Origin of the sequence: Lentzea jiangxiensis (genome assembly GCF_900104175.1) — a bacterium.
Taxonomy (GTDB): domain Bacteria; phylum Actinomycetota; class Actinomycetes; order Mycobacteriales; family Pseudonocardiaceae; genus Lentzea; species Lentzea jiangxiensis.
This window is the reverse complement of the sequence record NZ_FNIX01000006.1, coordinates 110,016-279,756: the sequence shown is the minus strand read 5'-3', so window position 1 is coordinate 279,756 and position 169,741 is coordinate 110,016. Positions and strand designations below refer to the sequence as shown.

The window sequence follows — 169,741 nt, the reverse complement described above, 5'->3', positions numbered from 1 at the left end:
CCCTTTGTGGGTTAAGGCCCCCAGCTAGACCACTGGGTTGATAGGCCAGAGGTGGAAGACCGGTAACGGTTGGAGCTGACTGGTACTAATAGGCCGAGGACTTGTTACGAAGACGCTACGCATCCACTGTGCGGTTCTGGAAGAACAACCAGAACCGATCGAACCCGCTGGCAGACGAGAGTGTGCTGGTTCGGGGTTCAGGTTGAACATTTCCATAGTGTTTCGGTGGTTATAGCGTTGGGGAAACACCCGGTCCCATTCCGAACCCGGTAGTTAAGCCCTTCTGCGCCGATGGTACTGCACTGGTTACGGTGTGGGAGAGTAGGTCGCCGCCGAACATTCTTTCCAGAAGACCCCTGAGGGTCGAGCACTTCGGTGCTCCCCTCAGGGGTCTTCTGCGTGTCCGGGTGCTGATTTCGCTTGCCCGCCCTGATCTGATGGACCCATGGACGCGGTCGTGCACGCCACTCTGGACTCGTTCGACGCCGTCACCCACGATCGGCTCGCAGCCGATCCGGTGCGCAACACCGTGGCTTTGACGTCACTGCACCGGATCCGCAGCCTGCCGGGCGAGGACTTCCCGACTCTCATCACCTTCCACGAGGGCGACGAGGTCGTCGGCTCCCTGGTCCGCACCCCGCCCTGGCCGTTCCAGACGGCCGACCTCCCGCTGACCGCGGTGGAGCTGGCCGTCCAGGTGGCCGCGAAGATCGACCCGGACGCTCCGGGGGTGACCGGTCCGCGGGACAGGTCCGAGGCGTTCGCCACAGCGACCGGCAGGCCGTACACCGAGTCACTGGCCACGAGGCTCTACCGCCTGGGCACCCTCGCCCCGCCCACCGTCGAGGGCGCCGGCCGCCTGGCCACCGAGGACGACGTCGAACTCCTGGGCGCCTGGCGCGAGTCGTTCCTCGCCGAGGCCGTGCCGCGGAACCCGAGCGGTCCGGCCACCGAAGCCATGCGCAGCTCGCTGCGCCTCGGCAACGGCCACGCCCTCTGGGAGGTGGGCGGAACCCCGGTCGCCTGGGCCGCGGCCAGCCTCCCGCAGATCGGCATGAGCAGGATCGGTCCGGTCTACACGCCGCCCGAACACCGCAGGCACGGCTTCGGCGCCGCGGTCAGCGCCCTGGCCAGCCGCTGGGCCCTCGACCGGGGTGCGACCGACGTGCTGCTGTTCGCGGACCTGACCAACCCGATCTCGAACTCGATCTACCAGCGCATCGGGTACCAGCCACTCGACGACTGGGCGGAGTTCTGGTGGAGGCACGACAGCGGGACGACGACCTGATCACCGGGTGGCGGGTTCGATAGCCGACAGACGCGCGACGGACAGCCGTCGGTCGGAGAACGCCCGGCTCAGCCGAACAGCTCGGGCGAGAGCGGCCGGTTGCGGACGTGCGAGGAGAACACGAGCGAGGTGGTGGTGTCGCCGTACCGCTGCATCACCTCGACGAGTTCCTCCAGCTCCACCATCGACCGGCAGACGACCCGCAGCAGCCAGCAGTCGTCGCCGGTCACGTGGTCGGCGTCGAGGACCTGAGGCAGCACCAGCACCTGCGAGCGGAACCGCGGCGTGTCCAGCGACCGGACCCGCACCCGCACGATCGACTCGATCGGCAGGCCCAGGCGGGACGGCGACACGACCGCGGTGAAGCCGGTGATGACGCCGAGCGACTCCAGGCGGCGCACCCGTTCGGTCACCGCCGGCGCGGACAACGACACCTCACGTCCCAGCGCGGTGAACGACATCCGTCCGTCCTGCTGCAACAACGACAGGATCTTCCAGTCCACACCGTCCAGTTCCACCTGGAAATCATAGGGAGATCGGTTCGAACGGCTGGACTTCCGCATGTCCGAAGAGGACCGGCGGCAGCAGGATCACAGGCATGACGAACGCACTGCGCTTCCCCGCCGCCGACCCGCGGACCGCCGCCACCCACTTCGCCGCCGAACTCGCGTTCGAGGCCGACCCCGACGACGTCCACCGCGACCTCCGCAACGGCACCACCGCCGGCTACGTCCTGGTGGAGACGCGCGCTCCCGAGGCGTTCGCGCAGGCGCGCATCCCCGGCGCGATCAACCTGCCCTACCGGGACCTGCCCGACGAGCTCGACCTCGACCCGGACCTCGTCTACATCTGCTACTGCGAGAGCTTCCAGTGCAACGCCGCCACCAAGGGCGCCCTCGCGCTCTCGGAGAGGGGGTACCGCGTGAAGCGGCTCTCCGGCGGCATCACGGCGTGGCGGGAGGCGGGTTACCCGATCGAGTCGGACGAGGTCACCGGTTCGGGTGTTTCCAAGGTCGCGTGTCACTGTTGACCTACGCCCACCTAGGCTCGGTGCGTGAACGCACCACGTCTGCTCGTCCTGCAGCCCTCGGAGTCCGACCCGCTGGCCAAGCTCGGCGGGTGGCTCGAGGCCGAGGGGGTCGAGCTCGACCTCGTGCCGCTGAAGGAGCAGCCCGCGCCGGCGGACCTCGACGGCTACCAGGGCGTCATCTGCCTCGGCGGTGAGATGGGCGCGCTCGACGACCTCGAGCACCCGTGGCTCGCGGACGCCCGCAGGCTGCTGTCCGGCGCGGTGTCGAAGAGGTTGCCCACGCTTGCGATCTGCCTCGGTGCGCAGCTGCTCGCGGCCGCCACGGGTGGTCAGGTGCGCAAGGGGCCGCAGGGGCCGGAGGTCGGGGTGCTGCTCGTGGCCAAGCGGGACGCCGCCGCCGGCGACCCGCTGTTCGCCGACCTGCCCTTCACGCCCGACGTGCTGCAGTTCCACAACGACGAGGTGCACCTGCTGCCGCCCGGCGCGGAACAGCTCGCGGCGTCCCCGAAATACCCGAACCAGGCGTTCCGGGTCGGTGAAAGCGCTTACGGCCTGCAGTTCCACATCGAGACGACGCCGGAAATCGTCCTGAACTGGGCAGCGAAGGACCCGGATTCGGCGGCGTGTGCTCGGGCGCACCACTTCGACCAGGAGTTCCTGGAGGAAGCGCACCGCGACCTCGAAGAGGTGTGGCAGCCGTTCGTCGCGAGATTTGCGAAGCTGGTGCGAGGAGATCTGTCGCCCGCGGGACGTTTGGGCACACAACTTCCGTTGGTGTGACGTTACTTTCGTAGGTTTTAAGACATCCTCCGTTGGCGGTACCGTAATCTCCTGGACAGCTTGTTCGATCCAGCCGGAGGATCACTGTGGATCCCGCTCTTGTAGTGATCATCGTCGTCATCACTGCTCTCATCTTCGACTTCACGAACGGGTTCCACGACACGGCCAACGCCATGGCCACCTCCATCGCCACGGGTGCGCTCAAGCCCCGCACGGCGGTCGCGTTGTCGGCGGTGCTCAACCTCGTGGGCGCGTTCCTGTCCGTCGAGGTGGCCAAGACCATCTCCGGCGGGATCGTCGACGACGCCCAGATCACACCCGCCATCATCTTCGGCGGGCTCGTCGGTGCGATCATGTGGAACCTCGTCACGTGGTACGTCGGCCTGCCGTCCAGCTCCTCGCACGCGTTGTTCGGCGGCCTGATCGGCGCCGCCTGGGTCGCGTCCGGTGTGGACGCCATCCACTTCGCGAAGGTCGTCGACAAGGTCCTGGTGCCCGCGATCGTCGCGCCGCTCGTCGCCGGTCTGGTCGCGGCCATCGCCACGATCGTCGTCTACCGGCTCAAGAAGGCCGCCGACCCGCGCGTCTCGCACACCGGCTTCAAGGTCGGCCAGGTCGCGTCCGCCTCGCTCGTCTCCCTCGCGCACGGCACGAACGACGCGCAGAAGACGATGGGCATCATCACGCTCGCGCTGATCACGTCCGGTTCGCTCGCGCCCGGCTCCGGCCCGCCCACCTGGGTGATCGTCAGCGCCGGTCTCGCGATCGCGCTCGGCACCTACCTCGGCGGCTGGCGCATCACGCACACGATGGGCCGTGGTCTCACGACCATCGAGCCCGCCCAGGGCTTCGCGGCGCAGACCTCGACCGCCACGGCGATCCTCGCGTCCTCGCACCTCGGCTTCGCACTGTCCACCACGCACGTCGCGTCCGGCGGCATCATGGGCTCCGGCCTCGGCCGCGACCGGCACGGCGTCAGGTGGGGCACGATGGGCAAGATGGCCGCCGGGTGGCTGCTCACGCTCCCCGCCGCCGGCACCGTCGGCGCGCTGGCCGGCAAGTGGGCCTCCAGCGGCACCACCGGCGTCATCGGTGTCGCCGTCATCGGTTCGGCCGTGTCGATCGGCATCTGGCTGCTGTCGCGGCGCGAGCCGGTCAAGCCCGAGCACATCGTCGACGAGGTCGCCGCCCAGGCCGAGCTGCACAAGGTGGCGGCATGACCGTCAACTGGGTCGCGCTGCTGCAGGTCTTCGGCGCCACGCTGCTCGCCACGGTCGTCGTCGTGACGTTGTTCGTCCTCGGCATCCGCGCGTTGTCCGGTGACAAGAAGGTTCCCGCGTACGCGAGCTTCGCGGGTTGCGTCGCCGTCGTGCTCTACGGACTTTCACTGATCGTCTTCTGACACCGTGAGGGCATTAGGGTTGGCTCCTGATGAGCGAACCAGTCCGCCACGCGTCTCCAGCACGTTTCGGCCTCACCGAGCCGCGCAGCGAAGAGGTGCTGCGCGGTCTCGGCCTGTGGGCTGACCGCCGGCCCGCCGACGGCGCCGAGCCGGTGCTGTCCGCGCTGTCCCGCTGCCCCGATCCGGACCTCGCGCTGCGGGGCCTGGAACGCCTGCACCCCGTCGCCGACTGGGACGCCCTGTCGACGGCGCTGCACGAGGACGTCGTCGTGCGCGGGCGGCTGCTCGCCGTGCTCGGCTCCTCGACCGCCCTGTCGGACTTCCTCGTGGCGAACCCCGGCCGGTGGCGGTCGCTGACCGACGGCGTCGACGTCGCGCTGGAGCTCGCGGACGGCGACGTCCTGCGCACCGAGTACCGGGCGAAGCTGCTGGTCGTGGCCGCCAACGACCTGGCGCACGTCGTCGAACCCGACCTGCCGTTCGTCCCGTACGACACGGTCGCCGCGCAGCTGTCCGACCTGGCCGTGTCGGCCTTGAGAGCGTCGCTGAAGCTCGCGGAGGAACGCGTCAGCGGCGCCGACCGCTGCCGGCTCGCGGTGATCGCGATGGGCAAGTGCGGCGCGAACGAGCTCAACTACGTGAGCGACGTCGACGTGGTGTTCGTCGCGGAGGGCGACCTGGGCGTGGCCACCCGGCTGGCCAGCACGATGATGCAGATCGCCGGCCAGTCGTGCTTCGAGGTCGACGCGGCGCTGCGGCCGGAGGGCAAGGCCGGCGCGCTGGTCCGCACCCTGGACGGGCACGCGTCGTACTACAAGAAGTGGGCGCGGACCTGGGAGTTCCAGGCGCTGCTCAAGGCGCGGCCGGTCGCCGGTGACGCCGAGCTGGGGCAGGCGTACCTCGACGTCGTGCGGCCGTACGTGTGGACGGCGGCCGAGCGCGAGAACTTCGTCGAGGACGTGCAGGCCATGCGGCGCCGCGTCGAGGACCACGTGCCGACGCCGCTCGCCAACCGCGAGCTCAAGCTCGGCCGCGGTGGCCTGCGCGACGTCGAGTTCGCGGTGCAGCTGCTGCAGCTCGTGCACGGCCGTTCCGACGAGGACCTGCGGATCCAGGCGACGACGGCCGCCCTGGCCGCGCTCGGCCGGGGCGGCTACGTCGGGCGTGAGGACGCGGCCGACTTCGGGCGTTCCTACCGGTTCCTGCGCACGCTGGAGCACCGGTTGCAGCTGCAGCGGTTGCTGCGCACGCACCTCTTCCCGGCGGACGACGACGTCACGGCGTTGCGCTGGCTGGCGCGGTCCGTGGGGCTCGCGGCCGACGGGCGGAGGTCGGAGGGGCAGGTGCTGCTCGCGGAGTTCCGCAAGCACGCCAACCAGGTCCGCCGCCTGCACGAGAAGCTGTTCTACCGGCCGCTGCTGCAGTCCGTGGCGGGCGTGCCGACGGAGGCGCTGCGGCTCACCACCAAGGAGGCCGTGGCCCGGCTGGCCGCGTTGGGCTACACGTCGCCGGACGGCGCGTTGCGGCACATCCAGGCGTTGACGCACGGCATGTCGCGGCGGGCGCGCATCCAGGGTGCCCTGCTGCCGGTGCTGCTCGACCTCTTCGCCGGTACGCCCGACGCGGACGGCGGCCTGCTCGCGTACCGGAAGGTGTCCGAGGCGCTCGCGGAGACGCCCTGGTACCTGCGGCTGCTGCGGGACGAGGGCGCGGTCGTCGAACGGCTCGCGGTGCTGCTCGGCACCTCCCGTCTGGTGCCGGACCTGCTGGTGCGGGCGCCGGAGGTGCTGCGGCTGCTCGCCGACACCGAGGCGCTCGTCGGCGGTGACCCGCACCTGATCGGCAACCCGTTGCGCAGCGCGGTGTCCCGGTACGGCGACGCGGCACGGGCGATCGCGGCGGCGAGGTCGTTGCGGCGCCACGAGTTGCTGCGCATCGCGGCCGCGGACCTGCTGGGGTTCATGCCGCTGGAGACGGTGTGCGTGTCGCTGTCCGAGGTGTGGAGCGCGGTGCTGCAGAGCGCGCTCGACGCGGCGGTGCGGGCGTCCGGCGAACCCACCGCGGTGCTGTCCGTGATCGGCATGGGCCGGCTCGGCGGCCACGAGCTCGGGTACGGCTCGGACGCGGACGTGATGTTCGTGTGCCGTCCGCTCGAGGGCTTCTCCGACGACGAGGCCGTGAAGTGGTCGAGCGGGGTCGTCGAGAAGATCCGGCGGTTGCTCGGGGCGCCGTCGCTGGACCCGCCGTTGCAGGTGGACGCGGACCTGAGGCCGGAGGGCCGGCAGGGGCCGCTGGTGCGGACGCTCGACTCGTACCGCGCGTACTACCGGCAGTGGGCGGAGATCTGGGAGAAGCAGGCGCTGCTGCGGGCGCGGTTCATCGCGGGCGACGCCGCACTCGGCGCCGAGTTCGAGGAGCTGATCGCTCCGCTGCGGTACCCGCCCGAGGGGCTCGACGCGGCGTCGGTGCGGGAGATCCGGCGGATCAAGGCGCGGGTCGACGCGGAACGCCTGCCGCGCGGAGCCGACCCGAGCACGCACACCAAGCTCGGCCGCGGTGGGCTGGCGGACGTCGAGTGGACCGTGCAATTGTTGCAGCTGCAACACTCCGGTGCCGTTCCGGGCCTGCGCACACCGTCCACAATGGCGGCGATGGCGGCCGCGGTCGAGGCGGGGTTGCTGGCCGAGGAGGACGCCGCGGCGCTGACCACCGCGTGGAACCTCGCGACCCAGGCGCGCAACGCCGTGACGCTCGTGCGGGGCAAGGCTTCCGACCAGCTGCCGACGTCCGGGCGCGACCTCGTCGCGGTGGCGTCGGTGATGGGGCACCCGCCCGGCGGCGATCCGGGGGAGTTCCTCGACGAGTACCGGCGGACCACCCGTCGTGCACGTGCGGTGGCGGAGCGTGTCTTCTACGGTGAGGAACCGTGAAAGCCATCGCGCTGACCGAGTTCGGCGACGCCGAGGTCATGTCGTTGCAGGAGCTGCCCGACCCGCTGCTCGGGCCCGACCAAGTGCTGGTGGAGGTGCGTGCGGCCGGGGTGAACCCGGTGGACTACAAGATCAGAGCGGGCCACCTGCGGGGCCTGATGCCGCACCACACGCCGTTGATCCCGGGATGGGACGTCTCGGGTGTCGTGCGGGCGGTCGGCATCGGCGTGGTGGACTGGAAGCCCGGCGACGAGGTGCTCGCCTACGCGCGCAAGGACCACGTGCAGTTCGGCACCTACGCCGAGCTGGTCTCGCTGCCGGACCGCATGGTCGCGCGCAAACCGTCCACCGTGGACTTCGTGACCGCCGCCGCGCTGCCGCTGGCCGGCCTCACGGCGCTGCAGGCGTTGAAGGTCACCGGCACCGGTCCCGGTGACGTCGTGCTGGTGCACGCCGCGGCCGGCGGTGTCGGTCATCTGCAGGTGCAGATCGCGCGGGAGCTCGGCGCCTCACGCGTGCTCGGCACGGCGTCACCGCGCAACCACGAGTTCGTCCGGTCTCTGGGCGCCGAACCGGTCGCCTACGGCGATGCGCTGGTCGACGCGGTGGCGGAGGCCGTCGGCGGCGACGGCCTGGTCGACGTGGTCGTCGACAACGTGGGCGGGCTCGCGTTCGACCAGTCGTTGCGGCTGGTGCGCGAGCGGCAGCGGATGACGTCCATTGTGGACGGGCCGCGGGCGCTGGAGAACGGTGTCGTCAACACGTGGGCGAGGCCGAACGCGGAGCAGACGCAGTGGCTCGTCGACCTCGTCGCCGCCGGGAAGCTGCACGTCGAGGTGCAGCAGACTTTTCCCCTGGCGGAAGCGGTCAAGGCGCACAAGCTGCTCGAAGGTGGCCACGTGCGCGGAAAGATCGTGCTGACCGTCTGAGAACTTCAGGTGTTCCTTCAGGTTCGGGGCACTTCTCGTCGAAGTGCCCCACTCCCTGATTGATCAGTCCTCGTCGGAATCGGGGTCCACCGCCGGAGCGCTGGTGTAGACCTCGACCACCCACTCCTCGACCAGCGTGTCGGCGTCTTCGGAGTCGGGAACGAGCCGGTTGTGGACGCGAACACCGAGATCGAGCACGTCAGCGGCCTGAACCGCTTCGAGGGCCTCGGCCGCCGAGTCGACGATGTGGGTGGTGAGCAGCTGCGGAGCCGTGAATTCGGCGACATCTAGGGACACGCGCGGACACTAGCGCATTGACGTTTCACCCGATCGAGATGAGACTAGGCGCGCTCAACGGGGGAGCTGTGGGTTCGTCACGGGGGTCGAGCAGAGGAAGTCATGCAGCATCGCAAGGTCACGCGCCGAGGTAAGACCGTGATCGCCATAGCGGGCGTGGCTGTCGGAGTGCTCGCACTACTCGGCGTGATCGAGTATGCGCTGAGCGGCAACAACTCCGCCGCCCAGCCCAACGCCACCGCCACGACGACTACATCGGTCGTCGTCGAAACCCCTGACGGCGCACTGGAAACGACCGAGCCGTCCGCGGACGTGAAGGTCCAAACAGGCTCCTTCAAGCAACAGCGCGGAATGCTGACCATAGAGGTCAACCGCGTAGAAGAGGCGAACGGCCGCGTGAAGCTCTTCGTGACGGCCACGAACGCCTCGCAGGCCAGGATGACCCTCCCCGTGGTGGGGATCGCCGTCCTCGACGACCTGAACCGCACCTACGCGGCGTCGAGCAGCAAGTGGGACGGTCTCGTCACGCAGGGCACCACCGAGTCCGGCATCGTCGTCCTCGACGAGAAGCTCGGCGCGGGTGTGAAGTCGCTCACCCTGACGTTCTCGTCGATCTCCGGCCAGTTCGCCCCGACCGGCGCCGCGATCACGATCAGCGGTATTCCGCTGCCGAAGTGATTCCACGCGGTTTCGCGCGGGTACGTCTGGTGCATGACTCAACGCGGAAGTGACACCCACGGCTTCGCGAAGGACGACTACCTGAAGAAGGAGATCGAGAACGAGCTCCGTGCCAACGGCCCGACGCGCGCCGAGGCGTGGCGCGAGCCGGAGATGCCCGAGCCGGACGAACGGCCGGAGGAATCTCTCGGCTAGCTCGCTAGCCTGACTCTGTGAAGTACCTGTTCTTCTGGGGCCACCAGCCCGAACGAGACGGCAGCGTCGGCAAGGGCTGCCTGTCGCAGTGGTGGCCGTGCACGTTCGTCGCCGACGGCCGGGAGTTCGCGTCCGCCGAGCACTACATGATGTGGCGCAAGGCGTTGCTCTTCGGCGACACCACCGCGGCCTCCGAGGTCCTCGCCGCACGCACCCCCGCTGAGGCGAAGACCTTGGGCCGCGTGGTGGCCGGCTTCGACGACGACACCTGGGTCTCCGCGCGCTTGGAGATCGTGGTCGAGGGCAACCTCGCCAAGTTCGGCCAGGACCCCGCCCTGCGCTCCTACCTGCTCGCCACCGGCTCCCGCGTGCTGGTCGAGGCGAGCCCGCTGGACCGCGTCTGGGGCATCGGCCTCGCGGCGGACGACCCGCGAGCCCAGGACCCCGCCACGTGGCAGGGCCTCAACCTCCTCGGCGAAGCCCTGATGGAGGTCCGCTCCCGCCTGGCGGGATGACGAACACCGTCCACTGCGGCACCTGAACCTCCCGCGCCCGCCACGCGTGTCTGAAGGCGTTGGCGAAGCAGGGGAGGAACGATGTTCAGCTACTCGGGACCGGCACGGCTCGTCTACGCCGACGGCAACGCGGCCGAGCTGGACCGCGTCGACCTGATCGAGACCGAGACCAACGGCCTCTGGCGGCTCTCCGGCGCCGGCACGGCCGCGGAGGAGCTCACCGCGGGCGAGGCCCGGATCAAGCTGGTGACCGGCGGCGAGGCCGACGTGCTGGTCTCGAACGTGCGGGTCAGCGAGAGTGTTCGAGGCGTGTCGTGCACCGTGACGCTGGCCGGTGCGTGAGGCCGTGAAAGCCGGAAGGCCCGGCGGGAGATCCCACCGGGCCTTCGCGAAGAGCCGCCGATCACACGTCGTAGTAGAGGGCGAACTCGTAGGGGTTCGGGCGCAGGCGCAGCGGGTCGATCTCCTGCTCGCGCTTGTACGAGATCCAGGTGTCGATCACGTCCGGCGTGAACACGCCGCCCTCGAGCAGGAACTCGTGATCGGCCTCGAGGTTGTCGAGCACGGCGTCCAGGGTCGCGGGGACCTGCTTGACGTCGCGGGCCTCCTCGGGCGGGAGCTCGTAGAGGTCCTTGTCGATCGGGGCCGGCGGCTCGATCTTGTTCTTCACGCCGTCGAGGCCCGCCATGACCATCGCCGAGAAGGCGAGGTACGGGTTGCCCGAGGAGTCGGGGCAGCGGAACTCGATGCGCTTGGCCTTCGGGTTGTTGCCCGTGATCGGGATGCGGACGCACGCCGAGCGGTTGCGCTGGGAGTAGACCAGCGAGACCGGGGCCTCGTAGCCCGGGACCAGGCGGTGGTAGGAGTTCACCGTCGGGTTGGTGAACGCCAGCAGCGACGGCGCGTGGTGCAGGATGCCGCCGATGTAGTGGCGGGCGGTGTCGGACAGGCCCGCGTAGCCGCTCTCGTCGTGGAACAGCGGCGCGCCGTCCTTCCACAGCGACTGGTGCGTGTGCATGCCCGAGCCGTTGTCGCCGAACAGGGGCTTCGGCATGAAGGTGACGGTCTTGCCGGCCTGCCAGGCGGTGTTCTTGATGATGTACTTGAACAGCATCAGGTCGTCCGCGGCGTGCAGCAGCGTGTTGAACTTGTAGTTGATCTCGGCCTGGCCGCCGGTGCCCACCTCGTGGTGCGCGCGCTCGACCGTGAAGCCCTGGGCCTCCATGTTGAGGACCATCTGGTCGCGCAGGTCGGCGTAGTGGTCGTTCGGGGTGACCGGGAAGTAGCCGCCCTTGTACTTGACCTTGTAGCCGAGGTTGCCGCCCTCTTCCTCACGGCCGGTGTTCCACCAGCCGGAGACCGCGTCGATCTTGTGGAACGAGGAGTTCCCGGTGGTGTCGAACTGGATCGAGTCGAAGATGTAGAACTCCGCCTCGGCACCGAAGTACGCGGTGTCGGCGATGCCCGAGTCGGTGATGTACTGCTCGGCCTTGCGCGCGATGTTGCGCGGGTCGCGGCTGTACGCCTCACGCGTGAACGGGTCGTGCACGAAGAAGTTCACGATGAGCGTCTTCTCGATCCGGAACGGGTCGAGGCGCGCGGTGTAGAGGTCGGGCAGCAGCAGCATGTCCGACTCGTGGATGGACTGGAAGCCGCGCACGGAGGAGCCGTCGAAGGCGAGACCCTCTTCGATGGCGTCTGCGTCGAACGCCTTCGCCGGCAGCGTGAAGTGCTGCATCACGCCCGGCAGGTCGCTGAACCGCACGTCGACGAACTTGACGCCCTCGTCGGTGATGAACTTCAGCACCTCGTCGGAATTCTTGAACACCCTCGTCGACTCCTTGACTATGGACAACGGCTTGTCATCACGAGCGACCGTATGTCGGCGGTGTTGCCCGTCCGTCACTCGGATGTTTCGCCAGTGTTAACGGGGACGTCCCAGGGGGCAAGGCGACCTGCCGGTCCTCACCCCGCGTTCACGGGCTTACTCTGGAGGAGTGAGCAGGTGGACCGGTTCGTGGCTGTCAGGACCCAACTCGGTGCTGTCCCCGGGTGACGACTCGAACGACGGCACGCAGCAGCGCTGGCGTGGCGAGCGTCATGGCTTCCCGGAGAAGGGGCCGGGCTCGATCGCCTCGATCGGGCGGCGCACGTTCGCCATCCTGGTCGACTTCCTCCTCTCCGCGGGTGTCGCGGCCGTGTTCACGCAGCCCGACCTGCCGAAGAACTGGAGCCTGCTGGCCTGGTTCGTCATCACCGTGGTCGCGGTCGCGTTCTTCGGCTTCACGCCGGGGCACGCGCTGCTCGGCCTGCGGGTGGCGCGCATCGACGGCAAGACGTTCGTGCACCTGCCCCGCGCGCTGCTGCGGACCGTGCTCATCTTCCCGCTGATCCCGGCGCTGGTCTGGGACTCGGACGGGCGGTGCCTGCACGACAAGGCCGCCGGCACCGTCGTCATCAAGGTGCGCTGACCCGCGCCGGAACCGGCCGGGCACCACGCCGACCTCCCGTCTGAACGCCGCCGCGAGACGAACTCGGACCGGTAGCCGACCTGGCGCGCGACCGAGGCGAGCCTCGCCGTCGCGCAGCATCCGCGCCTGGCCGCGGTCGAGCCGGTAGGCGCCGCACACCAGGTGCATCGGCGTCGGTCATCGGGGCCTGACGCGGAACGGCGCCCGTCCCCGCAGGTGGGAGACGAGCGCCGTTCCAGTGAGAACTTCGAGGTCAGCGGCGACGCAGGGTGCGCTGGACGTTGCGCATCTTGGCGCCCGCCGGCATCGGGCCCTTCGGCAGGGCGGCGCCGCGGCTGGCCAGCGCGGCGAGACGGGTCTCGAGCGTGTCGACCTGGGCAGCCGTGATGTTGCGCGGCAGCTTCATCAGCGTCGACTGCAGCTTCTTCAGCGGGACCTGGCCCTCCTCGGAGCCGATGATGAAGTCGTAGATCGGGGTCTCGCCGACGACGCGCGCGATGCGCTTCTTCTCCTGCGCGAGGAGCGGCTTCACGCGCTGCGGGGCGCCCTCGGCGACCAGGACGACGCCCGGCCGGCCCAGCACGCGGTGCACGGCGTCGAGTTGGGTGGTGCCCGCGACGGCGGGCGTCACGCGCCAGCGGCCACGCAGGTTCTCCAGCGCCCACGCGCCCGCGCCCGGCTGGCCGTCCGCCTTGCGGAAGACGTTGCTCTGGACGCGGCGGCCGAAGATGATCACGGCCAGCAGCGCGCCGATGGCGACGCCCAGCGGCACGAACATCCAGACCGCGTTGAAGACCAAGCCGAGGACCACGGCGATCGCGGTGACGCCGAGCAGGGTGCCCAGCATCAGCGGAACGAGCGCCTTGTCCTCGCGGCGCTGCATCTTGAACGCCTCGAAGATCTGCTTGCGCCGCTCGCGTGATGCCGCGCGACGAACCTTCGCCGCTTCCTTGGCAGCCGCCTTGTCCTGCTTACCAGCCATACCCACAGGATACTGGCCGGGTTGGACGAACACAGCGGGCTCCCGCAAGAACTCAGCCCGGCCATCTGCGAGACTGCCGGCATGGACGCGTTGCTCGAGGGTCTCGATCCGGAACAGCGCGCAGCGGTCGAGGCGCCCCGCGGCCCGGTCTGCGTGCTCGCGGGCGCCGGCACCGGCAAGACGCGCACCATCACGCACCGCATCGCCTACCTGTGCCAACGCGGTCACGTCGCCCCCTCGCAGGTCCTCGCCGTCACGTTCACCAAGCGCGCGGCGGGGGAGATGCGCACCCGTCTGCGTTCCCTCGACGTGCACGGCGCACAGGCCGTGACGTTCCACGCCGCCGCGTCGCGCCAGCTGCGCTACTTCTGGCCGCGGGTCATCGGCGGCCCGCGCTGGGAGCTCGTCGACCAGAAGATCCGCGTCGTCGCCCGTGCCGCGACCCGGCTGGGCCTGCCGACCGAGGCGGACGCGCTGCGCGACCTGACCAGCGAGATCGAGTGGGCGAAGGCGTCGCTGCTGACGCCCGAGGACTACCCGGTCGCCGCCGAGCGTGCCGCCAGGGACATCCCGGCGCCCGCCGAGCAGATCGTGAAGCTCTACGCGACCTACGAGCAGCTCAAGAACGAGGCGCAGCTGCTCGACTTCGACGACCTGCTTCTCTACACGGCGGGCGCGCTGGAGGACAACGCCGAGGTCGCGCAGGAGTTCCGCGACCGCTACCGCTGCTTCGTCGTCGACGAGTACCAGGACGTGACGCCGCTGCAGCAGCGCGTGCTCGACTCGTGGCTCGGCAACCGCGACGACCTGACCGTCGTCGGCGACGCGAACCAGACCATCTACTCGTTCGCGGGCGCCTCGCCGCAGCCGCTGCTCAACTTCGGGCGGCGGTTCCCCGAGGCGGTCGTCGTGCGGCTGGAGCGCGACTACCGGTCGACGCCCCAGGTCGTCGAACTGGCCAACGACGTCATCAAGTGGGCGCGCGGACGTCCCGCGGGCTCGCGGCTGCAGCTGATCGGGCAGCGTCCGGACGGCCCCAAGCCGCGCTTCCACGAGTTCGACGACGAGCCGGCCGAGGCCGACGCCGTCGCGGGCCGCGTCAAGACGTTGCTCGACGAGGGCGTCGCGGCCTCCGAGATCGCGATCCTCTACCGCGTCAACGCGCAGTCCGAGGTGTACGAGCAGGCGCTCGCCTCGCTCGGCATCCCGTACCTGGTGCGCGGTGGCGAGCGCTTCTTCGAGCGCGCCGAGGTGCGCCAGGCGATGATCACGCTCCGCTCGGCGGGCGAGGTCTCCGGCAGCCTGCCCGAGGTCGTCCGGTCGGTGCTGAGCCGCGTCGGCCTGACCGACGAACCGCCGACGGGTGGTTCCGCGCGCGAACGCTGGGAGTCGCTGCTCGCACTCGTCGAGCTCGCCGAGGAGTTCGCCGTGTCCTCTCCCGAGGCCGACCTGCCGCGGTTCTGCGTCGAGCTGGACCTGCGTGCCGAGGCGCAGCACCCGCCGACGGTCGAAGGCGTGACGCTCGCGTCGCTGCACGCCTCGAAGGGCCTGGAGTGGGACGCCGTGTTCCTCGTCGGACTGGTCGAGGGCACGATGCCGATCCAGTACGCCGATGGCGACGAGGCGAAGATCGAAGAAGAACGCCGCCTTTTGTATGTGGGCGTCACACGCGCGCGTGAGCACATCTGGCTGTCGTGGGCGCTTGCTCGCGCGGCCGGTGGACGCAAGTACCGCCGCCGCTCGCGCTTCCTCTACAGCCTCGTCCCCGAAAACCACCCGGCCGCGCGGGTATCCGGCGGCGCCCAGCGCCCTCCTCTGATGAAGAAGGAGAAACCGACCTGCCGGGTGTGCGCGTCGACCCTGGCCGAGGCGCAGGCCGTCAAGCTCGGCCGGTGCAGGTCCTGTCCGTCCGATGTGGACGAGGAACTGCTCGAGTCGTTGCGCCGCTGGCGTGCGGGACGGGCGCGGGAGCTCAAGGTGCCCGCGTACGTCGTCTTCACGGACGCCACGCTGATGGCGATCGCGGAGCAGCGACCCACGGACACGGCCGGGCTGGTGGCGATCTCCGGCATCGGCGCGTCGAAGCTCGACAAGTTCGGCGACGACGTGTTGGGGCTGGTCCGAGCCGGTGTCGGGTACTCCGCCACCTGATCGGGACAAGTTTTCTTAAATAGGTTGCGAGCCTCAGGTACGGGGTCATAACCTGCTCATGCCGGGTCCGGAGGACCCGTCTGGGGAAGAAGAACTACTACTACACGCTCTAGCTCTCTGCAGCAGAGCTCTCTATGGAGGAGGTGGCCGTCGTGAAGCTCTTCATGACTTCGCGCGCGCTCGGCCTCCCCGTGTCCGAGGGCTTCTGCGCGTCTGCCGACGCCCAGGCCATGTGGCAGCAGTCTGCCCTGGAGCCAGTGGCATTGCCGACCCGCGAGCGGGCCACCGGACTGCGCGCCACCGCCCTCGGCGGCGGCGAACTGCGCAGCGAGCAGCCGATTGTCGCGCTGCCGGTGATCGATGCCGTCCACAACTACACGAATGCGCCGTCCGCGCATCAAGTGAGAAGGTTCCTGCCGACCCCATAAGAGGGTCGAAGGACCACCAGGCTCACGAAGGCCGCGGACTCGCACAGAGTCCGCGGCCTTCGTGTTTTTGCGGTACCCCACACAAGGAGAAAACCCTGATGTTGACCGCGACTGTCCCGCTCACGGGCGAGACACTTCCGGACCTCGCGGAGGGGCTCGACATCCCCTGCCGCACGCACAACCCCGACCTCTGGTTCGCTGACGCGCCGGCCGACCTCGAGAAGGCGAAGGCCTTCTGCGGGACCTGCCCGGTGCTGGCCGAGTGCCTCGCCGGCGCGGTCGCCCGTCACGAGCCGTGGGGCGTCTGGGGTGGAGAGATCTTCGAGCGCGGTGTCGTCATCGCGCGGAAGCGGCCGCGTGGCCGTCCGCGCAAGGACGCGTCCGTCGTCACTGCCAGCAAGACGGAGGCGGCAGCGTGAACACCGTGCAGCTCAACCACAGCGCAATGCCCGCCTACCTGAACGAGGGCCTCACACCCATGTCTCTGAATGAAGAACTCGTACGAATACGAATACAAGAAGCCCAGAGGTTCGCGGAAGAGCAACGCCTGGCGAACCGCCTCGCGTCAGCGCAACGTTGGCGCAGGTTGTCGCGATGGGCGGGACGCAGAGCGGCTCGCTTCGACCTCTGACAGTCTCGAGCTGAGGCCGTCATCCACGAGAAGGTGGATGGCGGCCTTGGCCGTTCCTCCGTACCGTTCCCCTTGTGCCGCACCACACCCACGACGGAATCGACTGGGCCGCCCGCCTCCACGCGATGAGGCGCTACGGCTCGCTGCAGTCGGAGGCGCTGTCCTCGGTCGCGCGCAGACTGGTCGCACCGCTGCCCGACTCCCCGGTCGTGATGGACGTCGGCTGCGGAGCCGGCTCCATGAGCGTGCCGCTGGCAGCGGCGCTGCGCGAGCACGGCGGCGGCGTCCTGGTCCTGGTCGACGCCACCCCCGAACTCCTCGACGCGGCCTGCACCGCGGCCCGCGCCGAAGCCGACGGAGCCGTGTCGGTGAAGCCGGTGCTCGCCGACCTCGCCGCCGAGGACCCGCTGTCGTTCACCGGCCCGGTCGAGCTCATCTGGGGTTCCCGGGTCGTGCACCACCTCCCTGATCAGCTGCGCGGCTTGAAACGCCTGGTCTCGGCCCTGGCCCCCGGCGGCTGGCTGGCCCTGGCGGAAGGCGGCCTCGAGACCCGCTTCCTCCCGTGGGACCTGGGCGTCGGCGAACCCGGTCTGCAGGACCGCATGGCCGCGGCCCGCGCGTCGTGGTTCGTGTCGATGCGCGAGAACATGACGGGCACCGTCCGCCTGCCGGTCGGCTGGAACGTGGCCTTGGCCGACGCGGGCCTCGGCGAGATCAGCGCCTTCAGCTTCGTCGTCGACCACCCGGCCCCGGCGAAACAACTGGTCCGCGACTGGGCCGTCGACCGCCTGACCTGGCTCGCCGACATCACCGGTCCGTCCCTGCACCCGGCCGACCGCGACGCGCTGCGCCGCCTGCTCAACCCCGCCGACTCGGAGTACTTGGGCGCCCGCGAGGACGTGTTCCTGCTGGAGACCGACACCGTCCACGTGGGACGTCGCCGGTGACGGCCCCGGCCGCGGTGTGCCACAGATGTGGGCGGATGCGTTCCTCCGTTTCCGACCTGGAGTTCCTGGCCTGGTCGTCGGAGCGGACTGGCGGGGCTGTCCGCTGGTTGTGCCACGTCTGCTCGAAGACCCACGTGCGGGACATCGAGGGGAAGTTGCCGGACGAGTACTGGCGCTGACGGCTTGTGCTGATGGACCGGTACTGACGGCTTGGTGCTGACAGCTGGCTTGGCGTTGTGCGCAGTCGCGGGTTGCGTCGACATGGGGTTGTGGGGCGCCGAGTGGCACGTGAGAGCTGGTGGTGTCGAGTGAGCGCGACGGGCACGGTTGAGTGAGGTCGGCCGACGCAGCATTGCGAGAATCCCCGCGCTCCACGCATCGCCCGAGGCGGATCACGTGGACAGGTGGCGTTGACCCGACGCGCCGACGGCGCCACCTCGGGCGGGCGGCCGGAAGCCGAGCCGGAAGTCCGTCCGTGGCACCCCATCAACCGAGCGATCCGGGGCAGCGCTCAGCAAGCCCTCGCGGTGCTGCGGACGTCGTCCAAGGCCATTTCAGCCGTCGGTGCCCCCGCCACAAGGCCTGATCAAGCCGGGTAGAGGTGACATAAGGCCTGTCTGACCAGCGCTGTTCCTCGTCGGCTGCTCACCCGCAACTCCTCCCGGAGCTCACCCGGCGAGCACAACCGAGCCCCCACCACCGCATCGAGGATCTGCACGACGGCCCGCGGGTTCGTCTCCCGCCGAGCCATGTCCACAGCGGCCCGGGCGGCCTCGACCAACCGGAGTCCATCGCGCTCCACCACACCCGGCGGCCGGGTCGTGCGTTCGAGCAGGATCCCCGGATGAGCTCTTCGCGAGTTCTCTCCCGCGAGCACGTGAATGTGCCGGGGAATGGGGAGCACCGCACCTCGGCGAGTCAATGCGTCCGCTCCCGTGATCGCCGATGAAGGCCCGGCGAAAGAAAGCACGGCTCGAAGCCGGTCGAGGCGGGTGGCTGGCGAAGGCTTGGTCAGAACCACACCGGGCAGCAACTGTTGCCACGGCCCGGCGGGTGCGCAGTGACGCCGGATCTCCCGCGGGGAGAGTCCGGATCCGAGCAGGTCAGCGGTGGTGGTGATGGATGACATGCGCCCATCGTGGCCCACCGGGACGCCCCTGGAGGGGGGCTGGCAGCCAACCTGTGGACAACTCCGCGGAGGTTCACCCGGACGAGTTAGTCGTCGAATCCAGGCTGCCAGCGGGCGACGATTTCCCGTGCGGTCACATGGGCGTCGAGCTGGCAGAGAATGCCCGTCGCTCCCATTGTCACCCGGTGGATCAGCAGGTATTGGGGCGGCAGGTTCAACGAGCGGCCGGTCTGCGAATCCGGGCTGCGCAGATCTCCCACCCGTTCGGCCTGCGACTGCAGCCAGCGGCGCGTGAAGTGGAACGACTCGGTGCGCAGCGGCTCCACGAACGGGGTCAGGTAGCCGAGCACGTCCTCGCCGTGCAGTTCCATGCCCTCGCGGATGAAGTTCTCGTTCCGCAGCAGCTCGACCAGGTCGTCGGGGCGGCCGTCCAGGGCCAGGCGGGTCATCAGGCCCAGCGTCTTCGGCAGGCCGTCGGGGAGACGGGCCACGGCCCCGAAGTCGATCACGCGCAGGCGGCCGTCCTCGCCCAGCATGAAGTTGCCGGGGTGCGGGTCGGCGTGCAGCAGGCCCGAGCGCGACGGGGCCGAGAAGTGGAACTCGGCCAGGAGCTGTCCTGCCAGGTCGCGGTCTTCCACCGAACCTTCGCGGATGATCTTCGACAGGCCGACGCCCGAGGTCCACTCGGTCACCATGACCTTGGGGGCCGAGGCGACGACGCGGGGGACCACGACGTGCGGGTCGTCTTCGAAGGCCTTGGCGAACGTCCGCTGGTTCGCGGCCTCGTCGCGGTAGTCGAGCTCCTCCAGGTACCTGTCGCGCAGCTCCTCCAGCAGGGGGCGCACGTCGGTGCCGGGCATGATCGCCTGCAGCAGCCGCGAGAACCGCAGCAGCTGCTTCAGGTCGGCGCGCAGGGCCTCGTCGGCGCCGGGGTACTGGACCTTCACCGCCACGTCGCGGCCGTCGTGCCACACGGCGCGGTGCACCTGGCCGATGGACGCCGACGCGGCGGGCTCGTCGTCGAACGACTGGAAGCGCTTCTGCCACGACGTGCCCAGCTGCTCGGCGAGCACGCGGTGGGTGGTGCGGGCCGGCATCGGCGGTGCCGCGGTCTGCAGCTTCGTCAGCGCCTCGCGGTACGGGGCCGCGAGCTCGTCGGGGACCGCCGCCTCGAACACGCTGAGCGCCTGGCCGAACTTCATGGCGCCGCCCTTGAGCTGGCCGAGCACCGCGAAGACCTGCTCCGCCGTCTTGGCCGTCACCTCGGCGTTGACCTCGTCGGCCGCGCGTCCGGTCAGTCGCTTGCCCCAGCCGCCCACCACCCGGCCCGCCACCCCGAGCGGGAGGCTCGCCAGCTTGGCGGTGCGTTGCACGGCCTTGCGCGGAATCTCGGTCACTCAGCCATGTTATGTGCGGAGCACTGACAGTCAGGGTGCGGATACCAGCTTCGCCTCTCAGCAAGTCCCGCCAGCAGGTCGAGTTCGAGAGTGGCGTTGAGCACTGCGGGCGGGGGCAGGTCGCGAACGCGGACGTAGGTCAGCGACTCCAGGACCTGCGCCACGGCCAGCGTCGCCGTCCCCGTCGCGAACAGCACGTCGGACGACGCCGGTTTGCCCACGAGCTGCGCCGCGATCACCGGCCAGGCGGGGTCTTGGTCGGTGCGGTGCAGGTCCGCGCAGTTCAGGCACGAGGTGCGACCGGGCAGGACCAGCGGCCCGACGATGCCGACGCCCTCACGGACGCGCACCGCCAAGTGCGGGGTGCGGGACGCCATGAGCGCGCTCACGACCGCCGGATCCGGCACGAGCGTGGCCGCCAGGACCGTCAGATCGGCGTGGTGGGCCAGGCGGACGCCCGATTCCGCCAGGAGCGAAGTAATTGAAAGTGCAAGGTGTCCGGCACCGATGACGGCGGCCGTCGCGCCCCTGGCGGGGGAGCCGGTGTCGAGCAGGCCGGCCTCGTCGAGCGAGTCGAGAACTTCACTCAACTGGGCGGGGTCCTCGCCCCGCGCTCGCAACCTTTCACCCAGTTCAGCGACGGTGTGGCGGCCGTCGAGCGTGATCAGCTCGTCGACCAGCGCCTCGGACAGCGAGTCGATCACCACGGCGTGCTTCGGGTCGGTGCCGACCTGGACCACGCCGGGCGCCCTGCGCACCACGGCCAGTCCTGCACGTACTCGGGGTCTGGGGTCCACAAGGGAGAGACTGGCAGGGGGCGACGCCCCCTGCCAGCGGAAACGTCAGACCTTGGCCTTGCCGAGGATGCGCGTCATCTTCGTTCCGCACACAGGGCAGGTGCCCTTGGCCATGCGGCGACCGTTGGTCTCCTCGACCTTGCCGTCGAAGTCGCGCTTCTCGCGGCACTTGACGCAGTAGCCGTTGTAGGTCTCGGCCACAGCCCCTCCCTTGCAGTTGTGAGTGCGGACACACTCGGGGACCTTGGCGCGACGGTACCTCCGCAGGCGTGCGATTGCGCGCATGTCGATCCCGCGCGTGTCCAGCCGCCGTTCGGTGGAACTTCACCCGCCGGGTGCCCGCCTGCCGCCGGTTGGGGGCGGAAAATTGTCGGTGACGCCGTTTACGGTGACTCCATGGCCGAACCGCGGGTGGAGGTGCGGCGGAGCTCCCGGCGCCGCCGCATGGTCAGCGCGTACCGGGAGGGCGACACCGTCGTCGTCCTTCTGCCGGCACGGATGACCAAGGGGGAAGAGAAGCACTGGGTGGCGGAGATGTTGAGCCGCCTCCAGCGCAGCGAGACGCGCAGGAAGTCCCCTGCGCGGACGTCGGACGAGGCGCTCATGGCCCGGTGCGCCGAGCTGTCCGAGCGCTACCTGGACTCGCTCGCCGACCCGGTGAGCGTGCGCTGGGTGCCGCCCATGCGCACGCGCTGGGCGTCGTGCACGCCGACCGAGGGCACGATCCGCGTGTCCGAGAGGCTGCGCGACGTGCCGCCGTGGGTGCTGGATTACGTGCTCGTGCACGAGCTGGCGCACCTGCTGGTTCCAGGGCACGGCAAGGACTTCTGGGAGTGGGTGCACCGCTACCCGAAGACCGAGCGCGCGATGGGTTTCCTCGAGGGGCTTTCAGCCGCCGCAGGCTGGGGCATCTCCGAGGACTGACGAGCTGCTACGCGAAGCGCCCGGCGAGGGTGTGCTCGCCGGGCGCTTCGCATGTTCGCTGAAAGGAGGTGTCAGCCCGCGTCGGGCTTACCGCCGTCTTCGGGCTCGCTCTCGGGCTTGCCACCCTCGGCGGGCTTCTCGCCGCTCTCGCGCATCGTGCGCTCGAGCTCGGCGATCGGGTCCTCGAGGGCGTTGCGGGTGTTCGTGAGGCGCTCGGCGAACTCCAGCGGGTCGTCGAGGTCCTCGGCGGTCGGGACGAGCTCGGCGTGCTCCCACACGCTGTCGCGCACCTCGACGCCGTGCTGGTCGCCGATGAGCTTCCACAGGGCCGAGGCCGCCCGCAGCTTGCGCGGCCGCAGCTCCAGGCCGACGAGCGTGGCGAACGTCTGCTCGGCGGGACCACCGGAGGCGCGGCGGCGACGCAGCGTCTCGCGCAGGGCCGGCGCTCCGGGCAGGCGGTCGGCGACGGCCGCGTCGACCACGACGTCCACCCAGCCCTCGACCAGCGCGAGGAGCGTCTCGAGGCGGTTCAGCGCCGCCTTCTGCTCCGGGGTGGTCTGCGGTTCGAGCAGGCCCGAACCCATGGCCTCCTCGATGGAGGCGGGGTTCGACGGGTCGATCTGGCCCGCGAGCTGCTCCAGGGCGGAGGTGTCGACCTTGATGCCCTTGGCGAACTCCTCGACGGTGTCGAGCAGGCGCTGCCGCAGCCACGGCACGTGCGTGAACAGGCGCTGGTGCGCGGCCTCGCGGGCGGCGAGGAACACCATGACCTCGGACGCGGGCCGCTCCAGGCCCTCGGTGAACTTCTCGATGTTCGCGGGCAGCAGCGCCGCCGTGCCCTCGGGGCCGAGCGGCAGGCCGACGTCGGTCGAGGTGAGGACCTCGGAGCCGAGCTGCGCCAGCGCGTTGCCCAGCTGCGAGCCGAACGCCATGCCGCCCATCTGCCCGAGCATCGACAGCAGGGGACCGGCCGCCTGCTTCGCCTCGGCGGGCATGGCCTCGACCCAGGCGCCGGACATGCGCTGCGCGACCGGGTCGCACAGGCGCTGCCAGGTCGGGATCGTGCGCTCGATCCAGTCGCGCGCGGTCCACGCCTGCGTCGTGCGCGTGCCGGCGGGCAGCGACGTCACGGGGTCGAGCCACATCTCGGCGAGGTGCACGGCGTCGGTGACCGCGCTCGACTGGTCGGCGGCGAAGCCGATCGTCGTCGCGGTGGACGACAGCTGCTGGAACGCGATCTGCTTGGCTAGGTCGTAGTTGACCGGCCCGCTCGACGTCCCGGCGCTGCTCAGCATGGCGCCCAGCTGGCTCAGCATGTTGCCCAGCTGACTGAAGTCGAACGGGTTGTCTCCCGGCTTCCCGCCCTTGTCGTCGGGGTTGTGCGGGCTGAACCCGAACGGCACGTCACTCATGCCTCTACCGTACGCGGATCGACATGGTCGTACGCTGTTCAGCCGTGAGTGAAACCGTCACGACCGCACCCCCGCCCGAGCCCCCGCCGAGGGAGCGCGGGCTGACCCGCCGGACGTGGACGCTGGTCGTCAGCTTCCTCGTGGTGGCGGCACTCGGACTGCTCGGCGGTTTCGCCAGGGTCCCGTACGTCGCGCTGGGCCCCGGCCCGACCTACGACGTGCTCGGCAAGGTCAAGGACACCGACGTGGTCGCGGTCGACGGCCAGAACACGTTCCCCACCAACGGAACGTTGCGCATGACGACGGTCTCGCTCACCGACGACGTGTCGCTGTTCGGCGCTCTGGGCCTGTGGCTGTCCGGCCGCTACGCCCTCGCGCCGCGCGAAGAGTTCTTCAAGCCCGGCGAGTCCGAGCAGCAGGTCCAGGAGAACAACGAGCGCGCGTTCAGCGAGTCGCAGACCTCCGCCGAGGTCGCCGCGCTCGACTACCTCGGCTATCCGGGCAAGGTGATCGCGAACCAGGTCACCAAGGGCAGCCCCGCCGACAACGTCATCCCGCTCGGCGCCCGCATCATCTCGGTGAACGGCAAGCAGGTGCAGAGCTCCGCCGACGTGAGCGCCTCGCTGGAGAACACCAAGCCGGGCGACCGCATCGAGGTGGCGTTCGAGAAGGACGGCAACTCCCAGTCGACCCAGCTCACCCTCGGCACCCGCGACGACGGCCGCCCCGCCGGTTTCATCGGCATTTCGCCGGTCGACCGCGCCGACGTGCCGTTCAAGATCAAGATCAGCTTGTCCGACGTCGGCGGCCCCTCGGCCGGCCTGATCTTCGCCCTGGCGATCGTCGACAAGCTGACGCCGGGCGAGCTCAACGCCGGCAAGTCCATCGCGGGCACCGGTGAGATCGCGGCCGACGGCACGGTCAAGCCCATCGGCGGCATCGCGTTCAAGATGGTGGCCGCCAAGGAAGCGGGCGCGACGGCGTTCCTCGTGCCCTCGGCGAACTGCCAGGACGCGAAGCAGCAGGCGCCCGCGGACCTCAAGCTGATCAAGGTCGAGAACCTGAAGGACGCCGTGTCGTCGCTGGAGGCGCTCAGCTCCGGCAAGGACACGCCGAGCTGCTGACCCGCTCGGCTCCGGCCCGGACGGCGATTACCCGTCCGGGCCGGCGAACCGGCGCGGACGGGTAATCGCACCGCGGCTCGGGGCGTGCCGAGGTCGGGTGTCTCGTCAGCCCGCCCGGTGCGGGCTGACGCGGGTTCGACGAGGCTGGAACGCGGGCACGCCGTCATCGGTCGGGGTGACGCAGTGGACCAGCGGCGGGTCGGCGGGGCGAACCGGCCCGCGGGTGCGATGGCGCTCGACCGGCGGTGTGCGGCGAACGGCCCACGGTGCGATGACGCGAGACCGGCGGTGTGCGGCGAACGGCCCGCGGTGAGACGACGCTCAACCGGGCGTGCGCGTAGTGCCGTTGCGCGACGCGGCGCGCTTTCGCAGGGGTACCCCCGAGCTGGGAACCCCTGCATCTCAACGTACTCAGGGGGTCCGACAAGATCGGGATGGCGCCTCGGAACGTTCGCGCAGGTGCGCGGCCTGTCCGCTCGCCGCGAACAGCGCACAACGAGTTGACAACCCCGGCGCGGTCATGCGCCGGGGTTGTGCCAGCCTGGGGGTGTGACGACTAGGGCCGCAGCGTGGCGAGCAGCGCGTCGGTGAGGTTGGGCGCCAGCTCGGGGTGCTCGACGACCTCCTCCGGCACCTCGACCGTGCCGCGCAGCCTCAGCACGCAAAAGACCGAACCGTCGCGCAGCACGGCCGCCACCAGGCGTGCCTCGCGGCGTGACGGGTGCTCGGCGGCGAACCTGCGGGCCGCCTCGTCGTCCAGGTCGCCGTGGCTCAGCTCCGTCTCCGCCTCCGGGGGCAGCACCACGATCTCCTGGGCCAGGGCGCAGCCGGTGACGGCCGGGGGCCACTCGATGCCCGCGAGCGCGTCGCCCAGGTCGCCTTCCAGGGAGTCCTGGGCGATCGGGGTCAGCGGGCTCGACTGCGGGTCGAGCTGGTCGCGCAGCTCGGGCTGCTGCTCGATCAGGTCTGAGGTGGCCACGAGGGCGAAGAGTTGCGGTGGCTGCTCCCAGCCGCCTGCCGCTACGAACTCCTCGACCTCGCGGGCGACCGTCGGGAGGATGACCGCTGGCGTTTCACTCGCTGACACGCGTGTCATCGTAAGACTGCGGACTTCACGGGAACCCAGGGCGTCGTCCGTAGAGTTGGACTAAACGTACGTATCGATTTACCGCGATCCAGGAGCGTGCCTCGTGGCCACACGGCCTCCGGTCGGACTGCCGAAACTGTCCCGACGCAGCCGAATACTGCTCATCGTGGGTGTTGTGCTCCTGTTCGGTCTCATCACGGGATCGCGGCTGCTGGACACCTACGTGAACTGGCTGTGGTTCGGTGAGGTGAAATTCCGCGACGTCTACAGCACCGTGCTGCTCACCCGCCTGGGGCTGTTCGTGGCCGTCGGCGTCGTGGTCGGCGGCATCGTCGCGCTGAACCTCTACCTCGCGTACCGGTCGCGCCCGGTGTTCGTGCCGGTGTCCGGGCCGGACGACCCGGTGGCGCGCTACCGCACCGTCGTGATGCGGCGGATGCGGCTGTTCTCGATCGGCATCCCCGTGTTCGTGGGGCTGATCGCGGGTGCGTCGGCGCAGGCCGACTGGCAGCAGATCCAGCTGTTCCTGAACTCCCAGCCGTTCGGGGTGACGGACCCGCAGTTCAAGCTCGACATCGGCTTCTACGCGTTCCAGCTGCCGTTCTACGAGTGGCTGCTGTCGTGGCTGTTCATCACGACGGCCGTGTCGTTCATCGGCGCGGTGATCGCCCACTACCTGTTCGGCGGCATCCGGCTGGCCGGTCGCGGCGGTCAGCTCTCCGGGCCGGCGCGCCTGCACCTGGCGCTCATCGCCGGCGCGTTCGTGCTGCTGAAGGCCGTCGCGTACTTCTTCGACCGGTACTCGCTGCTGCTGCACGAGAACGAGAAGTTCGTCGGCGCGAGCTACACCGACCTCAACGCGGTGCTGCCCGCCAAGCTGATCCTGCTGTGCATCGCGGTGTTCTGCGCCGTGGCGTTCTTCGCGGGCGCGTTCATGCGCAACGTGCAGCTGCCCGCCATCGCGACCGTGCTGCTGGTGCTGTCGAGCGTGCTCGTCGGTGCCGCGTGGCCCGCGGTGCTGGAGCAGTTCTCGGTCAAGCCGAACGCCATCCAGAAGGAAGCCGAGTCGATCACCCGCAACATCGCGGCGACGCGGCAGTCGTTCGGGCTGACCGACGACAAGGTCGAGACGAAGCCGTACGACGGCAAGCAGAACGTCACGAACGACCAGGTCAAGACCAACGACGCGGGGACGCTCGGCAACATCCGCCTGCTCGACCCGGCGGTGCTCTCGCGGACCTTCACGCAGTTCCAGCAGCTGAGGCCGTTCTACGGGTTCCCGAACAAGCTCGACGTCGACCGGTACACAGTGGACGGAAAGCTCCGCGACTACATCGTCGCGGTGCGCGAGCTCAAGCTCGACAGCCTGCCGCAGGGCCAGCGCGACTGGATCAACCAGCACCTCATCTACACGCACGGCAACGGCTTCGTCTACGCCGAGGCGAACAAGGTGAACGCGGTCGCCGACGAGTCCAACGGCGGCTACCCGGACTTCAAGACCGGTGAGGTCAAGTCCAACGGTGACATCGGCAACGACCCGAAGGGCATCAAGGTCGACCAGCCCCGCACGTACTACGGCGAGCTGTTCGGCGTGAACGACTACTCCATCGTCGGCGGCCGCCCGGCCGGCTCGGCGGCGGAGTACGACACCGACGCGAAGTCCTACACCTACACCGGCACCGGCGGCGTCCCGATCGGCAGCCTGTTCAACAAGCTGGCGTTCGCGGCGTACTACGGCGAACGGAACATCCTCTTCAACCAGTCGATCGCCGACGAGTCGAAGATCCTGTTCAAGCGCACCCCGCGCGACCGCGTGCAGGCCGTCGCCCCGTGGCTCACGGTGGACAGCGACCCGTACCCGGCCGTCGTGAACGGCCGCATCACGTGGATCGTCGACGGGTACACCACGCTCGAGAACTACCCGTACGCGCAGCGCACGCAGCTCGGTGACGCGACGAACGACTCGCTCACCGCGGACGGCGTCGTCATCTCGCAGGTCAACAAGCCCGTCAACTACATCCGCAACTCGGTCAAGGCCACTGTGGACGCCTACGACGGCACCGTGAGCCTGTACCAGATCGACGACAAGGACCCGGTCCTCAAGGCGTGGATGGGCGTCTTCCCGGGCACGGTGAAGCCGGGCAGCGAGATCTCGAACGAGCTGCGCCAGCACTTCCGCTACCCCGAGGACCTGTTCAAGGTGCAGCGGCAGATCCTGTCGAAGTACCACGTCTCGTCGCCGTCGGACTTCTACTCCGGTGTCGCCTACTGGGCGCCGCCGCAGGACCCGACGATCGACAACGTGACGACGGCCGACGCCCAGCGCGACGCGGCGAGCAAGCGCCGTGACGCCCAGCCGCCGTTCTACGTCCTCGCCGGCGACCCGAACGACCCGAGCAAGGTCCGCTTCCAGCTGACCAGCCCCCTGGTGCGCGAGAACCGCGAGTTCATGGCGGCGCACGTCTCGGTCGGATCCGATCCGGACAACTACGGGAAGATCAGCGTCCTGCAGCTCAGCCAGGACGCGAAGGGCCCGCAGCAGATCCAGACGCAGTTCCTCACCTCGGACAACGTCAGCCGCGAGCTCAACCTGCTGACGCAGCAGAAGACGACCGTCGTCTACGGCAACCTGCTCACGCTGCCCGTGGGCGGAGCGCTGCTCTACGTCGAACCCGTCTACATCGAGCGCGCGTCGAACAACACGTCGTACCCGCAGCTGTCCAAGGTGCTCGTCTGGTACGGCGACCGGGTCGGCTACGCGTCCACGTTGAACGAGGCGTTGGACCAGGTGCTCAGCGGCGCCGGTGCCGTCGTGCCGCCGCCGAGCGACAACAACGGCAACGGCCAGACCTCCACGCCGCCGTCGACGACGCCGCCGGTCAACGGATCGCTCAGCCCCGAGCTGCAGAGGGCGGTCAACGACATCGACGCGGCGCTGGCCGACATCAAGAGGGCCCAGCAGAGCAGCAACTTCACCGAGCTCGGCCAGGCCTACGCCAAGCTGGACGACGCGACGAAGAGGTTCAAGCAGTACAACACCGGTGCTCCCGCGGCGCCGGCGACGAGCCAGTCCTCGGTTGTGCCGAGCCCCACACCGTCGGGCTGACCTGACGATTTGCTTTATCCGCTCCACCCCGCGTAGAGTTCCAATTACCGACGCGGGGTGGAGCAGCTCGGTAGCTCGCTGGGCTCATAACCCAGAGGTCGCAGGTTCAAATCCTGTCCCCGCTACAAGGCAGAAGCCCGGAGCCATCAGGTTCCGGGCTTCTTGCTTTTCGACAACTGGATCCATCGTCTCGACGGTGCGTGGCTTACGCTGTCGCGGTAGTCGCCCGAAGTGCTGCTCGTACGGCGCTGACCAGCGAAAACACGCTTAGCGGGGGGTGGTGGAAAAGCGGTTTTCGGAGGGTGTAGAGTTCTACTCACAACAGCAAGACAAGCAAGAAGCGGCGCGGGGTGGAGCAGCTCGGTAGCTCGCTGGGCTCATAACCCAGAGGTCGCAGGTTCAAATCCTGTCCCCGCTACTGATCAGAAGGCCGGAGTCATCAGACTCCGGCCTTCTGCTTTGTCGTGTTGAGGATCGAGCTCGATTCCACTCCGGGGCGAGGCCCCGGCCGCAGGTGGCCCGGCGGGGTCTTTCAGGTCATGTTCTCCGCCCAGTACTGCGCGCACAGCATGCTGGAGCAGATGCGGCCCTCGCCGTTGACCGTGCGGTGCTTGCGGATCTGCTTGCCGCACACCATGCACTCGTCCTTGCCGGCCTGCTCCGGGATGCCGCCCGTCATCCACGCCCTGGTGTGCGCCGCCACCTTCTTGTGGTCCAGCCACTTCAAGTTCAGGTTCTTCACCGGTCCCGACCTCCGTCGTCCGCTCCGCCTGTCTGGCAGTGATCATTTTCCCGGCTCCGCAGGCGTGGGAAAGAGGAGCGCGCGGACATCACCAGGTCGTGCGACGAGATGCCACGACCGTCCATTCGGGTGGCTCCGGCCGGTGAGAGTCGTACCGCCGATCGAGTGAGCCCGGATGCGTTTCGTTTCTGCGAAAGGCTTTTTCCAGCCGGGATGGACACGGACGGTCAAGCGGCCAAACGCGTGAGGCTGCAAAACTGCCGCTTACTCAGCGAGACTTTTCGTTGCTCCGCATGGCCCATCGGACTAGCCCGGTGATCAGCCACAGTGGACAGAACGGCTGACCATTGTGGACAGCTTCCCCCGGACGTGGGAACGTTGTTGACGTGTCAGACCTCAATGCGACCGCAGCCGCCCTGCTCGGGCTGCTGCACGACGGACCCAAGACCGGTGGCCAGTTGGTGGCGGAGGCAGGAGACCGCTTCGGCGCGTTCTTCAGCGTGACCCGCAGCCAGGTGTACCGCGAGTTGCCCGCGTTGGCTGACCAGGGCCTGCTGCGCCTCGGCAAGCAGGGACCGCGGTCGAGCCAGCAGTACGTGCTGACGGCGGCGGGCAAGAAGGCCTTCAAGAACTGGCTGCTGTCCGAGCCCGGCCCGGACCACCTGCGCAGCCCGCTCATCCTGCGCCTCGTGCACGCCGGCTCGCTGACCGCGAAGCAGCGCGAGTCCCTGATCACGACCGCGCGCACGACGTACGGCCAGGAGCAGGAGAGCGCGAAGAGCGCGGCCAAGACGGCGGAGGACCCCTACGCCAAGGCGGTGGCCGAGTTCGGTCTCGCCCACGCGAAGGCCGTCCTCAAACTGCTCGACGCCATCCCCACCGCGTAAAGGGGGCGCCATCGAAGCACCGGTCGCGTACGACGGCCGGTGCTGGCGTAATCTTTTTGCGTGAACCCGGACGTCGAAGCAGACATCAAGGACCTCTCCGCCACCCTTTCGAGCATCGAGGCGGTGCTGGACCTCGATGCGCTGCGTGCCGCTGTCGCGGACCTGGAGGCGCAGGCGACCCGCCCGGACCTCTGGGACGACCAGGAGAAGGCGCAGAAGGTCACCAGCCAGCTCTCCCACAAGCAGGGCGAGCTGCGCCGCGTCACCGGCCTGCGCCAGCGCCTCGACGACCTCCCCCTGCTCTACGAGCTCGCGGAGGAGGCCGAGGACGCGGACGCCCTGGCCGACGCGGACAACGACCGCGTCAAGCTGCGCGACGAGATCGCGAGCCTCGAGGTGCGCACGCTCCTGTCCGGCGAGTACGACGAGCGCAACGCGCTGATCACCATCCGCGCCGAGGCCGGTGGCGTCGACGCCGCGGACTTCGCCGAGATGCTGCTGCGCATGTACTCGCGCTGGGCCGAGCGCCACAACTACGGCGTCGACGTGTTCGACACGTCCTACGCCGAAGAGGCCGGCATCAAGTCCGCCACCTTCCGCGTCAGCGCCCCGTACGCCTACGGCACGCTGAGCGTCGAGCAGGGCACGCACCGCCTCGTGCGCATCTCGCCGTTCGACAACCAGGGCCGCCGCCAGACGTCGTTCGCCGGCGTCGAGGTCGTGCCCGTCGTCGAGCAGACCGACCACGTCGAGATCGACGAGAAGGACCTGCGCGTCGACGTGTACCGCTCGTCGGGCCCCGGTGGCCAGGGCGTCAACACGACGGACTCGGCGGTGCGCCTCACGCACATCCCGACCGGCATCGTGGTCTCCTGCCAGAACGAGCGCTCGCAGCTGCAGAACAAGGCCACGGCCATGAACGTCCTGCAGGCGAAGCTCCTCGAGCGGCGCAGGCAGGAGGAGCAGGCGAAGATGGACGCGCTGAAGGACTCCGGTTCGAGCTGGGGCAACCAGATGCGCTCCTACGTGCTGCACCCGTACCAGATGGTCAAGGACCTGCGGACCGAGCACGAGGTCGGCAACCCGTCCGCGGTGCTCGACGGCGAGATCGACGACTTCCTCGAGGCCGGCATCCGGTGGCGCAAGCAGTCCCAGCAGGCGTAGCGCGCGCCTGATCTGAGTCGAAGAGCACGTTCCGCCCGGACGAGGGTGGGACGTGCTCTTTTCGTGGACGGGTCGTGCCAGGTCGGACACGCCGCGTCGACCTTCGAACCGCCCTTTCGGTGCGCGAAGTTAACCGGAACGGGGGCTTTACCCCGGCCATGAGTAGACTCGCGCCTCGTGATTCGTCTCGAACACGTTTCCAAGGTCTACAAGACCTCCACGCGTCCCGCGCTCGACGACGTGTCCGTCGAGATGGAAAAGGGCGAGTTCGTCTTCCTCATCGGCCCCTCGGGGTCGGGCAAGTCGACGTTCCTGCGCCTGCTGCTGCGCGAAGAGGTGCCGACCAGGGGACGCGTCTACGTCTCCAACTTCGACGTCGCCAAGATGTCGCGGCGCAGGGTCCCCCGCCTGCGCCAGTCCATCGGCTGCGTGTTCCAGGACTTCCGCCTGCTGCCGACGAAGACGGTCGCCGAGAACGTCGCCTTCGCGCTGGAGGTCATCGGCAAGCCCCGCAACACCATCGTCAAGGTGGTGCCGGAGGTGCTGCAGCTGGTGGGCCTCGACGGCAAGGAGGACCGGTTCCCGACCGAGCTGTCCGGTGGTGAGCAGCAGCGCGTCGCGATCGCCCGTGCGTTCGTGAACCGGCCGCTGGTGCTGATCGCCGACGAGCCGACCGGAAACCTGGACCCCGACACGAGCCAGGACATCATGTTGCTGCTGGAGCGGATCAACCGCACCGGCACGACCGTCATCATGGCCACCCACGACCACGGCATCGTCGACTCGATGCGCCGCCGCGTCGTGGAGCTGTCGTACGGCAAGGTCGTCCGTGATGACGCGCGCGGCGTTTACGGCGTCGGCCGCTAAGCGCTCCTAGATCCCCGACCCCCAAGGAACCCCGCCCCCGATGCGTACCAGCTTCGTGTTCAGCGAGGTCGTCACCGGACTTCGCCGGAACGTCACGATGACGATCGCGATGATCCTCACGACCGCCATCTCGCTCGGGCTGCTCGGCGGTGGCCTGCTCGTCGTCCGCATGGTCGACAAGATGCAGGCCAACTACGCGGGCAAGCTCGAGGTCTCCGTGCTGCTGACCAACGACGTCAGCGCGAACGACAAGGACTGCACGCAGCAGCCGTGCGCGGGTCTGCGCTCGCAGCTGGAGCAGACCTCCGGCGTCGAGACCGTGGTGTTCCAGAACCGCGACGAGGGCTTCGAGCGCTTCAAGCGCATCTTCGAGGCCCAGCCCGAACTGCTCAAGCTCGCTCGGCCGGAGGCCATCCCGGCGACGTTCCGCGTCAAGCTCGAGGACCCGGAGCGCACCGACGTCATCAAGCAGGCCTTCGAGGGCAAGCCCGGTGTGAAGGGCGTCGACGACCAGGGCAAGTTCCTCGAGCGGTTCTTCGACGGTCTCAACGGCCTGCGCGACGTCGCCCTGATCCTCGCGCTCGTCCAGGCGTTCGCCGCGCTGCTGCTGATCTCGAACACCATCCAGGTGTCGGCGTTCACCCGCCGCGTCGAGGTCGGCATCATGCGACTGGTCGGCGCGACCCGGTGGTACACGCAGCTGCCGTTCCTCATCGAGGCGGTCGTCGCGGGCATCATCGGCTCGGTCACCGCGGTCGCCGGCCTGGTGCTGTTCAAGGCGTTCTTCCTCGACCGGATCACCAGGAACCTCACCGAGTCGGGGATCATCCCGCCGATCGGGTACCTGGACATCCTGATCGTGTCGCCGTGGCTGTTCCTCGTCGCGATAGTCATCTCGGCGACCACCGGTTACGTGACACTCCGCCTCTACGTGCGGCTTTAAGCGCTTTGCCGACCACGTAAAGTTGTCGCCATGGTCAAGGAACGCGGGCAGAAGGTCATCGCGTCGAACCGCAAGGCTCGGCACGACTGGTCCATTCTGGACACCTACGAGGCGGGCATTCAGCTCGTCGGCACCGAGGTGAAGAGCCTGCGCATGGGCCGGGCCTCCCTGGTGGACGCCTTCGCCCAGGTCGACGACGGCGAGATCTGGCTGCACGCGCTGCACATCCCGGAGTACGTCGCGGGCACCTGGACGAACCACGAGGTCCGGCGCAAGCGCAAGCTCCTGCTGCACAAGGCGGAGATCGAGCGGCTGATCGGCAAGACCAAGGAGTCCGGTCTGTCGCTCGTGCCGCTGCAGATGTACTTCAAGGACGGCTACGTCAAGGTCGAGATCGCCCTCGCGAAGGGCAAGAAGTCCTACGACAAGCGCCAGGACCTGGCGAAGCGCGACGCGAACCGCGAGATCGCCAGGGCGCACGGACGAGCCCTGAAGGGTCGCTACTGATGGCATTGGTGGACGTCCACGTCCACTTCATGCCGCAGAACGTCCTGGACAAGGTCTGGGCGTACTTCGACCGCGTGCGCGAAGCCGGTGTCGACTGGACCATCCGGTACCGCACTGACGAGAACGCCCGGCTCACCGCACTGCGGGAGCTGGGCGTTTCCGCGTTCGCACCCCTGGCCTACCCGCACAGGCCGGGCATGGCGCGGTGGCTGAACGACTGGGCCGCCGACTTCGCGGCACGGGTCCCCGAGGCCGTGCCGACGGGCACGTTCTACGCGGAGCCGGGCGCCGAGGCGTACGTGCGCGAGGCGCTGGAGGCCGGTGCGCGGTGCTTCAAGTCGCACGTCCAGGTCGGTGGCTACGACCCGCGTGACGCGCTGCTCGACGGGGTCTGGGGCCTGCTCGCCGAGGCGGGCGTCCCGGTGGTCGTGCACTGCGGTGACGGGCCGGTACCGGGGGAGTTCACCGGGCTCGGCGTCTTCGAAGAAGTGCTGAAGAAGCACCCGCGGCTGACGGCCGTCCTCGCGCACGCCGGGATGCCGGACTACTCGGGTGCGTTGGACCTCGTGGAGCGCTACCGGAACGTGCACGTCGACACGACGATGGTCGGCGTTCCGTTCACGGAGCAGATGACGCCGTTGCCGGCCGACTGGCGTTCGCGGATCGCGGGCCTGGCCGACAGGGTGGTGCTGGGCAGCGACTTCCCGAACATCCCGTACCCCTACGAGGTGCAGATCGACGCCATCAGGTCGTGGGGCCTGGACGCCGCCACCGAGCAGTCGGTCCTGCACGACAACGGCGCCCGTCTGCTTCAGCTGTCGAGGTAGGTCAGAACGGCGCGCACGCGGCGGTGCTCGGAGTTCGACGGCTCCAGGCCGAGCTTGGCGAAGATGTTGCCGACGTGCTTCTCGACGGCGCCGTCGGACACGACGAGCGCCCCGGCGATCGCCGTGTTGGACAAGCCCTGCGCCATCAGCCCGAGCACCTCGCGTTCGCGGGGCGTCAGCGAGTCGACGGGGCTCTTCTTGCTGCGCACCATGAGCTGCGTGATCACCTCGTGGTCGATGCTCGTGCCGCCGTCCGCGACCCGGCGCACCGCGTCGACGAACTCCTTCACGTCCGCGACCCGTTCCTTGAGCAGGTAGCCGACGCCGCTGGCACCGCCCGCGAGGAGCTCCACGGCGTAGCGCTCCTCGACGTACTGCGACAGCACGAGCACCGGCAGCCCGGGGAAGCGGCGGCGAGCCTCGATGGACGCCCGCAGGCCCTCGTCGGTGAACGACGGAGGCATCCGCACGTCCACCACGCACAGGTCGGGCCGGTGCTCCGTGACGGCGTCGAGCAGGTCGTCGCCGTTCTCCACCGCCGCGACCGTCTCGATGCCCTCGTCGGCGAGCAGCCTCTGCACGCCCTCCCTCAGCAGCACCGAGTCCTCGGCGATCACCACGCGCACGGCAACTCCGCTCGAATCACGGTCGGCCCACCCACGGGGCTGACGACGACAACCACACCGTCGATCGTGGCAGCCCGGTCCGCGAGCCCGGCGAGCCCGCCGCCCGGCCTCAGCTCCGCGCCGCCCTGACCGTTGTCGGTGACCTCGACCAGCACCCCGGTGTCCACCCTGCTGACCCGAACGGTCGCCTTGGTGCCGTTGGAGTGCTTGGTGATGTTCGTGAGCGCCTCACCGACGGTGAAGTACGCGGCGCTCTCCACCGCTGTCGGCGGCCGCGGGTCGACGTCGACCTGCAGGTCGACCTCGATCGGCACGCGGGCGGCGAGCGCGGACAGCGCGGCGTCGAGCCCCCGGTCACCGAGCACGGACGGGTAGATGCCCCGCGCGAGGTCGCGCAGCTCCCGGATGGCCTCCTTGGCGTCCGAGTGCGCCTCCGCGATCAGCACGGCCGCGCCCTCGGGATCGGAGTCCAACTTGGACTTCGCCCGGCCCAGGCCCATCGCCACGGCCACCAGCCGCTGCTGCGCGCCGTCGTGCAGGTCGCGCTCGATGCGCCGGCGCTCCGCCTCGGCCGCCTCGACCCCGCGCGCCCGGCTGGACTGCAGCCGTTCCGCCTCGACCGCGAGCTCGTCCGCCCGCGTCGGCCCGAGCATGGCACGGGCGAACCTGCTGTGCAGCACCCCCAGCGACCGGGTGCCGATGACCGCGAACGGGATCAGCGCCAGCCCGATCAGCGTGACGGGCAGCGCCGACACGAACGAGTCGATGGTCCAGAACTCACCGACGACCACCGCGAACGGCGCGTGGCCGATCCAGAACGGCACGGCGATGAACGCCGCCGCCACGGTCCACATCGCGAGGACCGCCGCGAACTCGAGAACGCCCACCGGCAGGAGCAACAGCAGGTAACCGTAGTCGCGCCACGTCGCCGGATCGGTGAACTGGGCCTTCCACCGCACCCACAGCGAGCCCTCCGGCCTCGCGCGGTACGGCGCGGGGATGTCCGTGCGCAACGCCGCCCCGACCCACGCCCGCTCCACCGTCGCACCGACCCGCACGGCGTTCATCGCGAGCCACAGGATCGGCAGACCGACCCACAGGACCGAGGTCGCGAACCCGACCGCGGTCAGCACGACGGCGAGGGTGAACCAGAAGATGCCGGTCACCAGGTTGGTCAGCAGGTAGAACCCGGCTGCGAGCGCGTTCGGTTTCCTCATGACGTCCATGCTGTCGTTACCGCTGGTCAGAGACCATCCGGCTGGCTATCCGGTCGGTGGTGGGGACAGCCCTACCCGCCTCGGGAAGAACTCGGTGGCCCGACTCGTTATGCTATGCGTACCACTACAAGGGGGTGAACGGTTTCGACTGTGGACGTTGATTCAGGGGAAGCGTGCCGGTGCAGGCGAGAGACCACCGTTAAGCGTCATCGCAAACCAATAAGCGCCACGTCTAACGACAAGCGCACCGCGTACGCTCTCGCTGCCTGACAGCGGAGCTAGCGGTTGTCGGCCTAGGAGTGCCTTCGGCCTAGTGTCCGGCATCAGCTAGAGGGCTTACCAGCAGTCCCGGTCGCGGGGGCTGTTCGGGACACTCACAGCGACTGGGCCCGTCACACTTGCTCGTTCGCGTGACAAGTGGGGCCGAGCAGAGGCAGAGCGAACTGCGCACGGAGAAGCCCTGATGAACCGCCACAGGACCCGGGTTCGATTCCCGGCACCTCCACTCGATGGGTGAGTGCTGTTCGTGGACAGCACTCACCCGTTCTCGTTCCGGCTGTCTTCTGGGGGCCGAGCCCCCAGACCCCCAACCGGCGGGCTCCGCCCCCGGACCCCCGGGCCGCCTCGTCGCTTCGCGACATCGGGGCCCCTACCTGGCGGGGGCTCGTCGCGTTGCGACATCGACTACTCGACTGGTTGCGGCTTGCCGTTCGGTGCGGTGGTCTGGATGACGGCTGCCATCGTGGCCAGGAAGTCGGCGGCGTCGAACATCGCTCCCGCTGATGCCGCTCCGGTGATGTGGAAACGGCCTGTCAGCAGGCGTTCGGTCGCCTCCACGGCCAAAGGGGCGCTCACGGCGTAGATGTCCTTGCCGGAGGCGGTCATCCGGCGTTCCTCACCGGCCCGGCGCACGACGACGTCGACCTCGAACGTCTCGGGCTCGCGGCGCTCGGCGCCCTCGCTCAGGCCCCGCGCGGCGGTGGCCGACATGTACGAGGTCACCGACGGGATCGCCAGGTGGCTGGGGACCGTGACGACGTCCGCCATCGAGAACTCGCCGACGACCTCGCGCGGTCCGCCGGGGAACTCCCACCGCAGCGTCGGAGGGGCGTCGGAGTGGTACCGCAGCGAGCCGTCGCGGAACCGGACGCGCTGGCCGCCGCGGCGCTCGCGGGAGACCGCGCCGGCGGTGAGCGTGCCCGGCGTCGGCTGCCAGCCGCTCAGGCCGTACGCGACATGCGCCTCGTCGGCCTCCGTCCAGTCACCCATCGCGGCGGTGGCCAGCAGGTCCGCGAGGCCGCCGAAGAACGCCATCGCGGGCACCACCGGGACCGAGGCGCCGCGGGTGAGGGTGTCCGCGTTCGCCTCGATCTCGGCCGCCACGTCCACGTACGGGATGCCGGCGCGTTCGGCGGCGGCGATCAGCGGAGCGGCGGTGACGGCGAACGGGCCGGCCGTGTTGATCACCGCGTCGGCGCCCGCCAGCGCGCGGTCGAGTGCTGCCGGGTCGTCGGCGGTGGCCTGCGCGCGGCCGAACGGCAGAGCGCCGAGGCCGCGCTTCTCCAGTTCCGCCACCACGAACCGTCCCGTGGTTCCCGAAGCGCCGTAGACCGCGATCTTGTGTCCCATGTGGACCAGTCAAGCCCGGCGGGCGGCATCGGGCGAGTGTCTGGAACGACACGATGCGTACACTTTCGGACATGCTCGCGTTCGCCGTCACCAGCGGGATGCTGCACTTCGAGCTGACCGCCACGTACGAGATCTTCACCGCGCCGCAGCTCGACTACGACGTCAGGATCTGCGGTGACCAGCCGGTTCGGCTCGGCAGGTTCTCGCTGGAGCCGGACCTGCCGCTCGACCGGCTCCGCGCGGCGCACACCGTCGTCGTCCCCGCCGTCGAGGACGTCGACGAGCCCCTCGACCCCGAGTTCGTCCAGGCCGTCGGAGCGGCCCACGACGAGGGCGCGCGGATCGTCTCGCTGTGCACGGGCGCGTTCGTGCTGGCGGAGGCCGGACTGCTCGACGGGTTGAGGGCGACGACGCACTGGGGTCACACCGACGAACTCGCCAGGCGGTACCCGCGGGTGGAGGTCGACCCGGACGTGCTCTACGTCGACAACGGCCGGGTGCTGACGAGCGCGGGCAAGGCGGCGGCGATCGACCTGAGCCTGCACGTGATCCGCAACGACCACGGCACCGCGACGGCGAACACGGCGGCGCGCAGGCTCGTGGTGCCCCCTCACCGCGACGGCGGCCAGGCGCAGTTCGTCCTGGCGCCGGTGCCGTCCGGCGAGGGGCACCCGCTCACAGAGCTGTTCGACTGGGTCTCCGCGCGGTTCGACCAGATGATCACCGTCGAGGACATGGCCCGGCAGGCGAACATGAGCTCGCGGCACCTCGCACGGCTCTTCCGCGCGGTGACGGGCACCACCCCGTTGCAGTGGCTGCACACCCAGCGGATCCGGCGCGCACAGGAGCTGCTGGAGATGACCGACGACAGCGTGGACCTGATCGCCGAGGCGTCCGGGATGGGCACGGCCACGACGTTGCGCCGGCACTTCCACCGGTCCGTCGGTGTGCCGCCGGACACGTACCGCCGCACGTTCCGGCCGATCGGTGGCCGGTAGGTCGCGCAACGGGCGTTATGTTGACCGGATGAGCAACGGACAGCGCATCGGGGCGCGGGTGTTGCGGCGCAAGCCGATCGACCAGCTGACCCATCCCGGCGGCGAACTCAAGCGCACCATGGGGGTCGGCCACCTCACCATGATCAGCATCGGTGCCACGCTCGGCACCGGCATCTTCGTCGTGCTGGGGGAGGCGGTGCCACTGGCCGGTCCCGCCATCGTCGTGTCGTTCGTGCTGGCGGGCATCACCGCGTTGTTCTCCGCGCTGTCGTACGCCGAGCTGGCGGGCCTGATCCCCGCGTCCGGCTCCTCGTACTCCTACACCTACGCGACTCTCGGCGAGATCGTCGCGTGGGTCTGCGGCTGGTGCCTCGTGCTCGAGTACGGCGTCTCGGTCGCGGCGGTCGCGGTCGGGTGGGGGCAGTACGTCAACGAGCTGCTGCACCTGCTGACGGGGCTGCGGATCCCCGACGTGCTGAGCCAGCCGCCGGGGGCGGGCGGCGTCGTCAACATCCCCGCCGTGCTGGTCGTGGTCATCTCGATGCTCGTCCTCCTCGGTGGAGCCAAGGGGAGTGCGCGCACGAACACGATCCTGGTGTGGGTGAAGGTCGGCGCGCTGGTCATGTTCTGCGCGGTCGCCTTCACGGCGTTCAAGGCGGGCAACTTCGCGCCGCTGTTCCCGCTGGGGCTGGCGGGGATGAGCGCCGGGGCGGCCACGTTGTTCTTCTCCTACATCGGCTTCGACGCCGCCTCCACCGCCGGCGAGGAGGCCACGAACCCGCAGCGCGACCTGCCGCGCGCGATCATCATCTCGCTGGTGGTGGTGACGGCGTTGTACTGCGCCGTCGCGCTGGCCGCGGTCGGCGCGATGCCGTGGCAGAGCTTCGAGGGCACCGAGGCCGCGCTAAGCCGGGTGCTGACGGACAACACCGGCAGCACGATCTTCCCGGTCCTGCTGTCGGTCGGAGCGGTCATCGCGATCACCTCGGTGGTGCTGACCGTCCTCTACGGACAGACGCGCATCCTCTACGCGATGTCTCGCGACGGCCTGGTGCCGCCGCTCTTCTCGAAGCTCAGCCCCCGCACCGGGGTGCCGTTCGCGAACACCGTCGTCGTCGGCCTGTTCATCGCGGTGCTCGCCGCCCTGGTGCCCCTGGGAGCACTGGCCGACGCGACGAGCATCGGCACGCTGTTCGCGTTCGCGCTGGTCAACATCGCGGTGATCATCCTGCGCCGCACCGAGCCGCACCGCGAGCGCAGCTTCCGGGTGCCGCTCTCGCCCGTGACCCCGTTGCTGGGTCTCGGGTTCTGCGTCTACATGATGTTCAGCCTCGGGCTGGACACGTGGGTCGCGTTCCTCGGCTGGATGGTCCTCGGGTTCGTCATCTACTTCGGCTACAGCGTGCGCAAGGCCCGCCTGGAGGTTCAGGCCAGGGACTGAAGCTCCCGCGCCAGGTTGGTCCGCGCGGCGGCGCCCCACAGCTGCCGCGCGGGCTCGGTCACGAAGAGGTGCTCGCGGTCGAGCAGGGTCCTGAGGACCTTCGACCGGCCCGCGCGCCACGTCTCGTCGTCGTAGCGCGAGTACTCCTGGCGCACGGCGAGGCTGTAGCGCTCGTAGTGCTCCGGCTCCGAGCCGAGGATCGCCAGGTCGGCGTCGAGCAGCACGTGCGCCAGCGGGTCGTCCGACGAGTGCGTGATCGTCGCCAGCACCAGCGACTCCACGCGCCGCACGTGCGCCTCTTCCAGGTCTGCCAGGCGTTCGCGCGCCCAGGCGGCCGACGCGCGCTCGTCCTCACCCGGTTCGCCGTCGTAGATCACGTCGTGGGCGCACGCCGCCAGGGCGAGGATCGCGCGTTCCTCCGCCGAGAACGCGAACGCGTCGGCCAGCGCCGACGAGTCGCGGACGACCGACACCACGTGGAAGGTGTTGTGGTAGGTCCGGTGCGGTTCGGCGTAGCGCTCCATCAGATCGCCCGCGTCCGGCGCACCGCCGAGCGTGCGTACCGCGTCGTCCCAGATCCGTCTCACCGCGCCAGCTCCTCCTCGACGACGTCCGCTGCGGGCCTGCTGCCGCCCGCCCGGTGAATCATCCGCTGCCCGTTCCTCACCCGCGCGGCGATCGCGGAACCAGAGGACAGCTGTACCAGGAAGATCGCGCTGTGCGCCACAGGCGGTCGGCGCCGGTCAGGAGGAATCGGTTCGTCTGCTCCGGTCGTAGGGCTTCTCCGGCCAGTGGTGCTTGGGGTAGCGGCCCTTGAGCTCGCTGCGCACCCGGAGGTAGCCGTTGCGCCAGAAGGACCGGAGATCGCTGGTCACGGCCGTGGGGCGGCCCGCGGGGGAGAGCAGGTGCACCACGACGGGGACCCCGGCGATGAGCGGCGTGTCCGCCCACTTCATGGCGTCCTGGATGCGGACGGAGAGGACGGGCTGGTCCTGCGTGTAGTCGACCTTGCCCTGGCCGATGCGTTCCGGGGCGAGCTTGTCGAACTCCGCCGCCTCCGGCCACGGCAGCAGGCTCCGCAGCAGCGCGACCGTGTCGATCTTCGCCAGGTCCGACCGCTTCCTGGCCTTGCCGAGGTCGATCGCGCGGATCAGGTGCTCGTCGTCGACGCTCGGCCAGTCGCGCGTGCGGTGCAGGAACGCCATGCGCTCGCGCAGGCGGTTGGCGGCTTCGGTCCACTTGAGCAGACCCAGGCCCTCGGTCTCGAGGCCGAGGCGCAGCGCCTGCTGGGACTTGGCGAGGTCGTTCAACGGGCGTTCGTCGAGGGTGATCGCGCCGAGCTTGCGCACCTCGTTCGCGACGACGTCACCGGTCCACCGGATGTCGTCGACCGTGTGCACGAGGGCCTGCGCGGCGGTGACGGCGAGCTCCTCGTCGGCCGGGGCGGCGAGGCGCACGCGGCCGTGCTTGCTGCCCGGCTCGCGGTCGGCGATCGCGATCGCCAGCCACTTGTTGTGCGAGTCGCTGTGCTCCACGGCCGTGCCGTTGGCCATCAGGTAGACGTTGCTGTTCTTCGACCTGCGCTTCGCCAGCCGTTCCGGGTAGGCGAGGGCCACGACGAGCGCGGCGTCCCCGTTGCCCGCGGGGTTGGTGCCGAGCTTCTCCAGCTTCTTTGCCTCCTTGCGCCACTTGCCGGGGGACTTCAGCGCGCTCGCGAGGTCGGTCGTGCTGGGGTGCGCGCTGTCGTCGAGCAGCGCCACGACCTCGGCGGCGGTCCGGTTGCCCACGAGAGCGCTGCCGTCGATCAGGGCCCGGCCGAGGCGGGGGTGCAGGCCGACGCTCGCGATGCGGTCGCGGCGGCCCGGGTCGAGCGCGCCGATGGCGTCGAGGGTCTCCTGCGCGGCCTTGAGCGCACCCTCCGGCGGGGCGTCCCACCAGTTCAGGCCGGTGCCGTCCGGGGAGCCCCACACCGCGAGCTCGAGAGCGAGCCGCGTCAGGTCCGCGGTGCGGATCTCGGGCTCGGGGTAGCGCGGGAGGGTGGAGTGCTCGTGCTCCGGCCAGCAGCGGTAGACGCGGCCGGGAGCCTCACGTCCCGCACGGCCGGCGCGTTGCTCGGCGACGGCCTGGGAGACGCGGATCGTGGTGAGGCCCGCCAGGCCTCTGCGGTGGTCCACGCGGGGGACCCTGGCCAGGCCGGCGTCCACGACCGCGCGGACACCGGGGACGGTGAGGCTCGACTCGGCGATGCTCGTGGCGAGCACGACCCGCTGGCGCCCGCCGGGCTGCAGGGCGGCGTCCTGCGTCTGGGCGTCGAGCTGGCCGTGCAGGACGACCGTCTCGGCGCTCAGGAGGCTCCTGGTCCGGTTGATCTCCCTGACGCCGGGCAGGAACGCGAGCACATCCCCGTCCACTTCGGACAACGCTTTGTTGATCGCCCTGGCGACGGTGTTCTCGACGTGCTCGCCCCGCGCCGGCGGGACGTACGTGATCTCCGTCGGGTACATGCGCGTCTCGCTGTGCAGCACGGGAGCGCCGAGCAGGTCCGAGAGCCGTTGCGCCGCGACGGTCGCACTCGTCGCGAGGATCCTCAGGTCGGGGCGCAGGGCCGCCTTCGCGTCCAGCAGCAGCGTGAGCAGCAGGTCGGCGTCGAGATGGCGTTCGTGGCACTCGTCGAGCAGCACGGTGCCGACGCCCGCGAGCTCCTGGTCGTGCTGGAGCCTGCGGACGAGGAGACCGCTGGTCACGACCTCGATGCGGGTGTTCCTCCCGACCTTGCGGTCGCCCCTGACCGAGTAGCCCACGGTCTGGCCGACCTGTTCGCCGAGCAGGCTCGCCATGCGCGCGGCGGCGGCGCGAGCGGCGATCCGGCGCGGTTCGGCGACGACGACCCTCCCCTCGAGGGCCAGCGGGACGAGCGTCGTCTTGCCGGTGCCCGGGGGTGCGACGAGCACCGCGGCGCCGTGGTCGGAGAGGGCCTGGAGCAGGTCGGGCAGGACGGACTTCACCGGGAGATCGGGCAGGTGCACGCCGTCGAGTGTGTCAGGGTGGGCTCATGGGATGACCGGTGTGGTGTCCGGGGCCTGTCCCCGGCATCGTCGCGGCTGGCGTCCGTGCCGGCCGACGTGACGTGCGCGCCCGATCTCACGGGGCGGTGGGCCTCCGGTGTGCCGGCTCCGCGGTCGTGGGCGACGATGGGGGTGTTCCTCCCGGACCGCGCGATGCGTCCGGGTGCCTCCTGGAAGGGCCGTCGAGTTGGTTGACCCGTTGCGCGATCCGGACGACCCGGAGCTGCTCGACCCCTACCAGTCGCGGTCGCTCGCGATCCTGGTCGAAGGGGCGCGGCTCGCGTCCGGAGCCGTCCGCTACGGCAAGGTCGGACGGGTCGGCTGCGCGGCCGTGGTGATCAACCGCGAGAACCCGCTGCCCTCCGGCAACTTCGGCTGCGCCCTCGACGGGTCGTCGGTCGAGGTCGCGTCCACCCTGCTGCAGCTGGAGCAGACGTTCGCCGACGTCGGCCGTGCCGAGGCCGTGGTCTACGCGTCGCCGACGACCGTGGACGAGATCGAGGGGATCGCGGACGACTCCGGCTGGTACGCCGTCGAGGAACTCCAGACCGTGGTCCACCGCGGGTCCGCTTCGGTGTCCGCCGAGGTCAGGAGGGCCGTCGACGCCGACGTGCCCGGCATCGTCGAGCTGCTGGCCGACGAGCTCGTCGGCCACCGCGATCGCCTGTCGCGGTGGCTCGGGCACCGGTTGGACGACCCGCGGTGCCCGGTGCTGGTCGTGGACGACGGCGACCGGATCGGCGGGTTCGTGTCGGGGTTCGCCGAACGCGGTGTGGGTCTCGTCGAGCAGTGCGTGGTGCGCCCGGCGCGGCGTCGCCGGGGTGTGGGGCGCTCGCTCGTGGTGTCCGCCGTCGCGACCCTGCGCTCGGCCGGGGCGGTGCTCGTCGCGTCGCAGGTGGACGAGGGACCGGGGGAGAAGTTCGCCGAGGCGTGCGGGTTCGTTGCGGCGTATCCCGTGACTGCTTTCGTACGCAGAGTGGATGAGCTGCTCGACTGAACTGGTTAGTTGCCGCGTGACATATCCTTAGCAGGGCTAAGGGAGGCTGTGTGCGCGAGCGGTTGCCGGTCGAGGTGTGGGTTCTGGTCGCGGCGAGTTTCATCATCGCCGTGGGGTTTGGGATCGTGGCACCCGTTCTACCGGTGTACGCGTCATCGTTCGGTGTGGGTCACACGGCGGTGGCGGCCCTGATCAGCTCTTTCGCGTTCGTCCGGCTGGCGTTCGCGCCGATGAGCGGCAGACTGGTCAACCGGTTCGGTGAACCGAAGATCTACATCGCCGGCATCCTGATCGTGGCCCTGGGCACCGCGATGTGCGGGTTCTCGTCGAGCTACGCCGAGATGCTGTCGTGGCGCGCGCTGGCCGGGGTCGGGTCGACCATGTTCACCGTGGCCGCGCTGGGCCTGCTGATCCGGATCACCCCGGCGCCGATGCGCGGGCGGGCCTCCGGCATGTGGGCGGCGGGCTTCCTGGTCGGCAACGTCGCGGGCCCGATCGTCGGCGCCGGACTGGTGCCGTTCGGCCTGTGGGTGCCGTTCGTGTCGTATGGCCTGTTGCTGTGCCTCGCGGCGTTCGTGGTGTGGTTCTTCCTGCGCCGCTCGACGCTGGTGGAGATCGACAGGACCAACACCGAGATCCCCATGACCGTGCGCGAGGCCGTCCGGCACGGCGCCTACCGCGCCGCCCTGGCGTCCGGGTTCGCGAACGGCTGGGCGGTGTTCGGCGTCCGCATCTCGCTGGTGCCGGTGTTCGTCATCGAGGCCCTGAAGCACAGCCCGGCCGTCGCCGGCATCTCCATGTCGGTGTTCGCCGCCGGCAACGCGGCGATGCTGTTCCTGTCCGGCCGGATCGCCGACACCCGCGGCCGCAAGCCCGTCGCCATCATCGGCCTGCTGGTCAGCGGTGCCGCCACGGTCTGGATGGGCTTCACCGGCGACCTGTGGACGTTCATGGCCGCCTCGCTCGTCGCGGGCATGGGCGCGGGCCTGCTGAACCCGCCGCAGAACGCCGTCGTGGCCGACGTCATCGGCCCGCGCGGCAAGGGAGGCCCCGTCCTCGCGGGCTTCCAGATGGTGACCGACCTGGGCGCGATCATCGGCCCGATGTGCGCCGGCCTGCTCGCCGACTCGTTCGGCTACGGGGCGTCGTTCGCCATCACCGGTGCCGCACTGCTGCTGTCCGTCGCCTTCTGGCTCGTGGCCCCCGAGACCCTGCCCACACACGAGGAAGAGCACACGGCCACCGCCGTCGCACCCGAATGCGGCTGCCTCGACGAAAGCGCCGAAGTTCCCACAGGAGAACGGGTCGGCGGCAAACCACGTCACCCGGAAGCGTGAGCGTCCGCTCAGCTTTCTTTTAGTTTGTGTCGCTACCCTCGTCGCCGTGGGTGGAGCAGAGCGCAATGCGCGGAAGAGGAAACAGGCCGCGCTCGCGGTCGCCCAGGCGCGAGGCAAGAGCGGCGGTTCCGACCGGACGAAGGTGATCGCCGGCGTCGCCGTCGTGGCGGTCCTGGCCCTCGCGGTCATCGGCTACGTCGTGTTCCAGCAGTCGAGGCCGTCCAAGTCGGCCACGGACGCCGTCCCCCTCGCCCCGGCGGACCACACGATCTCGGCCCCGGCGGTCCGCGAGGGCGGCACCGTGCTCGTCGGCAAGGACACGGCCACCGTGACGGTCGACGTGTACGAGGACTTCCTGTGCCCGATCTGCGGCACGTTCGAGAAGACCTACGGCACCGACATCAAGAAGGCCGTCGAGGACGGCAAGGTCAAGATCCGCTACCACGTCCTGCCGATGCTGAACCGCCTCTCGTCCCCCGAGGGCTACTCGACCGACTCCGCCAACGCCGCCCTGTGCGTGGCCGACGACGGCAAGTTCAACGCCTTCCACGCGGCGCTGTTCCACACCCAGCCCGAGGAGGGCGAGGCCGGCTACACCAAGGACCAGCTCATCAAGCTGGGCAGGGAGGTCGGCGTCACCTCCCCCTCCTTCGAGTCCTGCGTGCAGAACCAGACCTACAAGGCTCAGCTGGACGAGCTGATGTCCAAGACCAGCAACGACCCCGCCCTGCGCGACGCCGAGACCGGCCGGTTCCGCGGCACGCCGAGCGTGGCCTCCGGCGGCAAGCTCGTTGACCTGGACAACAAGAACTGGCTCGCCGACCTGACCAAGTGAGTCCAGCTGGTGCAGCGACCGGCCCGGGGTCCGCCCCGGGCCGGTTTTTTCGTTGGCGTCCTCTGTGGACTTGATCGTTGTGCTGCGCGTCACTTCGGTTTCCCCGGGTCGGGTGTTCCCGGTTCGTTCGGTCTCGGGTGGCGGCTGCCAGGGCTGTTCGCGCAGCTCTTGGCGCGTTCGGTGGTCTTCGGCTGATCTTGGGGATGGCGGGGCCTTGGTGGGTGGCACCCAGTCCTACCAGGCCGAATGCGGTTGGGGTACCCCCGATTTTTATCCTGTGGCGCGGGTGATGTACGGTATTGCCACACGAGAACGACGGGGAAACCCGGCGGGAACGTGGACCTTCAAGGGGCTGTGGCGCAGCTGGTAGCGCATCACACTGGCAGTGTGAGGGTCAGGGGTTCGAGTCCCCTCAGCTCCACTTGTAGGTAGAACCCGTCTGATCTGGCGAATTCGCCGGTCAGGCGGGTTTCTTGCTGTTCTTGGTCTGATCTTCGGTGATCGTCTGTTGGTCGTGTTGTGGTGACCCTACGGAGCAGTTCTGGAGCAGGATTCTCCAGCCTGATCGTTGCTCTGGTCGTTGGACTGGATGATCGTCGTGTCCCTCTCCCCAGCGGTGTGAGGGTCAGCGGGATTTGTTACGCCGCAGTCGGTCCGGAGATGTGGCGGTGTGCTGGTTCGGGCGCGGCCGGGTGTGCTTTCACATTGCGGTCGGCTTCGTGCCAGCGGCGTTGAAGATCGTTGAGGAGTCGGAGTTCGACTTCGGGTGCGACGTGGGAGTAGACCTCGGTGACGCGATTCGATAGGTGGTGTCCGAGTCGATGTGCTTGGGCGATCTCAGGTGCGCCGCCTGCGATGAGCCACGTCTTGTGGCTGTGCCGCAGTCCGTGGAACGTCAGGCCGGGTGGGATCGGCATCGTGCGGACGCCTGACAGTGGACGCTCTTCGTTGCCGTTGACTGCGGGCTTGAGTACACGCCGGATGAAAGTGCTACGCCACAACCATGTTCCGCCTTCGGCGGTGAACACGAACTCGTTGTCGTGCCGCTCGAGGTGTTTGCGCAGCATGGTGATGAGAAACGGCGGTAGGGTGATTGTCCGAGCCGATGATGCGGTCTTGGGCGAGCCGAGCCAGCGCGTGTGCGCGCTTTCGTGCAGCGAGCCGGTGCGGGCGTTGATGATCAGAACGCCTCGGTCGAGATCAACGTTGTCGCGGTGCAGGCCGGCGAGTTCGCCCCAGCGGCATCCGGTCCACGCAGCGGTGATGATGAGCAGGCTGGCGGTCTCTCCGCCGTGTGCGGCGGCTTGTTCGGCGATGCGGAGTACCTCGGTCGGGGTTGCCCAGACGCGTTCGCGTTCGATGCGGTGGCTGCGTCGTCCACGGCGCCGGTAGCGACGGATGGGGTTGGTGAAGATGAGCCCCTTGTCGACGGCGTCGGTCAGGATCATCGACAGGACTTTGATGACGGTGGCGACGGTGGTGTTGGCGTAGCCGAGTTGGCGCAGGTCGCTGATCCACTTGTTCACGCTGAGCGCGGTGATGGCGTTGAGCGGCGTGGTAGCCCAGCGGAGCAGGATGTAGCAGCGCAGGACGCTGCGGTAGTTGTCGATGGTGCGTGGGTCGAGGTCGAGCGCGGCGAACCAAGTCTCGGCCCACTCGGCGACGGTCGTGCGTCCGCGAGCAGGATCAAGCCAGGTGTTGCGGCGTTAATCGCACTCGATGTCGGCGGCGTAGTTGTCTGCGGAGCGTTGGGTGGTGAAGCCGGAGATCGAGACGGTGTGGCCGTCTCCGGTGCGGTAGCGGACTCGCCAGGACTGGGTACCAATCTGTTCTGTCCAGGCCATGACAACCTCCGGGGCTGCGGGATGGGTAGGCCTCCGTTGTCCGCTTGGCGCTTCATGAACGCAAGCTGGCCCGAACATCGGACTTGGGTACCGGGCTTCACAGCGCCCGACGCGGCATGAGAGCAAATTCGCTGTGACCCGGAATTGGCGCTGGCGTAGCGCTAGTGTCCTGCGCCGGAAATCCGCTAGGTAAGTCTAGTGTGGGCTGATGGCGCGGATTGGACGTCCTCCTGCTGAGGTGACGTTGACCGAGCAGGAGCGGGAGACGCTGGAGCGGTGGGCGCGGCGGGCGAAGTCGTCGCAGGTGTTGGCTCAGCGCTGTCGCATTGTGCTGGCGTGTGCCGATGGTGTGGCGGGCACGCGGATCGCTGAGGATCTGCGGGTGCATCCGGCGACGGTGACGAAGTGGCGCAAGAGGTTTCTGCGGGATCGGCTGGACGGCCTGGTCGACGAGGAGCGGCCGGGCCGGCCGCCATCGATCACGGTTGATCAGGTCGAAGAGGTGATCGTGGCGACGCTGGAGGAGGTTCCGCGTAATGCCACACACTGGTCGCGGACGTCGATGGCGGAGCGCACCGGGTTGAGCAAGTCGACCATCGGCCGGATCTGGCGCGACTTCGGCCTCAAACCCCACCGTGCCGAGACGTTCAAGCTCTCCACCGATCCGTTGTTCGTGGAGAAGGTCGTGGACGTGGTCGGCCTGTATCACAATCCGCCGGAGCGGGCGGTGGTGTTGTGCGTGGACGAGAAGTCTCAGATCCAGGCTTTGGACCGGTCGCAGCCTGTGCTGCCGATGATGCCCGGCATGCCCGAACGGCGGACGCATGACTACGTGCGCAACGGGATCACAAGCTTGTTCGCCGCGTTCGACATCGCGGACGGCACGGTGATCGGCGAGTTGCACCGCCAGCATCGCGCCGCCGAGTTCAAGAAGTTCTTGATCACGATCGACAAGACCGTCCCGGCAGGGTTGGACGTGCATCTGGTCTGTGACAACTATGGCACCCACAAGACCGCGGTGATCAAGGCCTGGCTGGCCCGGCATCCGCGGTTCCACATGCACTTCACTCCGACCGGGTCCTCCTGGATCAACCAGGTCGAACGCTGGTTCGGGCTGCTGGCCGAACAGAAGATCAAACGCGGCGCCCACAAAAGCGTGCAGGCACTCGAGAAGGACGTCCGAGCCTGGATCGCCGACTGGAACACCCATCCCCGGCCGTTCCTGTGGACCAAGACAGCCGAAGAGATCCTCGAGTCACTCGCACGCTTTTGCAGGCGGATTTCCGGCGCAGGACACTAGGAGGCCGCTGAATAATTCGATTTGATGATCAATAGCAAGCCTCTGACCAGGACTTCTGTTTTGATCACGATACCGAAAACTGTTATTCAGCGGGCTCCTAGCGGCGATCCCCCACGAGCCCATGCCGGGTACCGGGGAACGGCGGCCGTCGGCTTCCTCCGGCGACCGCCCCTTCACGTCTCGGCCGAGGTTCGGGCGCGACCAGCCTCACCGCTCGGGGGGAGTGGAACCGGTCGGACTGGGCAGCAGGCCCAGGACGTGGCCGGTAACCGCTCTGAGGCGTTCGCGCAGCGCGAGTTCGTCCGGTCCCGGTCGACCCACCGGTAGGTCCCGCAGCGCCGACGCCCACATCCGAACGGTTTCCGGCCACACCGTGCGTGTCGTCTCGAGCAGGTGGAGCAGCTGATGTGCGCGTTGCCCGGCGGAAAGCCGGTACACGACCAGCGCTGCCTGTCCCGCGGGTGAGGGGAAACGGCCGGAGTGCCGCGCGATCGCGGCGAACACCTCTTCGTCGTCCGGCACCGCGCGAGACGATGAGATCGCCGGCGGATGGAGGATCCCGACGAGATCGTCGTTCAGCGCCGCCATGCACCGCCGCACGAACGGGTCGCCGAACAAGGCGTTCAAGGAGAAGATCGTCTTGATGCCGAGCATGCCCTGGACCGCGTCGTTCGCGATGTCGTCCAGTGCGCTCCGGACGGCGTCGACCGACAGCAGGTCCGGGTGCGCCTCCACGAATGCCAAGGCCATTCGCAGCCCGGCCCCTGGCGCGGAGCCGCTCGACGACCACTTCCGGCGACCACGTCGGCACCGGGGAGTCCTCGAGGAGTCGTGCGTCAACCACCAGTTCGTCCAGTCGCGCTCGAACGGACGGGAACATCGCCGCGCGGATCTCCACCGTGGTGCGCGCAGCCAACCGCACCGCTGGGGAAGGGTCTTCGCGCCTGAAGGCGATCATGACCGGATCGGCCTCCGGGTCCATCCGATTGCCGCACAACGCGCGCAGGCCGTTCACGACGGCTTCGCGCGCCGCGGGGTCGGGGTGGTCGCGCCACCGGACGTCGAGGAGTTCCGCACGGGCGACCGCGTGCTCGGTCCGCCCCAACACCTGTGCGGTGCCGCGGGTCGGCTGAGCGCGGAACCGTTCGACCAGCACCAGGACGTCCTCCGCCTCCAGGTGGCGCAGCGGTGTCACATCGGAGGCCTCGACGAGTCGGCCGTCGCACACCACTCGGCGTCGGATCGCGCTCACCGCTCGGTCAGGCGCTCGTGAATGGAGCAGGGTGGCAGCTCCGGCGGGGTCGTCGTCCTCGGCGATCGCCGTTTCCAACCTGGCCAGGCCTGCCGTGCCGCACAGCACGACGCCTTGCCAGACCTCGCGCTTCGGGTGACCCGCCAACGTCAGCTTGTCCAGCAGCCCCAAGATCCGCTGGGTGTCGACACCGGGAATCTTGACCAGCACCTTCGCCACCGCCTCCGGCGCAAGGAGACCGCAGGCACCGAGGCGGATCACGTGACCGATCGTTTCCGGCGCCGACGCGCCCTCACCTGCCTCGATCAGCAGCGACGCGTACCACCCGAGCTCGTCGTCGCCGTTGACCACCCGTTGGCGGAGGCTGTTCGTGAAACGTCGTTCGGCCACGTCGATCATCGCTCCAATTCGACCGCGAAGCGGAAGGTGGACTCCCACTCGGGGCGGTGCAGTCCGTGGTCCAGCCAGCGATCGATCTCCGACTGCTCGGCGTTGATGAGCCGATGTGCCGTCAGGTACTCGTGCAGCGTCGGATGTACCCAGGTCACCGGGGTGTCCCAGAGTTCGCGGGCGCTCACGCCCAGCCTGAGCAGCAGTCCGTGCAGGGTGACCAGTTCGTTCGTGCGGGTCCAACCCGGTAGAGCCCGCAGTCCGGTACCCGCCAGCTGCTCCTCGCACCCCTCGTCGTCCACCGCGTCGCGCCACTCCGCGTGCGCGGTGGACATGTGCCAGGCGAGTTGTTCCAGCGCGTGCCGGAGCTGCTTCTGCCGCAGGGGGTCCGAGCGGGTGCGGTGATCGACCGCCGTCCGGTCGCCCTGCTTCCAGCTGAGCCCGATGAAGCGGCGCACGACCTGCTCGTAGAGACCCGCCCTTGTCTGGTCGGCGGGCTCCTCCTCGGCGATCCACGCGCAGAACGCGGCGATCAGCGGCACGCGGACGTGATCGGCCAGCGGGCTGTCGGCGTCCAGTAACAGGCTCAGGCGCTCGTCCGGGAACGTCAGGCCGCGCTGGTCGAACCAGGTTCGCCAGAACGCGGATACCTGCTCGGTGCCGAACGCCGCCAACGCGAGGTGGTACACGGGAACCGGTCTACGGCCCGCCGCGGAGCGCCCGGCGCCGAACGGGTCGGTGTAGCCGACCGGGCGTGACGTGACCACGACGCGCGTTCCCGCGCCTGCACGGACCTGCTCCGCGAGCCACGACAGCGTGTCGGCGACGCGGTCCCGGCTGTTGCTGTCGAACACCTCGTCGAGTGGGTCGACCAGGACGTGCAGGCGTCCGTCGCCCGAGGCGAGCCCGTGGACCATCGCCGCTCGCAAGCTCTTGCCGAGTTCGGCTTCCGGATCGCCCAGGACCGCGGCCGCGGCGTTGACGACGTGCTGGGGCTTGCCGCGCCCGAGTAGGGGCGCCGCGGCCATTGCGGAGGAGTGCGTCCACAGCGGGATGTCCACGGTCGCCGGATCGTCGCCCGCTCGGAGCGCTTGGATGCCACGGTCGCACAGGGCCACGCCGTGAGCGCGCAGCTGCCAGGTCTTCCCGTACCCGGCGTCGCCCAGGACCACGATCAGCCGGGCGAGTGCGCCGGCTTCCGTCCACGACTGGTCACCGCGCACCAAGTCTCGGCGCCGCGGGGCGTGTCCGCCTTCCAGCAGTTGATCCCGGGAGGGGTCGCTGATGACGCGCACTGAGCGTTCGCTAAAGGTCGTGCTGATGTCCTCGCCGGGGTGCCAGCGCAGAGTGCGCGTCAATCCCGCCCGCAAGGATCGCAGGTAGTGGAGAAGTTCGTCGGCGTTCACCGACGGGGACGATCCGCGGCCAACCTGATGGTCGGTTCCCGGCAGGAGTGCGATTTCCTCGGCACGGCCTACGAGTTCGAGCAGGTGGGCGGCCAGGTCTCGGGCCGGCCGGTGGCGCGGATGGGCCGTGCTGAGTTCCACGGCTTCGTCGACGAGGTCGTGGGCCCGGCCGTGCACAGCACCCAACCTCAGGAGGGCCACTCGCACGGTCGTGCACTGGTCTTCGAGCTGTCGTCGCCAAGCGTTGATCTTCACGCCGTCCAAGCCCTCGAACGGTGTTCCGGCCCACCGCGCGAGACAGCCTTCGAACAGCTCCTCGGCGCCGGCCGCGCCGTCTTCGGCAGCGTCGAGCGCGTGGCGCGCCGCAGCGGTGAACCGGTGCACGTCCACACAGGCGTCGTCCACGTCCAGTCGGTACCGGACGGGACGATCGCGTTCGTTGCGCAATTCGAGGCCGTCGATAGGACGTAGGGCCGCCTTGAACCTGGAGAGCCGGGAGTTGACCGCTGCCGGGGTGTGGCCGAGCGGCCAGACCTCGTTCACCAGGTCACCCCGACCTACCGGCTTCTCGGACATGACCAACGCCACCGGCGGTGGGCGTCGCGTGCCGCTGCGGCGGACACCCTTGTGAAGTCGGCGATCCGTGCGACCGCTCCGGGCAAGGAAGTGGTCGTTCTCGGGCTGTCGGACGCCTACGCCCGCCGCGACCGGGTAGCGCTGGAACCACCCGAGCGGCCTACGTGGATCAGCGACCGCAGACACGCCCTGACACTGCGCGTGCACCGCGCCCACGGCCTGGACATCACCGCTGTGTGGCCCCGTCTGTGGAGCGTGCTGCCGGACAACTGCCGCGCCGACATCCACACCGCCCAGTCGGCCTACGCCGCAGCGGCGACGCTGACAGGATGGGCGGTCCTGTACGCGGCACTGGTCCCGCTGTGGTGGCCCTTAGCGGCGATCGCCACTGTCACCTTTCTGACGAGCCGTGTACAAGGCCGAGCCGCAATGAGAACGTTGTGCGAGCTGGTCGAGGCGGCGGCGGACCTGCACGTGCGATCGCTGGCCGAACAGCTCGGAGTCGAACCGGCGACCGGAGAACAGATCGTCTTGCGCCTGCACACTCATGGCAGGCCGAACGATCAACGGGATGTGTGAAATATTAGCGGCTTCGGCCATGACCGCATGATCAACTGACGAGAATTTCGACTGGTGGCAACAGAACGCAACCCTTTGATCTCACGGCGTTCTCCGCGGAGCTCAAGAGCCACCGATGTGTTCGGCACAGTGCTCCTTCAGGGCTGATCGACAGTCAAGAGGCGCGTCACCGATGAAGCCTTCGGCCAGCCGCCAGGCGTGGGGTGCACTCTCCGGCCTCGTGCCTCTGCGCAGGGCTCCGCAGCCTCGAACGTGGACCAGCACCCTTGCTCGTCGTCAACCGCTGTTATGTGCTCAGCGCCGTGAGTGAATTCGCCGGAGTTCGCCATCAGTTCGGAACGCGATCGACCGCGGTACGCGTTGGTCCGGTTGAACGCGCTGCGCCGGTGCCAGTAGGACAGGTCGGTCGCGTCGGCCTAGTGCCGATCACCGACGCATGGCGACGCCTCAAAGCGCTCCGATGTTGGCCTCGTTGACAGAGGCCTTTAAGCCGTTCAGGTGAACACGCTTCGCCCAGGTCACCCCTTCGAGCACAGGTGTAATACCGCCGCTCAGAGGCACGATCTCACGGTCACCTCCGGCATGAAGTGCCAGAGGCCGCCGGAGGAGGTGCGCCGTGACTCGGTACCAGGGGGAGATTGCCGCGGCTGCGGTGATGACGTTCGGGTTCGGTGTCTTGGTCGCCGCCTCACTGTTGGGACTCGGCGACCCCACGCTTCCCAGCCTGACGTCGTTCCGGTCCGCAACGGTCGGTGACGGGCTGTTGTTGCCAATGCTCGCCTACGCGTCGGTCCGAGCTGCAACGCCGATCCGTCATCGCGGTCGGGTCGTCTTGGCGGGCGTGGCAGGGTGTGCGGTGGGCGCGGCCACCCAGGTGTGGTGGTTGGCTGACCCGGCGCCGCGTCTGAATTGGACCTTCCCGGCTCCCGGCACATTCAACGCGGTCGGCTGGTACCACGCGCTCTTCCTCACCGTGGCGTGCGGGTTCTTTGCCGCGACCGCCATGGCGGCTCTGGATCGAGCACGTCAGGCGGTCTGGGCACCGAAAGCAAGCGCCGCGTGCATCGGCATGCTGTTCCCTGTCTTCGCTTTCACCGGACTGCTGGCCTTGGACAACGACCAATCCGCGCCGCTGCTGATCGGTCTCGCGTCCGCGGTCGTCGCCGTCGTGCTCGCCATCACCACCCGACGGATCAGTTGGCCCGCATTGGTCTGCGCTGCCGCTGCCGTTCCGGCCCTCTCATTCTCGTGGCTCTTCCTACCCGGTCTCACGATCGACATCGTCACGGTTCTGCCCGTGATCTGCGCCGTGCTGGTCGGGGTGTTCGCCGCAAGTACCGTCGTATGGGGGCACCGTGCCGGAAGGTTCCTGGCGCCGCTGTGCACGGCTGCGACGGCCGCCGGTCCTGTCCACGTGTTCACGGCCGCGCCAACCGTGACGATCGGTTCACTTGTATCAGGCTGTCTGCTGTCCGTAGCGGCCGTGATCGTCGAACTCCTCCTGATCCGTCCACTGTTTCAAGGGCAAGCTGTGCGGTCGATGGTTCTCGCACCGCTTGCTGCCGCCCCGGTCACGGCGCTCGCACTCAGTGGCCGTTACTTCGCGCAAGAACCACAGCACGTGGGCGCCTACGGAGTCGTCGTCGGATTGGTAGCGACATTCCTCTTCCTGTTCGTCACCGCCGAACTCGTACGATCGACGTTCGACGCGGTGATAGAGGCCGAAAAAGCGAACGCACCGCAGTCGGAGCTTGGCGCCATCAAGTGGTCGGCCTACCTCGCGATCACCGCCATGTACATGGGAACTCTATTGGCCTGCTTGGCGACGTTCATCGGCAACACCCCCGCGGATCGCTGGAAGGCCGGAGCCGGTGACGTCAGGGTGCCAGCGGCACTCATGCTCGCCCTGGCGCTGACTGTCGTCGCCAGCCGCTTCGGCGGACGTGTTGTCGCACAGATCATGTGTCTGGCGTGGGCGGCACTTATGTGCGCGCAACTCGCCGCAGGGTACGAACACTGGGCTCAGGCCGCGCTGTCACTGCCGGTCGCTCTGCTGGCCGGGCTGTTCGCGTTCGAAAGCATCATCGCCAACGTTGGCTACCTGCACCTCGTGCCCGTGGATGGCCCGCTCGCCATCACAGCAACGGCGTGCGCGCTCGTTGTCGGCACGACCATCGCATGGATGACAGGGCCTGCGTTGCAGTCAGCGGCCGGCGTCACGTCCGTGCCGTACGCGTTGGTGAGCCTGGCGGTGGGTTGGGCGGCCTGCCTGCTGCTCCCTCGCACCGCCGCACGCGCGATGCCCGGTGCGAACCCGGTCGAACAGCATATCATCGGCGTGCCGCTGGCTGGAGTCCTCCAGGACAGCTTGCTCGGCATCCTGCTTGGCACGAGCCTTGCCTGGGTGCCGGTCTTCGCGTTGGCCCATCTGGAGGACACGCCGAGCTGGCTCGGCGCGATCTTCCCCTACTTCGCGCTGCTGTCAAAAGCCTACGTGTACGTCATGAAGAACAACATCGAACATGTCCACCGCGAGCGCGACCGCATCACCGCGAACGCACCAGGCGGTTCGGTGTCGATGGACGCCCAGCTGGCGTTGAGAGCGCTCGGTCGCCACATCTCCCGCCAGAACCGGATCGCCTTGGCGGCGCTCTTACCACTGGGGTTCTTGAGCGTACTTCCCAGTGAAACCAACGGATTCGATCGCGAAGGCCTACGACAACTGTGGCGGGTATAGGTGATCGGTTGCGCTCGGTCCGCGACGACAAACCCAGCGTTGGTAGGCACGGTCCACTGCTTCCTACTTCAAGAGTTCTCACCGTTCGTAGCACCCCCAACGGTCTACGAGCAAGAGGACGACGGTCTGTCAGACCCGCAGGATCGCCGGGCCTATGCCGAGCAGAACCGGTCGATGTACGAGGAGTATTTCCGGTGGCCAAGCCTCAAGGAGAGCCTCAAGGCCAATGGCTTCGCTGAGGACGCCGCGCTAGCCCAGCTCGACGTGCATTATCGTTTTCTGAGCGCGTTCATCCACCCGATCAGCGACGTCGCGAAGGTGTTGTACGGCAACGATGCACGAATGAGCGGGCCTAAGTACGATTACTACAGCAGCGAACTCGTCTTGCTCTATGTCATCGTGCTCGCTGTCGTTGAACTGCGTAACTTCTTCGAGATGGACCAGCAGGAGCCCACGGTCAGGGTCAACGGCCAGCACGTAATCGAGCAGGCTTGTGACGCCGCTTAGGACGTGAGCAGCCATCTGTGGTTCCCCAGTCAGTCACCTCACAACCATGATCGATACGAAGAAGCGAATCGTCGGGTGTGGACGGCCTGCCGTGAGACCGAGCAACGGCAACCGGCTGTAAATCCCGCCAGCTTGCCGGAGGGCGAGATCCGCTACTACCAGAACCCATTGCGACGATTGATCTCCTTGCACGATCACAAACATGAGATGATGACCGGGCTGACCTACGTGTCGCCTTGGCCGCGGGCGGATGCAAGGTGGGGACGGTAGGGCGTATCGGAACATTCTGATCAATTGTCAAAGCGCTTGCTGTGCAGGACGCCGAGTCGTCTGTCCAGTGGAGCTGGCCGCGAACCTTATCAGGACAAGAGGTGGAGGTCGCGCATGAGGTGGTTGTGCCGCAGGCACTTCTGCGTTCATGCATGATGACCTTCATACTGTACAAAGTGGAGCAAAACTGGAGCACGACGTAGGGCGGAACGTCACGCAACGGCGCTTAACAGCGCTGAACGGCAGGCAACGGCACCGGAAAGCAGGGGGTTCTCTGTTTTCGCAGGTCAAAGGTTCGCGCTGGCAGTGTGAGGGTCAGGGTTCGAGTCCCCTCAGCTCCACTTGAACTGAGAGCCCGTCTGATCTAGCGGTTATCGCTGGTCAGGCGGGTTTCTTATTGTTCTGGTCTGATCTTCGGTGATCAAGTGTTGATCGTGTTGCGGTGACCCTATGGAGCAGATCTGGAGCAGCATTTTCCGGCTCGATCGTCGTGCTGGCCGCTGGACTGGGTGATCCTCGCGCCCTCCCGCTAACGGTGTGAGGGGCAGTGGATTGCGTACGCCACAGACGGACCCGAAACATGGCGTTCTGCAGGCTCCGGCGCGGTCGGGTGCGTTCGGACATTGAGGTCTGCTTCGTGCCAGCGGCGTTGAAGGTCGTTGAGGAGTCGGAGCTCGACCTCAGGTGCGACGTGGGAGTAGACCTCGGTGACCCGGTTGGCCAGGTGGTGGCCGAGGCGTCGTGCTTGGGCGATCTCGGGTGCGCCGCCGGCGATCAGCCACGTCTTGTGACTGTGCCGCAATCCATGGAAAGTCAGTCCGGGCCGGATAGGCACCGTACGACAGCCTGATCGCAGGCGTCCTTCATTGCCGTTGATGGCTGGTTTGAGTACGCGGCGGATGAATGTGCTGCGCCACAGCCAGGTTCCGCCTTCGGCGGTGAACACGAACTCGTTTCGTGCTGCTCAAGGTGCTTGCGCAGCATGGTGATGAGGAACTGTGGCAGGGTGATGGAGCGCGCTGACGTGGTGTCTTGGGGGAGCCGAGCCATCGCGTGTGCGCGCTTTCGTGCAGGGCGCCGGTGCGTGGGTCGATGGTGAGTGTGCCGCGGTCGAGGTCGATGTTGTCTCGTCGCAGGCCGGTGGGCTCACCCCATCGGCATCCGGTCCACGCGGCCGTGATGATCAGCAGGCTGGCGGTCTCTCCGCCGAGCGCGGCGGCCTGCTCGGCGATGCGGAGTACCTCGGTGGGTGTGGCCCAGACGCGTTTGCGTCCGATGCGGTAGCTGCGTCGTCCTCGGCGGCGGTAGCGGCGGATCGGGTTGGTGAGGATGAGATGTTCGTCGGCGGTGTCGGTGAGGATCATCGAGAGGACTTTGACGACGGTGGTGTTGGCGTAGTCGAGTTGCTGTAGGTCGCTGATCCACTTGTTCACGCCGAGCGCAGTGATCGTGTTGAGCGGTGTGGCGCCCCAGCGGAGCACGATGTGGCAGTGCAGGACGCTGCGGTAGTTGTCGATCGTGCGCGGGTCGAGGTCGAGTGCGGCGAACCATGTTGTGACCCATTCGGCGACGGTGGTGCGGCCGCGGGTGGGGTCGAGCCAGGTGTTGCGGCGTTAATCGCTCTCGATGTCGGTGGCGTAGTTGTCGGCGGCGCGCTGGGTGGCGAAGCCGGAGATCGAGGCGGTGTGTCCGTCGCCGGTGCGGTAGCGGACTCGCCAGGACTGCGTGCCGATCTGTTCTGACCAAGCCATGACGACCTCCAGGGGTGCGGCGGAAGAGGGTGGTGCGCTTGTTGTGCGCTGCCCGGTTCTTGATCGCAAGTTGAACTGGAGGTGCTGTTGTTGAGTCGGTGCCTTGGGCCAGAGGCCCGTGCACTTGGTGGTGGCTATACGACCACTCTGCGGAGCTGTATACCCATATCGATAGTGGAACCTTGTGATTAATGGCAGCGTCGAGTTCAAAGCCCGTTCTCGTATAAGCGCTCTGCTCTTGGGGGTGCTTCCTGATGGCCTACCAGCGGAAGAAGCCTGCCGATTGGTTGACAGGCTGAGGTTACGAGAGCTCGAGCACGGTCGCTTCACCGCAAAGGTGCATGACCGTTTGGTGATCGCATGCGCGCCCGGCCAGAGCGGAGGCCTTGTATCTCATCGACGACGTCACCTAACATTTCGAAGATGGGGCGTCACGGCCAGAACAGCTGTCGTGGTGTACCTCCATAGCCTCGTCACTTCCGGAAGAACTGGCCAGGATCGATGCTAGGGAACGTCACCTCGCCGCCGGTGAGAGCGGTTGTGGGACAACGCCTGGGCCGAGTTCGTGCTGTTTCTGGCGTTCGATCCAGAGATCCGGCGGGTGATCTGCTCGACCAACGCGATCGAGAGCGTCAACGCCCGCATCCGCCCCCGCCGTCAAAGCCCGCGGGCACTTCCCCAACGAGCAGACCGCGCTCAAATGCGTTTACATGGCGATCATGAGCCTGGACCCGACCAGCACCGGCCGCACACGCTGGACGATGCGCTGGAAACCCGCGCTCAACGCCTTCGACATCGCCTTCGACGGCCGCTTGGCCGCCGGACGCAAATAGTCTCCTTCAACCTTAGTTACACCGTTCGTTTGACAGATCCGCAGTTAGCCGGAAATCCCTGGGGTCTACGTAGACATCAGAGAGTCCCCGGCAGCGGCCTGCCGACGGGAACTACGCGAGGAACTCGACCTCGACCGCGAGCCGCAACGCCTGCTCGTCGTGGACTGGGCGCCCAACGACGGTGAAAGCGACAAGGTGCTCTGGTTGTTCGACTGCGGAGCGCTCGGCGACGACGAACGGCGAATTACCCTGGAAGACTCCGAATTCGGCCGCTGAGAATGGGATCCGGTGCGCAAGATGGACGATTACGTCATCCCTGGTTTGCCCGCAGACTAACCCAAGCCCATAGTGCATACTTTCATGGAGGTCCGGTTTACCTGGAGTACGGACAATCACCTAGTCGATGACATCCGGCGACATCCCGAAAAGTTGCTCTTATGTGATCTAGTGCTGTTTCACGCAACCTTGATCGAGTAATGGGTCCAGGTGCGGATGGGTGAGTCGGTGACGAAGCCGGTCTTGGGTTTGGCTCGAGCGTTGCGTCAGCGGATGTATTGAATCGAAAGTGTGCGGTTGCCTTCTTCTTGGCAATGGCCTCGCAGGTCAGGAGACTGACGGGTAGGCAAGTGGACACTTTCGGTGCAATAGGTCGCGATGGCAGCGTTCTGTTCGGCGTGGCTGTGGTGGTCGGTGCCGGTGAGGGTGAAGTAGCGCAGGGTGTTGAACTTGGCCTCGATCCAGTTCAACCAGGAGCTGTAGGTCGGCAGGAACACCAGCTCGACGTCGTTGGCGGCGGCCCAGGCGTGGACGTCGGGGTGGCGGTGGGGCGAGAAGTTGTCCATGACCAGGTACAACTTCTCGCCGGGCCAGCGGGTGCGCAGCGCTTTGAGCAGCTCGAGGAACTCACCGTGGCGTTTACGGGACCGGATCCGGTAGAGGATCTTGCCGGTGGCCAGGTCCAGGGCGGCGAGCATGTGCATCACGCCGTGGTGGCGGTTGTAGGTGGCGCGTAATCGGCGCCCCGGTCGGTCGCCATGCCTTGCCCTTGCGTGGCTGAAGGTTGAGCGGCCCGAACTCGTCGATGCAGATCACCCTCCCGGCTTCGGGCGGGTGGCCGTAGAGGCCCGGGACCCGTGCATCTTCGTGAGGAAGTCCGGGTCGGTAGACGCCTTCCAGGTGGAGGTGGTCTGCCAGGACACGCCGCCGGCGTGCAGGATGCGCGCAGGGGCTCCCGGCTGATCGCCGCGACGGTGCCGCGGTCGAGCAGATGGTCGTGCAGCTGGGACAACTACCGGGTCGAGAACGTCGTGATGCCCCACGAGGCGGGGGACGTCCGGGCGATCAGGCAGATCCGCCGCCGGATCTGTTCACCGATCGTCCTCGGGCGTCCCCCGCTCCGTTTTGGGGCAAGCGCCGCTAACCCTCGCTCGTTGAACGCGTGGATCACGTCTCGGACGTAATCGGCGCTGAACTGCATCAACGACGTGATGTCCGGGACCGCCTGTCCTTGGGCCGACATCAACACCACGATCGCCCGGCGCAACCGCACCGGATCGTTTGCAGTGCGACCAATCCGGGCCAACTTTCGGCGCTCCTCCATGGACAACGGCCGGACGAACACCTCCGGACGACGAGCCACGACCACCTCCCGCTCGACATGGGAGGAAGCGTGGACCGTCAGCCCACCACGCCGATTAGCGGGTCAACGTTCCGAGATGCAGCAATAGGAGTTCAAGCCCGCAGCAACAGGCCGCCGGCTACGGCACTGTGCGGAGCGCGGCCACGAGGTGTGCCAGGTCGACCTGCAACCGATCGGCGATCGGCGAGGCGGATGACCTTGTCCACCTCCAATTCGTGCGCTGCTGCCACGTCAGACCACCGCAATCGGCATCAAAGTCCGTCATACGTACGCCTCGTCGATCACACCATCGGCTGTATTCATGCTGTCGACCTTGGCGTAGCGGAGGTCGTCAAGATCTAGAGTAACCCGGATTGCATTGAAGTGGCACTCGGCCGCGTAGATCTTGCCCTTCTCGACCGGACGCAGCAGCTCGGGGTCGATCGAGCCTTTCGTCTCGAAGACCAAGTAGCGGCTGCCGTCGGAGCGTTCGACGACGACTGCCCAGTCCGGATTGTAGTCGCCAAGTGGTGTCGGAATGATGAAAGTTGCAGGCAGCTTTACAAATGTCCTGACGTCATTGCGCTGTCTGAGTGCGACGGCGAAGGCGCGCTCAACAGCAGAGTCAACGACGATATATTTATATGGTGACTTGGAATCGAATTCGAGCGGTACGCCGTCGTCTCCAGTGATGATGTTGCCGCCCGGACCGGTGTAGCCGGCGAGGTCCGCCTCAGCGAAGATCGAGAGCGGGTACCGACGGGCAGTTTCAGGCCTGGCGTCATCGACGAGTTCGTAACGGAGGCCAGTGACGAGCAACTGTTCCTTCGCACTGTTGATCGCCTGAGTGGCCTTGTCGACATAGACCTGAGGGTTCCTTCGAAACTGCACCAGCGTGCCCGAATCGGTCAACGCCTGGGCGAGCGTCCGGCGGGTGAGCTGGGTGCGGTCGGCGAGGACGGACAGGATGTCTGGCAAGTCGTCGCGGTCCGCGTAGACCACGTCGACCCGCTCGCTGCGCATGGTTGTGCTACGCAGGCCGCCCTGGTCGATGTCGTTGACGAGGGTGGTCTCCCATACGCCCTTGCGGTCCGGCATCGGAGGCAGAGCACGCAACGCTGAGACGATGGCTGCCTGCAGCCCGGCTTCGTCGACGCTGACGCGAAACTGGGTGCGGTGCTTGATTCGCTCCCACAGTGCTTGGAACTCCGGGCTCTCCAGGCGCTCGCCGACTACTGGAACGGAGACCCGGTTGCCGGCCTTCTTGACGTCGATCGGTTTAACGAGCCGTTTGATGAGGCGCTGGACGACAAACCGAGCCGTCGCGCTGGGAACGGCCGCTGCGACAAGCGCGCGCAGCTCCTCGGTGTCGCCTGCGACGGCCTCACGCAGACTGTCCTCGACCTTGGCGACGCCCTTGCCGGTGGGCTTGACGTACTGGGCGGCGGCCAGCGCCTCGAAGAGAGCGCGGGCGATCTCGTCCCCGACCGGCACCGGCTGGGCACCGGGTGCGGGCTTATGGGTGAGGCGCGCGAAGCCATCGACGGTCACGCGGCCGAACTCGATGCCAAGATCGTCGGCGAGCTCGCGCTGGAGCTGTTCCGCGAACTCCTCGTACGACTCGTTCGCGATCACGGTGAGGCGGTTGACGTCGAAGCCGGGGACGCGTTTGCCGTCGCCGTCGACGCAGATGCGCAAGCCTCGCCCGATGCTCTGCCGTCGCCACCGCTCAGTACCCATGGTGCGCAGCACACAGATCTGAAAGACGTTCGGGTTGTCCCAGCCCTCCTGCAGCGCGGAGTGGGTGAAGATGAAGCGGATCGGGGTGCCGGGAGTGGTCAGCCCGACCTTGTCCTTCATGATCTGCTCGTAGGCCAGGCTCGCCTGCTGACGGCCCTTGTCGTTGGTCTCCGAGGTGTCCACAAGCCGCTCGGACTTGCCCTTGGACCGGTCGATAGAGAAATAGCCCTGGTGGGCGCGAGCTGCGACCGCGTCGGCGGGATCGGCCCCGAAAAGGCTGCGGAACTCCGGCGTGACGGCGATTCTCGCGTACTCCTCCTCGAATATCCGCGCGTACTCGCCCGGCTGGGCGTCGCCGTTACCGTCGTAAACGCGGTACTTCGCGACCGAGTCGACGAAGAGAAGGCTGAGCACCTTGATCGCCTTGCCTGCGACGGCGAACTCTTGCTCCTTGCGCAGGTGCTGCCGGATCGTCTGGGCGATCATCTGCCGGGCACGCTCGTCGACGCTGATCTCAGCACCGACAGCGTCATGGACCTTCAACTCGATGAGGTCACCGAAGCGGACCGATTCTGACCCGGGTACCACGCTGACCGAGTCGAGGGTGAGGTTGCGGTAGCGCGCGCGGCCGGTGACGTCCTCAAGGTTGGTCCCAACAGGCACGTCGACAGCCTTGCGCTTGATCTGGTTGCCGACCTCGACGTCAACCTCCAACCGGGCCTTCATCACGGAACCGGACCGCTTGGTCTGGAGCAGGCGGACGTATGGCGCGGCGCCACTCGTCTCGGTGACCAGGGAGTCGACCTCGATCTGCTTGACGAGGGCCTGCTCGTATGCGGCGATCGCATCGAGGCGGTAGACGAGATTCGCCTTGTCGTACCGGGGATGTGTCGCCGAGTAGCGCAGCACCGCCGTGGCATGCATGCCCTTCGCCAGGGACTGCTTGCCGACGGTGCTGTCTTCTCTGGCTGGCACACGGCCCTCGATGGCGACTCGACCCGCACCCTTCGTCTTGCGGGGATTGCCGTCATCGCCGTAAACGCTCTGCGGCTCGTCGACGATGACGATGGGGCGGGTGGCGCGGATCAGGTCCATCGGGATCTCGAAGCCAAGATCCTCAACCTGTTGGTGCACTTTGTTGGTGGCCTTATTGATCGCGGCAGCGGTGGTGATCATCACCTCGATGCCGGATGAGGTGGCGAAGGAGCGCACCCGCGAGAGGTTGCCGCCATCGAGTCGGAATGAGGAAAGGCGCTGGCCTGGGTAGAGCGCCTCAAAGTGCTCGCGCAGCAGAGCGATCGAGGTAGTCACGCCCTCGCTGATAGCGACCGAGGGCACCACGATCACAAACTTCGTGAACCCGTAGAGCTTGTGAAGCTCGTGAATCGTGCGCAGGTAAACGTAGGTCTTGCCGGTGCCGGTCTCCATCTCGATGGTGAAGTTGACCGACGTGAGCTGCTCCTCGTGGGCGAGGCCCGCGCGGTCCTGCACGGTGTGCAGGTTGGCCAGGATGACGTCGGTGTGCAGGCGTAGCCGGTTGCCGACACCGAGAGTCTCCACTCCCAACTCGGCCTCATCCAGGCCGGGCAGCATGTTGGCGTCCGGAGTCTTACGGGCCTGGACGGTGAACTGGCCGGTGAGCGAGTCCTGCCCACGGAAGAGATCGGTGACGGCGTCGATGGCGGCGCGTTGGTAGTCGAGGTTGGCCTCGAAGTTAAACTTCACGCTGGCCTCAGATGCTGCGCAGGGTCGTGACGCCGGCTTGCCGCAGCGCTGCGGCAAGGTTCAGCTTGGCCCCGGAATCGCGGAAGCCCGTGTCCCGAACCACGACGGTCACGTCGGAGTCGACCGGATCCTCCTCCCGCCACCTGACGATCGCCCTCGCAACCTCGTCCGCCTTCGCGACGTCCAGATCGCTACCAAAGAAGGCGTACAGCGTGCCAGCGAGGCTGTAAAGGGTGGATCCGGCGACCTCTCTGGTCGCGACTGGCGTCACCAGATCGATGCCCAGGCGTAGCATCATCTCCACTAGCAGATCGTCCGTACCGCGGCCGCCGACGAGGTTGTCGACGGACTCAAGTAGGTTGAGCTCAGCTGTCCCGTCCCAGGGCTTGACGTTGGAGTCAGCCAGCTTATAGGAGCGGAAGCCGGTATCGATGTCTTGCGCGTCCAGCGTTCGCTGCTGTGCAATCTGCGCACCCGCGCGACGCAGCCGCTCGCGGGTAATGTCGGCGATCGTCGTGTAGCCGTCTTTGTTCACCGGCTCGTCGAGCTGGACCAGAATGTATCGGCGGTTGCCGCCGTCGGCGGCGTTAAGATCCATTACCGCATGACCGGTCGACCCAGAGCCGGCGAAGAAATCGAGAACGAGGGCATCAGAGTTCGACCGCGTGACGAGTTTGATCCAGCGAGCGAGCACCGTCTCGTCCTTCGGGTAAGTGAACACATCTGCGCCTAGAAGGCGCTCAAGACGCTTAGATGCTGCGCGGCGATCCATGTAAAAATTTGGGAGCACACTCTGTGTGCTCGTCTCGTCGAGATAGCGCTTGAACGTCGGCCGCAGGGACTCGTCCTTGCCGAACTTGATGCGGCCTTCCTTGAGAAGCTGATTCATCCGCGGCCGTTCATAAACCCACCCGTTCGGATGCATGTTGACCGGCTTTCCTGTTACCGGGTGCATGATATCGTACTGAAGGTTGGGTCGCGGATTGGGACTTCTCAGGTCGCCGGCAAAGTACACGACTCCCGGCCGACCATCCTGTCCGTCTATCTCGTTGTAATGTGCCGAGGCCCTGCGCGGATCATCCGCCGGCAGAGATGACCACCATTTCTTTATGAGTCGGGTGGCCTCAATGGAATTCCCGCCTGAATCATCCCAGGCTTTCCGTCCCGCTGCCAAGATTGATTCCAGTCCAGGCTTCGGTTCGCGCCACTTAATATCTGCGAGCGCTCCCGCATTCTTGACATAGATCAACATGTAGTCTATCGAGGGTGAGACGAACTGAGCATCGTTCTTTCGACCGCCCTGCCACACAAGGTTGGCGATGAAGTTCTCGGCGCCGAAAACTCGGTCAAGTGTCAGCCTCAAGCGAGCGTGCTCAATATCATCAATCGCAACGATTATCGCACCAGTTTCCTTGAGCAGGTGGTGTGCGAGCAGCAGGCGGGGATAGATCATGGAGAGCCATTTTGAATGGCGAGATGAACCGGCTCGACGATCCGCGGATAGATTAGATGCGACACCGCTCTCCAATGTGCCGTTCTCATCGCGAAGGCCCGCAGTAGTCTCGATCTCGGCGCGGGAAGATCTAAATCGGTCGTCGTAAACGAAATCGTTCCCAGTGTTGTACGGTGGGTCGATGTAGATGACATCGACCGCGCCGGTGTAACTGCGGCGTAGCAGGCGAAGAATCTCTAGGTTGTCGCCCTCGATCACGATGTTGCGGGTGGTATCCCAGTCCACCGACTCGTCCGGGCGCGGGAGCAGTGTCTGAGTAGCTGGCTGGGCTGAGAGCCTGCGAGCCTCGTTCATGCCAGGCCAGCGCAGGCCGAAGCTCTCGGAGCCCTTCCGGTCGGTCTTCTGGCCGATCAGGTCGGCTAGAACGTCGAGGTCCACCGTCCCGTCAACGACAGCGTCGGGGAAGAGCCGGGCAAGGGCGTCGATGTTGCCCTGCACCTCTCCGGGGCCGTGGTGGTCGCGCTTGTCGATGATTGGCTCGAACGGTGTGCTGTCCGCGATCACGTTTCTCCTGGGGTCTTGCACCGACGATGGGGGTCTTATCGGATCACTGCGATGGGTCGGCACTGTAGAGGCTGGTGCGTACGGTAGCGATCTGCTGTCTCAAAACTTTGGCCGTGGTGTTGAGTGCGATGCGAGACTGCTGTGACCTCGCACGTTTCGCCTCCCGAGCGACGGCATCGAGCTCCGCGTGGAGAGCGGCAAGCCTATGGTGCAACTGCACCGCCTCATCAGCCCCAAGTGCGGCCGACGCGGGACGGCCTGCGGTCGCAGCGATGCGCACCAAGTCGCGATAGAGCGCCCACAGGTCGGTGCGGTCACAGCGGGTGATGTCGAGAGCACCGTCGGGCAGCTCGGTCACCGGGACAGTGATGGTTGCGTCGATAACCGAGGTCCGCTTCTCTGGATCGGTGCGGCTCACGTGAGTGAAAGCGAGGGCCAGCTCACCCGGCAGGTCGGGGCCGTCGAGGAAGAGCACCACGGGCCGAGGCATGGCCCGCTGGACTAGTTCGACCAGGCGCCGTCGGTCAGACGTGGCGATCTTCGGATTCAGCCGCAGGTGCAGGACGGCGATGTCGGAAATTTCGCGGTCGCCGGTTCCATCGCGACCGCGGTCGCGATATACGGGTACCAGGATCGTCTCCGGGCGGAGGATCCCGACCACTTGCGCCGAGGCGACGGCTCTGTCGACGAGCCTGCGGTCCGGTGTGCTTCTAGCGTCCCCGCCGACCTGGTCTCGCAACAGCCGTTTCGTAAGCCGCTCGGAGAGCCTGGCTCGTTCAGGTAGACCTAGGACGTCCGCAGGGTTGAGAGGAGTCTCCTCGTTCACGGCACCACCGCCAACCAAGCGACGACATCGACGGCGTCAAGACCGGCGGCGCCGTCGCTGATGCCTAGGATCGAGGGCCCTGGCGAGAACAAAGAGCCCACGGCGGTTTCTGTTGCCTGTCTGGAGGCTGCCCTGACGGCCACGTCGAGCAGGCCCTGGTAGTGGGTCATCCGGGCGCCGTCCATGGTCGCCCGATTGAACGCTGAGAGAGCGGCCTCGTCGGGCTCCGTGCGGTCCAGGCAGTGGCGGCGTAGGACGTCAAGGGCGAGCTTCGGTTCGTCGATGGGGTGAGCCAGCACGCCGTCGTCCCCGACGTAGGCGAGCAGGTGGGGAGCCAACGGGTAGGAACCCGGTATTGCTATTGCGTCCCCCCGAACCCGAAGTAGAAAGACTGCGCCCGGTGTAAGCCCGTCGGCGGCGAGTGTCTGATCGAAACGGGTCACGCCGAACAGCGCCAAGGGCCAGCTGGCCAGGTCTTTGCGCTGCCGCCATGGACGCGAGGCAGCATCCATGCGGAAATCACCCAACGTGAGATCGGTGATGCTCAGCCCTCCGGCAAGGTCCTCCATCGTCGGAGCGAAGTTCTGCATCTGCTCGAGCTGCTTGCGGCGGTAGTCCAGGTCGTTCATCGCATCAGCATCGAGGATGTTCTCCTCACCGGTGGCCGACACGTCGAGGAGGGTCATTCTGCTGGAGACACGCTTCTCCAAGTTGATGTAGGTGTCCAGATCGATGTCGGGCCAGAAATTGACCAGATGTACGGAGGTGTTGGTGGTGCCGAGGCGGTCGACGCGGCCGAAGCGCTGCACGATGCGAACTGGGTTCCAGTGGATGTCGTAGTTGACGACCATGTCGCAGTCTTGAAGGTTCTGCCCCTCGGAGATGGTGTCCGTGGCGATGACGATGTCGATCTGCTCAGCAGCCGGGTCGCCCCCCTTCGAGCGGGGCGAGAACGCCGTCAGCAGGCTGTGCATGTCGTTTCGCTTGCCCAGAGTGCTTTTGTTGCTGGTGCCGGTGATGAGTGCGGCATGCAGGCCGAGTTCCGCTCGCGCCCAGATGGATATTTCGGTGTAAAGGTAGTCCGCAGTGTCGGAGTAGGCGGTGAAGACCAGTGCCTTTTGATTTCCCTCGTTGGTGGGCTTCTCGGCCTTCTGTCGGAGCACATCTTTGAGTGCCAGGAGCTTGGCGTCACGACTGGGGTCGACGGCATCGATGTCGGTCAGCACCATGCGCAGCCGGTCACGGTCGTCGCGTAGATCCTGAAGCCAGGCAGCGCGGTCGATGTCGGCCAGCAGCACCTTCAGAGTGCTGCCGATGACGTCCTCCAACTCTTGATCATCGAGATCGGCGACGTCGTCGAGGCTCTCGATGGAGACACCGGTGCCGCCAGTAGCGTTGTACTCCTCCACCTTGGTGATCACTGCATCAACCTTGCTGAGGATCTTCGTCACAGTGCGGGTGAGTGATGCCACCGACGACTCCAGCCGCTTCAGCAGTCCGATGCGAAGGAGGTGGACGACGTTGGCGTCACGGTCGGACTGACGCCAAATCCGGGCGCCACCTGTACGCAGTTGCTGGTCGTAGAGCTCGGCGTACTTTTTCGCCTTGCTGGGCAGTACATATGAGGTTGGCCGGTAGGCGGCCAGGTTGAGCATGAGGAGCGCATCGTTGAGCTGTTCGGGTCGCATCAATCGACCATCGACATCGATCGGCGGTGAAAGGTTGACCGGCGCAAGTCGCTCCGGGAACTTCCCGACGTCTGCCGTGCCGTAGTACTTTTCGATATGCTTGCGAGAGCGGGCGATTGTGACCAGATCGAGCAGGCGGATGTAGTCCATGCCGAGCACGCCGACCAGTGACTTGGCCGACCTGCTAGCGGCGTCGCTCTTCTGCCAGGTCGTGAACCGCATCTGCGCCTTACGAAGTGTCTGCTCGATAGAGCTAATGCCGCCGCTCATGAGGGCATTGTCGACACCTTCGGTGGCGAAGAGAACCTGGTTCTTCAGGTCAGCCAAGCGAGTGTTGACCGGGGTGGCGCTGAGCATGAGGACCTTCGTCCTCACCCCTGCCTTGAAGACTTCGTTCATCAGCCGCTGGTAACGGGTGATGTGCCCCTTGAGCTGCGGGTTGTTTCGAAAGTTGTGGGATTCGTCGATGACGACCAGGTCATAGTTGCCCCAGTTGACATGGGCTAGGTCGATGTCACCTGACCTGCCGTCGGCGCGGCTGAGGTCGGTGTGGTTGAGCACGTCGAAGGCGAATCTGTCGGTAAGCAGTGGATTGCGGGCGTCGTTGGCGCGGAAAATCGTCCAATTCTCCCGCAGTCGTTTCGGTGCTAGCACGAGGACGCGATTGTTGCGCAGCTCGTAGTACTTTATTACGGCCAAGGCCTCGAAAGTCTTACCAAGGCCCACGCTGTCGGCGATAATGCAGCCGTTATGGAGTTCCAGCTTTTCGATGGCGCCGAGTACGCCATCGCGCTGGAACTTGTAGAGCTTTTGCCACACCGCGGTGTTGAAGAAGCCGGTCTTTCCTCGCTCCTCGGTCTCGTCGCCTGCCTCGCTCACGAAGTCTGAAAAAAGTGTGATCAAAATTCGCAAATAGACTGATTCGGGCGGGTTGTCCCGATAGAGCAGATTGATCCCTGTCAAGAACCGCTCGTGCGCCTCCTCGCTGGCGTGCTCGTTGCGCCAGATCTTCTCAAAGTTCGCGGCGAGCCGCTTGACGTCGGCAACATCGCTGATCTCTTCCGGAAAGATCAGATCGTCCGACGGCACCAGCCCGAGCCCTTCGGCGTCGAGACCAGACCCACTCACGGCGTACGGAAACATTCCATCGACGCTTACCCACGATTGCCGTGTACGCCTCGTCAGCCTACGGACCTGCAGTCGTTCTCTGGCCCACTCGGCACAGTCCCTGGCGATTCGATGCTGATCTAGTCTCGCGCGGAGCCGGTGCTCATTTCCCAGGCCATTAAGCGGGTGCGTTTCCAGCGATCCATCCCATAGGAGCAGGCGGCACGGAATGTCTGAGGCATCCTTCATGATAGCGTCGTATACATACACTGAGAACGACTCGCTCAACGCGTCTACCCTCGCCGCTCCGGTGAGGTGGCGACGAAGACTGTCGACGATCGGTCCAATGGCTCCTGCGTCTGCCACGTTAGCCCTCACCGCTGCTGGTATCTTGGCCAACCGCCAGGGTTCGCGCGGGTGGCGTGTGGACACCGATCTTAGGGGTTCCTAGCTCGGTGGGTGACCATGCTCATCATGCACAGAGAGAGCCCTTCATCATGACAGTGCAGTTCACAAGGCAGGCTGGGTGGCGGGAACGGGGCAGATGAGGCGAGCCAGGCTCGAAGATCCATGTCGTGACCGACTGCGCGGGGCTGCCGCTCGCAGTCGGTGTCCAGGCCGCAAACCTGCACGACAGCCAGGCACTCCAGTCGATGCTCCGGGCGATCTCTCTATTCGCTCCCGAGGCGGTCCGCCCGCTTTCCGTCCCGCCAAGCTGTACGCGGACAATGCCACGGCATCGACCACTTCCGCTGATGGCTGCGCGACCGCGCGTCATCCCGCGCATCGCTGCAAGGGAATAGAGTCATCACAACGACGTGGTCGTCACTGATAAGTGGTCGGACGCGTAATTTCCTGATTGTTCGGCTACCCCGCCTGATCATCCGCTACGAGCGCAGTGCTGCCAACTACTGCTCCTTCGTCACCCTGGCTGCAGCGCTGACTGCTTCAAGCAGCTCATCAAGGCAACCACGTGAGACTGATTCTTAAGCCCTCCTGTGTCCGACTTATCGGTGAAGTAACCGATGGTGCTTTCGGCAGTACCCCCTGATCGCGAGGCCGCTGCTCCTGCCACGCCGCTGGGAGCAGCGGCCTATGCGGCGCGAATGGCTAATGAGTACGACATTAGGGAACGTATTGCCTGAGCAGTCCCGCGAACTCCTCCAAGGTGGCCAGGTAAGAAGTGGTTACCAACGGCTTTGATCAGCAGTTCAGGCCCTTGAGCAGCCAAAACAGAGTGCTCATGCTGTGTAGTCAGGTCCACTTGAAGAAGAACCCGCCTGACTCCGGTCAGGCGGGTTTTCTGCTTCCCGGAGCGGTTGCGGCGAAGCATGGCGTCATGCCGACCGACGATTGGGCTGTTGTTCGGATGTCGCGTTTGCGGACGCGATCGCTTCGGAGCTTATGGACGGCTATAGGCACGTTCGGAACGGCACCCCCGACGCATTATTTCCGGCCTCCGGAGTGGCCGGTCAGCACTCCAGGGCACGTCCAGTCCGTCCGTAGCGTCGGTGTCAGGTTGGGACTGCGCGACCGCACCAAGGCCGCGCTGTATGTGTAGTCGCGTGGATTGACTCGATCTAGGCCGTCCGGGTGACGGTGGTAACGGTGCGTGGCAGGCCTTGCGATGGCACGGCCATGACCGTTCTCAAGGAAGCCGTGATCGTGGCCGCGGCTCTGCTCGTGGTGTCAGCCTGTGCCACGCAGCAACCCACCCGTCTCGCGGCCGATGCGAGCACCACGAGCACGACGACCACCACGGCCTCCCCGACCACCACGACGACGACGGCCCCGCCGGTGACCGTTCTGTCTGTTGTGGACGGTCGGACGGTGACCTTGTCCAACGGCACCAACGTCCAGGTCGCGGGGCTCGCCCAGCCCGGGGAGTGCTGGGCCGCGTCCGCGGTCGACTTCGCGACGAAGACCCTGGTGGGCAAACCGGTTCAGGCCGTGGGGTCGCGGTTGCTGCTGGACGGCAAGGACTACGCCGTCGTCGCGGCCGCCGAGGGCGTCGCCCGTGCCGTGGCCGGGGCGGATGCCGCGGTGGCGGCGGCGGAGGCCGCGGCCAAGCAGGCCTCGCTCGGGTTCTGGGGGCCGTCGTGCGGAGGGCTCGACGTGAAGCCGGCGCCTGTGGCACCGCCACCCGTTGTGCCGCAACCGGTCGAGACCCAGCCGGAGCCCGCTCCCGCGCCGCCACCGGCCGCGTACTACGCCAACTGCTCCGCCGCGAAGGCCGCGGGCGCCGCGCCGCTGTACCGCGGGCAGCCCGGCTACCGCGCCGCGCTCGACCGGGACAGCGACGGCGTGGCCTGCGAATGACCTCGGTGCACTGACAGATCGGTGGCCGCGGGTGTCAGTGGAATGTCAGCGCTGCTCGGGACTCTTCGACCGCAACGAAGCTTCCCCTGCACAAGCGGGGTCCCGGCGATGTCGATCGGGGGGCGGCCGGGCGCGGACCAGCGCCCGTCGCGCCGGGACCGTGAACCGGAAACAGGTCAACAGTGCTGAAGAAACTCACGTTCGTGACGTTGATGGGCGCGCTGGTCAGCGCGTCCTTCGGGGCGGGTGTCGCCAACGCGGCGGACCGCGACGGGTCCTGCGACTCGGGCGAGTTCTGCCTGTACTACAACAGCGACCAGGCCGGCTCGGTGTCCGACTTCACCGGTTCGGTCGCCGACTACGGGGACTCGCAGCCGAGCTGCTACGAGTTCAAGGGCGCGGGCAACGGCAAGGGCGTCTGCGTCAAGAACAACGCCGCGTCGGTCTGGAACAAGACCAACAAGGCCGTCACCGTCTTCTACAACAGCAACTACGGTGGCGCGAAGCAGACGTTCGCGGCCGGCGCCAAGGGAAACCTCAAGGCGGAGCTCAAGAACGAGAACGCCTCGCACCGCCTCGGTGACGCCGGTGGCGACCCGGATCCGGCTCCGGGCACCTACCCCGCGCCGGAGACGAACCCGCACCCGGAGGCGACGGCGCGGGCGCCGCAGGCGACCAAGCGCACGCAGTTCATCGACGACCAGATCGCCGCGAAGACCGGCGAGAAGCAGTGCTGGGTGGGCGACTACCGCAGCTACGAGTCGTCGACGAGCAACCACAACACGGGCAACGCGCTCGACTGCACCATCTCGAGCGCGATCGGCACCTACCCGACGGCCGCGCAGAAGGCGCAGGGCTGGAAGCTCGCCTACTGGCTGCAGAAGCACGCGGGCAAGCTGGACGTCCGGTACGTGATCTGGCAGGGCAAGATCTGGAGCGTCGCCCGCGCGTCCGAGGGCTGGCGCAACTACACCGCGGGCACCGGTGTCACCGCTGGTCACTACGACCACGTCCACGTCTCGGTGCAGAACCCGCACGGCGACTGACCCGAACGTGGACAAGGGAGGCGAGCGCTGCCTGGCGCTCGCCTCCCCGGCGTTCAGGACCCCAGGTCGTGGACCATCAACAACGCGAGAGTAGCCGGACGTCGGTGGGGTCGACGGGGTTGTAGCCGGTGAGCTCGGCGACGCGGCGGCTCGGAGCGATGGCCCGTTCCGGTCTGGTTTTGTGCACGAAAGGGGGAGCCCTGTGTTGTGCACGTGCCTGAGGAATTTGACCCTGTCGTGTGATGGAAGGTGGGGACGGCCACTGCGCCCGACCAGAATCGGACGTTGTGGACAGGTTCGAGACGGTGCTCGAGGGGAAGTAGTAACCTCATCTGGTGGGTGAGACCGTCCGGATCGGAGTGTTCTACGACGGCACGTGGTTCGCCTACCTCAGCGATTTCTACGCCACGGCACACCCGAGAGGCGCGCGGATCGCGCTCGACGGCCTGCACGACGCGCTGCGCTGGTTCGTCCACACCGAGACGGGCCGCCCGCTCGACGAGTGCGTGGTCGCCGAGGCCCACTACGTCCGCGGTCGCATCGAGACACCCGCCGAGTCGTTCGACCGGGCACTGGCGGCCGCCGGCATCACGCGCCACGACCTGCCGCTGCACAACGGCAAGGAGAAGGGCGTCGACGTCCAGCTCGCCCTGGAGGCGTGGGACCGGGCGACGACGGTGCCGTTGCAGTGGGTCGTGCTGCTGACCGGCGACTCGGACTTCTCCCCGCTCGCGGCCAGGCTGACGGCCCGGGGTGTGCACGTGGTCGTGCCGGTGGTGGACATCAGGACCGTGCAGGCACCGCCCGCCTGGACGCCGCGCACCGCCGCGCCGCTGCGGGCCGCGGCGCCCTTCACCCCCGGTTTCGACGCGCTGTTCGCCCCCGGTGACCAGGCCGACTACCCGCTGCGGCGTGCGTTCGTGCGGTCGTCACAGGCCGTGGCGTCCCCGGTCGGAGCACCGCGCGGGCGCAGGAAGGGCACCGTGGCGAGCTGGAAGACCGGGCAGGCGCACGGGTTCATCACCGACACACGCGGCGGCTCGTGGTTCGTCTCGCGCGACGAACTGCCGGCTGGGCTGACGCTGCTGCTCGCGGGAACGCCGGTGTCGTTCACCGGGTCGCCCGCGCCGATGCCCGGCCGCAAGTACCCGCGCGCTCAGGCGGTCCGGCCCGAATAGGCCTACCTCGCGCAGGGGACGGTCCGCTAGGACTTGCGGCTCACCATCTCGTCGATCCAGATCGGCGCGAACGGCGACGTGCAGTTCGGCGGCGTCGGGTAGTCCTTGAGGACCTCCAGCCGTTCGCCGGTGCCGATCGCACGGGCGCGCAGCGACGGGTGCTCGATCCCGATCTGCGCCAGGCAGTGGTTCATCGCCCACTGCAGGCGGTGCGAGGCGTCCTTCATCCCGGCCTCGATCGTGTCGAGCAGGCCGTCCAGGTCGAGGCCTTCCGGCTCCTTCACCACCCGCTCGGCGGTGAGCGCCCAGCCGGCGCTCGCGACCACCGGGTCCGGATCGGCGAACCACAGCACGCGCAGCTCTTCGGCGTGCGGGCTCTTCTTCACCACGTAGTTCACGAGCCAGTCGTGGACCTTGGGACGCCGGGCCTCGCGCAGCATGACGTCGAGCTCGTCACGCCCGAACGCCTTGGGGCGGCAGACGAGCAGCGCGAGCAGCCTGGCCGCGGTGTCGCCGGTCGCCCACAGCCGCAGCGCCAGGTCGTGCTGGGTCTTGAGGCGCTTCGCGATCGCCCGGAGCCTGCCGAGGTTCACGCCGTGGTCGTCGCCGTGCTTCTCGTTGACCGCCCGCGCTTTCGGGTCCTCCAGCGCGGCCAGCTCGGCCATCACCTCGGCCACCGTCTCCGCCACCGCCCGACCTCCCGTTCGCCACCGGTGACCGGCAGCCTACGAGCTCCTGCTCAGCCGCTCAGCGCCGCGACGGCGATCGACACCCCGGCGATCCCGCGGCGTGGTTCGGTCCTGCGCAGCCCCTCGCGGCTCCACTAACGTGAAGCCGCGAGGGTTCGTTGAGCCGAGGGGGACGGGTGACCGGCCAGATCGTGCGCCACGCCGGCCAGATCGAGTCCGTGCGCGTGCGGTTCGCCGCCGTCACCAAGGCCAGCGCCGTCGTCGTCGGCGACGAGACCGTGTACGGACGGCTGTGCCGGTGGGTGATCGACGCGGTGCTGGAGAAGCACGCCCGGCAGGACGAGCTGGTCTCGTACGTCGAGGAGAACCTGCGGCTCATCGTGGCGGGCCTCTACGACCTCTACGGCGTGCGGCAACCGGCCGCGGACCCCGTGCGCGAGGCGGCCGTGCCCTCGCTGGTCGCGCCGGTCGAACCCGCGGCCGGGTCCGCGATGGAGCAGATCGGGCCGCTCAAGGACGTGCTGGACGACCTCACCGGTCTTCCGGACGTCATCGCCGCGCACGCGATGACCTGGTACAACATCGCGCTCGCCCAGCGGGACATGGCCGCCGAGCTGGAGGCGTTCCTGGAGCACGACGTGCCGGGGTGGACCGGGTGCGAGGAGCACCTGCGGCTGATGGGCCACAACATCGAGGCGATCCGGGGCCTGAGCGCGGTGTCGGCGGCGTTCGGGGAGATCACCGAGAGCGTCGGGGTGCTGGTCGCGCAGACCCGGCGGCTGGTGCGCGAACTGGTGATCAGCCTCGCCGTGGCGCCGTCCGACGGGACGCTGTGGCGGCTGGCGTGCCGGATCGCGGTGTACGGGGTGGCGCTCGACGCCACCCTGACGCACCTCGAACAACGCCTCGACGGCTAGGCTGCGCGGCGCCGTGCGATCTGCGGCAGGAACCACATGCAGACGCCGGTGCCCATGAGCACGAACAGCGGCAACAGCGGCACGTACGACACCCACGCCATCGAGCTGTCGATCGTCAACGCGACCGCCGTGAACACGACGGTGGCCATGAACACCATGCTGACCACGCGGTGGAACCGGCGGATCCCCTTGCTGCCTGCCATCTCCCTCGTCCTCCCTGTCGCCGAACCCGATGCCGGCAACGCTAGGAGCGGGCGGGGTGGGGGTGCTTCTCGATTCCTGACCGGTCGTGGGGGCACCGGGAACGAAGCCGCGGCCACGCCGGGAAGTTCCTCCACGCGAGTTGTCGATTCCGGTCATCTACCGTTCGACGCACTGATGACAGCGAGCGCGAACATCAAGGAGATCCAGATGCGCACCCTCATCGCCACCGCTTTCGTCTCCCTCGACGGCGTCGTCGAGGCGCCCGGTGGCGAGCCCGGCCACCGCAGCGCCGGCTGGACCTTCAAGGACATCGAGTTCGACGAGGCCGCCTACGAGATCAAGGGCCGTGAGCAGGAGGAAGCCGCGGCGATGATGATGGGCCGGGTCAGCTACGAGGCGTTCGCCCCGGTGTGGCCGACGCTCGACTACTTCCCGCAGTACAACGCCATGCCGAAGTTCGTCGTGTCCAGCACCCTGGAGGAGGACCAGCTGGTCGACAACTGGGGCGACATCACGATCCTGCGGTCGCTCGACGACGTGGCCGCGCTGAAGGAGACCGAGGGCGGCCCGATCTCCGTCCACGGCAGCGCGACGCTGAACCGCAACCTGTCCGACGCGGGCCTGATCGACCGCTACCACCTGCTCGTGTTCCCGGTGCTGCTCGGCGCGGGCAAGCGGCTGTTCAGCCAGACCGACAAGGACAAGCAGATGCTGAAGGTCGTCGAGAGCGAGACCTACTCCAACGGCATCCAGAAGCTCGTCTACGACGTCGTGCGCTGAAGTTCGCGCACCGCTTCCGGCAGCGGTCTCCTCGGCGTGGGCGGCGATCCCGGCCGGGGAGAAGAACTCCAGCCCGGCCGTGATCGCCTCGGCCACTTCCTGGCTGCGCACCAGGGAAATGGTCATCCGCGCCTCAATAGGTCGGGGTCTTGCGCAGGAGTTCCCGGCGTTGCAGGATCTCCGGCGCGTAGACCTGCTCCTGCCACGCCTTCTGGGAGACCGGTTCGAGGGCGATGGACACCACGCCCTCGTCGCAGCCGAACGCACGGGTGACCGCCTCGGTGATGGTCGCCACCAGCTCGGACGCCTGCTCTTCGGTGAGCGGTGCGGGGAAGTGCTTGATGTTCACGTGCGGCACGACTGACTCCTCAGGATTGGCCACCGGCGATGGCGAGGGTGACGGCCTTGGTGACGGCGGCGATCAGCTCGGACATCTGCTCGTTGGACAGCAGCACCGGCACACGGACGACTTCCGCCCGCACGGTGTCGCGCCGCTGCATGGACGCGAGCAGCTCGTCGATGTCGGGCTCGCGCAACAGGCTGTAGTGGTCGGCCCGCAGTTCGACGACGGTCGGTTCGGTGACCGAGAAGCCCTCGCTGCCCTCGATGAACGAGTAGTCGTCGCCCTGCGCCTTGAAGATCGTGAGCGGCGCGGTGATCGTGCGCTCGGCCAGTTCGCCGAACGTGTACTTGAAGGAGAAGGTCTCGGTGACGATCCGAATGATCCGCCGCACCAGTTCGCTGTCGAGGTCGCGGAACTCGCTGCTGATGAACGCCGCGAAGCTGTCCTCGTCCTCCGCGACCTCCAGGCACCGGGCCAGCCGCGCGTCGGTGATGCTGCCCGCGAACACCGAGAACAGGATCGTCACGAACGCGCTGTTGGTGTACGAGGCCTCGTCGCTGTCCCGCTCCGACCGGACCTTCGGCGACCCCGGTGCGATCAGGTACAGGTTTGCCACCTGCTCGCCTGCCTGCTCCAGCTGGTAGGCCGTCTCGAACGCGACGCGCGCGCCGAAGGAGTAGCCCCACAACGTGTACGGGCCCTCCGGCTGGACCTGCTTGATGGCCTCGATGTCGGCCGCGGCCATCTCGCGGATCGTGCTGTACGGCGTCTCGCCCTCGTTGATGCCGTTCGCCTGCACGCCGTAGAACGGGCGCTCGGAACGACTGGCGAGCGTGCGCAGGTTCATCGGGTAGCCGCCGAGACCGGGCCAGCAGAACACCGGCACGTCGTCTCCGTTGGGCTGCAACGGGACCAGTCGCGAGATCGGGCCCTCGTGCAGGCCGTCGACCCGTCGGGAGAGCTGCTCGATCGTCGGCGACTCGAAGAGCACCTGCAGCGGCAGGCTGGTGCCGAACTCCTTGTTGATGCGGTTGACCAGACCGACCGCGATCAGCGAGTTGCCGCCCGTCTCGAAGAAGTCGTCGTGCGTCGAGACGGTCTCGCGCTTCATCAGCTTCTTCCACATCTCGCTGATGCGGCGCTCGGTGGTGGTGCGCGGCGCGACGAACGGCCGGTCCTGGTCGTCGACGTTCGTCCTGTCCGACGCGACCAGCGCCTTGACGTCGATCTTGCCGTTCGAGGTGACCGGCAGGGCGTCCAGCACCACGACCTTGTTCGGGATCATGTAGTCCGGCAGGAAGTTGACCAGGTCGTCGCGGATCAGCTCGGCCGGGCCCTTCATGTGGACGACGTCTTCCTTCATGCCCGGGCTGCGGCGCTGCTCGTAGGAGACCTTGCCGCCCAGGAAGAAGTACGACGGGCCGTCCTGTTCGCCCGCTGCCTTCAGGATGTCGCAGATGCGCTTGGCGGACGGGAGGTCGTTGTCGGACTTGGAGCTGTAGCCCGACGACATGAAGCCGAGGTCGACGTCGTTGGCGGACAACCGGTGCATGGTCCGGCCGAGGTCGACGTAGCGCCGCCAGCCCTCCGCCGACCTGGCGACGGCGCTGACGCCGAAGCTCGCCCGCTCGTACACGGCCTGGTTGATCGCGATGACGTGCTTGCGCTGCAACACGTCGTCGGACACGCGCTCGAACTCGCCGTCCGCGAACCTGTAGAGCCCGCCCGGCAGGTTCGCGACGCGGCCGGGGTGCGTCTGCAGGTAGACCTCGACGTCGTCCTCGCGGACACCGGTGTAGGCGCACAGCTCGAACGTGCCGAGGTAGTAGTCCTCGTCGGCGACGTCGAGCAGGTCCTTGGTCTCCGGTGCGTGCGCGGACGCCGTGACGTCGAGGCCGTAGCCCGGCAGGACCTCCTCGAAGAGCCCGACCATGTGGCCGGTCTCGATCTCCAGGACCTCCTGGATGTTGTTGAGGTACACCGCCTCGATCGCGGCCTTGTGCCCGATGAAGTGCAGTTTCGCCCCGGCCTCGAAGCTCTCCGGGAGCTGCTTGATCAGCACGAGCTGGTGGCGCAGCGGGTGGTAGTAGTACAGCCCGGACGGCAGGCCCGCGATGTGGTGCAGTTCCAGGTGGAGCTGCGTCGCGTAGAGCGAACCCGGCGAGGCGTAGCCGTACTTCGGCAGCAGCCGCTGGTCGCTGAAGTGCGCGCCGAAGTACCGCAGGATCTCGCCCAGTTCGGCGAAGTGGATCGACTTCGGGTCCTGGGAGCCGGCCCCGATCGGCTTGCGCTCGAGCAACCGCCGCAGGTCGTCGTCGGTGACCTGGCCGCCCTCGTAGAAGCGGTAGGACTTGCGGCTGAAGACGACCTTGCGCTGCAGGCAGGAGGCCTCCTCGCCGGGCAGCTCGAAGGTCTGCCTGCCGCTGAGGTCGTCGCGCACGCCGGGGTTCGACAGCTGCGCGCGGACCTGCAGGCGGCTCGACTTCGACTGGTGGTGCGCGCCCGCGTTGCCCTGGTCCATCAGGGCGGCTTCCTTGGGGTTCAGCTCGACGCACGCGATCAGGTTCTGGAACCCGGTGCGCTGGTCCTCCTTGACGATCACCGCCGCGTTGCGCACCCAGTCGTGCGTCTCGATCGCGAGCCGGATCTCGTCGAGCTCCACCCGGTAGCCGCGCAGCTTGACCTGGCTGTCCGCCCGTCCGGCGAACTGCACGGTGCCGTCGAGGTTCTGCGTCACGAGGTCGCCGGTGCGGAACATGCCGTCCACGAACCGTTCCTCGGTCAGTTCGGGCTGGTGCAGGTAGCCGCGGGCGACCTGGACGCCGCCGATGTGGAGCTCACCGATCTCACCCGGTGTGACCATGTCGCGGTTCTGGTCGAGCACGAGGTACGTCGTGTTCGCGACGGGGAGCCCGATCGAGATGGACTGCGGGGCCTCCGCGAGCTCGGCGGGGTCGACCACGTGCGACGACGAGTTGATCGTCGTCTCCGTCGGGCCGTAGAGGTTGATGAGAGCGGTTCCGGGCATCGTGTCGACGAAGCTCTGCGCCAGCGTGCGGGACAACGCCTCGCCACCGCTGAAGACCTGCTTCAACGACGTGACGGTGTGGAACTCCTCGGTGTCGATCAGCGCCTGCAGCAGCGTCGGCACGCACTGCAGCGTGGTGACGCCGTGCTCGCGCATGGTCTCGATGAGCATTTCGGGGTCGCGGTAGATGCCGGGACGTCCCATCACGACGGTGCCGCCGACCGACGGCGCGAGGATCTCCCACTGCGCCGCGTCGAAGCTCATCGGCGTCTTCTGCACCACGCGCTTCGTGCCGTCGATGGCGTGCGCGTCGTGCAGCCACTGCATCTGGTTGACGATGCTGCGGTGCTCGATCATCACGCCCTTGGGCCGCCCGGTGCTGCCCGAGGTGTAGATGATGTAGGCGAGGCTGTCGTGCGAGGGGGAGAAGCCGTCGTCGAACGCCTCGTCGCAGTCGTCCAGCGTGACGATCCTCGTCGTCGCGGGCGCCAGCTCGGCGAGACGTTGCTTCAGGGCGGGTTGGGTGACGACGACCTTGGTGCGGGAGTCCTCGATCATGTACCGGAGCCGCTCTTCCGGGTACTCCGGGCTCAGCGGCAGGTAGGCGCCGCCGCTGCAGAGAATTCCCCAGGCGCCGACGACGAGGTCGAGCGACGGCTCGACGAACATGCCGACGCAGTCGTCGGTGCTGACGCCGAGCCGGCGCAGATGTGTGGCCAGCGCGGAACTTTGCTCGAACAGCTCGCCGTAGGTGATGCTCTGGTCACCGAAGACGACGGCCGTGCGATCGGGGTGTTCCTTCACCTGCTTGCGCAGCAGGTCCGGGAGGCAGCCGCCGTCGACTTCAGCTTCTTGCGACATCTCAGAAATCCCCCAAGCGGTCAGCAGGCGTGAGCAGGTGCGAGGGCGTTCTTGGTTGGTTGCAGAACGTATTGGTGGTGCCTCGAAACCTGCTGGAGCGGAGCGAGGGGTGGGCAGCCGCAGAGGTTTACCGGAACGGGCTCGAGGGGTGGTGGAGGTCCGAGGGGTGGACGGGTGACACCACCGCGAAATCACCTTGCCGCGCTGGGGTCCACGCCGCGGGCGCGGCTCAGGAGTTCTTGCGGTCGGTGTGCCCCAGCGAACGCTCCGGCGCCACCCGGTCCCGCACGAGCTGCTTGAGCAGGGCCAGGTCCGGGAACCCGTCCCGCTCCTTGCGCGACCACAGGGTCTCGCCGTCGAGCCGCACGTCGAACACGCCGCCGGTGCCGGGGATCAGCGCCACCTCGCCGAGCTCCGCGGTGAACGTGGTCAGCAGCTCCTGCGCGGTCCAGCCCGCACGCAGCAGCCAGCGGCACTGCGTGCAGTACTCGATCTCCAGACGCGGTGTTCTCATGCCTGCGATTCAACCGAGGTGCCGGACCGGGTCGCGTCGGCACCCCAGTTCGCCAGCAGTTGCAGCGCCTCACCGGAGGGCGTCTTGGAGTCGGCGTGGTAGGTCGTCAGGAACAGGTCCGGCTCGCTGGGCATCCGGAGCGTCTCGTAGGACAGCGTCATCTCGCCCACGAGCGGGTGCCGCAACACCTTCGTGCCGAAGCTCTTCTCCTTGACGTCGTGCCTCGCCCAGAGCCGGCGGAACAGGTCGCTCTTCACCGACAGCTCACCGATCAGCGCGGCCAGCTCGGGGTCGTTCGGGTAGCAGCCCGCGTCCATCCGCAGGAAGCCGACGACGTCGGCGGCCTTGCTCTCCCAGTTGACGAAGAGCTGCTGGTAGGAAGGCTGCAGGAAGATGAACCGCGCCCAGTTGCGTTCGCGCGGCGGCACTGTCGACCAGTCGCCGAACAGCGCCGCGGCCATCGGGTTCCACGCGAGGACGTCGGAGCGCCGGCCGCCGATGTACGCGGGCACGCCGACGTGGTCGAGCAGGCTCGTCAGCGCCGGTCGCAGACGTGAGGTGACGGCCTTCTTCTTCCTCGTGTCGTGCGGGAACGACGAGAGGTTGCGCAGGTGTGTGCGCTCGGCGTCGTTGAGCTGCAACGCGTTGGAGATCGCGTCCAGGACCTCGTCCGAGACGTTGCGGCCGTTGCCCTGTTCGAGACGCGTGTAGTAGGCGACGGAGACGCCCGCGAGCTGCGCCAGCTCCTCGCGGCGCAGGCCCGGGACGCGGCGGGTGCGCCCGTAGCGGGGCAGTCCGACGTCGTCGGGGGACAGCCGCGCCCGGCGGCTGCGCAGGAACTCGCTCAGCTCGGTGCGCGGATCGGTCATGAGCCCGAGTATCCCCGCGCCGCGGAGGTCGTGCCTGCTACTGCCGGTGGTAGGCACGCCAGTCGTACGAAAACCAGGTGTCTGGGTGCGCCCCTCGGACCGGAGCAGTGTCGGAAGCGACACGACGAACCGAGGAGAACCTGATGAGCACCGTCGCTGCCTACGCCGCCCCCGCACCCAAGGCACCGCTGGAGCGCACCACCATCGAGCGTCGCGCGGTCGGCGCGCACGACGTCCTGATCGACATCGAGTTCGCGGGCATCTGCCACTCCGACATCCACCAGGTCAACGAGGGCTGGGGCGAGGCCATCTTCCCGATGGTCCCCGGCCACGAGATCGCGGGCGTGGTCGTCGAGGTCGGCTCCGAGGTCACGCGGCACGCCGTCGGCGACCGGGTGGGCGTGGGCTGCATGGTCGACTCGTGCCGCGAGTGCGAGTTCTGCCTGCGGGGCCTGGAGCAGTACTGCGCCAACGGCAACACGATGACCTACAACGGCGTCGACCGCCGCGGTGACGTCACCTACGGCGGCTACTCGCGGCAGATCGTGGTCGACGAGAACTTCGTCGTGCGCATCCCGGACGCGCTGCCGCTGGACGTGGCCGCGCCGCTGCTGTGCGCGGGCATCACGCTCTACTCCCCGCTCAAGCACTGGGGTGTCGCGCCGGGCAAGAAGGTCGCCGTCGTCGGCCTGGGCGGTCTCGGCCACATGGGCGTCAAGATCGCGGCCGCGCTCGGCGCCGAGGTGACCGTGCTGTCGCAGTCGCTGCGCAAGAAGGACGACGGACTCAAGCTCGGCGCCCACGACTACCGCGCCACCAGCGACCCGGCCACGTTCACCGAGCTCGCCGGCCAGTTCGACGTGATCGTCTCCACGGTGTCCGCGCCGCTCGACCTGACCGCCTACCTCGGCCTGCTCAAGACCGACGGCGCCCTGGTCAACGTCGGCGCACCGGAGGAGCCCGTCTCCATCAACCTGTTCGGCCTGCTCGGCGGCCGCAAGACGCTCGCCGGGTCGATGATCGGCGGCATCGCCGAGACCCAGGAGATGCTGGACTTCTGCGCCGAGCACGGCCTGGGCGCCGAGATCGAGCTGATCGACGCCGACCAGGTCAACACCGCCTACGAGCGCGTGCTCTCGAGCGACGTGCGGTACCGGTTCGTGATCGACGCCTCGACCATCTGAGGTCCGGCGCCGTGCCCGCTCACCGGGGCGGGCACGGCTTCCCGGTCGCGTAGGCCTCCGTGGCGCCCGCGATCACCGAGTCGAGCTGCAGGAGGGTCTCCTGCAGCTCCTCGATCTGCTGGACGACCGACGACCGGTGCCCGTGCAGCTTCGCGAGGACGTCCGGCGCCGCCACCCCCGTCAGCACGCACGGCAGCATCTCGAGGATCGACGCGCTGGAGATGCCCGCGCCGTAGAGCTGCTGGATCAGCCGCACCCGGTCGACGGCGTTCGCGGCATAGCGCCGTTGCCCGCTCTCGCTGCGCTCCGACGTCAAAAGGCCCTGCTCTTCGTAGTAGCGCAGCGCGCGCACGCTCACACCTGTGCGTCCCGCCAGCTCACCGATCCGCATGAGACCTCCGCCACAAAAGCTACCTCTGACGTCAATGTCAGGTTTCTAGCGTAGCCCCATGCTCCTCACCAGCTACCGCCTCGGCCACCTGACCCTGCCGAACCGCCTCGTCATGGCGCCGATGACCCGTGCACGGGCCGTCGACGGCAAACCGACCGCGGAGACGGCCACCTATTACGCCCAGCGCGCCACCGCCGGGCTGATCGTCACCGAGGGCGTGCACCCGAACGCCGTCGGCCAGGCCGGTCCGTCCATGCCCGGCATCCACACCGACGAGCAGGTCGCGGCCTGGCGCGGCGTCACCGACGCCGTGCACGCCAACGGCGGCCGGATCTTCGCCCAGCTCATGCACGGCGGCCGCATCGGCCACGTCGAGGTGGCCGGGCACCACCCCGTCGGCCCGTCGGCGGTCGCGGCCGGCACCGAGGTCTTCACGCCCGCGGGCGCGGCTCCCGCGCCGGTGCCCCGCGCCCTGCGGACCGCGGAGGTCGCCGAGCAGGTCCAGGCGTTCGCCGACGCGGCACGACGGGCCGTCGACGCCGGGTTCGACGGCGTGGAGCTGCACGGCGCGAACGGCTACCTCATCCAGCAGTTCCTGTCCTCCAGCGCCAACCAGCGCACCGACGGCTACGGCGGCTCGGTCACCGGGCGCATCCGGTTCGCCGTCGAGGCGGTCGAGGCGGCGGCCGGCGCCATCGGGCCGGAGCGGGTCGGCATCCGGCTCTCACCCGGCGGCGAGATCCAGGGCATCGTCGAGGAGGACGTGCCCGTGCTCTACGGCGAGCTGCTGAAGGCGTTGCCGGACATCGCCTACGTCCACCTGGTCGCGACCGTGGACGACGAGGTGCTGATGGGCCTGCGCAAGGCGTGGCCGACCGCGTTCATCCTCAACCCCGGCGGTCAGATCGGCCCGCGGGAGAGCACGCGGGAGCAGGGGGAGCGCTGGCTCGCCAACGGCGCCGACCTGATCAGCTACGGCCGCGCGTACATCGCCAACCCCGACCTCGTGGAACGGTTCCGGCTCGGCCTGCCGCTCGTGAGCGCCGACCGCGAGACGTACTTCCAGGTACCCCGCGGACTCATCGACTACCCCAGCTATCAGCACTGAAGCGCGCGCAGCAGGTGGTCGACGAGCCGTTCGAGGTAGTCGGGCCCGACCTCGGCGCGGCGGACGGACAGCCGCCAGTAGACGGGGGCGGCGACCAGGTCGAGCGCGATCTCGACGTCGAAGTCCGCGGGGAGCTCGCCCCGGTCGACCGCCCGCCGCAGCGTCGTCGCGCCGAGCGCCCGCCGGGGTTCGCCGATCGTCGCCGCGATCGCCTCGGACAGCGCCGGGTTGCGGACCGCCTCGGCGGTGAGGTCGGGCAGGATCGTCGCGAACCGCGGGTGCGTCAGCCAGTCGTGCACCGCCGTGACGGTCGCCAGCAGGTCGCCGCGCAACGACCCGGTGTCCTCGACCTCGGCCAGCGGCACGGAGAACTCCGACAGCGCCGCGACCACCATGTCCTGCTTGGACGGCCAGCGCCGGTACAGCGCGCTCTTGCCGACCTCGGCGCGCTTGGCCACCGCCTCCATCGACAGCCGGCCGTAGCCGTGCAGGGCGAGCTCGTCGAACACGGCCTCGGTGATCGCCCGCGTCACCTGGGGCTGCAGGACGGCGGCGCCGGTCGGGGTGCGCTTGGTCATGGCCCACATCATAGGACTGGACGAGACGGTCCCGTCCCGCCTAATGTGATGGACGGGACGGGACCGTCCCGTCCATTTCGTTCGGAGGACATCCGTGGATCTCATCCCGAAGGCGCTGCAACTGCTGCTGGACAAGGACATGGCCGGGTTCGCCGGACTGTGGGCCGAGGACGGCGTGGTGGAGTTCCCGTTCGCCCCGCCGAGCTGGCCCGCCCGGCTGGAGGGCCGTGCCGCGATCGAGGACTACCTGCGCGACTACCCGGAGACGCTCGACATCCGCGGCTTCCCCAAGCAGGTCGTGCACCAGACCACCGACGCCGGCGTGCTGATCGCCGAGTTCGACGCCGAGGGTGTCGTGGTCGCGACCGGCAAGCCGTACCGGGCCTCGTACATCGCCGTCATCACGACCCGCGACGGCGAGATCGCGCACTACCGCGACTACTGGAACCCGCTCCTCGCGCAGGAGCTCACGGCATGAGCGCACTGCTCATCGGCGGCACCGGCACGACCGGGAGCCTGCTCGCGTCCCTGCTGCCCGATTCCTTCGTGGCGACCAGAAAACCCGCGCACGACCGGCACGTCCTGTTCGACTGGGACGATCCGGAGACGTTTGAACCGGCGCTGGAAGGGATAAGCAGCATTTACCTCATCCCCCCGGTCGGTGTCGCGGACCCCGCGCCGGTGGTCGAGTCGTTCCTGTCACGGGCGCGGTTCGTGCGACGAGCGGTGTTGCTGAGCTCGTCCGCGGTGGCGGAGAGCGTCTCGGGGATGGGCGCTCTCCCCGCACTCGTGCGCGCGATGCCGGAGTGGACGGTCCTCCGGCCGTCCTGGTTCATGCAGAACTTCGCCGGCGACCACGCGGTCGCGGCCGGTGTGCGCGCCGGGGAGATCGTGACCGCGACCGGAGACGGCAGGGTCGCGTTCGTCGACGCCGCCGACATAGCCGCCGTGGCCGCACGGGCGCTCACAGACCCGTTGCCGCACAACACCGACCACCTGATCACCGGTCCGGAGGCGCTCAGCTACGCCGACGCCGCCGCGATCATCACCGAGGTCACCGGGCAGCCCGTGCGGCACCGTTCGGTCAGCACCGCAGAACTGGCCGAACGCCTGGCCTCCTGGCTGCCGGCCGAGTTCGCCGCGCTTCTCGCCGGTCTCGACGAGGACATCCGCGGCGGGGCGGAGGACCGCGTCACCACGACCGTCGAGGACGTGACGGGCAGGCCCGCCCGGTCGTTCCGGGACTTCGTCAGGCGGACGAGCACCGCATAGGACGCGGTCCAAAGTGGAGTCGTGCGTCGATCGCGGGTCCGCGTTCCGACACCTACGGGCGTATGGATCCACACGGCGCGACGAAGAACCAGCCCGAGGGCTCGTGCTCCAGCCGTGCTTCCGGTGCGCCGGTCGCACATTCCGTGCGCGCGCGAGTGAGGCTTTCGTCCCACGGAATGCCCGACAGCACCGTCCTCGGCACCCGCATGTGGGCGACGACGCTGACCACCACGAGGATGCCGACGAGGTAGCGGCTGCCGGTCACCGCGAGCCGCTCCCACGTCTTCGCCGGCGTCGCGTCGAGGCCCACGAAGATCGCGGTGAACAGGAACAGGCACGGCGCGATGCTGTAGCGCTGCCCGGCCATCACGACCTCCGGCGCCTGCACCTGCAGCACCTGCGTCCAGTTCAGCACCAGGCACGCGACGATGACGACCACGCTGAACACGCACGACACCAGCACGAGCGCCCGCCCCGCCCGGTCGCCGAACCGCAGGCCCGTCGCGATCGGCACGGCCGCCACCAGCAACGCGCCGAGCACCACCAGGTTGCCGTGCGCCGGGTAGAACTGGCTGACGCGCTCCGAGCCCGTGAACGCCACCACGGGCACCCGCAGCAGGCTCGCGAGCAGCACCTGCACCGGGTCGACCTCGTCGTGCGAGTACGGCGTGCGGGAGGTGAACATCATCGTGAGGCCCTGGACGGCCGTCGCGGCCAGGAACGCGATCGGCACCACCTTGCGCGGCTGGAAGAGCCGCACGAGCGCGATCGGGGTCAGCAGGAAGGTCAAAGGGCTGGACAGGGCGGCGAGGACTACGAACACCGCGACCGGCACGCGCGGGGCGTTGCGCCACAGCAACGCCCAGAAAGCGCCGTAGAGCAGGAACCAGTGCAGGTTCGTCAGGTTGTTGAGCGTCTCGGAGTTGCCCGCGGGCAGGACGACCACGAGCGCCGCCAGCGCGAACCGCAGCGGCGCCGAGCGCAGGTAGGCCTTGGAGGCCGCGAACACGATCAACGCGATCAGCGCCCGCAGCACCGCCGCGCACACCGCGAAGCCCGCCGCGGCCCACTCGACCGGCAGCAGCGCGACCAGCTGGGCCACGAGGCGCGGCAGCGCGTGCAGGTAGCCGCCGTAGGGGGTGACCAGGTTCTCCAGCGCCGGCGAGCGCACCGCGTCGACCAGGAACCGGGCGCCGTCCTCGGCCCACAGGTGGTCGAGCCGGGACCAGCCCGCCGGGATGAGCAGCAGGAACGCCATCGACGCCAGGAACCCGCCCAGGAGGCCCAGCCAGGCCCGTTCGTGCGGTGGCTCGTCCGGCAGCGGCACCACGCCGTCCGCGAGCGCTGCTGACCGTTGCGCCGTCATCGCCACCACTCGGTCCCCCATGTCCGACTCGACCCGGGAGAACGTATCCGGTCAGCGGCGGGCGAGGTCCGGCAGGCGCTGGTAGCGGGTCCACTGCTCCGCGGACACCGGCGTGACGCTGGACGAGTTCAGCGCCGCGACCTCGGCCGTCACCACCCACAGCTTGTCGTCGAGCAGCAGCCCGACCTCGCCCTGCGGGTTGGCGACCGCGGGAGCGCCCGCGGGGACCGTCACCGCGAGCTTCAGCGAGTCGACGCCCAGCGGACGGGTGCTCAGCACGCCGCGTGCGAACTTCTCGGCCACCGAACGGCGCTCGAACCGCATCACGCTGCCGCCGATGACGACGTCCAGCGTGCGTTCGGGAGACGGCACGGCGTAGCCGTTGAGCACGTGCGCCTCGGGACCGGTGGTGCAGCCCTTCATCCCGACGGCGTCGAGGCCGAAGTGCGAGATGTTCGTCGGTCCCGCCGGACCCTCGAAGGTGCCGCGCAGCACGTCCAGCGCCACCCGGCCGCACGGGTCCTTGAGGTCGACCGGCGCGTGGCCCTCCGGCGTGCGCACCAGGCCGGGGCCTTCCTCCCAGACGCCGGGGATCAGCACCGGTTCGAACGGGTGGCGGGTGAAGTCCTTGTTCCAGAACGTGACGGTCGTGCCGTCGTCGGTCTCGTGGGCGATGGCGAACGAGGACACCGCCTCGATCCACATCCAGTCCGCGCTGAACGCCTCGACGACCGACCGGGTGCGCGGCTGGTTGTTCGACGTCACCGGCTTGAAGCCCTGCTGGCCGAGCGCCTCGACCCCCTTGGTGAACAGCGGGTCGCGCGAGCGCAGCACGTACTGACCGGCGCCGTTCTGGTGCGAGGCGAGGCCGGTCGTGTCGGTGAACATCAGGTACACCCAGCCGTCGACGTAGACGGCCGACTGCTGACCGGCGCCGTAGGTGTTCTCCCGGATGTTGTCGCCGGCCGGGGCCACGATCGACTGGCCGCCGTTCTCCCGCGCCCAGGTGATGCCGTCGAAGCTCGACGCGACACCGACCGAGCTGCCGTTCGCGTGGTTGTCCCGCGCGGCGCCGGTGTAGTACATGAAGTACTTGTCACCGACCTTGACCAGCGACGGGTCGCACGTGTGCATCGCGTCGAAGCTGCCGCCGCTGCCGGAGAACACCGGGATCGCGGTGCTGAACGGGCCGCCCACCGACGGTCCGTCGCTGTAGAGGATGTCGTCGCCGCCGGGCGGTGCCGCGCTGAGCTGGCTGCACCACCACGCGCGGATGCGCCCCTTGTCCACCATCACGGCCGGTGCGTAGTTGTACGGCGCGTCCCCGGAGCCCGCGAGCACCGTCCCGGCGCTCTGCCGGCCGTTCTCCAGCGTCAGCCTGATCTTGTTCCTGGGCGGCGCGGCCTGCGGCGTCTTCTTCGTCGACGTGCTGGTCTGCGGCTCCTCGGGAACGCCGACCGGGTCACCGACCGCCGCGTTCGTGCACGCGGTGACCGCACTGAGCAGTGCGAGCGCAGCGAGCAACGCGGGAGGTCGGCGACTCAAGGGCACCCACTCATCATAGTGATCAACTCCTCCGGTCGGGTGAAGTCCGTTGTCGCAGGCCCGGTTCATGCGTCGGCGATGAGTCCCGCGAGCGGTCGCGGAGAGCGCGACGCCGCTGCCCAAGAGCACAATTCCGGCGGATCAGAGCCGCTGGGGGAGACGTCGCGGTGTCACCCGGCCTTCCCGGCGGAACGCGGGTGGCGGGACCCGGCCCGTGGGGCTGGCACCATCCAGAGCGGACCTGCCGGATCGGGCACCTCTGGTACGGCTGAGCAGGACGAACCCGGCGTGAGCGCGGGTCGTCGGGTATGTCGGTGGCCCCCGGACACCCGGCGAACGCCTCGGAGTTCGTCAGCGAGCTCCTCGGTCTTGTGATGGTGAGCACAGGATGTCGTTGGTGATCTTCGCGGCTGGGAGCTCGCAGGCGACCTCGACGGCGCCGGTCGCCTCCGCGGTTCTCATCTCGTGTCCTGGAGCTGGGTCTTCTGGCTGCTGGGCGGGTGTTCGCGGACCGCGCAGCGGCGGCGGGACCAGGCGAGGAAGCTTGCCGGGTCACTGCCCTGCCGGAGCGCGGACACCGCGCCTGTCAGCGAGAACATCGCGGCGTGCGTGAGCGTCCGGTCGTGCAGGTCCGGCCGTACCCGGCGGATCAGCGGCCAGTCGTAGCTCGCGAACACGGTCGCGTCGAGCGCGGGGTCGCCGGCGCAGGCGAAGTCCCAGTCGAGGATGCCGCTGATCTTCCCGTTGTGCCACCGCAGGGTGACCGGCGCCAGGTCGCCGTGCACGAACCCTCTCGCGGGCGGCAGCTCCGCGAACCGCCGCAGCACTTCCTCGGCCTCGCTCCGCTCGTCGTCGGTCAGCAGCGGGAAGACGAGTTCGGCGTCCGGTTCGACTGCGGCGAGCGCGTCGAGCACCTCGCGGACCGCGTCGTCGCTCGCCGTGCTCCACCGGGTGCCGGGCAGGTACGAACAAGGCGCCGGGTAGGGACGAGAGGACGACGTGGACCTGGCCGCGTGGCAGGTCCCACCTGTCCTCGAGGAGCTGCGGCAGGCGAACGGCAGGTCCTGCCTTCCGATGTCCGCGAGTCTCTTCGCTCGGCGTTCGGCGAGGGCGGCCATCAGCTGCCCAGGTAGCGGACGACGGCCATCACGCGGCGGCTCACACCGGTCGAGCCGGAGAGGCCGAGCTTGTCGAAGATCGCGTTGATGTGCTTCTCGGCGGCGCTCTGCGAGATGTGCAGTTGGGTGGAGATGCGGGCGTTCGTGAGGCCTTGGGTCATCAGCTCCAAGACGTCCTTCTCCCGCGCTGTCAGCGTTTCGAGCGGGTCGACGTGCGTCGTCCTCGTCAGCAGCCGCCGTACGACCTCCGGGTCGAAGGCCGCGCCGCCCGCCGCGACCCTCTCGAGTGCCTCCAGGAACTCGTCGACCTGGGCCACCCGGTCCTTGAGCAGGTAGCCGACCTTGCCGCCGGTGCTGGTGATCAACTCGGTGGCGTAGCGGTTCTCGACGTACTGGGAGAGCACCAGCACGCTGACCTCCGGCCACCGCTCACGGATCTCGAGCGCGGCCCGCATGCCGTCATCCTTGTGGTCCGGCGGCATCCGGACGTCGGTGACCACGACGTCCGGCCGGTGCTCGTCGGTGGCTTTGAGCAGCTCGGGCGCGGTGCCGACGGCTGCCACGACGTCGTGGCCCTCCTCGGCGAGCAGCCGGACCAGGCCCTCGCGCAGCAGCGTCGAGTCTTCGGCCAGGATCACTCGCACGGCACCCTCGCACCGATCGTGGTGGGTCCGCCGCTCGGGCTGATCACCTCGAACACCCCGTCCACCGCCTTGACCCTCCTGGCGAGCCCGGACAGCCCGGTGCCGGACGGGTCGGCGCCACCGACGCCGTCGTCCCGCACCACGACCGTGATGCCGCCCGGCACCTGCTGCACGAAGATCTCCACGAGTGAGGCGTCGGCGTGCTTGGCCGCGTTGTTGACCGCCTCGGACGCCACGAAGTAGATCACCGTCTCCAGTGCGGCGCCCGGTGAGGCCCGCAGCTCGTTGCGGATCTCGACGCGCACGCCCGACCGTTCCGCCAGCACCTCGAGCGCCGTGCCCAGCCCCGAGTCGTCGAGCACGGCGGGGTACACGCGGGTCGCGACCTCGCGCAGTTCGTCGATGGCCTCGCCGGCGGTGTCGTGCGCCTGCTCCAGCAACTGCTGCAACTGCTCCTCACCCCGGGCCCGCCGCGCTCTGCCGATCAGCATGCCGAGCGCGACGAGCCGCTGCTGGACGCCGTCGTGCAGGTCGCGCTCGATGCGCCTGCGCTCGTCGTCGATCGCCTCGATCACCTCCGCCCGCGTGCTGGTCAGCTCCGCGACCCGTTGCCGCAGCATCGTTTGCTGACTGCGGCCGAGCATCGCCGTCGCGAGCCACCGGTCGAGCACCGCCACGCCCGTCACGCCGGCCAGCGTGACGAAGATGAGCAAGGTGCCCGGCAGCGTCGCCACGGCGATCAACTCGCCGCTCACCACGTCGCCGTCCTTGACCAGGCCCCACGAGCCGTCGAAGAGCCACGCCGTCACCATCGACGCCGCGGTGGTGAGGTAGAGCAGCAGCATCAGGACCACGCCGAAGCCCAGGCCGCCCACCATCCACCGCACGCCCAAGTAGCGCTGGCACCGCCGCGGCGTCAACGGGTCGGCGTGCGCCGCGCCGCTCCACCGCTCGATCCGCCGCAGCTCGAACTCGGTCATCCTGACCGTGCCGACCCCGAGCATCGCGACCAGCAGGCCCGGCGGCGCGGTCGCGATCCCCAGCAGCACCCCGAAGAACGCCCGGAACCAGCCGCGCACCAACGAACCCGCGCTGAGCTGCTCATCCTGGTGCACGTCGATCACGGTACTGACCCACCCGCACCCCGGCATTGCGGTTTACCACACTCTTGCCCTGCGGCTTCCCGCACGAATCCCGGCGGTCGACCTCATGGTCCTCAAGCGAGCCGCTTCCTAGCGTTGACCACGACAAATCCGTTGCAACGCAGGGAGAATCCGATGCTGGCAGAGTGGGCCGTCTCGCTGATGGAGTCGCTGGGAGGCGTGGGCGCGGCCGTGGTCGTGGGCCTCGACAACCTGTTCCCGCCGATCCCGAGCGAACTGGTCCTGCCCCTGGCGGGCTTCTCCGCGAGCAAGGGCGTGTTCAGCTTCCCGGCGGCCCTGTTCTGGACCACGCTGGGCTCGGTGCTGGGCGCTGTGGTCGTCTACCTGGCGGGCATGCTCCTCGGCCGCGACCGAACCCGCCGCCTGGTCTCGCGCCTCCCGCTGGTGCGCGTGTCCGACTTCGACAGGACCGAGGCCTGGTTCACCCGCCACGGCACCAAGGCGGTGTTCTTAGGCCGCATGGTGCCGCTGTTCCGCAGCTTCATCTCGCTGCCCGCGGGCGTGGAACGCATGAACTTCCCGAAATTTCTGGTGCTGACCACCGCGGGCAGCCTGATCTGGAACACGATCTTCGTCAGCGCCGGCTACCTGCTCGGCGAGAACTGGCACCGCGTCGAGTCGTACGCCGGCATCTTCCAGAAGCTCGTCATCGCCGCCGTAGTGGTTGCCGTGGTGCTGTTCGTGGTGACGCGGCTGCGCCAGCGCTCCAAGGGCGACCCGGAGGAGACGGTGGTGATGCCTCGCGTCCGCCGATGACGTTGCGGTACAGGGGAGATGTGCGCAGGGAGATGTGCGCAGGGAGGCGTGGGCAGGGAGGTGTGGGCAGGGTGCGCCGCGGTGGTTAGGAGTGGTGGCGATCGGCGGGCCGTCGTCCGTTGTGGTGGTGCTCCGGCTCCACTGTCCGAACGGGACTCTGCTTCCGTGGTCGACCTCGGGCCGCTATCGGCGCGCGGGTTCGGGCCCGCCGCTGTCTGTCTACCGCTGCTTGTCCGACAACGGACCCCGTTCCCGTGCAGGCGGCGCCGCAAGTCTCAGGTCGCGCGTCATCGGAGAGGGCAGCGCTGCCGGCTTCGCGCCGCAACCCGACCCTTGCGCTCCAGCGTTCGGCTGGCCCAGCACTTGGCCTCCCAGCCAATCGCGCCTAACTGTTCGAGCGCCTTGGCCAGGCCCGCACCTCACCCCGAGCCACCACGCGTCCTGCCCCAATCCCGCCAACACCACCACACCCCGAAAACGCCGGTACCCCAGGCCGGAGGAGTGGCCTGGGGTACCGGGGCAGAACGGGATCAGACGTCGTAGCGGTCCGCGTTCATGACCTTGTTCCACGCGGACACGAAGTCCTGGACGAACTTCGTCGAGGCGTCGTCACTCGCGTAGACCTCGGTGACGGCGCGCAGCTCGGAGTTCGAGCCGAACACCAGGTCGTTGCGGGTGGCGGTCCAGCGAACGGCTCCGGTGGCGCGGTCGCGGCCCTCGAAGTTCTCCTGGTCCTCGGTGACCGACTTCCACTCCGTCTCCATGTCGAGGAGGTTGATGAAGAAGTCGTTGGTCAGCGTCTCCGGCTTGGCGGTGAGCACGCCGGCGGTCGAGCCGCCGTGGTTCGCGCCCAGCACGCGCAGGCCACCGACCAGCACGGTCATCTCCGGCGCGGAGAGGCCGAGCAGGTTGGCCCTGTCGATCAGCAGGTACTCCGACGGCAGCGGCGTGGCCTTGTTGCCGTAGTTGCGGAAGCCGTCGACGGTGGGCTCCAGGACGGCGAACGACTCGGCGTCGGTCTGCTCCTGGGTGGCGTCGGTGCGGCCCGCGAGGAACGGCACCTCGACGTCGTGTCCCGCGGCCTTGGCGGCCTGCTCGATCGCCGCGGCGCCGCCGAGGACGATCACGTCGGCCAGCGAGACCTTCTTGCCGCCGGTCGCGGAGCTGTTGAAGGCCTCCTGCACGCCTTCGAGAACCGGCAGGACCCGCGCGAGCTGGTCGGGCTCGTTGACCTCCCAGTTGCGCTGCGGCTCCAGGCGGATGCGGGCACCGTTGGCGCCGCCGCGCTTGTCGCTCTGGCGGAACGACGAGGCCGAGGCCCACGCCGTCTTGACCAGCTGCGAGACCGAGAGGCCGGTGGCGAGGATCTTGGCCTTCAGGGCCGCGACGTCCGAGGCGTCGATCAGCTCGAAGTCGCGCACCGGCAGGCGGTCCTGCCAGATCAGCTCCTCCTGCGGCACCAGCGGGCCGAGGTAGCGCTGGATCGGGCCCATGTCGCGGTGGGTCAGCTTGAACCACGCGCGGGAGAACGCCTCGGCGAAGGCCTCGTGGTCCTCGGCGAACCGGCGCGAGATCGGCTCGTAGATCGGGTCGACGCGCAGCGCGAGGTCCGTCGTCAGCATCATCGGCTGGCGGTTGAGCGTGCCGTCCTCGGGGTCCGGGACGGTGTTGGCGCCCGCGTCGCCCTTCGGCTTCCACTGGTGGGCGCCGGCCGGGGACTTGGTGAGCTCCCACTCGAACTCGAACAGGTTCTTGAAGAACAGGTTCGTCCACTTGGTGGGCTTCTGGGTCCAGGTGACCTCGAGGCCGGAGGTGATCGCGTCACGGCCCTTGCCGGTGCCGTGCGTGCTGATCCAGCCGAAGCCCTGCGCGTCCATCAGCGAGCCCTCGGGCTCGGAGCCGACGAGCGACGGGTCGCCCGCGCCGTGCGCCTTGCCGAAGGTGTGGCCGCCGGCGATGAGGGCGACGGTCTCCTCGTCGTTCATGCCCATGCGGCCGAACGTCTCGCGGATGTCGCGGGCGGAGGCCAGCGGGTCCGGGTTGCTGTTCGGGCCCTCGGGGTTGACGTAGATCAGACCCATCTGGACGGCCGCGAGCGGCGCTTCCAGTTCGCGCTCACCGCTGTAGCGGGTGTCGCCGCCCAGCCAGTCGGTCTCGGGGCCCCAGTAGACGTCCTCGTCCGGCTCCCACACGTCGTTGCGGCCGCCGGCGAAGCCGAAGGTCTTGAGGCCCATGGTCTCCAGCGCGCGGTTGCCGGTGAAGATCATCAGGTCGGCCCAGGAGACCTTGCGGCCCCACTTCTTCTTGACCGGCCACAGCAGACGGCGGGCCTTGTCGAGGTTGCCGTTGTCCGGCCAGCTGTTCAGCGGGGCGAAGCGCTGCATGCCCGCGCCGGCGCCACCACGGCCGTCGTGGGTGCGGTAGGTGCCCGCGCTGTGCCACGCCATGCGGATCATGAACGGGCCGTAGTGCCCGAAGTCCGCCGGCCACCAGTCCTTCGAGTCGGTCAGCACGGCGTCGACGTCGCGAGCGAGCTCGTCGAGGTCGACGGTCAGGAACTCCTTGCCGTAGTCGAAGTCGCCACCGAAGGGGTTGGCCTGGACGGGGTGCTTGCGGAGGATCCGGAGGTTGAGCTGCTTGGGCCACCAGTCGCGGTTGCCGCCGCCTTCGGTGGGGTGGCTGCGCCGGTTGTGGGCGACCGGGCACTCGCCCTTCGACTCGCTCACGGTGGCGTCAGTGCTGTCGGACACAGGAATCCTTCCGGGTGTTCAAGAACTTTTCGCGGCGGTCGTGCACTCAGGGCAGGTGCCCCAGTAGATGACCTCGGCCTCGTCGATGACGAACCCGTGGTCGTCGGACGCGTCCATGCACGGTGCGTGGCCGATCGCGCAGTCGACGTCGGCGATGGCACCGCAGGACCTGCACACGACATGGTGGTGGTTGTCCCCGACGCGCGTCTCGTAGCGGGCGACCGAGCCCTGGGGCTCGATCTTGCGCAGCAGGCCGGCTCCGGTCAGGGCGCGGAGCACGTCGTACACGGCCTGGTGGGAGACCGCGCCGAGGTTCTGGCGCACGACACCGATGATCGAGTCCGTGTCGGCGTGCGGGTGGGAGTGCACCGCGGACAGCACAGCCATCCTCGGAGCCGTCACCCGGAGCGACGCTCCACGCAACATGCGCTCGAAATCGGAAGCCGTGGGCACGGGGTCCACACTGCCGTCTTTTCTGGATTGAGTCAAGTTAACGAACGATGCAATTCATGTGACGCGATCACCGCCGCACGGCCGACACGGCCTCCGCCAGACGTCGCACACCCTCGGCGAGCACGTGCTCGGGTGCGCCCCCATAGGTCAAACGGAGAAAGCTCCCGGGCGGTTCAGCGGCGAACCACGCCCGTCCCGGGAATACCACGACGTCCCGCGCCGCCGCGGCCGTCGTCAGCTCCAGGTCGTCGACGCCGTCGGGCAACGCCACCCACAGGTGCAGGCCGCCCGACGACTTCGCGATCCGCAGCTCCGGCAGGTGGTCGCCGACCGCGCGGGCCAGAGCGTCGCGCCGGGACCTCAAGGACTGCTGGAGCGTGCGCAGGTGCCGCCGCCAGGCGGGGGAGGTCACGAAGTCGATCGCCGCCTCCTGCAGGGGTCCCGCGACGTACAGGTCCTGCCGGGAGCGGGTGTTCTTCAGGCGTGTGCCGGCCGGCCCGCGCGCCCCGATCGCCGCGACGCGCAGTCCGGGCGCGGCGACCTTGGTGAGCGAGCGGACGTAGACGACGTGGCCGTCGGTGTCCTGCGAGGCCAGCGTCGGCGGCGCGGTGCCGTCGATCGTGAAGCCGCGTGCCCAGTCGTCCTCGACGAGGAACGCCCCCACCGTGCGGACGGTCCGCATGACCTCGGTGCGCCGCTCGTCCGACAACACCGCGCCGTGCGGGTTCGCGTGCAACGGCTGGCAGTAGAAGACCTTCGCGCCGGTCCGTTCGAACGCGGCCCGCAGCAGGTCCGGCCGCACGCCGTCGTGGTCGGCGGGGACGGGCACGACCTTGAGCCCGGCATCGCGTGCGGCCGCGATCGCGCCGAGGTAGGTGGGAGACTCGACGAGCACGGTGTCGCCCTGGGTGCCGAGCCCGCGGAACACCGTCGCCAGGGCCTCCTGCGCGCCCGCGCAGACCGTGATGTCACCGGCCCTGAGCTCGCCGCCCGCCTCCTTCGCGAACCACGCGCGCAGCTCCTCCCTGCCCTCGACCGGCACGCGTCCCCACGACGCGGGTCTGCGGGCGGCCCGGCTGAGCGCGGCGCCGAGCGCGTCGGTGGGCTGCAGGTCGGGGTCGAGGTAGCCGCTGGTCAGCGGGATAACCTCCGGTTTCGGCACCGCGACGAGGTTCGCCACCAAGTCCTCGCCGGGCCTGCCCTCGCCGAGTGCGACGGCCTGCCACGACAGGTCGTGGCCGCTCGCACCCGTCCGCGGGGCCACGAAGCTGCCCCGGCCAGGCCGCACCTCGACGAGGCCTTCCGCCGCCACGCGCTGGATCGCCTGCTGGACCGTCGCGGGCGACGCGCGGTGCCGTGTCATCAGGTCGCGCACCGAGGGCATGCGGTCCCCGGCACGACCGGCGCGGGCGACCGCCCTGAGGTCCTCGATAACGCGGACGGCTGCGTTATCCTCATTCATGAGAGCCAAGAGTAACGTTATCGTGCCTGCGGGGGTAACACTCGGTGCGCTGGGCGTACTGGGGTTCAGCTTCTCCCTGCCCGCGACCCGCCTGGCGGTGGCAGGTCTCGACCCGTGGTTCGTCGCGTTCGGACGCGCGTTCGTCGCCGGTGTCCTGGCGATCGGCTACCTCGCGTTATCGCGTGCGTCCCGCCCGACGGTGACGCAGGTGCGGCGGCTCGTCGTCGTCGCGCTGGGCATCGTGATCGGCTTCCCGCTCTTCACCTCTCTCGCCCTCACCACCCAGACCTCGGCCCACGGCGCCGTCGTGATCGCCGTGCTGCCCATGTCGACGGCGATCTGGGCGGTCCTGCGCGCCTCGGAACGGCCGCCCGTGGCGTTCTGGCTGTCCAGCGGTGCCGGTCTGCTCGCGGTGCTGGCGTTCGTGGCCACCGGTGGCGGTCTCTCCGGTTCGCTCGGCCTCGCCGACCTCTACCTGGTGGTCGCCGTCGTGTTGTGCGGCCTGGGTTACGCCGAGGGTGGCGCGTTGTCCCGCGAGCTCGGCGGGGCGAGGACGGTGTGCTGGGCGCTGGTGGTCTCGTTGCCGGTGACGGTCCCGATCTCCCTGTGGACGGCGGACTTCTCCCGCGCGACCGGCGTCGTCTGGCTCAGCTTCGGGTACGTGTCGCTGATCTCGATGTTCCTCGGCTTCTTCGCCTGGTACGCGGGCCTGGCCGCGGGAGGGGTGGCCAAGATCGGGCAGATCCAGCTGGCACAACCGGTTCTGACGCTGCTGTGGTCGGCCGTGGTGCTCGGTGAACCCGTTGGCTGGCCGGCACTGGCCACGGCCGCGGTCGTTCTCGTGTGTGTGGTGCTGACCCAACGCAACCGTGCCACGTCGCCCACGGCGGCAACCGCCCAGCCGGTGCGCTGACCCACGGAAATTGTCAGACCTCCCTGCCATGCTCGACGCGTGCCGGTCGAAGTCGCGAGCAAGCGCCGCAAGGTGAAGCGCCCCGACGCGGTGGTCATCGACGTGACCTCCCGCGGTCCCGAGCCGTGGGTGCGCTTCAGCCCGTTCTGCCCGCATGGCGGGGTTCCGGTGCCGTTGTCGCCGGGCGTCACGAGCGAATCCGTCGAAGGCTTGTGGCAGGCGCTCAAGGTCTTCGAGTCGGCCGGCGTCGATCCCGCCAAGCTCGCGGTGACGTCCATGAAAGGCCTGAAGCGGACGGTCCGCCGCTTCGGTCGTGTCCGCGGCCACCGCGCGGGCCTGACGGGGGAGCACCTGCTCGACTACCGCACGGCCCGCCGCGAGATCTACCTGCCGGCGTACCGCTGGGTCCTCGACCACCGGGTGCGAGCCGAGGTCGAGCAGTTGCACGAGTTGGCCCAGTCCTCCGACGTCGTGCTGCTCGACTACACGACCAACGGCGACGTCGAGGACGCGAGCACGCCGTTGTCCCATGCCGCTCTCCTCGCCGACCACCTGAGGAGGCTCACCGCGCCCGCGTCCTGAAAACCGGATTTATACTTTCCGCCTTCGGCTTTGGGGGTCGGCAGTGGCGACATCGAACAAGCAGCTGTTCACGATCGTGGACGGGCTCGCCGAGGCGCAGCGCACGTCCGGTCAGCAGTACGACACGTTCCGCGTGCGGGGCAAGGTGTTCGGCTACTACTGGCCGCGCACGCAGACCGTGGGTCTCAAGCAGACGCTGTCGGAGCAGCTGGCGCTCGTGGCCGAACGGCCCGACGTGTTCGAGGTGCAGTTCACCTCCGGCGGCTTCGGCTGGGTCGTGGCGTACCTGGAGGGCGTCGACGCCGACGAGCTCGGCGAGCTGGTCTTCGAGGCGTGGCGGCTGACGGCGCCGGAAGAGCTGGTGGCCCAGGTGCCGGACCTCGCGCGATGAGCAGGGTCAAGTTCGAGCTGCCCGCCGACGACCTGGCCCGTGCGACCGGGTTCTACCGCTCGGTGTTCGGGTGGTCGGCGCAGCACCTGCCGTTCGACTACGTGCTCGTCGACACCGACGGCGACCCGGTCGACGTTCGGGACGCGGACGGCGGCATCTCGCCGCGCACCGAGTTCGTGCGCGGGCCGGTGCTCATCATCGAGGTGCCGGACCTCGACGCCGTGGCCGCCGAGGTGGCCGCAGCGGGCGGGAAGCTGCTCAACGCCAAGGAACGCGTGGGCGACTACGGGTTCTCTCGGTACGTGGAGGACACCGAGGGCAGCGTCCTGTGCCTGTGGGAGTCGATCGGGGAGCGCGGCGAGAGGTCGGCTGGGGAGCCGGTCGAGGACTGAGAGCCGCGCCGGGGCTGCGAGGTGCGGCCACGTCGACGTGCTCGTCGGCAACGGGCGGCGTTCCTCGCAGAGCTAGCGGAACAGGATGCGCGTGATCTCCGTGTCGGTGGCGCGGCCCTCGTCGTAGGCGCCTTCGCCCTTGAGGTCGTTCATGACGGCGAGGGTGTAGCGCTCGTCTTGACCGACGAAGCCGACGGAGTTCATCACCCAGCCGCCGTCCTCCTCCGACCAGCCGTTCTTCGCACCGGAGTCCGGGCCCCAGACGCCCCACTGCTGCGGCGGGCCGACGTCGCGCATCTGCTCGACGATGTAGGCGCGGTCCTCGGCCGGCAGGGAGTCGAGGACGTAGTTGATCAGGCGGTCGAGGTCGTTCGCCGTGCACTTCTCGAAGCCCCAGTAGGGGAACTCGGCGGAGTACCCCTTTTGTGCCACCAGGCTGGTCATGCCGTACCGGGCGAACGCGGTGTTGAACGTCGTGCCGCCGTAGCGCTTCCAGAGCGTGTCCGCTGCGTCGTCGTCGGACGTGTGCAGCATTGCGCTCATGAGCGTGCGGTCGTCCTCGCTCAGCTCGATCTTGCCGGTGCGATGGCGTTCCAGCAGGTTCACGACCATGGCGAGCTTGATGGTCGACGCGGTCCAGGTCAGGTCGTTCGCGTGGCCGTTGCGCCAGATCGCGCCGGTCTTGCGGTCGCGCAGCACGAAGCCCACGGTGCCCGGCCTGGTCTCGGCGTAGTCCTCGGCGGCCTCGAGGCGCCTCTGGAACTCGCACTCGAACCCGCTGTCGGGTAGCGGGCAGGCCTCCGGCGCGGCCACGAGAGGTGCCGCGGCCGGGGTGTGGGCCACGGCGGGAGGCTCCGCCGTCACGGCGTGGCCGCACGCCGTCAGGGCGAGCGCGCACGCGACGAGGATCGGACGGAGCATGCGCCGCACGCTATGGGGTCGGCCCAGGACGGGTCGACCGCCAGACGGACGCGCCGGCCACGTCGCCCGATATGTAAAAGATGTTTGACACGATGTCGACTTCGTTTTACCTTGGTCGTGTCAGGTTTCTTTGACATCAGGAGCGGGACCGTGGCGTTCGAGGAGAAGCGGGCGTGGGCCCTGGCGGTCATCGCCTCGGTCGGGTACGCCGTGTACGCGGTGGTTGTCCTGAGTCGTGCCGCGGGCCGGTCGCTGGTCGACGTGTCGTACGCGGACGCTCTGCTGTGGACCACGGGGCTCGGGATCGTCGCCGGCATCGTGTCGGGCATCTGGTTCGGCGTCGCGGCGCGGAACGACGGGCTGCAGAGCGACGAACGGGACAGGGAGATCGGCCGGCTCGGCGACCACGTCGGGCAGTCGTTCGTCGTCATCGGCGGCATGAGCGCGATGGTGCTGGCGGTGCTCGAGGCGTCGCACTTCTGGATCGCGAACGTGCTGTACCTCTGCTTCGTGCTGTCCGCGGTGCTCGGCTCGGCCGCGAAGATCGCGCTCTACCGGCGGGGAACGCTGTGAAGCCCACGAAAGTCACGAACTCCATCCGCGCCCTGCGGTTCGCGCACGGTGAGATGAAGCAGGCCGACCTCGCCTCGGCCATCGGCGTCACGCGGCAGACGTTGATCGCCATCGAGCAGGGCAGGTACTCGCCCTCGCTGGAGGTGGCGTTCAAGATCGCCCGAGTGTTCGGGGTGTCGCTCGAAGAAGTGTTCCAGTACCCGGAGGAGTGAGCTGTGAAGGCTGTCGTGCAACGAAGATACGGATCGGCGTCGTTCGGTGAGCTGGACGTGCCCGTGCCCGGACAGGGTGAAGTTCTGCTGGAGGTGCGGGCGGCGGGCGTCGACATGGGCACCTGGCACCTCCTCACCGGCAAGCCGTACCTGCTGCGTTACATCGGGTTCGGGGTTCGCGGGCCGAAGTCGCCCGTGCCGGGACGGGACGTGTCCGGTGTCGTGACACGGCTCGGCCCCGGCGTCACGGAGTTCGCGGTCGGCGACGAGGTGTTCGGCACGTGCGAGGGGGCGTTCGCCGAGTACGCGGTCGCACCCGTCTCACGGCTGGCGCGCAAGCCCGCCGGGACGTCGTTCGCGGAGGCGGCCGCCCTGCCGATCTCGGGTGGAACGGCGCTGCAGGGGCTGCGAGGAGTGCGGGCGGGACAACGGGTTGCCGTGCTCGGCGCCGGCGGTGGCGTCGGGTCGTACGCGGTGCAGATCGCCAAGTCGCTCGGTGCGCACGTCACGGGCGTGTGCAGCACACGCAAGGTCGAGCTGGTGCGCTCGTTGGGTGCGGATGAGGTCGTCGACTACACGGTCGCGGACTTCACCGGCACGTTCGACCTCATCTTCGACTGCGGTGGCAACAGGTCGTTGTCGAAGATGCGCAAGATGCTCACGCCGCGGGGCACGCTGGTGCTCGTCGGTGCCGAGACCGGTGGCGCGGTCACGGGCGGGTTCGAGCGGTCATTGGCCGCGGTCGTGCTGAACCTGTTCGTGTCCCAGAAGCTCGTCCCGCTCATGACGGCGGAACGCGCCGACGTCTTCGAGGAACTGCGCGTGCTGGTCGAGGCGGGCAGCCTGAAGGCCCCGGTGGAGCGCGAGTTCCCGCTCTCCGAAGGACTCGACGCGATCGAGCACGTCTACTCGCGGCGGGTGCTCGGCAAGGTCGTCGTCACGATCTGACCGCCGATCACCACGGTCGTCACGTGGTGCAGCGCCGTGATGTCCCGCAGGGGATCTCCTTGCACGGCGATGACGTCGGCGTCCCAGCCGGCCCTCAACATCCCCTTGCCCACCCCGCACGCCCTGGCGGCCTGACTGGTCGCGCTCGCCAGCACGGCGCGGTTCGGCATGCCCGCGTCGATCATGTCGGCCAGCGCGTGGGCGGTGATCCCGTGCCCCTTGCCGGCGCCGATGCCGCCGTCGGTCCCGGACACGGCACGAACGCCGTGGTCGTACATGCGGCCGACGGCGTTGATCTTGGCGGCGAGGCTCATCCCCGTGCGTTCGAACGCCTCCTTGACGTGCGGAGGTGGTTCGAGCGTGGAGCCCAGGGTGTGGCAGACGGCGATGTCGGCTTCCGCCAGCGCGTCCAGCAGTTCCGCGGGGAGCACCATCGCCCCGCGGGACAGGCACGTGCAGTGCTCGACGCCGTCGACGCCCGCGGCCACGGCGTGCTGGACCGCTGCCAGGCTGTGGGCGTGCGCGGTCACGGGGAGGCCGAGCGAGTGGGCCTCCTCGACGACCACGCGCAGTTCGTGCTCGGTGAACTGGCAGTCGTCGACGATCGTGCCGGGGGTGGCGAACCCTCCGCTGGCCATGATCTTGACGATGTCGGCCGCGCGCTCGGCCCGCTCGCGCACGGCCCGGCGCAACGCCTCGTCGCCGGACGTCTCACCGCCCATCGACCAGCAGTGGCCGCGCGGGCTCGTGATGGGCGGGCCGGACGCGAGGACGCGCTGCCGGTGCCTCGACCGCTGCTCCACGACGGACCAGCGGCGGTCGCCGAGGTCGCGGACGGTCGTGACACCGGCCAGGAGGTGGCGGCGCAGACCGTCCTCGACCACCTCGTCGAGGTGCTCCTCGGTGAACTCGGGCAGGCGGTCCAGGGCGCCGTTCTCGCTGTCCGCGCACAGGTGCACGTGGGTGTCGATCAGTCCCGGTAGGACGGTGGCGGTGCCGAGGTCGACGACCTCGGCACCCGCGACGTCCGGATGGCCCTGTTCGACGGCCTTGATCGTGCCGTTCTCGGTGATGACCGTGACGGGGCCGGCGAGCGTCCGCTCACCGTCGAAGGCACGCCCTGCCCGCAGCGCCAGCATCCGGACAGTGTGAGCTCCACATGCTGGGAAAGCAACGGTCAGCGGGCATGCGGAAGGGGGGCGAACTCCTCGACCTGGGGCAGGTCGTGGCCCAGCCGGTCGCGCTTCGCCGTCAGGTACGCGATGTTGTGGGCGTTCGGCTTCATCAGCGACGGCACGCGTGCGGTCACCGAGATGCCGTTCTCCTCGAGCGCCGCGATCTTGTCGGGGTTGTTGGACATCAGCCGCACCGACTGCACCCGCAGGTGCTTCAGCACGCGGGCCGCGGGGGAGTAGTCGCGGACGTCGACCGGCAGGCCGAGCGACGTCGCCGAGTCCAACGTGTCCAGTCCCTGGTCCTGCAACACGTGCGTGCGGATCTTCGACACCAGACCGATTCCGCGACCCTCGTGCCCGCGCAGGTACACGAGGATTCCGCTGCCCTCACGCACGATGGTGTTCAACGCGGCGTCGAGTTGCTCTCCGCACTCGCAGCGCATGGCCGCGAAGATGTCACCGGTCATGCACTCGGAGTGGATGCGCACCAGCACGTTCTCGCGCAGCTTGGTCTTCCCGTAGACGAGGGCCATGTGCTCGTGACCGTTCGTTCGGAACGCCACCGCGCGGAAGGTGCCACGTCGTGTCACCAGGTCGGACTCGGCCACGTCCTCGTCGCTGAAGGCCTCTTCGAACATCTCGGTCCCCTCGTCACAGAACGCCTTCCGAACGTGCAGCTACGCTCGGATGGAGGTCGCACCGTAACCCGACCGCACAGCGGAGGTCATCCTGTTCAGCATCACCGTTCGCGATCACGTGATGATCGCCCACAGTTTCCGCGGCGAGGTCTTCGGTCCAGCGCAACGTCTGCATGGAGCAACGTTCCTGGTGGACGCAACGTTCAAACGCGCGGAACTCGATTCCGACAACATCGTCGTCGACATCGGACTGGCGACGCAGGAGCTGGGCAAGGTCCTGGCCGTGTTCAACTACCGCAACCTGGACGAGGAACCGCAGTTCGCGGGCATCAACACGTCCACGGAGTGGCTCGCGAAGCACATCGCCGACCAGCTCGCGGAGAAGATCTCCGAGGGGGCTCTGGGTGAGGGCGCTCACGGGATCGATGCGATCGCCGTCACACTCCACGAGTCGCACGTGGCGTGGGCGAGCTACGAACGTGCGCTTCGTCCTACCGGCTGACGTCGGCGATCCGGCCAGTCCCAGCGGCGGCAACGTCTACGACCTCCGCGTGAGCGCGGGTATGGACCTGCTGACCGTCGCTGGTGACTGGCCGCGTCCGGCCGACCCCACCGCGTTGCGGCAAACGCTTGCGCAGATTCCGGACGGGGAGGTCGTCCTGCTCGACGGCCTGGTGGGCTGCGGTCTGCCCGAGGTGGTCGTCCCGCACGCCCGGAGGCTGCGGCTCGCCGTCCTCGTGCACCTGCCGCTGGCCGACGAGACCGGGCTCGACCCGGCGACGGCCGCGCTCCTGGACGAGAAGGAGGGCCAGGTCCTGCGTGCCGCGAGCGCCGTGGTCGCCACCAGCCCCACGGCCGCGCGCGAGATCCGGTCCAGGCACGGGCTCGGGCACGTCCACGTCGTCGTGCCGGGCACCGATCCGGCGCCGGTCGCCACGGGCACCGACGGCGTGCACCACCTGCTTTGCGTCGCGTCCATCACACCCCGCAAAGGCCACGACGTGCTGCTCAGGGCGTTGCGGAGGCTCGACCGCGACTGGCGGCTGACGTGCGTCGGCCCGCACCGGCCGTTCCTGGGCGAACTCCCGCGCGACGAGCGCGTCAGCTTCCCCGGGCCACTCGCCGGCGAGGCGCTGACCGGCGCTTACCTCCAAGCGGACCTGTTCGTCCTGGCGTCTCGCGCCGAGACCTACGGCATGGTGGTCACCGAGGCGCTCGCACACGGTCTGCCGGTCATCGCGAGCGCTGTCCCGGATGCCCTCGGCGACGGCGGTCTGCTCGTCCCCGCCGGGGACGAAAACGCGTGGGGAGCTGCACTGACGCGCTGGTTCCAAGATCAGGAACTGCGCTCGGAACTGCGGGCCAGGGCGCTCGCCAGAAGAGCCGTCCTGTCCACTTGGGACGAATCCACAGAGGACCTGCGGAGGGTGCTGGCTACTCTGCGGCCATGACCTTCGCCCCGGAATGGCTGGCACTGCGGGAGAGCGCCGACGCGCAGGCGCGCTCGACCGAGCTCGTGGAAACCCTCCGCGAAACTCTGGTGAACCGAAACCCCCTGACGATCCGTGACCTCGGTTGTGGAACGGGATCGATGGGGCGATGGCTCGCCGGGAGGCTCGGCGGCGTTCAGCACTGGGTGCTGCACGACCGCGACCCCCGGCTGCTCGGCCTCGCGGAGGCCGGCATGAGCGCCTTCGAGAACGTCACCGCCGAGACGCGCGAGGGCGACCTCACGTCGCTGCGGGCCGCCGACCTCGAGGGCTCCGACCTCGTCACCTGCTCCGCGCTGCTGGACCTGCTCACCGCCGAGGAGATGAACGCTCTGGCCGCTGCCTGCGTAGAAGCTCATGTGCCCGCACTGTTCACGCTCTCGGTGGCAGGCCGGATCGAACTCGACCCGGCCGAGCCGCTCGACGCCGCCTTCCAGGACGCGTTCAACGCCCACCAGCGTCGCGTCGTGAACGGGCGGCGCCTGCTCGGCCCGGACGCTCCGGCCGTCGCGGAAGAGGCGTTCGCGGCCCACGGCGCTTCGGTCCGCACGGCGCGGAGCCCCTGGCGTCTGCACGCCGGCGCCCTGCAGTCGGAGTGGCTGAAGGGCTGGGTCGGCGCGGCGGTGGAGCAGGAACCCGCACTCGCCTCCGAGGCGTCCGAGTACCTGCGCCGCAGGTCGACGGCCTCCGCGGTGGTCCACCACGTCGACCTGCTGGCACTACCGGGAGCTGTGTGATGAAGAAGTTCTGGCCGTGGCTGCGCCTGGTGCTGGCGGCGGGGATCCTCCTCGCCCTGGGCCTGCGCCTGGGCACCGGGGCGTTCGTCGACGGACTGCGCGCGATCGACGCGTTCTCCGTCGCCGCCGCCCTGGCGATCGGGCTCGTGACGACGGTGCTCAGCGCGGGTCGCTGGGTCCTCGTCGCGCGCCGCCTCGGCCTGCCGCTGACCCTGCGCACCGCGGTCGGCGACTACTACCGCGCCCAGCTCGTCAACGCCGTGCTGCCCGCGGGCGTGCTCGGCGACGTGCACCGCGCGATCAACCACGGCCGGGAGTCGGGCGACGTCGGACGGGGCGTGCGCGCCGTGTTCTTCGAACGCTTCGCCGGCCAGATGGTGCTCATCGGGATCGGGCTCGCGGTGCTGCTCACGCACCCCGCGCCCGGCCTCGGCCTCGCTCCGGACGGCACCACCGCGGCACTCGTCCTCGCGGGCCTCGTCGTGGCCGTGGTCGTCGGGTGGCGGGTCAAGCCCGTGCGGAAGGCGCTCGCCGACACCCTGGCGGACGGCATCCGGCTGCTCTCGCTGAAGATCTGGCCCGCGGTCGTCGCGCTCTCGGCCGCCGCGGTCGCGGGCTACGTCGCGCTGTTCCTGGTGGCCGCCCGCGCCGCCGGGTCGGACGCCACGACCACCCAGCTCGCGCCGGTCGTCGTGCTGGCACTGCTGATCATGGCGATCCCGGTGAACATCGGCGGCTTCGGCCCGCGCGAGGCGTTCCTGGCGGTGGCGTTCGGCGCCGCCGGGCTGGGCGCCCAGCACGGCTTCACCACGGGCATCGTCTACGGCGTGCTCGCGCTCATCGCGGCCATGCCCGGCGCGGTCGTGCTCTTCCTCTCACGCCGCGCCAAGACCGAAAAGGGCGGCGTAGTGGCCGAACGACTCGGTCAGACCCGCGAGCAGGAGCTCGCCCTTGCGCGCTGACGCGAGCGAGGGGCGCCCGATGACGCCGGACCCGGTGTACGGAGCCAGACCCAGGGTCAGCATGTGCCGCCGGTCCTCCGCCAGGTGGTCAGCGCTGTCGTAACCGGGACGGATCAGATCGGGGTGGGCGTGCAGCAGGATCGAGGTCTCCAGCTCGCCCGCGTGCATGTCGCTGTACGCCGAGGTCTCGATGCCGGCCTTCTCCCGCGCGAACGCCCAGTCGTCGCGGCCCGGGAAGAGTGCGAGCCCCTCGCCCTCCTGCACGACGTTCGACAGCACGTAGTTGCCGCCGTGGCCGTTGACCAGGACCAGGTTCGTGACACCGGTGCGCCGCAGGGAGTCCGCGATGTCCTCGACCACTGAGATCAGCGTGCGCGCGGTGATGCTGACGGTGCCGGCCCAGCCGGCGTGCTCCTGCGAGCACGAGAACTGCAGCGGCGGCAGCAGCCGGACCGGGTACCGCGCGGCGATCGCCGACGCGATCGTCCACGCGATCACCGAGTCCGTGGCCAGCGGCAGGTGCGGGCCGTGCTGCTCGGTGCTGCCGACCGGGAGCACGGCCACGCGCTGGTCGCGGACGTCGACCGTGGTGTCACTCGGGAACATGGCCCCGACCGTAGTCAATCCGGTGGCACAGCGCCGGAATCGCACCGCCGGCCAGTCCCGGCAGCACGTCCGGCAGCTCCTCGAACGCGCTGTGTCCCGTGATCAGCGCGTCGAACCTGTCATCGGCCAGCAGGTCCAGCGCGACGGCCATGCGTTCGGCGTAGGTGCGGTCCGGACGGCCGACCGCACCGACCTGGCTGCTGCGGATCGTGAGCCGGCGCGAGTGGAAGAACTCGCCCAGCGGCACGGAGATCTTCCTGTCGCCGTACCAGCTCAGCTCGACGACGCGGCCCTCGGGCGCGAGCAGGTTCAGCGCCGTGGTGAGACCGGGTTCGGTCGCACTGGCGTGGAAGACGAGGTCGCAGCCGTCGAGGGCGTGGTCCGGCAGGGCGAAACCGACACCGAGGGCGCGGGCGGTCGACTCGCGCGCGGGATCGGCGTCCACGAGCTCGACCCGCGCGCCGGGGAACGTCGCGAGCACCGCGGCGATGCTCGACCCGACCATGCCGCCACCGACCACCGCGATCCGGTCGCCGACCAGCGGACGCGCGTCCCACACGGCGTTGACCGCGGTCTCCACGGTGCCCGCGAGCACCGCCCGAGCAGCGGGAACGCCGTCCGGAACGGGGGTGACCGCCGCTTCCGGCACCACGTAACGGGTCTGGTGCGGGTAGAGGCAGAACACCGTGCGCCCGCGCAGCCGTTCGGGTCCGTGTTCGACGACGCCCACGTTGAGGTACCCGTACTTCACCGGCCACGGGAAGTCGCCCTCCTGGAAGGGAGCCCTCATCACCGAGTACTGGTTCTCCGGCACGCCACCGCGGAAGACGAGAGTCTCCGTGCCGCGGCTGACCCCCGAGAACAGCGTGCGCACCTCGACCTCGCCCGGACCCGGTTCGGCCAGCGCGACCTGCCGAACCTCCCCGTTCCCGGATTCATCGAGCCAAAAGGCACTCGCCGTACGTGTCACTCACAACACCTCCGCCGCACGAAGTTCGTTAGGGGCACCTGATGATCACACTTCAGCACACCGGGACACCCGCCGTCGTGCGGGAGCCTGCCGCCTGGGCCCTCGCCCAGGTCCTCCTGCTGGGTGTGGTGGCCGCCACCGCGGGCCTCGGGCCGATGGGCTGGGCCGCGGGGCTCGCCTACGGGTTCGCCACCTGGGCGTTCCTCGGCTACGGCATGCAACGCCACGGCACCAGGTCGCTGGGGCCCGCTGACCGCGTCACGCTGGCCCGCGGCCTGATGGTCGGCGCCGTGACCGCGCTGGTCGCCGACCGCGCCGGGCAGGACGTGCCGGTGGCGCTGGTCGTGACCCTCGCGGCGGTCGCGTTGTCGCTCGACTGGGTGGACGGCCAGGTCGCTCGCCGCACCGGCACCTCGACGGCGCTGGGGGCGAGGTTCGACATGGAGGTCGACGCCTTCCTGATCCTCGTGCTCAGCGCGTACGTCGCCGTGCACATGGGTCCGTGGGTGCTCGCGATCGGCCTCATGCGGTACGTGTTCGTCGCCGCGTCGTGGCGTTTCCGCTGGATGAACGCGCCGCTGCCCGCCAGCTACGCGCGCAAGGTCGTGGCGGCGGTCCAGGGGATCTTCCTGGTCGTGGCGGCGTCGGGCCTCCTGCCGTTCGCGAGCGTGCTCGTCGGCCTCGCGCTGGCGTCGCTGGTGTGGTCGTTCGGTCGCGATGTGCTCTGGCTGCGGACCACCAGCGCTGTCGCGGTGGGACAATCCCGCCATGTCTGAGCAGACCTCTACCGCGGCGAAGGTCGGCAACGTCGTCGTCTGGATCCTGCAGATCGCGCTCGCCGTGCAGTTCTTCCTGAACGGCTACGCCCTGTTCACCGACCAGTTCGTCGCGAAGTTCGACGACATCGGCTTCGGGCAGTGGTTCCGGTACCTCACCGGCGTGCTGGAGATCGCCACCGCGGTCGGCCTGCTCATCCCGCGCGTCTGCGGCCTCGCCGCGCTCGTGCTGGCGGGCATCATGGCCGGCGCCGCGCTCACCGAGATGGTCCTCGTGACGAACGGGGGCATCGACGACGCGACGATGCCGCTGGTCTTCATGGTGTGGGCGCTGGTGATCGCGGTCTACCGCCGCGAGCAGATCCTCGGCGCGCTCAGCCTGGTGAAGAGGAAGTGACTTTCGGGAAGTAGCGGAGCACCGCGACGTCCCCGACTTTCGTGACGTCCTCCAGGTGGAATCGGCGTGCCGGTCCACCGGGGAATTCGGCGGGATTCACGAAACGCGGGGCCGTCGCCTGCCCGATCAGCATCGGCGCCACCGCGACGCGGATCTCGTCGGCCAGTCCGGCGCGCAGGAACTCGGTGTGAATGCTCGTGCCGCCTTCGACCATGAGCTTTCCCACGCCCCGCGCCCCGAGGTCGTCCAGAATGTCGGCGAAATCGGTGAAGGTCTTCGTTTCCGCCAGGTCGCCGACGGTCGTCGTCGCGCTCCTCGTGTAGACCAGCCGTTCGCCGCCGCAGTGCCAGAACCGCAGCTCAGGGTCCAGATCACCGCTCCTCGTGACGATGACCCGCAGCGGGAACCCCGGCTTTCCGCCCGCGATTCTGCGCGCCCGCCGCTCGTCGTTGTAGACGAGCAGCCGCGCGTTGTCCCGGCGCAACGTCCCGGCTCCGGCCAGAATCGCGTCGGACTCCGCGCGCAGCCTGTCGACGTGGTCGAAGTCCTCGGCGTTGGAAAGCGGAAAGCGTTCTGTGCCGCGATCGTCGATGTGGCCGTCGATGCTGACGGCGACGCTCAGCAGAACGTGCGGGCGAGTCACGAACCCGATCGTAGTGCAGTTGAACCGGGTGCGGGTTGTGCCGCGTTTACCTCGTAGGGTCTGAAAGGGGTTTCCCGGTGAAGATGGTGCTGCGGCGGACGGTCACGGTTCTGGCGGGGCTGTTCGTGTTGTTCGTGCTCATCGCACCGAGCGACCTCGAGAAGTTCTCCTTCGAGGCGTTCCTGCGGGTGCCGCTCGAAGGCCTCATCGGCGTGATGGCGCTGGTGCTGCTGCCGGACCGGCTCCGCAGGCCGGTCGCCGTCGCGGGCGGGGTCGCCCTCGGCCTGTTCACGGTCGTGAAGATCATGGACATCGGCTTCGACATGGTGCTGTACCGGCCGTTCGACCTCGTGCTGGACTGGCCGTTGCTGGCGCCCGCCGTCGACTTCGTGGACGTGACGTTCGGCCGCTTGGCCTCCGTGCTGGCCGTCGGGCTCGCGGTGGCCCTGGTCGCCGGCGTCGTGTGGCTGGCCGCGCTTTCGGTGCTGCGGCTCAGTTCCGCGGCCTCGGCACGGCGTCCTGTCGCGGTCCGCGCGGTGGCACTGGTGGCCGTGGCGTGTGTTTCCCTTGCCGTGCCGGGGGTTCCGGTCTACTCCGACGCCGCCGCGACCTCGCTGGTCGACCACGCGCGGCGCGTCCAGGCAGGTCTGCACGACCAGGAGGTGTTCGCGGCGGAGGCCTCGGTCGACGCCTACCGCGGCCATCCCGGGCTGCTGTCCTCGTTGCAGGGCAAGGACGTCGTCTTCACGTTCGTGGAGAGCTACGGCAGGTCCGCTCTCGACATGCCCGGCGTGGCGGCCAAGCTCGCCGACGGCAACGCGCGTCTGCAGGCGGCGGGGTACGCGGCCAAGTCCGCCTACCTGACCTCGCCGACCGCCGGCGGGGGCAGCTGGATGGCGCAGGCGACGCTGCTGTCCGGGCTGTGGATCGACAACCAGCAGCGCTACCGCAACCTGGTGGCGTCCGACCGCCTCACGCTGCCGCGGGCGTTCCGCGAGGCGTCGTGGCGGTCCGTCGGTGTGGTCCCCGGCATCACGCAGGCGTGGCCGGAAGGCGACTTCTTCCACTACGACGAGATCTACGCCGCCCAAGACCTCGGGTACAAGGGCCCGCGGTTCGGTTACGCGACCACTCCGGACCAGTTCACCCTGGAGTCGTTCCAGCGGAACGTTCGTTCGAAGCAGCACGGTCCGGTGATGGCGGCGATCCCCCTGGTGTCCTCGCACGCGCCCTGGTCGCCGACGCCGGACTCCGTCCGCTGGGAGGAGCTGGGCGACGGCTCGATCTACTCGACCATGCCCGCCTCGAACGACCCGCCGGAGTCGATCTTCGGCCGCGACCCGGCCGCCGTGCGCGCCGACTACGCGCACTCCGTCTCGTACTCGCTGGAGTCGGTGATCTCGTACCTGGAGACCTACGGCGACGAGAACCTCGTCTTCGTGTTCCTGGGCGACCACCAGCCCGCGCAGATGGTGACCGGGGAGGCGGCGTCGCGGGACGTGCCGATCACCGTCGTCGCCCGGGACCCCGCCGTGCTGCAGCGGGTCGAGGGCTGGGGGTGGGACGACGGCATCAGGCCGGGAACGTCGGCCCCGGTGTCGCGGATGAGCGACTTCCGGGACCAGTTCCTCTCGGCCTTCAGCCCGCCCCGGCCCTGATCAGCCCATCGTCTTCTGGCCGTCGATCGTCTCGCGGATGATGTCCGCGTGGCCCGCGTGCTGCGAGGTCTCCGCGACGATGTGGACGAACACGCGCCGCGCCGACCGCGTCTTGCCCTTCGGGAACCACGGCGCCGACGGCAGCGGGTGCGAGAGGTCCAGGTCGACCGTCTCGACCAGCTTGTCGGTGTACGCCGCGACCTCGTCGTAGCGGGAGAGGATGCTCTCCAGCGTCTCGCCCGGCTCCATGCGGAAGTTGCGCTGGTGGTTCTCGAAGGACTCCGGGTCGAACTCCATCGCCGACGGGCCGTGCTCGACGAACTTGACCCAGCCCTCCTCGACCGCGGCGACGTGCTTGATCAGGCCGCCGATGCTCAGCGCGCTCTCGGTCGGGCTCGACGCCGCCTGCTCGTCGGTCAGCCCCTGCGCGGTGAACCTCAGGAACCAGCGGTGCTGCCGCAGGGACTCGAGGAGGTCCGCGCGCTCGCCGGTGAGGATCTCGGTGGTGGTCATTGCTTCTGTCCTCCGCAAGTTTGTCCGACACGAAGGACTCTAGGGCCACTTGAGGTCAGCTTGTGTCCTAGACGAACGGCCACATCAGCGGAGTTCGAGCGATTTGGCGTTGGCCTGATGTCACTCTCCGTGAGTCAGTTGGACGGGACGAATCACCTGTCCAGGTAACCGTCGTCCGGGCGGTCCACGCGGCCGCCGCCGTCCTCGGTCTCCTCGATGTGCATCGCGGTCTCCTCCGACGCGGTCACGTGCCCACCGGCCTCCTCGACCGCGACCGCGTCCGGCTCGTCGTCGACGGGCTCGCCGCCACCCAGCGGGGTCGTGAACTGGTGCTCAGTCATGCCCTGGTGGTTTCCGGCGAACCGGACGCGCAAACGTCGGCAGTGCGGCGCCGGGAGGTCGTGACGGAACCGGAGGACGTCGTCGCGCGACGGCGCTAGGGTCGAGGCATGATCGCCGAGGACCTCCAGCGCTACCTCCAGGCCTCCCGCGACTCGGTGCTGTCCTCTTTGGACGGACTGAGCGAGTACGACGTGCGCCGCCCGCTCGTTCCCAGCGGCACCAACCTGCTCGGCCTCGTGAAGCACCTGGTCGGCATCGAGTTCGGCTACCTCGGCGACTCCGTGGGCCGCCCCGCGCCCGTGGTGCTGCCGTGGAACGAGGACGGGTCGGTCTGGGAGAACGGCGACATGTGGGCCAAGCCCACCGAGAGCCGCGAGTACCTCGTCGGCCTCTACCGCGAGGCTTGGCGGCACGCGGACGCCTCGATCGCGGAGCTGCCGCTGGACGCCCCGGCGTCGGTGCCGTGGTGGGCGGAGCACAAGCGCGAGACGACGTTCGGGCACCTGCTGGTCCGCGTCGTGGCGGACACCGCGCAGCACGCCGGGCACTGCGACATCGTGCGCGAGCTCGTCGACGGGCGGTCCGGCGCGAGCAACCCCGACGGCTACTACGACCTGGTCCTGCGCATGGCCGGTGCGCCGAGCACGGACGGGAACGCGTAACGCCGGCAGCGGATCGAGCTGAGCACCCTTGTCGAAAGTCAGTGCCGATCGGTTCCGATGGACAGGGGCGCGCCGGCCGGGACCTTCGTAGTTTCGGCTGGGTGACTTGGCTGACTGTGGGCACCGACGCGGTGCTCGGTGTGTTCGCGGTGATGTTCGCGCTGTTGTGGTTGCGGCACCGGCTCAGGGCGTTCCTCGCCGGGGCGGGTGTCGTGGTGGCCTACGCGATCAGCGAGGTCGTCAAGCTGGTCGTCCGGGAGGAACGGCCGTGCCGCGCGGCGCCGTCGATCGCGGAGTGCCCGGCGCCGGGCGACTGGTCCTTCCCCAGCAACCACTCGGTGATCGCGGGTGCCTCGGCGATGGCGATCTGGGCGCTGCACAGGACCTACGGCTGGATCGCCGCGGTGTGTGCGGTCGCGGCGGCTGCCTCCCGCGTCGTAGTGGGTGTCCACTATGTACACGACGTCATGGCCGGGCTGGCGCTCGGAGCGTTGGTGTCGTGGGGGATCGCGGTGCTGCTGGAGAAGAGGCTGCCGGTCCGGCAACGGCGTGAGGAGGTGGAGGCGCCGACCGTGGTGCTGCAACGACTGCGATGATGGACGCCGTGTGGGAGGTCCTGCTCTACCTGCTCCTGTTCGTCCTGGCGTTCGCACTCGTGCGCACCCGTCCCGCGGTCGCTCTCGGCACCGCCCTGGGTTCCTGGCTCGTCTGCTACCTCATCAGCGTCGAGTTCGACGTCAGGGTGGTGGCGCTCGCTCCCGCACTCGCGCTGCTCAGCTTCCTCGCGGGCCGGCACGCCGCCGACCCGCGGCCCACGGCGATCGCCCTGACCGCGGCCGAGGTCGCCGGTGTCGTCGTCGCCCTGACCGAGCGCGGGGGTTCGGACACCGCGCTCGCCGTCACCTCCGGCATCGGTGTGCTCGGCGTGGTGCCGTGGGCGTTCGGGCGGTTCCGGCGCCGGTTCGCCGAGCTGCGCGAGGTCGGCTGGGAACACGCGGCCCTGCTGGAGCGCGACGTCGACAACGCGCGCGACTCCGAGCGCGCACGTCTTGCCGGTGAGATGCACGACCTCGTCGGTCACGAGCTCGCCCGGGCCGCGCTCCTCGTGGGTGCGCTGGAACTGGAACCGACGCTCACGGCACCACAGCGCGAGGCGGCCAGGACCGCGCGGGCGAGCGTCACGGCCGCGGCGGAACGGCTGGCCGACGTCATGCAGGTGCTGCGCGCCGACGAGGACGAACCCGTGGCGACGATCGAGGAAGTCGTCGCCAGGAGCGGACTCGACGTCGAGCTCACCAACCACCGCAGGACCGCGATCGACGGCATCATCGCGAGGACCGTGCACCGGGTGGTCGCCGAGGCGCTGACGAACGTGATCAAGCACGCCCCCGGCGCGAAGGTCGCCGTGACCCTCACCGCGAACCTCGAGCTGCGGATCACCAACGGCCCGGCGCCGAGGACGCAGGCGGTCGGCAGCGGCAAGGGACTGGTGGGCCTGGCCGAACGCGTCGCGCTCGTCGGCGGCTGGTTCGAGGCGGCACCGTCGGACGACGGCGGCTTCGAGGTCAGGGTCAAGCTCCCGGAACAGCCGCGAGCGAGGACGACGCCCACCCACGTGCGCCGCGAACGCACGGAGGAGGAGATCCGCAAGAGCGCTCGCAGGACCGTGCTGATCACGTCGGTCGTGTGCGCCGGCATCGCGATCGGCGTGCCGGGCTACATGGTGTTCGACGCGGTGACGTCGGTGCTCACACCGCACCAGTTCGAACGGGCAGAACTCGGGCAACGCGAGGACGACCTCGACCTGCCGCTGCGCACCCGCGTCGACAACCCGCTCGGCGTCACCGCGCCCCCCGGCACCGAGTGCCGCTACTACAGCACGCACCCCAACCCGTTCGACGGCGACCGCCACGACCTGCACCAGCTGTGCTTCCGGGATGATCGACTCGTGTCGAAGCAGTGGCTCGCGAGGAGGAGCGGGTGATCAGGGTCGTGCTCGCCGACGACGAACCGGTGGTCAGGTTCGGCGTCAAGGCCGTCCTCGCGACGGCGGGGGACGTCGAGGTGGTCGCGGAGGCGGAGAACGGCAGCGAGGTCGTCGACAAGGTGGCCCGGCACCGGCCCGACGTCGCCGTGCTGGACATCCGCATGCCCGTGCTGGACGGGCTGGACGCGGCGAGGATCATCCGCGAGTGCCATCCGGCCACGAAGACGCTGGTGCTGACGACGTTCGCCGACGACTCCTACATCAGCCGGGCGCTGGGGGAGGGCGCGGCGGGGTTCGTGCTGAAGACCGGCGACCCGCAGGAGATCATCTCGGGAGTCCGCGCCGTCGCGGGCGGTGGTGCGTTCCTGTCCCCGCTGGTCGCCAAGCGGGTCGTCGACCAGCTGTCCCGCGCACACCCCCGGCCGCTCGCGGCCCGGCGCATCGAGGTCCTGACCGCACGGGAGCGCGAGGTGCTCGGGCTTCTCGGCGCCGGGCTGTCGAACGCGGAGATCGCGGCGCGCCTGCACGTGGTCGAGGGCACGGTGAAGGTCTACGTGAGCACGATCTTCCGCCAGCTCGGGGTGAAGAACCGGGTGCAGGCGGCGATCATCGCCCACGAGTCGGGGATCATCCCGGCGAGCTGACCCCGGTCAGGTGCGGACGCCGATGCCCGAGATCGCCCGGACCTCCATCTCGGCGGCCTTGGCGTCGAGTTCCGGCTCCCGCTTCGAGAAGATCGTCGCCAGGAACCCGCACAGGAACGAGAACGGGATCGAGACGAGTCCCGGGTTGCCCAGCGGGAACCACGCGAAGTCGACGTCCGGGAAGATCGACGTCTTCGCCCCGGACATCACCGGCGAGAAGATGATCAGCACCAGGCACGAGCCCAGACCGCCGTAGATGCTCCACAGCGTGCCGGTGGTGTTGAAGCGCCGCCAGAAGATCGTGTAGAGGATCGTCGACAGGTTCGCGGACGCGGCCAGCGCCAGTGCCAGCGACACGAGGAACGCGACGTTCTGCCCGTTCGCCGCGATGCCGCCCACGATCGACAGGATGCCGACGACGACGGCGGTCAGCCGTGCGACCCGGATCTCCCTGCGGGGTTCGACGTCGCCGCGCTTGATGACGTTCGCGTAGACGTCGTGGGCGAACGAGGCGGAGGCCGCCAGGGTCAGGCCCGCGACGACGGCGAGGATCGTGGCGAACGCCACCGCGGAGACGATGCCGAGCAGCACCGCGCCACCGATCTCGAACGCCAGCAGCGGTGCGGCGGAGTTCTCGCCACCCGGTGCCGCGGCGATCTTGTCGGAGCCGACCAGCGCCATCGCGCCGAAACCGATCACCAGCGTGCACAGGTAGAAGATGACCATCGTCCACGTGGCCCACACGACCGAACGGCGAGCCTCGGCCGCGTTCGGCACCGTGTAGAAGCGCATCAGCACGTGCGGCAGTGAAGCGATGCCAAGCACCAGCGAGAGGGCGAGCGAGACGAAGTCCAGTTTGGACATCGCGCTGAAGCCGTACTTCGCGCCGGGGTCGAGAACGGCCTCGCCGAGCGTGTTCATCTCGGTGGCCTGCTGCATGATCGCCGACAGGCTGAAGCCGAACTTGCCGAGCAGGAAGATGCTCATCAGCGTCACGCAGAGCAGCAGCAGGACGGCCTTGATGATCTGCACCCAGGTCGTGCCCTTCATGCCACCGACCAGCACGTAGAGCACCATGACCATGCCGACCAGGGCGATCAGCACCGCCTGGCCCCACTTCGAGGTCACGTTGAGCAGCAGCGCGATCAGGCCGCCGGCCCCCGCCATCTGCGCGATCATGTAGAAGAACGAGATCACCAGGGTCGCGTTCGCGGCGGCGGCGCGGACCGGGCGCTGCTTCATCCGGAACGCCAGCACGTCGCCGACGGTGAAGCGGCCGGTGTTGCGCAGGCCCTCCGCGATCAGCAGCAGGCCGACGAGCCACGCGACGACCCAGCCGACGGAGTAGAGGAACCCGTCGTAGCCGTGCGCCGCGATGCCGCCGGAGATGCCGAGGAACGACGCGGCGGACAGGAAGTCACCGGACAGCGCCACGCCGTTCTGGGCGCCGGTGAACGAGCTGCCGGCGGCGTAGTAGTCCGACGCCGTCACGTTCCGGCTGGAGACGCGGTAGACGACGTAGAGGGTGATCAGGACGAACACCGCGAAGACGCTGAGGTTCAGCACCGGGTTGCCGGTGGTGGGCATGCCTTACTCCTCGACGCCAATCTTCTCGGCGAGCAATGTGCGCTGCGGGTCCAGCCGTCGCTTCGCGTAACGGGCATAACCGAGCGTGATGATGATCGAAGTCACGAACTGCCCGAGGCCTAGCAGGATTCCCAGGTTGATCACGCCGATCACCTTGGTGCTGACCAGTTCTTTCGCGTACGCGGACAGCAGGACGAAGGTGAGGTAGGACGCGAGGAAAAGCGCGGTCATCGGGAAGACGAACGTCGTGAGCCGGCGACGCAGAGTGCGGAATTCGTCGGTCTGCCGAATCAGCTCGAACTTCGGGTTGCCGTCGGAATCCACGTACGACAAAGTTTCGGGGTCGTCGAACGACGCGAAACCCCGGATTTCCCGGTACCCCTGCTGCGCTTCGCCAGGCGACCTGATCGCCTTGGTCATGTACCCCTGCCCCTCGTGTGCGGCGGCCCCACTGTAGCGCTCTCACGTGTGCAGTCAACGTGACGGAGAACCCGGAAACGGTCCAAACCGGACCGGTGCCGGACGGGAACCGGGCTGCATGCGGGACACTCCATTCGTCTCAAATGGTGCGTCTCGCACCTTGTGCCAACACGAGCAGGAGTGTTGCGCCGCATGCAACACCGAAGCCTCCGGCCTGAACGTTGTCGCACGTGTGCGCCTGCCCTACGATCGATCGGTCCGCGTTTTGGTGACGGTTGGGGATAAAGTGGGGTTCTTAGCGCGCGAACGCCAAGTCGCGCCTCCCGGATGGAACCGCTGGCTCGTTCCGCCCGCGGCGCTGGCGATTCATCTCTCCATTGGTCAGGCCTACGCCTGGAGCGTCTTCAAGACGCCTCTGGAGAAATCGCTCGGCATCACGGGAACGCAGTCCGCCCTGCCGTTCCAGCTCGGCATCGTGATGCTCGGGCTCTCCGCCGCGGTGCTCGGGACGACGGTCGAGCGCAGAGGCCCGCGCTGGGCGATGCTCATGTCGCTGCTCGCGTTCTGCTCCGGCCTGCTGATCTCCGCGGTCGGCGTGTGGGCGGGCATGTACTGGGTCGTCGTCGTGGGTTATGGCCTCGTCGGCGGCATCGGTCTCGGCATCGGCTACATCTCGCCCGTCTCGACCCTGATCAAGTGGTTCCCCGACCGGCCGGGCATGGCGACCGGCATCGCGATCATGGGTTTCGGCGGCGGTGCGCTGATCGCGTCGCCGTGGTCCACCTCGATGCTGACGGCGTTCGGCTCCACGACGTCGGGCATCGGCCAGGCCTTCCTCGTGCACGGCATCGCCTACGCGGTCTTCATGAGCCTCGGCGTGCTGCTGATCCGCCTGCCCTCCCCGGAGTTCACCGCGCAGAAGGAAGCGCTGCTCAAGGACAGGCCGAAGGCGGGCGTCGCCCACAACGTCTCCGCGAACAACGCGATCAGGACTCCGCAGTTCTGGCTGCTGTGGGTCGTGCTGTGCTTCAACGTCACCGCGGGCATCGGCATCCTGGAGAAGGCCGCGCCGATGCTGGTCGACTTCTTCAAGGAGTCCTCGACGCCGGTCGCCGCGACGGCCGCCACCGGTTTCGTCGCGCTGCTGTCGGCTGCGAACATGGCCGGCCGGTTCGTCTGGTCGTCCACTTCGGACGTCGTGGGCCGCAAGAACATCTACCGCCTCTACCTCGGCGTCGGCGCGCTGCTCTACCTGGTGCTGCTGACGCTCGGCTCGACCAGCACGCCGCTGTTCGTCATCGCGGCGATGGTGATCCTGTCGTTCTACGGCGCGGGCTTCGCGACCGTTCCGGCGTACCTGCGCGACCTGTTCGGCACCTACCAGGTCGGCGCGATCCACGGCCGCCTGCTCACGGCGTGGTCCGTGGCCGGCGTGCTCGGGCCGCTGATCGTCAACGCCATCGCGGACGCGGGCAAGAAGGCCGGGCACACCGGACCCGACCTGTACGCCACGTCGTTCTACATCATGATCGCGCTGCTGGTCGTCGGCTTCATCGCCAACGAGCTGATCCGCCCGGTCGACCCGAGGTTCCACGAGCCCGAGGCCGTCGTGCGGGCGCAGGAGCCCGCCGGCAGCGGCGACGACGGCACCGCCGCCAAGTGGAACGAGGCAGAGGCGGCCGACGCCGCCGAGGAGCAGGACGCGGAAGGCGTGGTGAAGAAGTGAGCTCATCCCGGGAGAACCCGTCGAGCACGTTGTTGCTGGTCGGTGCGTGGCTGTGGGTGGGCCTCCCGCTCGCCTACGGCCTGTACCGGCTCTTCCTGAACGCGGCCAAGCTCTTCGTCTGATGTTCACCTCGCTCGTCAACTGGCGCAACTGGCGCCTGCCGGTGAAGCTCGCCGCGGTGTTGATCGTTCCGGTCGCCATCGCGGTGGGTGCCGGCGTGCTGCACATCGGCACGCAGATCGACCGCGCCGACTCCTACTCGGCCCTGCAACGGCTCGTGAAGGTCCGCGCGGCCCTGATCCCCGTGATCGACGGCGTGCAGGAGGAACGGCGCATCGTCGCCGAGGGCGCGGGTCCGCGGGTCCTCGCCGAGCAGGTCAAGCGCACCGACGACGCCCGCGCGGCGTTGCGCGCCCAGATCGCCAAGACCTCGCTCGGCGAGGTCGTCACCGCCCGCATGAACGACGTGCAGGCCGGCATCGGCGACCTGCCGGCGTTGCGCGAGCGGGCGGGCGGCGACGTGCCGGCCGTGATCAGGACCTACAGCGAGCTCACCGACTCGTTGCTCGACGTGGACGAGGTCCTGGCGAGCGAGTTCGGCGACGCCGCGCTGCTGCGCACGGCCATGGGCCTGCACCACGTCGTGCACGTGCGGGACCAGGTCCTGTACCAGCAGGCCGTCGTGCTGTCCGGGCTCGCCCGCGGTCAGCTGACCAACGCCGAGGTGCGGTCCCTGGTCGAGTCGAACGTGAAGCTCGGCTACATCGCGGACGAGTTCGCCGCGCTCGCCACGCCGGACCAGATGAAGACCTACGGCAAGAACTTCAACGGCCCGGACGTCGAGGCGCAGCGCACGATGCTCGCCACCGCGGTGCTGCACCCGACGTCGGACGCGGCGAACACCGGCACGGGCACCACCAGGTCCAGGCAGCCGCTGCCGATCGCGGCGGCGGACTGGAGCAGGGCCTCGGGTGCCGTGGCGGTGGCGATGGGCGGTGTCGTCACGGGTCTGCAGGACGACCTGCGCACCACCGCGGACCGCCTGCGCGACGAGTCGAGCGACGCGGCGGGCACGGCGTCCGCGATCCTGTTCGCCAGCCTGGTCCTGGCCGCCACTGTCGGGTTCGTCGTCGGCCGCTACCTGCTGCGCTCGCTGAACGAGCTGCGCCGCTCCGCCCTCGACGTGGCCTGGGACAAGCTCCCCGAGATGGTCGCGACCGGGCGGGGCAGCACCGACATCGAGCCGGTGCCGGTGCACACGACCGAGGAGTTCGGCCAGGTGGCGCGCGCGTTCGACGCGGTGCACCAGCAGGCCGTGAAGTCGGTGATCGAGCAGGCGGGCATGCGCGCCAACATGCGCAACATCTTCGTGAACCTCTCGCGCCGCAGCCAGAGCCTCGTCGAACGGCAACTCAAGCTGATGGAGGAGCTGGAGAAGTACGAGGAGGACCCCGACCAGCTGGCGAACCTGTTCAAGCTCGACCACCTCGCCACCCGCATGCGCCGCAACAACGAGAACCTGATGGTGCTCTCCGGTGGCGACGTGGCGCGCCGGTTCCACAAGCCGATCCCGCTCACCGACGTGCTGCGCGCGGCGGCCGCGGAGATCGAGCAGTACCAGCGTGTGATGGTGCACACGGCGCCCAACGCCGAAGTGGTCGGTTACGTGGCGAGCGACCTCGTCCGGCTGCTGGCCGAGCTCCTCGACAACGCGACGGCTTTCTCGCCGCCGCACACCCAGGTCGCGATCAGCGCGTCGATCGAGGCGGGCGGCATCGTGCAGATCGACGTGGTCGACCAGGGCATCGGCATCGACCCCGAGGCACTGGGGGCGGTGAACCACCGCCTGGAGGCCGCGGGCGAGGGCGTGGACGTCCAGGTTTCCCGCGAAATGGGTCTCTTCGTCGTCGGCAGGCTCGCCGCGCGCCACCAGATCGTGGTACGCCTGGATGCGAAACAAGGCACGGGCACTCGCGCGATCGTGTTGGTTCCCGCCGAACTGGCACCACAACGCGAGGAGTCCTGGGAGTCTTTCCGGGGGGAGGCGATCGATCGGAAGCAGGCGTCGTGGTTCCAGCAGACGTCCGCCGCCGCACCGCCCCCGCCCCCCGCACGCGCACGCCAGACGCCGGAGTCGGCCCGCGGCTTCCTCGACGCGTTCCAGCGAGGAGTGCAGCGCGGCCTCCCCGACCACCAGGAGAGTCGATGAGCACGCAGGTTGACCAGTTCGGCTGGCTGGTCACCAACTTCGCCGAACGCACACCGGGCATCGAGCACGCCGTCGTCATCTCGGCGGACGGGCTGGTGCTGGTCTCGACGTCGAAGCTGCCGGCGCAGGTCGCGCCGCAGTTCGCGGCGATCGTCGCCGGGGTGGTGTCCCTCGCCGAGTCGGCCTCGCAGTGCTTCGCCGGCGAGGCGGTCGTGCGCACCGTCGTCCAGATGGACCGGGGCGTCATGCTGCTGTCCTCGATCAGCGACGGCTCCGTCCTCGCCGTGCTGGCCTCGTCGTCGGCGGACGTCGCCCAGGTGGCGTACGAGATGACGGTCGTCGTGCGGCAGGTGGGCCAGCTGCTCACGCCCGAGCTGCGGGCCGAGCTGGCATGAGCGGGGACTCCGGCGACCAGGTCAGCTTCGGCGACCTGATCAGCGGGTTCAGCTTCGACAGCGAACGGATCCGCAAGCGCGGCAGGAAGAACAAGACGGAGCAGCGAGCCCCGGAACCCCCGCGCGAACCGGACCCGTACGCCACGACGGCGTTCGAACCGGTCCCACCGCTGCCCTCGGTCGAGACGGGCGTCGAGACGTCGTCCTCGATCGTGCGGGCCTACGCGTGGACCGGCGGCCGCACCACCTCCGACGTGCACCTGGAGATCGAGACCCTGGTCTCGGTGAACGAGTTCTCGGCCACCGCCGTGCGTCCCGAGCACCAGGACGTGCTGGCGCTGTGCGTGCAACCGCGCTCGGTGGCGGAGATCGCCGCCCTGCGCGGCCTGCCGCTCGGCGTCACGAAGGTGCTGCTCGGGGACATGGCGGGGCACGGGCTGGTCGACGTGCACCGGACCGCGTCGTCGTACGGCGGGGACAGGCCGGACGGGATGCTGCTGGAACGCGTGCTGGCGGGGTTGCGCCGGCTGTAGGGCGCGTCGGCCTCCCCTTCGGCCTCCCCGGACGCTGCTACGGTCGAGATCACATCTGGGGAGGTAGAGCGTGGAGTTCCAGGACGTCGTCCGCCGCCGCCGAATGGTGCGGAAGTTCACCGGGGAGCCGGTCAGCGACGAGAGCATCCAGCGGATCATGCGCAACGCCGTGCGCGGCCCGTCCGCCGGCTTCTCGCAGGGTCAGGGGTTCCTCGTGCTGCAGGGGGAGCAGCTCGAGCGGCTGGCCGGGATGTTCGAGTGGTGGGGCGGGGAGGACGCCAAGACGGCGCCGGTCGTCGTCATCCCCTTCTCGGCCAAGGAGGTCTACCTCGAGCGGTACGCGCAGGCCGACAAGGGGTGGACCGACCGCAGCGAGGACCACTGGCCGGTGCCCTACTGGGACATCGACACCGGCATGGCGGCGCTGCTGATCCTGCAGACCGCCGTCGACGAGGGGCTCGGCGCCGTCTTCTTCGGCATCGACAAGGACACGTGGCCCGAGCTGCGCGCCGCTTTCGGGGTGCCGGACATGTACGTGCCGATCGGCATGATCGCGATCGGGCACCCGGCGGAGGAGGGCGTCTCCGAGGGCGCCTCGCCGCGCACGCGCAAGCGCAAGCCGCTCGACCAGGTCGTGCACTGGGGCCGGTGGGAGTGAGGTCGTTCGGCCTGCTCGGGCCGTTGGACGTGGTGCTCGACGGGTGCCGCGTCCACGTCCCGGCGGGCAAGAGGCGGGTCGTGCTCGCCGCGCTGCTGCTGCGGCCGGGGCAGGTGGTCGGCGTCGACGAACTGGCCGAGCTGGCGGGCGGGTCGCGCCACGCCCTGCAGACCACGGTCGGGCGGTTGCGGGAGGCGCTGCCCGGCCTCGTCCACACCAAACCCGGCGGTTACCTGCTGGACGTGCGGCCCGACGAGGTCGACATCCACCTGTTCGACCGGCTCGCACCGCGGGCGGCGCTGGAGCTGTGGCGCGGCCGCCCGTTCGCGGACATCGGCAGCGACGCGCTCGAACGCGACCACGTGCCCGCGCTGACCGAGAAGTACCTGACGGCGCTGGAAGCGCGGATCGAAGCCGACCTCGCGGCCGGGGAGCACGACCGGCTCGTCCCCGAACTGCGCTCGCTCACCCGGCAGCACCCGGCCAGGGAACGGCTGTGGGCCCAGTTGGTCGTCGCGCTGCACCGCTGCGACCGGCAGACCGAGGCGTTGCAGGCGTACGACGACATCCGCCGCCGGCTCGCCGAGGAGCTGGGCCTCGACCCCGGCAGGGACCTGCAGGAGGCCCACCGGCAGGTGCTCACGGCCGACAACAGGCCGAAGAGCCGCAACGACCTGCCCGGCGACATCGCCGACTTCGCGGGCCGTGCCGAGGACCTGGACGAGATCCTCGCCGCCGTGCCGTCCGGGTGCGTCGCGATCACCGCCATCGACGGCATGGCGGGCATCGGCAAGACCACGCTCGCCGTTCGCGCGGCCCACCGCCTCGCCGGGAGGTTCCCGGACGCCCAGCTGTTCGTCGACCTGCACTCCCACACCGACGGCGTCGAACCCCGCACACCGGCGGACGCCCTGCTGACGTTGCTCACCGCGCTCGGCGTGCCCGCCGAGGACATCCCGGACGACCTCGACGCCCGCGCCGCCCGGTGGCGCGCGGAAATGGCGCACCGCAGGGCACTCGTGGTGCTCGACAACGCGGGCAGCGCCGCCCAGGTGCGCCCGCTGCTGCCCGGAACGGGTCTGGTGCTCGTCACCAGCAGGCGCCGGCTCGTCGACCTCGACGCCGCCCACACCGTCTCGCTCGACGTGCTGTCCGAAGAGGACGCGCTGGCCCTGCTCGCGAGCATCGTCCGCAGGGACGGCGAAGACTGCCGGGAGGTCGTGCGGCTCTGCGGGTACCTCCCGCTGGCCGTGCGGATCGTCGGTGCCCGCTGGCGCACGAGACCGGCGTGGTCCGCGCGGGACCTGGTCCGCCGCCTCACCGAGCAACGCCTGACGGAGCTGACGGCGGGGGAACGCAGCGTCGCGGGAGCGTTCGCCCTGTCCTATCGGCAACTCACGGCCGAGCAGCAGCGGTTGTTCCGGCGGCTCGGCCTGCACACCGGCGAGGACTTCGACGCCCACCTCGCGGCGGCGATCGTCGGCTCGACGCGGGCGGAGGCCGAACGTCTGCTGGACGAGCTGCTGGACGTGCACCTGGTGCAGCAGAAGGAGAACGGCCGCTACCGCTTCCACGACCTGCTGGCCGAGCACGCGAAGGCGTCAGTCGAGCCGGGGGAGAGGGACGAGGCAATCACCCGAATTCTCGACTTCTACCTGCGCGGTGCGGAGGACTCCGCCCGCAAGATCGCCCCCGGCCGGCCGAAGTTCCACTCCGCCGTCACCTCCGAACTCGTCGACCCGCCCGTGTTCGCGAGCCCGGTCGAAGCCCTCGCGTGGCAGGGCGCGGAGCGGTCGAACCTCAAGGCCGCCGTGTACCTGGCGGCGTATGAGGGGCATTATCGGCACGCCTGGCAGTTGCCGTCCCACTTGGCGCACTACCTGTGGTTGAGCGGCTCGGGGCGGGAGCGCGTCGAGGTGCAGAGCGTCGCACTGGCGGCCGCGCACGCGCTCGGAGATCTCAAAGCGCGGGCGGAAGCGTTGCGGGGCCTGGGTTCGGCGTACATGGACGACGGCAACCCGAAGGCCGAGGAGCACCTGCGCGAAGCGATCGACCTCACGCGGCAGATCGGTGACCTGCGGGGTGAGGCGTCTGCGATGGGGCTGCTCGGCATGATCGCGCGCGAACGACGCGACTACGACAGGTCGATGGAGCACTTCGAACGCGGGCTCGTGCTCATGCGGCAGGCGGACGCGCCCACCGGAGTGGCCAACGCGCTGCACAACATCGGCATCAACCACGCGGAGTTGGGACGGACCGAGCAGGCCCTCTCGTACATGCGGGAGGCAGCCGCGATCGTGGAGGAACGCGGTGATGTCCGCGAGCTCGCGGTGACGTTGCACAACATCGCCCACGTCCACGTCGACTCCTTTGAGGACGACGAGTGCCTGGCCTGCATGCGGCTGTCGCTCGCCGCCTACCGGGAGTGCGGCGACAAGCGGGGCGAGGCGCTCGCCCTGGCGGACTTCGCCCGCTGGCGCTACGAGATGGGCCACCTCGCCGTCGCGGGTGAGCAGGCCCGGGAAGTCGCGAGGCTCTGCAGGGAGTACACGAACCTGCCCGACGACGAAGCCGTGCTGGCCGCGATGAACGACGTCCGCGACCACGTCGGGCAGATGACCTTGTACGTCGCCCTCTCGCTCGACGCACTGACGGGTGGCCGGCCCGCCGAGTCGATCGGCTACCTGCGGCGGTTCCAGCGTCTCGGGAAGGTGCGCCGCTGGTGGAGCGACGAACGCGTCTTCCAGCAGTTCGCCGCCGCGTACCTGGAGCTCGGCGACCGGGAGACCGCCCTCCGGTACGCGCAGCAGGCGGTGGAGGCCGCGGAGCGCGGCCATCAGCCCCGCACCCTCGCCTTCGCGCGCCAGACCCTCGCTAGAGCGAAAGCCCCAGCGCCACCAGCGTGATCACGGCCGCCGCCAGCACGGCGAACGCCACCCACTGCTGCACCCTGTCACTGGTCCTGCGCATCCCTGCTCCCCTCGGTGGTGTCGCCACCGAGGGTGTGGGAGCCCGTTCCCACGCCGTCCCCACCCCGATCACACCCTGTTCGGGGAATGCGCGGGAAGACAACGGGAAAATTTGTGACCGTCCACCGGCACGAGGAGACCGGCCGCCACGACGAGGCGGACGCGCTCCCGGTGTTCCAGCGGGGACCTGGCCGGAGGCGCTGACGGACCCGGGCCGCCGGTGGTCAGCCGACGGTCAGCGCCGCTCGGCACCTTGTGGGCACACCGACTCACAGGGGGCACCACCATGACGAACGTCCTGATCTCCGGCGCCGGCATCGGCGGACCGGCGCTCGCGTACTGGCTGCGCCACCACGGCTTCGACGTCACCGTGGTGGAGCCGGCGCGCGGCCCGCGTCCCGGCGGCCAGGCCGTCGACGTGCGTGGCCCCGCGCTGGAGGTGGTCGAGCGCATGGGCCTCGGCGAGCGGCTGCGGTCGTTCAGCACGAACATGCGCGGCATGAGCGTCGTCGACGCCGAGGGCACCGAGCTGTTCTGCTCCACCACGCACACCATGAGCGGTGGCGACCTCGCGAGCCCCGACGTGGAGTTGTTGCGCGACGACCTGGCTCGTCTGCTCTTCGACGCCGGGGACGGTGTGGAGTACCTGTTCGGCGACACGATCACGTCGATCGACGGCACCCGCGTGACGTTCGAGAAGGCGGCGCCGCGCGACTTCGACGTCGTCGTCGGTGCCGACGGCCTGCACTCGAACGTCCGCGGGCTGGTCTTCGGGCCCGAGACGGAGTTCGCCACGCACCTCGGCACGAACCTCGCCGTCTTCACCGCGCCGAACTTCCTGGGGCTCGACCACTGGCAGGTCTTCCAGCAGGGCGACGTCGTCGGAGGTGGCGTCATGAGCGCCCGGTCCAACGCCGAATGCCGTGTGTACATGGGGTTCTACGGCGAGGTGTCGTTCGACCACCGCGACGTCGACGCGCAGCGCCGGTTGGTCGCCGAGAAGTTCGCCGGCGCCGGCTGGATCTGGCCGGCCGCGCTGGAGCACATGTGGGAGGCGCCGGACTTCCACTTCGACTCGATGAGCCAGATCCGGATGGACTCGTGGTCGAGCGGGAACGTCGTGCTGCTGGGAGACGCCGGCTACTGCGGATCACCGTTGTCCGGTCAGGGAACCAGCATGGCGCTCGTCGCCGCCTACGTGCTCGCCGGTGAGCTCGCCGAGGACCCTTCGAACGCTTTCCGGCGCTACGAGGAGCTCCTGCGGCCGTACGTCGTGGCGAACCAGGACATGGCGCTGAAGAACCAGGAGAACGGCGGCGCGCCCACGGAGGAGTTCGCCGCCGTCGTCACGAGCCTCGACCTCCCGGACTACTGATAACGCTCCTCGACGGCGGCGCGGACGGCGTCCTCGGGAACCGCGGCACCGGTGAACCGCGCCACCGCCGTGAGCCCCTTGGCGTCGAGGTGGCGCCAGTCGGTGAAGTCCAGTCCCTCCACGGCTTGCAGCACCTCGGGGTCGTCACCGAAGTCGTCCTCGTCGAGCACGTCACCGCTCCACAGGACCTGACCGCCGCGGGCGAACGACAGCCGCCGGTGGCTGTTGACGTTCCAGAAGTGGCTGGCGGCCTTCCCGTTGCGGGACAGGCGTTCCAGCACCTCCGGCCGTGTGCCCCGGTAGTTGTTGTCCTCGATCACGACCACACCGCCGTCGATCTCCACGACGACGGCGTCCTCCTCGAACTCGCCCGCCACATCGGTGACGCCGCGGGCGACGGTGACGGTCGCGGCCACCTCCAGCAACCGCTTCAGCCAGCGGTGCGGGGCCTCCGGCCGGACGATCGGCGGGGGAGCGGGCTCCCCTCGCACGAGGTGGCCGAGGCGGTCGGTCTTCAGGCGCAGCACCGGGTCCGCGATCGGTGCGGGCCAGATCAGCAGCTCGTAGCGTTCGTCCCCCTCGTCGCGGCCGGTCGCGCTGACCCGCACCCGGAACGGTCCGCCCCAGGGAGCGGTGGAGCCGTGCCCGAACCTCGCCCCGCCCCGCGCCGCCGTGTAGCTGATCTCGGCGATCTCGTCCCAGCCCTCCGGCAGCGGTTCGGGGGGTTCCTCCAGCAGGACGGCCACGGACACGGGCACCTCGCCCTGAGCGATGCCGGTGCGGACCGCGAAGCCGGTGTCCACCGGGGCGGCGAGACCGGTCGCGGTGAAGTCGGGCGTGCTCAGCCCCAGTTCCTCGACCAGCAGGAACTCGTGGTCGAAGACCGGGACGACCGTGCTCCAGGACGAGCCCTGGTACTCCGCGCGCCGCTTGGCCAGCAACGCCTGCTCGTAGGCGTGCGGCAGAGGGCTCTCCGCCAGGACCTCCGAAGCCGCGCCGAGCGCGATCCCGACGACCGCCGCCGGGTCGGCCGCCGTCGTGGAGCCGAGCGCGGTGAGGACCGCCCTGGACACCGCCACGGCGGTCGAGAGGTGCACCGCGCCGCGCTGGGTGGCGATGGCGGCCTCGTCGCCGTCGAGCCCGCTCAGGTCAGGCAGCAACGCGCGCACCTGGTCGACGACGAGATCGCTCGCACCGGGGTGCATCCCCTCCACGACGATCATCGGGACGTGCATCGCGCTTTCGCCGCCCGAGGTCAGGTACGAGAACGTGTGCCCGGCCGGAACCGGCCGCAGTCCGGCGACGACCTCCTGCGGGGCGACGACGTCGAGCCGCGCCACCGCCAGTTCCAGCGCACCGAGCAACCGCTCCGCGGTCAGCCGCGGGATGTCCCGCAACGCCTGCTGCACGACCGATCCGCTCGGGCGCTCGTCCCGCCGCCTCGGCGCGGTCCGCCTGCCCAGCTCCGCCGCCGGTGCGGCCGGGATCAGCGGTGCGATCCGCGTCGCGGCAGTGGTGATCAGCTCTTCGAAGTCCCCCATGCCCTCGATTGTGCCGGTCGGCGGCCCGGCTCACAGCCGGGGTCCTGACTGGCGCCGTGCAGGTCACGAAGAAAGAATTGGCTCAGACCATTGACGACAAAAGGGATGTTTGAGCAGTCTGGGAGCAGGGTCGCCGCCCCCGACTCGTGAGGAGGAGTCGTGAGAACTCGTGTTCTCGCCGCGGTCATCGCCGTCACAGCGGCGTTGTCCGTGAGCGCTCAGTCGCAAGCCGCGGAACCGTTGCAGGGCCTGGTGCCCGTCCCGGTGTCGGTGCAGTCGAAGAGCGGGGTCACGCACACGCTGACGGCCGCTTCGAAGATCTACACGGCCCCGGCCGCCCGGGACGTCGGCACCTTCCTGGCCGGAGTGCTGCGGCCCTCGACCGGGTACGCGCTGCCCGTGTCCGACACGACCACCACCCCGTCCGACGGCATCTCGCTGCTGCTCTCGGGCGCGCCGGCCGCGGTGGGCCAGCAGGGCTACCAGCTCGACGTCGCGGCGAACGCCATCGTGCTGCGCGCCACCACGCCCGAGGGCCTGTTCGCGGGCGTGCAGACGCTGCGGCAGCTCCTGCCCGCCAAGGTCGAGAGCACGACCGTGCAGGCAGGCCCGTGGACCGTGCCGGGCGCGCTGATCGTCGACCACCCGCGGTTCTCCCACCGCGGTGCGATGCTCGACGTGGCCCGCCACTTCCACCCGGTCTCGACGGTCAAGCGCTACATCGACCAGCTGGCCCTTTACAAGATCAACTACTTCCACCTGCACCTGACCGACGACCAGGGCTGGCGGATCGTGGTCGACAGCTGGCCCCGGCTCGCCACGTACGGCGGCAGCACGCAGGTCGGCGGTGGCCCCGGCGGCTACTACACCAAGGCGCAGTACAGCGAGATCGTGCAGTACGCGGCCTCGCGCAAGATCACGGTGATCCCCGAGGTCGACCTGCCCGGCCACACCAACGCGGCGCTGGCCTCGTACGCGGAGCTCAACTGCGACGGCCAGGCCCCGCCGCTGCGCACGGACATCGAGGTCGGCTACTCCTCGCTGTGCGTGAACAAGGAGATCACCTACCAGTTCGTGGACGACGTGATCCGCGAGATCGCGGCGCTCACGCCCGGACCGTACTTCCACATCGGCGGCGACGAGGCGCACTCGACGTCCGACGCGGACTACCAGGCGTTCATGGACCGCGCGCTGCCGATCGTGAAGAAGTACGGCAAGACCGCCCTCGGCTGGCACGAGTTCGCGAAGACCACGACCGACACCGCCACGATGCCGCAGTACTGGGGCACCTCGACGTCCAACGCCGTGGTGCAGGCAGCGGCGGCACGCGGTCACAAGGTCATCATGTCGCCCGCGAACAAGGCGTACCTGGACATGAAGTACAACTCCAGCACGCCGCTCGGCCTGTCGTGGGCCGGTCTGATCGAGGTCCAGACCGCCTACGAGTGGAACCCCGGCGCGCACCTGAGCGGTGTGCCGGAGTCCGCCGTCCACGGCGTCGAAGCTCCACTGTGGAGCGAGACGCTGGTGACCGCGCAGGACATCGAGTTCATGGCGTTCCCACGGCTCGCGGCCATCGCCGAACTGGCCTGGTCGCCGTGGTCGACGCACAACTGGGACCAGTTCAAGACGCGTCTGGGCTCCCACGGTCCGCGCTGGACGACGATGGGCATCAACTTCTACCGGTCCACGCAGGTCCCGTGGGAGACCGGCGGCCCTGGCCCCGGTCCCTGCACGCAGCCCGCGTGGGAGCGCGACAAGGTCTACAACGGCGGCAACGTCGTGTCGCACAACGGCAAGAAGTGGACCGCGCAGTGGTGGACGCGGGGCGAGGAGCCCGGCACCACCGGTCAGTGGGGCGTCTGGCGCGACGGAGGCGTTTGCTGACGTTTCCGGGGTACTCGCTCGACCATGACTGATCCGGAAGTGGCCGAGGAGTTCGCGGAAGAGGTCGGTGTCGACCCCACGCCTCAGGAGGTCGACCAGTACCGCGACATGACGCAGCCCGGGGAGTGGCGCGCCGACGAGAAGATGGAACCGGGCGGCGCGCCCGCACCGCAGGACGGGGACGACCCGACCGGCGGCTCCGGAGCGTGATGTCTGATTCATCCGGTGCGGGCGAATATCCTTCGCCCGCACCGGGTACCAGGCTGTCGTGGATGCCCGAGTTGCCGTGTTCGCCCCGTCCCCCCAGCTGACCGTCACCGTAGAAGACCTCGATGGAGAACCGGACGTGCACCTGCACGCCGGTGGCCAGGGTTTCTGGCAGTCCAGGATGATCGCCGCTCTCGGTGTCGAAGCCGTCGTCTGCGCGACGTTCGGCGGTGAGACCGGTCGCGTCCTGCGCGCGTTGTTGGAAGGCGAGAACGTCGACCTGCGCGCACGTGAGGTGGCCGCGCGCAACGGTTCCTACGTGCACGACCGTCGCGACGGCAGCAGGTCCGAGATGGTCGAGATGCTCCCGGACGCGCTGTCCCGGCACGAGCTCGACGACGTGTACGAACTCGCGCTCGTGGAAGGCATTCGCGCGGGCACGGCCGTGCTCAGCGGGCCGTCCGACGACCGCGTGCTGCCCCACGACACCTACTACCGCCTCACCTCGGACCTGACCGGCAACGGCTGCCGCGTGATCGTCGACCTGGCGGGGGACCGCCTCGCCGAAGCCGTGCGCGGTGGCCCCCACGTCGTGAAGGTCTCCCACGAGGAACTGGGCGAGGAAGACCTGTCCAAGCTCATCGGGAAGGCCCGCGAGATCGCGGAGTCGTGCGTGCACGGCGTGATCGTGTCGCGTGCCGACGACCCGGCGCTGGCGTTGCTGGAAGACCAGCTCTACCTCGTGAACATGCCGAAGCTGGAGCCCGTCGACACGCGCGGCGCGGGCGACTCGATGACCGCGGGGATTTCAGCGGGCCTCGCGCTGGGTATGTCGTTGACGGACGCGGTGAAGCTCGGCGCGGCCGCCGGAGCGGTGAACGTGACGAGGCACGGCCTCGGCAGCGGAAGCGGGGAAGCGGTGCGCGAGCTGAGCAAACGCGTGGAACTGGAGCCGATCGAGGAATGAGCGGATGCGCGCGCTGATCACGAACGACGACGGAATCGACTCCCCCGGCCTCGCGACGCTGGCCTCCGCCGCGCTCGCGTGCGGTCTCGAAGTGGTGGTGGCGGCGCCTTCCACCCAGGCGAGCGGCACGAGCGCGTCGGTCGCGGCTGTCGGGGACTCCGGCAGGGTGGTCAGCGAGCGCCGCACTCTGCCCGGCCTGGACGTGGAGGCGCACGCGGTCGCCGCACATCCGGGCCTGATCGCCCTGATCGCCTGCAACGGCGGCTTCGGCGGCAAGCCCGACGTCGTGCTCTCCGGCATCAACCTCGGTGCGAACGTGGGGCGCGCGATCCTGCACTCCGGCACCGTCGGCGCGGCGCTGACCGCGCACGTCAACGACGTGACGGCGATGGCCGTGTCGCTCGACGTCGGCCTGGACGAGCCGGAGCCGTTGTGGGGCACGGCGGGTGAGGTCGTTCGCGCGGTGCTGCCGGTGTTGCTGGAGATGCCCGCTGCCTCGGTGCTCTCGCTGAACGTGCCGAACGTCGATGAGGTGCAGGGGCTTCGCTGGGCCGAGCTCGCCCGCTTCGGCACCGTGCAGAGCCGGGTGGACGAGGTCGGCGAAGGGGAGGTGGAGCTGGTCCACGTGTACGCGGAGGACTCGCTGGTGCCCGGCACGGACACCGCTTTGCTGGCCGAGGGCTTCGCGACCGTGACCGCGCTGCACTCGGTGGGCCGCGACGTCAGCCCGGAGCGCGCTTTGCCGGCCTGGCCAGCGTGATCACCAGCCCGATGAGGGCTGTTCTGACCTCCATGAAGCCCTCCGCCGTGAGGTCGTCGAGCGAGAAGGCCAGCATCCCGAAGCCCAGGAGCAGCAGGAGGCCGTACATCCGCGCGTGGGCCAGCCGCCAGGCCATCACGATGCCCATCACCCCGACGCCGAGCTGGACCACGCGGTAGTTCGGATCGAGGTCGAACAGGTCCAGCCACCCGAAGGTCAGCTGGAGGACGCCGGCCACGAGGGTGAGCGCCTGCGGCCTCGTGAACTCGAACTGGTCGCTCACCGAGGCCATAGGTCTCTACCCTTCGGATCGCCGCCAGACCGCGTCGTACTTCGCCTGCTTCTCGCGATCCTGTGCTGCGTTGCGCTCACGGCGCCCGTGCGTCGCTGAGCCCCTGGGATACCCGTATTTCGTGAGCCTATGGTCCACACTTTCAGGTGCGTAGGACAGCGCGAAGTACAGTCCCACAACGAAACCCAGTCCACCGCACGCGATCGCCAGCGGCCACGACGATCCCAGCCCGAACACCAGGGCCAGCGCGATGACCGTCGTCAGTGGTGTGACCTGCACGAGGCTGCGCACCGTGAACCGCAGCAACCACTTCGGGCCGGTCACGTCGTCGTAGACGAACTGCTTGTACTTGAGCGGAAGCCGTCCGCCCGCGTAGTACCAGACCTTCAGCGCGGGGTTCACCGGGTCGCCTTGCCGATCACCTTGTGCAGCACCTCGTTCAGCTGGGCGAGCTCTTCGAACGTCATGTCCAGCTGCTCCACGACCTTGAAGGGGATCTTCAGCGCTTCTTCGCGGAGCTGCTCGCCCGCCGGGGTGAGCGTCAGCGCGAGTGCGCGTTCGTCGGCCTTGTCCCGCTGCCGCTCGACGTACCCGATCGTCTCCAGCCGCTTGAGCAGCGGGCTGAGGGTGCCGGGGTCGAGCTGCAGGACGGTGCTCAGGTCCTTGACCGTGCGCGGTGACCGCTCCCACAACGCCAGCATCACCAGGTACTGGGGGTGCGTGAGGTTCAGCGGCTCCAGGATCGGCCGGTAGACCGCGATCACCGTGCGGGATGCCACGGCGAGGGCGAAGCAAACCTGCCGCTCGAGCTCCAGTGGGTTCTCCGGAATGCTTGGTGTACTAATCATTGGTGTACACACTAACTGGCGAGCGCGCCGGACTCCAAGGGGGTGTGGTGCGGCAGACGTCTTCTCAGGCGATCACTTCAGCGCTTCGTTCAGCACCTCCGCGGTGACCGCGGCTCCGGCCGCCGTCATCACGGTGCCGCCGTGGTCGACCTCGTTGATCAGCACCGGCTCGCGCAGGACGGGTAGGGCGGCGCGGTACTCGGCGGCCTGCTCGACGGTGTAGGCGGGCGCGCTGTCCGGTCCGATGCTCCACTCGGCGTGGACGAACCACGTCGGCACGGTCAGCTCCCGCCAGCGCGACTCGCCGAAGACGACGTCGCGCGTGTCGGCGGCCAGGGTCTCGCCGGACAGGCGCAGGTGGCCGTCCGGGGTCAGGTCGTGCGCGAAGTACTCGCGGGTCAGCGGGTCGGAGGGGTCGACCAGCGGGTTGGCCGCGGCCTGGACCGCGAGGTACTCGTCGACGGTCCACGTCCGTTCGCGTGCGGCCAGCTGCGGGGCGAGGACGGCCGCCACCAGTTCGTCGGTCATGTGAGCGTGCATCGGCATGGGGAGGCCGCCGTCCACGAGCACGAGCGCGCGCACTCGGTCGGGATGGCGCACGGCCAGTTCCACGGCCACATACGCGCCCATCGACATGCCGGCCACGGTCACCGACGCGAGGTCCAGGGCGTCGAGCACGCGCACCATGTCGTCGGCGTGCTGCCTGGTCGTCGCGCCGGGCAGCACGCAGCTGTCGCCGCGGCCGCGCAGGTCCGGCGCGATCAGCGTGAAGCCGTGCGCCGCCACCCGGTCCCACAGCTTGCGGCTGCCGCTGACGCCGTGAACGGCCAGCACGGGTGCGGTGTCACCGTCGTGCACCTCGACGGCCAGGTCACCGCCGTCAACAGGAACGAACATGAGCTGACTCCTCAGGCTTTGCCGGGGTTGAAGAGGTTCAGGGGGTCGAGCGAGGACTTGATCGCCCGCTGGACCGCCCACGCGTCCGGGCCGAGCTCGCGGATCATGCCGGCGCGCTTGAGCAGGCCCACGCCGTGCTCGCCGGTGACGGTGCCGCCCAGTTCCAGGGCCTGGTCGATGATGTCCTCGAACGCCGACTGCGCGGCGATGCGCGCGTTGTCGTCGCCGGGCGGGGTGATCAGCAACGGGTGCAGGTTGCCGTCGCCGGCGTGGGCGATGGTGGCGATGCGGACGTCGTGGCGCGCGCCGATCTCCTCGATGCGCGCGAGCATGGCCGGCACCTGCGAGCGCGGCACGCACACGTCCTCGGTGAGCAGCGGGCCCAGCCGTTCCAGCGCCGGGTAGGTCAGGCGGCGGGCGGCGAAGAGGGCCTCGGCCTCGGTCGAGTCGGTGGACCGCTCGGTCCAGTCGGCACCCGCGTCGGTGAACGCCGTGACGAGGCCGTCGGCGTCTTCGGACGTCTCGGCGCGGGCCAGCAGCATGGCCTCGGTGTCCGGCTCGATGCCGAGGTGCTTCCAGTCCTCGACGGCCTGCAGGCACGCGCGGTCGATCAGCTCCAGGGCGGCGGGTCGCAGGCCTCGGCTCGTCGCCACGGCAACGGCCCGACCCGCGGCGACGAGGCTGGAGAACGCGCCGACGACGGTGTCCGACGGGCGCGGGGACGGCCGCAGCCGCACGGTGATCTCGGTGACGACGCCGAGCGTGCCCTCCGATCCGACGAGCAGCCCGGTCAGGTCGTAGCCGGCGACACCCTTGGTGGTGCGCCTGCCGACCCGCACCGCGGTGCCGTACGGAACGGGGCCGCCCATCACGGCTTCCAGGCCGAGCACGTAGTCGCGCGTCACGCCGTACTTGAGGCAGCAGAGGCCGCCCGCGTTCGTGGCGACGTTGCCGCCGATCGTCGACCACGGCGAGCTGGCCGGGTCGGGCGGGTACCAGAGCCCTTGCTCGGCAACGGCCCTCTTCAGGTCGTCGTTCACGACGCCCGGCTGCACGACCGCGAGCAGGTTCTCCCGGTCGATCTCGAGCACCCGGTCCATCCGGCTGAGGTCGAGGACCAGGCACCCGTCGACGGCGTTGGCGCCGCCGGACAACCCGGTGCCCGCACCGCGCGGCACGACCGGGACGTCGTTCTCCGCGCAGGCCCTCACCGCCTGCCGGACGTCCTCTGTGGACTTCGGGCGGAACGCGGCGCGGGGCGTGCCGACGGGTGCCCACTCCGCCTCGTCGTGGCTGAGACCGGCCAGCGTGTCCGGGTCGGTGATGAGGTTCGGCAGCTTCATGAACGCTCCAACGCGCCGTGCGCGGCCTTGTGCACGACTTTTTCGAGTTCGGCGCCCCACTCGCCCGGCGTGGTGTCCGCGTGGACCGGGACGACGCCGAAGCCCGCCACCGCGAACCGGGCGAAGAGCAGCAGGTCGAAGGCCCGCGCGGGGGAGGCGAGCGGCGGGGTCAGGATCGCCGCGATCTGCGTCGCACCGGTGTTCAGCTCCTGCGTTCCGGTGGCGATGAGGTCCGGTTCCCCGATGATCACGGCGCGCCGGCCGAGCTCCAGCGCCCACTGCTCCGGCGTGATCGTGCTGATGGCCGTGCGCACCGCTTCCACCAGCGCCGCGACAGGGTCCGGGTCCGGCGCGAGCGCGCGCACGACGCGGCTGAGGAACGCGTCGTACCAGAAGATCGCGGCCTTGGTGCCGAACGTGCGGAACAGCGTGCGTTCCGAGACGCCCGCCCGATCGGCGATGGCCCTGGTCGACGTGGCGGCGAAGCCCTGGTCGAGGCACAGCGCGATCGCCGCCTCCTGGATCGCGAGTCGGGTGCGCAGGTCCTTCGCGGCGCGGGTGGTGAGCGTTTCCACGCGGCCAACCTAGCCCAAAGTGTCAGTTACTGCCAGTTTTAATGTCACTTCATGTCAAAGTGTCAAGGGTGGGTCACGGGGTAGACGACTTCATGGCCCGGACGACCGTCGTGATCGCCTCGCGGAACCGCGCGGACAGCCTGCTCCGCACGCTGTCGCGCCTCAGCGAGCTCGCGGTGCCCGTGATCCTGGTCGACAACGCGTCCTCGGACGACACGGTTTCCCGTGTGCACAAGGATTTCCCGCACGTCCTGGTGCTGGAGTCGGCGGTCAACCGGGGCGCGGTCGCGCGCAACCTCGGCGTGCAGGCGGCGCGAACACCGTTCGTGGCCTTCGCGGACGACGACTCCTGGTGGGCGCCCAACGCTCTCGAACGGGCCGAACCGATCTTCGACGAACACCCGGACCTGGCGGTGATAGCCGCGCACACGCTGGTCGGTCCGGCGGAGACCCCCGACCCGATCACCCCGCTGCTGCGGGACAGCCCGCTCGGTGAAGGCGTCGCGGGACCGGCGGTGCTCGGGTTCCTGGCCTGCTCGGCCGTCGTGCGGCGGCAGGCGTTCCTGGAGGTGGGTGGGTTCAGCCCGGTGTTGTTCTTCCGCGGCGAGGAGACGTTGCTGTCGTGGGACCTCGCGGCGGCGGGGTGGGCGCTCTGCTACGTCGAGGACGTGGTGGCGCACCACCACCCGGCCACCGGACGGGAGCCGGACGGGGAGGTCGTGCAGCGGCGCAACGCGGTGCTGACCTCGTGGATGCGCAGGCCCGTGACCACGGCTCTGGCGGTGTCGTTGAAGGACCCGCGGGCGTTCCGGGCCGCGCTACCGCGCCTGCACCAGGCGCTCCGGCAGCGCCGTGGGCTGCCGGAACACCTGGAAGCGCAGATCAGAGCGAGCGAACGGCCGCGGCGAGGCGCGTGATGCCCTCGTCGATCTGCTCCGGCGTCACGCCCGAGAACGCGAGGCGGATGGCGTTGTCGCCGCCCTCCAGCAGGAAGTCGGAGCCCTTCACGAACTCGACGCCGTGCTCCTTGGCGACCGGCACGAGCTTGTCGATCGACACGCCCGGCAGCTCGACCCACATGAAGTAGCCGCCCTGCGGAGCGGTGAAGACGGCCTCCGGCAGCTCGCGCCGCAGCGCGGCGACCAGGGCGTCCTTGCGGGCGCGCAGCGCGGTGCGGACGTTCGCGACCGACTCCTCGAGACGGCCGGAGCGGCAGTACGAGTTCACGATCGACTGCGCCACCATGTTCGGCGAGATGTACGTGGTGGTGGCGATGTCCTGGATGCTCTTGATGACGGCCTTGGGCCCCACCAGGTAGCCGCAGCGGATGCCGGGCGCCATGGTCTTCGAGAACGAGGACGCGTAGACGACCTTCTCGTTCTCGTCCTGCGACAGCATCGTCGGCAGCGGCTCGCCCTCGAACCGCACCTTCACGTACGGGTCGTCCTCGAACAGCACGAAGTCGTACTGGGCCGAGAGCTCCAGCAGGCGCGTGCGCTTCGCCTCGGACAGCGTGTAGCCGGCCGGGTTGTGGAAGTTCGGGATGATGTGCGCGAGCTTCGGGCGCACCCCGCTCTCCAGCAGCTTCTCGAGCGCGTCGACGTTGATGCCGTCGGTCTCCAGCTCGATCGCGTGGATGTTCGCGCCGCGCTGGCGCAGGTTCAGCAGCGTGCGGTCGTAGGTCGGGGCCTCGACCACCACGTCGTCGCCCTCGTCGACGAGCAGCTCGAACAGGAACGCGTCGGCCTGCATGGAACCGTTGGTGACGAGCACCTGCTCCGCCTCGACACCGTGCTGCTCGGCCAGCCACGCGCGCAGCGGCACGTAACCGACGCTCGTGCCGTACGCGAAGGTGCCGCCGGGGTCGTCCGTGAAGGCTTTCTGCGCTGCTTCGCGCAGACCTTCCTGGTCGATGATGTCGAGAGAGGGCGCTCCGCGCGTGAACAGGATCGAGGCCATGCGCGGAGCGTACAACTCCCACGATTTGGGCTACGGCCTGTACACGTATGAGTTGAGCGTGCTGACGGCTCCTTGGGCGTCGCCCAGGTGGTAGAGGTCGACCGCGAGGAAGTTCGGCTTCTTCCTCGCCGCGGGCTGGCAGAACTGCTGGGCGCGGTTCACGAGCTTGCTGTTGTCCGTCGTCGCGGTGCTGCTGAACGGAACGTCGCGGAAGTGGTTCATGACGAACAACGGCTGGAAGCTCCCGGTCGCCGTGAGCGGTTTGTCATCCCATCGGCTGTAACAGGACCAGTCGGAACTGCCGAGCCCCGAGCCCATCGACCAGTGGTTCTCGACGGTCCAGTCCTTCTGGTACAGCACGCCGCTGTCCTCGCGCCCGTCCTTCCCGTGGTCGGTGAAGATGATCAGCCGCTTGCCGCTGTCCACCATCTGGCTGCGCGTGGGCCAGCCGTTCTGCTGCACGCCCTCGGCCCGGTACAGGACGTCACCCAGCCCCCGCACCTTGCGCAGCTCGGCCCGGAGCGTGTTCGCGTCGACGTAGTCCTCCAGGAAGACCGTGACGATCTCGCCGCGGTTGTTCTTCAGGAAGTCCACGATCCGCTGGACGTCCACGTTCAGCGCCACCGGCTTGCTCACCAGCGTGCAGCTGTTGTGGCACAGGACCGCGCCGTCCGGCGTCTGGTGGATGTCGAGCATGAAGCCCCGGACGCCATCGCTGAGCTGCTGCACGATGCCACGCGTCTGGTTCTTGGCGAGGTTGACGAACGGAGGCGCGAACCCGCCGTCCACCCCGTTCGCATAGGCGTTGTGGGCGGTCAGGAACGTCATCTGGTCGAGCCGCGGGTCCTGGGGCATCGGAGACGTCTGGTTCTGCACCGGCGTCAGGTACCAGCGCGTCTCGCCACCGAGGCCGAAGAACTCCCACTGATCACCGAACTGCCGGAACTCGTGAACCGCGTCCGCCTGCGAACACGAACCCATGGTGAGCTGGCGGGTGATGCACTGACCCGGCGAGTCGGTGTTCTCGAACCTCCCGTCGCTCAGCCGCCATTGCTGGTGGTCCTCATTGCCCTTCGGCCGGTGCAGCGCGAGCCCGGTGCCGCTCTGGGCGACGTTGAGCCCCGTCCTGACACCGGTGACGTAGAACGTGCCCGACGGAGCCGCTTGCGCGGTGGCGGGCACCAGGGGGAGTAGCAGCAGGGCCGCGACAGCAGGGAGGTATCGCATGGTGAACAGGGTCACCTACACCCGTGAAACATGAAAAGCCTTCAGGCGTTTGGACGTTTAACACTGTGGGTATCTCACGTGCCGAAGAGCCCTCTTGAGAGGTAGTACAACTCCACGGCAGCCGTCGCCCAACCGAAGGGTTAGGGCCGGTACTCGGGCGCCGCCTTCACAAGCCGCGCAGGGTTCGACTCCCTCGGTTGCCACTTGTTCCCCAGCCGTCGATCCCGCGGCGGGAAGTGGAGGCGTCGCGGCCGACGGGCTGCGACGCCCGCTTCGTCACCGGGGCCACCTCGCGGCTCGTCTCACCTCGACGGTCACCAAGCCCGCTCAGGCCCGCGTCGCCCCGTCACGTCGTTCAGCTCCCGGTCGGCCATCCCGGGACACCGCCCGGCCTCCACCGTCGATGCGAACGATGCTCCGCGCCTGCAGCCCGTCACCGCTCCCGGCGAGAGGGCGCGACATGCCCAGGCCCGGTCACCCGACGACCCTGCGGCAAGCCCCGGTGCTCGGCACCGAGCGGTCGCGCCAGGACCGACGAGCGGACGACACCCGCACCACGAAGAGACGCGACAACACGCATGACAGGACCAGCCTTCCGAGAAGTCGTGGCACCCCGGACGAAGTGCTGTGATCACCATGACAGGCAGGTCTGACAATTTCGGTAACCGCAGGTGAGAGGCTGTCGGAGCGCCAAAAGGCCCGCCCGGCGCGCAGCCGGACGGGCCTCGGAGAGCGGAGTCAGAGCGCGCGGACGGCCTGCGCCTGCGGCCCCTTCTGACCCTGGCCGATCTCGAACTCCACACGCTGCTGCTCCTCCAGCGACTTGAAGCCGTTGCCCTGGATCTGCGAGTAGTGCACGAAGACGTCCGGACCACCGCCGTCCTGCGCGATGAATCCGAAGCCCTTCTCGCCGTTGAACCACTTGACAGTGCCCTGCGCCATACCGATTGCTCCCTAGATGGTGGGTGCCCCCGCCGAGCGGGGTGCCCGGGAAAGTCTGCCAGTGGACGGGTCCTCCCACATCGTGGTTAGCCCGGTGGTGTGAAGAAGTAAGTTGGACCGGGTACCGCTGAGAGGAGCAGGGATGACGAACTGGCTGGACGTCGCGCACGAGGTCGCGGCGACGCTCAGGTCCGACGCCGCGGAGAGGGACCGGGCCAACCAGCCACCGGCCAAAGAGGTGGAACTGCTCCGGCAGAGCGGTCTGCTCAACGTCGACGACTGGGCGACCCAGCAGCGGGTGACCAGGGTCGTCGGTGCCGCCGACGCCAACATCGGGCACCTCCTCGGGTACCACTACCTGCAGATCTGGCGCAGCGGCCTCTTCGACGTCCCGTTCGGCAGGGACCGCGACCAGTTCTGGGCGGGCGTCAGCAACCCCCTCGACGCGGCCCTCGAGCTCACGCCCGCCGAGAACGGCTACACGCTCAACGGGCGCAAGACGTTCGCCACCGGAGCGGCCGTGGCCGACCGGCTCGTGGTCAGCGCGACCCGCGCGGACAACGGCGAGAAGCTCACGTTCCTGCTCGACGCCAAGGCCGGCGGTATCACCTACCTGGACGACTGGGACAACATCGGCCAGCGCCTCACGGCGTCCGGTGGTGTCGCCTTCGAGGACGTCGAGGTCACGGAGGTCCTCGGCGTGCAGCCCGCGGGGGAGGACCCGCGCCTCAGCCTCGCCGCCCTCGGCTTCCAGCTCGTGCTCGCCCAGCTCTACGTGGCCATCGCGGAGGGCGCGCTCGCGGAGGCCGCCGACTACACCCGCACCAAGACCCGCCCGTGGTTCGTCAGCGGTGTCGAGGCCGCCACCGAGGACCCGTACATCGTCGTCGCGTACGGCGAGATGGTGGCGCAGACCAGGGCCGCCGGGCTGCTCGCCGACGACGCCGCCCGCCGGCTGCACGAGGCCAGCGAGTTCGGCCGCCACCTCACCCAGGCGAAGCGGGCCGAGGTCGCCGTCACGATCTCCGAGGCGAAGGTCGTCAGCACCAAGCTCGTCAACGAGGTCACCAGCCGCATCTTCGAGCAGGTCGGCGCGCGCGGTACGGCCGCCAAGCACGGCGTGGACCGCTTCTGGCGCAACGCGCGCACGCTCACGCTGCACGACCCGGTCGTCTACAAGGCACGCGAGGTCGGCGAGAACTTCCTGACCGGCGCACGCCCCGCCTACACCGGGTACAGCTGATGCAGCCGGTCCTCGCCGACTCCGTCCGGCTCACCGACGACGGCGTCCTGATCCTCGACCGCCGGCGGTTCCCGTTCGAGCGGAACTGGGTGCTGTGCCGGACGGCCGAGGACGTCGCGCGGGCCGTCGAGGACATGGTCACCCAGTCCTCGGGCCCGTACTTCGCCGTGCTGCAGGCGATGGTGCTCAAGGCGCGCACCCTCGAAGGGAAACCGTTCGAGGAAGCGCGCGCCGAGCTCGGCAAGACGGCGCTGATGCTCGAGAACACCAGGCGCACCAACAACGCCCTGCGCAAGGCCACCGCGATCGTCCTGGAGCACGTGGACGCCGCCCGGGACGTCGCGCACGCCCTGCAAGGCGCGCAAGAGGGCGACCGCCGGTACCGCGCGAAGAGCCGGGCGCTGGGCGTGCACACCGCGAACCTGCTGGAGGACGACGACACAGTCATGACCCACTGCTGGGCCGACCTGTACCTGACGGAGACCGTCCGGGCGGCCCAGGAGCAGGGCAAGACGCTGCGGTTCTTCTGCACCGAGACCCGGCCGTACCTGCAGGGGGCGAGGCTCACCGCGGAGACGCTGGTCGAGATGGGCGTCGACACGACGCTCATCACGGACGGCATGGGCGCCGCGGTCCTGCAAAGCGGCGAGGTCGACGCGTTGGTCACGGCGGCCGATCGCGTCACCATGGACGGGCACGTCGTCAACAAGGTCGGCACACTGGGTCTCGCCGTCGCCGCCCACGCGTTCGGGGTGCCGTTCCACGCCCAGGTGCAGGCGCCGGACCACCTGGCGCCGACGACCGAGCACGTGGAGATCGAGTACCGCGACGGCGCGGAAGTGCTGCAGGTCCTCGGCAGGCCCAGCGCCACGCCGAGGGTGAAGGGGCTGTACCCGGCGTTCGACGTGACGCCGCCGCGCTTCGTGACGGACGTGGTGACGGACAGGGGCGTCTACCGCGCCGGAGAGCTGCACGAGTACTACGAGGGAGAACAGCGGTGAGCAAGTGGGTCGTGCTCGACATCGAGGGCACGCTGAGCGCGACGGACCAGGTGCTGGTCGTCCTCTACGACTACGCGCGCCCGCGGCTCGGGCCGTGGATCGAGCAGCACGGTGACGACCCGGTGGTCGCCGACGCCGTGCGGCAGGTCAAGGAGCTGTCCGGCCACGACGACGTCGTCAAGGCGCTGCACGACTGGATGGACGCCGACCAGAAGGTCACGCCCCTCAAGACGTTGCAGGGCCTCATCTGGCAGCAGGGCTACGCGCAGGGCGACCTGGTCGCGGAGTTCTTCCCGGACGTCGTCCCGGCCATCCGCAAGTGGCACGAGGACGGCGTGAAGCTCGCGATCTTCTCCAGCGGCTCGGTCGCGGGCCAGATCGCGTTCTTCCGGCACACCACCGACGGTGATCTGACGCCGTTGCTGGAGCACCACTTCGACACGGTCAACGCCGGCCCGAAGCGCGAGGCCGCGTCGTACCGCAAGATCGCGGAAACGCTGCGGAGCGACGACATCACGTTCTACAGCGACGTCCCGGCCGAGCTGCACGCCGCGTTGGAGGCGGGCTGGAAGACGGTCGGCGTCGCGCGCGCGGGCGAGCCGTACGGCAACGCCGACTTCACGCCCCACCCGACGGTGTGGGAGCTTTCGTGACCGCGGAGCTCGCGCGCGAGTGCGCCCGCTACGCGCAGATGGGCTGGATGCGCGGCACGAGCGGCAACCTCTCCGTTGTGCTGCAACGGGATCCGCTCCGCCTCGCCGTCACGGTCAGCGGCGTCGACAAGGGTGAGGTCACCGCTGAGGACAGCGTCGTCATCGATGTCGACGGCAACGCCGTGGACAGCGACAAGGTCCCGTCCGCCGAGGCCGCTCTGCACGCGCGGATCGCCAGCGTGGCCGGGGCGGGCGCCGTCGTGCACGTCCACGCCCTCGCGCCGGTAGTCGCGGCGGAGCACTGGCCGAACGGCGTGGTGCTCAAGGACCTGGAGATGCTCAAGGGGTTCGGCCGGTACGACCACGAGGAGGTCGTGATCCCGGTCGTGCGGAACTCGCAGGACATGGTCGAACTGGGCGACGCCTTCGAGAAGGGCTTCGACCCGAGGGTGCCGGCGCTGCTCGTCGCACGCCACGGCGTGTACGTGTGGGGCGACGACCTGGTGCGGGCGCGGCACCGCCTGGAATGCCTGGAGTGGCTGCTGCGCTTCAAGGTGGAGACGCGGGACATCTTTACGGGGAGGCACTCATGACGCTGCTGACGGTGTGGCCGGAAACCGGCCCCGAGGAGACCGTCCTGCGCACCACCGACGCCGAGGAGATCACCACCACCCTCGAGGAACACGGCGTGCGCTTCAGCCGCTGGTCCGTTGTGGACGGTGTGACCGCCGCGAACGCCCTGCAGATCTTCGAGGAGGAGATCGCCCGCGTCAGCGAAACTGAGGGCTACGGCTACGTCGACGCGATGGAGATGACCCCGACCGACACCGACGAGTACCGCGCCAAGGCCGTCGAGTTCCGCGACAAGTTCCTCGCCGAGCACACGCACGACGACGACGAGGACCGCTACTTCGCCCGCGGCGCAGGGGTTTTCTACCTCCACATCGGCGACAGGGTGTACGCGGTGCTCTGCGAGGCGGGCGACCTGCTGAGCGTTCCGGCGAACACGACGCACTGGTTCGACATGGGCACCGAGCCCGACTACGTGTCGATCCGGTTCTTCCACGACGACGACGGGTGGATCGGCAACTTCACCGGTAGTGACATCGCGACGAAGTTTCCGACTTTCGACGAGCTCCGTTCAGGAATGCCGGCTTCCCGGCCGTGAGGGACCGAACTTGAGTCCGAGGTCCTTCGACGTCGGGTTGCGTTCCTCGTCCGCCACCGGCTGTGACGTGCGGCCGCATCTACCGGCAACCGCTCAGGCGGTTGCCGGTAAGGGCGCGTTGGCGAGTACCCACGCACGCCGTACCTGATCACACACCGCGGTCGCGGGCGGCCGGGGCAGCACCGTGCGGACTTATTACAACGGTTCGCTGAAACTCACGCACCAGGACGAAGGCCCGTTTCCGCGACATCACCTACTGGCGCCAGCGACACTGCTCGGCGCCGAAGGCCTCGTAACGCTCGCCTTCGGTGAAGCCCAGCTTCGCCAGGAGACGCATTGAAGCGGCGTTCGCCGTTTGGGTGATGCTCGCGAGCGGCTCACCGGGGTGTGCGGCGGCGTACCAGTCAAGCGCTGCCGCACATGCCTCGTAGGCGAAACCCCTGCCCCACGCGGACGGCAGGAACAGGTAGCCCAGCAACCGTTCCTCGTCCACCACGTCGAACGAGACCATGCCGATCATCGCGCCGTCCAGCGCGACGACGAAGAAACCGTGCCGCCGGCCCGGGATCGGAGGCGCCGTGCGGTCGACCTCGTCGCGCGGCTTCGAGCCACCGATGTAGGTGCCCACCTCCGGCGACGAGAACAGGTCGAGGAACGCGTCCCGGTCGCGCGCCTCGGACTCGCGCAGCACGAGCCGTTCGGTTCGGATCGGGGCGGGTGGCCAGGCGGCGGGTCCGGACATGGCGTCCACCCTAGAGTGGCTCGCATGAGCTCACAGGTGGCGGTGGCATCGCTCGGCGGCACGATCACGATGACGGGCTCCGGCGCGGTGTCGCCGACCTTGGGCGCCGGGGACCTGGTGCGGGGCTTGGAGGTGGGGGAGATCGCGACCCTGGCGACGGTCCCGGGCGCCTCGCTCACCTTCACCACCTTGCTGGAAACCTTCGACTGGGCCGACGAGCAGGTCTCCGGAGGCGCCGCCGGTGTCGTCGTCGTCCAGGGCACCGACACCCTCGAAGAGACCGCGTACTTCTTCGACTGCCTGTGGCCGCACGACGAACCGGTCGTCGTGACCGGCGCGATGCGGCACCCCGGCCTCCCCGGTGCCGACGGCCCCGCCAACCTCGCCGCCGCCGTCGCGGTCGCGGCGGCACCCAACTCACGAGGCCGCGGCGCCCTGCTCGTCCTCAACGACGAGGTCCACGCCGCCCGCTGGGTCCGCAAGACGCACAGCAGCCTCCCCAACGCCTTCGAGTCGTTCCCCGGCCCCCTCGGACTCGTCGTCGAGGGCTCGCCGCGGTACTTCCACCCCGCGCACAGGCTGACCGCGCTGCCGCGACCTCTCGACGCACCGGCGGTTCCGCTCATCGAGGCCACTGTGGACGACGACGGCTCGATCCTCGACTGGCTCAACGTCGGGGGAACCGTCGTCGCCGCCACCGGCGTCGGCCACGTGTCGGCCGGCATGGCGGAGGCCATCTCACGAGCCCGGTTCCCGGTGGTGGTGGCGACGCGGACGGGCGCGGGCACGACGTTCCGCGACACCTACGGCTTCGTCGGGTCCGAGTCGGACCTGATCCAGCGCGGCGCCGTGATGGCCGGCTGGCTATGCCCCCGTAAAGCACGCGTGCTGCTGCGTCTCGCCCTCGGCGCTATGGCGCCTATCGAGGACGTTTTCGCTGCTCGCGGGCAGGTTTTCTAGCTCGTTTTCACCCGAATGAGCCAGTGGTGTGGAATGGATCCAAGCCCTACCGTCAAAGGGCATGACCGCCACCATTTCCACCCCGTACAGCCGGTGCCTGGGCGACGAACTGCGCCGGGTGCGGGAGACGTGCACCTCGTTCACCGGCCGTGCGATGGCCGTCCAGCTCGGCTGGGACCCGAGCAAGGTGTCCGACATCGAGCTCGGCAAGGTGCGCGCGAGCGAGATCGACCTCGTCCAGTACCTGGCGACGTGCGGCAAGGACATCGACTTCGTCAACGAGTTCCGCAGCCGCTACTACAACGCCTTCGACCGGTTCTTCGCTCAGGTGCCAGACGAACTGCGCACACTCGCGATGACCGAGGCAATGGCCACGAAGATCATCAGCCTGGACATCATGACGGTGCCCGGTCTTGTGCAGGTCGAGGGCTACACGAGGGAGTTGTTCGTCGACTCGCACATCGAAGCGCCGGAGGACATCGAGAAGTTCGTCCGGGCGCGTATGGAGCGACAGGCGATCCTGAGGCGGCCGAACCGTCCGGAGTGCTTGTTCTACGTGCACGAGCTGGCGCTGCGGATGCCGCTGGGCAGCGCCTCACTCCGTGAAGACCAGTACCTGCGTCTCCTCTTCAACACCCACATCCTCCGCATCGTGCCTGCGCACATGACCGCATTCCGTTCGCCGTGTGTGTTGTACGAGTTCGAGAAGGCATCGTCGGTCGTGTACTGCGAGACCGACATGGCGAAGGTGTTCGCGCAGGACAACACCGCTGTCGCGCGGGCAAAGCGGCTCTTTCAGCGGCTGGATGCCGTTGCCCTGGATGAGGAACAATCGCGGAGCAAGCTGATGGAGTGCATCAGTGGCCTGCGAGAGGACTCAGATGTTCCAGGAACGGACTTGGCGTAAGAGCAGCTACAGCGGCGGCAGCGGCTCCGGCAATTGCGTGGAGGTGTCGCTGGCCCGGGACGTCCTCGTCCGCGACACGAAGAACGCGAGCGGCGACGTTCTCGCGTTCTCCACCCCTGCCTGGCGCGCCCTGCTCAACTCGCTCTGACCACCGACGTGTTCGCGGTCTGGACCGTCACCCGCACGGTCTGGGGCGCCAGCGACTGCAGGTACTGCGCGTGGTCCGACCCGATCGTGTCGCTGAACGCGATGAACGCGAGGTGCGGCAGTTCGAACGCGGTCGTGGCGCAGAAGTCCTCGAGCCGGTCGAAGCCGCGCCGGATGCCGGTGGCGTCGAGGCCGAACGCGGCGTACCGGTCCAGCTTGGCGGCGCCGACGTCGAGCAGGTGCAGGGCGTGCATGGCGTGGGCGAACGCCATCGCGCACACCTCGATGCGCGCGCACGACTCCAGCAGCGTCCGCACCATCGACGGGTGCAGCGACTTGCCGGACGTGCGCAGGACGACGTCGATCCCGGCTTCGCGGAACAGTGCGACGATCTCGAACAGGCCGGGCACGCCGAGCGGCTCGCCGCCGCCCAGCGTGACGGTCTCCGGGCGCATCGAGATGAGCGCTTGGGCGACGTGCAGCATGCGGTCGTGGCTGAGCCGCGCGTGTGCGACGTCCCAGGTGATGTCCATCGGGCCCCCTTCGGCGGATACGCCGATCCCACCGGAGGCCTTGTCCCGCCGTCAGGTGACCGTTGTCCCGACTTACGCGGGACTTCCGAGTCCCGCCTCGCGGGCGCGCACGATGGCCTGCGCCCGGTCGGCCACCTGGAGCTTCGTGAAGATCGCCGACACGCGGTTGCGGACGGTCTTGCCGGAGAGGTGCAGCTTGTGCGCGATGGACGGGTTGTCGAGGCCGGACGCCATCAGCTTCAGGACTTCCCGCTCGCGGTCGGTGAGCTGGGGGAACGCCACGACCTCCGAGGAGGAGATCGCGGTGAAGTAACCCATCATGCGTTGCGCGATGGTGGCGCTGAAGATCGCTTCTCCGGCTCCTATGGCCTGCACCGCGCGCACGATCTCGTCGTCGTCCGTGGTCTTCACGAGGTAGCCGCGCGCACCGGCCTTCATCGCCGCGAACACGAGCTCGTCGTCCTCGTGCATCGTCAGGACGAGGACACCGACGCCGGGCAGGGCCGCCTGGATCTGCTTCGCCGCCTCGACACCGCCGAGGACGGGCATGTGCAGGTCCATCACGACGACGTCCGGCTCCAGGTCGAGGACGACGCGCACGGCCTCCTGGCCGTCCGCGGCGTCGCCGACGACGGAGATGCCGTCCTCGCCGTCCAGCAACGCCTTCAGGCCGCGCCGGAACACCGGGTGGTCGTCGGCGATGACAACGCGAGTCGCTGTGCCTGCCACTACTGGGCCTGCCACTACTGGACCTCCAACGGGATCCGCGCCACCACCCGCGTCCCTCGGGGGTGAGCCGGTCCCACTGTGCACGATCCACCCAGTTCCGCGCAGCGTTCTCGCATCGAGTCGAGGCCGACACCCGGCTTGGAGTCCGCCGCGACCCCGCGTCCGTCGTCCACGACCTCCACGACCAGGTCGCCGTCGGTCCGCACGCTGATCGTGCAGGTCGAGGCCCCGGAGTGGCGTGCGCTGTTGGTCAGCGCCTCCGCGACGATCCGGTAGGCGGCGACCTCGACGGCGGCCGACAGCCCGTCGATCTGCTCGGCGTCGACCTCGACCACCAGGTCACCGCGGAAGCGCGCGGCCTCGTCCCGCACGGCCAGCGCCAGGCCCTGGTCGAGGATCGGGGGTCGCAGCCCGTCCACGAGCCGGCGCACCTCGACGGCGGTGGTGTCGACGTCGGCCAGCACGGGGTCGAGCACGTCGCCCAGCGACCGGCGCAACGCCTTGAGCTGCAACCGGATGCCGACCAGTGCCGGTCCGACGCCGTCGTGCAGGTCGCGTCGCAACCGCAGCCGTTCCTCTTCGCGCGCCCGCACCAGCCGTTCGCGCGCGAGCTGCAGGTCGGCGGTCAGCCTGATCGACTGCGCGGCGGGCGCGGTGGAGCGGGCGAGGTCGCCGAGCAGGGTCAGCTCCTGGTCGCTGAGGCGCTCGTCGGGCGCGCGTGGCTCGACGACGAGGTCGCAGACGTGCGCGCCCCGGTAGGTCATGGGGAAGCGGAGCTGCGGCCACCCGCGGCTGCGCCCGTGCTCGGCCAGCACCGACGAACCGCGGATCGCCACGTACGGCAGCTTCAGCGACTCGGCGACGGTCTGCGCGACCGTCGGCAGCACGTCCTGCGACCGTTCGAGCTTCTCGCTCAAAGTCGACAAAGCGCCATAGGGGTCGGAGCGCTCACCGAACAACCACCGGTCGAGCTTGCGCTGCACCCAGCTCCGGATCGGCGCGAACACCAGGCCCGCCGCCACGACCCCGACGACCTCGGCGTCGTCGGTGAGCAGCGCGCCCGCCGCGACCATCACGCCGAGGTAGACGAGAAGCAGGACGACCGTCAACGAGCCGTAGAGCAGCGACCGGTGGATGAGCAGGCTGATGTCGTACAGGCCGTACCGCACGATGGCGATCACCGCAGCAGCAGGGAACGCCAGCACACCGATGATCCAGGCGACGTGCCCGTCCGTCGTCTCCACAACGGTCGCCACGACTGCCAACGTCAGCAGCGCGAACGCCCACACGAGCAGGCGTCGTTCGTCCCCCTCGGCCCGTCGCCAGCGCAGGAACAACGACGCCACGGCCGCGACCACCGACAGGCCGGCCGCGAGCACCGCGATCTTCGTGATCGTCTTCGCGAGCCCGTCCCCGCTCAGCTGCCAGAACTCGGCGGGGTTGCCCCACGACGCCCACGCGATCGTGATGGTTCCGGCGAGAGTGCTGAACAGCGACGCGCCGATGGCGATCCACCAGCGGTTGCTCAGCGGCTTGCCGTTCGGGAAAACCAGCGCAACCGCGGGCAACAGCGCGTACGTGGGCCACCAGATCCACGCCTCGAGCCAGCGGGCGGGGTGGTTCTCCGGCTGGCCGGCGGCCGCGACGGCGATGGCGCCGAACACGCCCATCACCAGCAACAGCCACCCGACCGGTGACCTGCGGACATGACCGATCACCCGCACCCCGAGCAGGGTGCAGGCGACCGCGACCAGCCAGTTCCGCGGATGTGAGACGGCGCCGGTGACCGCCGCGAGCACGACGGCGTAGAGCACGCCGGCGGCCACCAGAGCGCCGATGACGCGAGCGAGGGTGACCTCGCGTCGCGTCAGTCGCTGAGCCAGTGCCACAGGTTGTGGAACGGAGATCCGGCGTCCAACGTGGAAAGACCTCCAGGCCAGCCCTGGAACGTCATGATCCGGTGGCGCAGCTGCTCGACGGACACCGGTTCGGCGGCCTTGTGGACGTGGTCGAAATCGACGTCCCCAGGCTGCGGGTTCATCGCCCGCGCCTGAAGCTCCGCGTACCACGCGAGGAGCTCTTCGTCGGACATGTGCGAAAAGTACGGCGGTACCACTTTCTGCCCGGACTTCGACATGTCTGGAAGGAGTCGTGGGCACTCGTCTGGATACACGAGTGCCCACGAACTCCGGCGAACTTCCTACGACGGACTCAGGGCAGGACCTGGATCTTGCGGCCCTTGCCGGCCTTGAACTGGTCCAACGCTCCCGCGTAGTCGTCCAGCGGCACCCTGTCGCTGATGAAGACCTCGGGGTCGAGCACTCCGGTCGCGAAGAGGTCCGCCGCCCGTTCGAACGAGTGCAGCACCGCCATCGAGCCGGTGATGGTGATCTCCTGGTTGTAGATCTTGTACGGCTCGATGGTCACGCGCGCGGAGTAGTCCGAGACGCCGAACTGGAGGAACGTGCCGCCCTTGGCGACGCGCCCGAGACCGTCCTGGATGGCCTTCTCGTTGCCGGTCGCGTCGATGACGACGTCCCAGCCCTGCGGCCGGTCGAGCTCGTCCGGTGTCGCCGCCACGGCCGTGACGCCGAGTTGCTTCGCCGTCTCCAGCCGCTCCGGGTTGAGGTCGACGACCTCGATCGACGACGCGCCGGTCAGCTTGCCGAGCTGCAGCATCATCAGGCCCATCGTGCCGGAGCCGTAGATCAGCACCCGCGACGCCATCTGCGACCGCAGCACGTCGTAGCCGCGCACCGCGCACGACAGCGGCTCGATGAGCGCCGCGTCCTCGGTCCGCACGTGGTCCGGCAGCTTGACGCAGTTCGCCACCGGGGCCTTCGCGAACTCCGCCGCGCCACCGGAGGTCGTGACGCCGATGGCCGCCCAGCGCTCGCAGAGGTTGCTCCTGCCGGAACGGCACATCCGGCACTCGTGGCAGTACAGCGACGGGTCGACGGCCACCCGGTCACCCACGGCGACCTCGTTCACCTGCGAGCCGATCTCGACGACCGTGCCGGCGAACTCGTGGCCCGGCACGACCGGCAGGGTCGGCGCGAACTCGCCCTGCAGGATGTGCAGGTCCGTGCCGCACAGACCGCAGGCCGCCACCTGGACGACGACCTCGCGAGGACCGCACGTGGGATCGTCCACAGTGGTCACTTCGACGGATCCGACGCCGGTGATCACTGCTGCTTTCACTTGACCGCTCCCAACGAAAGGCCCTGGACGAGCTTGTCCTGGGCGGCGAACCCGGCGATGAGCACCGGCAGAGAGACCACGACCGCCGCGGCGCAGACCTTGGCCAGGAAGAGGCCCTGCGACGTGACGAACCCGGTCAGGTACACGGGCGCGGTGCCGGCGACGACACCGGTGAGCACCCGTGCGAAGAGCAGCTCGTTCCAGCTGAAGATGAAGCAGATCAACGCCGTCGCCGCGATGCCGGGCATCGCGATCGGTGCCACGACCCGGCGCAGGATCGTGAGCAGACCCGCGCCGTCGATCGAAGCCGCCTCGAGGATCTCCTTCGGGACCTCGGACAGGAACGACCGCATGAGCCACACCGCGATCGGCAGGTTCATCGAGCAGTACAGCAGCGTCAGGAACGAGATGTTGTCGAGCATCCCGGAGAACTGCGCGATCAGGTAGATCGGCAGCAGCGCCGCGACGACGGGCATCATCTTGGTGGAGAGGAAGAAGAACAGGACGTCCGTCCACTTCTCCACGGGCTTGATCGACAACGCGTACGCGGCCGGGATCGCCAGCAGCAGCACGATGATCGTCGACCCGATCGAGGCGCTGAACGAGTTGATCAGCGGCGGCCACGCGCCGGAGTCGAAGAACTCCGCGTAGCCGTCGAGCGTCAGCGGTGCCGCGATCGACGGCGGGTTCGTGGCCGCGTCCGTCTCGCTGTGCAGCGAGGTCAGGAACATCCAGGCCACGGGCGCGAAGAACACGACGCCGGCGAGCCAGGCGAGGACACCCCAGCCGCGTCCGACCCACTTGGCGGTCATCGCTTCTCCTCCTTGAACAGCGAGGACACCACGCGCAGCGCGAACGTCGCGATGACCATCGAGCCCGCGACCACGATGACACCGGCCGCGGAGGCCTCGCCGTACTCGTGGGCCTGGTAGAAGGTCTGGTAGATCATGTACGGCAGGTTCGCCGTGCCCAGACCACCGGACGTGATCGTGAAGACCGCGTCGAAGTTCTGCACGACGTAGATCGACCCGAGCAGACCGCCGAGCTCCAGGTACTGCCGCAGGTGCGGGAACGTCAGGTACCGGAAGACCTGGAACGACGACGCGCCGTCGATCGTGGCCGCCTCGACGGGTTCGACCGGCTTGGACTGCAGGCCCGCCAGCAGGATCAGCATCATGAACGGCGTCCACTGCCACACCAGCGACAGCACCACGGCGCTCATCGGCATGGTCGAGATCCAGTCCGGCTGGGCGTCGAAGCCCAGCCAGTTCAGGATGCCGTTGAACAGGCCGTACTCCGGGTTGTAGAGCACGTGCTTCCAGATCAGCGCCGCCGCGACCGGAACGACGAGGAACGGCGCGATGAGCATGGTGCGCACGAACCCGCGACCGGCGAACTTCTTGTCCAGCAGCAGCGCCAGACCCAGCCCGAGGACCAGGCTGATGATCACGACCGACGCCGTGAGCACGACCGTGTTGACCACCGACGAACGCAGGTCGGGGTCGGTGAACACGTTGACGTAGTTGTCGAACCCGGCGAACCCGCGGTTGGCGGGGTCGAGCGAGTTCCACTTCATGAACGAGATGACGAGCGTCGCCACGAACGGCAGCTGCGTCACGATGATCAGGAAGATGAGGGCGGGCAGCAGGGGCGCCCGCCGGGCCCACTTCGAGTACCCCTTGCGGGGGACGGGGGGCGGCCGGTCGACGACCGACCGCTCCTCGCGCGTCAGGACGGCCATGTCACTGTCCCTTGTACTTCGCCGCGACCTTCTCGGCGAGACCCTGTCCGTTGTTCAGCGCGTCGTCCACCGAGGTCGCACCCGCGATCGCCGAGCTGATCTGCTGCGACACCTGCGTGCCCAGGTCGGTGAACTCGGGGATGCCGACGAACTGGATGCCGGGCGCCGGGCGCTCCTGCACACCGGGGTTCAGCGGCTTCGCGCTCTTGATCGCGGCCTCGGCCATCGCGGAGAAGCTGCCGGAGGACTGCTTGTACTCGGGACGCTGGTAGGTCGACGCGCGCTTGCCGTCCGGGAGCTTCGACCAGCCGAGGTTCTTGCCGACGAGCTCCTCGTAGCCCTTGCCCGACGCCCAGGAGATGAACTTCCAGGCGTTCTCCTGCTTCTTCGACGCCTTCTGGATGCCGAACGCCCAGGTGTAGAGCCAGCCGGAGCTGTCGGTCTTCACGACCGGCGCCTGGGTGAAGCCGAGCTTGCCCTTGACCGGCGAGTCGTTCGCCTCCAGCAGGCCCGCGGCGACCGTGGCGTCGTACCACATCGCGACCTTGCCCTGCGTCATGTTGTTGAGGCACTCGGCGAAGCCGGCCTGCGGGGCGCCGTTCTCGCCGTGGTTGCGGACGAGGTCGACGTAGAACTTGGTGGCCTCCTTGAACTCCGGCGCGTTGACCTGCGCCTGCCAGTCCTTGGTGAACCACGTGCCGCCGAAGGTGTTCACGACCGTCGTGAGGGGCGCCATGACCTGGCCCCAGCCCGGCTGGCCGCGCAGGCAGATGCCGCGGACCTCGGGAGTGGCGACCTTCGCGGCGGCCTCGGCGACCTGCTGCCAGGTCGGCTTGTCGGGCAGCGTGACGCCCTTGGCCTCGAAGATGTCCTTGCGGTACATGAGGAACGACGACTCGCCGTAGAACGGCTGCGCGTAGACCTTGCCGTCCGCGGCGGTCAGCGACTGGCGGATCGGCTCCAGGATGTCGGCCTGGTCGAACGCGCTGTCCTTCGCGACGAAGTCGTCCATCGGCGCCAGCCAGCCGTTCTTGGCGAACATCGGCGTCTCGTAGTTGGAGATCGTCGCCACGTCGTACTGGCCGGCCTGGCTGGAGAAGTCCTGGCTGATCTTGTCGCGGACGTCGTTCTCGGGCAGCACGGTGAAGTTCACCTTGATGCCGGTGTCCTTGGTGAAGTTGTCGGCGGTGAGCTTCTGCAGGTCCTGCATCTGCGGGTTGTTCACCATCAGCACGTTCACCGAGTTCTCACCGCCACCCCCGCCGCCTGCTCCGGAGCAGGCGGAAGCCAGCAGCAACACCGCGGTAGCGGCTCCGAGTGTGCGAATCGACGACATCGTCGGTTCCTTTCCAGGGTTTTCGGGCGCGCTGAAGAAGGGGGATGGAGCGCCCGAAGGGGTGAGGGCAGGTCAGGCTCTGATGACCTTGGGGCCTAGCAGGGTGTAGCGGTGGGCCTCGTGGGCGCTGAGGCCGCTGTCGGTGACGACCGCCTCCAGGTCGGAGACCTCGGCGAACCGGTGGAAGCTGGAGACGCCGAACTTCGTGTGCGTCCCGACGAAGATCTTGCGCCGGGACGAGCTGAGCGCCTTGGCCTTGACCGCGCCGACCGCCGGGTCGGGTGTGGTCAGGCCGTGCTCGCGGGAGATGCCGTTGGCCCCGATGTAGGCGAGGTCGATGACCATCTCGCCGAGCATCCTGGTGGTCCAGTGGTCCACTGTGGCCAGTGTGTGACCCCGGACGCGCCCGCCCAGCAGCAGGACGGTGCACGACGGGTGCTCGGACATCGCCGCCGCGGTCGGCAGCGACGCGGTGATGATCGTGAGCGGGTTGGTGGTCGGCAGCGCCTCCGCGACGAGCTGCGGCGTGTAGCCCTCGTCGATGAAGACGGTCTCGGCGTCGTCGAGCCGTTCGGCGGCCGCCTTCGCGATGCGGCGCTTCTCCGGGACGTGCGAGCCGGCCCGGAACCTCAGGCCGGTCTCGAAGCCGGCGCTCTCGACCGGAACGCCGCCGCCGTGCGTGCGGCGGACCAGGCCGTGCTCGTCGAGCACGCGCAGGTCGCGCCGGACCGTCTCGGGCGCGACGCGCAGTTCCTGCGCCATCTCCACCACGTCGACGCGGCCGTCGGCGCGGGCCCTGGCCAGGATGCGACGTTTGCGTTCCTCGGCTCGCATTTCACCTGCCCACTCGGCTATCGGTATGCCCGTTCGGGCTGTGCATAGATGAAACACCCTGGTAACACTGTGGTCGCTACCACAACTGGGTGCAATCCTGCCCGATTTTTGCCCGCTTGGTCCCAGGTGAGACCGCGTTCACACAGTTCGGCCAGACTGGGCACGCCCGAAATGGCCCCCGGGCCTGCCCGAATGGTCTCCAGATGGGCCGCCGAACTCGGTGGAACCGGGCGGACCGGGACGAAGTCCAACCAGGACGGACGAGGGGACGAGGCGCATGAGGTGGATCGCTGGGCCGGTCGCCCTGGTGGTCTTGTGGCTCGGGGTGTGGCTGGGCCTGACCGGCTTCACGCGGTTCGACCCGGTCGCGGGGACGAACACCAGGCCGGTCGCGGACCGGGGTGTCGCCCGCGTGACCGACTGCACGAGCAGGGGACCGGTCAGCAGGCACGGCTTCGGCACCTGGTGGATCTGCCGGGCCGACGTCGAGTGGGAGGACGGGACCACGGCGCGGGTGACGGCCGAGCCGGGCCAGCTCACGCCGTCCGACGAGGGCGCCGAGGTGCCCGTCGTGCAGCGGGGTGAGGGGAAGGTCCGGGGCGGCTCCGGTAATGCGCCGGTGTACCGCGCCGATTACGAGCCGAGCGTCGTGCTCGGCATCGGATCGGTGCTCGGGGGTCTGGCGGCAGGTGGGATCGGGGCGCTGGCCGTGGTGGGAGCGGCCGCTTCCCGGCGCAAGAAGGCACAGGAGAGGGACTACTAGATGAACCCGGCAGGGGCTGACCCCGACGCGATGATGCGTCAGTGGAACGCGCAGATCCAGGCCAAGCTCCGGCAGGCCGACGAGATGAAGCAGGTCGCGAACGCGGTCAGGGTGACGCAGCGTTCCTCCGACGGCTCGGTGTCCGTCACGGTCGACCAGAACGGTGTCGTCTCGGCGCTGGACCTGACCGACGCGGCGCTGCGCAAACAGCCCGCGCAGCTGTCCGCCGAGATCCTCGGCGTGATGCGCACCGCCCAGGCGCAGATCGCGTCCCGGATGCAGGAGGCCATGGCGCCGATCATCGGCGACGACTCCGCGACCATGGGCGCGCTGATGGGCGGGTACCAGGAGCGCTTCCCCGAGCCCCCGCCCGGGGAACCGGTCGCGCCGCCGCGTCCCACCGGTCCCGCTGACGACGACGACTTCGGCGGGCACAACTTCGCCCGCGACGACAAGGGGTGGTGAGGCGCATGACCGCGCCGGGGTTCAACGTCCAGACGCAGGCGATGCGCGAGCACGCCAGGCGGCTCGACGGCATCGTGAGGCAGATCGAGACGGCCCAGCAGGCCATCGGGCAGGCGCGGATCAACGGCGCCAACGCGTACGGCATCCTCTGCAGCCCGCTGCTGGAGCCGATCATGGGCACCATCGAGGCCGCCGGCACCGCTGCCGTCACCACCGCGCACGGTGTCGTCAACGCCACTGTGGACGGTGTCAACGGGATGGCCGACACCTACGACACCGTCGACCAGGCGCTCGGCGGCAACTTCGAGAAGATCGTCGAAAAGCTCGGGGAGCTGACGTCATGACCGCACCGAACCCGCTGGTGGCCGCCGCCCCGGAGGCTCCGGGCGCGCTCGCCGGCCTCAACCTCGTCGAGCCGGCGGCGGACGCGGTCTCCGCCGTCCAGCGCGGTGACTGGGCCGAGGCGGGCATCAACGTCCTCGGCGCGGGCATCGACGCGCTGGGCTTCCTGGCCGACCCGTTCGGCACGCTGCTGTCGTCGGCGTTCGCGTGGTTCATCGAGCACGTCGAGCCGTTGAAGTCGATGCTGGACTCGCTGGCGGGCAACCCCGGCGTGATCAACCAGAACGCCGCGACCTGGGGCAACGTCGCCGATCACCTCAAGAGGGCCGGCGAGGACATGGCGCGGGTGGTCGAGAACGACACCAGCGCGTGGCAGGGTGCCGCGGTCACCGCCTACAGCGCGGTCGCCAAGGCGGAGGCGACCGGCGTGAAGGCGGCCGGTCTCGCCGCCGAGGGCGTCGGTGCCGCGCTGACCGGTGCGGGCGTCGCCGTCGCCACGGTGCGGACGATCGTGCGCGACCTGATCTCGATGGCGATGAGCGAGCTGGTGCAGGCGCTGATCAGGTGGGCGGCGGCCGCGCTGCTCACGGTCGGGCTCGCGACGCCGGGCATCGTCGCCGACGGCATCCGGCTGGTCATGAAGTGGGCCAAGAAGGTCTCGGACTGGCTCGACAAGGTGATCACGACCATCCGCAACCTGTCGAAGGTCGTCGACAAGATCTTCGAGATCCTGGAGAAGTGCAAGACCGGTCTGCAGGCGATCATGCCGAAGGCCGCGGCGGACGCCGTCGTCGACACGACGGCCATCGGCGTCGTGAAGAACCTGCCGACCGAGGCCGCGAAGGCCGACGACTCGCCCTACGCGACGAGGTGAAGCTCCGGGGGTGGCTTCCCGGCCACCCCCGGTCCCTTCACCCGAGCCAGGCCGCGGCGTCGGGCGGCAACTGGCCGCCGGTGAGCGGAACGCTGGACAACACCGGCACGGCGGGGAGTTCCACCGGCTCCTCCGACAGGTTGACGACGCAGGTGTGGCCGCCCCGTTTGAACGCCAGCACGTCCTCGCCGAGGTCGAGCCACTCGAGGTCGCCGCTGATGCCGCGGCGCCGCGCGAACACCTCGCGGTACAGGCTGAGCATCGAGTCGGGGTCGTCGGTCTGGGCCTCGACCGAGAACCGCTGCCAGCTCTCGGGCTGCGGCAGCCAGCTCGGACCGTCTTCCGAGGACCAGGGGAGAGGCACGCGGCAGCCGTCGCGGCCCCGGTCGGTGAAGCCGGAGCGGTGCCACACCGGGTCCTCGCGCAGCTCGTCCGGCAGGTCCTCGACCTCCCAGAGACCGAGTTCCTCACCCTGGTAGACGTAGACGCCACCGGGCAGCGCGGCCGTGAGCATGATCGCCGCCCGCGCCCGGCGCGTGCCCAGTTCGAAGTCGGTGGGGGCGCCGTGCTGCCTGTCCGCGAACGAGAAACCCGTCTTCTCACGGCCGTAACGGGTCACGTGCCGCGTGACGTCGTGGTTGGAGAGCACCCAGGTCGGCGGTGCGCCAACGGGTTCGTGCGCCGCCAGCGTGCTGTCGACGACCTTCCTGAGCTCCCGGGCGTTCCAGGGGCAGCAGAGGAAGTCGAAGTTGAACGCGCTGTGCATCTCGTCCTGGCGGAGGTAGCGGGCGAACCGCTCCGGGTCCGGCAGCCACATCTCGCCGACCAGGATGCGATCGCCGTCGTAGGAGTCGACGATCCGGCGCCACCGCCGGTAGATCTCGTGCACGCCGTCCTGGTCGGAGTAGGGCAGGTCCGCGTCGGGCTTGCCGAAGTCCTTCACCAGGCCGTCGGCCACGTCGACGCGGAAGCCGTCGACGCCGCGGTCGAGCCAGAACCGCAGGATGTCGTCGAACTCGTCGTGGACGACCGGGTTCTCCCAGTTGAAGTCCGGCTGCTCGGCGGCGTAGAGGTGCAGGTACCAGCGGCCGTCCTCCAGCCTGCTCCACGCCGGGCCGCCGAAGCGCGACTGCCAGTCGTTCGGGATCTCCTCGCCCTCGCGGATGTGGAAGCGGTCCCACAGGCCGTCCTTGAACCACGGGTGCTGGTCGCTGCAGTGGTTCGGGACGAGGTCGATGATGATCCGGATGCCGAGCCCGTGCGCGTCCGCGATGAGCTTCTCGGCGTCGGCGAGCGACCCGAACACCGGCTCGATGTCGCGGTAGTCGGCCACGTCGTAGCCGCCGTCGGCCAGCGGGCTCGGGTACCAGGGGTTGAGCCAGATCGCGTCGAAGCCGAGGCTAGCGATGTGCTGGAGCCTGGCGCGCAGGCCCGCGATGTCGCCGATGCCGTCACCGTTGCCGTCCGCGAAGCTGCGCAGGTAGACCTGGTAGATGGATGCGTTGCGCCACCAACTCATCTGGTGTCCTTTCAGCCTTTTACGCCGCCCGCGGTGAGCCCCGCGAGGATGTGCCGCTGGAACGCCAGGAACAGCGCCACCATCGGCAGGCTCGCCAGCACGAGGCCCGCGAGCAGGAGGTTGATCGGGGTGTCCGGCGCGAAGCGTTGCAGCGCGACGCTGAGCGTCTGCCTCGCCGGGTCGGGGAACACGAGCAACGGCCAGATGAAGTCCTTCCACGCCGCCACGACCGCGAAGATCGAGACGACGGCGAGGATGGGCCGGGAGATCGGCAGGACGACCCTGACCAGGGTCGTCCACGTGCCCGCGCCGTCGATCCTGGCCGCCTCCAGCAGTTCCTCGGGGATCTGGTCGAAGAACCGCTTGAGCAGGTAGACGTTCAGCGCGTTGGCTGCGGCCGGCAGCCAGATGCCCGCCGGGTTGTTGAGCAGGTCGAGGTCGGTGAGCGTGAGGTACACCGGCACCAGCACGGCCGTCGACGGCAGCATCAGCGTCGCCAGCATCAGGCCCAGGACGACGTTGCCGAACATCGGCCGGAGCTTGCTGAGCGCGTAGGCCGCGGGGACGATCACGGCCATCTGCACCGCCCACGCGCCGATCGCGACGACGAAGGTGTTGAGGAAGAACCGGCCGAGGTCCATGTAGTTCCAGGCGTCGGCGTACGCGCCCGGCTCCCACGTCTCCGGCAGGATCGTCGGTGGCTGCCGCGCCAGCTCCCCCGGCGGTTTGAAGGCGCCGAGCAGCACCCAGACCAGCGGGAGCAGGAACGCGGCGGTGAACAGGACCAGCGTGCCGGCGAGGACCACCCAGTAGAGCGGGCCGTTGTTCTTCGTGAGCGTCCTCATCCGTCGGCCTTCTTCGTGATCAGGAGGTAGAGGAAGGAGAAGACGCCCAGCACCGCGAAGAGGATGAGGCTCAGCGCGCTCGCGGTGCCGAAGTCGTTGTAGTAGAAGGCGTAGCGGTACAGCAGGAGCAGCACCGTGACCGTCGACTCCTCCGGGCCGCCGCCGGTCATGATGAACGGCTCGGTGAAGATCTGCATGGTCGCCACGACCTGCAGCAGCAGGAGCATGAGGATCACGAACTTGGTCTGCGGGATCGTGACGTGCCAGACCTTCCTGGCCAGGCTCGCGCCGTCCAGGTCCGCCGCCTCGTACAGCTCACCGGGGATGGTCTGCAGCGCGGCCAGGTAGATGAGCGTCGCCGAGCCCATGTTCGCCCAGGTGATCACCAGGACCAGGCTGATCATGCTGGTGTCCGCGGAGTCCAGCCACTGGGGCGCGGGAAGGCCGAGTCCTCTGAGGACGGAGTTGAACAGCCCCGGCCCCGGGTCGTAGAACCACTTCCACAGCAGGGCCGTGACCACCGGCGGCAACATGACCGGCAGGTAGACCAGCAACCGGAAGTAGCCCTTGGCGTGCCGCAGCTCGTTGAGCACCACGGCCGTCAGGAACGGGACCCCGAACCCGATGAGCAGGGCGAGGACCGTGAAGTAGGAGGTGTTGCGCCACGCCACCGCGAACAGCGGGTCCGCGAAGAGCCGCTCGAAGTTCTCCCAGCCCACCCAGTCGGGGCTCGTGACGAAGTTGACCTGCTGGAAGCTCAGGACCACCCCGCGCGCGATCGGATACCAGGAGAAGACCGCGAAGACGACCAGCGCGGCACTCAGGAAGCCGTACGCGGTGACGTGGCGCCGCACTCACTTCACCTGCGCCAGGACGGCGTTGACCTTGGTCTCCGCGTCCTCGAGCAGTGCCGCGTGGTCCGCGTCCCTGTTCGTGAGCGCCGCCTGCACGACGCTGTCGAGGATCGCGTAGACCTGCTGCGCCTGCGGCGGTTCGAGCGAGCCCTTGGTCTTCTCCGAACCGTCCACGTAGGCCTGGAAGTTCTGCACCGGCATGGTGGCGTACCTGGCCTTCAGCTCTTCCTGCTTCTTGCGCGGCTCACCGGTCCAGATGTCGGCGATCGGCGGGATGGGCAGGCCGACGGGCTGACCGCGGTCCTTGTACTTCCGCAGGTTGCCCTCGAGGCGGTCCGGGTTCAGGTACTTCCACTGGATCCACTTCAGGCCGGCCTTGATCTTCTCCGGCGACGCCTTGGGGTTGATCATGTACCCCTCGCCGCCGAGCAGGGTGCCCTTCTGCCCCGGGATCGCGGCCAGGCCGTAGTCGTCGTACCTGCCCTTGAACTGGTTGACGATCGCGGCGACGTTGTCCGGCGCGGCCAGGTACATGCCGAGCTGCCCGGCACCCATCATGTTCTGCACGTCGCCGATCTCCAAGAGCTGCTTCTCGCCCATGGAACCGTCGTCCCAGCGCATCTCCTTGAGCCTGCGCAGGACCTCTTTGCCCTTGTCGTTGTTGAAGTCGGCCACGTACCTGTCGCCGTCCTTGCGGGCGATGTCACCGCCGACGGACTTCATCCAGGTCGTGAAGTGCCAGCCGCCCTGGTTGCTCTTGCTGTACTCCGCGAACCCGGTGACGCCCGCGTCCTTGAGCTTCCTGGCCGCCTGCCGGACCTCGTCCCACGTCTTCGGCGGTGAGTTCGGGTCGAGCCCCGCCTTGGTGAAGTTGGTGCGGCTGTAGAGCAGGCCCATCGTGTAGTTGGCGGTGGGCAGCCCGTAGACCTTGCCGTCGACCGTGAAGACGTCCTTGAGCTCCTGCTTGAGGTCGCCGTAGTGCGGCACGTCCTTGACGTAGGCCGTCAGGTCAGCGGCCTGCCTGCGCGCGATGAGCGCCGCGGGATCGGTGAAGTAGACGTAGAAGACGTCCTCCAGCTGCCCGCCGGCGAGCTTGGCGGAGAACGTCTTCGGGTCCATGAACCCCTCGTGCGGCACGAGGTCGATGTCCGGGTTCGCGTTCTCGAACTCCGCGACGTCCTCGTCGAAGACCTTGCGGTCGAACGCCTGCGTCTGCGGCGGCTGACCGTTGACGTTGATCTGGACCTTGCCGCCGGGCTCGGTCGTGGAACCGCTCCCACAACCGACTGAGCTGAGGGCCAGGACACCGCCAATCAGCACGGCAGCGGACTTCTTCATGGTGGGGCCGCCCTTCTCGCGAGCGCGTCGATGTGACGGCGACCATAAGACGCCGTTACATCTGAACGCAATATCTAGACGAAAACTCGCAAGAAGACGACTGCGCGCGCTACCGAGCTGGAGCGGTCGACGCCCTCACCACCAACTCGGGCTCGAAGAGCAACTCGTCCGGCGCCACGGCGTTGCCGGAGATCTGGTTCGCCAGCAGCTCCACAGCCGCCCGCCCCATCGCCTCGATGGGCTGACGAACGGTGGTGAGAGGCGGATCAGTGCAGGTCATGAAGGCGGAGTCGTCGTACCCGATGATCGACACGTCCTTGGGCACGTCCAGCCCAGCCCGCCTGACGGCCCTTATCGCGCCCAGCGCCAACGGGTCGCTGGCGCAGATGATCGCCGTGACCCCGCGCTGCACCAGCTTCGTGGCCGCCGCCTGCCCGCCCTCCAGGCTGAACATGGCGTGCTCGACATCGGCCCCGCCGCTCTTGGTGAGGGCCTCGAGCTTCCGCTGACTCGGCACGTGGTCCGGCGGCCCCAGCACGGCCCCGATCCTCCTGTGCCCCAGCGACGTGAGATGCCCGTACGCCTGCTCGACCGCCACCGCGTCATCACACGACACCCGCGGGAACGCCAGGTCGTCTATGGCGGCGTTGACCAGTACCGCAGGCAGTTTCCGGGACATCATCTGCTGGTAGTGACCGTGACTCGCGTCTTTCTGCGCGTACAACCCGCCGGCGAACACGATCCCACTGACGTGCTGCTCGAGCAGCAGCTCCAGGTACTCGGCCTCCGTCACCCCGCCAGCTGTCCTGGTGCACAACACGGGCGTGAAACCCCTTTGCGCCAATGCGTTGCCGACCACGTCCGCGAACGCGGGGAAGATCGGGTTCTGCAACTCGGGCAGCACGAGCCCCACCAGCCGCGCCCGTTCACCCCGGAGCTGCGTCGGCCGCTCGTATCCCAGCACGTCAAGTGCTGTGAGCACAGCGCTGCGCGTGGCGTCCGAGACCCCCGGCTTGCCGTTCAGCACCCGGCTGACAGTGGCCTCGCTGACCCCGACCTTGGCCGCGACCTCGGCCAGCCTCCGTTGCGTCATGGCGCAAGTGTACGCAATTTCTTGCGTCCGTTTGCGTGAGGCAGACCGAAAGGGTGACGGAGGTGCCGCTCACGCGCAGCGCTGCCTGATCTGGATGACCTTTCAATCCGACGCCTCGACAAGGCCGCAGCCGTTCCCGGGAGTTCCGCCGTTTCCCGGATCGCCTGAGCGACACGGCAATGCTGTGGTCCCGGTCGACTGGTTCCGGCACATGCCGAACGGCGGCACCGTCACTGCCGCGCCTCCCGCCACATCAGAGCCACCCCGTGCCCGGGGAGCAGCCACGACCGCACGGTGAGGTCGTCCAGGTCGTCCGCCTTCAGCCACTGCCCGGTCACCGTGTTGGAGCGGAACAGGAAAGGCATGATGGAGAACTCGTGCCTGGGGGAGTGGTCGACCGTGAGGCCCCGTGCCTCGAAGCAGATCTGTTCCACGTAGGACGGATAAGGCGCCTGCCAGTAGCAGAAGCCCTCGTTGGTCCGCTGCAACATCCGTGACGTGATCGTCAGTCCGCGGATCGCGCTCACCAGGTGGTCTTCGGCGATTCCGCTGAGGTCGCACTCGAAGATGCGCAGATCCCCCAGATGGCTGTGCGGGCTCCGCTTCGGCTGGGTGCTCGTGGACTCGCGGAAGAAGGTCAGGTAGTTCGGCCACTCGTCGAACTTCACCTCGAGCAGCGGGATCTGGCTCGGTGCGGCGGAACGGCTCACGCCGTCGTGGTCGATGTAGTCGATGGCGATCTTCGTCGAGTGCAGGACGTCGTCGACCGAATCGAGGAACAGCGACGGGTCGGTGATGTAGTAGAGCTCGAAGAGCGGGTAGCGGCAGGCGGCGCTGATCGTGTCCCGCAGCAGCACGTCGCTGGTGGCGAAGATGACGAACCGGTCGACCGGGACGCTGTGCCGGAACTGGTAGCTCTGCGTCGTGATCAGGTGGTAGGTCTTGGCGTTGATGCCCTGGAGCTCCAGCTTCACCGTCGTGTTGGTGCTGATCGTGAGGTCTTTGCCGTGGGGGCGCAGACCTTCGCCTCCCAGCACGCCGGAGACGACGTCCTGGTTCGCTTCGTGCGAGCCGTAGATCGAGGAGAGGAACGTCCGCAGCACGTCGTTCGGCAGCAGGTGTTCGACGATGCCCGGACCTGAGATCTGGCTCAGCTCGCTGACCAGCCGGCGGTGCAGGAACAGCTCGTAGGCGAGGAGCAGGAAGCCGGCCAGCGCGGGCAACGGCCAGAACACGACGAGAACGTCGTGCAGGAGGCTGCGGGTCTCCGGTTGCCACAGGAACGCCACCGCCAGGTCCGCGGCTGCCAGGACGAGCAACGCGATCGCGACAGCCAGCGCTTGTTTGTGCCTGCGCGCCGCCACCACTCGCCGCCCGCCCCCTCACTCCGCCTTCGTCCACACATGGTGGGAGTGGCCGGGGGACGAGCGCCAGAGCCTTTCGGTGCACGCCGTATCAGCGCGACTTGCCCCAGATCGGGTTGTCCGACACCCCTACGTACGTGCCGAGAGTCGCCCTTGGTGTCGTGTCGTCAGCTGCCACGTCGTCGTACAGACCCAGCAGATGCGTGGTCATCGCGCTTTTCGCGCCCACTTCGTCGTGCCGGCGCAGGAACCAGACGATCTGGTCGTGTTCGTTGGCGGAACGGATGTGCACCTCACGAGAAGGGTGCGCGTGCCGCTTGCAGTCCTGCAGGCCGGGTACGAGTACCTGGTACATCTGCTCGAGGAGCTCGTTGTGGCTGGCCCGGATCAGCGCCGAGTGGAACTCCTCGTCCGACTCCAGGACCTCTTGGACGTCGTCGACGGGCGCGCGCTGGTAGCGCAGGTTCAGCTTGGCCAGTTCGTCCAGTTCACCGTCCCCCGCCCGCACCGCGGCCAGACTGGTGGCCGTGGTCTCGAGGGCGATCCGCACTTCCAGCAGGTCCGACTGGGAGAACTGGCGGGCCGCGAGCCGGCCTTCCAGGTGTTCCTCCACGGCGGCCAGGTCGGTGCGGCGCACGAACCAGCCCAGGCCCCGTCGCACCTCGACGATGCCCTGGAGCTGGAGTCGCTGCAGAGCCGTGCGCAGGGACGACCGCGCGACGTCGAGCTTGCGGGCCAGCTCCGGTTCGGTCGGGAGGCGGTCTCCCGCGTTGAGGGTGCCACCGATGATCTGCTCGCGGAGCTTCTGCTCGATCAGTTCCGGCAGAGGCCGTCGCGAATCCGGTGAGAGCGCCCAGCTCTCACCGAGATGCGTGTCGTCGGCGGACATCGGTCCAGCTTAGGCCTGTCGCAGTCGGGTGGCAACTTGTCTGGCAACCAGTCGACGGTTGACAGACAACCTACAAGACGAGACCCTGGGCACAGGGGAGACGCCCAGGACCGCCCACTCCTGGGAGCCCACGCTCGCCTGGTCGGGAGGTAACGAGATGTCTGCAGGGAGTGCACTCGGAATAGCAGCCGCCGTAGCAGTCGCCGTCACCGCTATCGGTTGGCGCACCGTGCTCACGATGATCGCCGTCTCGGTCATCGCGCTCGCCGTTGTCGGCTTCGTGAACGTCACCAGCATCATGTTCGGATGAGGAAGACCAGCCGGAAGCCGGTGCC

At 68.7% G+C, this 169,741-nt stretch carries 168 protein-coding genes, 3 tRNA genes, 2 rRNA genes, 1 other RNA gene and 5 pseudogenes; 96 read left to right on the top strand and 83 right to left on the bottom strand.

What is annotated here, in order from left to right:
• The 3 genes from BLQ91_RS20450 to BLQ91_RS20440 form a co-directional block, all read left to right on the top strand.
• Positions 1-109, top strand: a 23S ribosomal RNA gene (locus BLQ91_RS20450); the annotation flags it as partial.
• A 112-nt stretch (positions 110-221) separates the two neighbouring features.
• Positions 222-338: ribosomal RNA gene (gene rrf / locus BLQ91_RS20445) — 5S ribosomal RNA — on the top strand.
• 107 nt (positions 339-445) lie between these two features.
• Positions 446-1,288 (top strand): GNAT family N-acetyltransferase, encoded by an 843-nt coding sequence (locus BLQ91_RS20440; RefSeq protein ID WP_090098652.1) that lies wholly within the window; start codon positions 446-448, stop codon positions 1,286-1,288.
• A 68-nt stretch (positions 1,289-1,356) separates the two neighbouring features.
• Here the strand turns inward: BLQ91_RS20440 and BLQ91_RS20435 are convergent, their stop codons facing one another.
• Positions 1,357-1,806, bottom strand: a complete 450-nt coding sequence (locus BLQ91_RS20435) for an Lrp/AsnC family transcriptional regulator (RefSeq protein ID WP_090098650.1) — start codon at positions 1,804-1,806, stop codon at positions 1,357-1,359.
• Positions 1,807-1,886: 80 nt separating this feature from the next.
• Here BLQ91_RS20435 and BLQ91_RS20430 point away from each other — a divergent pair, with 80 nt between their 5' ends.
• The 6 genes from BLQ91_RS20430 to BLQ91_RS20405 all read left to right on the top strand — a co-directional run bounded on the left by BLQ91_RS20430 (position 1,887) and on the right by BLQ91_RS20405 (position 8,359).
• Positions 1,887-2,318 carry a rhodanese-like domain-containing protein gene (locus BLQ91_RS20430; RefSeq protein ID WP_090098649.1) on the top strand — a complete coding sequence of 144 codons (432 nt, stop codon included), beginning with the start codon at positions 1,887-1,889 and terminating at the stop codon, positions 2,316-2,318.
• A 24-nt stretch (positions 2,319-2,342) separates the two neighbouring features.
• Positions 2,343-3,098 carry a type 1 glutamine amidotransferase gene (locus tag BLQ91_RS20425; protein WP_090098647.1) on the top strand — a complete coding sequence of 252 codons (756 nt, stop codon included), beginning with the start codon at positions 2,343-2,345 and terminating at the stop codon, positions 3,096-3,098.
• A gap of 86 nt (positions 3,099-3,184) precedes the next feature.
• Positions 3,185-4,318, top strand: coding sequence for an inorganic phosphate transporter (locus BLQ91_RS20420; RefSeq protein ID WP_090098645.1), 1,134 nt, complete (start codon positions 3,185-3,187; stop codon positions 4,316-4,318).
• A complete protein-coding gene (locus BLQ91_RS20415) occupies positions 4,315-4,500 on the top strand; it encodes a hypothetical protein (protein WP_090098643.1) in 186 nt (61 codons plus the stop codon). The genes BLQ91_RS20420 and BLQ91_RS20415 overlap by 4 nt, the downstream gene beginning before the upstream one ends.
• 29 nt (positions 4,501-4,529) lie before the next feature.
• On the top strand, positions 4,530-7,430 hold the full coding sequence (locus tag BLQ91_RS20410; RefSeq protein WP_090098640.1) for a bifunctional [glutamine synthetase] adenylyltransferase/[glutamine synthetase]-adenylyl-L-tyrosine phosphorylase: 2,901 nt from the start codon (positions 4,530-4,532) through the stop codon (positions 7,428-7,430).
• Complete coding sequence (locus BLQ91_RS20405; protein ID WP_176959847.1) at positions 7,427-8,359, top strand: NADP-dependent oxidoreductase; 933 nt, start codon at positions 7,427-7,429, stop codon at positions 8,357-8,359. The genes BLQ91_RS20410 and BLQ91_RS20405 overlap by 4 nt, the downstream gene beginning before the upstream one ends.
• 63 nt (positions 8,360-8,422) lie before the next feature.
• Here the strand turns inward: BLQ91_RS20405 and BLQ91_RS20400 are convergent, their stop codons facing one another.
• A complete protein-coding gene (locus tag BLQ91_RS20400; RefSeq protein ID WP_090098638.1) occupies positions 8,423-8,656 on the bottom strand; it encodes a hypothetical protein in 234 nt (77 codons plus the stop codon).
• A gap of 102 nt (positions 8,657-8,758) precedes the next feature.
• On the opposite strand from BLQ91_RS20400, the gene BLQ91_RS20395 reads away from it, so the two are divergent.
• From BLQ91_RS20395 to BLQ91_RS20385, 4 genes are all read left to right on the top strand, one after another.
• Positions 8,759-9,334 carry a hypothetical protein gene (locus BLQ91_RS20395; protein ID WP_143022735.1) on the top strand — a complete coding sequence of 192 codons (576 nt, stop codon included), beginning with the start codon at positions 8,759-8,761 and terminating at the stop codon, positions 9,332-9,334.
• 33 nt (positions 9,335-9,367) lie between these two features.
• A complete protein-coding gene (locus tag BLQ91_RS41445; protein ID WP_176959846.1) occupies positions 9,368-9,529 on the top strand; it encodes a hypothetical protein in 162 nt (53 codons plus the stop codon).
• A 17-nt stretch (positions 9,530-9,546) separates the two neighbouring features.
• Positions 9,547-10,044, top strand: a complete 498-nt coding sequence (locus BLQ91_RS20390; RefSeq protein WP_090098634.1) for a riboflavin biosynthesis intermediates N-glycosidase — start codon at positions 9,547-9,549, stop codon at positions 10,042-10,044.
• Positions 10,045-10,125: 81 nt separating this feature from the next.
• Positions 10,126-10,386 carry a hypothetical protein gene (locus BLQ91_RS20385; RefSeq protein ID WP_090098632.1) on the top strand — a complete coding sequence of 87 codons (261 nt, stop codon included), beginning with the start codon at positions 10,126-10,128 and terminating at the stop codon, positions 10,384-10,386.
• A gap of 61 nt (positions 10,387-10,447) precedes the next feature.
• On the opposite strand, the gene glnA is transcribed toward BLQ91_RS20385, so the two are convergent.
• Complete coding sequence (gene glnA / locus BLQ91_RS20380; protein WP_090098630.1) at positions 10,448-11,872, bottom strand: type I glutamate--ammonia ligase; 1,425 nt, start codon at positions 11,870-11,872, stop codon at positions 10,448-10,450.
• Positions 11,873-12,041: 169 nt separating this feature from the next.
• Here glnA and BLQ91_RS20375 point away from each other — a divergent pair, with 169 nt between their 5' ends.
• The gene (locus tag BLQ91_RS20375; RefSeq protein WP_090098628.1) at positions 12,042-12,515 is read left to right on the top strand and encodes an RDD family protein; all 474 of its coding nucleotides are present in this window, start codon (positions 12,042-12,044) and stop codon (positions 12,513-12,515) included.
• Positions 12,516-12,768: 253 nt separating this feature from the next.
• Here the strand turns inward: BLQ91_RS20375 and BLQ91_RS20370 are convergent, their stop codons facing one another.
• Complete coding sequence (locus BLQ91_RS20370) at positions 12,769-13,497, bottom strand: DUF4191 domain-containing protein (RefSeq protein WP_090098626.1); 729 nt, start codon at positions 13,495-13,497, stop codon at positions 12,769-12,771.
• Between the two features lie 81 nt (positions 13,498-13,578).
• Between BLQ91_RS20370 and BLQ91_RS20365 the strand changes: the two genes are divergently transcribed.
• From BLQ91_RS20365 to BLQ91_RS20345, 5 genes are all read left to right on the top strand, one after another.
• Complete coding sequence (locus BLQ91_RS20365) at positions 13,579-15,648, top strand: ATP-dependent DNA helicase UvrD2 (protein ID WP_090098624.1); 2,070 nt, start codon at positions 13,579-13,581, stop codon at positions 15,646-15,648.
• A gap of 152 nt (positions 15,649-15,800) precedes the next feature.
• Positions 15,801-16,076 (top strand): hypothetical protein, encoded by a 276-nt coding sequence (locus BLQ91_RS20360; protein WP_143022734.1) that lies wholly within the window; start codon positions 15,801-15,803, stop codon positions 16,074-16,076.
• Positions 16,077-16,174: 98 nt separating this feature from the next.
• Positions 16,175-16,495, top strand: a complete 321-nt coding sequence (locus tag BLQ91_RS20355) for a WhiB family transcriptional regulator (RefSeq protein WP_090098620.1) — start codon at positions 16,175-16,177, stop codon at positions 16,493-16,495.
• Between the two features lie 286 nt (positions 16,496-16,781).
• On the top strand, positions 16,782-17,654 hold the full coding sequence (locus BLQ91_RS20350) for a class I SAM-dependent methyltransferase (protein WP_090098618.1): 873 nt from the start codon (positions 16,782-16,784) through the stop codon (positions 17,652-17,654).
• Between the two features lie 35 nt (positions 17,655-17,689).
• Entirely contained in the window at positions 17,690-17,833 is a 144-nt protein-coding gene (locus tag BLQ91_RS20345) for a hypothetical protein (protein ID WP_236221546.1), read from the top strand.
• 407 nt (positions 17,834-18,240) lie between these two features.
• Here BLQ91_RS20345 and BLQ91_RS40385 read toward each other — a convergent pair whose 3' ends face one another.
• The 4 genes from BLQ91_RS40385 to BLQ91_RS41440 all read right to left on the bottom strand — a co-directional run bounded on the left by BLQ91_RS40385 (position 18,241) and on the right by BLQ91_RS41440 (position 21,178).
• Entirely contained in the window at positions 18,241-18,783 is a 543-nt protein-coding gene (locus tag BLQ91_RS40385; protein WP_143022733.1) for a hypothetical protein, read from the bottom strand.
• Between the two features lie 86 nt (positions 18,784-18,869).
• A complete protein-coding gene (locus BLQ91_RS20335) occupies positions 18,870-20,180 on the bottom strand; it encodes an ABC1 kinase family protein (RefSeq protein WP_090098611.1) in 1,311 nt (436 codons plus the stop codon).
• Positions 20,177-20,941 (bottom strand): hypothetical protein, encoded by a 765-nt coding sequence (locus BLQ91_RS20330; RefSeq protein WP_090098610.1) that lies wholly within the window; start codon positions 20,939-20,941, stop codon positions 20,177-20,179. The genes BLQ91_RS20335 and BLQ91_RS20330 overlap by 4 nt, the downstream gene beginning before the upstream one ends.
• 81 nt (positions 20,942-21,022) lie before the next feature.
• Positions 21,023-21,178, bottom strand: coding sequence for a DUF5679 domain-containing protein (locus BLQ91_RS41440; RefSeq protein WP_166056119.1), 156 nt, complete (start codon positions 21,176-21,178; stop codon positions 21,023-21,025).
• Between the two features lie 195 nt (positions 21,179-21,373).
• Here BLQ91_RS41440 and BLQ91_RS20325 point away from each other — a divergent pair, with 195 nt between their 5' ends.
• Positions 21,374-21,901: a M48 metallopeptidase family protein gene (locus BLQ91_RS20325; protein ID WP_090098608.1), complete on the top strand. Its 528-nt coding sequence runs from the start codon at positions 21,374-21,376 to the stop codon at positions 21,899-21,901.
• Between the two features lie 71 nt (positions 21,902-21,972).
• Here the strand turns inward: BLQ91_RS20325 and BLQ91_RS20320 are convergent, their stop codons facing one another.
• Entirely contained in the window at positions 21,973-23,313 is a 1,341-nt protein-coding gene (locus BLQ91_RS20320; protein WP_090098606.1) for a zinc-dependent metalloprotease, read from the bottom strand.
• Between the two features lie 44 nt (positions 23,314-23,357).
• On the opposite strand from BLQ91_RS20320, the gene BLQ91_RS20315 reads away from it, so the two are divergent.
• Positions 23,358-24,437 (top strand): YlbL family protein, encoded by a 1,080-nt coding sequence (locus BLQ91_RS20315; RefSeq protein ID WP_245733690.1) that lies wholly within the window; start codon positions 23,358-23,360, stop codon positions 24,435-24,437.
• A gap of 556 nt (positions 24,438-24,993) precedes the next feature.
• Here the strand turns inward: BLQ91_RS20315 and BLQ91_RS20310 are convergent.
• Positions 24,994-25,533: a PPA1309 family protein gene (locus BLQ91_RS20310; RefSeq protein WP_090098601.1), complete on the bottom strand. Its 540-nt coding sequence runs from the start codon at positions 25,531-25,533 to the stop codon at positions 24,994-24,996.
• A gap of 94 nt (positions 25,534-25,627) precedes the next feature.
• Here BLQ91_RS20310 and BLQ91_RS20305 point away from each other — a divergent pair, with 94 nt between their 5' ends.
• The 3 genes from BLQ91_RS20305 to BLQ91_RS20295 all read left to right on the top strand — a co-directional run bounded on the left by BLQ91_RS20305 (position 25,628) and on the right by BLQ91_RS20295 (position 29,048).
• On the top strand, positions 25,628-28,630 hold the full coding sequence (locus tag BLQ91_RS20305) for a UPF0182 family protein (protein WP_090098598.1): 3,003 nt from the start codon (positions 25,628-25,630) through the stop codon (positions 28,628-28,630).
• A 51-nt stretch (positions 28,631-28,681) separates the two neighbouring features.
• Positions 28,682-28,755: transfer RNA gene (locus BLQ91_RS20300), tRNA-Met, on the top strand.
• Positions 28,756-28,974: 219 nt separating this feature from the next.
• Positions 28,975-29,048, top strand: a tRNA-Met gene (locus BLQ91_RS20295).
• A gap of 114 nt (positions 29,049-29,162) precedes the next feature.
• Here BLQ91_RS20295 and BLQ91_RS20290 read toward each other — a convergent pair.
• Positions 29,163-29,372 carry a hypothetical protein gene (locus tag BLQ91_RS20290; RefSeq protein WP_090014114.1) on the bottom strand — a complete coding sequence of 70 codons (210 nt, stop codon included), beginning with the start codon at positions 29,370-29,372 and terminating at the stop codon, positions 29,163-29,165.
• 386 nt (positions 29,373-29,758) lie between these two features.
• Here BLQ91_RS20290 and BLQ91_RS20285 point away from each other — a divergent pair, with 386 nt between their 5' ends.
• The 6 genes from BLQ91_RS20285 to BLQ91_RS20260 all read left to right on the top strand — a co-directional run bounded on the left by BLQ91_RS20285 (position 29,759) and on the right by BLQ91_RS20260 (position 34,567).
• Complete coding sequence (locus tag BLQ91_RS20285; protein WP_089921819.1) at positions 29,759-30,259, top strand: PadR family transcriptional regulator; 501 nt, start codon at positions 29,759-29,761, stop codon at positions 30,257-30,259.
• Positions 30,260-30,319: 60 nt separating this feature from the next.
• Complete coding sequence (gene prfB, locus BLQ91_RS20280; protein ID WP_090098595.1) at positions 30,320-31,423, top strand: peptide chain release factor 2; 1,104 nt, start codon at positions 30,320-30,322, stop codon at positions 31,421-31,423.
• A gap of 177 nt (positions 31,424-31,600) precedes the next feature.
• On the top strand, positions 31,601-32,290 hold the full coding sequence (gene ftsE / locus BLQ91_RS20275) for a cell division ATP-binding protein FtsE (protein ID WP_030470385.1): 690 nt from the start codon (positions 31,601-31,603) through the stop codon (positions 32,288-32,290).
• A gap of 40 nt (positions 32,291-32,330) precedes the next feature.
• Positions 32,331-33,233, top strand: coding sequence for a permease-like cell division protein FtsX (gene ftsX, locus BLQ91_RS20270; protein WP_090098594.1), 903 nt, complete (start codon positions 32,331-32,333; stop codon positions 33,231-33,233).
• 30 nt (positions 33,234-33,263) lie between these two features.
• Positions 33,264-33,740: an SsrA-binding protein SmpB gene (gene smpB, locus BLQ91_RS20265; RefSeq protein WP_090098592.1), complete on the top strand. Its 477-nt coding sequence runs from the start codon at positions 33,264-33,266 to the stop codon at positions 33,738-33,740.
• Positions 33,740-34,567 (top strand): amidohydrolase family protein, encoded by an 828-nt coding sequence (locus BLQ91_RS20260; protein WP_090098589.1) that lies wholly within the window; start codon positions 33,740-33,742, stop codon positions 34,565-34,567. The genes smpB and BLQ91_RS20260 overlap by 1 nt, the downstream gene beginning before the upstream one ends.
• Here BLQ91_RS20260 and BLQ91_RS20255 read toward each other — a convergent pair.
• Both BLQ91_RS20255 and BLQ91_RS20250 read right to left on the bottom strand, forming a co-directional pair.
• The gene (locus tag BLQ91_RS20255; RefSeq protein WP_176959845.1) at positions 34,552-35,193 is read right to left on the bottom strand and encodes a response regulator transcription factor; all 642 of its coding nucleotides are present in this window, start codon (positions 35,191-35,193) and stop codon (positions 34,552-34,554) included. The two genes, BLQ91_RS20260 and BLQ91_RS20255, sit on opposite strands and share 16 nt — an antisense overlap.
• Positions 35,181-36,419, bottom strand: a complete 1,239-nt coding sequence (locus tag BLQ91_RS20250) for a sensor histidine kinase (RefSeq protein ID WP_425412505.1) — start codon at positions 36,417-36,419, stop codon at positions 35,181-35,183. The genes BLQ91_RS20255 and BLQ91_RS20250 overlap by 13 nt, the downstream gene beginning before the upstream one ends.
• Before the next feature lie 121 nt (positions 36,420-36,540).
• On the opposite strand from BLQ91_RS20250, the gene ssrA reads away from it, so the two are divergent.
• Positions 36,541-36,918, top strand: a transfer-messenger RNA (tmRNA) gene (gene ssrA, locus BLQ91_RS20245).
• A 176-nt stretch (positions 36,919-37,094) separates the two neighbouring features.
• Here ssrA and BLQ91_RS20240 read toward each other — a convergent pair.
• Complete coding sequence (locus BLQ91_RS20240) at positions 37,095-38,039, bottom strand: saccharopine dehydrogenase NADP-binding domain-containing protein (RefSeq protein WP_090098587.1); 945 nt, start codon at positions 38,037-38,039, stop codon at positions 37,095-37,097.
• Between the two features lie 53 nt (positions 38,040-38,092).
• On the opposite strand from BLQ91_RS20240, the gene BLQ91_RS20235 reads away from it, so the two are divergent.
• Both BLQ91_RS20235 and BLQ91_RS20230 read left to right on the top strand, forming a co-directional pair.
• Positions 38,093-39,037 carry a GlxA family transcriptional regulator gene (locus BLQ91_RS20235; protein ID WP_090098585.1) on the top strand — a complete coding sequence of 315 codons (945 nt, stop codon included), beginning with the start codon at positions 38,093-38,095 and terminating at the stop codon, positions 39,035-39,037.
• A gap of 28 nt (positions 39,038-39,065) precedes the next feature.
• Positions 39,066-40,478, top strand: a complete 1,413-nt coding sequence (locus BLQ91_RS20230; protein ID WP_090098584.1) for an amino acid permease — start codon at positions 39,066-39,068, stop codon at positions 40,476-40,478.
• On the opposite strand, the gene BLQ91_RS20225 is transcribed toward BLQ91_RS20230, so the two are convergent.
• From BLQ91_RS20225 to hrpB, 3 genes are read right to left on the bottom strand one after another with little or no spacing between them, the layout of a single operon-like run.
• Positions 40,463-41,065, bottom strand: a complete 603-nt coding sequence (locus BLQ91_RS20225) for an HD domain-containing protein (protein WP_245733688.1) — start codon at positions 41,063-41,065, stop codon at positions 40,463-40,465. The genes BLQ91_RS20230 and BLQ91_RS20225 overlap by 16 nt on opposite strands.
• A complete protein-coding gene (locus BLQ91_RS41435) occupies positions 41,062-41,205 on the bottom strand; it encodes a hypothetical protein (protein WP_176959844.1) in 144 nt (47 codons plus the stop codon). Before BLQ91_RS41435 ends, BLQ91_RS20225 begins: the two co-directional genes overlap by 4 nt.
• Before the next feature lie 16 nt (positions 41,206-41,221).
• A complete protein-coding gene (hrpB, locus tag BLQ91_RS20220; RefSeq protein ID WP_090098583.1) occupies positions 41,222-43,504 on the bottom strand; it encodes an ATP-dependent helicase HrpB in 2,283 nt (760 codons plus the stop codon).
• A 238-nt stretch (positions 43,505-43,742) separates the two neighbouring features.
• Between hrpB and BLQ91_RS20215 the strand changes: the two genes are divergently transcribed.
• The 4 genes from BLQ91_RS20215 to BLQ91_RS20200 all read left to right on the top strand — a co-directional run bounded on the left by BLQ91_RS20215 (position 43,743) and on the right by BLQ91_RS20200 (position 47,133).
• Positions 43,743-44,540 carry a GNAT family N-acetyltransferase gene (locus BLQ91_RS20215; RefSeq protein WP_245733687.1) on the top strand — a complete coding sequence of 266 codons (798 nt, stop codon included), beginning with the start codon at positions 43,743-43,745 and terminating at the stop codon, positions 44,538-44,540.
• A 50-nt stretch (positions 44,541-44,590) separates the two neighbouring features.
• Positions 44,591-45,877 (top strand): MFS transporter, encoded by a 1,287-nt coding sequence (locus BLQ91_RS20210; RefSeq protein ID WP_090098579.1) that lies wholly within the window; start codon positions 44,591-44,593, stop codon positions 45,875-45,877.
• Between the two features lie 46 nt (positions 45,878-45,923).
• Positions 45,924-46,712: a DsbA family protein gene (locus tag BLQ91_RS20205; protein ID WP_090098577.1), complete on the top strand. Its 789-nt coding sequence runs from the start codon at positions 45,924-45,926 to the stop codon at positions 46,710-46,712.
• Positions 46,713-47,060: 348 nt separating this feature from the next.
• A tRNA-Ala gene (locus BLQ91_RS20200) sits at positions 47,061-47,133 on the top strand.
• Between the two features lie 217 nt (positions 47,134-47,350).
• On the opposite strand, the gene BLQ91_RS20195 is transcribed toward BLQ91_RS20200, so the two are convergent.
• Both BLQ91_RS20195 and BLQ91_RS44015 read right to left on the bottom strand, forming a co-directional pair.
• The gene (locus BLQ91_RS20195; RefSeq protein WP_483810833.1) at positions 47,351-48,160 is read right to left on the bottom strand and encodes a tyrosine-type recombinase/integrase; all 810 of its coding nucleotides are present in this window, start codon (positions 48,158-48,160) and stop codon (positions 47,351-47,353) included.
• Between the two features lie 66 nt (positions 48,161-48,226).
• A pseudogene (locus BLQ91_RS44015) lies at positions 48,227-48,367 on the bottom strand (tyrosine-type recombinase/integrase); the annotation flags it as partial.
• Positions 48,368-48,764: 397 nt separating this feature from the next.
• Between BLQ91_RS44015 and BLQ91_RS20190 the strand changes: the two are divergent.
• Entirely contained in the window at positions 48,765-49,856 is a 1,092-nt protein-coding gene (locus tag BLQ91_RS20190) for an IS630 family transposase (RefSeq protein ID WP_143022732.1), read from the top strand.
• A gap of 207 nt (positions 49,857-50,063) precedes the next feature.
• Here the strand turns inward: BLQ91_RS20190 and BLQ91_RS20185 are convergent, their stop codons facing one another.
• The 3 genes and pseudogenes from BLQ91_RS20185 to BLQ91_RS43785 form a co-directional block, all read right to left on the bottom strand.
• Positions 50,064-50,606 carry a hypothetical protein gene (locus BLQ91_RS20185; RefSeq protein ID WP_090098571.1) on the bottom strand — a complete coding sequence of 181 codons (543 nt, stop codon included), beginning with the start codon at positions 50,604-50,606 and terminating at the stop codon, positions 50,064-50,066.
• Positions 50,607-51,503: 897 nt separating this feature from the next.
• On the bottom strand, positions 51,504-52,721 hold the full coding sequence (locus tag BLQ91_RS42770) for an NACHT domain-containing protein (protein ID WP_245733686.1): 1,218 nt from the start codon (positions 52,719-52,721) through the stop codon (positions 51,504-51,506).
• Between the two features lie 309 nt (positions 52,722-53,030).
• Positions 53,031-53,480, bottom strand: a pseudogene (locus tag BLQ91_RS43785) (AfsR/SARP family transcriptional regulator); the annotation flags it as partial.
• A gap of 51 nt (positions 53,481-53,531) precedes the next feature.
• Between BLQ91_RS43785 and BLQ91_RS20170 the strand changes: the two are divergent.
• From BLQ91_RS20170 to BLQ91_RS20160, 3 genes are all read left to right on the top strand, one after another.
• The gene (locus tag BLQ91_RS20170) at positions 53,532-54,059 is read left to right on the top strand and encodes a hypothetical protein (protein ID WP_143022730.1); all 528 of its coding nucleotides are present in this window, start codon (positions 53,532-53,534) and stop codon (positions 54,057-54,059) included.
• 616 nt (positions 54,060-54,675) lie between these two features.
• Complete coding sequence (locus BLQ91_RS20165; RefSeq protein ID WP_090098564.1) at positions 54,676-56,796, top strand: hypothetical protein; 2,121 nt, start codon at positions 54,676-54,678, stop codon at positions 56,794-56,796.
• 174 nt (positions 56,797-56,970) lie between these two features.
• Entirely contained in the window at positions 56,971-57,303 is a 333-nt protein-coding gene (locus BLQ91_RS20160) for a hypothetical protein (RefSeq protein ID WP_143022729.1), read from the top strand.
• 1,133 nt (positions 57,304-58,436) lie between these two features.
• Here the strand turns inward: BLQ91_RS20160 and BLQ91_RS40375 are convergent.
• Both BLQ91_RS40375 and BLQ91_RS41430 read right to left on the bottom strand, forming a co-directional pair.
• Positions 58,437-59,135: pseudogene (locus tag BLQ91_RS40375) on the bottom strand (tyrosine-type recombinase/integrase); the annotation flags it as partial.
• A gap of 51 nt (positions 59,136-59,186) precedes the next feature.
• On the bottom strand, positions 59,187-59,324 hold the full coding sequence (locus tag BLQ91_RS41430; RefSeq protein WP_176959842.1) for a hypothetical protein: 138 nt from the start codon (positions 59,322-59,324) through the stop codon (positions 59,187-59,189).
• A 535-nt stretch (positions 59,325-59,859) separates the two neighbouring features.
• On the opposite strand from BLQ91_RS41430, the pseudogene BLQ91_RS20145 reads away from it, so the two are divergent.
• Positions 59,860-60,157, top strand: a pseudogene (locus BLQ91_RS20145) (transposase); the annotation flags it as partial.
• A gap of 542 nt (positions 60,158-60,699) precedes the next feature.
• On the opposite strand, the pseudogene BLQ91_RS42140 reads toward BLQ91_RS20145, so the two are convergent.
• The 6 genes and pseudogenes from BLQ91_RS42140 to BLQ91_RS20110 form a co-directional block, all read right to left on the bottom strand.
• Positions 60,700-61,194: pseudogene (locus BLQ91_RS42140) on the bottom strand (transposase); the annotation flags it as partial.
• A gap of 251 nt (positions 61,195-61,445) precedes the next feature.
• Positions 61,446-61,796 (bottom strand): helix-turn-helix domain-containing protein, encoded by a 351-nt coding sequence (locus BLQ91_RS42135; RefSeq protein ID WP_218130330.1) that lies wholly within the window; start codon positions 61,794-61,796, stop codon positions 61,446-61,448.
• A 261-nt stretch (positions 61,797-62,057) separates the two neighbouring features.
• On the bottom strand, positions 62,058-65,240 hold the full coding sequence (locus BLQ91_RS20125; protein WP_090098552.1) for a restriction endonuclease: 3,183 nt from the start codon (positions 65,238-65,240) through the stop codon (positions 62,058-62,060).
• A 7-nt stretch (positions 65,241-65,247) separates the two neighbouring features.
• On the bottom strand, positions 65,248-67,257 hold the full coding sequence (locus tag BLQ91_RS20120) for a site-specific DNA-methyltransferase (protein WP_143022726.1): 2,010 nt from the start codon (positions 67,255-67,257) through the stop codon (positions 65,248-65,250).
• Between the two features lie 43 nt (positions 67,258-67,300).
• Positions 67,301-68,083, bottom strand: coding sequence for a DUF4391 domain-containing protein (locus BLQ91_RS20115; RefSeq protein ID WP_176959841.1), 783 nt, complete (start codon positions 68,081-68,083; stop codon positions 67,301-67,303).
• A complete protein-coding gene (locus BLQ91_RS20110) occupies positions 68,080-70,914 on the bottom strand; it encodes a DEAD/DEAH box helicase (RefSeq protein ID WP_090098547.1) in 2,835 nt (944 codons plus the stop codon). Before BLQ91_RS20110 ends, BLQ91_RS20115 begins: the two co-directional genes overlap by 4 nt.
• Positions 70,915-72,516: 1,602 nt before the next feature.
• Between BLQ91_RS20110 and BLQ91_RS20105 the strand changes: the two genes are divergently transcribed.
• The 3 genes from BLQ91_RS20105 (at position 72,517) to BLQ91_RS20095 (ending at position 75,421) form a co-directional block, all read left to right on the top strand.
• Positions 72,517-73,197 carry an excalibur calcium-binding domain-containing protein gene (locus BLQ91_RS20105; RefSeq protein ID WP_090098545.1) on the top strand — a complete coding sequence of 227 codons (681 nt, stop codon included), beginning with the start codon at positions 72,517-72,519 and terminating at the stop codon, positions 73,195-73,197.
• Positions 73,198-73,379: 182 nt separating this feature from the next.
• A complete protein-coding gene (locus BLQ91_RS20100; RefSeq protein ID WP_245733684.1) occupies positions 73,380-74,243 on the top strand; it encodes a peptidase inhibitor family I36 protein in 864 nt (287 codons plus the stop codon).
• Positions 74,244-74,578: 335 nt separating this feature from the next.
• Positions 74,579-75,421, top strand: coding sequence for an NYN domain-containing protein (locus tag BLQ91_RS20095; protein WP_090098543.1), 843 nt, complete (start codon positions 74,579-74,581; stop codon positions 75,419-75,421).
• A 26-nt stretch (positions 75,422-75,447) separates the two neighbouring features.
• Here the strand turns inward: BLQ91_RS20095 and BLQ91_RS20090 are convergent, their stop codons facing one another.
• Positions 75,448-76,086 carry a DNA alkylation repair protein gene (locus BLQ91_RS20090; protein ID WP_176959853.1) on the bottom strand — a complete coding sequence of 213 codons (639 nt, stop codon included), beginning with the start codon at positions 76,084-76,086 and terminating at the stop codon, positions 75,448-75,450.
• 200 nt (positions 76,087-76,286) lie between these two features.
• Between BLQ91_RS20090 and BLQ91_RS20085 the strand changes: the two genes are divergently transcribed.
• Positions 76,287-77,027, top strand: a complete 741-nt coding sequence (locus BLQ91_RS20085) for a hypothetical protein (protein WP_090098539.1) — start codon at positions 76,287-76,289, stop codon at positions 77,025-77,027.
• On the opposite strand, the gene BLQ91_RS20080 is transcribed toward BLQ91_RS20085, so the two are convergent.
• On the bottom strand, positions 77,024-77,230 hold the full coding sequence (locus tag BLQ91_RS20080; protein WP_090098538.1) for a hypothetical protein: 207 nt from the start codon (positions 77,228-77,230) through the stop codon (positions 77,024-77,026). The genes BLQ91_RS20085 and BLQ91_RS20080 overlap by 4 nt on opposite strands.
• A gap of 208 nt (positions 77,231-77,438) precedes the next feature.
• Between BLQ91_RS20080 and BLQ91_RS20075 the strand changes: the two genes are divergently transcribed.
• On the top strand, positions 77,439-78,011 hold the full coding sequence (locus BLQ91_RS20075; RefSeq protein ID WP_090098711.1) for a dihydrofolate reductase family protein: 573 nt from the start codon (positions 77,439-77,441) through the stop codon (positions 78,009-78,011).
• A gap of 133 nt (positions 78,012-78,144) precedes the next feature.
• Here the strand turns inward: BLQ91_RS20075 and BLQ91_RS20070 are convergent, their stop codons facing one another.
• The 4 genes from BLQ91_RS20070 to BLQ91_RS20055 form a co-directional block, all read right to left on the bottom strand.
• Entirely contained in the window at positions 78,145-78,369 is a 225-nt protein-coding gene (locus tag BLQ91_RS20070; RefSeq protein ID WP_090098535.1) for a tautomerase family protein, read from the bottom strand.
• Between the two features lie 10 nt (positions 78,370-78,379).
• Positions 78,380-82,243: an amino acid adenylation domain-containing protein gene (locus BLQ91_RS20065; RefSeq protein ID WP_090098533.1), complete on the bottom strand. Its 3,864-nt coding sequence runs from the start codon at positions 82,241-82,243 to the stop codon at positions 78,380-78,382.
• A gap of 229 nt (positions 82,244-82,472) precedes the next feature.
• On the bottom strand, positions 82,473-82,757 hold the full coding sequence (locus BLQ91_RS20060) for an Rdx family protein (protein ID WP_090098532.1): 285 nt from the start codon (positions 82,755-82,757) through the stop codon (positions 82,473-82,475).
• Positions 82,754-83,626: a helix-turn-helix domain-containing protein gene (locus BLQ91_RS20055; protein WP_090098531.1), complete on the bottom strand. Its 873-nt coding sequence runs from the start codon at positions 83,624-83,626 to the stop codon at positions 82,754-82,756. The genes BLQ91_RS20060 and BLQ91_RS20055 overlap by 4 nt, the downstream gene beginning before the upstream one ends.
• 143 nt (positions 83,627-83,769) lie before the next feature.
• On the opposite strand from BLQ91_RS20055, the gene BLQ91_RS20050 reads away from it, so the two are divergent.
• Positions 83,770-84,810, top strand: coding sequence for an NAD(P)-dependent alcohol dehydrogenase (locus BLQ91_RS20050; protein ID WP_090098709.1), 1,041 nt, complete (start codon positions 83,770-83,772; stop codon positions 84,808-84,810).
• Between the two features lie 19 nt (positions 84,811-84,829).
• On the opposite strand, the gene BLQ91_RS20045 is transcribed toward BLQ91_RS20050, so the two are convergent.
• Positions 84,830-85,201 carry a MerR family transcriptional regulator gene (locus BLQ91_RS20045; protein ID WP_090098530.1) on the bottom strand — a complete coding sequence of 124 codons (372 nt, stop codon included), beginning with the start codon at positions 85,199-85,201 and terminating at the stop codon, positions 84,830-84,832.
• Positions 85,202-85,259: 58 nt separating this feature from the next.
• Here BLQ91_RS20045 and BLQ91_RS20040 point away from each other — a divergent pair, with 58 nt between their 5' ends.
• Positions 85,260-86,309 (top strand): alkene reductase, encoded by a 1,050-nt coding sequence (locus BLQ91_RS20040; RefSeq protein ID WP_090098529.1) that lies wholly within the window; start codon positions 85,260-85,262, stop codon positions 86,307-86,309.
• Here BLQ91_RS20040 and BLQ91_RS20035 read toward each other — a convergent pair.
• Positions 86,300-86,887: a TetR/AcrR family transcriptional regulator gene (locus BLQ91_RS20035; RefSeq protein WP_218130329.1), complete on the bottom strand. Its 588-nt coding sequence runs from the start codon at positions 86,885-86,887 to the stop codon at positions 86,300-86,302. The two genes, BLQ91_RS20040 and BLQ91_RS20035, sit on opposite strands and share 10 nt — an antisense overlap.
• A gap of 94 nt (positions 86,888-86,981) precedes the next feature.
• Between BLQ91_RS20035 and BLQ91_RS20030 the strand changes: the two genes are divergently transcribed.
• Both BLQ91_RS20030 and BLQ91_RS20025 read left to right on the top strand, forming a co-directional pair.
• The gene (locus BLQ91_RS20030; protein WP_218130328.1) at positions 86,982-87,365 is read left to right on the top strand and encodes a nuclear transport factor 2 family protein; all 384 of its coding nucleotides are present in this window, start codon (positions 86,982-86,984) and stop codon (positions 87,363-87,365) included.
• Positions 87,362-88,159, top strand: coding sequence for a Rossmann-fold NAD(P)-binding domain-containing protein (locus BLQ91_RS20025; RefSeq protein WP_090098528.1), 798 nt, complete (start codon positions 87,362-87,364; stop codon positions 88,157-88,159). Before BLQ91_RS20030 ends, BLQ91_RS20025 begins: the two co-directional genes overlap by 4 nt.
• Positions 88,160-88,211: 52 nt before the next feature.
• Here the strand turns inward: BLQ91_RS20025 and BLQ91_RS41420 are convergent, their stop codons facing one another.
• From BLQ91_RS41420 to BLQ91_RS20000, 5 genes are all read right to left on the bottom strand, one after another.
• On the bottom strand, positions 88,212-89,546 hold the full coding sequence (locus BLQ91_RS41420; RefSeq protein ID WP_176959840.1) for a hypothetical protein: 1,335 nt from the start codon (positions 89,544-89,546) through the stop codon (positions 88,212-88,214).
• Positions 89,547-89,576: 30 nt separating this feature from the next.
• Entirely contained in the window at positions 89,577-91,076 is a 1,500-nt protein-coding gene (locus tag BLQ91_RS20015; protein ID WP_090098527.1) for a glycoside hydrolase family protein, read from the bottom strand.
• A gap of 452 nt (positions 91,077-91,528) precedes the next feature.
• Entirely contained in the window at positions 91,529-92,188 is a 660-nt protein-coding gene (locus tag BLQ91_RS20010; RefSeq protein WP_090098526.1) for a phosphotransferase, read from the bottom strand.
• Positions 92,188-92,832 (bottom strand): response regulator transcription factor, encoded by a 645-nt coding sequence (locus BLQ91_RS20005; RefSeq protein ID WP_176959839.1) that lies wholly within the window; start codon positions 92,830-92,832, stop codon positions 92,188-92,190. Before BLQ91_RS20005 ends, BLQ91_RS20010 begins: the two co-directional genes overlap by 1 nt.
• Entirely contained in the window at positions 92,823-93,947 is a 1,125-nt protein-coding gene (locus BLQ91_RS20000) for a sensor histidine kinase (RefSeq protein ID WP_245733683.1), read from the bottom strand. Before BLQ91_RS20000 ends, BLQ91_RS20005 begins: the two co-directional genes overlap by 10 nt.
• Positions 93,948-94,109: 162 nt before the next feature.
• Here BLQ91_RS20000 and BLQ91_RS19995 point away from each other — a divergent pair, with 162 nt between their 5' ends.
• Positions 94,110-94,751 (top strand): DedA family protein, encoded by a 642-nt coding sequence (locus tag BLQ91_RS19995; protein ID WP_090098523.1) that lies wholly within the window; start codon positions 94,110-94,112, stop codon positions 94,749-94,751.
• Positions 94,752-95,281: 530 nt separating this feature from the next.
• Here the strand turns inward: BLQ91_RS19995 and katG are convergent.
• The 3 genes from katG to BLQ91_RS19980 all read right to left on the bottom strand — a co-directional run bounded on the left by katG (position 95,282) and on the right by BLQ91_RS19980 (position 99,416).
• Positions 95,282-97,501, bottom strand: coding sequence for a catalase/peroxidase HPI (gene katG, locus BLQ91_RS19990; RefSeq protein ID WP_090098521.1), 2,220 nt, complete (start codon positions 97,499-97,501; stop codon positions 95,282-95,284).
• An 18-nt stretch (positions 97,502-97,519) separates the two neighbouring features.
• Positions 97,520-97,954, bottom strand: a complete 435-nt coding sequence (locus BLQ91_RS19985) for a Fur family transcriptional regulator (protein WP_090098702.1) — start codon at positions 97,952-97,954, stop codon at positions 97,520-97,522.
• Between the two features lie 67 nt (positions 97,955-98,021).
• Positions 98,022-99,416, bottom strand: coding sequence for an aminotransferase-like domain-containing protein (locus tag BLQ91_RS19980; RefSeq protein ID WP_090098519.1), 1,395 nt, complete (start codon positions 99,414-99,416; stop codon positions 98,022-98,024).
• Positions 99,417-99,438: 22 nt separating this feature from the next.
• On the opposite strand from BLQ91_RS19980, the gene BLQ91_RS19975 reads away from it, so the two are divergent.
• From BLQ91_RS19975 to BLQ91_RS19960, 4 genes are read left to right on the top strand one after another with little or no spacing between them, the layout of a single operon-like run.
• On the top strand, positions 99,439-100,329 hold the full coding sequence (locus BLQ91_RS19975; protein ID WP_218130327.1) for a DMT family transporter: 891 nt from the start codon (positions 99,439-99,441) through the stop codon (positions 100,327-100,329).
• A gap of 39 nt (positions 100,330-100,368) precedes the next feature.
• On the top strand, positions 100,369-100,911 hold the full coding sequence (locus BLQ91_RS19970) for a DUF6939 family protein (protein WP_090098515.1): 543 nt from the start codon (positions 100,369-100,371) through the stop codon (positions 100,909-100,911).
• Positions 100,912-100,954: 43 nt separating this feature from the next.
• Positions 100,955-101,302 (top strand): MmcQ/YjbR family DNA-binding protein, encoded by a 348-nt coding sequence (locus tag BLQ91_RS19965; RefSeq protein WP_090098513.1) that lies wholly within the window; start codon positions 100,955-100,957, stop codon positions 101,300-101,302.
• The gene (locus BLQ91_RS19960) at positions 101,299-101,694 is read left to right on the top strand and encodes a VOC family protein (protein ID WP_090098511.1); all 396 of its coding nucleotides are present in this window, start codon (positions 101,299-101,301) and stop codon (positions 101,692-101,694) included. Before BLQ91_RS19965 ends, BLQ91_RS19960 begins: the two co-directional genes overlap by 4 nt.
• 72 nt (positions 101,695-101,766) lie before the next feature.
• Here the strand turns inward: BLQ91_RS19960 and BLQ91_RS19955 are convergent, their stop codons facing one another.
• Positions 101,767-102,615 (bottom strand): serine hydrolase, encoded by an 849-nt coding sequence (locus BLQ91_RS19955; protein WP_218130326.1) that lies wholly within the window; start codon positions 102,613-102,615, stop codon positions 101,767-101,769.
• A 150-nt stretch (positions 102,616-102,765) separates the two neighbouring features.
• Between BLQ91_RS19955 and BLQ91_RS19950 the strand changes: the two genes are divergently transcribed.
• The 3 genes from BLQ91_RS19950 to BLQ91_RS19940 are packed head-to-tail and all read left to right on the top strand — an operon-like array spanning position 102,766 to position 104,348.
• Positions 102,766-103,188: a hypothetical protein gene (locus tag BLQ91_RS19950; RefSeq protein ID WP_090098509.1), complete on the top strand. Its 423-nt coding sequence runs from the start codon at positions 102,766-102,768 to the stop codon at positions 103,186-103,188.
• 53 nt (positions 103,189-103,241) lie between these two features.
• Positions 103,242-103,400, top strand: a complete 159-nt coding sequence (locus BLQ91_RS19945) for a helix-turn-helix transcriptional regulator (protein ID WP_090098697.1) — start codon at positions 103,242-103,244, stop codon at positions 103,398-103,400.
• Positions 103,401-103,403: 3 nt separating this feature from the next.
• Positions 103,404-104,348 (top strand): NAD(P)-dependent alcohol dehydrogenase, encoded by a 945-nt coding sequence (locus BLQ91_RS19940; RefSeq protein ID WP_090098507.1) that lies wholly within the window; start codon positions 103,404-103,406, stop codon positions 104,346-104,348.
• On the opposite strand, the gene BLQ91_RS19935 is transcribed toward BLQ91_RS19940, so the two are convergent.
• Positions 104,306-105,487, bottom strand: a complete 1,182-nt coding sequence (locus BLQ91_RS19935) for an amidohydrolase family protein (protein ID WP_090098505.1) — start codon at positions 105,485-105,487, stop codon at positions 104,306-104,308. The genes BLQ91_RS19940 and BLQ91_RS19935 overlap by 43 nt on opposite strands.
• 38 nt (positions 105,488-105,525) lie before the next feature.
• Positions 105,526-106,161 carry a GTP cyclohydrolase II gene (gene ribA, locus BLQ91_RS19930; protein ID WP_090098503.1) on the bottom strand — a complete coding sequence of 212 codons (636 nt, stop codon included), beginning with the start codon at positions 106,159-106,161 and terminating at the stop codon, positions 105,526-105,528.
• A gap of 91 nt (positions 106,162-106,252) precedes the next feature.
• Between ribA and BLQ91_RS19925 the strand changes: the two genes are divergently transcribed.
• Genes BLQ91_RS19925 through BLQ91_RS19910 form a run of 4 tightly spaced genes read left to right on the top strand, consistent with a single transcriptional unit; the run spans position 106,253 to position 109,350 of the window.
• Positions 106,253-106,663, top strand: a complete 411-nt coding sequence (locus tag BLQ91_RS19925; RefSeq protein ID WP_090098502.1) for a 6-pyruvoyl trahydropterin synthase family protein — start codon at positions 106,253-106,255, stop codon at positions 106,661-106,663.
• Positions 106,641-107,612: a glycosyltransferase family 4 protein gene (locus tag BLQ91_RS19920; protein ID WP_245733682.1), complete on the top strand. Its 972-nt coding sequence runs from the start codon at positions 106,641-106,643 to the stop codon at positions 107,610-107,612. The genes BLQ91_RS19925 and BLQ91_RS19920 overlap by 23 nt, the downstream gene beginning before the upstream one ends.
• The gene (locus tag BLQ91_RS19915; protein ID WP_090098498.1) at positions 107,609-108,388 is read left to right on the top strand and encodes a class I SAM-dependent methyltransferase; all 780 of its coding nucleotides are present in this window, start codon (positions 107,609-107,611) and stop codon (positions 108,386-108,388) included. The genes BLQ91_RS19920 and BLQ91_RS19915 overlap by 4 nt, the downstream gene beginning before the upstream one ends.
• Complete coding sequence (locus BLQ91_RS19910) at positions 108,388-109,350, top strand: lysylphosphatidylglycerol synthase transmembrane domain-containing protein (RefSeq protein ID WP_090098496.1); 963 nt, start codon at positions 108,388-108,390, stop codon at positions 109,348-109,350. The genes BLQ91_RS19915 and BLQ91_RS19910 overlap by 1 nt, the downstream gene beginning before the upstream one ends.
• On the opposite strand, the gene BLQ91_RS19905 is transcribed toward BLQ91_RS19910, so the two are convergent.
• Positions 109,264-109,956, bottom strand: a complete 693-nt coding sequence (locus tag BLQ91_RS19905; RefSeq protein ID WP_090098494.1) for a creatininase family protein — start codon at positions 109,954-109,956, stop codon at positions 109,264-109,266. The genes BLQ91_RS19910 and BLQ91_RS19905 overlap by 87 nt on opposite strands.
• Positions 109,943-110,926 carry a zinc-dependent alcohol dehydrogenase gene (locus BLQ91_RS19900; RefSeq protein ID WP_090098492.1) on the bottom strand — a complete coding sequence of 328 codons (984 nt, stop codon included), beginning with the start codon at positions 110,924-110,926 and terminating at the stop codon, positions 109,943-109,945. Before BLQ91_RS19900 ends, BLQ91_RS19905 begins: the two co-directional genes overlap by 14 nt.
• A 41-nt stretch (positions 110,927-110,967) precedes the next feature.
• On the opposite strand from BLQ91_RS19900, the gene BLQ91_RS19895 reads away from it, so the two are divergent.
• Complete coding sequence (locus tag BLQ91_RS19895; protein ID WP_090098490.1) at positions 110,968-111,702, top strand: CDP-alcohol phosphatidyltransferase family protein; 735 nt, start codon at positions 110,968-110,970, stop codon at positions 111,700-111,702.
• Complete coding sequence (locus tag BLQ91_RS19890) at positions 111,695-112,099, top strand: DoxX family protein (protein ID WP_090098488.1); 405 nt, start codon at positions 111,695-111,697, stop codon at positions 112,097-112,099. The genes BLQ91_RS19895 and BLQ91_RS19890 overlap by 8 nt, the downstream gene beginning before the upstream one ends.
• Here BLQ91_RS19890 and BLQ91_RS19885 read toward each other — a convergent pair.
• Entirely contained in the window at positions 112,077-112,742 is a 666-nt protein-coding gene (locus tag BLQ91_RS19885; protein WP_090098486.1) for a RibD family protein, read from the bottom strand. The genes BLQ91_RS19890 and BLQ91_RS19885 overlap by 23 nt on opposite strands.
• Positions 112,743-112,825: 83 nt before the next feature.
• Here BLQ91_RS19885 and BLQ91_RS19880 point away from each other — a divergent pair, with 83 nt between their 5' ends.
• Positions 112,826-114,400 carry a sulfatase-like hydrolase/transferase gene (locus BLQ91_RS19880; protein WP_218130338.1) on the top strand — a complete coding sequence of 525 codons (1,575 nt, stop codon included), beginning with the start codon at positions 112,826-112,828 and terminating at the stop codon, positions 114,398-114,400.
• Here the strand turns inward: BLQ91_RS19880 and BLQ91_RS19875 are convergent, their stop codons facing one another.
• Positions 114,401-114,913 (bottom strand): DinB family protein, encoded by a 513-nt coding sequence (locus BLQ91_RS19875; RefSeq protein WP_090098484.1) that lies wholly within the window; start codon positions 114,911-114,913, stop codon positions 114,401-114,403. It abuts the gene before it with no gap.
• A gap of 152 nt (positions 114,914-115,065) precedes the next feature.
• Complete coding sequence (locus BLQ91_RS19870; RefSeq protein ID WP_143022725.1) at positions 115,066-115,254, bottom strand: hypothetical protein; 189 nt, start codon at positions 115,252-115,254, stop codon at positions 115,066-115,068.
• Positions 115,255-115,362: 108 nt separating this feature from the next.
• Here BLQ91_RS19870 and BLQ91_RS19865 point away from each other — a divergent pair, with 108 nt between their 5' ends.
• The 4 genes from BLQ91_RS19865 (at position 115,363) to BLQ91_RS19850 (ending at position 118,548) form a co-directional block, all read left to right on the top strand.
• On the top strand, positions 115,363-115,917 hold the full coding sequence (locus tag BLQ91_RS19865; protein ID WP_090098482.1) for a DinB family protein: 555 nt from the start codon (positions 115,363-115,365) through the stop codon (positions 115,915-115,917).
• Positions 115,918-116,018: 101 nt separating this feature from the next.
• Positions 116,019-116,513 (top strand): phosphatase PAP2 family protein, encoded by a 495-nt coding sequence (locus BLQ91_RS19860; protein WP_143022724.1) that lies wholly within the window; start codon positions 116,019-116,021, stop codon positions 116,511-116,513.
• Complete coding sequence (locus BLQ91_RS19855; RefSeq protein WP_176959838.1) at positions 116,513-117,901, top strand: sensor histidine kinase; 1,389 nt, start codon at positions 116,513-116,515, stop codon at positions 117,899-117,901. Before BLQ91_RS19860 ends, BLQ91_RS19855 begins: the two co-directional genes overlap by 1 nt.
• On the top strand, positions 117,898-118,548 hold the full coding sequence (locus tag BLQ91_RS19850) for a response regulator (protein WP_090098695.1): 651 nt from the start codon (positions 117,898-117,900) through the stop codon (positions 118,546-118,548). The genes BLQ91_RS19855 and BLQ91_RS19850 overlap by 4 nt, the downstream gene beginning before the upstream one ends.
• Before the next feature lie 6 nt (positions 118,549-118,554).
• Here BLQ91_RS19850 and BLQ91_RS19845 read toward each other — a convergent pair whose 3' ends face one another.
• Both BLQ91_RS19845 and BLQ91_RS19840 read right to left on the bottom strand, forming a co-directional pair.
• Positions 118,555-120,135, bottom strand: coding sequence for a solute symporter family protein (locus BLQ91_RS19845; protein WP_090098479.1), 1,581 nt, complete (start codon positions 120,133-120,135; stop codon positions 118,555-118,557).
• Positions 120,136-120,138: 3 nt separating this feature from the next.
• On the bottom strand, positions 120,139-120,555 hold the full coding sequence (locus BLQ91_RS19840) for a DUF485 domain-containing protein (protein ID WP_090098477.1): 417 nt from the start codon (positions 120,553-120,555) through the stop codon (positions 120,139-120,141).
• 286 nt (positions 120,556-120,841) lie between these two features.
• Between BLQ91_RS19840 and BLQ91_RS19835 the strand changes: the two genes are divergently transcribed.
• From BLQ91_RS19835 to BLQ91_RS19805, 8 genes are all read left to right on the top strand, one after another.
• Entirely contained in the window at positions 120,842-122,281 is a 1,440-nt protein-coding gene (locus BLQ91_RS19835; protein WP_245733681.1) for an OFA family MFS transporter, read from the top strand.
• The gene (locus BLQ91_RS43365) at positions 122,278-122,403 is read left to right on the top strand and encodes an MFS transporter small subunit (RefSeq protein WP_281199556.1); all 126 of its coding nucleotides are present in this window, start codon (positions 122,278-122,280) and stop codon (positions 122,401-122,403) included. The genes BLQ91_RS19835 and BLQ91_RS43365 overlap by 4 nt, the downstream gene beginning before the upstream one ends.
• Complete coding sequence (locus BLQ91_RS19830; protein WP_090098473.1) at positions 122,403-124,490, top strand: sensor histidine kinase; 2,088 nt, start codon at positions 122,403-122,405, stop codon at positions 124,488-124,490. Before BLQ91_RS43365 ends, BLQ91_RS19830 begins: the two co-directional genes overlap by 1 nt.
• Positions 124,487-124,885: a roadblock/LC7 domain-containing protein gene (locus BLQ91_RS19825; protein WP_090098471.1), complete on the top strand. Its 399-nt coding sequence runs from the start codon at positions 124,487-124,489 to the stop codon at positions 124,883-124,885. The genes BLQ91_RS19830 and BLQ91_RS19825 overlap by 4 nt, the downstream gene beginning before the upstream one ends.
• Positions 124,882-125,418, top strand: coding sequence for a DUF742 domain-containing protein (locus BLQ91_RS19820; RefSeq protein ID WP_176959837.1), 537 nt, complete (start codon positions 124,882-124,884; stop codon positions 125,416-125,418). The genes BLQ91_RS19825 and BLQ91_RS19820 overlap by 4 nt, the downstream gene beginning before the upstream one ends.
• Before the next feature lie 70 nt (positions 125,419-125,488).
• Positions 125,489-126,076: a nitroreductase family protein gene (locus BLQ91_RS19815; protein ID WP_090098469.1), complete on the top strand. Its 588-nt coding sequence runs from the start codon at positions 125,489-125,491 to the stop codon at positions 126,074-126,076.
• Positions 126,067-128,982, top strand: a complete 2,916-nt coding sequence (locus BLQ91_RS19810; protein ID WP_143022723.1) for an AfsR/SARP family transcriptional regulator — start codon at positions 126,067-126,069, stop codon at positions 128,980-128,982. The genes BLQ91_RS19815 and BLQ91_RS19810 overlap by 10 nt, the downstream gene beginning before the upstream one ends.
• Before the next feature lie 349 nt (positions 128,983-129,331).
• Entirely contained in the window at positions 129,332-130,420 is a 1,089-nt protein-coding gene (locus tag BLQ91_RS19805) for an FAD-dependent monooxygenase (protein WP_090098466.1), read from the top strand.
• On the opposite strand, the gene BLQ91_RS19800 is transcribed toward BLQ91_RS19805, so the two are convergent.
• Positions 130,414-131,961 carry a DUF6461 domain-containing protein gene (locus BLQ91_RS19800; protein ID WP_090098463.1) on the bottom strand — a complete coding sequence of 516 codons (1,548 nt, stop codon included), beginning with the start codon at positions 131,959-131,961 and terminating at the stop codon, positions 130,414-130,416. The two genes, BLQ91_RS19805 and BLQ91_RS19800, sit on opposite strands and share 7 nt — an antisense overlap.
• A gap of 159 nt (positions 131,962-132,120) precedes the next feature.
• On the opposite strand from BLQ91_RS19800, the gene BLQ91_RS19795 reads away from it, so the two are divergent.
• The 4 genes from BLQ91_RS19795 to surE are packed head-to-tail and all read left to right on the top strand — an operon-like array spanning position 132,121 to position 135,782.
• Positions 132,121-133,848 (top strand): family 20 glycosylhydrolase, encoded by a 1,728-nt coding sequence (locus BLQ91_RS19795; RefSeq protein WP_090098461.1) that lies wholly within the window; start codon positions 132,121-132,123, stop codon positions 133,846-133,848.
• Between the two features lie 24 nt (positions 133,849-133,872).
• Entirely contained in the window at positions 133,873-134,058 is a 186-nt protein-coding gene (locus BLQ91_RS40365) for a hypothetical protein (protein ID WP_143022722.1), read from the top strand.
• Positions 134,059-134,116: 58 nt separating this feature from the next.
• Entirely contained in the window at positions 134,117-135,022 is a 906-nt protein-coding gene (locus tag BLQ91_RS19790; protein ID WP_090098459.1) for a 1-phosphofructokinase family hexose kinase, read from the top strand.
• Between the two features lie 4 nt (positions 135,023-135,026).
• Positions 135,027-135,782: a 5'/3'-nucleotidase SurE gene (gene surE, locus BLQ91_RS19785; RefSeq protein WP_090098457.1), complete on the top strand. Its 756-nt coding sequence runs from the start codon at positions 135,027-135,029 to the stop codon at positions 135,780-135,782.
• On the opposite strand, the gene BLQ91_RS19780 is transcribed toward surE, so the two are convergent.
• The 6 genes from BLQ91_RS19780 to BLQ91_RS19755 all read right to left on the bottom strand — a co-directional run bounded on the left by BLQ91_RS19780 (position 135,745) and on the right by BLQ91_RS19755 (position 139,737).
• Complete coding sequence (locus BLQ91_RS19780) at positions 135,745-136,074, bottom strand: hypothetical protein (RefSeq protein ID WP_090098455.1); 330 nt, start codon at positions 136,072-136,074, stop codon at positions 135,745-135,747. The two genes, surE and BLQ91_RS19780, sit on opposite strands and share 38 nt — an antisense overlap.
• 6 nt (positions 136,075-136,080) lie before the next feature.
• On the bottom strand, positions 136,081-136,476 hold the full coding sequence (locus BLQ91_RS19775; protein WP_090098453.1) for a DUF5313 family protein: 396 nt from the start codon (positions 136,474-136,476) through the stop codon (positions 136,081-136,083).
• Positions 136,473-136,922 (bottom strand): MarR family winged helix-turn-helix transcriptional regulator, encoded by a 450-nt coding sequence (locus BLQ91_RS19770; RefSeq protein ID WP_176959836.1) that lies wholly within the window; start codon positions 136,920-136,922, stop codon positions 136,473-136,475. Before BLQ91_RS19770 ends, BLQ91_RS19775 begins: the two co-directional genes overlap by 4 nt.
• A 72-nt stretch (positions 136,923-136,994) precedes the next feature.
• Entirely contained in the window at positions 136,995-137,819 is an 825-nt protein-coding gene (locus tag BLQ91_RS19765; protein WP_090098451.1) for an alpha/beta fold hydrolase, read from the bottom strand.
• A gap of 11 nt (positions 137,820-137,830) precedes the next feature.
• Complete coding sequence (locus BLQ91_RS19760) at positions 137,831-139,162, bottom strand: FAD-binding oxidoreductase (RefSeq protein WP_090098449.1); 1,332 nt, start codon at positions 139,160-139,162, stop codon at positions 137,831-137,833.
• Positions 139,159-139,737: a TetR/AcrR family transcriptional regulator gene (locus tag BLQ91_RS19755; protein WP_090098447.1), complete on the bottom strand. Its 579-nt coding sequence runs from the start codon at positions 139,735-139,737 to the stop codon at positions 139,159-139,161. The genes BLQ91_RS19760 and BLQ91_RS19755 overlap by 4 nt, the downstream gene beginning before the upstream one ends.
• Before the next feature lie 92 nt (positions 139,738-139,829).
• Between BLQ91_RS19755 and BLQ91_RS19750 the strand changes: the two genes are divergently transcribed.
• Positions 139,830-140,654, top strand: coding sequence for a glycosyltransferase family 2 protein (locus BLQ91_RS19750; protein WP_090098445.1), 825 nt, complete (start codon positions 139,830-139,832; stop codon positions 140,652-140,654).
• Here BLQ91_RS19750 and BLQ91_RS19745 read toward each other — a convergent pair.
• The 3 genes from BLQ91_RS19745 to BLQ91_RS19735 form a co-directional block, all read right to left on the bottom strand.
• Positions 140,620-141,696, bottom strand: a complete 1,077-nt coding sequence (locus BLQ91_RS19745; RefSeq protein ID WP_218130325.1) for an aminotransferase-like domain-containing protein — start codon at positions 141,694-141,696, stop codon at positions 140,620-140,622. The two genes, BLQ91_RS19750 and BLQ91_RS19745, sit on opposite strands and share 35 nt — an antisense overlap.
• Positions 141,697-141,726: 30 nt before the next feature.
• On the bottom strand, positions 141,727-142,923 hold the full coding sequence (locus tag BLQ91_RS19740) for a PI-PLC domain-containing protein (RefSeq protein ID WP_090098689.1): 1,197 nt from the start codon (positions 142,921-142,923) through the stop codon (positions 141,727-141,729).
• A gap of 738 nt (positions 142,924-143,661) precedes the next feature.
• Positions 143,662-143,865 (bottom strand): cold-shock protein, encoded by a 204-nt coding sequence (locus BLQ91_RS19735; RefSeq protein WP_090098440.1) that lies wholly within the window; start codon positions 143,863-143,865, stop codon positions 143,662-143,664.
• Positions 143,866-144,007: 142 nt separating this feature from the next.
• On the opposite strand from BLQ91_RS19735, the gene BLQ91_RS19730 reads away from it, so the two are divergent.
• From BLQ91_RS19730 to BLQ91_RS19710, 5 genes are read left to right on the top strand one after another with little or no spacing between them, the layout of a single operon-like run.
• Positions 144,008-145,108, top strand: a complete 1,101-nt coding sequence (locus BLQ91_RS19730) for an acyl-CoA dehydrogenase family protein (protein ID WP_090098439.1) — start codon at positions 144,008-144,010, stop codon at positions 145,106-145,108.
• Positions 145,108-146,109 carry a s-methyl-5-thioribose-1-phosphate isomerase gene (locus tag BLQ91_RS19725; protein WP_176959835.1) on the top strand — a complete coding sequence of 334 codons (1,002 nt, stop codon included), beginning with the start codon at positions 145,108-145,110 and terminating at the stop codon, positions 146,107-146,109. The genes BLQ91_RS19730 and BLQ91_RS19725 overlap by 1 nt, the downstream gene beginning before the upstream one ends.
• A complete protein-coding gene (gene mtnC / locus BLQ91_RS19720) occupies positions 146,106-146,762 on the top strand; it encodes an acireductone synthase (RefSeq protein WP_090098437.1) in 657 nt (218 codons plus the stop codon). The genes BLQ91_RS19725 and mtnC overlap by 4 nt, the downstream gene beginning before the upstream one ends.
• Complete coding sequence (gene mtnB, locus BLQ91_RS19715; RefSeq protein WP_090098435.1) at positions 146,759-147,355, top strand: methylthioribulose 1-phosphate dehydratase; 597 nt, start codon at positions 146,759-146,761, stop codon at positions 147,353-147,355. The genes mtnC and mtnB overlap by 4 nt, the downstream gene beginning before the upstream one ends.
• The gene (locus BLQ91_RS19710; RefSeq protein WP_090098433.1) at positions 147,352-147,930 is read left to right on the top strand and encodes a 1,2-dihydroxy-3-keto-5-methylthiopentene dioxygenase; all 579 of its coding nucleotides are present in this window, start codon (positions 147,352-147,354) and stop codon (positions 147,928-147,930) included. The genes mtnB and BLQ91_RS19710 overlap by 4 nt, the downstream gene beginning before the upstream one ends.
• A gap of 253 nt (positions 147,931-148,183) precedes the next feature.
• Here the strand turns inward: BLQ91_RS19710 and BLQ91_RS19705 are convergent, their stop codons facing one another.
• Complete coding sequence (locus BLQ91_RS19705; RefSeq protein WP_090098683.1) at positions 148,184-148,672, bottom strand: GNAT family N-acetyltransferase; 489 nt, start codon at positions 148,670-148,672, stop codon at positions 148,184-148,186.
• Between the two features lie 24 nt (positions 148,673-148,696).
• Between BLQ91_RS19705 and BLQ91_RS19700 the strand changes: the two genes are divergently transcribed.
• The 3 genes from BLQ91_RS19700 to BLQ91_RS19690 are packed head-to-tail and all read left to right on the top strand — an operon-like array spanning position 148,697 to position 150,687.
• On the top strand, positions 148,697-149,632 hold the full coding sequence (locus BLQ91_RS19700) for an asparaginase (protein WP_090098432.1): 936 nt from the start codon (positions 148,697-148,699) through the stop codon (positions 149,630-149,632).
• Between the two features lie 28 nt (positions 149,633-149,660).
• Positions 149,661-150,539 carry a helix-turn-helix domain-containing protein gene (locus tag BLQ91_RS19695; RefSeq protein ID WP_176959834.1) on the top strand — a complete coding sequence of 293 codons (879 nt, stop codon included), beginning with the start codon at positions 149,661-149,663 and terminating at the stop codon, positions 150,537-150,539.
• Complete coding sequence (locus tag BLQ91_RS19690) at positions 150,514-150,687, top strand: DUF397 domain-containing protein (RefSeq protein ID WP_090098428.1); 174 nt, start codon at positions 150,514-150,516, stop codon at positions 150,685-150,687. Before BLQ91_RS19695 ends, BLQ91_RS19690 begins: the two co-directional genes overlap by 26 nt.
• Here the strand turns inward: BLQ91_RS19690 and BLQ91_RS19685 are convergent.
• The 9 genes from BLQ91_RS19685 to BLQ91_RS19645 all read right to left on the bottom strand — a co-directional run bounded on the left by BLQ91_RS19685 (position 150,674) and on the right by BLQ91_RS19645 (position 159,060).
• A complete protein-coding gene (locus tag BLQ91_RS19685) occupies positions 150,674-151,219 on the bottom strand; it encodes a radical SAM family protein (protein WP_090098426.1) in 546 nt (181 codons plus the stop codon). The two genes, BLQ91_RS19690 and BLQ91_RS19685, sit on opposite strands and share 14 nt — an antisense overlap.
• Positions 151,220-151,291: 72 nt before the next feature.
• Positions 151,292-151,948, bottom strand: coding sequence for a response regulator transcription factor (locus BLQ91_RS19680; RefSeq protein ID WP_090098424.1), 657 nt, complete (start codon positions 151,946-151,948; stop codon positions 151,292-151,294).
• A gap of 14 nt (positions 151,949-151,962) precedes the next feature.
• Positions 151,963-153,837 carry a sensor histidine kinase gene (locus tag BLQ91_RS42755; RefSeq protein ID WP_090098422.1) on the bottom strand — a complete coding sequence of 625 codons (1,875 nt, stop codon included), beginning with the start codon at positions 153,835-153,837 and terminating at the stop codon, positions 151,963-151,965.
• Complete coding sequence (locus BLQ91_RS19670) at positions 153,816-154,040, bottom strand: hypothetical protein (protein WP_090098420.1); 225 nt, start codon at positions 154,038-154,040, stop codon at positions 153,816-153,818. Before BLQ91_RS19670 ends, BLQ91_RS42755 begins: the two co-directional genes overlap by 22 nt.
• A 119-nt stretch (positions 154,041-154,159) precedes the next feature.
• Positions 154,160-155,149: a zinc-dependent alcohol dehydrogenase family protein gene (locus BLQ91_RS19665; RefSeq protein WP_090098419.1), complete on the bottom strand. Its 990-nt coding sequence runs from the start codon at positions 155,147-155,149 to the stop codon at positions 154,160-154,162.
• Entirely contained in the window at positions 155,146-155,961 is an 816-nt protein-coding gene (locus BLQ91_RS19660) for a carbohydrate ABC transporter permease (protein WP_090098417.1), read from the bottom strand. The genes BLQ91_RS19665 and BLQ91_RS19660 overlap by 4 nt, the downstream gene beginning before the upstream one ends.
• Positions 155,958-156,890: a carbohydrate ABC transporter permease gene (locus tag BLQ91_RS19655; protein ID WP_090098415.1), complete on the bottom strand. Its 933-nt coding sequence runs from the start codon at positions 156,888-156,890 to the stop codon at positions 155,958-155,960. The genes BLQ91_RS19660 and BLQ91_RS19655 overlap by 4 nt, the downstream gene beginning before the upstream one ends.
• Position 156,891: 1 nt before the next feature.
• The gene (locus tag BLQ91_RS19650; RefSeq protein WP_090098413.1) at positions 156,892-158,226 is read right to left on the bottom strand and encodes an ABC transporter substrate-binding protein; all 1,335 of its coding nucleotides are present in this window, start codon (positions 158,224-158,226) and stop codon (positions 156,892-156,894) included.
• Positions 158,227-158,298: 72 nt separating this feature from the next.
• A complete protein-coding gene (locus BLQ91_RS19645) occupies positions 158,299-159,060 on the bottom strand; it encodes a DeoR/GlpR family DNA-binding transcription regulator (RefSeq protein WP_090098411.1) in 762 nt (253 codons plus the stop codon).
• Positions 159,061-159,337: 277 nt separating this feature from the next.
• On the opposite strand from BLQ91_RS19645, the gene BLQ91_RS19640 reads away from it, so the two are divergent.
• The 4 genes from BLQ91_RS19640 to BLQ91_RS19625 are packed head-to-tail and all read left to right on the top strand — an operon-like array spanning position 159,338 to position 161,504.
• Positions 159,338-159,823: a DUF6346 domain-containing protein gene (locus BLQ91_RS19640; protein ID WP_090098409.1), complete on the top strand. Its 486-nt coding sequence runs from the start codon at positions 159,338-159,340 to the stop codon at positions 159,821-159,823.
• Positions 159,824-160,288: a YbaB/EbfC family nucleoid-associated protein gene (locus BLQ91_RS19635; RefSeq protein WP_090098407.1), complete on the top strand. Its 465-nt coding sequence runs from the start codon at positions 159,824-159,826 to the stop codon at positions 160,286-160,288.
• A 5-nt stretch (positions 160,289-160,293) separates the two neighbouring features.
• Positions 160,294-160,632, top strand: coding sequence for a type VII secretion target (locus tag BLQ91_RS19630; RefSeq protein ID WP_090098405.1), 339 nt, complete (start codon positions 160,294-160,296; stop codon positions 160,630-160,632).
• Positions 160,629-161,504: a WXG100 family type VII secretion target gene (locus BLQ91_RS19625; RefSeq protein ID WP_090098404.1), complete on the top strand. Its 876-nt coding sequence runs from the start codon at positions 160,629-160,631 to the stop codon at positions 161,502-161,504. Before BLQ91_RS19630 ends, BLQ91_RS19625 begins: the two co-directional genes overlap by 4 nt.
• A 37-nt stretch (positions 161,505-161,541) precedes the next feature.
• Here BLQ91_RS19625 and BLQ91_RS19620 read toward each other — a convergent pair whose 3' ends face one another.
• From BLQ91_RS19620 to BLQ91_RS19590, 7 genes are all read right to left on the bottom strand, one after another.
• The gene (locus tag BLQ91_RS19620) at positions 161,542-163,023 is read right to left on the bottom strand and encodes a glycoside hydrolase family 13 protein (protein ID WP_090098402.1); all 1,482 of its coding nucleotides are present in this window, start codon (positions 163,021-163,023) and stop codon (positions 161,542-161,544) included.
• Positions 163,024-163,034: 11 nt separating this feature from the next.
• Complete coding sequence (locus BLQ91_RS19615; RefSeq protein WP_090098400.1) at positions 163,035-163,868, bottom strand: carbohydrate ABC transporter permease; 834 nt, start codon at positions 163,866-163,868, stop codon at positions 163,035-163,037.
• The gene (locus BLQ91_RS19610; protein WP_090098398.1) at positions 163,865-164,722 is read right to left on the bottom strand and encodes a carbohydrate ABC transporter permease; all 858 of its coding nucleotides are present in this window, start codon (positions 164,720-164,722) and stop codon (positions 163,865-163,867) included. The genes BLQ91_RS19615 and BLQ91_RS19610 overlap by 4 nt, the downstream gene beginning before the upstream one ends.
• A complete protein-coding gene (locus BLQ91_RS19605; protein ID WP_090098396.1) occupies positions 164,723-166,060 on the bottom strand; it encodes an ABC transporter substrate-binding protein in 1,338 nt (445 codons plus the stop codon).
• 109 nt (positions 166,061-166,169) lie between these two features.
• Positions 166,170-167,153, bottom strand: a complete 984-nt coding sequence (locus tag BLQ91_RS19600) for a LacI family DNA-binding transcriptional regulator (protein ID WP_090098394.1) — start codon at positions 167,151-167,153, stop codon at positions 166,170-166,172.
• 230 nt (positions 167,154-167,383) lie between these two features.
• A complete protein-coding gene (locus BLQ91_RS19595; RefSeq protein WP_245733680.1) occupies positions 167,384-168,517 on the bottom strand; it encodes a hypothetical protein in 1,134 nt (377 codons plus the stop codon).
• Positions 168,518-168,608: 91 nt separating this feature from the next.
• A complete protein-coding gene (locus tag BLQ91_RS19590) occupies positions 168,609-169,406 on the bottom strand; it encodes a FadR/GntR family transcriptional regulator (protein ID WP_090098392.1) in 798 nt (265 codons plus the stop codon).
• A gap of 157 nt (positions 169,407-169,563) precedes the next feature.
• Between BLQ91_RS19590 and BLQ91_RS41415 the strand changes: the two genes are divergently transcribed.
• Positions 169,564-169,716 carry a hypothetical protein gene (locus BLQ91_RS41415; RefSeq protein ID WP_176959833.1) on the top strand — a complete coding sequence of 51 codons (153 nt, stop codon included), beginning with the start codon at positions 169,564-169,566 and terminating at the stop codon, positions 169,714-169,716.
• The last annotated feature ends 25 nt before the right edge of the window (positions 169,717-169,741 follow it).

Coding starts and splice junctions, on each gene's coding strand:
- BLQ91_RS19615 (WP_090098400.1), bottom strand. CDS start 163,868: ATGAGGACGCTCACGAAGAACAACGGCCCGCTCTACTGGGTGGTCCTC.
- BLQ91_RS19910 (WP_090098496.1), top strand. CDS start 108,388: ATGAAGAAGTTCTGGCCGTGGCTGCGCCTGGTGCTGGCGGCGGGGATC.
- BLQ91_RS19730 (WP_090098439.1), top strand. CDS start 144,008: ATGACGAACTGGCTGGACGTCGCGCACGAGGTCGCGGCGACGCTCAGG.
- BLQ91_RS19855 (WP_176959838.1), top strand. CDS start 116,513: ATGGACGCCGTGTGGGAGGTCCTGCTCTACCTGCTCCTGTTCGTCCTG.
- BLQ91_RS20240 (WP_090098587.1), bottom strand. CDS start 38,039: ATGGGACACAAGATCGCGGTCTACGGCGCTTCGGGAACCACGGGACGG.
- BLQ91_RS20250 (WP_425412505.1), bottom strand. CDS start 36,419: ATGGACGTCATGAGGAAACCGAACGCGCTCGCAGCCGGGTTCTACCTG.
- ribA (WP_090098503.1), bottom strand. CDS start 106,161: ATGTTCGAAGAGGCCTTCAGCGACGAGGACGTGGCCGAGTCCGACCTG.
- BLQ91_RS20080 (WP_090098538.1), bottom strand. CDS start 77,230: ATGGCAGGCAGCAAGGGGATCCGCCGGTTCCACCGCGTGGTCAGCATG.
- BLQ91_RS20230 (WP_090098584.1), top strand. CDS start 39,066: ATGAGCAACGGACAGCGCATCGGGGCGCGGGTGTTGCGGCGCAAGCCG.
- BLQ91_RS20440 (WP_090098652.1), top strand. CDS start 446: ATGGACGCGGTCGTGCACGCCACTCTGGACTCGTTCGACGCCGTCACC.
- BLQ91_RS20195 (WP_483810833.1), bottom strand. CDS start 48,160: ATGATCCTGACCGACGCCGTCGACAAGGGGCTCATCTTCACCAACCCC.
- BLQ91_RS20345 (WP_236221546.1), top strand. CDS start 17,690: ATGCGTTCCTCCGTTTCCGACCTGGAGTTCCTGGCCTGGTCGTCGGAG.
- BLQ91_RS19865 (WP_090098482.1), top strand. CDS start 115,363: ATGATCGCCGAGGACCTCCAGCGCTACCTCCAGGCCTCCCGCGACTCG.
- BLQ91_RS19685 (WP_090098426.1), bottom strand. CDS start 151,219: ATGGACATCACCTGGGACGTCGCACACGCGCGGCTCAGCCACGACCGC.
- BLQ91_RS19765 (WP_090098451.1), bottom strand. CDS start 137,819: ATGTTCGTTCCTGTTGACGGCGGTGACCTGGCCGTCGAGGTGCACGAC.
- BLQ91_RS19660 (WP_090098417.1), bottom strand. CDS start 155,961: ATGACCGCCAAGTGGGTCGGACGCGGCTGGGGTGTCCTCGCCTGGCTC.
- BLQ91_RS41415 (WP_176959833.1), top strand. CDS start 169,564: ATGTCTGCAGGGAGTGCACTCGGAATAGCAGCCGCCGTAGCAGTCGCC.
- BLQ91_RS19825 (WP_090098471.1), top strand. CDS start 124,487: ATGAGCACGCAGGTTGACCAGTTCGGCTGGCTGGTCACCAACTTCGCC.
- BLQ91_RS20065 (WP_090098533.1), bottom strand. CDS start 82,243: ATGTCGCAAGAAGCTGAAGTCGACGGCGGCTGCCTCCCGGACCTGCTG.
- BLQ91_RS19995 (WP_090098523.1), top strand. CDS start 94,110: ATGCTGGCAGAGTGGGCCGTCTCGCTGATGGAGTCGCTGGGAGGCGTG.
- BLQ91_RS19845 (WP_090098479.1), bottom strand. CDS start 120,135: ATGCCCACCACCGGCAACCCGGTGCTGAACCTCAGCGTCTTCGCGGTG.
- BLQ91_RS19650 (WP_090098413.1), bottom strand. CDS start 158,226: ATGTCGTCGATTCGCACACTCGGAGCCGCTACCGCGGTGTTGCTGCTG.
- BLQ91_RS20235 (WP_090098585.1), top strand. CDS start 38,093: ATGCGTACACTTTCGGACATGCTCGCGTTCGCCGTCACCAGCGGGATG.
- BLQ91_RS19905 (WP_090098494.1), bottom strand. CDS start 109,956: ATGTTCCCGAGTGACACCACGGTCGACGTCCGCGACCAGCGCGTGGCC.
- BLQ91_RS20055 (WP_090098531.1), bottom strand. CDS start 83,626: ATGACCGATCCGCGCACCGAGCTGAGCGAGTTCCTGCGCAGCCGCCGG.
- BLQ91_RS20370 (WP_090098626.1), bottom strand. CDS start 13,497: ATGGCTGGTAAGCAGGACAAGGCGGCTGCCAAGGAAGCGGCGAAGGTT.
- BLQ91_RS19645 (WP_090098411.1), bottom strand. CDS start 159,060: ATGCGAGCCGAGGAACGCAAACGTCGCATCCTGGCCAGGGCCCGCGCC.
- BLQ91_RS19960 (WP_090098511.1), top strand. CDS start 101,299: ATGAGCAGGGTCAAGTTCGAGCTGCCCGCCGACGACCTGGCCCGTGCG.
- BLQ91_RS19760 (WP_090098449.1), bottom strand. CDS start 139,162: ATGAAGCTGCCGAACCTCATCACCGACCCGGACACGCTGGCCGGTCTC.
- BLQ91_RS20320 (WP_090098606.1), bottom strand. CDS start 23,313: ATGAGTGACGTGCCGTTCGGGTTCAGCCCGCACAACCCCGACGACAAG.
- BLQ91_RS19870 (WP_143022725.1), bottom strand. CDS start 115,254: ATGACTGAGCACCAGTTCACGACCCCGCTGGGTGGCGGCGAGCCCGTC.
- BLQ91_RS20060 (WP_090098532.1), bottom strand. CDS start 82,757: ATGAGAACACCGCGTCTGGAGATCGAGTACTGCACGCAGTGCCGCTGG.
- BLQ91_RS19605 (WP_090098396.1), bottom strand. CDS start 166,060: ATGAAGAAGTCCGCTGCCGTGCTGATTGGCGGTGTCCTGGCCCTCAGC.
- BLQ91_RS20260 (WP_090098589.1), top strand. CDS start 33,740: ATGGCATTGGTGGACGTCCACGTCCACTTCATGCCGCAGAACGTCCTG.
- BLQ91_RS19955 (WP_218130326.1), bottom strand. CDS start 102,615: ATGCTCCGTCCGATCCTCGTCGCGTGCGCGCTCGCCCTGACGGCGTGC.
- BLQ91_RS20090 (WP_176959853.1), bottom strand. CDS start 76,086: ATGGCCGAGCTGGCCGCGCTGGAGGACCCGAAAGCGCGGGCGGTCAAC.
- BLQ91_RS19880 (WP_218130338.1), top strand. CDS start 112,826: ATGGTGCTGCGGCGGACGGTCACGGTTCTGGCGGGGCTGTTCGTGTTG.
- BLQ91_RS40365 (WP_143022722.1), top strand. CDS start 133,873: ATGACTGATCCGGAAGTGGCCGAGGAGTTCGCGGAAGAGGTCGGTGTC.
- BLQ91_RS19770 (WP_176959836.1), bottom strand. CDS start 136,922: ATGATTAGTACACCAAGCATTCCGGAGAACCCACTGGAGCTCGAGCGG.
- BLQ91_RS20310 (WP_090098601.1), bottom strand. CDS start 25,533: ATGACACGCGTGTCAGCGAGTGAAACGCCAGCGGTCATCCTCCCGACG.
- BLQ91_RS19780 (WP_090098455.1), bottom strand. CDS start 136,074: ATGGCCTCGGTGAGCGACCAGTTCGAGTTCACGAGGCCGCAGGCGCTC.
- BLQ91_RS19700 (WP_090098432.1), top strand. CDS start 148,697: ATGAGCTCACAGGTGGCGGTGGCATCGCTCGGCGGCACGATCACGATG.
- BLQ91_RS40385 (WP_143022733.1), bottom strand. CDS start 18,783: ATGTCATCCATCACCACCACCGCTGACCTGCTCGGATCCGGACTCTCC.
- BLQ91_RS41420 (WP_176959840.1), bottom strand. CDS start 89,546: ATGGGGGACCGAGTGGTGGCGATGACGGCGCAACGGTCAGCAGCGCTC.
- BLQ91_RS19725 (WP_176959835.1), top strand. CDS start 145,108: ATGCAGCCGGTCCTCGCCGACTCCGTCCGGCTCACCGACGACGGCGTC.
- BLQ91_RS19600 (WP_090098394.1), bottom strand. CDS start 167,153: ATGACGCAACGGAGGCTGGCCGAGGTCGCGGCCAAGGTCGGGGTCAGC.
- BLQ91_RS19830 (WP_090098473.1), top strand. CDS start 122,403: ATGTTCACCTCGCTCGTCAACTGGCGCAACTGGCGCCTGCCGGTGAAG.
- BLQ91_RS20430 (WP_090098649.1), top strand. CDS start 1,887: ATGACGAACGCACTGCGCTTCCCCGCCGCCGACCCGCGGACCGCCGCC.
- BLQ91_RS20160 (WP_143022729.1), top strand. CDS start 56,971: ATGTACGAGGAGTATTTCCGGTGGCCAAGCCTCAAGGAGAGCCTCAAG.
- BLQ91_RS19590 (WP_090098392.1), bottom strand. CDS start 169,406: ATGTCCGCCGACGACACGCATCTCGGTGAGAGCTGGGCGCTCTCACCG.
- BLQ91_RS19705 (WP_090098683.1), bottom strand. CDS start 148,672: ATGTCCGGACCCGCCGCCTGGCCACCCGCCCCGATCCGAACCGAACGG.
- BLQ91_RS20365 (WP_090098624.1), top strand. CDS start 13,579: ATGGACGCGTTGCTCGAGGGTCTCGATCCGGAACAGCGCGCAGCGGTC.
- BLQ91_RS41430 (WP_176959842.1), bottom strand. CDS start 59,324: ATGGCTTGGTCAGAACAGATCGGCACGCAGTCCTGGCGAGTCCGCTAC.
- BLQ91_RS20045 (WP_090098530.1), bottom strand. CDS start 85,201: ATGCGGATCGGTGAGCTGGCGGGACGCACAGGTGTGAGCGTGCGCGCG.
- ftsX (WP_090098594.1), top strand. CDS start 32,331: ATGCGTACCAGCTTCGTGTTCAGCGAGGTCGTCACCGGACTTCGCCGG.
- BLQ91_RS20040 (WP_090098529.1), top strand. CDS start 85,260: ATGCTCCTCACCAGCTACCGCCTCGGCCACCTGACCCTGCCGAACCGC.
- BLQ91_RS20185 (WP_090098571.1), bottom strand. CDS start 50,606: ATGGCCTTGGCATTCGTGGAGGCGCACCCGGACCTGCTGTCGGTCGAC.
- BLQ91_RS20075 (WP_090098711.1), top strand. CDS start 77,439: ATGCGCACCCTCATCGCCACCGCTTTCGTCTCCCTCGACGGCGTCGTC.
- BLQ91_RS19915 (WP_090098498.1), top strand. CDS start 107,609: ATGACCTTCGCCCCGGAATGGCTGGCACTGCGGGAGAGCGCCGACGCG.
- BLQ91_RS20035 (WP_218130329.1), bottom strand. CDS start 86,887: ATGACCAAGCGCACCCCGACCGGCGCCGCCGTCCTGCAGCCCCAGGTG.
- BLQ91_RS19655 (WP_090098415.1), bottom strand. CDS start 156,890: ATGGCCGTCCTGACGCGCGAGGAGCGGTCGGTCGTCGACCGGCCGCCC.
- BLQ91_RS19630 (WP_090098405.1), top strand. CDS start 160,294: ATGACCGCGCCGGGGTTCAACGTCCAGACGCAGGCGATGCGCGAGCAC.
- BLQ91_RS19805 (WP_090098466.1), top strand. CDS start 129,332: ATGACGAACGTCCTGATCTCCGGCGCCGGCATCGGCGGACCGGCGCTC.
- BLQ91_RS41445 (WP_176959846.1), top strand. CDS start 9,368: ATGACTCAACGCGGAAGTGACACCCACGGCTTCGCGAAGGACGACTAC.
- BLQ91_RS19800 (WP_090098463.1), bottom strand. CDS start 131,961: ATGGGGGACTTCGAAGAGCTGATCACCACTGCCGCGACGCGGATCGCA.
- BLQ91_RS19840 (WP_090098477.1), bottom strand. CDS start 120,555: ATGACCAAGGCGATCAGGTCGCCTGGCGAAGCGCAGCAGGGGTACCGG.
- BLQ91_RS19945 (WP_090098697.1), top strand. CDS start 103,242: ATGAAGCAGGCCGACCTCGCCTCGGCCATCGGCGTCACGCGGCAGACG.
- BLQ91_RS20325 (WP_090098608.1), top strand. CDS start 21,374: ATGGCCGAACCGCGGGTGGAGGTGCGGCGGAGCTCCCGGCGCCGCCGC.
- BLQ91_RS19895 (WP_090098490.1), top strand. CDS start 110,968: ATGATCACACTTCAGCACACCGGGACACCCGCCGTCGTGCGGGAGCCT.
- BLQ91_RS19620 (WP_090098402.1), bottom strand. CDS start 163,023: ATGAGTTGGTGGCGCAACGCATCCATCTACCAGGTCTACCTGCGCAGC.
- BLQ91_RS20385 (WP_090098632.1), top strand. CDS start 10,126: ATGTTCAGCTACTCGGGACCGGCACGGCTCGTCTACGCCGACGGCAAC.
- BLQ91_RS19820 (WP_176959837.1), top strand. CDS start 124,882: ATGAGCGGGGACTCCGGCGACCAGGTCAGCTTCGGCGACCTGATCAGC.
- BLQ91_RS19710 (WP_090098433.1), top strand. CDS start 147,352: ATGACGCTGCTGACGGTGTGGCCGGAAACCGGCCCCGAGGAGACCGTC.
- BLQ91_RS19890 (WP_090098488.1), top strand. CDS start 111,695: ATGTCTGAGCAGACCTCTACCGCGGCGAAGGTCGGCAACGTCGTCGTC.
- BLQ91_RS20010 (WP_090098526.1), bottom strand. CDS start 92,188: ATGGCCGCCCTCGCCGAACGCCGAGCGAAGAGACTCGCGGACATCGGA.
- BLQ91_RS19690 (WP_090098428.1), top strand. CDS start 150,514: ATGTTCCAGGAACGGACTTGGCGTAAGAGCAGCTACAGCGGCGGCAGC.
- BLQ91_RS20410 (WP_090098640.1), top strand. CDS start 4,530: ATGAGCGAACCAGTCCGCCACGCGTCTCCAGCACGTTTCGGCCTCACC.
- surE (WP_090098457.1), top strand. CDS start 135,027: ATGCGCGCGCTGATCACGAACGACGACGGAATCGACTCCCCCGGCCTC.
- smpB (WP_090098592.1), top strand. CDS start 33,264: ATGGTCAAGGAACGCGGGCAGAAGGTCATCGCGTCGAACCGCAAGGCT.
- BLQ91_RS19750 (WP_090098445.1), top strand. CDS start 139,830: ATGGCCCGGACGACCGTCGTGATCGCCTCGCGGAACCGCGCGGACAGC.
- BLQ91_RS20395 (WP_143022735.1), top strand. CDS start 8,759: ATGCAGCATCGCAAGGTCACGCGCCGAGGTAAGACCGTGATCGCCATA.
- BLQ91_RS19980 (WP_090098519.1), bottom strand. CDS start 99,416: ATGAATGAGGATAACGCAGCCGTCCGCGTTATCGAGGACCTCAGGGCG.
- BLQ91_RS19740 (WP_090098689.1), bottom strand. CDS start 142,923: ATGCGATACCTCCCTGCTGTCGCGGCCCTGCTGCTACTCCCCCTGGTG.
- BLQ91_RS20105 (WP_090098545.1), top strand. CDS start 72,517: ATGACCGTTCTCAAGGAAGCCGTGATCGTGGCCGCGGCTCTGCTCGTG.
- BLQ91_RS20190 (WP_143022732.1), top strand. CDS start 48,765: ATGGCGCGGATTGGACGTCCTCCTGCTGAGGTGACGTTGACCGAGCAG.
- BLQ91_RS20025 (WP_090098528.1), top strand. CDS start 87,362: ATGAGCGCACTGCTCATCGGCGGCACCGGCACGACCGGGAGCCTGCTC.
- BLQ91_RS19745 (WP_218130325.1), bottom strand. CDS start 141,696: ATGGCCTCGATCCTGTTCACGCGCGGAGCGCCCTCTCTCGACATCATC.
- BLQ91_RS20355 (WP_090098620.1), top strand. CDS start 16,175: ATGTTGACCGCGACTGTCCCGCTCACGGGCGAGACACTTCCGGACCTC.
- BLQ91_RS19640 (WP_090098409.1), top strand. CDS start 159,338: ATGAGGTGGATCGCTGGGCCGGTCGCCCTGGTGGTCTTGTGGCTCGGG.
- BLQ91_RS19875 (WP_090098484.1), bottom strand. CDS start 114,913: ATGACCACCACCGAGATCCTCACCGGCGAGCGCGCGGACCTCCTCGAG.
- BLQ91_RS19670 (WP_090098420.1), bottom strand. CDS start 154,040: ATGTCCGACGAAGAGCTCCTCGCGTGGTACGCGGAGCTTCAGGCGCGG.
- BLQ91_RS19625 (WP_090098404.1), top strand. CDS start 160,629: ATGACCGCACCGAACCCGCTGGTGGCCGCCGCCCCGGAGGCTCCGGGC.
- BLQ91_RS20415 (WP_090098643.1), top strand. CDS start 4,315: ATGACCGTCAACTGGGTCGCGCTGCTGCAGGTCTTCGGCGCCACGCTG.
- BLQ91_RS19635 (WP_090098407.1), top strand. CDS start 159,824: ATGAACCCGGCAGGGGCTGACCCCGACGCGATGATGCGTCAGTGGAAC.
- BLQ91_RS20050 (WP_090098709.1), top strand. CDS start 83,770: ATGAGCACCGTCGCTGCCTACGCCGCCCCCGCACCCAAGGCACCGCTG.
- BLQ91_RS19735 (WP_090098440.1), bottom strand. CDS start 143,865: ATGGCGCAGGGCACTGTCAAGTGGTTCAACGGCGAGAAGGGCTTCGGA.
- BLQ91_RS20110 (WP_090098547.1), bottom strand. CDS start 70,914: ATGTTTCCGTACGCCGTGAGTGGGTCTGGTCTCGACGCCGAAGGGCTC.
- BLQ91_RS19935 (WP_090098505.1), bottom strand. CDS start 105,487: ATGCTGGCGCTGCGGGCAGGGCGTGCCTTCGACGGTGAGCGGACGCTC.